Annotated in this window: 165 protein-coding genes; 44 read left to right on the top strand and 121 right to left on the bottom strand. The window is 42.7% G+C overall.

What is annotated here, in order from left to right; translation table 11 throughout:
- The first annotated feature begins 728 nt into the window (after window positions 1-728).
- Window positions 729-1,736 (top strand): PDDEXK nuclease domain-containing protein, encoded by a 1,008-nt coding sequence (locus DI53_RS17400; RefSeq protein ID WP_037502859.1) that lies wholly within the window; start codon window positions 729-731, stop codon window positions 1,734-1,736.
- Between the two features lie 236 nt (window positions 1,737-1,972).
- Here DI53_RS17400 and DI53_RS17405 read toward each other — a convergent pair whose 3' ends face one another.
- The 12 genes from DI53_RS17405 to DI53_RS17460 form a co-directional block, all read right to left on the bottom strand.
- Window positions 1,973-2,509 (bottom strand): hypothetical protein, encoded by a 537-nt coding sequence (locus tag DI53_RS17405; protein ID WP_131555347.1) that lies wholly within the window; start codon window positions 2,507-2,509, stop codon window positions 1,973-1,975.
- Between the two features lie 10 nt (window positions 2,510-2,519).
- Window positions 2,520-3,002, bottom strand: a complete 483-nt coding sequence (locus DI53_RS17410; protein WP_131555349.1) for an FEKKY domain-containing protein — start codon at window positions 3,000-3,002, stop codon at window positions 2,520-2,522.
- Window positions 2,969-4,165: a hypothetical protein gene (locus tag DI53_RS17415; RefSeq protein WP_037502864.1), complete on the bottom strand. Its 1,197-nt coding sequence runs from the start codon at window positions 4,163-4,165 to the stop codon at window positions 2,969-2,971. The genes DI53_RS17410 and DI53_RS17415 overlap by 34 nt, the downstream gene beginning before the upstream one ends.
- 12 nt (window positions 4,166-4,177) lie before the next feature.
- Window positions 4,178-5,260: a DUF1266 domain-containing protein gene (locus DI53_RS17420; protein WP_037502866.1), complete on the bottom strand. Its 1,083-nt coding sequence runs from the start codon at window positions 5,258-5,260 to the stop codon at window positions 4,178-4,180.
- A gap of 146 nt (window positions 5,261-5,406) precedes the next feature.
- A complete protein-coding gene (locus DI53_RS17425) occupies window positions 5,407-6,123 on the bottom strand; it encodes a hypothetical protein (RefSeq protein ID WP_052072532.1) in 717 nt (238 codons plus the stop codon).
- Window positions 6,124-6,146: 23 nt separating this feature from the next.
- Entirely contained in the window at window positions 6,147-7,307 is a 1,161-nt protein-coding gene (locus DI53_RS17430; RefSeq protein WP_052072533.1) for an ankyrin repeat domain-containing protein, read from the bottom strand.
- A gap of 10 nt (window positions 7,308-7,317) precedes the next feature.
- A complete protein-coding gene (locus DI53_RS17435; protein ID WP_037502868.1) occupies window positions 7,318-8,508 on the bottom strand; it encodes an ankyrin repeat domain-containing protein in 1,191 nt (396 codons plus the stop codon).
- 47 nt (window positions 8,509-8,555) lie between these two features.
- Entirely contained in the window at window positions 8,556-9,218 is a 663-nt protein-coding gene (locus DI53_RS17440; RefSeq protein WP_241462465.1) for a suppressor of fused domain protein, read from the bottom strand.
- Between the two features lie 169 nt (window positions 9,219-9,387).
- Window positions 9,388-11,385 (bottom strand): DUF1963 domain-containing protein, encoded by a 1,998-nt coding sequence (locus DI53_RS19765; RefSeq protein WP_081939494.1) that lies wholly within the window; start codon window positions 11,383-11,385, stop codon window positions 9,388-9,390.
- A 17-nt stretch (window positions 11,386-11,402) separates the two neighbouring features.
- Complete coding sequence (locus DI53_RS17450; RefSeq protein WP_037502872.1) at window positions 11,403-11,846, bottom strand: hypothetical protein; 444 nt, start codon at window positions 11,844-11,846, stop codon at window positions 11,403-11,405.
- A 16-nt stretch (window positions 11,847-11,862) separates the two neighbouring features.
- Window positions 11,863-12,276 carry a hypothetical protein gene (locus tag DI53_RS17455; protein WP_037502874.1) on the bottom strand — a complete coding sequence of 138 codons (414 nt, stop codon included), beginning with the start codon at window positions 12,274-12,276 and terminating at the stop codon, window positions 11,863-11,865.
- 577 nt (window positions 12,277-12,853) lie between these two features.
- Window positions 12,854-14,707 (bottom strand): helix-turn-helix transcriptional regulator, encoded by a 1,854-nt coding sequence (locus DI53_RS17460; RefSeq protein ID WP_052072535.1) that lies wholly within the window; start codon window positions 14,705-14,707, stop codon window positions 12,854-12,856.
- A 434-nt stretch (window positions 14,708-15,141) separates the two neighbouring features.
- On the opposite strand from DI53_RS17460, the gene DI53_RS17465 reads away from it, so the two are divergent.
- Both DI53_RS17465 and DI53_RS17470 read left to right on the top strand, forming a co-directional pair.
- Window positions 15,142-15,762 carry a hypothetical protein gene (locus tag DI53_RS17465; RefSeq protein WP_131555352.1) on the top strand — a complete coding sequence of 207 codons (621 nt, stop codon included), beginning with the start codon at window positions 15,142-15,144 and terminating at the stop codon, window positions 15,760-15,762.
- A gap of 113 nt (window positions 15,763-15,875) precedes the next feature.
- Window positions 15,876-16,307, top strand: coding sequence for a hypothetical protein (locus DI53_RS17470; protein ID WP_131555354.1), 432 nt, complete (start codon window positions 15,876-15,878; stop codon window positions 16,305-16,307).
- Between the two features lie 246 nt (window positions 16,308-16,553).
- Here the strand turns inward: DI53_RS17470 and DI53_RS17475 are convergent, their stop codons facing one another.
- Window positions 16,554-17,210, bottom strand: a complete 657-nt coding sequence (locus DI53_RS17475) for a response regulator (protein ID WP_037502880.1) — start codon at window positions 17,208-17,210, stop codon at window positions 16,554-16,556.
- A gap of 21 nt (window positions 17,211-17,231) precedes the next feature.
- Entirely contained in the window at window positions 17,232-18,308 is a 1,077-nt protein-coding gene (locus DI53_RS17480; RefSeq protein ID WP_157836795.1) for a sensor histidine kinase, read from the bottom strand.
- 511 nt (window positions 18,309-18,819) lie between these two features.
- Here DI53_RS17480 and DI53_RS17490 point away from each other — a divergent pair.
- Window positions 18,820-19,317: an RNA polymerase sigma factor gene (locus DI53_RS17490; RefSeq protein WP_037502886.1), complete on the top strand. Its 498-nt coding sequence runs from the start codon at window positions 18,820-18,822 to the stop codon at window positions 19,315-19,317.
- Window positions 19,318-19,417: 100 nt separating this feature from the next.
- On the opposite strand, the gene DI53_RS17495 is transcribed toward DI53_RS17490, so the two are convergent.
- Together DI53_RS17495 and DI53_RS17500 are read right to left on the bottom strand one after the other, a co-directional pair.
- Entirely contained in the window at window positions 19,418-20,308 is an 891-nt protein-coding gene (locus DI53_RS17495; RefSeq protein ID WP_037502894.1) for an SDR family oxidoreductase, read from the bottom strand.
- 167 nt (window positions 20,309-20,475) lie between these two features.
- On the bottom strand, window positions 20,476-20,679 hold the full coding sequence (locus DI53_RS17500) for a hypothetical protein (protein WP_037502896.1): 204 nt from the start codon (window positions 20,677-20,679) through the stop codon (window positions 20,476-20,478).
- Window positions 20,680-21,092: 413 nt separating this feature from the next.
- Between DI53_RS17500 and DI53_RS17505 the strand changes: the two genes are divergently transcribed.
- The 4 genes from DI53_RS17505 (at window position 21,093) to DI53_RS17520 (ending at window position 28,796) form a co-directional block, all read left to right on the top strand.
- Window positions 21,093-23,285 carry an ATP-binding protein gene (locus DI53_RS17505; protein WP_037502899.1) on the top strand — a complete coding sequence of 731 codons (2,193 nt, stop codon included), beginning with the start codon at window positions 21,093-21,095 and terminating at the stop codon, window positions 23,283-23,285.
- Window positions 23,286-23,465: 180 nt separating this feature from the next.
- The gene (locus DI53_RS17510; RefSeq protein ID WP_037502902.1) at window positions 23,466-24,587 is read left to right on the top strand and encodes a baeRF3 domain-containing protein; all 1,122 of its coding nucleotides are present in this window, start codon (window positions 23,466-23,468) and stop codon (window positions 24,585-24,587) included.
- A gap of 154 nt (window positions 24,588-24,741) precedes the next feature.
- Window positions 24,742-26,985 (top strand): bifunctional alpha,alpha-trehalose-phosphate synthase (UDP-forming)/trehalose-phosphatase, encoded by a 2,244-nt coding sequence (locus tag DI53_RS17515; protein ID WP_071790521.1) that lies wholly within the window; start codon window positions 24,742-24,744, stop codon window positions 26,983-26,985.
- Window positions 26,982-28,796, top strand: coding sequence for a glycoside hydrolase family 15 protein (locus DI53_RS17520; RefSeq protein WP_037502905.1), 1,815 nt, complete (start codon window positions 26,982-26,984; stop codon window positions 28,794-28,796). Before DI53_RS17515 ends, DI53_RS17520 begins: the two co-directional genes overlap by 4 nt.
- A 68-nt stretch (window positions 28,797-28,864) precedes the next feature.
- On the opposite strand, the gene DI53_RS17525 is transcribed toward DI53_RS17520, so the two are convergent.
- Complete coding sequence (locus DI53_RS17525) at window positions 28,865-29,050, bottom strand: hypothetical protein (RefSeq protein ID WP_037502908.1); 186 nt, start codon at window positions 29,048-29,050, stop codon at window positions 28,865-28,867.
- A gap of 314 nt (window positions 29,051-29,364) precedes the next feature.
- On the opposite strand from DI53_RS17525, the gene DI53_RS17530 reads away from it, so the two are divergent.
- Together DI53_RS17530 and DI53_RS17535 are read left to right on the top strand one after the other, a co-directional pair.
- Complete coding sequence (locus DI53_RS17530; protein ID WP_037502911.1) at window positions 29,365-29,613, top strand: DUF7218 family protein; 249 nt, start codon at window positions 29,365-29,367, stop codon at window positions 29,611-29,613.
- Between the two features lie 3 nt (window positions 29,614-29,616).
- Complete coding sequence (locus DI53_RS17535; protein ID WP_052072536.1) at window positions 29,617-30,666, top strand: DNA topoisomerase IB; 1,050 nt, start codon at window positions 29,617-29,619, stop codon at window positions 30,664-30,666.
- 201 nt (window positions 30,667-30,867) lie between these two features.
- Here DI53_RS17535 and DI53_RS19770 read toward each other — a convergent pair whose 3' ends face one another.
- Window positions 30,868-31,428 (bottom strand): DUF4142 domain-containing protein, encoded by a 561-nt coding sequence (locus tag DI53_RS19770; protein ID WP_081939495.1) that lies wholly within the window; start codon window positions 31,426-31,428, stop codon window positions 30,868-30,870.
- A gap of 435 nt (window positions 31,429-31,863) precedes the next feature.
- Here DI53_RS19770 and DI53_RS17545 point away from each other — a divergent pair, with 435 nt between their 5' ends.
- Both DI53_RS17545 and DI53_RS17550 read left to right on the top strand, forming a co-directional pair.
- Window positions 31,864-32,193: a hypothetical protein gene (locus DI53_RS17545; RefSeq protein ID WP_037502913.1), complete on the top strand. Its 330-nt coding sequence runs from the start codon at window positions 31,864-31,866 to the stop codon at window positions 32,191-32,193.
- Window positions 32,194-32,275: 82 nt separating this feature from the next.
- A complete protein-coding gene (locus tag DI53_RS17550; RefSeq protein WP_052072538.1) occupies window positions 32,276-32,836 on the top strand; it encodes a DJ-1/PfpI family protein in 561 nt (186 codons plus the stop codon).
- A 150-nt stretch (window positions 32,837-32,986) separates the two neighbouring features.
- Here the strand turns inward: DI53_RS17550 and DI53_RS17555 are convergent, their stop codons facing one another.
- The 5 genes from DI53_RS17555 to DI53_RS17575 all read right to left on the bottom strand — a co-directional run bounded on the left by DI53_RS17555 (window position 32,987) and on the right by DI53_RS17575 (window position 35,133).
- On the bottom strand, window positions 32,987-33,499 hold the full coding sequence (locus tag DI53_RS17555) for a pyridoxamine 5'-phosphate oxidase family protein (protein ID WP_037502915.1): 513 nt from the start codon (window positions 33,497-33,499) through the stop codon (window positions 32,987-32,989).
- 68 nt (window positions 33,500-33,567) lie between these two features.
- A complete protein-coding gene (locus DI53_RS17560) occupies window positions 33,568-34,029 on the bottom strand; it encodes a hypothetical protein (RefSeq protein ID WP_037502917.1) in 462 nt (153 codons plus the stop codon).
- A gap of 152 nt (window positions 34,030-34,181) precedes the next feature.
- A complete protein-coding gene (locus DI53_RS17565) occupies window positions 34,182-34,421 on the bottom strand; it encodes a hypothetical protein (protein ID WP_037502919.1) in 240 nt (79 codons plus the stop codon).
- Window positions 34,422-34,430: 9 nt separating this feature from the next.
- Entirely contained in the window at window positions 34,431-34,889 is a 459-nt protein-coding gene (locus tag DI53_RS17570) for a hypothetical protein (RefSeq protein WP_037502921.1), read from the bottom strand.
- A gap of 22 nt (window positions 34,890-34,911) precedes the next feature.
- Window positions 34,912-35,133 (bottom strand): hypothetical protein, encoded by a 222-nt coding sequence (locus DI53_RS17575; protein ID WP_037502923.1) that lies wholly within the window; start codon window positions 35,131-35,133, stop codon window positions 34,912-34,914.
- A gap of 246 nt (window positions 35,134-35,379) precedes the next feature.
- Here DI53_RS17575 and DI53_RS17580 point away from each other — a divergent pair, with 246 nt between their 5' ends.
- On the top strand, window positions 35,380-36,483 hold the full coding sequence (locus DI53_RS17580) for a sensor histidine kinase (protein ID WP_037502925.1): 1,104 nt from the start codon (window positions 35,380-35,382) through the stop codon (window positions 36,481-36,483).
- Between the two features lie 330 nt (window positions 36,484-36,813).
- Window positions 36,814-37,401 (top strand): TetR/AcrR family transcriptional regulator, encoded by a 588-nt coding sequence (locus DI53_RS17585; RefSeq protein WP_037502928.1) that lies wholly within the window; start codon window positions 36,814-36,816, stop codon window positions 37,399-37,401.
- A gap of 201 nt (window positions 37,402-37,602) precedes the next feature.
- Here DI53_RS17585 and DI53_RS17590 read toward each other — a convergent pair whose 3' ends face one another.
- From DI53_RS17590 to DI53_RS17635, 11 genes are all read right to left on the bottom strand, one after another.
- Window positions 37,603-38,949 carry a sigma-54-dependent transcriptional regulator gene (locus DI53_RS17590; RefSeq protein WP_037502932.1) on the bottom strand — a complete coding sequence of 449 codons (1,347 nt, stop codon included), beginning with the start codon at window positions 38,947-38,949 and terminating at the stop codon, window positions 37,603-37,605.
- On the bottom strand, window positions 38,946-40,676 hold the full coding sequence (locus DI53_RS17595) for a HAMP domain-containing sensor histidine kinase (protein WP_037502935.1): 1,731 nt from the start codon (window positions 40,674-40,676) through the stop codon (window positions 38,946-38,948). The genes DI53_RS17590 and DI53_RS17595 overlap by 4 nt, the downstream gene beginning before the upstream one ends.
- Window positions 40,677-40,697: 21 nt before the next feature.
- On the bottom strand, window positions 40,698-41,819 hold the full coding sequence (locus DI53_RS17600) for a sensor protein KdpD (RefSeq protein WP_193790656.1): 1,122 nt from the start codon (window positions 41,817-41,819) through the stop codon (window positions 40,698-40,700).
- Between the two features lie 74 nt (window positions 41,820-41,893).
- On the bottom strand, window positions 41,894-42,979 hold the full coding sequence (locus DI53_RS17605) for a porin (protein WP_037502941.1): 1,086 nt from the start codon (window positions 42,977-42,979) through the stop codon (window positions 41,894-41,896).
- A 33-nt stretch (window positions 42,980-43,012) separates the two neighbouring features.
- Window positions 43,013-43,591 (bottom strand): potassium-transporting ATPase subunit KdpC, encoded by a 579-nt coding sequence (gene kdpC, locus DI53_RS17610; RefSeq protein ID WP_037502942.1) that lies wholly within the window; start codon window positions 43,589-43,591, stop codon window positions 43,013-43,015.
- Between the two features lie 42 nt (window positions 43,592-43,633).
- Complete coding sequence (kdpB, locus tag DI53_RS17615; protein ID WP_037502943.1) at window positions 43,634-45,643, bottom strand: potassium-transporting ATPase subunit KdpB; 2,010 nt, start codon at window positions 45,641-45,643, stop codon at window positions 43,634-43,636.
- Window positions 45,644-45,661: 18 nt separating this feature from the next.
- Complete coding sequence (kdpA, locus tag DI53_RS17620) at window positions 45,662-47,353, bottom strand: potassium-transporting ATPase subunit KdpA (RefSeq protein ID WP_037502944.1); 1,692 nt, start codon at window positions 47,351-47,353, stop codon at window positions 45,662-45,664.
- A gap of 193 nt (window positions 47,354-47,546) precedes the next feature.
- Window positions 47,547-47,624 carry a potassium-transporting ATPase subunit F gene (locus DI53_RS20780; RefSeq protein ID WP_071790524.1) on the bottom strand — a complete coding sequence of 26 codons (78 nt, stop codon included), beginning with the start codon at window positions 47,622-47,624 and terminating at the stop codon, window positions 47,547-47,549.
- A 2-nt stretch (window positions 47,625-47,626) separates the two neighbouring features.
- A complete protein-coding gene (locus DI53_RS17625; RefSeq protein ID WP_052072539.1) occupies window positions 47,627-48,001 on the bottom strand; it encodes a DUF7674 family protein in 375 nt (124 codons plus the stop codon).
- A gap of 709 nt (window positions 48,002-48,710) precedes the next feature.
- Window positions 48,711-48,935 carry a hypothetical protein gene (locus tag DI53_RS17630; protein ID WP_037502947.1) on the bottom strand — a complete coding sequence of 75 codons (225 nt, stop codon included), beginning with the start codon at window positions 48,933-48,935 and terminating at the stop codon, window positions 48,711-48,713.
- Between the two features lie 101 nt (window positions 48,936-49,036).
- Window positions 49,037-49,279: a hypothetical protein gene (locus DI53_RS17635; RefSeq protein WP_037502950.1), complete on the bottom strand. Its 243-nt coding sequence runs from the start codon at window positions 49,277-49,279 to the stop codon at window positions 49,037-49,039.
- A gap of 1,029 nt (window positions 49,280-50,308) precedes the next feature.
- Between DI53_RS17635 and DI53_RS17640 the strand changes: the two genes are divergently transcribed.
- From DI53_RS17640 to DI53_RS17655, 4 genes are all read left to right on the top strand, one after another.
- Complete coding sequence (locus tag DI53_RS17640; protein ID WP_241462466.1) at window positions 50,309-50,818, top strand: CinA family protein; 510 nt, start codon at window positions 50,309-50,311, stop codon at window positions 50,816-50,818.
- A gap of 89 nt (window positions 50,819-50,907) precedes the next feature.
- Window positions 50,908-51,507 (top strand): hypothetical protein, encoded by a 600-nt coding sequence (locus DI53_RS17645; protein ID WP_131555356.1) that lies wholly within the window; start codon window positions 50,908-50,910, stop codon window positions 51,505-51,507.
- Between the two features lie 124 nt (window positions 51,508-51,631).
- Window positions 51,632-52,051, top strand: a complete 420-nt coding sequence (locus tag DI53_RS17650) for a hypothetical protein (protein ID WP_131555358.1) — start codon at window positions 51,632-51,634, stop codon at window positions 52,049-52,051.
- A 35-nt stretch (window positions 52,052-52,086) separates the two neighbouring features.
- Window positions 52,087-52,809: a DUF3891 family protein gene (locus tag DI53_RS17655; protein WP_037502958.1), complete on the top strand. Its 723-nt coding sequence runs from the start codon at window positions 52,087-52,089 to the stop codon at window positions 52,807-52,809.
- A gap of 26 nt (window positions 52,810-52,835) precedes the next feature.
- Here DI53_RS17655 and DI53_RS17660 read toward each other — a convergent pair whose 3' ends face one another.
- From DI53_RS17660 to DI53_RS17680, 6 genes are all read right to left on the bottom strand, one after another.
- Window positions 52,836-53,492 carry a DUF6766 family protein gene (locus DI53_RS17660; RefSeq protein ID WP_037502959.1) on the bottom strand — a complete coding sequence of 219 codons (657 nt, stop codon included), beginning with the start codon at window positions 53,490-53,492 and terminating at the stop codon, window positions 52,836-52,838.
- An 87-nt stretch (window positions 53,493-53,579) separates the two neighbouring features.
- Window positions 53,580-54,062: a hypothetical protein gene (locus tag DI53_RS17665; RefSeq protein WP_037502960.1), complete on the bottom strand. Its 483-nt coding sequence runs from the start codon at window positions 54,060-54,062 to the stop codon at window positions 53,580-53,582.
- Window positions 54,063-54,067: 5 nt separating this feature from the next.
- Window positions 54,068-55,219: a zinc-dependent alcohol dehydrogenase gene (locus DI53_RS17670; protein WP_037502964.1), complete on the bottom strand. Its 1,152-nt coding sequence runs from the start codon at window positions 55,217-55,219 to the stop codon at window positions 54,068-54,070.
- Between the two features lie 49 nt (window positions 55,220-55,268).
- Entirely contained in the window at window positions 55,269-56,798 is a 1,530-nt protein-coding gene (locus DI53_RS17675) for an FAD-dependent oxidoreductase (protein ID WP_037503207.1), read from the bottom strand.
- Window positions 56,799-56,931: 133 nt separating this feature from the next.
- On the bottom strand, window positions 56,932-57,108 hold the full coding sequence (locus DI53_RS20395; RefSeq protein WP_157836796.1) for a hypothetical protein: 177 nt from the start codon (window positions 57,106-57,108) through the stop codon (window positions 56,932-56,934).
- Window positions 57,109-57,237: 129 nt separating this feature from the next.
- The gene (locus DI53_RS17680) at window positions 57,238-57,768 is read right to left on the bottom strand and encodes a YciE/YciF ferroxidase family protein (protein ID WP_081939496.1); all 531 of its coding nucleotides are present in this window, start codon (window positions 57,766-57,768) and stop codon (window positions 57,238-57,240) included.
- Window positions 57,769-58,037: 269 nt separating this feature from the next.
- Between DI53_RS17680 and DI53_RS17685 the strand changes: the two genes are divergently transcribed.
- Window positions 58,038-60,239, top strand: a complete 2,202-nt coding sequence (locus DI53_RS17685) for a hypothetical protein (RefSeq protein ID WP_131555360.1) — start codon at window positions 58,038-58,040, stop codon at window positions 60,237-60,239.
- A 15-nt stretch (window positions 60,240-60,254) separates the two neighbouring features.
- A complete protein-coding gene (locus DI53_RS17690; RefSeq protein WP_037502965.1) occupies window positions 60,255-60,992 on the top strand; it encodes an SDR family oxidoreductase in 738 nt (245 codons plus the stop codon).
- A 74-nt stretch (window positions 60,993-61,066) separates the two neighbouring features.
- Here the strand turns inward: DI53_RS17690 and DI53_RS17695 are convergent, their stop codons facing one another.
- The 3 genes from DI53_RS17695 to DI53_RS17705 all read right to left on the bottom strand — a co-directional run bounded on the left by DI53_RS17695 (window position 61,067) and on the right by DI53_RS17705 (window position 64,430).
- Complete coding sequence (locus DI53_RS17695; protein WP_037502967.1) at window positions 61,067-62,026, bottom strand: manganese catalase family protein; 960 nt, start codon at window positions 62,024-62,026, stop codon at window positions 61,067-61,069.
- Between the two features lie 77 nt (window positions 62,027-62,103).
- Complete coding sequence (locus DI53_RS17700; RefSeq protein ID WP_037502968.1) at window positions 62,104-62,694, bottom strand: DUF4142 domain-containing protein; 591 nt, start codon at window positions 62,692-62,694, stop codon at window positions 62,104-62,106.
- Window positions 62,695-63,092: 398 nt separating this feature from the next.
- Complete coding sequence (locus DI53_RS17705; RefSeq protein WP_037502972.1) at window positions 63,093-64,430, bottom strand: S41 family peptidase; 1,338 nt, start codon at window positions 64,428-64,430, stop codon at window positions 63,093-63,095.
- A gap of 363 nt (window positions 64,431-64,793) precedes the next feature.
- On the opposite strand from DI53_RS17705, the gene DI53_RS17710 reads away from it, so the two are divergent.
- A complete protein-coding gene (locus DI53_RS17710) occupies window positions 64,794-65,603 on the top strand; it encodes an alpha/beta hydrolase (RefSeq protein ID WP_037503216.1) in 810 nt (269 codons plus the stop codon).
- A 77-nt stretch (window positions 65,604-65,680) separates the two neighbouring features.
- Here DI53_RS17710 and DI53_RS17715 read toward each other — a convergent pair whose 3' ends face one another.
- The 4 genes from DI53_RS17715 to DI53_RS17730 all read right to left on the bottom strand — a co-directional run bounded on the left by DI53_RS17715 (window position 65,681) and on the right by DI53_RS17730 (window position 73,541).
- Window positions 65,681-66,358 carry an SOS response-associated peptidase gene (locus DI53_RS17715; RefSeq protein ID WP_037502977.1) on the bottom strand — a complete coding sequence of 226 codons (678 nt, stop codon included), beginning with the start codon at window positions 66,356-66,358 and terminating at the stop codon, window positions 65,681-65,683.
- 6 nt (window positions 66,359-66,364) lie between these two features.
- Window positions 66,365-67,606: a Y-family DNA polymerase gene (locus DI53_RS17720; protein WP_037502981.1), complete on the bottom strand. Its 1,242-nt coding sequence runs from the start codon at window positions 67,604-67,606 to the stop codon at window positions 66,365-66,367.
- 438 nt (window positions 67,607-68,044) lie between these two features.
- Complete coding sequence (locus DI53_RS17725; RefSeq protein ID WP_206538055.1) at window positions 68,045-68,458, bottom strand: hypothetical protein; 414 nt, start codon at window positions 68,456-68,458, stop codon at window positions 68,045-68,047.
- A gap of 70 nt (window positions 68,459-68,528) precedes the next feature.
- Window positions 68,529-73,541 carry a DUF4132 domain-containing protein gene (locus DI53_RS17730; RefSeq protein ID WP_037502983.1) on the bottom strand — a complete coding sequence of 1,671 codons (5,013 nt, stop codon included), beginning with the start codon at window positions 73,539-73,541 and terminating at the stop codon, window positions 68,529-68,531.
- A gap of 354 nt (window positions 73,542-73,895) precedes the next feature.
- Here DI53_RS17730 and DI53_RS17735 point away from each other — a divergent pair, with 354 nt between their 5' ends.
- Entirely contained in the window at window positions 73,896-75,203 is a 1,308-nt protein-coding gene (locus DI53_RS17735; protein ID WP_037502985.1) for a tetratricopeptide repeat protein, read from the top strand.
- 170 nt (window positions 75,204-75,373) lie between these two features.
- On the top strand, window positions 75,374-75,631 hold the full coding sequence (locus tag DI53_RS17740) for a hypothetical protein (protein ID WP_037502989.1): 258 nt from the start codon (window positions 75,374-75,376) through the stop codon (window positions 75,629-75,631).
- Window positions 75,632-75,855: 224 nt separating this feature from the next.
- Here the strand turns inward: DI53_RS17740 and DI53_RS17745 are convergent, their stop codons facing one another.
- Both DI53_RS17745 and DI53_RS17750 read right to left on the bottom strand, forming a co-directional pair.
- Complete coding sequence (locus DI53_RS17745) at window positions 75,856-77,058, bottom strand: GTP-binding protein (protein ID WP_037502991.1); 1,203 nt, start codon at window positions 77,056-77,058, stop codon at window positions 75,856-75,858.
- Between the two features lie 236 nt (window positions 77,059-77,294).
- Window positions 77,295-79,634: a TonB-dependent receptor gene (locus DI53_RS17750; protein ID WP_241462467.1), complete on the bottom strand. Its 2,340-nt coding sequence runs from the start codon at window positions 79,632-79,634 to the stop codon at window positions 77,295-77,297.
- A 154-nt stretch (window positions 79,635-79,788) separates the two neighbouring features.
- On the opposite strand from DI53_RS17750, the gene DI53_RS17755 reads away from it, so the two are divergent.
- Window positions 79,789-80,880, top strand: coding sequence for a hypothetical protein (locus DI53_RS17755; protein WP_131555362.1), 1,092 nt, complete (start codon window positions 79,789-79,791; stop codon window positions 80,878-80,880).
- A 66-nt stretch (window positions 80,881-80,946) separates the two neighbouring features.
- Here the strand turns inward: DI53_RS17755 and DI53_RS19920 are convergent, their stop codons facing one another.
- From DI53_RS19920 to DI53_RS17785, 5 genes are all read right to left on the bottom strand, one after another.
- A complete protein-coding gene (locus tag DI53_RS19920) occupies window positions 80,947-83,448 on the bottom strand; it encodes an ATP-binding protein (protein WP_169742001.1) in 2,502 nt (833 codons plus the stop codon).
- A 237-nt stretch (window positions 83,449-83,685) separates the two neighbouring features.
- Window positions 83,686-84,816, bottom strand: coding sequence for an aldo/keto reductase (locus tag DI53_RS17770; protein ID WP_117624913.1), 1,131 nt, complete (start codon window positions 84,814-84,816; stop codon window positions 83,686-83,688).
- A gap of 573 nt (window positions 84,817-85,389) precedes the next feature.
- On the bottom strand, window positions 85,390-86,175 hold the full coding sequence (locus tag DI53_RS17775) for a hypothetical protein (protein ID WP_052072544.1): 786 nt from the start codon (window positions 86,173-86,175) through the stop codon (window positions 85,390-85,392).
- A 255-nt stretch (window positions 86,176-86,430) separates the two neighbouring features.
- Window positions 86,431-88,644 carry an ATP-binding protein gene (locus DI53_RS17780; RefSeq protein WP_037503238.1) on the bottom strand — a complete coding sequence of 738 codons (2,214 nt, stop codon included), beginning with the start codon at window positions 88,642-88,644 and terminating at the stop codon, window positions 86,431-86,433.
- Between the two features lie 272 nt (window positions 88,645-88,916).
- Window positions 88,917-89,345: a S24 family peptidase gene (locus tag DI53_RS17785; protein ID WP_052072546.1), complete on the bottom strand. Its 429-nt coding sequence runs from the start codon at window positions 89,343-89,345 to the stop codon at window positions 88,917-88,919.
- A 379-nt stretch (window positions 89,346-89,724) separates the two neighbouring features.
- On the opposite strand from DI53_RS17785, the gene DI53_RS17790 reads away from it, so the two are divergent.
- The 4 genes from DI53_RS17790 to DI53_RS17805 all read left to right on the top strand — a co-directional run bounded on the left by DI53_RS17790 (window position 89,725) and on the right by DI53_RS17805 (window position 93,546).
- On the top strand, window positions 89,725-89,985 hold the full coding sequence (locus DI53_RS17790; RefSeq protein ID WP_131555364.1) for a hypothetical protein: 261 nt from the start codon (window positions 89,725-89,727) through the stop codon (window positions 89,983-89,985).
- Between the two features lie 1,280 nt (window positions 89,986-91,265).
- On the top strand, window positions 91,266-91,439 hold the full coding sequence (locus DI53_RS20400) for a hypothetical protein (protein WP_157836797.1): 174 nt from the start codon (window positions 91,266-91,268) through the stop codon (window positions 91,437-91,439).
- A gap of 2 nt (window positions 91,440-91,441) precedes the next feature.
- Window positions 91,442-93,016 carry a hypothetical protein gene (locus DI53_RS17800; RefSeq protein ID WP_052072547.1) on the top strand — a complete coding sequence of 525 codons (1,575 nt, stop codon included), beginning with the start codon at window positions 91,442-91,444 and terminating at the stop codon, window positions 93,014-93,016.
- Window positions 93,017-93,288: 272 nt separating this feature from the next.
- Window positions 93,289-93,546, top strand: a complete 258-nt coding sequence (locus DI53_RS17805) for a DUF3072 domain-containing protein (RefSeq protein WP_037503247.1) — start codon at window positions 93,289-93,291, stop codon at window positions 93,544-93,546.
- 106 nt (window positions 93,547-93,652) lie between these two features.
- On the opposite strand, the gene DI53_RS17810 is transcribed toward DI53_RS17805, so the two are convergent.
- Window positions 93,653-95,668 carry a BCCT family transporter gene (locus tag DI53_RS17810; RefSeq protein ID WP_037503001.1) on the bottom strand — a complete coding sequence of 672 codons (2,016 nt, stop codon included), beginning with the start codon at window positions 95,666-95,668 and terminating at the stop codon, window positions 93,653-93,655.
- A 937-nt stretch (window positions 95,669-96,605) separates the two neighbouring features.
- On the opposite strand from DI53_RS17810, the gene nhaA reads away from it, so the two are divergent.
- The gene (gene nhaA / locus DI53_RS17815; RefSeq protein WP_037503003.1) at window positions 96,606-97,784 is read left to right on the top strand and encodes a Na+/H+ antiporter NhaA; all 1,179 of its coding nucleotides are present in this window, start codon (window positions 96,606-96,608) and stop codon (window positions 97,782-97,784) included.
- A 134-nt stretch (window positions 97,785-97,918) separates the two neighbouring features.
- Here nhaA and DI53_RS17820 read toward each other — a convergent pair whose 3' ends face one another.
- Window positions 97,919-98,797 (bottom strand): helix-turn-helix domain-containing protein, encoded by an 879-nt coding sequence (locus tag DI53_RS17820; RefSeq protein WP_037503006.1) that lies wholly within the window; start codon window positions 98,795-98,797, stop codon window positions 97,919-97,921.
- Window positions 98,798-99,003: 206 nt separating this feature from the next.
- Here DI53_RS17820 and DI53_RS17825 point away from each other — a divergent pair, with 206 nt between their 5' ends.
- The 7 genes from DI53_RS17825 (at window position 99,004) to DI53_RS17855 (ending at window position 112,388) form a co-directional block, all read left to right on the top strand.
- The gene (locus tag DI53_RS17825) at window positions 99,004-100,590 is read left to right on the top strand and encodes a sensor histidine kinase (RefSeq protein WP_081939499.1); all 1,587 of its coding nucleotides are present in this window, start codon (window positions 99,004-99,006) and stop codon (window positions 100,588-100,590) included.
- Between the two features lie 312 nt (window positions 100,591-100,902).
- Window positions 100,903-103,830 (top strand): CheR family methyltransferase, encoded by a 2,928-nt coding sequence (locus DI53_RS17830; protein WP_081939500.1) that lies wholly within the window; start codon window positions 100,903-100,905, stop codon window positions 103,828-103,830.
- A 7-nt stretch (window positions 103,831-103,837) separates the two neighbouring features.
- Window positions 103,838-105,454 carry a PAS domain-containing sensor histidine kinase gene (locus DI53_RS17835; protein WP_037503011.1) on the top strand — a complete coding sequence of 539 codons (1,617 nt, stop codon included), beginning with the start codon at window positions 103,838-103,840 and terminating at the stop codon, window positions 105,452-105,454.
- Window positions 105,444-106,433: a chemotaxis protein CheB gene (locus DI53_RS17840; RefSeq protein WP_037503014.1), complete on the top strand. Its 990-nt coding sequence runs from the start codon at window positions 105,444-105,446 to the stop codon at window positions 106,431-106,433. The genes DI53_RS17835 and DI53_RS17840 overlap by 11 nt, the downstream gene beginning before the upstream one ends.
- Before the next feature lie 184 nt (window positions 106,434-106,617).
- On the top strand, window positions 106,618-107,724 hold the full coding sequence (locus tag DI53_RS17845) for an efflux RND transporter periplasmic adaptor subunit (protein WP_052072549.1): 1,107 nt from the start codon (window positions 106,618-106,620) through the stop codon (window positions 107,722-107,724).
- A 16-nt stretch (window positions 107,725-107,740) separates the two neighbouring features.
- Window positions 107,741-110,920 carry an efflux RND transporter permease subunit gene (locus tag DI53_RS17850; RefSeq protein WP_052072550.1) on the top strand — a complete coding sequence of 1,060 codons (3,180 nt, stop codon included), beginning with the start codon at window positions 107,741-107,743 and terminating at the stop codon, window positions 110,918-110,920.
- Window positions 110,868-112,388 (top strand): TolC family protein, encoded by a 1,521-nt coding sequence (locus DI53_RS17855; RefSeq protein WP_241462468.1) that lies wholly within the window; start codon window positions 110,868-110,870, stop codon window positions 112,386-112,388. Before DI53_RS17850 ends, DI53_RS17855 begins: the two co-directional genes overlap by 53 nt.
- A gap of 148 nt (window positions 112,389-112,536) precedes the next feature.
- Here DI53_RS17855 and DI53_RS17860 read toward each other — a convergent pair whose 3' ends face one another.
- From DI53_RS17860 to DI53_RS17940, 15 genes are all read right to left on the bottom strand, one after another.
- Window positions 112,537-114,345 (bottom strand): RagB/SusD family nutrient uptake outer membrane protein, encoded by a 1,809-nt coding sequence (locus tag DI53_RS17860; RefSeq protein ID WP_037503020.1) that lies wholly within the window; start codon window positions 114,343-114,345, stop codon window positions 112,537-112,539.
- A gap of 21 nt (window positions 114,346-114,366) precedes the next feature.
- Window positions 114,367-117,465 (bottom strand): SusC/RagA family TonB-linked outer membrane protein, encoded by a 3,099-nt coding sequence (locus DI53_RS17865; RefSeq protein ID WP_241462469.1) that lies wholly within the window; start codon window positions 117,463-117,465, stop codon window positions 114,367-114,369.
- A 27-nt stretch (window positions 117,466-117,492) separates the two neighbouring features.
- On the bottom strand, window positions 117,493-118,065 hold the full coding sequence (locus DI53_RS17870; protein ID WP_037503021.1) for an ATP/GTP-binding protein: 573 nt from the start codon (window positions 118,063-118,065) through the stop codon (window positions 117,493-117,495).
- Window positions 118,066-118,624: 559 nt separating this feature from the next.
- The gene (locus tag DI53_RS17875) at window positions 118,625-119,809 is read right to left on the bottom strand and encodes a glycoside hydrolase family 76 protein (RefSeq protein ID WP_037503024.1); all 1,185 of its coding nucleotides are present in this window, start codon (window positions 119,807-119,809) and stop codon (window positions 118,625-118,627) included.
- Window positions 119,810-119,811: 2 nt separating this feature from the next.
- A complete protein-coding gene (locus DI53_RS17880; RefSeq protein ID WP_052072552.1) occupies window positions 119,812-120,942 on the bottom strand; it encodes a glycoside hydrolase family 76 protein in 1,131 nt (376 codons plus the stop codon).
- Between the two features lie 11 nt (window positions 120,943-120,953).
- The gene (locus DI53_RS17885) at window positions 120,954-122,099 is read right to left on the bottom strand and encodes a SusE domain-containing protein (RefSeq protein WP_037503026.1); all 1,146 of its coding nucleotides are present in this window, start codon (window positions 122,097-122,099) and stop codon (window positions 120,954-120,956) included.
- A gap of 18 nt (window positions 122,100-122,117) precedes the next feature.
- Window positions 122,118-123,752 (bottom strand): RagB/SusD family nutrient uptake outer membrane protein, encoded by a 1,635-nt coding sequence (locus tag DI53_RS17890; protein WP_241462470.1) that lies wholly within the window; start codon window positions 123,750-123,752, stop codon window positions 122,118-122,120.
- Between the two features lie 10 nt (window positions 123,753-123,762).
- Window positions 123,763-126,873 carry a SusC/RagA family TonB-linked outer membrane protein gene (locus tag DI53_RS17895; protein ID WP_037503032.1) on the bottom strand — a complete coding sequence of 1,037 codons (3,111 nt, stop codon included), beginning with the start codon at window positions 126,871-126,873 and terminating at the stop codon, window positions 123,763-123,765.
- A gap of 472 nt (window positions 126,874-127,345) precedes the next feature.
- A complete protein-coding gene (locus tag DI53_RS17900) occupies window positions 127,346-128,194 on the bottom strand; it encodes an ROK family protein (protein ID WP_037503035.1) in 849 nt (282 codons plus the stop codon).
- A gap of 142 nt (window positions 128,195-128,336) precedes the next feature.
- Window positions 128,337-129,326 carry a substrate-binding domain-containing protein gene (locus DI53_RS17905; protein WP_037503037.1) on the bottom strand — a complete coding sequence of 330 codons (990 nt, stop codon included), beginning with the start codon at window positions 129,324-129,326 and terminating at the stop codon, window positions 128,337-128,339.
- Window positions 129,327-129,616: 290 nt separating this feature from the next.
- Window positions 129,617-129,802 (bottom strand): hypothetical protein, encoded by a 186-nt coding sequence (locus DI53_RS17910; protein ID WP_037503040.1) that lies wholly within the window; start codon window positions 129,800-129,802, stop codon window positions 129,617-129,619.
- A 586-nt stretch (window positions 129,803-130,388) separates the two neighbouring features.
- The gene (locus tag DI53_RS17920; RefSeq protein WP_052072553.1) at window positions 130,389-130,616 is read right to left on the bottom strand and encodes a hypothetical protein; all 228 of its coding nucleotides are present in this window, start codon (window positions 130,614-130,616) and stop codon (window positions 130,389-130,391) included.
- Window positions 130,585-130,899 carry a type II toxin-antitoxin system TacA family antitoxin gene (locus DI53_RS17925; RefSeq protein WP_037503046.1) on the bottom strand — a complete coding sequence of 105 codons (315 nt, stop codon included), beginning with the start codon at window positions 130,897-130,899 and terminating at the stop codon, window positions 130,585-130,587. The genes DI53_RS17920 and DI53_RS17925 overlap by 32 nt, the downstream gene beginning before the upstream one ends.
- A gap of 260 nt (window positions 130,900-131,159) precedes the next feature.
- On the bottom strand, window positions 131,160-131,372 hold the full coding sequence (locus DI53_RS17930; RefSeq protein WP_241462471.1) for a helix-turn-helix domain-containing protein: 213 nt from the start codon (window positions 131,370-131,372) through the stop codon (window positions 131,160-131,162).
- Between the two features lie 689 nt (window positions 131,373-132,061).
- Complete coding sequence (locus DI53_RS17940; RefSeq protein WP_037503049.1) at window positions 132,062-132,292, bottom strand: hypothetical protein; 231 nt, start codon at window positions 132,290-132,292, stop codon at window positions 132,062-132,064.
- Between DI53_RS17940 and DI53_RS17945 the strand changes: the two genes are divergently transcribed.
- The gene (locus DI53_RS17945) at window positions 132,291-133,037 is read left to right on the top strand and encodes a sensor histidine kinase (protein WP_052072554.1); all 747 of its coding nucleotides are present in this window, start codon (window positions 132,291-132,293) and stop codon (window positions 133,035-133,037) included. The two genes, DI53_RS17940 and DI53_RS17945, sit on opposite strands and share 2 nt — an antisense overlap.
- Before the next feature lie 13 nt (window positions 133,038-133,050).
- Here the strand turns inward: DI53_RS17945 and DI53_RS17950 are convergent, their stop codons facing one another.
- From DI53_RS17950 to DI53_RS19775, 5 genes are all read right to left on the bottom strand, one after another.
- Window positions 133,051-133,410: a response regulator gene (locus DI53_RS17950; protein WP_052072555.1), complete on the bottom strand. Its 360-nt coding sequence runs from the start codon at window positions 133,408-133,410 to the stop codon at window positions 133,051-133,053.
- Between the two features lie 278 nt (window positions 133,411-133,688).
- Entirely contained in the window at window positions 133,689-134,063 is a 375-nt protein-coding gene (locus tag DI53_RS17955) for a response regulator (protein ID WP_037503052.1), read from the bottom strand.
- A 706-nt stretch (window positions 134,064-134,769) separates the two neighbouring features.
- Window positions 134,770-135,639, bottom strand: a complete 870-nt coding sequence (locus tag DI53_RS17960; RefSeq protein WP_037503056.1) for a hypothetical protein — start codon at window positions 135,637-135,639, stop codon at window positions 134,770-134,772.
- A gap of 106 nt (window positions 135,640-135,745) precedes the next feature.
- Window positions 135,746-136,522, bottom strand: coding sequence for a DUF4099 domain-containing protein (locus tag DI53_RS17965; protein ID WP_037503061.1), 777 nt, complete (start codon window positions 136,520-136,522; stop codon window positions 135,746-135,748).
- Window positions 136,523-136,533: 11 nt separating this feature from the next.
- On the bottom strand, window positions 136,534-137,109 hold the full coding sequence (locus DI53_RS19775) for a M23 family metallopeptidase (protein WP_052072556.1): 576 nt from the start codon (window positions 137,107-137,109) through the stop codon (window positions 136,534-136,536).
- 145 nt (window positions 137,110-137,254) lie between these two features.
- Here DI53_RS19775 and DI53_RS17975 point away from each other — a divergent pair, with 145 nt between their 5' ends.
- Window positions 137,255-137,479 (top strand): hypothetical protein, encoded by a 225-nt coding sequence (locus DI53_RS17975; RefSeq protein ID WP_037503064.1) that lies wholly within the window; start codon window positions 137,255-137,257, stop codon window positions 137,477-137,479.
- Between the two features lie 57 nt (window positions 137,480-137,536).
- Here DI53_RS17975 and DI53_RS17980 read toward each other — a convergent pair whose 3' ends face one another.
- The 34 genes from DI53_RS17980 to DI53_RS18130 all read right to left on the bottom strand — a co-directional run bounded on the left by DI53_RS17980 (window position 137,537) and on the right by DI53_RS18130 (window position 167,804).
- Complete coding sequence (locus DI53_RS17980) at window positions 137,537-138,346, bottom strand: DUF4099 domain-containing protein (RefSeq protein WP_037503067.1); 810 nt, start codon at window positions 138,344-138,346, stop codon at window positions 137,537-137,539.
- Between the two features lie 262 nt (window positions 138,347-138,608).
- Window positions 138,609-140,600 carry a type IV secretory system conjugative DNA transfer family protein gene (locus tag DI53_RS17985; protein ID WP_037503070.1) on the bottom strand — a complete coding sequence of 664 codons (1,992 nt, stop codon included), beginning with the start codon at window positions 140,598-140,600 and terminating at the stop codon, window positions 138,609-138,611.
- Window positions 140,601-140,645: 45 nt separating this feature from the next.
- The gene (gene traN / locus DI53_RS17990) at window positions 140,646-141,485 is read right to left on the bottom strand and encodes a conjugative transposon protein TraN (RefSeq protein ID WP_037503073.1); all 840 of its coding nucleotides are present in this window, start codon (window positions 141,483-141,485) and stop codon (window positions 140,646-140,648) included.
- Between the two features lie 20 nt (window positions 141,486-141,505).
- A complete protein-coding gene (locus DI53_RS17995) occupies window positions 141,506-142,681 on the bottom strand; it encodes a conjugative transposon protein TraM (RefSeq protein ID WP_037503075.1) in 1,176 nt (391 codons plus the stop codon).
- A complete protein-coding gene (locus tag DI53_RS18000) occupies window positions 142,678-143,085 on the bottom strand; it encodes a hypothetical protein (protein WP_131555366.1) in 408 nt (135 codons plus the stop codon). Before DI53_RS18000 ends, DI53_RS17995 begins: the two co-directional genes overlap by 4 nt.
- Entirely contained in the window at window positions 143,063-143,683 is a 621-nt protein-coding gene (traK, locus tag DI53_RS18005) for a conjugative transposon protein TraK (protein WP_037503080.1), read from the bottom strand. Before traK ends, DI53_RS18000 begins: the two co-directional genes overlap by 23 nt.
- A gap of 5 nt (window positions 143,684-143,688) precedes the next feature.
- Window positions 143,689-144,822, bottom strand: coding sequence for a TraJ family protein (locus tag DI53_RS18010; protein WP_037503082.1), 1,134 nt, complete (start codon window positions 144,820-144,822; stop codon window positions 143,689-143,691).
- A gap of 4 nt (window positions 144,823-144,826) precedes the next feature.
- The gene (locus tag DI53_RS20205) at window positions 144,827-145,330 is read right to left on the bottom strand and encodes a hypothetical protein (RefSeq protein ID WP_131555368.1); all 504 of its coding nucleotides are present in this window, start codon (window positions 145,328-145,330) and stop codon (window positions 144,827-144,829) included.
- A gap of 293 nt (window positions 145,331-145,623) precedes the next feature.
- Entirely contained in the window at window positions 145,624-146,304 is a 681-nt protein-coding gene (locus tag DI53_RS18020) for a hypothetical protein (RefSeq protein ID WP_241462472.1), read from the bottom strand.
- 8 nt (window positions 146,305-146,312) lie between these two features.
- Window positions 146,313-146,969, bottom strand: a complete 657-nt coding sequence (locus tag DI53_RS18025) for a hypothetical protein (protein ID WP_037503084.1) — start codon at window positions 146,967-146,969, stop codon at window positions 146,313-146,315.
- Window positions 146,966-147,646 (bottom strand): hypothetical protein, encoded by a 681-nt coding sequence (locus DI53_RS18030; RefSeq protein ID WP_241462473.1) that lies wholly within the window; start codon window positions 147,644-147,646, stop codon window positions 146,966-146,968. The genes DI53_RS18025 and DI53_RS18030 overlap by 4 nt, the downstream gene beginning before the upstream one ends.
- Window position 147,647: 1 nt before the next feature.
- Entirely contained in the window at window positions 147,648-148,310 is a 663-nt protein-coding gene (locus DI53_RS18035; protein WP_241462474.1) for a TraG/VirB4 family ATPase, read from the bottom strand.
- Complete coding sequence (gene ltrA / locus DI53_RS18040) at window positions 148,307-149,968, bottom strand: group II intron reverse transcriptase/maturase (RefSeq protein ID WP_037503086.1); 1,662 nt, start codon at window positions 149,966-149,968, stop codon at window positions 148,307-148,309. The genes DI53_RS18035 and ltrA overlap by 4 nt, the downstream gene beginning before the upstream one ends.
- Window positions 149,969-150,095: 127 nt before the next feature.
- The gene (locus DI53_RS20405; protein WP_157836798.1) at window positions 150,096-150,254 is read right to left on the bottom strand and encodes a hypothetical protein; all 159 of its coding nucleotides are present in this window, start codon (window positions 150,252-150,254) and stop codon (window positions 150,096-150,098) included.
- Window positions 150,255-150,553: 299 nt separating this feature from the next.
- Window positions 150,554-152,515, bottom strand: coding sequence for a TraG family conjugative transposon ATPase (locus DI53_RS18045; RefSeq protein ID WP_052072558.1), 1,962 nt, complete (start codon window positions 152,513-152,515; stop codon window positions 150,554-150,556).
- Window positions 152,487-152,789, bottom strand: a complete 303-nt coding sequence (locus DI53_RS18050; RefSeq protein WP_037503090.1) for a hypothetical protein — start codon at window positions 152,787-152,789, stop codon at window positions 152,487-152,489. The genes DI53_RS18045 and DI53_RS18050 overlap by 29 nt, the downstream gene beginning before the upstream one ends.
- Window position 152,790: 1 nt before the next feature.
- Complete coding sequence (locus DI53_RS18055) at window positions 152,791-153,105, bottom strand: DUF4134 domain-containing protein (RefSeq protein WP_037503095.1); 315 nt, start codon at window positions 153,103-153,105, stop codon at window positions 152,791-152,793.
- A 29-nt stretch (window positions 153,106-153,134) separates the two neighbouring features.
- The gene (locus tag DI53_RS18060; RefSeq protein ID WP_037503098.1) at window positions 153,135-153,446 is read right to left on the bottom strand and encodes a DUF4134 family protein; all 312 of its coding nucleotides are present in this window, start codon (window positions 153,444-153,446) and stop codon (window positions 153,135-153,137) included.
- Between the two features lies 1 nt (window position 153,447).
- Entirely contained in the window at window positions 153,448-153,690 is a 243-nt protein-coding gene (locus DI53_RS18065; RefSeq protein ID WP_131555370.1) for a hypothetical protein, read from the bottom strand.
- A gap of 95 nt (window positions 153,691-153,785) precedes the next feature.
- On the bottom strand, window positions 153,786-154,163 hold the full coding sequence (locus DI53_RS18070) for a hypothetical protein (protein WP_037503103.1): 378 nt from the start codon (window positions 154,161-154,163) through the stop codon (window positions 153,786-153,788).
- Window positions 154,156-154,794: a ParA family protein gene (locus DI53_RS18075; protein WP_037503104.1), complete on the bottom strand. Its 639-nt coding sequence runs from the start codon at window positions 154,792-154,794 to the stop codon at window positions 154,156-154,158. Before DI53_RS18075 ends, DI53_RS18070 begins: the two co-directional genes overlap by 8 nt.
- An 18-nt stretch (window positions 154,795-154,812) precedes the next feature.
- Window positions 154,813-155,976 carry a relaxase/mobilization nuclease domain-containing protein gene (locus tag DI53_RS18080; RefSeq protein ID WP_037503109.1) on the bottom strand — a complete coding sequence of 388 codons (1,164 nt, stop codon included), beginning with the start codon at window positions 155,974-155,976 and terminating at the stop codon, window positions 154,813-154,815.
- A gap of 8 nt (window positions 155,977-155,984) precedes the next feature.
- On the bottom strand, window positions 155,985-156,395 hold the full coding sequence (gene mobC / locus DI53_RS18085; protein ID WP_037503112.1) for a plasmid mobilization relaxosome protein MobC: 411 nt from the start codon (window positions 156,393-156,395) through the stop codon (window positions 155,985-155,987).
- An 865-nt stretch (window positions 156,396-157,260) separates the two neighbouring features.
- Window positions 157,261-158,241: a toprim domain-containing protein gene (locus DI53_RS18090; protein ID WP_037503115.1), complete on the bottom strand. Its 981-nt coding sequence runs from the start codon at window positions 158,239-158,241 to the stop codon at window positions 157,261-157,263.
- An 873-nt stretch (window positions 158,242-159,114) separates the two neighbouring features.
- Entirely contained in the window at window positions 159,115-159,321 is a 207-nt protein-coding gene (locus tag DI53_RS20215) for a hypothetical protein (protein WP_131555374.1), read from the bottom strand.
- A gap of 517 nt (window positions 159,322-159,838) precedes the next feature.
- Window positions 159,839-162,058: a glycosyltransferase gene (locus tag DI53_RS18095; protein WP_037503118.1), complete on the bottom strand. Its 2,220-nt coding sequence runs from the start codon at window positions 162,056-162,058 to the stop codon at window positions 159,839-159,841.
- A 378-nt stretch (window positions 162,059-162,436) separates the two neighbouring features.
- A complete protein-coding gene (locus DI53_RS18100) occupies window positions 162,437-163,243 on the bottom strand; it encodes a PRTRC system ThiF family protein (protein ID WP_037503121.1) in 807 nt (268 codons plus the stop codon).
- Window positions 163,240-163,953: a PRTRC system protein B gene (locus DI53_RS18105; RefSeq protein ID WP_037503124.1), complete on the bottom strand. Its 714-nt coding sequence runs from the start codon at window positions 163,951-163,953 to the stop codon at window positions 163,240-163,242. Before DI53_RS18105 ends, DI53_RS18100 begins: the two co-directional genes overlap by 4 nt.
- A 4-nt stretch (window positions 163,954-163,957) precedes the next feature.
- Window positions 163,958-164,866, bottom strand: a complete 909-nt coding sequence (locus tag DI53_RS18110) for a hypothetical protein (RefSeq protein WP_131555376.1) — start codon at window positions 164,864-164,866, stop codon at window positions 163,958-163,960.
- A gap of 65 nt (window positions 164,867-164,931) precedes the next feature.
- Entirely contained in the window at window positions 164,932-165,093 is a 162-nt protein-coding gene (locus tag DI53_RS20410) for a hypothetical protein (RefSeq protein WP_169742002.1), read from the bottom strand.
- 36 nt (window positions 165,094-165,129) lie between these two features.
- Window positions 165,130-165,348, bottom strand: a complete 219-nt coding sequence (locus tag DI53_RS18115; protein ID WP_037503130.1) for a PRTRC system protein C — start codon at window positions 165,346-165,348, stop codon at window positions 165,130-165,132.
- 26 nt (window positions 165,349-165,374) lie between these two features.
- Window positions 165,375-165,998 carry a PRTRC system protein E gene (locus tag DI53_RS18120; RefSeq protein WP_037503133.1) on the bottom strand — a complete coding sequence of 208 codons (624 nt, stop codon included), beginning with the start codon at window positions 165,996-165,998 and terminating at the stop codon, window positions 165,375-165,377.
- A gap of 105 nt (window positions 165,999-166,103) precedes the next feature.
- Window positions 166,104-166,472, bottom strand: a complete 369-nt coding sequence (locus DI53_RS18125) for a single-stranded DNA-binding protein (protein ID WP_037503135.1) — start codon at window positions 166,470-166,472, stop codon at window positions 166,104-166,106.
- Window positions 166,473-166,949: 477 nt separating this feature from the next.
- A complete protein-coding gene (locus DI53_RS18130; protein ID WP_037503138.1) occupies window positions 166,950-167,804 on the bottom strand; it encodes a universal stress protein in 855 nt (284 codons plus the stop codon).
- A gap of 363 nt (window positions 167,805-168,167) precedes the next feature.
- On the opposite strand from DI53_RS18130, the gene DI53_RS18135 reads away from it, so the two are divergent.
- Window positions 168,168-168,386 (top strand): hypothetical protein, encoded by a 219-nt coding sequence (locus DI53_RS18135; RefSeq protein ID WP_037503141.1) that lies wholly within the window; start codon window positions 168,168-168,170, stop codon window positions 168,384-168,386.
- On the opposite strand, the gene DI53_RS19780 is transcribed toward DI53_RS18135, so the two are convergent.
- Entirely contained in the window at window positions 168,387-170,378 is a 1,992-nt protein-coding gene (locus DI53_RS19780; RefSeq protein WP_052072559.1) for a PAS domain-containing sensor histidine kinase, read from the bottom strand.
- A gap of 141 nt (window positions 170,379-170,519) precedes the next feature.
- Here DI53_RS19780 and DI53_RS18145 point away from each other — a divergent pair, with 141 nt between their 5' ends.
- On the top strand, window positions 170,520-171,440 hold the full coding sequence (locus tag DI53_RS18145; RefSeq protein WP_037503144.1) for a phytochrome family protein: 921 nt from the start codon (window positions 170,520-170,522) through the stop codon (window positions 171,438-171,440).
- A gap of 14 nt (window positions 171,441-171,454) precedes the next feature.
- Window positions 171,455-172,648: an ATP-binding protein gene (locus tag DI53_RS18150; RefSeq protein WP_037503147.1), complete on the top strand. Its 1,194-nt coding sequence runs from the start codon at window positions 171,455-171,457 to the stop codon at window positions 172,646-172,648.
- 105 nt (window positions 172,649-172,753) lie between these two features.
- Here DI53_RS18150 and DI53_RS18155 read toward each other — a convergent pair whose 3' ends face one another.
- From DI53_RS18155 to DI53_RS18165, 3 genes are all read right to left on the bottom strand, one after another.
- Entirely contained in the window at window positions 172,754-173,248 is a 495-nt protein-coding gene (locus DI53_RS18155) for a nucleoside deaminase (protein ID WP_052072560.1), read from the bottom strand.
- Between the two features lie 138 nt (window positions 173,249-173,386).
- Window positions 173,387-174,277, bottom strand: coding sequence for an SDR family oxidoreductase (locus DI53_RS18160; protein ID WP_052072561.1), 891 nt, complete (start codon window positions 174,275-174,277; stop codon window positions 173,387-173,389).
- A gap of 248 nt (window positions 174,278-174,525) precedes the next feature.
- Complete coding sequence (locus tag DI53_RS18165; RefSeq protein ID WP_037503153.1) at window positions 174,526-175,047, bottom strand: LytR/AlgR family response regulator transcription factor; 522 nt, start codon at window positions 175,045-175,047, stop codon at window positions 174,526-174,528.
- 193 nt (window positions 175,048-175,240) lie between these two features.
- Here DI53_RS18165 and DI53_RS20415 point away from each other — a divergent pair, with 193 nt between their 5' ends.
- Window positions 175,241-175,405 carry a hypothetical protein gene (locus tag DI53_RS20415; protein WP_157836800.1) on the top strand — a complete coding sequence of 55 codons (165 nt, stop codon included), beginning with the start codon at window positions 175,241-175,243 and terminating at the stop codon, window positions 175,403-175,405.
- 64 nt (window positions 175,406-175,469) lie between these two features.
- Here DI53_RS20415 and DI53_RS18170 read toward each other — a convergent pair whose 3' ends face one another.
- From DI53_RS18170 to DI53_RS20420, 7 genes are all read right to left on the bottom strand, one after another.
- The gene (locus DI53_RS18170; protein ID WP_037503156.1) at window positions 175,470-176,171 is read right to left on the bottom strand and encodes an SDR family oxidoreductase; all 702 of its coding nucleotides are present in this window, start codon (window positions 176,169-176,171) and stop codon (window positions 175,470-175,472) included.
- A gap of 175 nt (window positions 176,172-176,346) precedes the next feature.
- Window positions 176,347-176,841, bottom strand: coding sequence for a JAB domain-containing protein (locus DI53_RS18175; protein WP_071790527.1), 495 nt, complete (start codon window positions 176,839-176,841; stop codon window positions 176,347-176,349).
- A 354-nt stretch (window positions 176,842-177,195) separates the two neighbouring features.
- Window positions 177,196-178,065, bottom strand: coding sequence for an RteC domain-containing protein (locus DI53_RS18180; RefSeq protein ID WP_037503159.1), 870 nt, complete (start codon window positions 178,063-178,065; stop codon window positions 177,196-177,198).
- Between the two features lie 182 nt (window positions 178,066-178,247).
- A complete protein-coding gene (locus DI53_RS18185; protein WP_037503162.1) occupies window positions 178,248-178,973 on the bottom strand; it encodes a LytR/AlgR family response regulator transcription factor in 726 nt (241 codons plus the stop codon).
- A gap of 25 nt (window positions 178,974-178,998) precedes the next feature.
- Window positions 178,999-179,574 carry a LytS family sensor histidine kinase gene (locus DI53_RS20220; protein ID WP_131555378.1) on the bottom strand — a complete coding sequence of 192 codons (576 nt, stop codon included), beginning with the start codon at window positions 179,572-179,574 and terminating at the stop codon, window positions 178,999-179,001.
- A 600-nt stretch (window positions 179,575-180,174) separates the two neighbouring features.
- Window positions 180,175-181,017, bottom strand: coding sequence for a lysophospholipid acyltransferase family protein (locus DI53_RS18195; RefSeq protein ID WP_037503168.1), 843 nt, complete (start codon window positions 181,015-181,017; stop codon window positions 180,175-180,177).
- A 53-nt stretch (window positions 181,018-181,070) separates the two neighbouring features.
- Window positions 181,071-181,211 (bottom strand): hypothetical protein, encoded by a 141-nt coding sequence (locus DI53_RS20420; protein ID WP_157836801.1) that lies wholly within the window; start codon window positions 181,209-181,211, stop codon window positions 181,071-181,073.
- Window positions 181,212-181,443: 232 nt separating this feature from the next.
- On the opposite strand from DI53_RS20420, the gene DI53_RS20110 reads away from it, so the two are divergent.
- Both DI53_RS20110 and DI53_RS18205 read left to right on the top strand, forming a co-directional pair.
- Window positions 181,444-182,505, top strand: a complete 1,062-nt coding sequence (locus DI53_RS20110; RefSeq protein WP_037503171.1) for a helix-turn-helix domain-containing protein — start codon at window positions 181,444-181,446, stop codon at window positions 182,503-182,505.
- Between the two features lie 382 nt (window positions 182,506-182,887).
- Window positions 182,888-183,205: a hypothetical protein gene (locus tag DI53_RS18205; protein ID WP_037503174.1), complete on the top strand. Its 318-nt coding sequence runs from the start codon at window positions 182,888-182,890 to the stop codon at window positions 183,203-183,205.
- The last annotated feature ends 63 nt before the right edge of the window (window positions 183,206-183,268 follow it).

Genomic DNA, 183,268 nt, shown 5'->3' on the forward strand with positions numbered 1-183,268 from the left:
CGAACAGAAGGGTTGGCCTGGGTTCGAACATGGCGCAGCTCGTTGCAGCTACGCCTGCGGGCATTGTGGGATGCAACATATCCAAGCGGGATCACCTCTTGGGACAAGTTCAAAAATAGTAAACATGTCCCTTTTTTATTTCCTTATAATCTACTGGTATTCTGATAGATATACGTTGACTTCAAAATCATCTTCGGGCTACGATGTTGTATCTCATAAAATCCACCGAAATTTGGGGAACATCGAACCTGTTTTAATTGCTCTTCTGTAATACTATTGTTTATCAATTATTTAATGAATTTTGTCACAAGTAGGTATACTATTTTGAGATGTAGAATACAATGCAAAAGTGATGATACAATCAATTTGTCTATCGTTTGTTTTGTTTAAGAATAAGAAATAAGTCGATAGAATTATCTGTGCATTAAAAATGAAAAGCTTTCAATGCATTAATCACTCCGCTTTTAGAGTTGTCTTTCGAGTAAGACATAGATAATATCGTAGATATAATATAACAGACCACAGAGATGGAAATTTTGGATTAGTGTTTAATGGTGAATTGGCACTAATTCCCTCCTTTTGTATCAAATGCTCTAAATCGGGGCATTCTAGATGCGCTCCATTTGCTTTCGACAATTTGCAAAACGGCCGCTTTGATCTGCCTGGAATTGGCTTTAAAGGTGGATTTCGTGTCAAAATGTTTAAGTTTGTTAGTTTAAGATACGGCTATGGAATTTTCAAACTCAAAATACGAACAACTGCTCGACAATATCGGAGTTACCATTGAGCAGGCGAGACAGAATGCCATTAAGTTTGTAAATACTGAATTGGTGAAAGCTAATTGGGAAATTGGCAGGCACATTGTAAAATATGAACAGCACGGGAAGGAACGGGCAGAGTACGGAAGCGACTTATTATCAAATCTTTCAAAAGACCTTAAACAACGGTATGGCAAAGGATTTGGCAGGCGGAACATCTTAGATATGCGACGTTTTTACCTCATGTACCAAAAATGGCAGGCAGTGCCTGCCAAATTGAGCTGGACACATTTTGTTACCTTATTGGGGGTATCGGACGATACAGCGAGGAAGTTTTATGAAAAACAGGCTGTACTGGAAAATTGGGGATACAGGGAACTTGAAAGACAAATAAATTCATCCCTGTTTGAGCGCCTCGCTTTGAGCAAAGACAAAAAGGGCATATTGCAACTTGCAGAAAAAGGGCATATCGTTACCGACCCCACCGAAGCAATAAAAGACCCGTATGTTCTGGACTTTCTTAAAATACCACAGAGCTACCGTATGACGGAAAAGGCACTCGAACAAAAGATTATTGATAATCTACAGTTGTTCCTGCTCGAATTAGGAAAGGGCTTTGCTTTTATTGGCAGGCAATATAAAATATCTATCCGCAACCGTCATTTTTACATTGACCTTGTTTTTTACCATCGTATTCTGAAATGTTTTGTTCTCATTGACTTGAAAATAAAACAGGTTGAACACAATGACATAGGGCAGATGAACCTCTATCTAAACTATTTTCGCACAGAAGAAAATGTCGAAGATGACAATGAACCTATTGGCATTATCCTCTCAGCTGAAAAGGACGAGGTGTTGGTGGAATATGCAACAGGAGGCATTTCCAATAAAATATTTGTTTCCCAGTACCAGCTTTATCTGCCAGACAAGAAAGAATTACAAAACAAGGTAAAAGAGATATTGCTAAAAAATCTGTAAAACTTGATTATGGCTCTACCACGGCACTGTTACTGTTGTTCAATTGCCCTAAATCTTTAGGCAACGGGTTCGAGTTCCGTATATTCCATTTAGCGCCATACCATATTGTAAAATTACGGACGGTTGTTGCGGGAGCAACTTGATGCGGACTTTGTGCTATAACTTAGGTCTGCAGCGACAAAAAGCATAGCGCCAATAGGTATTTCATTTGCATAGTTTACATCTCTTTTGTCCGGTTATAAGTCAGGGCATCTATAGATCCTGTCAATATCTGACGACCTCGTGATTTTCTTTAATTCATACCTGAGGTCATCGCTATCGATCATGAAATTTACCGGGTAAGTTGTTTCACCGTCTTTTATTTGTTTAATCAGATAGTCCTTATCGAAATATTGCCTACTCTCCTCTTGCATGTCTCTATTGGCTTGGTTATCAAAATATTGTATGCTCTCGTACGAAAATATCAACTCACCGTTTGCGTAATAGTATTCATAGCTCCATGACAAGGCTGCCTTATCGCCATCACCTTCACCCATGTCGACTATCTTTTGTATTTCATGATCCTTATAAAAAATCGTGATGCTGGCTTTATTCACCCCACACTTATTCTCATACCAAAAACGCTTCGTTTCGAGCTGCAGTGTTGCCGCATTTATTTTCTTTACTGCTTTCGCGATTTCATCGAGTTTGCTTTGAGTAGGCTGCGCATATAATGCCGAGCCAAACATCGATAGAAAAATTATTAACAGCATTGTTATTTTAAAAATTTTCATTGTACTTAGGTTATTGCACCACGATTGCGTCTATACTATCAAGTTTACCTTTAAGCATTGACCAACAACCCTTGCCATATTTTCGTTCCAATTCTTCCATCATCAATTTGTTATGCTGTTTGATGCCAACTTCAATTTCAGTACTTATTTCGCACCCGCCTGCAACCAGTTCGAAGCCATAGCTTTTGGCCAGCTGTTGCTTTTTATAAAAATTTGGGGACAGCTCACCAAGCTGAATGATGCTAATCTTATTTGCTTGTAAGAGCTCTTTTGCGGTAAAATAGTTTTGCGGTGCAAAGATTCCAAGAGAAAAACGAAAAACCAAGTAGGTACCTGATGCAAGTATGAGCAGGCAAATTACAACCCCTATACATCTAAGGTTCTTTATGTTTAGTTTTCGCATAAATAACAGTTCGATTTGTTTCAAACGCCGGAAAAGCAAGCCTGATAAACCAGTCTTTATTTTCCTTCTTCCTTTGCTTTTTGTTTCCAATACCGGAGTTCTCTGGCAACGTCCATATCCAACTTAACACCCGGCATTTCTTCGCTCCAGCGCTCATTTGTTTCTTGTAATCCATTAACTATCCATTGCGACAAAGATGTCTTTACTTCCTCCATAAAAAACGGCTGCCCGTAGTGAAATACAGCATGCGTATCTTCGTGCACTAAAAAAGTATACCTGGAATCACCCAAATCTCCCCAATAACCTTGTACATAATAATATGGGAAACCGGGTTTGGGCCGTGCAGTAATTTCAAAATGCAGCCGTTCTTTCTTATATTCAACACTTAAAATATCTATTATATTTGTATACCCGATAGCTTTGATGTTGTTAAGACTATCTAAAATACTTTGCTCTTTGGCGGTGTAGCTGAAAGGATACGGCAGATAGCCATTTTCATTCTCCAATAGGATATGGTAATCCTTATCCCCTTTAGCAATGTTGTAATGCTTTATAATTTCGCCCTTAACATTGATATATGCTATATTCGAAGTATCGTTGAGGGGACGGTGATCCATATAGCCGGGAAGCTGTACTTGCTCCCACCGACCGCGGTATACTTTGGCATAACCGTAATTGAAAGGCTCTGCATATTCCCAATTTGCAGTTGTTATTTTGTTACCAACACCATCAATGTATCCAAGTTTGCCTTTCTCTACATATAATCCATAACCTTCGGCGAAGGGCTGTGGAGTGATGATATAATAGCCTGTGTATTGTCGGGCAGCATAGCCGGCTATGTAGTATAAAAACTTTCCCTTTCTACTGTAAACTTCTCCGGCAGGTATACGTGGACCTTCCATAGCAGCCTTCGATCCTATCGATAGGCCAAAAAATTGGATTACCGGTCCTGTTATTGGCTTTTCAAAATCGTAGCGGGCTTCAGGTATCAAGCTGTCATTATTAGTATAGAAAACCCGTCGTTTATAGTTGTTGTTGGTGCGACCAAAGTATAAAAAGTTAATGTCAGCATTATTCAAACTTGGATGTTCCGCAGGAATTATAATATCGCCGAGACCGTTTTTCACACCGACATAGGTAGTATCGGCATTCGGAAAATAATACAACGCTGTAGGATCTCTACGCTCGCCACAGCTCAAAAAGAAAATTAAGCTGATAATAAGAGAATGGATGTATGTTGTCCTATACTTCATTGGGTCAATCGGTTATTGATCGTTGCCGGGTTGAAAGCCTTTTATAACATTGTGCTGTATTCTGCGTGTTTCAAAGGCTACAAATGTGGCGCAGGCGTTTTGCATTACTTCAGGCAAAATGCTGGCGTCGTTAATTCGCCAACTTATGTTTTTAATAGGCCAATTGCAATCTTCGCTATACGCTTTGTGGCCCTTCAGTTTTTGGTTACTGAGGCTAAAATCGTTACTCCAGTAAGCGTGTCCCAGTCTAAAATTGTCGTAATAATCGTCCATGTTTTTGAAAAGCGCATGGATATATTCCGATGACTGGAGGATATTTTTCCAAGCCGTTTGTTCTGTAATAAGTCCTGCCATAAAAGAAGTGCGAGAAAGTTCTATAATGCGGTTTAAATCAAAACCCCAAAACAGCTGCGGCGGGATACCATCTTTTTCCTCCCAGCAATTTAACACATAGTTTTGCGGCAACTGACTAAGCTCGGAGATCCGCGCCACCATTCTTTTGCGAGCACCCACTTCCATCAATGTTTTGTCGGCAGCAAATAGCTGGCTATGCATGCCGTTAAAAAGCCGGTCAATGGTGTCATTATAGGAAACTTCAGAGAGTACGCCCCAACTTTGGTCGTTGCCCGTGAGCCGCTCTTCTTTTGTTGTGACCAAAAAGGTTTTGTAATTGCTGGGCTTTGCCCCACGTGCTTCGCAAGGCCAGTATTCAAGTGTTTCGATCCACTCGCCAAACTGATATCCATCAGGAGCATCGAGCTGTAAGGCTTCTCGTTTCTGTTGTGGTAACCATGTGGCTCCATACGTCTGGTAATATTTTTTTTGCTCGGCGACTCTCCGTCCTGTTATCTTTTGAATACAAAATTTGCCTATAAGCGCCCCAAAAGCTAATGCCAACGCAATGCCTAAATAATACATCCAACTTTCTAGCTTATCTATTTCTTTTAGGCGACTTAGTACAGGATAGGCTATAAGTGTAGGGACACAGGAAAGCACCAAAATTGCCCATCCTAAGGAGGCAGCATTGCCGTCTTGTGGATTATATTTTGGGCGTGCATCCTTTTCGCCGGGGTGGTTTTGGACAAATTCTTTCATGATTATATTTGAAAAGTTAAACAAAGGGAACTAACCTGTCTTAGTTTAAGTGATAAGCTCAGCAAGCTTAGCTTAAATCCCCCCTTTACTAAAGTCAAGTACAGCAGTTACAAGTGTATAAATGCTGTTGGAGGTGAACCAATTCCTTATTCGATTTTATAAAACCGTTCAAACCAATTATCAAACGGCTCTTTGTATTTCTCTTGTGCAGAAGTAATGATCTTCGCTGTGTGTTGACTTTGTTTTAATCCGAAATTTTCTTGTAGCCACCTTAGAAACTTATCAAGGTCTCTGCTTTCCTGCTGCCCCTCAGTTTTGTGAAAATAGGCTTGTTCAAGATCAACACAAATTTCCGAATCGAATGTTAGCAGCTCAAAAAGCTGCCTTAAATTCTCGGCAACAATATGTGCGCCTCCTTCATCTCCGAATACCACAATCGGCATTTCTTCAATTGATTTGGCAGTTCCATCATTCCAAATTGCATAAAACGAGCCGGTGCCATTCGCCTGCGCAAAAGGGAAAAGGTTAGCTAAAAAGGCAGGATCATCGCTCCAGCTTTTAAGCCCCAATTTATCATCAATGGTTACTGCAAAACCTCGAGAATAAAATTCAGGAGCCGAATTGTTGTTCTGGAAATTGATTAAGGATTCTAATTCTGTCGGAACTGCTGCCACACCCCAATTTTGTTTAAATTTTTTGATGTCCATATTCTTTTGTTTTGTTTCCGTATTTAATACGCCAACAGAATTGGTAGACTTTTTCTGTGTTTCTTTTGGACGTTTGCCTTCATCCCTTTGTGTTTGTTCCGAACAGCCCGATAGGATTACCGCCGTAATAGCAAAAAATAATAAAGATTTTTTCATATGTCTGTCGGGTTTAAAGTAAATTAGCCCAACAGCATTTCTACAATCTCGTTGAACCCTTTCGTCGTGGTATAATCTATTGCTTTTTGCTCTTTTGTATTGACCAAGGTACGGTCAGCGTTATTATCCAGCAGAAATTTAACTACATCTTTTTTACCGTTGGAAGTTGCATAGTGTAAGGCCGTGTTACCTGATTCGTCCTGTATATTGATTTCCGCCCCTCGCGCTATCAATAACGTTAACATACTGAGATGACCGTTTTTAGAAGCTACATGCAATAGGCTTTCGCCGGCATAACTGTAACTGTGGTTTAAACTGTATGCACTGTCTATAGATAAGTTGGTCGTGCTCTCTACCCAGTCCAAATAGCTATTCATACTATCGTTATCACCAGTAACAGGTTGGCAATAATTTACATCCACCCCGTTTTCTAAAAAAAGGCTGACTATTTCTTTTTGATTATGTGCACAAGCATACCAGATTGGAGAAAGGCCATTTTTCGACGTGATTAGTACGTCGGCTCCCTGCTGCACCAAGATGTTTATCAGCATCCTGTTTGTATCGTAACAGGCAATAAGCAATGGCGAATTACCCTCGTGGTTACTGTGGTTAACATCCGCACCATTTTCTATAAGGCACTTTATAACCGGCAGGCTCTTTGAATAAACCGCCACAATTAGCGGGCTGTTACCCATATTATCGGTCGTATTGATATCGGCGCCATTATTTACCAGTAACTGCACTACATCTTTATTACGCCAGGCAGAAGCGACCAACAATGGGGTTTCTGATGCATTGTTAGGCAGATCTATCTCAGCCCCTTGCTCTAACAGCTTTTCTAAAACCTCTTTTTGTCCGGTTCGTGCCAACAGGTGCAACAAACTATTGCCCTGTAAATCGTTTACTGTAGTTTTTGCACCATTCTCCAACAAATAAAGAGCGGTTTGTTTTTGTTTTTTTAAGCAGGCAAAATAAAATGGTGTCTCTCCGTTGTGGTCTTCGTAATCTATATCTGCGCCGGACTGTAACAGCAGTTTCGCCAAATCAAGGTATCCGTTGTGTGCAATATAATGAAGGGCGGTTCTTCCTTTTTCGTCCGTATAAGTAACATCGACTTCATTTTTTTCCAGCAAAATCTCGGCTATCTTTCTTTTACCACTCTCGCAGGCAATTATAAAAGGCATTGACATATGTTTACGCTTTATGTTTTAATAATAGTTCTACAGTTTTGGCTTTCAGGTTATCTCCCGCCGCCAAATCCATCGGCGCTTTTTCCGCATCGTTCAGTACATTTACATCGGCGCCGTTCTCTATCAGCAATTTCACTTTTTTATAAAGTTGTTTCGCACTTTCCTCATCAAAGTTCACGTCAAAGGCACAAACGGTATGCAAAAGTGTATTACCTTGATTGTCGGCCCTATTTATATCTACTACACCTGTTTCAAGGATGGCTTCCAGGACATCAGCTTTGTACTCGCAGGCCCAATCAAGCGTCGATTTCTCGTTGCCGTAATGCGGCGAAGTTTGATACACATCTGCGCCATCGGCAATTAAAGTTTTTAATAGTTCTAGATCGTACTGTTCGCCGTTTCTGCGCATTTTTATTGCACCAAGCAGTAAAGTTTCCCCATCTTTCTCTGTGATGTTAAAATCTGCAGGGGCATATTGTTTAATACTGTTATACATTTCAGGCTTACATACCTGGTGCACGACAGCTATGTAAAATGGTGTTTTGCCGTCGTTATCTTGTTGATTGGGATCTGCGCCATTTTGCAATAGCAATTCGGTGTATTGCTTTTTGTTTTTGTCGATGGCAAAATGCAAGGCGGTTTGTCCTACAATATTCTCTGTATTGACATCCAGCCCTTGCTCTATCAAAAATTCCAAGTACTGCAAGCCAAGGCTTTCTTTGATATTGTACTCTTGGATAATTTTGTGCAAAAAGTTGTACTCGTAGTTGTTTTTATAATTCACATCGCAACCAGCGTCAACCAATACGTTGATGATTTCGATGGAAGCTAAGCTGTTAAAAGCCAAGCCCAATAAGGTATTATCCTCAACGGCATCGTTTAGGTTTTCCAGTTTTGCAATGAATGTTTTCAGGAATGCTAAGTCATCGCTGTCGTTGCTTAGGGTGGCAAACAACTTCGAAAACAGTGACCCTTCCAATTTTTCGTATTCGTAAATATCTGCTTCGACAAAGCCCTGTTCAGCTAATACGAGAATCAGGTCAAACGCTCTGCTATTTATCAGTACGTTGTAAATTTGACTCTTCTCAAAATCTCCTAGACCTTTGGGTATTTTTTCGCCAGTAATGAGACGTTGCCGGGCATTTTCCAGTTTGTTTTGTCTTATTAGATTTGCTAATGTTTCCGTTGCTTCCATATTTAGTATTTCGAATGAGGGCATTTAATTGCAATCAGACTCGTATTTTACTTCCTGTCTAGGTCGGTTATTAACAGTGGATTGTCCTTTTGTAGATCAGTTATAAATTCTTTAATAGCATTTGTGTTTGGAGATTGCATCAACCGATTCACTTCGGCGTCGGTAATGCCCACGAGCTGCAAAAAGCTGACCTCTCCATGTGCTGTTTCTATTTTGCCCAGTTCAGGGTCTAAAGCGATAACAAAACCGGTAATTTCGGTCTTTGTATTTAATCGTATAGGACCGTTAGCCGGAATGAAGTGATTTTCTTCAAACCATTTTCCACTAGTGAATACATACCTTGCCAAATTATTCATCACCTGAATCGCCCAGATTGGATCTTCTTCTTGGTCATCGCTAAATGGCGTCAGCCTGAAGGTAAATTCGAAGCCCCATTTACTGAATTCCCCACCGGCTTTGGATTCATCGTAATACAATTCGCTCATTCCGTAGCTAATGATATGTCTGTGGAAGTTTTGATGGCTATTGTCGTAAACGCTAGCTCCATCAATAGGATCGGTTCCTCCGGCTACGTAATGTAGTCCGCACAGCGGCGGATAGTGGCGCGGCTCAGTATCACCATAAACTTTATACAGTTGGTTGTCGATGGCTTGCCAGCCGGGTGAATCATCGACCTTAAATTGTTGTCTGTAGTGTTCAGAATTCATCATTTTTACGTATGTTTTTATTCGCTATTACTATTTGTGTATTTATTGTACTGTCTACAAAAACGTAGTAATACAGATTGTCATTTTTTACATAAATTCGATCAAGGCGGAAATTGATGTCGTCCCGCTGAGGATTAAAAACACCTACCTATCAGTAACTTTTGAATTTCGATCAGCTGCTTTCTAAAGTGACAAAAACGTTGCTAAAATCATTTTTCATCAGGTCGCTTTTGTGAATTACAAAGAAGAGATCGCCAGCATCACCCCATTGAAAATCTCCAGAGGAACTTACTTTAAGCAAAATAATCCAATCTTCAGGATTTCCCTTTAGCTTTAGCGACGCCTGCAACTCGGGTGATTCATGTTGCGTAAAACCATAAGCATTTATGGCATGTTGATACCCCCTATCGCCAGCGCCTGTGTCTGTTATATCTTCAAACAGTCCATCTTCAAAACCTTTTTCATCTTTCATGACAGCGGCCTCACCTTTAAAAAGATATTGATTTATATCACTGGCATAAAACGAAGGGAATGATAGCTCTTTAAAAGCCTCGGCCTTACTGGCCGAGTAGCCCGCTTCATACATTTCATAGTAATCTTCTGTATACAAATTAAAGCGTTTGCCAGTCTCTAGAGACGCAATATTCTCTACATAAATTACCTTACAAGGATTATAAAGTGACCGAGTGTATATATGGTGAATGGTCTCGAGAAAAAAAAATAAAATCCCCTTTCGTGGTAAGTAATCTTGTAAGTTTGCAATGTCCTCACAATTGATCTGCGCAATAAATTCGTACGAATATTCGCGTTCGCCACCATCAATTTTTTCCATAAATGTAGGATAATTGACGTCGGCCGGAAGGTCCGGCATGCCACCAAAACGATGATTGCCTATGCTAGCATAGTCCTCATCTCCGGTTAATTTAAATGCTACGCTTCTTTTAGCTAATGAGCGTAAAGCATCTTGATAGATCGTTACATGGTTTGCATGAAAAATGCTGGACATTTGCGCGCTAAGAATTATATCGTCCATAGCATTAAAGATGGCATCGTCCCAAACGAGCAGTCCCCGACCATCGGCGCCGTTATAATCGAAATCCATCAATCTTTTCTTATCCTCAATAGATAAGGAAACGTTTTTAATGTTGTTGATTTCGCTTGGCAAGCTCTTCAACGGATTGTTTTGCAAATCAATGGAATTTAGGTTTTCCTGTTGCAATAAGCTAGCAGGAATCGTCTGTAGTTGATTACCGGACAGGTCCAAAGACTTTAATGCAGGCAGCTTTACACTTTGGGGCAATGTTTTAAGTTGTTGATTCGAAAGCATCAAACTTGTTAGACGGCTCAATTGAAACAAACTAGCTGGAACAGTTCTTAGTCGGCCATTGTTGAAATAAAACGCTTTTAAGTTGCTGAGCTGCCCTATACTTTCTGGCAATACTTCGATTTGTGTACCGTTTATAGCAATTTGTTCTAATAAATGTAGTTCACCAATCTTATCGGGCAGCGACTTTAGACCAAGTTTGTCCAACGGCCACTGGCAGGAGATAACCAGCTCTTGAAGGTTATTGAAGCTAAGCAGCCTTTCGGGAACTTCTTCAAAGTCTGGATTTTTTAGGTTTAAAAACCTTACTAACTCTGCTGGAGCTGTCAACGTTTCTTCATATGACGTAAATTTGTAATTACTCCAATTTAATGTATCAACTTCGAATTTCTTATAGATTTTAACGGTAAACACAGGCTTGCTTTCGTAGGGCGGCTTTAGATAACCCTCGTAGCCCAGCCAACCTCCTTCGAAGGTCACCGTACCAAAAAAGTCGAGACGATATTCGAAGCCCTCTTTTCGTACATAGCTATAGGTTAGCTCGCACTTGTCTTCATTGATAACAAAACCACCATTAGGCATGCCAGCACTGTACACGCCAATTCCCGGGAAGTCAATATGCACCGTCGCCACATTCCCTTCGACATCATCATCAAGCAATTTTGATTTTATCGCTCTTTTCACTTCTTGGGTTTTTGCTACAATACGTGTTTGCAGTTCATTACTCAGTGCAGAGATCTCCCATTTTGACTGATCTTCCACAATGTCAAATAAAAAGTCTCCAATCTGAAAGATTTCAATGCCATCGGCGGGTATTTTAAAAGCCTTCGTATCCGTCATTACCATAGTTGTCTTTATTGTAATTACTTTTTCTCGTAAAAAATCTCCCTCACCCTCTTCATTGCAATTCCATTTTCTTGGTAATCATATTCTTCCGTGTGTGAATGTAGGCTATCTGCATAAAGCCTAATTTTTAAAATATAATCTTCAGACTCTTGTTTCATGCGTATCTCATCTTCAACGATTACAAAGGTGTACGTATTTCTTAACGCGCCATTTCGGTAAAAACGTATTTCCGATCCATCATAAACTACGCTTCGCTCATTAACAGGGTAAGTATCTCCACTTTCGGAAACCAACGCATTGTTTTGCGCATCGTAACTTTTTTCTGTAAATCTGCTCGCCAGCCATGTGCCTTGCAGTTCTGCAATGCTAACCTGTTCCTCGACAATGTTTTTATCTTTTTTGCAACCTATTATGGAAAAACCGATAATGACAAAAACCATTATAACTTTTACATTTTTCATCTCTTTTAATTAAATGCTATCTATTTAAAATTAGGTTGAAGGTAGTCGTGGAATTACCATTTTTATATACTGACTCAAATACAAAATTTGTTTCGGTAAGCTCTTTAATGGTATACATCACTTCGTCTATCTCTATCACGGAAGCACTTGTTATCACATAAGGTTCTTCATCATCCCCCTCGAGGTTATTGAACGCAATCCCATTTGTTCTAAACTCATAGACCATACCGGGTCTGCCGGTAAGTTTTTCTGTTTTGGCGGGCTCAGGCGGATTTGTGGTGACTATCGAGCCAGATTCAAAATTCCATTTGCCCAAAATTTTAGATTTTGTAATCTCGATAGGATTATCTGCGTGTGTACTGTCTTTTTTGCAACTTACTGCGACAGCGCCCATGATTACAAGCAGGATAAACAATATTCTATGTTCCATTCTTTTGTTATTAATGTTGTTATAAATTTGATTTAGAAACGGTATTCTCGATAGTTATATTTTTTCCATCGATAACATCAAACTCACATCGTTTATACTTAGCATTAAGTGAGCACAGTCTTTTATATCGCGCTAGTTCAGCTTGTTCACTGTACCCTATGCCTCGCGATTAAGGACTCCACTTCTAATAGATAGAACTAGCATCTTCCTTCCATAACCAGTCCGTTCTTATGAAACCACTATGTACAAAGATGCTGGATGAGGCGACTTTTTTCCAAAAAATGGGCATCTACAAATGATCTACAGCTCGATAAAAACGAATATAAACCATCTACAATTTCAATCTAATGAAGCAGTGGTGCAATCTATGCAATTAAGTATAAGCAGACTGATGAGCATGGTAGATGGATTTGGCGCATAGACATGCGGTTTCGATAGCATAGGAGAAGATGACCAGTGTCCCGACGCTGGAGGTTTAGCTGATATGACTTTTTAGACGAGTACATATGGTCGCCAAGCCAATTTTTCGTTCTCGATTGTTAAATCTCCGCTTAGCCAGCTCATTAGCGCCCTGTTTTTAGCAAAGATTTTGTATGACAAGGTCGAGGCTATCTTCCTTTTCAAGATTAAGCTTTTGTTTTATCCTATAGCGTGCCATCAGGATGCTTTTGGGATCTACCCCAAGCCGACTTGCAATTTCTTTATTGGAAAGCCCCATGAGGATAAAGGAGCAATGCTTCAAATCCAAGCGCGATAATTTGTTATTAGCTAGATGTTGAAGCCTATTAAAGAATTCCGGATGTATGTTGGTAAGGTTTGCCTTCACTTGTTCAAACCCCTCGTCACTACGCAGGTCGTCTTTCAATATACGCTCGATTTGATTTTTGAGCATTCCGGTTTCTGGTTCGGAGGCTAATTTATTACGCATGGTCTGTAAGAGTTCGTTTTTTTGCTCTACTTGCAAGTTGCCAGCCAAAAGTTCTTTCTGAAGACGTTCCTGTCTCTCCTGTAGCAGTTCCTGTTCCGCTTTCAGCCGCGCAGATTCCTCTGCCTGTAGCTTTTCCTGTTGTATGGATGATTTCAAACGGAAACGATAGGAACGAAAGAGGAAGATTAATGCAAGAAGGCTAACTAGCACTAAACCAATGGCGAATAAATTAATTTTTTTATTAAAAGCTGCGCGCTCCTGCAATGTTTCCAGTTCTTTATCTTTCTTTTCCACCTCGTATTGTACCGCCAACCGCTGTGTTATGGCCAATCTATCTGCATCAAATGCCTTATCTTCGTAGTGCATAAACCGCTTGTAATAGCCTAAAGCCTTTGAAGGGTTGCCGCTTTTCTCGGCTACCGAAGCCAAACCCCTCATCATCAACGCCTTTACTTGCAGGCTACTGCTCGCGTCACGCTCAACTTCAGCTAAGCCCGATAGAAACAAAACCTCCGCCTTCTCATAGTTACCTTCAGCAATAGCATACTCACTCAATATGCCATAGCTATTGGCGATAATCTCTTCATGGCCAAGTTTTCTTCCCACTGACAGCGCGAGATTAATATATTTGTCACTACTATCCTTATAGCTTTTTGGAAAAAACTCCCAGTATATATTGGCTAAGTTCAAAGCTGCAGCTCCCATATTAACTTCGTTCACGATTCTACCGGACTGGCGCTGAGCCAACGACAGCAATTTCCTGTTGTAAAATATAGAGGAATCAAGAAGACTTTTTTGCGAACGCTCTAATCTGAAATCCTTTAAAAATGATGACCCGATCGCCAGAAATGCATTGCAAATGATGTCTGGATCTTTCGCTTTGTAAGCTGATTCTAAGCTTAATTTTGTGTATTGTTTTAATTTCTTATTGTCTTTTAAATCTCCATACACACTGGCTAAATAATGGTAAACTAAACTCTCATAGCCGTAGGCATGCTGGCCCTCCAAGAGTTGAAGCGCCTTAAATAGGCTAGCTGTGGATCTGTCCGTTTTGTTTACAATATATTCCAGCCATCCCTTTCTTAACCACACATAGCCATTAACAATCGGACTTTTAGACGTTGAAATGTAGATCAGCGCACTATCTATATTTCTTTGTGCAAGTAATAGGCTGTCTCGCTGTACATTTAGGTAGGCTAAAGTTGCTAGCGAAAAGGCTGCATACTGTCCATCTGTAGATTTAATGCCCAGTCGTAATGCGTCAGCTGCATACGTTAATGCAGCAGGCAGATTAGTCGCGTATGTAGCACGACTTAGGTGAGAAAGTGCCATCGACTTGCTTCCGGCATCCAAATTAGGTTGACTAAGGTAATTTCGTAAGGAATCAGCAATCACAGATTGTGCTTTGAGGCATTCTGTAGTGGAGAAGAATAGCAACAGCAGAATGAAGAGCTTTCTAAAAATTCCCAAGTTGCATGGTTTTGGCGTTAATAAGTTTATCATTCGTTCAGCATAAAATTACACTCTATTTTTTTAAACAAAATGCCTGTAAAATTTGTGGTATGCGCACCCTAAAAAAATTGTATATCATTTGTTATTTGCATTCATTTACGTGTATATACTTTGTAGTAGTAGTCGATTTGGAAAATCCATCGGGTTGCTTGCATATTTGTATAGCATGAAAGTCAAATGCTATATTATACATACAAACAACTTAAAAATGATTTCCTATAAAAACATGACGAATCGACTCAATATTTGTTGCTTTTTTTATTTAGCAGCATCTAACCGGCCAAATATTTCAGGTACTGATAACATAAAGTTACTACGGACGTGTTGACAAATGCAGTGCCATTTGTTTAAACGGATTGCCTGAATAAAATTTATTATGTCGTAAGACATTCAATTAAACTGCATACATCAACTATAAAAATCATATGAAGCACATTAAAATCTTTCTCTGTATATTATTCTCTACAACTGCCGGCGCTGTTTTTAGTCAAGCGCTGGAAAGTCCCTTTATTGAAGTGAGAGGAATGGCGAAAATTGAACGAGCCATAAAATCGTATACCATCAATGTTGTTATTAGTGAAGATCTTGGGTATTCCGAAGAAAAACGAAGTTTTGATGATGTGAAGAACACTTTTTTTGATCAGGCCAAGGCGGCGGGTTTAGATATAACTAAATTCAAAGAAGATAAGCTTACTTATGCCTTGACGCAATATGGTGTTGGTAGTCTATATAGCTTTGAGACAGCAAATACTGAGGATGTAATATTGCTCAACAAGTTGGTTGTGGACAAGACAGGCACGGTATCTATTTTCTCGCGCAGCGTGACCTATCTTCCCATTAAAGATTTCGGTAAAATTATAGCTGCGGCATTTTCGGATGGGAAAGAACGCGCAGAGTTGATTGCCGCGACAATGGGAAAGCAGTTAGGTACGTTACTTACCACAGTAGATTACTCTACATTAAACGTCGTTGAAGAGGATACGCTTTACTACCAGACCAAAGAGAATAATTACTATTATCTTTCTTTGAAATACGAAGTTAAGTGATTGATCTCTTTTATTTTAAAAAAGCCAGAGCTTTGGAGGAAATCTTCACCTGTACCAAAAAAGGCTTGACCGTTTACGCGATTAACAATTTTCCACTATAAAACATTATGATTATGAGCATTATTAAATTTATATCTAAGGCATTACTGTTTATGGTTATACTAAGCATCTCAATAAGCAGCTGTAAGGAAGACGATCCGGCTCTAGTCGAGGAAGATGAGGAGGTGGCTATAGTATTAAACAAGATCCGTGGGCGCTGGAATCTAACGAAGTTTATTGAAGAAACGCAGGAAGGCGAGCAGCCCGTTGAGGTGATTGAAAACGAACCTGATGGTATTTACTTTGAGTTTCTTGAAAATGGAATTGTAAAAACAAATGCTGAGGGCGAGCAAGAACTTATATATTCAGTAAATCCTAGAGACACTATTTTTTTGAATGGATTTCCGCAAGAAATAACGGAACTTACAGATGCTACGTTTACATTCAGCAATACCGCCAATGAGCGAGGCACAAGTTATAAACAGACCTATGTCTTAACGCGTTGAAAGCAAGCATAGGTTTTGAAATTTTATATTCTCGGACACTGCGAAGATTAGATACTTATTGACTTTGAATAAGAAATTTTTTTTATCCCTATTTGGGTACAGCTACTGCAATAAAGCACCAGTAGCTCCTCAAATTCCGTTGGACAGAAATAGTTACAAAATTAATTTACGCTTTAGTCGAATCGAAATTAGTAAACAAAAAAAGCGCCCTGTAAACAGAACGCTAAATCTTTAAAATTAGGCCAGTTACTTAATAAGGCCGCTTTTTACCGCTAATTTTATTAAAGCTGCTGAATTTCGCACTCCCGTCTTGTCAATTAGATTTTGACGATGGCCTTCAACGGTTCGTTTACTGAGGAAAAGTTGATCCGCAATTTCAATGTTTGTATATCCTTCACTTATTAACTGTAGAACTTCCAATTCTCTATCAGAAATGTCCATTTCAGACATCAGATCTTCAACGTTTGTGACGGAGGATGGCACATCACTGAGCTTATCCACGAGCATCATTGCCAGCTCTTCACATAAATAACGACCACCGATATGGATGTGTTGTATGGCGAATAGCAGTTCGTCGTAACCCACGTTTTTCACCAGATATCCGCGCGCTCCTTTTTCGAATGCTTGAAAAACATGTTGGCTACTATTCATCATGGATAACATAATGACTTTAATCTCTGGATAGTCGCTCTTAAGTTTCTCAACCAACTGCAATCCATCCATCCCACTCATGCTAATGTCAGACAAGACAATATCAGGCTTCACACCGGATTCCAACAGAGATAACACCTCTTCGCCATTATTGGCTTCGCCTATAACGGCTAAATTATCCTGAGAATCTATCAGAAGTTTTATTCCGTTTCGGACGACTAAATGGTCTTCCGCAAGAATAATGTTTATCATAAATTTATATCGCTTAAAGTGTTATTTGTATAATTTTATCTGCATTTTGCTTCCTTTACTTGAGCTTACCATATCCATGGTTCCTGCGTAAAGGGCTATTCTATTCCGTATATTTCGAAGTCCTGTGCCCAACTGCAATGCTGACTCCATATCCCGACTAAACCCTTGTCCATTATCTTCTACGGTTATCCCAATAAAGTCATCAGTTACACCCACTTTCAAGCTAATCCGCCTTGCATCTGTGTGCTTTAAACAATTATTAAAAAGCTCTTGAATAACTCGGTAAGCGCAAAACTGTATTTCTTTGCCCTCACTATTGATTTCTTTATCTAGCTTTAAAAGAAAGCGCACGTCCGACCGCGTCATTCTAAAAACCATATCATCGATTGCCTTTTGGAATCCCATATCCCGAAGCACAGTAGGGACAAGATCGTTTGATATATTTTGAACTTTAAAAATGGTATCATTCAGCATCTTCTTAATGGGCATAATCTGCTGCTCGTGTCCATGCTCCATCATATAGCGTTGCAGATTAATTCGAATGGCATATAATTCTTGTGCAATGCTTTCATGAAGACTTTTCCCTATAAATTCACGTTCTGCCTCCTGGGTTTCTATAATCGCTCTATAAAAAGCTTCATTTTCTTCTTTGGACGCGCTTAGTGGATTGAAATCATTCTTCAGAAACAGCATGATGTAAAGTCCGCCGGAATCCAGCTGGCTAGCTAGCCTCTTCATGTAAATGGTAACAAACCGAAAACGGTTCTTCTTACACTTTACTTTAACCATACGAACTGGTTCAGCGAAGCTTTGCGTGCAACTTTCTAATAAATCACGAATACGATTGTGTTCCTCATCCAGTAAAAAGTCGTAGATGCTTTTATTTCGAAAAAGTAGCGGATCTATACACAATAGCTCGCATACTTTATCGTTAAAGTGAACGGCAAGGGCATCTTCATTCACAAATAGGTAACCGAATGGCCCGCCATGAAAAGCATCAAAGAAGATCGCTAGATCCTTTTGTTGTTCCCCGGTCGGTCCATCAGGAAACGAAGATGAAAAAGACATATCTGAAGTGTTCGTATAAACTGTGCTCATGTTATCAATCACCATTTAGGTGGTATTACATTCATCCATTTTTTCTAAGTTGGACGAAATGTTATTCCTCCAATTGCAAAAATCAAACCTATAAGTTGAAAAAAAATACCCAAAAGCAGTTATTACTGCACGTAAAAATACGCATTAATTGTGCCATAATATGACGTTATTATAATTTCATTAAACAAATGTGATAAAAAGATCAATCCTATGATGTCCATAGCGGGCATCCAAGCAGGGACTCTATTCCATTCCTGCCAAAAAAAGAATAAACACCTGAATTTTTTTTTGCCGAAATCGCGAGCTCGATGATCAATTTGCGTGTAATAATCTTTAAAAGCATTGTTTAAACTATATAGAGAGACCATTAAAGTATTAATCGACCGTCGCGCGTATTTGACGCAAGCTGAACTATGCGTCCTTAAAATAAGTAGGTAGCAGAAACTTTCTGCATCAAATTTGCACATAGCCTATCCGTAATATTTATTGTTTAACGGATAAAAACAAAAGTATGAGTGCGCAATTACTTAACACCACCATCGAACAGAATCAGCCATTGCTAAAACGGATAGCAACAAAGTTTACGCAAGATCCGTATGAGATCGAAGAGTTAGTACAAGAAACTTTTATCAGATCGCTATCGTCACTGGATCGATTTGTAAACCATCCTAAGTTAGTTGCTTGGCTATTTGTTATTATGCGTAATATATACATCAATAATTACCGCAAAATTTCTAGATATCGTACCATTGAAAGTGAACTTACACATACCTCCCATTTTGAGCAGCTTTCCAGCAACAGTAGCGAGTCGAAGTTCGTGATGACGGACATTCAGAATGCTATTAATAATTTACCGAAGGATTACTACATCGCATTCACGATGTTTATGGAAGGGTTTAAATACCAAGAAATTGCAGATCATTTAGCAATTGCCGAAGGTACCGTCAAAACGAGGATACATATGGCAAGGAAAATATTGAAGAAAAATTTAAAGGTATATAGAAAGTAGTTTGTTGCTCTAGTACAGCGGGCCTATAAAAAAGGTCTTTGATGCAGTTTAAAAGATTATATTAACAAGCAGATATACGTAAAAATATCTGCTTGTTTTTTTATATGGTCGCTCGTCCACCCGTGGCAGGAATGGTTGCACCAGAAATGTAAGATGCCGCGTCTGAAGCTAGAAATACATAGATCGGCGCCATTTCAGCTGGCTGGCCTACACGTCCCATTGGCGTATTTTCGCCAAACTTTTCATGATCGGGAATCGTACTTGGTATAAGTGGTGTCCATATTGGGCCTGGCGCCACTGCGTTGACACGGATACCTGACCCGTCTTCCAAAAAATGCTGCGCTAAGCTAGACGTGAAATTTTGAATAGCGCCTTTAGTCGCCGCATACGGAATCAATGTTGGATTCGGATTATACGCGTTCACCGACGTGGTATTAATAATAGAACTACCCGGTGCCATATGCTTTTTTGCATATTTAACAAAATAGAACATGGCGCTCATATTGGTTTCGAACGTTTTGTTCCATTCCTCCGCGCTGACATCCGTGATGTCCTCAAAGGTCATTTGATAAGCAGCATTGTTAACTAATATATCAATCTTATTAAACGTTGCTACGGTCTCTTCCACAATAGACTTACATAGCGCTTCGCTTCTGATGTCGCCTCGAACGAGTAGCGCCTTTCTCCCAGCCTTCTCGATCCACATTTTTGTGTCCTCGGCATCGACATCTTCCACTTCATCTTTATACGAGATTACAATATCTGCGCCTTCTCGAGCCATCGCAATAGCGACTGCTTTACCAATTCCCGAATCACCCCCTGTAATAATTACCACTTTATCTTTTAAGAGACCGCTACCCTTATAAATTTCTTCACCATGATCTGGTTCAGGGCGCATTTCAGTGCTCACGCCCGGCGGATCTTGCTCTTGTTTGGGAAAGGGCGGTTTTGGATAAATATCTTTTGGATTGCCTTGTTTTTCTGTCTTCATCGCTTAAAATTTATAAGGTTTAAATCACTGCACAAACCCAACATGATATAGCACTCGAAAGCTCTTTTTTATTAGGCTCTGGTTTCGCGCAGCGTCTCGCTGGAAATAAAAAGGTGATGAACTATCGGCCACCACCTTTTGTATAGAGAGAATAAAAAAGCTGTTTACTAATTCATTGGTGGCGTAGGCATAGGCTGCCCTATCGTATCCGTACTGTCGCGTCTGATGGTATCCATTGGTGGCACACCTTCTACACCTTCGCTCATCACGGTGTCACTGGTATCGACATCATTATTGTTTGATGGACTTCCACAAGCTATCAAGGAACCAAACAGGCTTCCCATAGCCGCATATAACATTACCTTTTTCATAGTTAAATTATTTCGTTTATAAATTTCAATTTGTATGTTTCTAACTTGTAATTTTCACTATCGGATGAACATCCGTACTATCGATTGGTTCATAAAGACGGTGAAATAAGTATAAAACGCAGCTATAAGGGGGTATTTATATCATCCGTTGAGCTCGTCTATTAGAGATGATTTAGGTGTCAACACAAAAATAGATATGGTCTGCAATGTAAATGCGTAATTGCTGTCCGAAGGCGACGTATTGGATTGCGATCAGTGATATAGTGCTGTTGTATGCTGCTTCAATCGGACAAGTATGCACAATCCGGTAGGCTCATTTTTAGTGCCCAAGATGGAATGTATGTAATTATTTTGGATCAAAATAATATAAACCAATTTAAAACGCTACTTTTAACAAAAATATTGGTGTGTATATGAGTGTAAACAACATGCGTTGTGAAGATGAACAGATCCAGTTTTGTGGTAAGGTGCAAGCAATTGGTTTTTTAATAATTGCCGATATCGACATGCAAATAATTGGTGTCAGCGAGAACTGTGAAGCGTGGTTGAATACAGGGCATAGCGAAATATTAGGTACCAATCTTAAAAACCTTGCTAAGCAGTTTTTTCCAGCAATCGAAGCGGAGGTACTAAGTGCTTTGAAGGGCTTGCCGGAAGCCAACCTTAAAAACAGAGTTGTACAGGAAGTTGTTTTACAAGATACTCCGTTTTACCTGACAATGTATGTGCATGATAATCGTCGGTATCTTGAGTTTGAGCAAAAATATCCTACACATCTACCCTCCTTCATCAGTCTATATGCCTACTCTCAACAGATCGAAAAAGCCACAGATATATGGGATGCTTTGTGCCAATGCATAGCTGAAGTTATTGGTTTTGATCGTGTAATGACCTACCGTTTCAATGCTGATAAGAGCGGACAAGTTATTGCCGAGAAAGTTAGAAATGATCTCGACAGTTATCTTGGTTTACATTACCCTGAATTTGACATTCCACAACAAGCTCGCGCGCTTTATGTGAAGCATTTAGCTCGTCTTACATCTGATATATCCAGCCCCACCTATCCTATTCATACGTTGAATAATGAACAGATAGATTTGTCATTCAGCACGATCCGAGCGCTCTCGCCTATACACCTTCAGTATTTGGAAAATGCCGGCGCAAAGGCCAGCATAAGTTTTTCTATCATTGTGCATGGCGAACTTTGGGGCCTGGTAACTTGCCAGCATGAAACCGCAAAATTTGTTGATCTTTCTCAAAGGCACCTCGCTGTATTTTTGACGCAATACGCGGTTAACAGATACCTGAGTTTACAAAAAGAAATTGACCTCGATTTTAATAAGCAGGTCAAAGAGTTTGAATTAGCCTTTAAAGAAAAGCTAATCATCAAAAATGAAATACTTCCGGTTCTTTCCTCATTTGCGAAACAGCTTAGTGATTTTGTGCATGCAGATGGCTTGGCCATTCGCCATAAAGAGGCGACATTAGTCTTCGGTGACGCGCCAGACACCGCTACCGTTGGAAAGATTCATGCGTTTATTAACAAGCATAATCGGAAAACTATTTACAGTAATGAAAGTTTTGTCATAGATCATGGTGAAGAACTTGGTCTAGCTGATTCAAAATTTGCGGGCTTAGTTAAAGTGGATGTAGATTCGTCTAAAGAGTTTAGCCTAATCTGGTTTAGGCGAGAGCAGCTTACCGAACGGATCTGGGCTGGGAAACCGACTAAGGTGATGACGTATGACCAGACGCTACAGGCCTTTGTCCCGTCACCGCGTAATTCGTTCGATGCCTGGAAACAGCTTGTGAAAGGTATTGCGCCAGCTTGGTCAGACATTGAAATTTACTTCATGAAGAGAATCCGGCAGCTCATTCGCGAGAGCTTGTTGCGAAAGTCTGAGGAGATTTATAGCTTAAATCAGGAATTGATTTTACTGAATAATGCGTTAGATACTTATTCTTACACCGTCAGCCATGACCTCAAAAATCCGCTCTCTGTCATCAAGCTATCTGTCCAAATGTTGCAAATGAAGCGGGACATCACGCCGGAGCTGCTTGGCAAACTGACAGTAAACATCAAAGACGCTAGCGAATTGATGGAAAGCATGCTGAATAAGATTTATGAGTTTTCAAAGGTCAAGGAGTTCAGATACCAGCCAAATATTATTCATACCGATCAAATCATACCCCAAATTGTCGACCATTGTAAAACAAGGTATGCCACGCAAAACTGTGAGGTAGAATTGGGGGATTTGCTGCCTGTTCTTGGAGAAAAAACCTTGATCTATCAGCTCTTTCTAAACATTGTCAGCAATGCGATTAAATATTCTAGTAAGAGAGCTAATGCACTGATCAGTATCACCAGTGTTCAAAATGGACAAAAAGTTCGGTATAGCATTCGGGATAATGGCATCGGTATAGCTGAGGAAGAACTTACCACGATTTACGATATCTTCAAAAGGATGTCGAATTCTGATGGTTTTGAAGGTTCGGGTGTTGGGTTAGCTATTGTAAAACGTATTGTTGATCGTCTCGGTGTAGACATTATTGTGCAAAGTGAAATCGGAAACGGAACCTGTTTCCATCTCGATTTTCCCAACTAGCAGTTGGGAGTAAGTCTTCCGCCTTCAGCTTGTATAGCCTATGTTGTACAAGGTTTCCTGCTATAGTAATAAATACCCTTTTGTTACGCCATCCTCCCATTGAAGGGCAAAATCAAAAACGAATATTCATTCAAGTTGTTATTCATATTCAATTATCGATGTTTCATTAAACACTATACTATGAAAACACTAGATGCCGAATTGCTAAATGAGTTAACCTCTCATTCCGCGGAGACCTCCTTAAGTATCTACTTGCCGCTTCACAAGAGCGTTTCTGAAAGTAGCATGGATTTTTTAGCTTTTAAAAACTTGATTAAGGATATCCGTAGCGGCGCAGATGCCAAGCATCGCAAAGCGCTTGAGGATTTATTGATACCTGTTGAAAATTTTCTAGAAAGCAAAGACTTCGTTCGTGGATCTGCTGGCGCTCTGGCTATTTTCTCTGCACCGAAAATTTTTGAAATCGTGATGCTTACAGAGGCTACGGAAGCCGCTTTCTACGTTGACGAATGCTTTTACCTCCTACCACTTCTTGAATTAGCGGCGGACAATAAGCCTTTTCAGGTGTTAGCACTAGGTAAAAATCATGTTCATCTTTTTGAAGGCGATCGCTACCGCTTTGAAGAGATTAATTTGGACGATCGTATTCCATCCAATATGAAAGAGGCTTTAGGGTATGACCTTACGGATAATCACCTGCACGCCGCTGCCGGTGGATCTGCCGCCATACACGGTTACATGGAAATAACGGATGAAAAAGAAACTGATAACACGCGTTTCTTCCGCATCATTGATCAAGAAATAAACGAAAAATACAGTAAGCAGAATAAGGTGCCATTGATTTTAGCCGCCTTACCGGAAAATGAAAGTCTGTTTCAATCAATCAGTAAGAATGAATGTCTTGAGAAGCAGTTTATTTCATTGAACGCTGATCGTATTGACAAGCAGCTTTTACATAGCCGCGCTTTAGAGATATTGGATGCAAAAAAAGCAGATGCTCTGGACAAGCAGTTAGAAAGATTCTCAGGGGCAAAAAGCGAAGACTTGGCTACAGACGAGATCGCTGATATCGCACGGCATGCGATGGATAGCCGAATAGAACGATTGTTTATAACGAAAGGTCAAAAGTTGCGCGGAACAGTTTCCATTGAAGATCGCAAAATAGAGACTGATGAGGAAAGCAATAGCGATATTATCAACAAAATTGCGCTTCTTACCTACAAAAATGGCGGGCATATCCATACCCTCCATACGAATAATAAAAAACTTCCTGCCGGAATAGGATCGATTAATCGGTTTTAACTGAAAATCTAGTCACATACGGTGTATAACTGGCCGTCAACAAGCTAATCTTATAAAACTTTAAACATTTTTAAGATTAGCTTGTTCAATTTATACCTATTGACAATAAGTAAGTTTTATCCTGACCCACTTACTTCAAGATTTTTTCATAAATATGCGCAACAAAAAAACAGTAATAGTTTCGAATCGGTTACCGGTAAGAGTAGAAAGACGTAATGATGAACTTCACTTCATTCCGAGTGAAGGTGGACTAGCGACAGGGCTAGGATCGATCTACCAACAAGAAGGAAATATTTGGGTTGGCTGGCCTGGCTTTGTGCCAGAGAATGAATATGAAGAGGCCATTACCCGTGAAAAACTTGCGGAGTTAAATTTGGTTCCCGTCTTCTTAACGGAAGATGAATTGCAGGGTTATTACGAAGGTTTCTCAAATGAAGTTCTTTGGCCCATCTTTCACTATCGTTTATCATATGCTGTATACACCACTGAAAATTGGCATACTTACCAGGAGGTGAACCGTAAGTTTGCAGCTGTCGTCAATCAACAAAGTCCGAGCGAAAAGGATGAGGTATGGATTCACGATTATCAGCTTATGCTACTTCCGCAGCTTGTCCGTGAGCAACATCCTGACATTGCCATTGGCTACTTCCAGCATATCCCCTTCCCGCCCGACGAAGTATTTAGAAGCATTCCTTGGCGCGATGAATTGATAAAAGGTGTGCTCGGCGCAGATTTGGTTGCGTTTCATACATACAATGATAGTCAGCATTTTTTAAACGCATGTACACACCTACTAGGACTACCGATACAAAATAATAGCCTTCATGTAGATGGGCGAAGTGTTTATGCGGAAGTGTATCCGATGGGAATAGACTTCGAAAAATTCAGCGCCCTTGCAGCAAGCGAAGCTATTCGCGATCGCGCAAAAGAGATCAGAAATTATTACAAAGACCGAAAATTTATCCTGAGCATTGACCGATTGGATTATAGCAAGGGAATAATAGAAAGATTACAAGCCTTTGAGAGCCTGTTAAAAGAATATCCCGAACTTCGTGAAAAGGTTGTGTTGTACATGTTGGTGGTGCCATCTCGGGATACCGTGCCGCAATATCGGCTACTGCGCGACGAAATTGATCGTGCTGTTGGGCACATTAATTCGATATATGGCGTCAATGAATGGCAACCTATCGCTTACTACTATAATTCGTTTCCAGTTGAAGAGCTGTCTGCACTTTATGTCGCGGCAGACGTATGCTTAGTTACTCCTATACGTGATGGAATGAATCTAGTTTGCAAAGAATATGTTGCGAGTAAAGAGCATACGGATGGGGTTTTGATATTGAGTGAACTTGCAGGAGCATCGAAAGAGTTGCTGGAAGCGATTCAAGTAAACCCAAATTCAATCGATCAGATACGAGAAGCACTCAAAACCGCTATTGAAATGCCAATGCAGGAGCAACGCGAGCGGATGCAAGACAGTATTGAGATCGTAAAAAAATTCAATGTGAGACATTGGGTTAAGATCTTTTTCAACCGTCTGCACGAGATTAAAACCATTCAAAAGCAAGAAATGGCACGAAGAGTAAGATCTGAAGTGAAAGAAAACATCTCGGAGCGATATCGTTCAGCTCAGCGCAGGTTATTTTTTCTAGACTACGATGGTACGCTTATTGGTTTTCATAAAGATGCGGATGCTGCTTCACCAACGGAATCGCTATACAGAACGTTGGAGATGCTCCAAAGCAATCCAGCAAACCAAATTGTAATTATTAGCGGGCGCCCGCACGAAACATTAGATCGTTGGTTTGGTAAGAAAGAATATTTTCTAGTTGCGGAACACGGTGCCTGGAGCAACTACCCACATCGGGAATGGCACGGAAAAAGCCACATCTCTACCCGTTGGAAGATCCCTGTCAAACATATTATGAACAAGTTTGCCAACCGAACAGCTGGGGCTATAGTCGAAGAAAAAACATATTCTTTGGCATGGCATTATAGAAAAACACAAACCGGTTTAGGACATTTAAGATCACAGGAATTAGTCGACAGCCTTCGTTATCTAATCCCGCATCATGGCTTGCAATTGCTCTTAGGAGATAAAGTTATCGAAGTTAAAAGCAGCGAACTAAATAAGGGAAAGGCGGCAAAAGAGGTTGTTGCCCACTATAAGCCTGATTTTATATTTGCTATTGGCGACGATGCTACAGACGAAGATATGTTTTTAGAGCTTCCTGAAGAAGCAATTACAGTGAAGGTAGGTAATAAAAAATCGGCAGCGCAATATTATGTAGAAAGTCAGGAAGAGGCCGTTAGCCTTATTGACTATTTTGCCACGTCAAATCTTGATCTAGAAAATGAAACCTCAACAAATGCTCAGAATCCAAAAATTATAACATGAATAGAGAGAAAAAACATGTCTACAACACGGGCATAATAGGTAATTGCGCGTATATCGCCCATGTCGATAAATCTACAAACATTAGTTGGCTGTGCTGGCCATCTTTTCAGGACACGTTCGTTTTCGGTGGCCTGCTTGATAAAGGTCTTGGCGGTGAGTTTTCGGTGTTGCCAAGCACGCCATCCGTAAGCACTTCACAGCACTACGTCGAGAATACCAATATTCTTGCTACGGTAGTGGAGTCAGAGGGCGGTACCTACAAAGTGACAGATTTTGCGCCACGTTTTGAGCAATATGAACGCTACTACAAGCCGCTCATGCTCATCCGTAAAATAGAGCCCGTATCCGGCCATCCAAAAATCCGCGTGAAGTGTGACCCGGTATTCAACTACGGACAACAATCTTTCGAAAAGTCAAGAGGGAGCAATCATATTCAGTTTGAACGCGGAGATGTCAAAATGCGTTTAGCTACTAATATGCCTATCAGTCATTTTTTTGACGACGATCTGCCTTATGTATTGAGCAAACCTATCTATCTGATACTTACCTACGGTAGCCCATTTGAGGCGCCTATAGAACGTACAGCGGAAGACTTCCTGAAGCGCACGAAACAATACTGGCGAAAGTGGGTGAAAAATGCCTCCATCCCTTCGTTCTATCAAAAAGAGGTTATTCGTTCGTCACTGGTTCTGAAGCTGCATCAATACGAGGACACCGGTGCCATTATCGCAGCAAGCACGACAAGCTTACCGGAATTTCCCGGCTCGGGGCGAAACTGGGATTATAGGTACTGTTGGCTTCGCGATAGTTACTACGTTCTGCAAGCTCTTAGCCATATCGGGCATTTTGAAGAGATGGAACGTTATGCTTCGTATATAGCCAATATCACGCAAACCGATAGAGGCCGGTTACAGCCGTTATACGGCATTATGGGCCAGCATCAACTGGATGAATATACGCTGGATTACCTAGAAGGATACATGGGCAACAGACCCATAAGAGTAGGTAATCAGGCTTCAGAACACATCCAAAATGACGTATACGGCCAGGCACTAATTGCGCTGCTTCCGCTCTTTACGGACCACCGCTTTCGTCATCAAAATCTAGCTTTTACGAAAGATTGGACAAACTTTATTTTAGACAAAATAGAGGCAACTATCGATGAAAAGGATGCTGGGATTTGGGAATTCCGGAACTTCGAAAATCGACATTGCTATTCTAATTTGTTCCAATGGGCGGGTGCTACGGCGGCTTTGAAAATTGCAAAGCAATACAATTTGGCAGATATGGCAGCAAAAGCAATAAGTCTGCGCGAGAAGGCAGCCGCGCATATCGAAAGCTGCTATGACGCGCAGAAAGAAGTGTACACGAATGCTGTGGAAAGCGGTAATCTTGATGCATCTACGCTGCAGCTGATCATGATGAACTATCTGGACCCGTCGAGCCATCGTGCAAAGATGCATTTAGAACAATTGGAAAAGGAGCTCAAGGGCGAGCATGGCTTGTTTTATCGTTACTTACATACGGATGATTTTGGCAAGCCGAAAGCTACATTCTTGGTTTGTGCTTTTTGGTATGTCGAGGCTTTGGCCTGCGTTGGTCGTTTGGATGAAGCGCAAGAGGTATTTAAGCAGTTGCTCTCTTTTGGAAACCATTTGATGCTTTTTAGTGAAGATGTTAACGAGTCAGACGGTAGCCAGTGGGGTAACTTTCCGCAAGCCTATAGTCATGTTGGGTTGGTCAATGCAGCCTACAGGATCTCAATGAAACTGGATAGCCCAGCATTCTTTGACAGCCTTTACGAACAATAAATATCAATTGCATATAAAAACAAAAAGCGGACACAATACGGTCCGCTTTTTTCGTGTTATCAATTATTTTACTTCCCGTAAAAAAATAAGAAGTATACCAAAGCTAAGACAGCTACAGCTGCGACTATCGTCCACGCAATGGTTTTACCAGCAGGTTTATCGTTAACCTCCTCTTGTGCTGGACGCGGAACTTCCTTACGTGGCGTGTCATCCCTTGGCTCTTCCGGATCGTAAATGTTTGTCTTTTCTTCCATATTGATTATAATTTAGTGAATGTATACTTTCCCCTTTATCCAATATCTACTTGTATCATGGGATCGGCATTACGTTTATAGTATAAAAACACCGCGTCGCAACCGATGTTCTAATGTATCGAAGAAAACGTATAAATACGCACCGTTAACTGCGTAGTAGTACAGTGGCCCGGCTTTTAGTACATCCAACATGTTTTTCGACCAAAAATTGCGTGCTGCAAAAGCCGTATTCGACGAGCAAACGATCAGCCCACGATGTATGTTATTAGGATAGTTTAAAATGCAAATTTCTATTTGCTTAAATCGAATGAATCATGGCAAAGAGCAAAAATCCACATATCAAAAATGAAGCGCAATATTCCGCTTTGCGAGAGCAGGGCGCTAGTAAGGAGAAGGCGGCACGCATAGCTAATAGTAAGAACGCAAGCAAAATGGGCGGGCACGCTTCGAAGCTGGACGAGAGAACAGTGAAAGAACTGTTGGAGGAAGCGAAAAATTTAGGTATAGCAAACCGTCACAAAATGAAAAAACAAGATCTTATAAACGCTATCAGAAATCATTAAAAGATGTCAGAAATTGGAGAAGGAAATGAGCAGGTAGTGCTACAGCAGATTGGATTGCGCTATGTATCTTGCAATGATAAAGGATATTGCAGGGTAGCGGAAGGTAAGCATTTTCGTTACCTCGATCATAAGGGTAACGAAATTAGCAACGAGACGGTGCTAAAACGCATTCAGACACTCGTTTTGCCTCCGGCATGGACGGATGTTTGGATTTGTGCCAATGCAAATGGCCATCTGCAAGCTACTGGAGTAGATGTGCGTGGCCGAAAGCAATATAGATACCATGCAAAATGGACATCAATACGTAGCGAGAAGAAATTTACCGACCTCCATGTATTTGGAGCGAAGCTACCCCTATTAAAGAAAGCCGTGCTCAAAGATCTTCGTAAGCGAAGCCTTTCGCGGGAAAAAGTATGTGCGGTCGCGGTTTCCGTTATGCAGAAAACATCCTTCCGAGCGGGAAATAGCATTTATCAAAAAACAAACGGGTCTTATGGTTTGACAACTTTAAAAAATAAGCATGTAAAGCAGATTTCTACTAATAAATTGTTTTTTAAATTCGTAGGAAAAAAAGGCGTTGTTCAGCAGACATACCTACAGGAAAAGACATTGATCAAAATGCTTCTTAAAGTGAAAGATTTACCGGGGCAACGTATATTTCAATATGTAGACGATGAAGGCGAAATACGTGCACTGGAATCCGGCGACATAAATGGATATTTAAAAGAGGTAATGGGTATCAATGCCAGCTGCAAAAGTTTTCGCACGTGGAATGCATGCCTAATGGCTTTAAAGTTCCTTATCGCGCAGCCTGTTCCCGTAACGGTTGCAGAACGAAAGAAAAATGTTTTGGCAGTTATTGATCAGGTAGCTGCGGTGTTGGGTAATACGCGGGCTGTCACGAGATCGCATTACATACACCCAAGTATACTTGAGGCTTATGAAAATGCAGAATTAAATTCTTGGATAGGGCGTATGAAAAAGAAAGAAACAGATTTAGATACGCGCAATCTTGAAAAAAAACTATTGCAAATTTTAAAGGCTAAAATATAGTCGAGCGCGACAGGCTACGCTGTTGACAGCGATTGGATACTCCCCCCACCTTTTCGTCAACTGTGACAAGAGCTAAGCATCATATAAAAAAGTTCCGCTATAACTTTATAACGGAACTAAATGTAGTTTTCAATCTTTAAGACTTAAGAACTATTCGTTGGTTTTGTAGTATCCTCGCAAGCGAAGTATTCGCTTCGTAATTTACAAAACACTGAGTGCTTCTGATACAGCCTGGCTTGCATCAACGTTTAATGCCCTCGCGCTTTCCAGATGATTTTTTAACGGTTGAATTTTCTCGCTGGCCCAAGTTTTAAGTTCGGGATCGTTAATACCGTTTTCACCTGCTCCTATTTCAAAAAGCGCAATCGCGTCCTCGTGACTTTTGATTACAACATCTTTAAAGGCTTTATTCAGATCTCCACCTGATAATTCGCCCATAGATTTTAGTATCGAGGCATGGCTTTCATCCATTTTTGTAGGAAGAACAAGTTTTTTGGCCACTGCAGCTTGCTCTATCTCTTCCAAGATTCTTTTATGATCGGTTAGGAGCGTCTGTGCAAACTGTTTAACTTCGTCGTTTTTGGATCGCTCTATAGCCTGACTTGCTACAGCTACTTTAAAACGATTTAAGTTTACTGCTTTATCAATAAACTGCTGATCGATCGTCTCGGTTGTTACCGTATCTTGTTGAGCATATAGGGTAGAATTTGTCATGCACAATGTACCTAGTATACTGAAACATAGAATAAAATATTTTTTCATATTACATTCGTTTAAGGGTTTAATTATTTATCGTGTTATGATTAACGTTTCAAATTAATCGTTTCTTGTTTTCTCATTTCAATAAAGACTACCTAAAGCTTCAGTTCACCACTTATCGAATTGACGAACATTGCGTTAACAAGCATCAACTTATGTCATGTGTCTCAACAATAGAATGCTTATTAGAAGATGTTTGTTGGCGGAAATTACAATTAGGGTATTTAAACAAGCGGCATAAGTATCTATTCGTTTTGTGTATTCAACCTTAAGCTGCCGCATATACCGGGGTTAGCGATGCTAATTATTCATCTTGATCGGCCGTTCTTTAGCAAAATTGGTTTGAGGTGTGAACGACCGGGTATTTAGGGTAAGCATTACCGTATTTAACAACGCAACTATTGTAAGGTGAACGACGTTATACCCATAAAAAACGCGATGACAAATTACCATTTTAGCACAGACATAAAAACGAATCCACTTTCATTATTAGGAGTAGAAACATTTGCACTCGATTTATTGTCCACAGTTTCCAATCTCTCTGGTGATTACGACGGCACATCCGCTCCTCCAAATCGTGAGCGGGAAGCGCCTGATATGGATCCAGAAATCCCCGACAAACCTGAGATCGATGAAATTGAAGAAAACGAGCCAATGGAACAGCCGGATATCGACCCTTTGGAGCGCCCAGAGCCGGATATTGACGAAATTGAGCACGATGAGGCGGAACCTGAGATAAATAACCGGAGAGTTGGCAATAGTAACTAACGACCCTTCTTAACGTGCTTGCATTTTTGAAAAACTATTTCAGCGTTCAACTGTCTATAAGCAAAAGGACTAAAAGATAATTATGTTTACTATTGCAATCCTAATTTCCGATGGTTTCGACGAATGGGCAGTAAAGGGATCGAAACCTTTCTTTAAAGCTCATAATTTTAAAACGCATCTTATTTCTCCGAAAGATGGAGAGTTTGTTCGCTCTTGGACCTATAAGGACTGGGGCTCCTCATACGCGATCGATAGGCATATTAAAAAGGCGGATCCGAAATTATATGATGCTCTTTTAATGCCGGGTGGTGCTTTGAGCGTAGATAATCTACGGACAAATGCTGAGGTATTAGCATTTGTAGATCATTTTATAAAGGAGCAGAAGCCTATTGGTACGTTGTGCCATGGAATCTGGCCTTTGGTAGAACTTGGATTCGTTGCCGATCGAAAACTTACATCGGTCAAGACGATAAAAACAGATATCGACAACGCGGGTGGTATTTGGATTAATGAATCATCTGTTCGTGATGGCTTGCTGGTTACCAGTCGGACGAGCGAAGATTTGGAGGAATTTCTATCGTTATTCAACAGTACGCTCGAAAGCACACTTGCTAATGCATCAGCAAGTGAAGTTAACCGTTAGGAGCTATGCCTTGCATGGCTATTAGTTTTGGTTAGATTCAATTTTTTATTATTAAATAGTCCGCGATAGCGCGGTAGTAGTTTAAGATTTAAAGTCTCTCATGGCGGCTATAACCGCGCGTGAGAGACTTTATCGAAACATAATTTATTGCTAAATATCTATTTCACCGTGTACGCCGTCGTGATCAGGTTTCCCAGTGATCAAGGACTTTAACCCTTTGAAGGCAGCTACCGGCGCGCTATGTTTATTATCCCAATAGTGCCCTTCTAAAACTTCTACTCGAATTAGTAGGATTTTTGGATCCTCTGGACTATCGAACCAAATCTCTAACGATGGATTCCAAAGCTCATTAATCTTTTCTTGGACATGAAGCTCATCGGCGATTCCGTAAAGATTTAAAAATCCTGCGCGTTGTCCACTTTGCATCATTAAATGTACAAAGGGGTTTTCCTCAATCTCTTCTTCTTTCTTTGTCTCGTTCGATGTCATGAACCATAAAAATCCATGATCATCCACCTGTAATATAGCCATTGGTCGTACAGACAACGGAATACCAGTCCTGATATCCGTACAAAAGAAACATGTTTTGGCTTCATCCGCAATTTCTCTAATCTTGGCCAAAGCATCTTTGCCCGTCAAGTTTTCTTCTCTATTTTGCTCCATATTCGTTCAACGTTGTTATTTCTTGTTTAGCTTATGTGCTAACTAATTTATTCATTATTTGAGTTATGCTATTCACTTTCACCATTTGACGGGGACTCCTTCAAAAGTTCAGCTGCGGCCGCTGCCGCCAGTCCGCCTAGGGTATACCATGCTACGGTAAGTACCTGTGTCAATTTGGAATGATTTACGGGCTGGTCATCTAAACCAATTTTCTTTGGCAGTGCTATCGCCCCAATCCCTGCTGTAAGACCTAACCCTAAACCGCGAAGCCAGATATTCTTGGATTTGCCTTTTCCAACCGCGCTGTAATAAAATGCATTGCCAACGAAGTCGTACGCTAAGGTACTTGCATACAGTTTATTTCCAGTAGGCGGCTTGACACCCATAGCCTCACTAATTTTGACAACTCCCTCCTCTCCCAGCTCGTTGACACGAGGTGCATCTTTGATATTCTTACGAGCGAGCTCATGTATTACGTTGAGGAGAAGTGCCCCAGCAGCGCCAGCAACGATGTTTGTAGATATTTTCATTTCTTTAATTTTTATCCAACAAATGCCGAATTACTATCGGCTGACAGTTTTCTTATCAACGAACAGAAAGCACTTTCGTTGAACTGCACTTCTAAAAAACGTAATTATAGCAGTATTTACCGTAGAAATGACTCCCACGTAGCGTAGCTCCGCTAGACAAAATGGCCGAAACTTTTTTGAACTAGGGTAGCTAGCTCTTCCGCTGGTAAAGTCGGCTGTGCGTCCCCTTCTGTACTCCAGACCCGAGTTGTCATATCATATTTTAGTAAGTATCCGGTTTCTCTTCCCGTTTCAAGGACGTGGAAGTGATGTGTGGTAGGGTCGTAAGTCACATCGAATACGACCTGTTGCCCGTCGATAGTCTGTTCAAATTTTCTATTAAAGTTCATCATAAGTAAATATTATTGTAATTCGCTCAAATCAAGCCATAGCGATTTCCTATTGGTAATCCAGGATGGATATACATAATTTAAAATAAGCTGTTCATCATCGGCATCTCCAACTAAGAAAGAAATATCCAGATCGGGAATAATTTTAGCTGTAAAGATGGCATCATCTTCCTCCCAATGGATATCCGATCGTAGAATGTTTACTTCTAAACCGCGGAGCAGTTTGAAAGCATCATCACCAGGTAAATGTTGCAGCCGTTCTGCTGTCAGATTGAAAGCCGATATCTCGGCTTCCATTCTATGGGGGAAAGCAACTTTTAAATAGCGTTGATATAATTCGCTATCGCCGGTGCGCAAGGCCTCGTTTTTAATGATGATGCGCTCAGGGTGAAATGACCAATCAAACTCTTGCGGGTTCTCCCGAAACTGGTAGTGGAAGTCGTACCTATCCATGCGTAAGTCAATATCCATGCTTATACTATATTAGGTGTATTTAATAATGTTTATTCCAACAAAAAGCTTTTTTTAAACGGGACATCTCCACGTCTATTAAAGCTGGCCAGGCACTCAAATCAGCGCGAAGAACTTTTTCTCCCGCCAGAAAGCCCTGCATTTGCGCTGCGTGTAAGGCTGCCTTCCTAATCTCCTCTAAAACACGTTCAGGACAAGTATTCAAATCTGTATCCGTCGCCGCCAAAATTACTTTCGTTTTCATATGTATATCATTTGCCCTTCTCTCCTCTTATTAAACCAAAAAGATCAACGGATAGTTTCGGCATCTCGATCTTTTTTATTTTTTTATAAAACGTTTTTAGATACGTAGTTGTTAAATACGTGATTCATAAATAAGGTAAAGATTAGTTTTAAATCCTGGGACTCCCTAGCCCGGGATTTATTATTAAATAGCATCAAACATTTATTTGTTAAATGTGTTTTGTATCTTAGTCTGATCAACTACCTCATGAATTCCAACATAAAACAAATACTGGGTATTATCGCTAATTCCCCACAAGGTATTGCTATTTACAGTGACGCCAACTTGAACATACGCTTCGTAAATCAAGCGATGTTAGCCGTTTGGGGAAAGACAGATGATATCATAGGAAAAAACTTTGGTGATGTGTTTCCGTCTTTTACCGAACAAGGATTTACAGACCTTTTGTTAAACGTGTGGCATTCCGGTGTAACCTATCGCGCGAGCGAATACCCAGCTGAATTAACGATCGGCGGCGTCAAAGAAATTAGGTATTTCGATTTCGAATATCAGGCGATTCTTGATAGCGAGGGAAAAACGGCCACAATCCTTCACACTTCAACCGACGTAACGGCCCGCAAAAAAGCCCTTCAGCTAGTGGAAGAGAAAGATTCACTAATTAAATTTAACAAAGAAGTGGAGTCGCTCACCAACACCTTATCCCATGACTTGAAAAATCCCCTAGGCGTTCTAAAAATGGGCGTCCAATACATGCGATCAAAAACAAATATGCCTGTAGCTGAAATACACAAATGGTGCGATACTATCTTAGCATCTGTAGGTAGTATGGAAAGTATATTAAGCCATACACTACGCCTAAACCAAGTCAGGCACTACGAGACCGAGCATAGTTTGGTATCTATGAATGAAATTATTGCAAGTATTCAAGACGAAGTGAAAGATGTTTTAAATAGTCCGCTTACGCAGTTTCAAATCGGTGAGCTGCTACCGCTCTATGGCGACCGGAGTTTGATACAGCAGCTTTTTTACAGTATCATTGGAAATGCGGTGCGTTATTCATCAAAAAGATCAATACCAACGGTTCAAATATCTAGTGAAAGAAAGGGTGATTATATTTATTACCGTATAAAAGATAATGGTATCGGCATACCAGAAAATGAGCTTGATACACTATTTAATTTGTTTTATAGAGCGTCTAACGCTAAGTCTTTTCCAGGTACGGGCGTTGGACTGAGCCTGGCAAGTAAGATATTGGCGAGATTAGACGGTCGAATAACTATAAAAAGTGAATTAAATAAATATACTACTGTCCTATTGGTTTTTCCTACGCTTAATAATAAGAAGGACTAGCTCCGAAAATAACATCTGCCAATTATGTTGTTGAACTATGGCTAAAGCAATTCGATGGCCGCAAATAGATCTACGTACCAGTGGTTTCAGTTTTTTTAAACGAACCGTATACCTTATTGTTCTTATAAAGATGGTTGATTAATAATCATCATGGTGAGTGTAGTAAGTTTAGTAATTCCGAGCGTTCGCGCTCGGAATTATTATTTTAAAGTGTTAGGGAGAATAATCTTGTTTAGTGATTAGGTATAGAAAATGGTAACTCTGTAAATTTTGCGCTACAATTGATAAGCAATAACTTTTTTGATACATATTTTTTTCTATTTTTATCTCATGGAAAGAAAGCAGTCCGCAAGAGCACTAAGAACCAAGCAAAAATTACTGGATGCAGTAGGTCATATTTTGGAAACAGAGGGTTTTACAGAACTTAAAGTTACTAAGATCGAATCGACATCTGGCGTTGATAAAAAGCTTATCTATTTCCATTTTGGAGATTTTGATAACTTGATTAAAGAGTACCTTCGGTCGAAGGACTTTTGGCTAAACCATAGCGCTGCACCGGAAAAGTTTGATAAGGAGGAAGTAAAAGGCATACTGCACGACCAGTTTAATCAGATATATGAGAGCGATTTACTAAAACAGATGATTATATGGGAACTCGCAGGAAATAACGAAGTCCTTAAAGGAATTGTTATGGAACGTGAAGCGCTGGGCAATCAATTGATTGACGCTGTAAATTCTGCTAATAGCTTTAAAGAGGACGCTACACCATTGTTTGCATTGCTCGTAGCTGGCATCTATTATCTCAACACCCATGCTCGCGCTGTAGGAACTACGTTTTGCGGTTTGAACATTAAAGAAGAGGAAGATCGAAAAAGAGTAGTAGATTGTATTAGTAGACTCGTAGATAAGTTAGAATAAAAGGTAGTTAGAGGGTATGTAGCCTTCTATCTATCACTTTACAGCCTATTTTTTAGCAATACTCCTATAAGCCAATCTTTCACATCGATCTGCTATTTCTGCTCGCTTGTCTATGTTTTGTCGCCCCGTTCTTAAAATACATCTGGCACGGTGGTTCATTTAGGATTTGCTCTTTGATGTATGCTATTGCGTATGTTTTTCCTACTTCAAGCCATATTCTTCGATTTTTCTATAAAGCGTTGATAAACCAATCTCTAACAAGCGGGCAGCCTCTGCTTTGTTACCGCCAGTTAGGGCGCACACTTTTCGGATATGGGCATGTTCGACAGCGGCAAGAGAGAATTGGTTTGTAGCTATCCTATTTTGCTCCGCCAATTGGGCAATCTCATGCGGTAAGTCGTCTACCTGAAGAATATTTCCGCTAGCTGTAATCACACTTCGTTCCACTACATTTTTAAGTTCTCTTACATTGCCTTTCCAGTTGAAAAGTTGTAATTGTTCGGTGTATTCTTTGCTCAGCGTGATGTCTTTTCTTCCAATCTTTAACGAAAAACTTTCAGCGAACACGTTAGCAAGCTCAGGAATATCTTGGGGTCGGTCGCGCAGAGCAGGCAATTTTAATTGAAACGTAGAAAGTCTGTAATAAAGATCCTCACGGAAGTTTCCTTGCTCTATCTCTGTTTCCAAAACTCGATTGGTGGCTGCTATTACGCGGATATCGACTTGACTAACTTTAGTATCCCCTATTTTCAAATACTCTCCTGACTCCAATAACCGCAACAATTTTGCCTGTAGCGCCGTCGGCATCTCGCCTATCTCGTCCAAAAATAACGTTCCTTTATCCGCCTCTTCAATCAGTCCTTTCTTATCTGATAGTGCGCCCGTAAACGCCCCTGCTTTGTACCCAAAGAGTTCACTTTCTAACAAATCCCTACTGAACGCGGCACAATTAATTGCCACAAAATTCTTGTTCTTTCTTCGACTGGCGAAATGAATTGCGTTGGCGAAAACCTCTTTTCCGGTTCCAGTCTCTCCCAACAGCAAAACCGAAGTTTCCAAAGGCGCAACCTTTTGCGATAGTGAAATAGCTTTGTTTAAAACAGGCGAATCACCAAGAATATTTTCGAAAGCATATTTTTTAAACGTTTTGGCTTCCAACTGCGCTACACGCTTTGCTAACGTGACCTTCTCAGCCGCGCGGTGCAACACCGGTATGATTTTATGGTTATCATCGCCCTTTGTCAGATAGTCAAACGCACCCAGTTTAATGGCGGAGACACCATCAGGAATATTACCAAAGGCCGTGAACAACACAACTTCAGCATATGGTTGTATCTCTTTTATCTGTGCGATAAAGTCTATTCCGCTGCCATCGGGAAGCTTCACATCGCATAAAATAACATCAATCTCTTGCTGCTTTAATAGGGTGCGTGCAGATTTTAGGTTAGCGGCTTCGAGTACCAAAAATCCGTCTCCTTCGACACCTATTATCCTACTCATCAATTGACGTAGCTTTTGCTCGTCATCGATTATTAAAACTTTACTCATTTTGCTTCCTTTAAATAAAAGAAAAAACTGCTTCCGGAACCGAGTTCGCTATCTACAGCAATCTCGCCTCCTTGACCCTCTATAAACTCCTTGCTGATACTTAATCCCAGCCCCGTGCCCCCGCTGCGAGCACCAGGAACGCGAAAATATCGTTCAAATATACGTTCCTTGTACTTGGAATCAATACCTTGACCATAATCCTTTACTTCAAAACGAATCCGTGTGCCCTGTTTCTCAACATGTATCTCAATAGCAGCGTTTTCATGCGAATAGCGTATGGCGTTTGAAATTAAATTGGTCAATACCCAAGCTGTTTTTTCATTGTCGGCAAGCACTTTATTAACATCCGCATCAACTGAAACATGAAGCGATAATTGCTTTTGATCCGCGGCTACTTGATTAGCTTTTATAGCATATTCGAGCATCGGCTTCACTTCATTGTCGTGTATATTCAACTTAATAGCGCCACTCTCGACCTGCGCGATGTTTAACAATTCAGCGGTGATATTTCGCAATCTATCTGAATCCTCCTTGATACCATGTATCAAATATTTTTGTTCATCATTTAGCTTACCAACACGATCGTTCTGCAATAACTGTATTCCCATCTGAATCGCTGCTATCGGCGTTTTAAATTCATGAGAAACCGTTCCAATGAAATTCGTCTTGGCGAGATCCATCTCTTTAAAGGGCGTTATATTTTTAAGCATGATCACCTGACCGATATATTTAAGCTCGTTCTCGCCAGTGGGTACAACATTGATATCCACAACTTCCTTTTCGAAATAACTTTGCCGACCATCAGCAAATATCTTAAGGGTTGAAGAGAACTCTTCCCCGGCAGATGGTGAAGAAATATCCTTAAATAAGTCACGCAGGAGGTCATTATGGAGAGTAAGTTCGCTCACAGGCTTGCCAAGCAATGCTGACTGGGAAAGTCCAAGAATTTTTGTAGCTTGTTCATTCGCAAAAATAACGGTTCTGTTTTCATCTGCACCAATCACTGGATCGCTCATGTTTTCCACAAGTGCTTCAATTCGTCTCTTGTTTTGCAAAATGTCGTCTAGTTGGCTTTCAGCATATTCTTCCAGTTTCTCAGCCATCGTATTAAACGAGCTGGCCAGTTCTGCAAATTCACTACTTCCTAAAATGTGTACTCGCTCGCGATAGTTTTGCCGGGCAATCTGTCGGATACTTTCCGTAAGTTTTCTGACCGGATCAGCAATGTTTGACGGTAAATTCAATAATAGCGTAAAAGCGATTACAAAACATACCGTTCCAACAATCGCTATACTGATGATGGCATCCTTTGCCGTTTGCCCAGCAATGCCGCTCTTCCTTGCGATTGCCTCTATATTCATTTGCATGAGATCGGTTATATCCTTTCTGATGGATGATCTTAAGATCTGATCAGCCGACCCTTGCTTCATTTCTTCAAACCGGGCGGCTATGTCAGCTGTTTTCTCTTTCTCGCCAGCCTCCGTAATATTCCGCTGTTGCTGAATCAGGTTGTCTTGAAAACGTAACACAGCCCGGTCGTCCTCTGCATATGCTTCCAATGAAACCAACATATTCCGAGCGTATAATAAACTGTTGTAGTTTGTAGTAAGAATACGATCCGTATCCTTTTTCAACTGGTGAATGTACCAGCCGCTTAATGCGGCTAATGAGAAAACCATCAGGAATAATGTCCCTATGCCTAAGGTAAGTTTCGTTTTTATTTTCATAGTTTCTATAGTGCGTCTATCTTAAGACAGAATGACCAGATCGATATTTCCTTGCGTTAACTTATTCAGCAACACCCTAAACGTATCACCCGCCAAAATGATTTTACCCAGGGAAAGGTGGGGCTTACCGATGCATACTGTGTTGATCTTACGAAGCTCACATTGTGCAATAATCTCTCGCGCGACGTTCTTACCTTGTATCTTGATAATCTCGGCACCAAGCTCGGTAGCCAATTTAAAATTATTGATTAAATGGCGTTGCTTATCTAAGGCAATACGATCCACGCCCTCGTTCGGGATTTGCACGTAAAGCACAAACCAACTGCTGTTGTAATACCCAGCTAGACGTGCTGTTTTTCGGATTACAGTTTTCGCTGTTTTCTCATTTGCGCTTATGCAAGCCATAAACCGTTCTTTTTTCTTGCCACGCTGCTGTACGACCTCCAGTTCTACCTTACGTTGTACTTGCGAAGCTACCTCTTTCAAGGCTAATTCGCGCAACTGCAAAATATGGTCATTTTTAAAGAAATTAGTTAGTGCGGCGGCAATCTTCGTTTCATCGTAGATCTTTCCTGCTTTTAATCGGCTAATCAATTCTTCCGCCGTGAGATCGATGTTCACTACCTCATCTGCTTGATCCACTACACGATCTGGAACCCGCTCGCGAACATCAATGCCGGTTATCGATTGAATATCATCGTGAAGACTTTCCAGATGTTGGATGTTCACCGCGCTGATGACGTTTATTCCGGCAGCCAGTATCTCCAGTACATCTTGCCAACGCTTCTCATTCTTGCTTCCGTGGATATTGCTGTGGGCGAGCTCGTCAACAAGCACGACCTCTGGTCGAATCTGTAAAACCGCATCGACATCCAATTCCTCAAGCTCCTTCCCGCAATAGAAGAGCTTTCGCCGGGAGATTTCCGGCAGTCCGGACAATAGCGCTTGCGTCTCCTGCCGTCCGTGTGTTTCGATATATGCAATTTTAACATCGATGCCGTTTTTCATCAGCATATGTGCTTCCTGCAGCATACGGTACGTTTTCCCTACACCTGCACTCATGCCGATATATAGCTTAAACTTACCGCGTTTAGAACGGGTAACCAATTCCATAAAATATTCAGCACTCTTCCGTCCTTCCATTATCCTATAGTCAAAATTAATACAAAATTCCCAAGGGAGATATGATGCCGTTTCTAGATTAGCTGAATTTCGCGCTAAAAAGCGATTGCGATCGCCGTTGCTATTGTTGGACTGCTTGTAGTCACGTTTCCGGACCTGTCTATGAACGTTGCTTCACGTGCATGCAGGTTTCTGTATTCAGTACGCCAGATCAGCTGGTCAAAAATTGCGTAATCCAAATTGAGCGAATAGCCGACCATCTCAAATCCACTCGGCGTATCACCTACTGAAATAATCACCCCTTTTTTATCCTGATAATACTCGGCCCTCGCGATAAGACTAAGTCGAGGTGACGAAACATACTTTGCAAGCAGGACTGGTGTATACCATGTGTTATAATCACTGCTTCCTTTCTCTGTTTGTTCGAGCCCAATATCAAAACCGGCCGTAATACCGAAGGTATTGCTGATTTGATACGTGGCGTAGAGGTTGTGAAAATAACGCATCCGTCGCACAGTATCTGCCTTATCACTCCCGATAAAAGAACTACTGTTTAGCGTCAACTTCTTGTCGGGTTTGTATACGATCTGATGACCAAAAGACGGCGTTGTATTGCCGTCTATGCGCTGGATGCGCTGCCACCCGTTGAGCAGCAAGCCACTGAAGAACCATTTCCCGGTAGGCGATGTATAGGAAATTTTTGCACCAGTCTCATAATAAGGCGAATTATCGGCGGATAAACTGCGGGTTAGCGTCCAATTGTCTTTTCCTATTGCGCTCTCAAATCCCAAATGTGAAGGAAAAACACCTGCATCTATCCAAAGGTTATGCTTTTCACTAATTCTAATACCAACATTTGCCTCGAATATATTCTTCAACACACCCGGTTCGGCGGCATAATTGGCGTTCATATAGCTCCCTGTTGCCAGTGCCAAATTTGCTCGTACATTTTCGGTATTGTATGCCGCCTTAATAAAGGCAAGATTGATACTTACCTCATTATTTCTATTGTGGCTGTACACGAAACTTGGCCGACTATTGTTCAAAGGGTTATTAAAATCATAGCTATAATAAGCTTCGGCATATCCGCTGATTGTTAGTGGGCTTGATACCTGCTCTTGCGCCATCAACAAGTGTCCGTTGGCTAGTAAAACACCCAGGACCAATAGCATTTTGTTCATAGTAAATTCGTTTTTGATAAATAAGGTTGGGCGTTACCTAACAGATTGTGAACCGGATAAGTTGTCGAGCGCAATGTTCAATTTCAGCACATTGATTTTCTCCGGTCCAAGCATCTCCCACAAAGGACGCTCCGTATGAGTGTCAATAAGCGCTAGTAGCTTATCCTTTGGCAGTTGACGAATGCGGGCTATCCGGTCAACCTGCACTTTGGCGGCCTGTACGGAAAAATGAGGGTCAAGGCCACTCCCACTTGCGGTTATGAGATCCACCGGAATCTCTGAGATGCTAATGCCAGGGTTCTGTGCTAGTAAGGTATTCATACGTTCCCGAACCTCAGCAAGGTAGTCTTCATTTGATGGGCCTTTGTTACTTCCTGCAGAACCCGCTGCGTTGTAGCCGACGGCGGATGGACGTGACCAAAAGTAACGGTCTTGCGTAAAGGACTGACCAATATTGCTATAATAAGTATTTGCTTTATGTTTGAGGGTTTGCCCCTCGCCCCCGCCAGACGAGAGCTTTGCAATACTCCAAACCAATGTAGGATAAGCTACAGCGAGCAGCAGTAAAAGGAAAAACGTGATCTTTAAAGCGGGAATTACATGAGATTTCATAGCTGTGGATTTTTAAGATGTTATTTGTAAACGTGGAAGGATTTATATAAAAATGGATACGAACATATCAATCAATTTGATCCCGACGAAAGGGATGAGTACGCCACCAAGGCCGAAGATCAGCAGGTTGCGGCGCAATAGCGCGCTGGCACCTATAGGCTTATAGGCAACCCCTTTTAACGCCAAAGGGATGAGCATAGGTATAATAATCGCATTAAAAACTACCGCAGAGAGAATAGCGCTTTCTGGGCTTTTCAGGTGCATGATATTTAAACCTTGTAATGCCGGTATAGCCGTAATAAATAGCGCGGGGATAATTGCGAAATACTTGGCCACATCGTTGGCAATACTAAATGTTGTCAGTGTGCCGCGTGTCATAAGTAGCTGTTTCCCGATCTCCACCACCTCGATGAGTTTTGTGGGATCATTGTCCAGATCCACCATGTTGCCGGCTTCTTTGGCCGCTTGTGTTCCGCTGTTCATAGCCACGCCGACATCGGCTTGTGCCAAAGCTGGCGCGTCGTTGGTTCCGTCGCCCATCATAGCCACAAGTCTGCCCTCAGCCTGTTCGCGTTTGATGTAGTTCATTTTGTCTTCCGGCCTTGCTTCGGCAATAAAGTCGTCAACACCTGATTTTTCAGCGATATATTTCGCAGTGAGCGGATTATCACCTGTTACCATAACTGTTTTGATACCCATTTTGCGCAGACGTTCAAAACGCTCTTGAATTCCGGTTTTGATGACATCCTGCAATTCGATCACGCCAAGGGCTACCTCGTTTTGGCTAACCACTAATGGGGTACCGCCATGCTGCGCGATGCTTTTTACCCGCTCTTCAATCTCCTGTGGAAAGTTATTTCCTGCTGCCAGCACCAAGCTACGAATCGCGTCAGTCGCACCCTTCCTGATACGCGTATCTTCAAAATCAATACCCGAGCTACGTGTTTCCGCCGTAAATTTCACGTAGGACGGATGTGTCACGCCATAGCTTACTGGATTGACTGCAGCCAGTTCGATAATAGATTTACCTTCCGGTGTCTCATCAGCCATAGAACTTAACACAGCCGCCCTCGTTAACGCTTCTAGTCCTACATCGTGCGCCGAGTGAAACTGTGTCGCTTTACGGTTACCGATGGTAATGGTACCAGTCTTATCTAGCAATAAGACGTCAATGTCGCCAGCCGTTTCTACAGCTTTGCCGCTCTTCGTAATTACGTTGGCCCGCAAAGCCCTGTCCATTCCCGCGATGCCGATGGCCGACAAAAGTCCGCCGATAGTTGTGGGGATTAGACAAACAAATAGCGAAATGAAAGATGCAATCGTGATGCTGACGTTGGCATAATCTGCAAACGGCTTAAGCGTAACCGTTACAATAATAAACACCAGTGTGAAGCCGGCCAGCAAAATCGTGAGCGCTATCTCATTGGGCGTTTTTTGACGACTAGCTCCTTCTACCAGTGCAATCATCTTATCCAAAAAGCTTTCACCCGACTGTGTTGTAACACGCACTGTAATTTTATCAGAGAGCACTTTTGTTCCACCAGTGACAGAGCTCTTATCGCCGCCTGCTTCGCGAATCACTGGAGCGGATTCGCCGGTAATAGCGCTTTCATCGATGGTAGCAAGCCCCTCCATAATCTCCCCGTCAGAAGGAATAACATCCCCCATCTCACAAATAAACACATCACCTTTTTTTAAGGCTGCTGATGAGATGGTTTGACCGTTGTATAGCTTCGCTGGTGTCTCCTCACGCGTCTTGCGCAAGCTATCTGCTTGTGCTTTTCCTCTTGCTTCGGCAATTGCCTCGGCAAAGTTTCCGAAGAGTAGGGTTAAAAAAAGCATAATAAACACCGTGAAATTGTATCCGAAGCTGCCTTGCGATTGCTCCCCACTTAAAACCCATAGACACACTACCGCCATAATCAGCGTTCCCACCTCAACAGTGAACATCACCGGATTGCGGAACATTGCTTTAGGATTTAATTTCACAAAAGATTGTTTCAGCGCCTGCTGAACTATCTCCTTTTGAAATATAGACTGATTCTTACTCATTTTATATTGGATAATAGGTTATTGGGTTATGGTAAAGTATTCGGCAATAGGTCCTAACGCCAGCGCTGGGAAAAAGGAAAGAGCGGCAGTGATCACAATTACGGTAAAGATCATCATCCCGAACGTCCCAGTGTCGGTTTTCAGTGTGCCATCACTTTCTGGAATGTATTTCTTTTGCGCCATCAGACCGGCGATAGCTATAGGACCAATTATTGGCAGGAAGCGGGAAAGGATAAGGATAATGCCTGTTGAAATATTCCACCATAGGGTGTTATCACCCAACCCTTCAAATCCACTACCGTTGTTTGCGGACGATGAGGTATACTCGTACAAGATCTCACTAAATCCGTGGAAGCCGGGGTTGTTTAGCGTAGCCGCTCCCTGTGCAGGAAATGCAGTAGCTAACCCCGTTCCAACGAGGATAAAAAAGGGATGTATTAGGGCAATGATCATGGCTATCTTCATCTCACGTGCTTCCACCTTTTTGCCTAAAAATTCGGGCGTACGCCCTACCATAAGCCCGCTGATAAAAACGGCAAGGATGATATAGATGAAAAAATTTAATAACCCTACACCACAACCGCCATAAAATGCATTCACCATCATAGCCAGCAATTGGTTCATTCCGGATAACGGCATGCTGCTGTCGTGCATAGCATTTACTGAACCGGTAGAAATAGCGGTCGTTACGATGCTCCAAAAGCCGGATGCCACCGCACCAATACGTATCTCCTTCCCCTCCATTGCGCCTAGCTTGTTATTCACACCCATTTCTGCAATCGCTGGATTACCTTGTACCTCCATCAGCACATTTGGAACGGCCAATATGAGGAAGCCTGCTGTCATGACACCGAAGATGATCCAGGATAGCTTTCGCCGGCGGATGAAATGACCAAACGCAAAAATTATAGCCAATGGAATGATTAATTGACCTACCATTTCCATTAGGTTAGTAAGGTAAGTAGGGTTTTCAAACGGATGGGCAGAATTGGCACCGAAGAAACCGCCGCCATTCGTTCCAACATGTTTAATAGCTACAAATGCCGCCGCCGGACCGCGAGAAACCTGAATGGTATCACCCTCTAGGGTAAGCATCGTCCCTTTACCTGCGAGAGTCATTGGCGTACCCTCAAACACAAGTACAACAGCGAGAATCAATGAGAGTGGCAACAAAATACGTGTGGACGACTTGACGAAGTACACGTAGAAGTTGCCCAAACCACTAGTAATCCTGTCTCGAAAGGCACGAAATAGGACAACCACAGCGGCCATACCTGTTGCTGCACTGACAAATTGCAGGAACATCAACCACAGTTGACCAATGTAACTCAGCCCAGACTCGCCAGAATAGTGCTGCAAGTCGCAGTTGACGAGAAATGATATGGAGGTGTTAAACGCGAGATCAGCGGACATACTCGGGTTGTTATCGGGATTTAAAGGCAATGATCCCTGAGTCATTAAAATCAACATCGATAACAAGAACCACAGCATATTAATGGTTAACATGGCCTGCATATGTTGTTTCCAATTCATCTCCCTGCGGGGATCGATATTGCTCAATTTAAAGAATATCCGTTCTAACGGATTAAAAATTGGATCAAACCGTGTGCGTTCGCCGTTGTAAACTTTAGCCACGTAGCGGCCAAAGGGCATAGCGAGCAGCACCGACACGATGAACATGACGACTATTCCAAAAATTTCTGTATTCATTATATATGCTTATTTTACTTGTATGAAGTTTAAGATCTACCTGTTTAATAGGATGTTCATGAAGATAATATTTAATAGATGACGAGAAGGCTGCCCTAATCACGAGTAGCACATGCTCATACGGTGCAGAAAGATTCCGATTGCCGAAAAATAGCGCCATAGCAAACCGCACCGTTTCTATAGGAATAAAGCTTTAGAATTTCTCCGGTTTTAAAAGCACGTAGCAGATGTATCCAAACACTGCTAGCGCCGCGATAAATAGCAATGCCATGTTTAATAGTGTAGCGTTGATTCGTTAATCTGTTTTAAATAAATCTCGGTAAAGGTTTTAGGCATGCGCTTCGCAATTGCTTGCCAACCAGTTGAGCTAGATCGTCGCTCCAGACTACCCAGCGCACGTACAAACAGGTTCTCTATCATGTATCGAACATAACCATTCCCCCTATTGTATATCTTTCCGACGTAACAGATATAGCGGGGCAATTTGGCTTCCTGTCCGATGGATTGGAGCGACTTGAGGTAGTTTACTAAAGCCTGCACTACTCCTGCAAAATTTCGGTGCTGCGCTAGACTGATGATCTCACCGCTGATTTCCTTAAAGTGCCCCGCCATGCGATGGCTGGCCTTCAAATAATTAAGTTTGTTCATTGCTTTATAATGATTCCTTCGTTCAATTCCTGAAGTATGGATTTTTAATATGATGTGATTTCTCTATTGAATGAGATAGACCACCGTTAAATTTTTGCAAAAAATTCGATGGACTTCATCAGCAGCCAAAAGCATACAAGGGCTACCACCACGACTATTACTAATAACATATCGACGCCTTAATTAAATGTGTGATGAACTGATTTTGTAATCGAAGTGCTACTGCATTAACAGGCCATAAGCTTGCCTGCGGCTGTATTATGCCCATTTGTGAAAACGACCGCTGTTCTGGACAGCGGGCTAACGTGTTGTGTCTCATATCCAATATTTTTGTTTTTATAACCTTTGGTACGGGCATACCAAAAAATAGTCCTAAATAAAAAAATAACTTATAATATATTATCAATCAATTAGATATATCAACACTAAGAAATACGAAGCCTGTAAAACCTTATCAAAATGACATGGTTTTTTCTCATTTTGGGAAAGCGAGAAGAAATTAATGAAGATTTAAGTTTTCGGTCGTTGATCACAAATGATAGGTTGGCCGTATTGGGAAAGATAATGGATAGGATATATAAAAGTGTATCTGGAAAATTTGTAAGAACTAAGCCCTAGCGGTTTAGCCTACCATCTTATGGTTTATATTTGCGTAAAAAAAGCAGCCATATTTATCATATGCCTGCTTATAAAAATGATCGAAGCCAAACTACTTTTTGTCATTCTTTTCTTGCTTTTCTTTCGGTCGATCCGTGGGATCGTTGGGCATTTCGTTCATCTGTTCCGCTTGCGGATCTACACCGGCTTCCGCATCCGCATCCTTTGTTTTTTCAGTCTTTTCGACTACAGATCCCAGCTCTTTGTAAGTATCCCCTTCTTGCTTTTTCTCCTTCTCACGGATGCCATTTAATTCATTTTCTACTTTCGTTCCCATAATTATGTATTTCTAGTTTATTCCTGTGTTACCAAACCGAAGAAAGGGTCTAAAAATCGAATTTCTTTAGATTTCCTTTTGGACAGCTTTTTAGCAAATAACTAATCGTGGCCCTCTGTTTTCACTATTTTATTATAGATCCCAAAAAGAAGGAAGGGCGCTACCCACTGGCCAACAAATAAGGCCGTATGCTTATGTCCAATGCATTTTAATACTGCAGACCCTGCCATAGCAGCGACCGCCGCGCACAAAAAGACAGTCGACGGAATCTGTCCTGTCTTGCTCTCGATATCTTTTGTTAGTTTGCCTTCTTTAGCGTTGTTGTTGTTTTCTAGATTCTCCATTGTTCTCGTTTTTTGGTATTATTTATAATTTGTTAAAACTGTACAAAATATGCTTCGCTTATTGTTTAAGCTATTTAATAATGGTGCAAAGAACCATTTAGTTTACACGTGAACCACTAAGGGTATTTATCTTCGCATTTTACGTATCAATCACATTATGGAGAAATATAAAAACATACCGTCAAATCTTTGAGCTAGTTAATGCACTTGGTCAGCAAATTCTATCGCCATGCGCTACATGTTAAGCTAGTTAATGCACTTGGTCAGCAAATTCTATCGCCATGCGCTACATGTTAATATATTTTGCGATTTAGCTGTAAATTAGCGGATGCAATCAAAACTTTCCAGCCTCATCGCATGGGGTGTCTGCACAAATTAAACATCATTTACATCCTTATTTAGATGTAAATATCCTTTCCGTCATGGTCGCCAGATTGCACCCCGCAAAGGTGACATCAATTCAGCACAAAAAGATTACCGTTTTCGTGGGGTTACTTCTTTTTTCTTTTGACTGCGAATGATAAGTACAATGCAGATTATAATAAATAGAATTCCGAATAGTATAGGTAGTATCATAACATTATATTTTTTACCATCTAACGAGTTCAGCACGTAATGGTTCACGATGAAACTATCATGAGTAGCATTATCTCGTACTGTAATTATTCGAATGTTCTTTCATAACTAATATCTGTCTGTCATAAAACTGTTTCGTTGCAGCTACGTTCGGGTATTAGAAAAATGATGATATGACTCGACGCCAAAAAAAGGCTCTGATATGGTTTTTATTGATCCCCATGGGCGTCTACATCTTGGGGCGATTAATCATATTGCTGGTCGTTCTGCTAGATAGATAAATGGCCTGTAAAACGATATAATAATATGCTAGCATGAGAACTATTTTGAAAAAAAACCGTTCGATTGCTAAAAATAGCCTGTGTAAAAATAAGCCGAATCCACCAAAGCTTCGGTCATTACGAGGTATCATTCGGCTTCAATCGGAGGAATTGCACGGCTCAAGGATTAACTATGGACAATAGACAGATGAATATTTACTACAAAAGTGCAGTTGCTCAATGCAGTAGTTTACTGGCCGAGCATCATCTTAGCATCGCATTTGCAGAAAGCGCCACAGCCGGCAGGCTTGCCTATGAATTTTCATTGACACCGCAGTCAGGCGACATTCTGAAAGGTGGAATTGTTTGTTATAATGCCTGCGTTAAAGAAGATATGCTGGGCGTTCCAAAAGCGACGATAGATACCTACACTCCAGAATCAGCAGAGGTGACAACTAGCATGTGTTGGTCACTAAAACGGAAAATGTCCGCGGAAATATGCGTGGCGATTACCGGGCTCACGACTCCCGGGGGAAGTGAAAGTCCTGGGAAGCCTGTAGGTACGATGTTCTTCAGCATAGTGCATAACGCATCTCTTCACGAACACCGGGTGGTTCACCAAGGCAGCCCTGAGGAGATCATTGAAAAGACAATTGTGGACATCTGCCAAACCATAATTGATATACTACGTGTATCACGCTAAGCATTTGCTTGCGCTTACTATCTTTTGTAAGGCTTGCAGCTAGAGGTATGAAACTTTTATAACGAAACATTCAACGAAGAATCATGGATATGGAAAGAAGCAATATACCATCGCAAGTAACCGGGAAAAGGTTGGATATTTTAGACAAGAAAACATACGACACGGCCGAAGAAGCTTTAGGTGCATTCAATAAAGCACGTGAACGTCTTTATGCTATAAATAAATGGGATCAGTATGCAGGAACAGCTTCCGCAACATTTGCGCTTGTAGACTCGTTGGGTCAGCAACTGTCTCGTGTGCCGCAGGTGGGGGACTATGTAAAAATTGACATCCCCGGACCGGGGAGCATTGTGGGCAAAGGCTATGACTGGGTGAAGGTAACACAGTTAGAAGACCGTTTAGAGGACTGCTACATACAAATTTCCCTGCAACCGAGTATGCCTCCAGAAATCTTGCGTGACCGAGATGAAATCGCCCATTTCTTCAAGCCCATCGCCAGCACAAACATAGAAATTGAGTTAAAAGACCTTACTTTACATGCAAATTATTATGGGCGAAATGAAGAGACGAATATGGAAAGCGAGTTGCTCATAGAAAACGCTCGTAATGCGTTTATTGGCTTGGGTGCCAAGATCGGATTATCGTATCCACAGTGGAAACGGTTGATCGACGGTCTGCTAGGGGATTAAATAATTACCTGGATATCCGAATTTATCGGCTTCCGAGCGGTATTAGTCACTCCATGGAGCTGATAAATACGGATATTTCGTCGTTGAAGAACTTCTTACGTATTACGAACGTTGTATGATTGATATGAAAAGAATAACGGTACGCATTCAAGGTTTTTATTATATGGCCATCGGGATTTGGCCTCTTATTCACGCGTCCAGCTATCGAGACGTGTATGGCTATACGAATGAGGACGCCATGTTGACGCTTGTTGGTTTACTCACCATATGCGCTGCAATAAGTCTGCTAATTAAGCGATATTCTTTCTTAGGATTGTGTTTAGCACTGAGCTTTCTTTATATTGACATTCGATATCTTGTTAACGACCACTTCTCCTTTCATTTTATTATTGATGTTTTGGCACAAAGCGGTTTTATAGCCCTTATTGGCTACGAAGCGTATTTGCGGTACAAACAAAGCCGAGGCAATAGATTTAAAGTGGGAATCCCAGAGCGCCAGACGCCCCTAGAGGATACAATGCCGGGTGATGCCGTAAACTTTTAGCCCATCATCAGAAACAGTATTTACGCGAAAGCACTATGATTGTAACATATCTCCAAAATGGATTTGAAGCTGTCTTACAACGACACCATGCACGGCTAGCGGCAAGCCTTATGGCAAATCTTATCTGGGTTAAGGAGGATCCTAATAAGATTGATCTTATCTTGGCTGCCGCGAATCATGATAATGACTATACAGAATTCAGACGAGAGGGTCTTCTTAACGACCTTGGTGGACCAAAGGATTTTAAAATGGAAACCTTTGATAAGGCTGATTGCGAACGATTGCTGGATGAAGCCAATGCGAGCAGTACATTTATAGCTATATTGATTGCTTTTCATATGCAGTTTGTGCAACGTGGTCTTTCTTCGGCGGCAACGCGCTTCTGTAATGCACTTGAAACTTCTAAACAACGTTGGTGCAAAGATGTCGGGTTGTCAATGGCTACTATGGAAAAATATTATACCATGCTCCAATGGTGTGATGCGCTTTCGTTGTTGATCTGTCAACGAATGGTACCTCCTGAAGGCAGATCTTTAGCGATTAGTGACGGCCCCGACGGCGTAACGTATTTCATATCCGCTGTGCATGAAGATACCTACACGATAGAGCCGTGGCCATTTGCGGTGGACAACTTTGCCCTTGCGATAGAGCGTAGACTACTTGATAAATTAGCGTTTAAGAGCGATAGAGAATTGCAAGAAGCATTGAAGATAAGCCCGGTGACGGTGCAACACGTCGCTTTTGAAGTACGGTCATAGCGTCGAAATCACTGTAATGACCTTCTTTATTTTCCGGTTTGCCAATGCGAAGCGTCTACTGGTTTGGACTCGGGCGACCCTTTTTGCCTAAGAAAAATTGTCAATATCACGATTGAAGCCACGGAGAGAAACTCGCTTTGCCAATTTTGAAAGGTTTCGAACCAAAAATCTGGCTCTAATAAAAAGTGACCTAGGCTGGCTGGGTTTTCTCCAGCTGCTCGACGTAAGTCATTAACGTTTTGCCAACTGCCATAGAGATGCATACTCCAACTTACCAGGAACAAAAGCAAAAATGCGATAGTTAGCGAATTGCTGTACAGCAGCAATCTCCAACCGCCCCGATTAACAGGCATCGGTGCATGCACATGTGGACGCGGTGGGCGGTCAACTTCCGTTTTACCCGCAAGCGGTTTGGACTCAGCGGATCCAATTTGTCGGAGGCCTATGGTTAATACCACATACAAAAACATCTGTAAGAACTCACTTTGAAAGTTTTCGAAAGTAGCCGCTATAAAATGTCCGCTACGCGCATAACTCCAGGCATTAAGGCTCTTCGCTCCCTCCTTCTCTAGCTCTTCATTATTTACCAGCCAGCCGAAATAAAACTGAGCTGCCCATGCCAGAACGAATAAGGATATGATTACGATTGAAAGCGAGTTTCGCTTATAGAATGTCTGCTTCATTAGCTTAAAAAGTAATATCAATGTTTGAAAATGGGAATTTAGCTTTGGGAAGTTTTTATCCTCCTCCCAAAGCGTAAATCGTGCCTGCTATTTTCGGCGAAACAAAATCAATACCCCAATACTGACTGCTGCCACAGTAGCTAAATTTTTGATTAGCTTTTGCCTATCATATTTCCAATGCGCATCAAATCCACGTTCTTTCCATATATTTGGAAATACTCCTGACTTGATGTCTGCAACAATGCCTTCCACCTCGTTGACACGGTCGGCAAGCAAGAGAGGTAACCAATGGCGATACTTAGACTCGCTATAGTGGAATGCGTATCGTCTCAGTTGCCCACTCAGTCCAGCTGGTGGTAACGTATCACCGAACACTGCAGGAAGCTTTGGCCGCTCATTCGATCGTTGCACCTCTTTCGAAGTGATCTGTTGCGCCGGCCTGTCCCAGCTAGCGGATTTATCATCTTCTTCAATATCTTTCATTGGGTATACTGGGTTGTTTTCCCAGTCAACATCTATACCCCATCCGGGAATATGCTTAAATTGTTCTTTTAGATTTTCGTTTTCCATGGCTATTAATTAACAGTGCTTGGAATAAGCACGGGTTTAATACATTCATCAAGTTTTGCGGAGAACATTTGGTATGCTTCTGCAACGTCTTCCAAAGCAAAGCGATGCGTAATAATATCTTTCGGACTTAAGACGCCATTCTTCACGTGTTCCATCAACTTTGGCAACAGTCGTTTGACGGATGTTTGATTGGCGCGAATAGTGATGCCTTTATTTACAACATTGCCAATGGGTACTAAATTGTCCGTCGGACCGTACACTCCTACAACAGATACTATCCCCCCTTTTTTTACAGCATTTACTGCCCAGTGCAACGCGGTGGCTGCTCCAGCTTGAAGCAATAGTTTTTTACCCGTTATGGTCTGCATGGCGTTACCGCACGCATCTGAACCTACAGCATCAATACAAACATCTGCACCAAGCCAATCGGTAATGCGCTTGATGAAAAGTACTGGGTCATCCATGCTTCGGAAGTTATAGGCTTCGCATGCGGCATATTGGCGGACAAATTCTAAACGATACTCCAAGTGGTCAATGACAATTACGCGTGTAGCTCCAAATAGCCAGGCGCAACGCGCCGCCATAATACCAACCGGGCCGGCACCAAAAACCACTACGGTATCACCGACTTTGATCCCACCCATCTCCGCAGCCTGATATCCAGTTGGCAATACATCGGTAAGTAGCAAGGCGTCTTCATCATCCATATCCGCAGGAATTACAGTAGGTCCTACATCTGCATAGGGTACCCGAACAAACTCGGCTTGTCCCCCATCAAAGCCTCCGGCAATGTGCGAATAGCCAAATATTCCGCCCACAGCGGTTGCCATGGCATTTGACTCGTGGCAGTTGGCGAATAGCCCCTGTTTACAAAAGTGGCATCTTCCACAGGCGATGTTGAAGGGTACCAACACCTTATCACCAACTTTTAATTTGGTAATTCCCGGCCCCACCTCACGGACTATGCCGATAAATTCATGACCAAAAGTGCTTCCGATGCGTGTATCAGGAACCATACCATGATATAAATGCAGGTCAGACCCACATATGCATGCTCGGGTCACCTGTACAATTGCGTCCTCGGGGTGTAGTATTTGGGGCATAGGTTTTTCTTCAACTCTTACCCGAAAAGGCCCTCTATAATTCATTGCTTTCATCTATCAATTATTTAGTTTATAAATATTTGTTATTTTTCTAGGTGCGTTGTTAGAGTTTGTCAATGTCATGGCTAGCAAGAGGAGCGACAGCGGGTCCCGTAAGCAACTCGCCATTTATCCCGTAGCGGGCTCCATGGCAGGGGCAGTCCCAACTTTCTTCTGTATTGTTCCATTTAACAATACACCCAGCATGCCGACAAACGGGATCAACGGCGCTAATTGCCCCCTCTTGATCTTTGTATATACCAATTCGTTTACCCTCATATTTTAGCACTGCAGCTTCGCCCTTAGCCAGTTCCGAAAGTCCTTCGATTTTATCCACAGCTAAACGATCTTTCACGAAATGTTTGACAACGTCAACATTTTCCATAACAAGATCTTTCACCGAGGAAAGCGGTCCGAAACGCGTTGGCGAATAAAGCTTTTCGAATTCGCATGTCTCTTTTAGAATGAGATCGGCGAGCATGTGCCCGGAAAGAGACCCGAAGATCATACCGTTGCCGCCGAACCCTGTAGCGATAAGCTCGCGACCATCAGATTTACCAGGATAATAGCCAATAAAAGGCAAGGCATCTTGACTTTCGTAATATTGGGACGACCACTGATATACCTTTCTTTTCGTATTAAATCTGGCAGTTACAAAGGCCTGTAGTTCTAAAAAATTAACATTTTCATTTTCGCCATGGGCAGTTTTATGATCTTGCCCTCCAACCAACAAAAAGCGATTTTCGCCCTGCACTACAGTTCGGAAGTAGTGAAAAGGATCCTCCATGTCGTATAAAACTTTATCTGGATAGGCCGCATGATCCGCCAATTCCCAAAGCTGAAGATAACTACGATAGGGCGCGATACGGAAATTCATAAGTTGGATACCTGGGGTCGTATGCGTGGCATAGATAACCTTATCGGCTCGAAACACTCGTCCATCCGCAGTTGTTACCGAAAGCCTACCATCTATACGCTTGACGTGTTGCACCAAGGCGCCCGTCACGATCATTCCGCCTAATGCTTCAAAAGCACCGGCCAAACCTAATATATATTTAGTAGGATTGAAATGGCCCTGTTCAGCAAACTCTATAGCATATAGAGGTTTCACTGGTATAGCTAGGTTGTCTATTTCGCTGCATGAGATGCCTAGCTGCAAGATTGCATCTTTTATTTTTTGAAGTTCCTCTTTTTCTTCTCCGGTTGTGGCATACATCTGTCCGTTACAGTCAATTAAATCACAATCAATAGCATATTTTTCGACGTTATCTCTAATCAAGTCCATGGCTCTCCGAGTTGATTGCAGAACCTCTCGGGTTTTATCTAAACCATGCTGTTTTATAATATCAGAATAAGGTGTATCTAATACCGTATTTAAATGAGCAGATGTACCCCCGGTGGTACCAAAGGCTATTGAGTTAGCTTCCAGCACAGAGCATATCTGCCCCTCTTCCTGTAATGCTAATGCTGCTGTCATACCGGTTATTCCAGCGCCTATTACAAGCACGTCCACGTCCTCCCGGTTGGAGATTTTGCCTATGGTGCGATCTGGAACATCCTGCCAAATGCTTCTGTTGTTACCGTCTCTTTCCATTTTATGTTTATTTAATAGTTTAATACCTCTTCGGGTGTTGAACATGGTAAGTTGTCAAACGTTCCCGAAATACTTTGTCCAAGCGTATCTACGGATATGGCGAGCGTCATTCCCCTTTAAACCTCTGCAGCGATTATGAAAAGATTTTCGCAACTTCCAAGTGAGTAAATAGTACGTGCAACCCCGCTATAAAATGTAGCGCCACTCTTCCGTGGAAGAAACCTAGATCTGACAGTTGCATCGGACCGATAATGATCGCCCCCAAAATGATCATGACTGTCATTTCTGCAACGGAAAGTTGCCCAGTCATTCTTTTCCCCAAACACGCAATAGGATCCGCAAACAGAGGTACATCACGCTATTGGGGATGTATGTCAGCCGCACAGGTTTCTTATAAAAAAAGCCGACCTTTTGGCCGGCTTGTGGTATGTACCTTGGCTTATTCGGCAGGTACGTTGGCTTCAGAAAGCGCGATCGTTGTCAACAATTCATCGGTTTCCTTTTCTTCCGCTAACGTTTGTCCTAACACTTCTTTCACCTCATCATGTCCCATCAGTTCTGCGAAGGTGACGACGCAACCATAACTTGCGATTTCGTAATGTTCTACTTTTTGTGCCGCTACGATTAATGCAGCATCAAGCACTTCCGGGCTATCTTGAAATTCCTCAATAATTTCCTCAGCTTCGGCTAACAAACCTTCCATCGCTTTACATTTTTTACCTCTTGCAGCCAAGCCTAAGCTAGAAAACACAGTTTTCAAACGTTCGATATGGCCTTCGGTCTGCTCGTAATGCGTGTCAAATGCAGCTTTTAATTTTTCACTTTTTGCCGCTTTGCTCAACTTTTTAAGCCCCTGTAAAAGCTGTCTTTCTGCGCCCAGAATGTCTTTTAATTCATCTACCAAAAGTTCATGTAAATGCGCATTAGGCATGTTTCCTTGCTGTTGTTTTTCTTGTGATTTATTTGCCATGATAGTTTTAATTTTGATATGTACTGAACGACAATTTTGTCAATACGTTTACAAGTTAACTTCGCAATTTTCACAATTTATACTCATTGCTCTATGTTTTTTATACGGAGTGTATCTCTCCTCTTTACTGTATGCGAGGCTTAGCGAATTAGTCTAACCCCGCACAGTCATGTGCTCAGAACTATTTAATATTGTTTTCGTTCAGTGTAAACATGTTGCTTAGGACTTCATGGCCTAAGATAGTAGATCAATTAACTATTGAACAAAGTATGGAAGACAGCAAGCCTTTAAAACAGCAGCATCAATCTTTGATCGAAAGATTAAAAGAGAAAGATTACACCATCCAACAGGATTATACCATAGGAAGGCAGCGATTGCAGTTAATATCTTTTGCGGAGCAAACGGCTATGTTAGTCGAGCTATCGAAAGCATACCAAGTGCTTATACGATTGGTAGATCATCATGGCCGGGATCTAAAAATAGAGCTCGTTGACAAAGCGCACGGGTTCAGACTAAACGTGAGCACAAGTTTGGGCCTGCACGTGATACACGTACATTGGGCTTTAGAACCAAATTTCCAAATACACTACCGGGTGCAATTTACTCCCTCAGCAACCACCTATTTCGAGGGTAGCCAAGCAGAGCTGTTGGTACTGTATAACGATTATTCCGTTCCGCAAGCTCCGACTATATTTAGCAAACAAAAAGGTGGTCGATCGGGAATTTGCTCGTGCTCTTTTAAAAGACCTTCAAAAGGCACATTGTTTTATTTTCAAAATCTAAGCGCGGTGCAGGCCTATGCCGAAGCTTGTGAAGTGACATTGATGGACAGCGTTTCAGTAGCATGGCCGGCCTTGGGTTTTGCCCTACCCCAATCTTTGGATCAGCCTTTACAAGCAAACACTTCCTATGATATATGTGACGCGTATTTAATATTCGAAAACGAAAGCTACAGGTCATCTCATGATGTCGCAATGCAGTTTCTACGGCACCAATATCAGATCTATCAAAAGTTGGATAAGCCCATGGTAGTATTAGAAAACGTGCTTGAAATGATACAAAAGGGCGCGACCGATCTATGTAAAAATCACGGTTGTTGGCAACAGGTAGAAGCAGACGCATACTTAAATGCTTATGTAAACGATTATGAAAACCCTGCGGAAAGCATGGTTCAACTCGCTGTTTTGTGGCCTCTCCAAGCATTTCATAAAAAATATCCTAAGCAGGAAACGGAAGAGATAATAAATAACATTGTCAAAGGTATACCGCGTTTTTATGACGAAAAACTTCGTTCTTTGGTACGTTGGATTCCACAAAAAGAGTATCTTTTGGACCATAGCGAAGAGCATAAAAAACCGCGAATAATGGATGCGTGGTATCTTCACCACCCCCTATTGAATTTGGCTTTCGTTCTCAGCGGCGGATACGGCACACCGGAATTGGAAACTCTTTTTTTTGAGTCTGTAAATTTCTGCACCAAGGTAGCGCAAGCATTCGATTACCAGTGGCCGGTTTTTTATGATTTGGATACGCTTGACATAAAGAAAGCAGAATCTGCGCCCGGCAAAGGAGGCGAGCGAGATGTTCCCGGTCTTTATGCTTTTTTACAGCTTCGCGCGTATGAACTCTCTAAAAAGAAAAAACACCTTAATGAAGCGAAGCGCGCCGCAAACGCTTTACTTGATCTGGGTAATAATATACTTTATCAGGCTAACAACACAGCCTACGCTGCTGAAGCGATGTTGGAGATATGGCACATCACGAAGGAAGAGAAATACCTACACCTAAGCGAAATGTGCATAGCACATTTATTGCGTAATACTGCCCTATGGGCAATGACCTATGGGAATGCAAAAGAATACCCGAGCTTCTTCACTATGTACCCTTTATCAGATGCTCCATATGCAGCTCTTTTTGAGGAAGAAGAATGCCTGGCTTCGTTCAATCGATACGTTAAGCTTGTACACCAGTATCGTGCGCCTGTGGCAAATGAAATAAAGGTGTTGCTGCCGGAATATACAAAGTACATGCTGGGCCGCATGCCCTATTATTTTCCACCGATGCTGCCGCCAGATGTAATAGCTCCCACACCTAAAACTGGATATATTAATAAGGAGTTGTGGATTCCTGTAGAAGATTTAGGTGATGGCTGGGAACCAATCGGTTCCGTAGGGCAAGAAGTATATGGTTGCGGAGGAATGTTTTACGTCGCGCTTCACCATTTGCATCAGCTTGCCAACGACAAAAACTTTTGCTACATCGGATACCCGGTGCTGGAAAGCAAGCGCACGGAGAAGTCTTTCACTTTTTTACTCGCGGGATCGTCCGCAAACCGTTGCCCGATACGAATTATTGGTGCAGAGAATAACAATTTCAGGATCTATTGGAATGATAAATCGGAAACGTTAGATAGTGATAAGAATACTACGGAAGTATATGGCGGGCAGGAAGTAACTATTAAATGGAATTAATAAGTACAGAAACATATGGATAGCAAACAAAATAAGAAGGTATTAATTACCGGGGGAACAGCCGGGATCGGACGAGCAATAGCGCTCCTACTCGCAGAAGCCGGCTATCATGTCACGTTGATCGGCCGAGATTATGAGAAATTACAAGATCTTCTAACCGATTATAATAAATTGGAGAGGCGTGGCACCCTAAATGGGCTGATCGCGGATCTTACTGATGAAAGAGCCATCGAAAAAATACTGCAGGAATATTTAGACGATTATGGGTGTCCGGACATATTCATTAACAATGCTGGCCTGCCTTATAACGGGGTTATGGATGAGCAAGGCGACTCACTAGCTTATCTCGTAAAAACTAATTTATGGGCATATATGCATCTTGCCGGAAAAATTGGCTCCCGAATGATCCAAAACGGTGTGCAAGGCGACATTATCAATGTAGGATCGATGAGCGCTGACGTACGTGAAAAAAACAGCTCGGCGTACGTCGGCACGAAAGCTGGAATTCAAGGCTTCAGCGAGGCATTCCGCAAAGAAATAAATCCACATGGAGTCCGCGTTTCGCTTATCGAGCCAGGAGCGGTAGGTACTGACATGCAACCCACCTCCCCTGCTGAAGAGCGCGACATGCAGAAAAATGAGGAAATGCTCCTTGCGGAAGATATTGCTGATGCTGTATTGTACATTCTCGAACGTCCACGACGCAACAATATTGCTGTGCTGCAAATTAAGCCAACTAAACAGTACATTTAAGACCGACTTGCTGGTCCAAAAAAAAGCCCCCGGAGAGCATAAATCTTACGGGGGCAACCTTCTATTCATGTTATCTACTTTTTCTTAGCTCGCGGGTTTGGTCCTGCTTTCTTTTCCATATTCTTCAAAGTCTTTTCCTTAAATTCGGTGAAAGCATCAGCCAATGTCTGTAAATCGGGATCCAAACCGGGGGCAAACTCTTCTGGCCGTTCTGGCGCCACGGGGTTAGGATATGATTCCCTCGGTTCTTTCAGCGTGACCAATTCAGTACCGTCATTTGCAGGAGCACTTCCTTGAAAAATTTTGTCCATTTGCGAACCATCTAATCGGAATGTATACTGCTCCCTGTTTATACCGGCATCAATCAGTTTCTTAACTTCCGGATATTGCGTAGCATCAAATTTTGGGATGGGTAACGCTTTTGCCCAGTCAACACCGAGTGTCTCTAATGCTTTTGCAAATGCCATCTCATGTGCTTCGTCTCGAGCAATTAAAAATGCTACGGTGGCACGTAAGGTCTTATTTGAAGACATTTGATAGATACGACATTTTTGCAACCTACCCGTTGATTCCAGAACCAAATTATCCATCAAATCTAAAACGAGGTTACCATGATTGTGCACATACGAGCCGCTCCAGGGATTTCCTGCTGCATCAACCGGCATTGCACCTTGTGCGCCATGAATAAAGTGATGCGGATTAGGCGCATGTCTCGCAATGTCTAGCGTAGGATCTCCCCCCGCTCCCGGTACATCGAATTTCCCACCATGATATTCGGGTGCGCCATCCAATAATCGAGATATCGTTTTCGTTATAAGTTCAACATGGCTTATTTCTTCTATCCCGACTCCCTGTATTAAGTCCAAATATGGAATCCCATCGCCACGGAAATTAAAGCTTTGGAAGAGATATTGCATCATGGTGCGCATTTCGCCAAACTGGCCGCCTAAACCTTCTTGCAACACGTTTGCTGCGGATGGATCTGGTTGATCGTCTACGATCGGATTTATTAAATTCTGTACGTGATAAAACATAATTAAAAATTTAGTGTGAAACTTCGTCTAGAAATCCTTTTGCGTCACTTAACAATGCTGAGAATTCCTTTAAACACTTATTTAATTTCGGTCTTTATAGTATTAATAAGCTCCAAATGATGCAATACGACCGGCGTCGTTTTTTCAGCAAATCCCTTCAGCTCTTCATTTTCCAGGCTGCTTTTACCCTGCTCCATTAAATCCCTTGTTTTTTCATGTCCTTCAATCATCGCAGTAACATATGCCCGATCAAATTCAGTTCCTGATTTGGAAGCCAAATCGTTCTGCTTTTGTTGGTGCTCGGCATCCAACGCCGTAGGCAATAGGATGTTATTCGCTTTGGCGATTTGCTGAAGTTCCGCATTCGCTTTGCCATGATCGGAAACCATCATCGATGCAAACTCCTTTATCCGGGCGTGCTGTCCCTTCTCTAACGCCAGTTTGCCAAACGCAACTTCAGCCATACCACTAATGGCGGCTTTAGATGCAAATGTTGTATCGGCAATACTGTCTACCCCCTGCCCTGATATACTATCAGCGCCGGTCGATGTTGGACCTGCAACATATGCGCTATCGTCGCTACGCCCCTCGCTATTGGACGTATTGTTACACGCGTAAATAAAATAACTTGTAGCCGCAATGGCTAACATTGGAACCATTCTTTTCATAATCTTTCAATTTTTCTGTCTAACGGGGATGCTTTCGTTTTAGTTCTAGGTTGCTTGCTTATAATGCATTACAAGTATAAACCGTTAGTATACAGGAAAATTACGTGGATAGCTGATTATATACGAATGTCCCCGGCGTATAGCTTACTGCTTAACGCAGGATGTACTTCCAATCCATCCGACTTTTCGGAATCATTGGAATACCCTTCGGAAAGAAAGTGCCATCAAAGTCGAAGAAAAAAATGCTGCCGCTGGCACGGTGCCTGATCTCCAGAAGTGCTCGTGCATTATCCGATGTGCTGAAGTATCGGTAGTCGAAATCACCTTTACCTCAAGCCAATTCGTTGCCCTTTTTGGTATTGACTAAGATCAATCTATCCGCATTTCGGCGTCAGGCGTTACTCCCACTCCTTCAACACGTCCGATACATAATCTATCCAATGGTTTTCGCCGATCGTTTTGTCTAGGAAAATATCGGGATGGATGCCCATATCGTCCACGGCCATATCCGGGATCCGAAATGAACGGGAAATGCAATACTCAAATATAAAATCTCCTGTCGGAGAAGTTGCTTCAATCATGTTAGATACATCAAGCGCACCGCCGGTTTTCCTACCGAAAAGCTTCACCTTTCTACTTTGCTTAGCGGCTAAAATAAATTGTTCGGTGGTACTAAAGTTGTTTTCATGGACAATGATGCCAATGTTTTTAGGAAAAGGTAAGACGTCGCCTTTTTTTGAAACAGAGACGTCCCTTCCGAAGATGTTAATATACTTTCCTAAGTTTTCATTCAATTTGTTCTGGATCATTCGGTAAGCAGTCTTTTCTTCCTCATCCAGTTCAGGGTTCGCAATCAGACTTTCCCACACCAAGTTATTCTGCTTCGTAGACCGCACTTCTGCATAAACCGTTCTTGAAGACCCGGTAAATAGATAAGGCATGAGTTTAAAAAAATTATTATCCTGTCCACCTGAGCAATCCCGCAGATCAATGATTAGATTCGGCGTTTCCTTGATGCTTTTGTCCATCTGTGTAATCAGACTATCAATCGCTGTTTTGTTGAAGGTGAATGAGGGTATGCGGAGGTATACAGTCTTGTCATCACGTTTATAGCCATAGGTTTCTTCACTCGTCTTCAGTCTATAAAATTCACTATCGCTGTTTTGTAGGGCCGTTTTTGGAAAAACGCGTCTGTAGGTAAGCTGATCAACAAGCAGAATAACATTATCCAATAAGTCAACAGACTTGATCGGCATGGATTTAAAAGTGGAGAGATAACGCGTTCCGCTGTCTAAGTATTTGTTCACTTCAAAAACGAGCTGACTTTTTCTCCAATCCTGCTGATCATAAAGTATACTAGCAACATATCGATCGCTAGATCGCTTCACGGCAATGGTGTGCTGCGGACTTTCCCATATTCCTTCTATATCGCTATTTACTTTCTCCCTCAAATAATTTTTGAATAATGCGGTATCCAACTCTTCAGATAAAAACTGCTTTTGCCAGATCTTCGCTGCTATTTGTTTTTGCTGTACTTTGTCCGTTTTGGTAAACCGGAAATGGTCATTGCGGAAAAATTTCACCCAATCTTCCAAGGCCTCCTTGCAGATGTCATAATCATCAATCACAGCGACGCGCTCCTCTATACTTTTATTATGTGCGGCATAAGCCATAAGACCTTTCTTCGCTAGGATATGCTCGAAACCGGCATCGTTATCCTCAAAGGTTTGTTTCACCCATAAGTAATTAGCTTTGCAATCGCAATTTTGGCCGTATGTGATTAGAGAGTTACACAATAATAGAAATAAAAATAATCTAGCGAGCATATGATGGTTACGTTAGTATCACTACGCCAAATATAAGTAACAACATCCTAAATATGAGATAAGAAATGAAGTAAATTGACATATTGTAAACTTGCTTAGCTATTCGATACTGTTCCGTGGATGGGGCTTTAAATCGAGCTAAGCAACGTGCCGAGCTAAATACAATAAAAGATAATTTACTAATCAGGCGATAAGAACATTAGAAACGCGATGAAGATTTTATGGAATTGAACTAAAACAATGGACGCGGGTTTTATACTAAACATTTACATTATGAGCAGAAAGATTATTTTTATACATGGTATGTTTCAAAATCCGGTAAGTTGGACACCATGGGTAACTTATTTTAGTGCGCAAGGCTTTGATTGCCATGCACCGGCTTGGCCAGATCACGACGGGGAGCCAAGAGTGCTGAGAGCATCCCCTCCCGAGACGTTGGGCGATCTCACGTTGGAAGAAGTAATAGAAAAATTGGAAGCGGATGTTATTTTGGCAGGTGGAGACGACCCGGATGTGAGTAAAAGACCTATCGTTGTGGGGCATTCGGTCGGCGGATTGATCGCACAGATTTTTGTGTCGCGCGGGCTTGCCAGTTTGGCGGTCGCGATATGTCCCGTTGCGCCAAATAAAATGATGACGCTTGACTGGCCGTTCTTTAAAAACGTAGCGGCAATTGCAAATCCTTTCAAAGGTGATAAACCATTTGAGCATACCGCAGAAACTTTTCACGAAAGCTTCTGTAACACATTGACCAAAGAAGATGCCGCACTTGCTTTCAAACTTACGGCCACGCCAGATAGCCGCAATGTACTTCGTGGATGTTTGGGCTCAGCTGGTGAAATAGATATCACGTTGAAACATGCGCCATTGCTATTTATTAGCGCCAAGGAAGATAAAATTATTCCATACGAATTGGTCGAAAAAAATGCATCTGCATATACAGACGTATCCAGCATGGTGACATACAAAGAATTTCCTGACCGTTCGCACTATATATGTGTCGAACCCGGCTCAGAAGAAGTAGTTGACCACGTTCATCAATGGATTAAAGACCAGCAATCTGCTGTGCCCCTGTTTGTTTAGCCAAACGCAATAACATAAGTGGAGGGCGTAGTTGTCCTCCTCTTATCGATGTTACCATCCCTATAGTTTGACACGAATCAAAACATCTCCAACTGCGGACCTGCTTTATCAGAATTATTAAGATCCTTATTTCGAGCATTGTTTACCTTTTTGTCAACCTGCCATCCTTCAAGCACATTGTCTTCCACTGGTCGCAGCAGGCTAAACCGCATGTGTAAAGGTAGCGACCGATCTAGCCATTTAAGCGCATCTGCCTGTGAAAGAACGCATGGCATTCGATCATGCACTTTGCCCATCAGATTATTTGCAGGTTGCATAATCATGGTACAGGTAGGGATAACCAAGCCTGATGCCGTGTCTTTCCATGTGTCCCACAAGCCTGCAAGGTATAGAATACCTTTATCCTTCCTACGAAAATAGTAAGGTTGGCTAGGCTTCTGTCTTTTATCAAACTCGTAAAATCCTTCAATGACAAAAACGCAATGCCGCTTGCCCAACAAATTTTTGTACGTAGAGAGGCTTTGCACCGTTTCAATACGTGCATAGGTTGTGGCGTAGGCCGGAGGCTCGCTCGCGAAACTAGGGATAAGTCCCCATTTTACGTAGTGGATCTTCCCAGGCCGAGCATCCAGAATGACGGGCATCTCTGTGCCTGGCGGTCGGTTCGTATCTTTTTCAACATTTTTACCACCCAACTCAACACCTGCTTTTTTAGCAAGTTCTTTCGCTTCACTAATCAATGTTCTACCACACATATCAAATTATTTTACCCCAACAATATCTTTCCATCGCGTTGTATATCCCCCACTCAAATGTTCATGCTTCAATCGCCATTTCTTTTCGAAGCCTTCGCTTGCGAGTCGCACCGCACCTCTCCCGTAGGCCGTATTTAGTTGGTCGATTATAGCCGACAGGCCTGTATGCTTTGTTTTATGTTCTTGAAATAGGTTGTATTGCACTTCTGCTTCAGGAATTAAGACTGTCGCTATTACGCCGGCCTTTCGGTATTTTATACCCGTACGGAAAAGCATCCTTGCCACCTTGGTAGCAACAGATACAATCTCTAGCGTGCTGTTGCTAGCAACAGGCATACGATGCACATGTCTTGGGTAATGTTGCGGATGATCTTCGCGGTGTACATTCGTAAACATGAATACCTCCAGAAACTGACAACATAGGCCTTCAACACGCAGTTTCTCAGCCAAACGGCTGGCATAAGCGGTAACCGCTTCGCATAGTACGTCCGGGCTTTCGATATAGCAACTAAAGGATCGCGTGACGGAAAGGCCCTTCGCCTTAGCAGGCGGGTCGCCTATACTTAACATAGGGCGCCCCCAAAGTTCATTATACAGTCGCTGCCCCTGCACCGTCATATTATTTTTAAACCACATTTCAGGCATATCCCTCAACTGGCCTACTGTCTCGATGCCAAGTTTCTCAATCTTTTTATAATATTGACGACCAACACCCCATAAGTCTTCCACTGGAAATGTAGCAAGAGCTTCAGCTATTGATTTATCAGAGTCCATTACAAACACGCCCTTATTTTTCTTCGCGAGCTTATTAGCCACTTTTGCTAAGGTCTTGGTAGGACCGATACCAATAGATACGGGTATGCCTGTGTTGCGAATTATTGCTGCCCTCGCCTGCACGGTATGTTCATAAATATGCTTGATGCCCGCCGCCCATGCAAAACATTCATCGATGCTATAAGGAACAACCATAGGAAACCAACGGCCTAAACTTTGCATCACGCGTTCGGAAAGATCACCGTAGAGGACATAATTACTGGAAAACACCTGAATATCGTGCTTCGTAATCAAATCTCGCACGAGGAAGGCTGGGTCACCCATCCGGATACCTAGCTGTTTGGCTTCTTCACTTCGCGCTATCACGCATCCATCGTTGTTGGATAGCACCACAACTGGCACAAGTCTCAACGACGGTTTAAATAGTCGCTCCGCTGATGCATAGAAATTATTACAATCACACAGTGCAAACATATATGTATCTTCCCTCCTCTAGTCCTTCTGACATGCTGCCCTCACTTACAGTAGTATCACCCATTCTTTGCATCACTATCTTCCGATTTTATTTAAAAATCTACACATCCTATTGCGCAGGAGGTCGCAGCTATTCGTCACCCAATTAATAAATGACCGCTTAGCGCACACCTCATGATCTTTTAATCATAGAACAAAGTTATACTAATAATTTTAGTAATTTAATTTTTAAAAAGAAATTGCGTATTTATCCATGGACGTATGACAATCCCTTGATATACAAGATCCCAATAAAATTTTACGAGAGTACTTTAATAGGGATAGAAAACTTAGATCGAAATTTCGGAGATCAATCTTTCGCCGTATTTGCTACATACAGACAAAGGTCGAATATCCTGTATAAGTCTTTTAATTTAATGTTGTATCGTAGCATAATCGCTAGCGCAATCGACCAGCCAAAAATGTCAAACGTACAAAAGCTACTTCGGCGTTTTCACGCAACTGAATAGGCATGTCCAACGCCTTCACCTCTATTTCGTCAATAAATACAGCGAATAAACCGTCACGATGCGCTAAGAAAGCCGTATCCAACGCCGTCGCAACAGCAGCCAGCTGCATATTTTCAATATCTCCGAAGCCAATCTTGCCGTCTTTCGCTTGGTCTTGAATTTCTTGTGGCGTTAGGAACGTCAATAACTGCACTTCTTCCCGACGTCCATTATAACGCGCGACTTCTGCCTCAACACATGCTTTGATAAGCTCAGCCAACGTGCGCGGTACGACTTGTAATGTATATGGGACGGAAATTACACGCTTCTTTCCCAATCGCTTTAATTGTAAAACCAATTGCATTTGTTTCGTTTCTTAAAGATGTAAATTTCGGCAAGGTGCCAAATGTCATTTGCCACCTTGCCATAATATACTAGCGGTTGATCTGATCCAAAACCGTTGGATCTTTAATCTTGTTGTCTTGAGCCAAATAGCGCATTTTACTTATAATCTCGGCCGATTTTGGATCATCGTCTACAAACGGAAGGAAAACTCGGCCGCGATGCTGGCTATGTACTGGAATAAGGGCCAACTGTCGTCCCGCTATGGCGACCATGCCGCTACCTAAATGAATGCTGTACTCCGCCAAAGTTCCACGCACCAAGACATGCCGTTCCTTCACTTCTACATTTTCCAGCCCAAAAAGCGTTGCACTTTCTTTTGCCAGCGCGGCCCGCATCTGCATACTGCTATGACTAGCCTCAGGATCGACTTCGCCGACATGGGCTACACTTACGACAAGATCCATGTCGCGCATCACTTCAGAGAACACAACCGGATCGATATCCGTAATGGGCAGGAGTTCTCGATCGCGCAGTCCGTAGAAGCAAATTAATTCCAAGGTTGGTGCTTCTACATCCGAGGGGCTGTACCAGTCAGCCATGGCAAACATAGTGACCAAATAACCTTCTTTATGAAAAACCTTTTGCAAGCCTTCTTCATAACTTACGGTCCATCCCCTTCCGCGCAAAAGCGCAATGGTTTTCTTTGGTTGTATCTGCTGTCCCTGATAGCGCGTCGAGCGTGTGCGTTGTTCCAACTCATCTGCCGTCGGCACATAGAGCTCCCGAAATACTTGTTTAAAAGGCTGCTGTATGGTATGCTTGAAAAGATAACGTTGGTAAAGATCCCACTGAGCGGTGTCATAGAGATGGAAGGGGTGCGCAATAAGTAGTTGATCAGAATCTTTGATCGGCGCGAGCTTTCCCTCGCTGTCCACCAATCCTGCGTCAGACCAAAAGCCGGTTTGTTGAGTATCTGGTTTGTAAAGAACCAATTTGCTAAGCATCGCTCGGACGATAGGGTGCTCCATGATCTGTCTTAATTCAGAAGGACTATACCTATCCCGCCTGAGCATCGAATTTTCAAGCGCTTGTTTCGTTCTGGAAAATTGCTTCGATAAGTAAGCTTTCCCATCCTTCAGCGACTCGATTGCCTTATTTTTCTTAAGTTTGTCAGGTATGCTCTTCAATGCTTTTCCGTTTCGGTTCACCAAGAGCTCGGCCTTGCCCTCCTCGTCTACTGTTAATCGTATATCTACATCATCGATCGTTACCAGCGCCTCTTTTAGGATCTGCTGAGTCGCCTTTGCCTCCATCGCCCAGACAAAACGTACACTATCTTCAAAGCCGGCGTTTCGCGCCAAATTATCCATCCCGATCTCCACAGCATTCTTTTCACTTTCCTGACGCTGCGCTCCAAATTGCTTGCTTTCGTTTAGGAAATTCTGCAAAACATTATACCGCTTAAGTAGATCGCCCGCTGCATTGTTCTTCGAGATCGGAATGAGGCCTAACGCCATAACATAGTCCTTATCGCGCTTCTCCGTAATTCGCTTTAACGTTTCTGTAATTTTAGTTTCGCCGAGTAGTACCGATGAATAGATCTTCACTCGCCGGTACCCCATTCCATCGGAGAGGTATTTCGCCGATTCGTGCACGAGTTTCCAGTTGGCTTTCCCCAAGTTAGCGTACACTCGCTGGAACCATTCGATATCAATTGCTCCCTTTTGAAAGTCATTCTTCGGTACCGTTGAATATCGAGAAAGAACCGTTTCCTTTTCCGCATCCATATAATCCGTGGTATGCGCTAAAAACCACCAGACAGCTTCCGACAGACTGGGAATCTGTAAGTAATCACCCACCCAATCCGCCCATTGCGTCGCGTAACACGAAACCTCCACCAGCCTTTTTTTATCCACATTACTAGCCTTGAGTGCCGCCGTAAAAGCTGCGTACGCCTCCTCTGCTGATGGACGACCCCGTTTCAATATGCGGCTGAACGTATACTTCTTGCTCAGGTTGATTCCATAACTGTAGCCACGATCAAAGTTTTCCTTGCCCATGCGTTGTAGCACTTCAAAAAAGTAATCGATTCCTTCCACCTTTTGCATCTTTTCAATAAACGGCGAAGCCTCTGTCGGGATGTCTCCCCTTTGCAATTCGACCGTTAGCAGATTCTTTTTCAGCGTTTCATTGATCTTAGGAATCGTGTATGATTTTAGCTGTTGAACATTGTAATTTTGTCCGCCATCTAGTATAAAGAACAAATCTTTACTAATCAACGAAAGAAACAATAGATCGTCCTTATTGATCTTGCCGCGTTGAAAGAGTTCCAGTAGAAGTTCAATCGCCGGAAAATCCAGGTTTACGGGCTTTTCAGGATTCAACGCCGCCGACAAATAAGGGATGATTTGCTGTATTGTTGATACTGCCTTGCCTTCTGCCAGTTGCTGTCCAATTACAAATAAATGCATTTGATAGAGCCTTAGTAACTGTTCCGTTGAATAGAAAGCAAAGTCGCTGACAGATATGGTGTACAGCATATTGGTGACAAAGTCTGTCCAATAGACTTCATAATGGCAATAATGTTGATTATCAGCGAAATTATGCGTCTTTAATTCTTCGGGGAAGTGGTGCAGACTATCCTCTAATATATCCAATTTATAAGCCGCCCACACTACCCTATCGCTGTGAACTTCCATTAGCTGTTGAAGTATATGAACGATTTTTTCCGAATCGCTGCTGTAATAGTATTCGCCTTGTCCAAAATTGATCCCGGCAAATGTCGGAATATATAGCTCTTTGAATGATTTAAGTTCTTTATACTGCTGGTAATCGTTATAATGGTTGTAAATGTAGCGCATCACTGCTTGTATCTCAAAGTCATTCAACGCTGCTTGATTATACCAACCCTTCCATACATCCGCCAGAGGCAGATTCTCCAAGTGCTGTTCAGCGGTAGCTTCCTGCCCTAGTCGTTTCATTCCCTGTAATGAAATTTCCAAAAGCGTGGTCTCCAAAGATCCTTGATAGCCTTCATAGCCATACTCGTGCTTCCTATGTTGATCAAAGAGTGCATAAAGGCCGTTAATTGCTTGAATGGTTTTCTTAACATTTATCAGATCTTCAAAAAGAAATTCCCTCTTTTTACTGAAAGAAATCAACCTTTTCTTTGGTCGGGTAAACTGGCTTTGTGGCAGTCGCATCTCCGTCAAATTACCGTAATCGATTGCTCCAAATCCATTGCTAAAACCGTAGTCCGGTTTGGCAGACTCCTTGTTTAATTGATCTAAGAATACGGATTCATTTTTACCTATTTTGCGGTTACTGTAAGCAGTTACCTGCTTTTGGACGTAGTCCGACCATTCCTTCTTTTCCGCAAGTAACACCAGGATTTCAAGTCCTGCTAAACGTTGGTCGATATTTGTAGATAGTAAAAGTCGTGATAATGAAGCCTCAAGTACTTGATCGCGTTGCTTAAGCAAAAGCTGGATTGCTAGCTTCCGTTGGTCTTTACCCTTTCTAGCCAATAGGCTTTCCAGGGCAGTAATATCCTCCGCATAAAGATCCATCGCGTTCATCAAGGACATCCCGGTAGCTGATACTGCCGTGTTGCGATCAGATATTGCTTGTCTAACGACTTGGCGCTGCCAAGACTCTGCCGGTAGATCCAGATTTTTTCTATCCGGTGAACTGTCATAGCGATGGGACCAGCTATATGCGTAATGATCGGGAAACAGCTTACGCATCAAGCTCTCTCGTGAATTTGAAGGAATTCCTGCCAAATCCTGCGCCATCAATACGAAGTGATGGGGCTGTGCGTCGCGAATTATTGCGTCAAAAAAATATTCAGGCTTAATGGTATAATTTTTCCAGGAAAAACCTCTTCCGACAAATTCTTTTCCTGCAGTGGGCAATTTGGAGGCCGACTCGACAAGTTTATTAAAGAGGTTGTCAGAAAGCTCATGGGAAGGAAAGTTAACCAGCATCCAATAATCCAGTTCGATGTCTTCCCCTACATGCTGTTCAGCGTATTGGATTAGATCTGAATGCGTGCGTTCGGTTTCTTGAACGAAGAATAAGCTGACTAATTTGGAAATCAACAAGCTTTTATCGTCAAACACCACGTTGAGAGCCAATAGATTAGCGGCATCCACATCCGCAATTGCCTTAACCCATAAAGCTACATAAAGCTCTAAATTATCTTGGCTATTTATGGCGAGCTCAATAGCATTAGGGTTCTCGAAATAATTTAGTGCCAGCTCTAATGTTCGCTGGATCGTATTCGCTTTCGGCGCATCCCAACCAAACCCAAACCAGGTATCAACTGCACGCACTACTGATGAAAAACGCGTCAGATTGTGGTCCAATATCACTTTCAGAAAGCGCTTCAGCGCTTTCACCGAAGTGAAGTCTAACGTTTCTAATATGGTTTGTCGCAAGCCTTCCTGCTGCTGTGCCGCCAGCAAGAGTTTTTCAACAAGAAGATGGTACGCATCATATTCTGTCAGCAGAAGCCCCCTTATAAGCTCGCGGGATACACCTCCTATGTGGTGTTCGCCAAGAAATATTTCCTCCAGAATTGGGTAATACTTAGCTTGGTCTTCAGTGAATACCGAAGCATAAAACAGACCAATATCTGGCACATGTTGATATACATCATACTGAAGTTGATCCAAGATGGTCATGCTATTAAACCCCGAAGCGCCGCCGTAATACATTGATTTCAAGGTGTTCAATCGCGTTTGTGTATAACACAGCTCTGGACGTAGACGAAATGGGCGCCTCGAATAACTCTCCTGATAGGGTAGCGTAGTGAGAATGTCCCATATCTTCGCTACAAAAGAACCGATCCCGGATCCAAATAGCAGCGTTGCCAACCGTAATCCCTCGGCATTTGTCCATGGGTTTATCGTATTATCTGTACCAAACCCTCCTTCATATGCTTTGAGCATTGCGTAGTTCGCGTAGCCGTCCTCCCACTGATTACTTATGATTAACCCCAACACTTGATAAGGCCGGGAGAAATTAGCAAATTGATCCTTGGAGATAGCTATTTTGTCGTGTTGTTGGATGAAAGCTCGCGCTTTATCAGAAGAAATCATAAATATTTTCTTTAAGAATGTATATTCAGCAACGCATAATGATTGTTTAAAATAACAAATTTTTCAGATTCACCGAATATTTTAACAAGAAATAACATGTGTTACTTCCCTGTGCCCCAGGTGTTATAGCAAATTAAAAACTGCTGTGTTGCGGTAGCAAAATTGGCATAAACTAATGGCTAAACGATTTTTACTGCACGCGTAGAGTGAAGCTTGTAAGAAATTCCAAAGATTCACCAAAGCTTGGCAGAACATGATATTCGCAATATTCAGTTATACGGTGAACGATTTAAATCGTTAATTGTAAAATATTTAAACAAAAAAAATAATAGCTTTGATATATAAAACGAGAAGATGATGCGCGAGGTCGTTATAAAATATAGAAGCCACAAAACGTTGAAAGCGTTGACTGCCTTGGGTAAATATTTGGACTTTACCATCGTCGATTTAGAAAAAAAGTCGACGGAAAGAGAAATTTACAAAATTAATGGTATTCCAATTGAGAGCGGAGCCCATGAGATTGAAGTGCAAGAAACGTATATGCGACCTCTATTTCAAAGAAAACTACCGCTGCTAATCTGCCTACTTTTTATGATTTCATCGTCACCGGCGCAAACCCGGCGATCTGCTGAAACCGCACAGGCAGTCGTAAACCTCCAAGCAGGGACAAATCTGTTTAATGCTGGTGATTATGATGCCGCAATTCAAAGCTTCAAAGAGATAGCAGAAAAGTATCCATCTGACTCTGCCTACAACGCTTTAGGTTATGCTTATCTTCTAACGGAAGATTACCCCCGCGCGCTCGAATCGGTAAATAAATCTATAGCGCTAAATGCTGACAATCCAGCCAGCTTTAACATCAGAGGAATGGCTTACCGAAAGCAGGAAAAATTTGATCTCGCCATTGCAGATTTCACTAAAGCGATTTCCCTTGCTCCCGAACAAACCAACTCGTATACCAATCGGCAAGAAGCATACATGAACAAGCAGGAATTTCAATTGGTTGTGGATGACTGTAGCAAGATCATTGCGCTAGATCCATCGAATCAGCGTGCCTATAGGAATCGTGCAGGAGCTTATTTCTTTATGAAAAATTCGGATAAATGTATCGCAGATGCAACTAAAGCCATTGAACTAGACCCTGCCGACGTTCAAGCATATAAACTTAGGGCTGGATCGTACATGATGGTCGGGAATAACTATGATTTGGCACTCAGCGATTATAACACGATTATTTCAATAGATAGCAGCGATGCTGAACACTATGCAAATCGCGGCGCCTTGTACATTTTTAAACAGGATTTCGCATCTGCCATCGCTAATTATTCTAAGGCAATTGCATTAAGTCCCAAAAGTGATCCTACAAACTACGCGGAACGTGGTAAAGCCTACGCCATGCATGGCGATTATGACCTAGCCATGCAGGATTTTGATCGGGTTATTCAAATGGATCCTTCAAATGGCGAGAATTACCGCAATCGCGGCAAAAGCTGGTTTTTGATGGAGAAGTACGAGGCTGCTATACAAGACTATTCAAAAGCTATCGAGTTGAACCCCCAAGATGCTACCGCGCTGGAATACAGAAGTGAGGCGTATAAAAAATTAGGACAAACGGATCTAGCTGAGGCTGATTTGAACCGGGCTAAGCACATAGGAAAATAACGCAAGAAGAACAGGATATACTACCCAGCGAATATAATGGCACCGTCATAACAAGCGGTGAAAATTTGGATAAAATTAATTACTTATCAAAGTAATTTTTGCATACTTCAGTTGTTATATTTAGGCACATAAGTGCATCTAATTCCTTATCTTGATGTCAAAAATAGGATATGAAAATAGTTATAGATGCAAAATCACTAATTATCGGGGCGCTGATAGCAAGCGTAGCCTTTCTTTCCATGGGAAATAAATCGCAACCTACTTACGAGACTGGAAAATTCCAGACGCAAATTCGGGATAACATGGTTATTATTACAAATACTCAAAACGGCGATTTCATAATCGCTACGGATCGTTTCGATGTTAACAAAAATCGGTGGATAGCGGGTGAGTTTAACAAAAATTTCCGAGGCGAGAAAAGTCGATAAATAGCAGCGATTCTTTTCAGGTGTGTTGCCCTATGATAGTCGTTTCGCTACGAAGCTTTTAAATGCTTCGCGAGATGCTAACTTTTGGTAGAAAGTTTTCAAAACATAGTTGAATTCATGCGAGGGAAACGATTTGTGAACGAGGATTAAATATCTTCGTCATTTCATTTTATGGCCCTATCAACAGCTTCGGCTGTTGATAGGGCCCGGCAAAGCAACGCAAGCTAAATATTCTTCGGAAATTCATCTTTCCAATCGGTATAGCGCCATTCGTCGGCTTCATCGTCTGTTAACAAGCAGCGGTTGAGCTCTGTCAAGCATGCATCGCGATCGAGATCTTGCCCTATAAAAACAAGTTCTATTTTACGATCTCCCCATTGCGGATGCCATCGAGATTCAATAAAATCTTGATTTTCTTGGAATGAACTGTAGTGCTGTCGCTCTTGAAGCGGCATGCTGGACCACCATATTCCAGCATTTTCTATCCGTAAACTTCCCCCCGCTTGGCTAAAATTAATTGCCATTTCCGGTCGCGAAGCTAGCCAGAAAAGGCCTTTCGCACGGATCAGATTATGCGGATAGTAGTCATTTAAATACCTGTACCAACGTTGAGGATGAAATGGTTTTTCACTTCGAAAAACGAAAGATGAGATCCCATATTCTTCAGTTTCCGGCGTATGCTCGTTCTCAAGTTCGCTGATCCAGCCTGCTGAAGATGCAGCCTTTTCAAAATCAAACATTTTCGTTCCCACGATCTCCTTTACAGCAACCTGACCAAAAGTGGTCCGTATTATTTTTGCGCCAGGATTTAACTTAGCAATGGCGCCTTCGAGAATCACGATCGTTTCATCAGCCAGCAAATCTGTTTTATTCAAGATAATCACATTTGCAAATTCTACTTGATCTGTAAGAAGGTTGACGATCGTTCGGCTATCATGATGATCATCTGTAAGCGACCGATCCAGTAAGGTATCCATACTACCAAAGTCCTTGAAAAAATTAAAACAATCAACGACCGTAACCATCGTATCAATATAGCTAAAGCGCGACAGATCGATGTTACTCTGCTCATCCACATAGCTGAAGGTCTGCGCCACGGGAATAGGTTCAGATATTCCAGTACTCTCGATAAGCAGGTAATCAAATTTTCTTTCCTTCGCCAATCGTTCTACTTCCAACATCAAATCTTCACGGAGGGTACAGCATATACAACCATTGCTCATCTCAACCAAGCGCTCATCCGTGCGCGATAGGGTGTTTTCTTTCTCCACGAGCTGCGCGTCGATATTTACTTCGCTCATATCGTTGACAATAACGGCTACTTTGAGATTAACCTTGTTATGTAATACATGATTTAATAATGTTGTTTTTCCAGCACCCAAGAAACCGCTTAGCACTGTTACCGGTAATTTTTCTTCCAAATTCATGTGTAGAGCTATGATATTATCAATCTGATTGGTGATGTCGATGCCTCTTGCTTTTTGATTATAAAGGTGAAGTCGCTCGTATCACATTTTCAAATGTAATCAATAAAAAAAATAAAAGCAACATTGTTGCTTTTATTTTTTTTATTGATTTATCCTTGTGATTTCTCTGGCATAAGTTAGCAGGCTAATCCAATGTTTCGGATATTGGAAGTATTTATTATTATTTCCCACACGCGCTATAAATAAAACTTCAGCCCAAGCGTAATATTTCGACCTGGTAGCGGAGCGAGATATTTTAGCATGGAGTTTTGCGGCCGCGCTTCTTGATTGAGAAGATTTTGTCCGCGCAATGAGCAGCTCACGTTTCGGCCTATGATCTTAAAATTGTATCCAATGTCCGCGCGCAGCATGGAGTAAGCGGACATTGGTCGTTCAATGTTGATATTTTTTCCAAGAAACCTTTGTTCTAGATAATGCTCAAATATAGCGTTGACATCAAAACGGTGGTAATGCAGTACAATGGCTCCACCATACCTGCTTGTTGGTAAATTGGGCATAAAATCTCCCTCCGCCCAACGTCGGAGATGATCTTCCGAAGTATTGATATTTTTAACAAGATCTGCGAAACACGACAACTCGATACTTCGCCCCTGCTGCCAATTGAAATGATATAAAGCCTCAAGTTCCCATCCTGTTACACGTGTGTCGGAAGCGCGCCACTCTTTTACTAAAAACCCACCAGAACGAGATATCCCCGTATGTGCTAAATACAGGTAGTTCTCAAAATCTGTATGGTAGTGTGTGGCTTGAATTTGTATTCCTTGCGTTTGTATCCCAGCGGCAACTTCGTAGCTCAGGGCTCGCTCTTTCTTTAGCCGGTCGTCACCGTTTTCCTCCACTAATATGGCGAAGTGCTCATTGCCTGCGTAAAGTTCATTCACTTCTGGCGCTCTTTCGGACTGTCGTAGGCTACCTTTTAAAAAAGCAAAGTTTAACAGGTCATAACGCAGTTCCGCGGAAAATTGATGCAGTGCAAAATCACGAGGTGCAAGTTTTCCGCCCGCAAGGCCTCGGCTCGGTTTATACTGCTTATCCGTCAATTTACGGCGTGCTACACGGTCATGCCTATAACCGACGTCAAGCAATAAATTTTTCCAAGCGACATGTTGTGTGGTAAACAGTCCAATTTCACGGCTTAAATTATTTGGTAGATATCGCCGCAGCCCGTCGCCTTGAAGCTTCATGTGCGCAAGCTCGATACCATGTAGGCCAGACCAGTATTTACTGAACCGGTGTTGCGCTTCCATCCGAAGACCATGCCTATAGCTTTCCATAGTATTTACCCGATATATGCCTACAAGCTCCCGATCATCGGCATACTGGAACATATACTTTATGCTTAGCTCGGTGAAGATCGATGATCTTGGTTGGATGGCACTCTCCAATTGCATGGAATGCGTGAGCGCACGAGTATTTATAGGCTGATAATCAATAATTTGTTCTACCGGCTCATGCGTGTGCTTAGGTTTCGTAGCAAGCGCAAATCCTGGAATACCATAATAACCTTCCATTGCCCGGTATCCTAAACCTATGCGTAAGCTGTCTTTTATATAACTACTACCGAGATTGATAAATCGACTATCGGCATGACTGTTAGGCATTACGCCAAATCGCACTGGATGAAAGTCTGTAATGCCATGCACGACAGTGCTGTATAAAGGTGTTGATGGATCTTGCCCCGCCACGTACTTATCGTTCGCAGGATTGGCAACGAGCTGTCCGCCTATGCTGGAAAACTTATCGAAGGTATACAGCTCAGCCTCGGACAAGCCCCAAGCAGGATCATTGAGGTTATCAAGCACAAACTGGCTGATGTAAGGGTATAGACTCAAATTTCGTATACTTTCCCTATGCACATTCACCTGCGCCATATCCGCTGTGAGGTGATCGATAGATGGGTCGTAAGCGATTGCTGCCTTTGTGTTTCCTGGGATTTTTAGATCAGCATGTCGCTGATTGGTCCCTCCGATATACCAAGACCAACGATTGCCAAGATTCCCGCCCAACTGCAAAACCTGTCTATTGCCGCTATTGGTGCCAGCTTCAAGATAGGCTGAGCCCTGTATGTTTTTGGAGAAGCGCATTTGCGGTATGGTATTATCCTTCAAGTTAACGGCTCCGCCAATGGCTTTTCCTCCATAAAGAACAGCCGCGGAACCCTTGTAAAGTTCAACCTGCTGCACATTATCCATATCGACATTGATGTTGATATTCGGACTGATCCCGCTCAGGTCGTTGAGCGGTTGGCCATTTTGTAAGATCCGTACGCGATTACCACTTAAACTACGGATCATTGGCGCACCAGCCGATGGGCCAAAGTATGAATGTTGAACGCCAGGAATATGACCTAATGTTTCGCCTAATGTTCTAGACTGCATTCGGTCTAATTCCGTTCTGGACAATCTGGTTAAGGAGCCAAAGGTTGATATTTTGCCTATCGCTATTGCCGAATCTATCTGAATTGGCCGTAGGGTATCTAAAAGGTCCATCGCCCCCAGCGAAAGAGATATCAACATGAAACAGATGAAAGATAAAGTTACGAATTGCGCACGCATGTACATTGATTTGTTTTTGATGGCGCAAAAGTATAAAAAAAATCTTATTTGCAACTATGTTGCATTGTTGAATTTTATTTTTACCTTCGTCCCAAATTATTGGAATATGAAAAAGATGAGCAGATTATTTGCGTTTGGCCTAGCGGCCGCAACACTAACTTTTGGAATCACGTCTTGCAAGAAAGATTCTCCCGAGATTGTACGCGAACTAGAGATTGATCTCCCCGAAATGACTTCGCTGCATTATGGGAAAACGGCAGAACTTGCGCTACCTGCCTCGGTAAATAGCAGCGGCGATCTTTCCTTAAGTCTGGCGTTTGATAAAACGCCAAACATAGAAATAGGCAGTAATAAGAAACTTCATGATGTGTTGAAAGATGCTGTTCAACTCGATCTGAAGAAACAACAGATCAATATTGATGCTGCACTGCTTTATCCGAATGCTGCGCAATCGATGATCAGCACAAACAGAATTCCAGAGATCTACACCGCTACCTTAGAGGCGAAAACAGTCAATGGTAAGACGGTGGGTGAGCGCGATTTTCAGATAAAGGTTTCTTCTGGTAAGATCGCTATAGAGCATGTGAATACATCAAACAGTATCCCCTTCTCTTATGCGCTTTATAGCGATAAATCAGTAGAGTTTAAACTCGCAGCGGAAAACACAGCTCTTCTGCATGAGACATGGTATATCGCGCCGTCACCAGATCAAAAGCAAGTCGTTTCCATCGATGGGTCGACGATCCGATTTTCGGCTGATGCGGGCGATCCTGCAAAGAAGGCGGAACACACTTACGATTTAAAGCCAATGCTATTGAAAGACGGTTTCGTTGTGGCCGAAACAGACTTTCGCGTCGTCTTCATTCCGCAAATTAAATTTTTCTATGGGACATACTACCCAGATTTAAACCTTACAATCCAATTGAATCTAATTCATATCGGCCTCTCTAACGGTTATTTATCAGCCGCTCCAACACTTTATCCTGAAAACTATAAATCTACGTTCCATTTAGTTTCCGTAGGTTTAGACGGCACAGCCTATGATAATAGTAGAGGCATTTTTTCTGTCAACCAAAATACGGGCGCAGTAAGTGTAAAGAAAGATGATAGCTTAAAAGCTGGAAGCTACAAGATCATCGTTAAAGCAATAACGACAACCGGACTTGAATATCAGACTGATCTAACGTTAGTGATGTCTGCATTCTAACTACCGAGCTATTTGCCAGCCATTTCCCCTATCAATGTAGCTTTGGTAGGGGATTTTTATGTCGATTTAGTCTATGGCAACATCAAACCAAAAAGTACTGCCCTGCCCCGGAACACTTTCTACGCCAATTCTTCCGGAGTGCCCGTCTATGATCTCTTTACACAAGTACAGACCGATGCCGAAGCCACTTATGTTTTCCGTCTCCCTAGCCAAAACTCGATAAAAGCGTTCGAATATATGCGCTTGATCCCTAGGCGGTATACCCATCCCTTCATCCGTCACCTGCACGTGCGCCCAGCCTTCGCGCCTTGTGCAAGAAATGTAAATAGTGCTACCGTTCGGAGAATATTTAATTGCATTATTGATCAAGTTAATTAAAACCTGTTCCAACTTATCACGATCTGCTTTTACAAACATACTTTCCGCAACGTCGAAGCTAAATTTATGCGTATGGTTGGTAGCCAGGGATTCTTCTTCGGCTATCTGAAATATGTTGCTGATATCAAAGTTTGTTTTGTTTAGAAAGATTTTGCCTTCATCCGCTCTAGCCACGTCCAAAAAGCCGCTGATAAGCGTCGTCATACGATCTACCTGACCTGCAGCTTTGCTGGCTATATCTGCAGTGAACCTATCTTCAGACTGTTTTGAGCGCGAAGCTAAAATTTGCACATATCCTTTTAATGCGGTCAATGGTGAGCGCATTTCGTGGCTTACAATACCTATGAAATCCTGTTTGAGCTGGTCACTGGCCTTCCGCTCGGTGATATCCATGATGGTGCCGGAAAAATGGTTGGCCGCTTTTCCACCTACGGATGTATATCTTTTACCCATCGCCTTAAGCCATCGTATCTGCTGGTCATGAAATCCTACAACAGGATATTCAATATTATAGGGTATACCTGTGTTAATCGTCGCGTTTATAGCCGTAACCACCTCCTCACGATGTGTTTCAGCAACCTGTTGGAGTACTCGATCAAGTGTTGTAATATCACTCGCCCGGAAACCAAACAACTCTTTCGTTCGTTCGGTGATCACCATTTCATCAGATTCCAAATTGATGGACCATGTGCCTAGGTTGGCGGCTGATATGGCCATGTTCATGCGTTCGTTGAGATCCATCAGACTTTCTTCAGCTAACAGCAATTGCTCGTTTGTTGTTAACAGTTCCTCATTCAGCGCCATATACTCTTCATTTACAGAGCCAAGTTCCATATTTGCCTCTTTAAGGCTAATTTCGCTTTGCTCTAATAGCTTGCGTGCCTTGACCGTGTCAGTAATATCAGTAACCGTTGCAATAATCGCTTCAGGCATCCCCTCAGAATTGCGTAAGGGCTTGTACGTAAAATCAATATAGATTTTATTTATCCTGCCGTCAGTCTCGGCAATATCGGCAGTAAGTTCTGGTATGGCCAGTGGCTCACCTGTATTTAGCACCTTGCGTAACATCTCCGGATAAGGTTGACCTACCACCTCCGGAAATACGTCCGTAAGGCGCTTACCTAATACCTGCTCCGAGGTTCGTGTCCAAATCTTTAGCATAGGTTCATTGGCTATCTCTATAACCAAATCTTGCCCCCTGATGATACACATTCCCATAGCAGCATTCATTACCATCTGCTTCATTTGGTGTTCACTTTCCTCTATAGCCAAGCGAGCATTCACCTGATCGGTAACTTCGACCGCCATATCAATAATGCCTGTAACCTGACCGTTTTCTATCAACGGCGCGTAGGTAAAGTTGAAATACCCCCGCTCCAGCTTTCCACTTCTATTAAGCATTACTGCAATCTCTTGGCGATGTATGGTTTCTCCGGTTTGATAAATATGATTTAATAAATCGTAGGCTGGCTGCCCTTTTAATTCTGGAATAGCTTCCAATAAAATTTTCCCTTCTATATCGGATTGCTGATTAAGCAAGGTAAGCATAGCAGGATTGACCGCTTCGATCAACAAATCTTCACCTCGAAAAACGATAATAGCCGTTGGAGATTGCTCGATTATCAGCCGCAAATTCTTTTCACTTGATTCGCTTTTGCCATGAAGATGCAGGTTGTGTTTATTGGACGCTTCCAGATCTTTCAATCTTTTCCGCAGCACCAATTTATTAACCACTTGTTTAGCGAGTGTTTTTAAGGCCGTTTTCTGTCGTTCATCCAATTTTCCAGGCTGCCGATCAATAACGCATAGCGTACCCAAAGCAAAGCCTTCATCGTCTACCAGGGGCATCCCCGCATAAAAGGCAATATGTGGCTCCCCTGTTACTAATGGATTATCTTTAAAACGTGGGTCTAATTGTGCATCCTCAACCTGCATCAAATCGGTAGGGTTTAACAGCGCGTGTGCGCAAAAAGAATGTGACCTTTCCGTTTCGGTTACATCAAGCCCTTTATGCGATTTAAACCACTGACGCGCTTTATCGACAAAGCTAATCAATGCAATCGGGGTCCCACAAATGGCAGCAGCCAACTCGGTAAGCTCCTCATAATCTTCCTCAATCGCAGTATCTAATATTTGGTAGGCATGTAGCGCAGCCAAACGCTGCTGTTCATTTGTTTGATCGTTTACCATAAAAGCGCTTAAATTCATTAGGAACAAAGCCAAACAAACTTAAGCATTATCCGCTTAGGATAATGAGATTATGCATTATATTCAAATAAATAGATCACTTCATACAGGTTTTTGGAGGCATGAGCTTGAAGGCGACGCGACCATCTCGTATGTTTTTGACGCATAAACATACGAGACAGCCTGACAAATATATTTTTATGTTGATATATAGTCTCGTCGCGACTGATAAAAATGCACCTACTTATCCGTTTGCTGTGCGGAAGTGCCGGTGTAGCGGTCTCCCATGATCTTTACTTTTGAGAGTGCCAAATCCAACTCCTTCAGGTCTTCCGTCGCAAAAGTAAACTTTGAAGCATCCAAATTCTCTTTGAGATGCGCCAACTTCGTCGTACCCGGAATTGGGACTATAAAAGGTTTTTTGGCTAATAGCCACGCTAAAGCGACTTGCGCCACTGTTAAACCTCTGTAGTCACCGAACGATTTTAACACGTCAATCAAGGGCCAGTTCGCAATAACAGCTTCTCTTTCGTATCGTGGCAGTGAAGCGCGATTGTCATTGCTTGCAATGTACTTCGTTCTTTCGTTAATGTAGCCTGTGATAAAGCCACGGCTCAACGGACTGTATGGCACAAAACCAATCCCTAATTCTTCACATAACGGTATCACATTGTGCTCAGGTTCTCGTGTCATCAAGGAGAACTCGCTTTGTAAGGCTGTCAAAGGTTGTTCGCGATGTGCCTTCCGAATGACATCCACGCCCGCTTCGCTCATACCAAAATGCTTCACTTTACCCTCAGCAATTAGTTCTTTTACAGTGCCTGCGACATCCTCAATTGGCACATTTTTGTCCACGCGATGTTGATATAAGATATCGATATAATCCGTGCGAAGGTTCTTCAACGATTGCTCTACTACTTTCCGAATCGTCTTCGGCCTACTATCCAATCCACGATTCGGCTGGCCATCGATAAAACCAAATTTCGTTGCAATTTTTACGTCTTTCCTTACTTGTTGAAGAGCCTCGCCTACCAATCGTTCATTAGTAAGCGGACCATAAGCTTCTGCTGTATCAAACAATGTCACCCCCAGATCTACAGCAGCATGTATCATTTCGATCATTTTTTGCTTCTCAGCCACAAAGCTTCTGTGGTAACTCATACCCATACAACCAAGTCCAAAAGCACTTACTTCTAGCGCGGCAACGCCAGATCCTAAAACCCTCTTTTCGAAATTGGGAATAGCTTTTTTGCTGTCGCGGACATCGCTATTTATTTTTGTATCAGCTGCGACCGATGCTATTCCGCCCACTGCACCCATACTTAATATCGCACTTGTCTTAAAAAAATTTCTTCGATTTTGATTATCCATCGTTCGTATTTTAAATTTTCAAATAAAATGTTCAAGTAAACTTGTACACATCACAAAATTCGCCAATGATGGAAATAATGACGTATACAAATTCCTGTTTTTCCTACCAATATCACTTCCCATTAAGTTTTATTCTAGCGAAGCGCATTAGCAACATAAAAGATATTACAAAACCTTCTATCGCCTAAAGCCGTTCTAAAATTGAATAAATAGGCAAGGCTTATCTTAGAACATTGATTCGAAACGCTTTCGATACATAAACAAGCAGCTTGCAATACATCATTACAATTTAAACTAGAAAGCTATGGCAGAAAAAAAAGAAAACGAAAAAGACCCATGCTGGTCAGGATATAAAAAAGAAGGTACTAAGAAGAAAAATGGAAAAACGGTTAATAATTGCGTAAAAGACTCTTCCAAAAAATAATATCCTGTAGCTTTACGGTCGGTTTATCAAGGACAACCGTAAAGCTACAATCATTACTAAAGCCCTCCTAATAAATAAAATCTCACCTACATCACACGTGATATAACGCTGAATGCGATTGACTTCTTGGTCTGTCGACAGCAATACCGTTACGATAGTGCTAAATCGCGCCTAAATTTTGTGGGCCGGAAAAGATTAAAGAGTATAGCAAGAAGTATAAGGGCTGACACTACATAGCACGCGTAGGTTATATTTGATCCGGCTGAGCTTTGATTAGCCGCAACAGCGAGCACTCCCCAAATGCCTACTATCCCATAGGCTTTCATATTTCTCATCAAGACCATCAGCATATTTATAATGCCGGCTATAGCTATCATTACTAACGCCCAGATTTCCGCATGTAGACCGAAACCATCCCACTGAATTTTCACAAGCAACGCCGCTATATTGGCAATTATCGCCAACGAAATCCAACCCGCATAGAGGGAAAAAGGCAAAGCGATAAACATATAATTTTTAGTGTTTACTTTGTGCAGACTTAATTCCAATTTGCTCACGATGATTAATAAAGACAGGAGTAAAATTACCATAAGCATAACGCTTAGCAGCGTGTAGTGATTTAACCAAGCAACCACCCATAGCATGTTGGCTAAACATGACACTAAAAACCACCATCCAATTTTTTTCACAGCGTGCATTGGGTCAATACCTTTGAAAACATGTGTTCCAGTATAAATGATAAAGGAAGCTAATCCCAAGTAGATAATACCCCAAATGGAAAACGCATAACCCGCAGGTGTAAAGAGCGTAAAATATTCATCAGAAACAGTTTTCATCGTATTCCCATTGAATATGCCGGTATTTGATAGGTAATTTACAACCACGGTCAATATCAGGCTAACCGCATGGAGAATGATATATGTTTTGTTCTTCATAGTTTTGATTACTGGTAAATTATAATATGCATTTTTTTGATGTCAATCAGCACGAGCTGCATACGAGAGCCAGCAGCTATTACTTCGCTCGTTCGAAGGCTATTGCTGCATTAAAAAAAGCGTTTGAGAAACGAAAACTATCTCCGCACTACCTATCTGTTTTGTTTTTGATAGATTTTTAATACACACCTCTTCATCAACCGCTTACTGTCGGATCATCCCATCACCAAGCGTGTTAAAAGACAAACAGGCTTCTTAGGCCACAATTTCTTTTGGAAAACGCAGGATGAATGTACTCCCTGATCCTAATGTACTCTCTACGGTGATTTCAGCGCCGTGTCTGGTCATAATTTTACGAACAGTTGCCAAGCCCACACCAGTCCCCTCAAATTCGCCCACGTCTCCAACCCGGCTAAACAGATCGAAAATTTTATCCTGTTGCTGTACGCTTATTCCTACGCCGTTATCCGTAATTCGGTAGATGGTTTCTTGATCCGTAGAAGCACCTTCGATAATCACCGTTGGAACATGTTGCTTATGCGAATACTTCACCGCATTTTCGATAACGTTCAAAAAAACCTGAAATAGCAATATAGGGTCACCTTCCAATTCTGGCGTATTTACCACTTCCAAATTTAAGTTGTCATTAACCCTGCCCATCAGCAAATGGTCTTTTATTTCCGTGATTAATACAGCCATGTCAACACGCTGTTTATTCACAAACTTTTGCCCGACCTTTGAATACTCGAGAACTGTTTGCACCATTTGATTTAGCCTTACTGCACTCAATCTGATCTTTTCAGCCATATCAAAAACCGTTGGCTCTGTCGATTTTCGTTGTATAAGTTCGGCATAAGCTCTAATAGCTGTCAATGGCGTTTTTAAATCGTGTGATACCGTGTAGGTAAACGAGTCCAACTCAGCATACGCATCGCGTAACTTTTCATTTAATAGTCGAAGTTCTTCAATCTTCCGGCCTATAGCAAAATTAAGTTCATCCCTGATCTTAACAAAAACCTCTATTTCCACATCTGTCCAATCTTCCGCCTGCCCGCTACATTCCTGAACCCATTGATCAAATGAATTTCTTGGCGAAATGAATGGCTGCCCCTCTTCATCAATAGAGATCAACTTGGTAGGGTCGCCTGCCCATTTAACCGTTGACGCCTGCTCTGGCCTAAATAGTATTAAACAGTCTTTAATTCCATGGGTTAATCTGCATGAAAGCACACCGGCAAAGCTAACATTATCAAATTCTGTGAAGGTAAAGTCACGCATGGCTTTGTTGCTCCGGATGTAGCTGTGATCGTCTACTACAGCAAATTGGTTTGCGATTTGTTCGATTTGATCAGCCGTCGGTACATTACCTACGCTGTATATACCTCCTTCAAAATAGAGCACAAAGCCTGAAGCACGGAACCCCCTCAGAATCTCCTCCCCGCAATCATCCACTAGCGCTGGAATTCGATCGTTGTGTTGCAAGCTACGCGTCACCTCCATTATAATGCCCTGTAACTTGATACGCTCCTTCTGAACAGCTTCCTGATCGCGCATCCCCACGCAGGAGCTTAACACCTGTCCTATCAATTTAGCCGTCTCCCGCTGTCTAAAATTTATAAACCGCGGCGAATAATTATGACAGGCAATCAAGCCCCAAAGTGCGCCATCCACGATTATCGAAACACTGAAGCTCGATGCGACATTCATGTTTTTAAGGTACCGGATATGCATCGGTGAAACAGCACGAAGGGAGCTACCCGTCAAATTTAAGGGTGCATCGTTATTGGAAAGCAATGCGGCAGGTGAACTGCCTACGTCAGCAATCAAGCGCACAAGATTGACTTTGTAAAGCTCCCGCGCTTGGGCAGGTATATCAGCTGCTGGATAATGCAACCCCAACCAAGACTCCAATTCCATGGCATAATCTTCAGCAACAACTTCGCCATGCCCGTCACGATGAAATTTATAGATCATAACACGATCATAGCCGATTACTTTTCTGATCTGCACGACCGTGTTTTCGAGTATCGTGTCTAAATCCCGGTCAGCTAGCATTTGCGACAAACTCGCGCCAACCAAATTTTGAGGGTCCTCAAATAAATTAGACTCCTCTGGCTCAATATCTAAAATATAAAGCGAATCGCTTTGTGTAATAATTAAATTAAACGGTGTATCACCCATGCGGATTGCATACGGATTGAGAGGCCTCATCTGCTCATCTTGACTGGCCAGCTCTATTAAATCCATCACAAAATTACTGCTAGCCTTTTTTCCAAAAAATTCGCTCAGCAAGCGAACATTATTTCCTAAAATCTCATGAGCAGGAATTCCCGAGGCCACTGCTAAATTCTCACTCACGTATTGAACCACACCTGTTTTGTCAATAGCAATCAACATACCGTGGGGCTGAACCCCGCCCGGAATGTGGATAGGTTCTTTACTACACCATTCTTGAGGATTAATTTCCATGTTCAAATTATTTATTAATCGTATCTTATCGTCCAGCATAACGTTGTCTTAAGCAACCAAATCAAAAAATGGAAGCCTTAACGCGTTTTGTTTCCAAAATTGGGTTGTGTGATTGGAAAGATATATCTATATAAAGCTAAGTATTATTTCCGACAATTGCCAAAATCGAGTTTCTAAGAGCGCGCATACATTCCTGTTACGCAATAACACCGTTTGCACTGCGATTTACGCTATTTAAATTAGGGTCTTGAAGATTTGTCGCATGATCATACTCACAATGTGCAAACACGCTTATACCGCCCGACCTTCAACCTTTGGGGTAGCACACCGTAACACACTGCCGTAACCACTCCCCATAACACCAGCTCCAGTTCGCTGCCCACCGCAAGGCGTTCCCTATCGTTGACTAGCTCCCATCCGTCATCTACCTTTTGCAAAGAACGGCATAGCAACTCGCCATGCAAGGCCGCAATCACAACGGCGCCGGAAATAGCGCTAAGCGAGCGATCGACAATCAGGACGGCATTTTCAGGAATGTGATAGCCTAGCATAGCATCGCTATCCATCTTAAAGTAAAACGTGCAATGCGGATCGACCACCAACAAATCATTGACGTCCAACCTTGCCTCCAAATAATCATCAGCCGGCGATTTAAACCCGGATATGATCTGCTGGGGAATATGTTTTGACCTTCTAATCACACAACAAAGTTATACTAATATTTTTAGCAAACTAATCTCTGTGATAAATCAAGTATTTATCCCTACGCCGGCCTATTCATGGTCATCGGGTGTTGTGCATTTCGTTCTTCAACCTGATTTAATGCATGAAGCTGGCACTTTTTCTATCTTTATAAAAGGAACCCGCCGCCTATAGTTTTCGGTCCTTCACGCTGCTAAGCCCACATGGGAATAGTACTCCTCCATGCATCGAACAAATACGAGCATATTGCGAATAAAAAAATAAAAACTGATATTCGCATTAACCTTTGCCTCCTCAAATGTTGTACCGTCGGGCAAGCTGATGGACAAAAAGAGCAAAGGCTTTAATCAATACACAGCAATTAATTGCAAAAGAACGATGAACGCTAAATTATTAACAGATATGAGCACCGATGAGCTCTCACAGAAATTGAAATCACTCAAGAATAGTAAAATCACAGAAGCCGCTTTAATAGGGTTTACCATAGGCGTCGTCGTTTACAGTGTAACTACGCATGGTTTAAGTTTCCCAAGCCTTTTCCCATTGCTAGTTCTTTACTTGGTTTACAGAAATTCAAAAAATACAGAAGCCTTGCGAAAAGAAGTCGAAGTAGAATTGGAGAAGCGCAGCCGACAATAAAACCAAGAGTTTGCGGCAGAAAAATAGCTTGCCGCTTGGGAGGTATCTACCGTAGCATGCTCATACTCACGCAAGCATTAAAACGGATAAATAACCGAAAAATTCACCAGCTTTAGCATTTATACCGTTATAACATGCGGATTTTAGCAAAAAATAAGTGTAAAACCGTAAAAACAGGTGTATTACTTCATAAAAAATTTAATAAAAATATGTAGGTTTGTTTAATTGAGTTGCCCTTCCCAGGGGCACTATTTCATAAGCAGACTCTCCATGGTAACATGGAGGGTCAATGAAAACCACGCAACTTGTTGTTGTAGATTCGCCGAAGAGGATGTATTGCATTTCAAATATTAAGTTTCAGAAAAAAAAATCAAAAATATTTGCATTATCAAATTAGAAGACTTAACTTCAACTCATAATTACACAATAGCTATGAAATAGGAACTCTAGACCTAAGATTCCGAAACAAGTGCGACTGCTTATGAAAATGTTCTGGGGAATGGACATTCAATTATCCCTTCGTCACCCGACGGAGGGATTTGTTTTTAATAGGTTAAATATAGCCTTGAAGAGAAACAAAAATACCCATGGAACACACTCCATAAGAAGCTAGTTTCACCTTGCCGTATATTCAAATAAGTTGCTAATAATTGAATAATGTTCAATATTTGATGTACAATAATTGCACCAGCTCCCCCATTTGTTCGTCGAAAGCTTCCTTTCGCTTTTTTTAGCTAGGGGTTGTTACGTGCAGCTGCTTTTCAAACCATTATTTGGGCTTCGAAATTACCCATCGTAATTATCCGCTTATCGATCTTCCGTGATCACCGCCAGCGCTTTGAGTATTCCTCTACAGCAAATGGTAGCACCTAAGCATAAAAAGAGCCCGCTTTATAACGACAATCCTTGCGATTGGAAAAAGTCAAATCTGAAAATATTGAAAATGACTTGAAGCGGAAGAAATCGCGCTGTTTTAAACGTCACAGGAGCGGCACGAATATGTGATTGAGCAAGCATATTTTACGTTATCCAATTATTATTGATCTTGAAATATTGTAGAACACATTATAACTAAATATTTGAAATATATTTAATTTCTTTAAAACATTAGTCGATTAATCTTTCTGTAAACAAATATTACACATGTAGATTCTCAACTACAAACGTGAATTCTAATCTGCCATTCTGTTGTTTCTAAGGCACGCATCACTATTTTTGCTGCACTTAAAATAAAGGCTTGTCTATAAGAAATGACAGGAAAAAATAGGAAGAATTATTCTATGAAAAAGGTTACAAAATTAGTTTATGTTTCTCCATCTATTGATATGGCAATCATATCTATAGAAGGATCGATTGCTGCAGGTTCCGCGCAGGTACGCCCAGTAAATCCAAATCAACAGGCATCCGATGAATGGGATGTACAACCGGATGTTGACAGAACTTACACTTGGTAGATATGAAAAAGTATGTTAAAATAGCGGCAGCTACAGCTATGGTGGCTTGCGTTACCTTGTTTTTATTGAGCTGTGAAAAAAATAGCGTTGATCCTGTGTCTGATTCTGGGCCAGCGCAAGTATTTGTGAAATTGACAGATGTAGAACGAGACGTTGAAAACAATCTGGATTCTGCAGTTACTGGAAAGCAATTAAGTGCGGCAAACTCCACAAAAAGTTCATCCAGCAAGGTAAAAAATATACAACAGCAGACATTTTCACTTCCCTTTAGCGATGACATAACCGTTTTCGGCACGCTGCAGGAAGCAACAGACGGTGCCTCATCGGCTAGCACTGATTCTGTGCGATTAAAACAATCAAGTACGAATAAGGCTGCCGTGCAACGGAACCCGTTGACTCCTGGCACCCGTTATATCATTGCGGTTTATGCAGCGTCCGGCCAGTTTGTAGCGCAAAACACGTATATATCGGGCAGAGAAAGTGAGACAACCGCTTTTGTCCTCGACGGAGGATCTACGTACACGTTTATTGGATTATCCTATAATTCACAAAGCACGGTGCCTACGATCTCCTATTCGAATACCGGCGTTGGAACGCTTAGTACGGGATCGGTAACGGCCACCACACAAGATCTCATGGTGTTTAAGAAATCCGTAACCCTGACTGGAGGTAGCAACGTACTCGACGTCGTGTTGAAACATGTTTTTGCCGAAGTTACTACAAACCTGATTATCGATACCACAATAGGTGGAACAATAACTTCGATTAGTTCTGCGGATATGCGCCCCACGAGAACAAGCGCGACGTACGCCTTGGGAACGGAGGCCGTGACCTATGCAGCCCTATCTTCGACCGGCCAGACCGTAACATTTCCCACGATCCCTACAGGAGGTACAAAAAGACTAAGCAGCTCGCCGACGCTTTTGCTTTCTCCTGATGCGACAAATGGTGTGTTGACGTTGCGTAATTTAACAATAAACGGAACATCAAAAGCTGAATTTTTGATCCCCAATTTAAATGTTTCGCCAGGAAAAAAATACAACCTTAACTTGAATTTCCGAGTGCCGTGCACACAAGATGTGAACAGTACTGTTTTCGAGGCTAGGGATGGTAATTTCAAAGATTTTACAGCTCCGGGAGCTGACTATGGGTTTGTGATGGATCTGTATAACTTGGATAACTCATTCAACATGACGATCAACAACACGCGAATTGCATCGAATGAAATACAGTTTCAGGCATCCGTATCTGGATATCCGAGGAATATTCAATTTGCTGATGGGGCACTCTGGGGCTTGAATGGTGTTTCAGAAATTTACAATATGCAGGGTAGCGAGTCTTCACCTGTCATTAGAATCACGATAAGTTCAACGGGGCAAGTATCGTTGGAGGGAAGAAAAACGACTGGCGGCCCACTATTACCTTTGGTTCCAATTTCGGGCGGAAACCTAACCTTCAACAACGTTACTTGGAATAGAACTGGAAGTAACAGTATCAGAGTGACCCAAGTCGTCACCGGCGCCACCATTATTGCCGGCAGGGGGCGTGGAAAAAAAGTGATCAGCTGTACAAATTAAAACAACAGATAAGTTGCAACGTTGTTAAAGCCCGATACCGATATATATATATAAAATCTGGTATCGGGCTTTTCTATCAATAGCGTGAAGATTGTCACGCTTCATCCATCTGCTATATTCCCCCGCTGCACGCAATAAACAGTTCCAACAAATTTTCTCATTCATTGCTTTGCAACACCAACTTTCTCTAGGTGAAATCGTGCATAGAGCAAAAACACGGAAGAGGTAAAACTATTCTACAGCGGAATAGGTTCTTAAAAAAAGCTAAGAATATGGAAAATGCAAAAGATAAAAAACAAGACCTTCCTGCACAAAATGAAAACAACAATTCGAATACACAAAAGGATCCGGACGATTGGACCACGGGAAATGAAGCAATGACGGGTGCGCAAGCTTCCTACTTAAAGACTTTGTCTGATGAGGCTAATGTACCGTTCGAGGAAGGCCTTACAAAGGCTGAAGCATCGAAACGAATTGATGAACTACAACACCTGACCGGAAGAGGTTTGGATAATTCTTCCGAAAAGTAAAAGAAAAGAGTGTTGAAAACGTAGTTTTCGACACTCTTTTCTATCCATTTTATTTCAGTGATCCAAAAAGCTGAAATGCAGTCGAAAGCTCAGCATGATGAAAAACTTACTCCAACGAATCATTGCGGTTGCTGCTCACAAACATCTCATTTTTTTCTTCTGTTATGATTTCTAAGAAGCGTTCGTAATGCTTGAGCACATCGCTTATAAGTTCCTTTTTGGTGAAATATTGCACATCATAGCCGCTTCTAGAATCGCCAAAATAGGACTTTGGAAAATATGCTTTTTTATCTTCGACGTCAGGCAGATTTTCCTCTTCAAGTACATATTCGGAAATAAGCTTTAGCTGACATTTCACCCCGTACTTAAAATTATTAAGAACATCATGCTTAATTTCTATCTCCATTTTTGAGCGTACTCCAAAATCATTGATAGACGCAACAATATCATTCTTCGAGAATTCACTTCGTAGATCGGTGAATGCATCTTTTACGGTCGACTGAATAAACTCTTCTACCGATGATTTCTTTTTAAATGACACAATCTGTTGAAGCCTGTTCTGCCAGTTATCCCCCGACCAAGGAACAGTCGTTACGGAAAAGTCCTTCGCATAGTAGTTTCTATCTATGGTTAGCGCTTTCAGTAAGCTGATACCAAAAATCACCATCAAGATAGAAAATGGTAAGGCTGTGATCAAGGTCATCGTTTGCAATGCTTGAAGGCCACCTGCATTTAAAAGGATAAGCGCTAAAATAGCCAACAGCAAGCCCCAAAAAACCATCTGCCATTTTGGGTTGGACGTCGCGTTTCGGCTGGCTATGCTATTCATAACAAATATTCCCGAGTCTGCAGACGTAACAAAGAAAATGATGATAATGGCGATAACCATGTAGCTGGCTGTAGTAGAAAATGGTAGATACTCAAGAAAACGGAACATGAGCGCGTCGGGATCTGAAACAAGCGCGCCTAAAGCGCCGTTAGCGACGGAAAAGTCAAACCATATAGCACTATTTCCAAAAACAGACATCCAGATGAAATTGAAAACCGTTGGAATAATAAGGACAGCGGCTACAAATTCTCTGATCGTCCTGCCTTTTGATATTTTGGCGATAAACAAACCAACATAGGGCGACCATGAGATCCACCATGCCCAGTATAATATTGTCCAACTGTAAAACCACGGAAGCGTTTGCTGATCATACACATGCGTACCAAATGTCAGATTAAAAAAGTTATTGATGTAGTTACCTATTCCCTCGGTGAAACTCCCGATAAGGTAAACCGTCGGTCCTAGGAAAAGTACAAAAAGAAGTAGGATAATGACCGCAAATATGTTTACTTTACTCAGCAGCTTCACTCCCTTGTCGACACCTGTCGTGGCAGAAAAGACGGAAAGGGAAACTAACAACCCTACGATCAAAATTTGATAGCCAATGTTCGTTTCCGGAACAATATCTAATAATCGCAGCCCGGAATTAATTTGTACAACACCAAATCCCAACGTTGTGGTAATACCGAAGAATGTACTACACAGCGCAAACACGTCTATTGCGTTGCCTATCGGCCCATTGATTTTGTTCTTCAATAGCGGATAAAAGCAGCTCCTGAGCGAAAGAGGCAATCGATAACGATAGGTGAAGTAAGCAAGAGCTAATCCCACCATCCCGTAAATAGCCCAGGCATGTATGCCCCAATGAAAGAACGTGTAAAGCTGTGCATTTTTTGCCCTATTGACATAATGATTTACATCGAACACATCGGATGTGTAGTGCTGCATGGGTTCCGCAACGCTAAAATACATCAAGCCTATTCCCATACCTGCAGCAAATAGCATGGAGATCCATGAAAAGAAGGAGTACTCCGGTTTGCTATCGTTGGAACCCAACTTGATCTTACCAAAACTGCTAAACATGAGGTAGACCAAGAAAAAGACAAAAAGAGTTACTGTCCAAATATAGACCCAATTTAAATTTACGAAGATGAACTCTTTCATTTGATTCAAAATCAGTTCAGATAGATTAGGAAACATGGCTGAAACGAGGCACACCGTCAGAATAAAAATTAGACTGGGTACAATTATTCCTTTTTTGAAAGATGTTGTGAATGTTCTATGTTTTGCCATTTGGTCTTATATAATATTCAGTAATTTGAAATGATGTTTGTGCTAAAAAAGCTGCCTTTTTTCGTGCGGACGTACGCAAACTTACGAATGCTTTCCTATCTATCAAAAATAGTCCCCTGAACTGTTGGCGAATTATATAAAACGATCGCGCCATTTTCCTGCCGGATTACCGATAGCTACTATTTATAGATCGAGAAACTGTAGCAATTACAGCAAGCAAAGGTCATGCACAGCACAATTGTTTTTTTATAGGGCTAGGCGATTTTATGTAAATGAATAAGATGTATAAGAAATCGTACGTCAAGCTATAACAGCAACAAACTTCGGAGAATATTGTTTAAAAGTAAATCGTAGAAAAATTACGTCCTACATACTATTTCTGGATAATGATACTAAAGTCAAAGATATGATAAAGAGCGAACGCACAGCGTCGGCTATTTTCGATAGGCCGGCGAATTTGTCAAGCGATGTGACGGTATAAATATTGTAGACAACTAGTGGTTGCTTACCTAACGAATAGCGACTGATGTGTTTTAATCAGCCGCAGCCTTTCATAAATAAATAGCGCGACTTATAGTCTAAAACTATGTTGACTAAGCAATTTTATAAGTATATTTTATGCGATATTACGACGAGCGGCTCGTATATTTACCTATTTTAGCGCACCCAAACATCAACAATTGATCGAACATATTGTAGAAACTACATTAGGACAGATTCATAAAAAAACTTGTGGTGGGCAGTATTCTGATGGACTGGCATCTTACATGGAAAACAGGGATTGAAATCTAAAACTTTTGCACCAACGGGTATTGGTATTGTATAGCGATTACAATTCGCAGCGGAAGCAGCAAAAAGATCCGATATTTGTAAAGTCCGCGCTGGATAATTATGGCATGGAAGAATGGAACGAATTAAAAAACGATAAAGAATTATAATGGCACAATTAATCAATCTTACTGTTTTTAAGAACTTTTTTAAATCCACTAATGCTGGTGGTATCCTTCTGTTTATATGTGTAATTCTATCACTTATCGTCGCTAATTCCCCACTCGCAGAGTCGCTTCAATCCGCGCTAAATTATCGATTGGGGTATAGCTCAGAAAGCATTCATTTGGAGTACAGCCTAATTCTTTGGATTAACGATGGTCTGATGGCTATCTTCTTTCTCATGGTGGGGCTTGAAATCAAACGCGAGATCGTAGAAGGTGAACTTTCATCACCTCGCAAGGCCTCGCTCCCCATTCTCTGTGCTATCGGAGGTGCCATTGCTCCTGCTCTGATATATTTCGGTCTTAATGGTGGCACAGCAACCGCAAGCGGCTGGGGTATCCCCATGGCGACAGATATTGCATTTGCACTTGCCGTCATAGGTATATTGGGAACCAATGTTCCAGCTAGCTTAAAGATATTTCTCGCGGCTCTGGCAATTGTCGATGACTTAATTGCGATATTAGTCATCGCATTTTTCTACTCATCGGGAATACAAACCACCTATCTGTTATATGCCGGCATTGGAATGCTGGTTCTTATTTTAATGAACAGACTTAACGTGCAAAATCCCTTTCTCTATCTTATTCCCGGTATATTTATTTGGTACTTTGTACACCATTCTGGCATCCACGCTACTATCGCGGGCGTACTCGTTGCCATGACCATCCCAACAAATGATACAGATGTTGAATCTCCGCTGGAACGTTTAGAGCATGCACTCGTCAAACCTGTCAATTTCTTAATCATCCCACTGTTCGCATTTGCCAACACCAATATCACACTTGAACCGCAAATGATACATGGATTAACGGAGCCATTAGGGCTGGGTATTGGTCTCGGGCTGTTATTGGGTAAGCCCATCGGGATTCTCCTCATGACATTTGTTTGCACGAAACTAAAAATTAGCACCTTACCAGAAGGCGCAGGTTTTAAGCATATATTTGGTGTTGGATTGTTGGCAGGTATTGGCTTTACAATGTCCATCTTTATCTCCATTCTATCTTTTGGGGATCCCTTGCATGTCAGTGAGGCCAAACTTTCCATTCTAATCACTTCAGTGCTTGCCGGAATTCTAGGATATTTTACATTATATAGTTTGCGAAAAAAAACAATGCAGGCATAACGGTGATAGAGCAAGCCTATGATATTAGTTATCGCTTACAAGCTGTGATTCTTGAGCGTCTTAATTTACAAAGTCGATCGCTAACTCTTGAAGGGTGATCTCAAGTTTTAGCGATCTCCGTAAGATGCTGTGACTTAAACTAGTGATATCCGATACTCTAACGGTGTCTTTCCTGTTCGCTTTTTGAAAAGCCTATTTAGCATCTGGGGTTCCGTGAATCCTATTTGATACGCGATCTCGGCTACGGAGCCATCCGTGTCGGCAAGCAGCTTCTTTGCTTGGACGATAATCTGCTCCTCTATTCTGTCTTGAGCTGTACGCCCATAAAGGGCTTTGGAGAGGTCGTTTAAATAATATTTGGTGAAGCCAAGTTTACCAGCAAAATTATCCATAGAGGGAAGCTCAGGATTTGTCACCGAGCGGTTCATAGAGACGTCCTCGCATAACATGGAAAACTTCGTATCTACTTCTCTTGTTGCATCCCTTCTTTCCCTAAAAAATGTAGTGTAAGCCCGAAGAGTGACTGTCAATAATATTTCTAGATAGGAGTAGATTATTCGATGGCTAAATTCCGATGTTGCTCTGGAACATTCATTTTCAATCAATCCGAATAGTGCGGATATCGTAGCATGGTCTTCTCTGCTGTAATCAATACTTTCTGACAGCGAATAATTCACAAAACCAAAATCTTTGAACTTTGCTCTTACATTATAACTATTATACTTATGCAAATCAATCAAAACGTAGGAGCCTTTCGTAGTCATTTTGCCAAGGGCATGAAACTTTGCGTCATGCATTTTCAGAAATAAAAGTGTATGCTTATCATTCCCCGACAAACCTTCTATCGTAGCAAATAGTAAAAGGTGCATACTCTCTGTGAGTATTTGGCTAATTTCCGAAATAAACTTACCGACGTTTGAAAATTCACCCATTTGAAACGACGATTTAACGACCATCTCTTCTCCTTCCAGCGTATGCTCTTCGTCACCTAAACTTCTTTTTTTATCCTTCATAATGTGTTCTCATAGAATAAAACAGTACCAATCGCTTTACGTTTTAATATTTGTTCTTTATCAAACGGTTTTAATTGTTAAATTCATCACATAGATCAGGGTGCAGTCGATAAATTAAAATCAAAAAAGTTCGTCATTTGTTTATTATAAAAGCGTCATCCCTTAATTTCATCTACTGATTGGGATCTATGTTATAAAATTTGCCCGTGAACATTTTGATTAAACCATCTTCTATCTTTGCAACATTTACCATATTGATCGGACTTTCGTCCGTATTGGGATGGTTATGTGATCTACCAAATCTCTACACGTTCTTCTCACACGGGGCTTCGATGAAATTCAATACCGCTCTTGTGACAATACTATTGGGCTTTTCAATGGCGTGCGCCATTTACAAGAGATCGCTATTGTCGGGTTTTGTGGCGACGGCGATCCTAATGTTTTGCCTGCTAACCTGTATACAATATATATATGGTTTGAATTTTCATATTGACGAGCTGCTGGTTATAGATCATTTTACAAATTCTCATGTAGAACCTCCCGGCCGGATGTCACTATATACCACGGTCTGCTTTCTTACGGTGACGATGGGTTTGCTACTTGCACTTTTAAAAATTTACTACGTATCGCAGATTTTCAACTTGATAGGATTACTTGCTTCCTACATATCATTTGTAGGTATATTGTTTAATATCAGCGGACTTTTTTCATTCGGTTCATACTCAGCTATAGCTTTACCAACCACAATGGGTCTGATCAGTGCCTCGCTAGCGCTCATGTTGTACACGGCTGACAACGGGTGGTTAACTGAGATGGCATCCAAACATTCAGCCGCCGTAACGGCCCGCTACTCATTGTTGTACTTTTTTCTATCGTTACCCCTATTCGTAGGGTTATTTTTATTTCTGCTCTCAAAGGCCCAGCTACCTGCTGAATTGGCTATCGTGCTACTTATTGTAGGCTTCGCAGCGCTGACATTACCCTTCGCATTCATCTTACTGAAAAAGCTCAACCGATCCGACGATAAGTCTTGGGAATTAATGGAAGAATTGAAAGATCGTAGCCAAGAATTACATGATAATGTTAACAAACTTGCGAGGAAAAATACAGACCTCGACAGCTTAATCCATATTATTAGCCATGATTTAAAGACCCCAATAACCTCTTTGCAAGCATCTTTGGCGATCCTAGAACGAAAACTTGACTCGCAAATGCAGGACCAAGAACGGCAGCTATTTACTATTTCTAAAAGATCGGTCAATCGTTTGACAGAAACAATTAAAAATTTAGGCGAAATTATTAAAACCAAACGCCTAGACAATCACAACATAGAAAAGATTGACTTATGTGCTATGGTGAACGGCATTAAGTCTGAGCTTGAAGGGACTGTAGCGGAAACGAATGGCGAGATCAATGTAAACATCGACTTCTGCGAGGTATACTATGATCGTATTCACCTGCACAGTATTATACAAAACCTCATAACCAATGCGCTTAAATATCGCCATCCCCAAAGGCGCCCAATTGTAAATATAACCTCTTGGGAAGTCGAGAGTGGTGTTAATGTACGCGTGGAGGATAATGGCTTGGGTATTCCTGAAAAACAAAAGCAAAACCTGTTTAACAAATACACAAGATTTCATGAGCATATTGAAGGAACTGGCGTAGGCCTATATTTAGTAAGACAATTGCTCGGTAGTCATGGAGGATCGATAGCGGTAGAAAGCGAAGAAGGAAAAGGAACCGCCTTTACTATATTTTTGCCAGTGAAAAGGTTTGATGGTAAAGTTTAGCTAATCTATATACAATGAGCCATTGAATCAGACAACGGCACGTCGGCATTGCAGTCTACTAAATTTCAGCTGATTTTGAATTTTGAAAACGAGCTTATGTCCGGAACGGCTGATACACATCGAGGGCTCTCTCCTTTGCCCCTTGCGAACTGTCCGGCCACATCACCTTCCCTATCATGCGCGCTTCCACAACATTTCTAAATCCAAGACCTTACTAGGTTGATTTTGGATACAGCTGGATTTTTAAGCTTTTTCTCGAGATTTGTATTTATTAAACTAAATTAGCATTCCGCAACATCCCATGCAGTATACATGATGAAAAACAAAGTACAAGAAGAGAATAGTATAAAGTCCGAAAACGCAATAAACGAAACGATTAGGGCAACGGAACGATTTTCCGTGGTTGGTCTTGGTGCAGGCGTTGGGTCGCTGACCGCCCTGGAACAATTTTTCAGGCATATGCCTACCAATCCTTCTATTGCTTTTGTGATCATTGCCCACAATCTGGATCTTACACTTTCTGCTTATCAAGAACGTGTGCAATCGTTCAGCCCAATGCCGGTGGAACTTGCTACAGATGGTCAGGAATTGGAACCCAATAAAATTTATCTCACCCCTTCAGACAAAGAAGTTGGTATGCATCAAAAAAGATTCTTGTTCTTTGAACCTACGCGTGATAAGGGTGCATGCATGGTCATCGATCAGTTTTTTGAATGCCTTGCAGAAGATCAAGGCGCCATGGGCGTAGGAATTGTATTATCCGGTATAGGTGCTGATGGAGAAACGGGTGTACGTATGATCAAAGAGAAACTTGGTATGACTATGGCACAGCAACCGGAAACAGCTGAATTTCCCAGCATGCCTACTGCGGCTATACGCACGCAGCTGATAGACTACGTCCTTCCTCCTGAACAAATGCCGGCTAAACTTGTACAATATCTTCTACATCCATCTATTCATACACTACAGGGAAATATGGAAGACAATATGGATAATGACATCCATATCCAAAAAATCTTAATGCTGTTGCGGGCGAGCACGGGGCATGATTTCACCCTTTATAAAAAAAATACCATTTCCCGACGTATAGAAAGACGCATTGCCTTTCATCAACTCGCAGGATATGACAGTTACGTACATTTTCTTCGGGAGCATCCTGCAGAGCTCGACACACTATTCAATGAATTGTTGATCAATGTAACCAAATTTTTTAGAGATCGGCATGGATTTGAAATATTGAAAAGACATCTTTATCAGCTACTGGAGAGCAAGGATCCTGATGAGCCTATCCGTATTTGGATTGCTGGCTGTTCGACGGGAGAAGAAGCTTACAGTGTGGCTATCCTCGTAACAGAATACCTCGAGAATGCTGCCATGCAACCGCGCAACAGACCCCAGATATTCGCCACAGATCTCGATGCCCAAGCAATAGACCAAGCCCGGGACGGCTTCTATTTCTCCAATATTGCATCGGAACTTAGTCCGCAACAACTCGATCGCTTTTTCATCGAAAGGAATAATGGCTATGTAGTAAAAAAAGAAATAAGGGAAATGATTGTTTTTGCGCAGCACAATTTAGTAAAGGATGCGCCATTTACGCGTTTAGACCTGCTTTGCTGTCGCAATGTGATGATCTATCTGACCGCAGAACTGCAAAAGAAAATCATTCCGATTTTTCATTACTCGCTCAATGGAAGTGGTCTTTTATACCTAGGGCCGGCCGAATCGATTAATGGCTATCAGGATATTTTTGACATCGTTGATTCGAAATGGAAAATTTTCCGTCGCAAAAACGGTATCGCTGCCGTCGGAAAATTTTTAGACTTTCCATTTCATGTAGGTACTCAGGGAAAACAATTCAAATCAGATTTAAGCATGCCACAGACCGCTAAAAATCCGGTTGCCGAACACTTCAATAAAATGCTGTTGCAACAACATACTCCAGCAGCGTTTTTACTAAATGAGAAGGGCGAAATTCTGTACGTGAATGGTAAGACAAATCGGTATGTAGAATTGCACCCTGGTGAAGCCGTTATGAATATTCACCGCATGATTCGTGAAGAATTGAAGTATGTTTTGAGCAATGCCTTTCATCAGGCACAGCGGCAAAAAACAACCGTAGCGGTACAGGATATCAAAATAAAAGAAGGCAGTAGAACACTCGCTGTCGGCTTTACGGTGACCTACATTGATGAGTCTCCGCTACAAGGGATGATATTAGTTACTTTTCGAGAAAAAGACCTGCCAAAACGTACTGGTAAACCAAAACAGAATGGCACGGTTTCGACAGCTGCAGTGGAAGAATTGGAGAAGGAGCTTACCTATACCAAGCAACAGCTTCACACGACCATCGAACAAATGGAAACATCACTTGAAGAACTTAAATCAACCAACGAAGAGCTGCAAAGCACCAATGAAGAACTTCAAAGTACCAATGAGGAAGCTCTTACTACGAAAGAGGAAATGCAATCGCTCAATGAAGAGCTAATGACGATTAACCATCAGTACCAGACGAAAGCTGAAGAGCTTACGCAACTGAACAACGACATGAAAAACCTGTTGGATAATATTGAAATTGGTACGATCTTTTTGGACAATAAACTCAGCATATTACGGTTTACCCCCCAGATTACGCGATTGTTCAATGTTATTCCCAGCGATGTGGGCCGGTCAATTACCCACATTGTATCCAATTTCGACTACCCAGCAATTGAAAATAAAATCACTGATGTGATTGATACACTTATAGGTAAAGAATTGGAAGTGAAGACGAAAAAAAATGAATGGTATAATTTGCGTATCATGCCTTATCGAACTATGGATAATTTTATCAGTGGCGCCGTCCTAACATTCACCAAAACCACACCCGTTAAGGCTTTACACACGCAGTTATCCGGATTGTTAAGTTATACACTCGCCTCCATCCGTCATGAATCAGATGCCGTCGCAATTTTGGATGCAGACTATAAATTAATTATTAATAATAATGCATTTCTGCAATTATTCAACTTAACTATTTTAGAATTAAATGAACATTCTTTGCTCGACATTGTTCATAACAAATGGCAGATGACCGAATTTGCGGATGGACTTAAGACAGCTGACCTACACATGCAGATGAAAATTCAACATCATATCAATGGAGTCGGTTGGCTCGATCTTACTGCAACCATAGACAAGATACCGAATGATGAAAACAAAATCGAAGCAATCAAATTAACTTTAATAAGACATAACTAGCGCCCACATGGAATTAGACCAGCAACAAAACCGTTTTGAAATCCTTCGCTACAGAGCGGAAAGCGTGTTAGGGCAGTCCTTAACAGCGAAGCCACTGGCTCTAGACGAAAAATTGACTAAACTAATACAAGAGCTGGAGCTTTACCAAATAGAGCTGCACATGCAAAGCGATGAAATTACCGCTTCACAAGTCGCACTCGAAAGCGAACAAGCCAAATTCGCGGGCTTTTATAATGCGGCGCCTGTTGGTTATGTAATCTTAGATCATGATGGAACGATACAGCAAGTAAATACAAAAGGTGTTACGCTGCTTTCGAATACGACGAAAGTGATACATGGCTGTAACTTTGGACTGTGCATTCACCCTGATTCGCGCGAAACATATTTCAAATTTTTGGACGCCTGCAAGCGCATGTCTGAAGGAGCTCATGCCGAGGTTATGCTGAACATGAACAATGGAGAGCTGCGCTTTGTGGTGTTACACGGTAGCTGTTCCAAAAATGCTGTTACCAATCGTGACACGTATTATATCACGGTCGGTGATATTACCACGACAAAACTGGAAGAGCAACGCCAGGCTGAAACTGCCGAACGGCTTGCGTTGTCCCTCGAGGCTTCTGGATCTGGCATTTGGAAAACATCAGCTTGTCGTAAAATTATCTATTTGGATGACTATGCTAAGCAATTGTTAAATATCGATAATTTGCAAAATCATTTCGCTGTAAGCGAGCTGTCTGCATTGTTCATTCCGGAGGATAGCGTGAAATTTCAACAATGTACTGAGCTTCCTGATCAATACATGGAACTGGACATCGAGCTGCAACGCCTACCTGTGCGCCGGAAATCAAAATATATATCGGTGAAAGGTCGCGCTGTCAAAGAGCTGAATGGCAATAGCTATCTAACGGGGATTCTGACAGATATAACCGACCGTAAAAAAAGTCTTGCTATTGAAGAAGAGCGTAGAAAAGTGCAACAGTTGCTATTACAAAAAACGTCCGTAGAAGCACAAGAGCGTGAGCGGGAAAAGATAAGCGCCATACTGCATGACAGTGTTTGTCAGATTTTATATGCGATACGTTATAGTTTAAACGTGCTAAAACAAGAGGGGGCTTTGCCGAAAGAGCTAACTGAAATGTACAATTTGCTGGAGCAGGCCATTGCAGAGTTGCGTACCTTATCTGCCAATATCTCCCCAACCATTTTGAAAGATTTCGGCTTTGTGGCGAGCATGCAAGATACCGTTCGTCGTTTAGAAAATATTGGATTTCACATCTCCTCCGAAATAGACCTCGGAGCCGATCGTTTACCAAAAGACATGCAGCTTTATGTTTTTCGCATTATACAGGAATTGATTAATAACAGTATAAAACATTCGGGTACGAATACCGCCAACGTTATTGTAAAGAAACAGGAAGGTTGTGTAAGCGTTGAAGTGAAAGACGAAGGGAAAGGCTTTGGTGATGACCTTGAAGAAGCGATCAAAAGGGGTTCAGGTATACGCGGGATATCTAATAGAGTGTCATTACTAAATGGAAAATTTGAGATTCTAGCCGAAGTGGGAACGCATTTTAAAATCGTGCTACCTCTAAATCCTCAAGAAACTTTTTTGTATGAGCAGTAAGGAAGTATATAACATTGTCGTAATTGGTGCTTCCGCTGGTGGACTGCCTGTCTTGAGTGACGTTCTGGCATCGCTAAGCACCAAAACCAAAGTCAGTGTTTTTATCGTGATCCATCTGAGCGAAAGCGTCAACCCGACGTATACCCTGCAGCGTTTGCAGGAACGATCTGCTCTACCCATAGTCATCGCCGAAGAAGGTATGCCAATCGAGCATAACAGGGTTTATCTCGCTCCTGCCGACCAACATATGATGCTTGAAAAAGACCGCATATTGGTGAGGCGTGGAGCATTGGAAAATCATTGGCGCCCGTCTATCGACGTGCTGTTTAGAACTGCTGCCGCCGCATACGATTCATGCGTTACAGGAATTATCCTTAGTGGATTGTTGGACGACGGAACATCAGGTATGATGGCCATTAAGAGCGCTGGTGGAAGATGCTTGGTTCAAGAACCCGAAGAAGCGTCGTACGCCGATATGCCACGCAATGTACTGAGCAATATCGCTGTAGACTATCGCGTTTCTGCGCATGAAATTACTTATATACTTGCTGATATCTATTCCCGAGGCGACTGTTTACCACAAGAAGTCCCAAAAGATCTTCAACAAGAAGCGGCTATTACCCTGCGCATGTCCAGCAATATGGAGTCCACCATCACGCTCGGCGACCCGACACTGATGACATGCCCAGACTGCGGCGGCGTATTAACAAAGATAGAAGAACATGGGCACACCAGATACCGCTGTTATACTGGCCACGTTTTTTCGGAACCGCAGCTGGATGACCAATACTTGAAGCGCACAGAAGAGACGCTATGGGTTGCACTGCGGATGATGGAAGAGCGCCGAAACTTTATGGTTAATATGGATAACAGACCCCAATTCAGTCCGGATACGACCGGGCGACGAGCCCAACGAATCAATGAATTAAAAGATCATATCACCCAACTTAAAAGCTTACTAACTTCCTTAAACAACTAGTAACCGTTGCGGACTTTTGCACAGGTGATTCGCTGTGGCGTTCAGTATAGTCCTATCCAACGCGAACGCGAACTAAAAGCGGAAAATAACGGTAACTAAATCGGCCTATGATTGTTCTATCTACAACACCTTACAAAACTGATACGTGAACAAAAAGGACTCATTATGCAAACTGGCCAAGAGCATGTCGCTTTTTCTCCTTTTTACGGCGTGCACAAGCACGGATAAAAAAGCGGAAGAAACCGAAAAACCCGCTGCCCACACGGTACTCACAATACAGCCGCAAGAGACGACACGCTATGTCAGCTACCCCGCTTCTATTCAAGGACAAGATGTTATTGAAATTAGGCCACGTGTGGAAGGTTATCTGGAAGAGCTATATGTCGACGAAGGGGCTACCGTAAAGAAGGGACAACGACTATTTCGAATAGCTAGCCCACAGTTTGAACAGGAGAAGCGTGTGGCCCAGGCAGCCATCCAGACGGCACAGGCTGATGTAGACGCTGCAGACATGATGGTTCGTAAGACTAGACCATTAGTGGAGAAAGAAATCATTAGCGAATATGAACTGGAGGCCGCCGACTACGCTCTAAAAGCAAAAAAGGCGGCGTTGGCACAAGCAAGGGCTAACCTGGTCAATGCTGAAGCCAACTTGGGTTTCACTATAGTCAGCAGTCCTAGTGATGGCATCATCGGTACAATTCCGTACCGCAAGGGAAGCTTGGTCGGCCTCAACGCCAGCTCACCACTCACCTTCCTGTCGTCCAACAAAGCGATGTACGTTTATTTCTCGCTCGACGAAAAACAGCTTCTCGCCTTTAACCGCCAATTCAGCGGAAAAACCGTTCAGGAAAAATTAAAAAATTTACCAGCCGTAGAACTGCTACTTGCCGATGGCAGCGCATACGAACATACCGGTCAGGTAGAGACAGCGAGTGGCCTCTTAACGACACAAACTGGATCTGCAAATTTCCGAGCCACATTTCCCAATCCATCCGCCCTATTGCAAAGCGGTGGAAGCGCAATTTTACGCATCCCAAGAAAGGTCGATCAGGCGATTGTTATCCCACAGTCTTGCACATTTGAAGTGCAGGATAAGCGTATGGTTTATCTCCTGCATAAAGATAATCGCGTACGTAGTAAAGCTATTGTGACAACGGCTACGAATGATGGCAAACATTTCATCGTGGAAGACGGTCTTAGCAAAGGCGATATCATTGTACTCAGTGGCACGGCTAGTCTCAAAGATAGTGTGCTTATTGCGCCAACGCAGATCAACTCAAAACGTTAACGGTCATCGCGGTTTCATGAAAAAAAACAACAAAAAGAAATCCAGTCGGCTCAAACTATTTATCGACCGTCCAGTGCTTAGTACGGTCATATCCATCATCATTGTCCTGTTAGGCATATTGGGCATTCTTACACTGCCTGTAGCACAATATCCTGATATCACACCACCCACCGTACAGGTAACCGCCACGTATATTGGCGCCAATGCCGATGTTGTTCAACGTAGCGTGATCGTACCGCTGGAAGAGCAGATAAATGGTGTGGAGGGAATGACCTACATGACCTCCACGTCGACCAATGAGGGCGTTGGCACTATAGATATTTATTTTGAGATCGGAACCGACCCAGACATGGCTGCCGTGAACGTACAAAACCGAGTTTCTACGGCAAACAGCCTTCTTCCACAGGAGGTCACTCAAGCTGGCGTCATTGTCAAGAAAAGGCAGGGCAGTAACCTTTTTATAAATGCCATTTACAGCGATAAGGAAGAGTACGATCAAAATTTTCTACAGAATTATGCCGAGATAAATATTATCCCCCAGCTGAAACGAATTAAAGGTGTGGGCGATGCTTCAGCTATGGGGCGCCGTCTATATGCCATGCGGATTTGGTTAAAGCCGGAAGTGATGGCGTCCTACGGACTTACGCCCCAAGATGTGTCACTGGCACTTAGCAACCAAAATATCGAGGCCGCACCTGGGAAATTTGGCGAAAACGGCGACCAAAGCTTTCAATATGTTATTAAATATACGGGCAGGCTCACTTCCATCGCCGCGTTTGAAGACATCATCGTACGCTATGCAGGTCAGGGAAACCTGATACGTTTAAAAGACATCGCTCGCATAGAATTGGGCGCAGAAAGTTACGGTGTAACACCCACAGTAAATGGTAAAGCTTCGGTAAATATTGCCGTCAACCAGATCGCCGGGGCCAATGCCAAGGAAGTAATTGAGGGCGCGAAAGCAGTATTTGCTGAAGCAGAAAAGTCTTATCCTGCAGGAATTCACAATGTAACCTTTGTTGATATCAATACATTTCTAGATGCATCTATTTCAAAGGTTATCTACACGCTGATCGAATGTTTCCTTTTAGTATTTTTCGTGATCTTCATTTTTCTTCAGGATTTTAGAAGTACTATAATACATGGTATATCGGTTCCGGTATCGATCACAGGCACCTTTTTCTTTCTACAGCTTTTGGGCTACAGCATAAACCTGCTTACACTATTTGCTATGGTGCTGGCCATCGGCATCGTTGTGGATGATGCCATCGTCGTGGTAGAGGCTGTTCATGCAAAACTTGAAGGCGGTTATAAGTCAGCTCGAAAGGCCGCTATTGACGCTATGTCTGAAATATCATCGGCGATAGTCTCTATTACCTTGGTCATGGCTGCCGTTTTTGTGCCCGTGAGCTTTATGGGCGGCTCGACGGGTGTCTTTTATAAACAATTCGGCATTACCCTTGCGATCGCTATTATAATTTCTGCCGTTAACGCTTTGACCCTTTGCCCCGCCCTGGCTGCCCTGTTCCTTAAACACCCAGCGCACGCCGGCACGGATGTCAAAAAGAAAAAAGGCCTGCTCGTGCGCTTCGGGCAAGCATTTAATGCGGGTTATGATAAGGTGCTGGACAAATATAAAATAGCGATCAGCTTCTTTGGTCGTAAGAAATGGTTAATGGGGCTTTTTACCATTACCTGTGCATTATCGTTGGGATTCGCCTTTCGGGAAACACCGGCTAGTTTTGTGCCACCCGAAGATATGGGAACGGTTTTCGTGATGATGAGCCTCCCTCCCGCTTCGTCCATGGAAAGAACAACGGTTATCGCTAACGAAGTAGACAGTATCATACGATCTATGCACGCCGTAAACAATGGGCTACGAATGGTGGGGCGAAACAATATCGCGGGCGAGGGAAGTTCCTATGCCATGGAAATTGTTAAGCTAAAGCATTGGAAGGATCGTAAAGGCATCAACAACGAAGATTTTATCGCCGAGCTACGCGAAAAAACGGCTCACATTCAGGATGCAAAACTTCAATTTATCTCACAGCCCACGATTACGGGCTTCGGTGCCAGTGGCGGCTTCGAGCTACAAGTGCAAGATCAAGCCGGCCATTCCATTGACGAGCTTTACAAAGTTTCTCAGACATTTATCAGCGCGCTCAATAAGCGTCCAGAGATACAAACTGCATCTACTTCGTTCGATCCTAATTTCCCGCAGTATCAAATGTCGGTGAACGTACCTAAAGCGCAGGAAGCAGGCGTCAGCGTGTCGGCTATATTAGAGGTGATGCAAAGTTACTACGGCGGACTGTATGCAAGCAATTACAATCAATTTGGAAAACAATATCGGGTGATGGTACAGGCCGATACAGCTTACCGAGCTAATATAGATGGGATAAAAAACATATTCGTGCGGACCGATGACGGGCAGCAGATGGCTCCCATCACGGAATTTATCGAACTTAAGCGGGTTTACGGCCCAGAAAGTATCGCACGCTTCAACATGTTTACAGCCGTAACAATCAACGGCTCGCCTGATACAAAACACAGTTCAGGAGAAGCACTGCTCGCTATCCAAGACGTAGCAGCAGAAGTGCTCCCCGAAGGATATGGTTATGAATTCTCCGGGATAAGCCGTGAAGAACAAGCTAGTGGAAAACAGTCTATCCTCATCTTTTCGGTTTGTCTAATCTTTGTATACTTCCTGCTTTGTGCCCAATATGAAAGCTATGTGCTTCCGCTTGCAATTATATGCTCGCTACCTGTGGGACTATTAGGCGTATTAGTCTTTGTAAACCTATGGGGATTGGATAATAATATTTATGTGCAGATCACCTTGATCATGCTGATCGGCCTGCTTTCAAAAAATGCGATATTGATTGTAGAATTCGCCTTGCAAGCGAGGAAGAGCGGGCTTTCGATTTACGAAGCGGCAATTCAGGGTGCTGAAACACGACTACGTCCCATATTGATGACCTCTTTTGCTTTTATCTTTGGCTTGCTTCCATTACTTTTTTCTTCAGGGGCGGGCGCCAAAGGCAATATTTCTATTGGCGTAGGCTCTATTGGGGGTATGCTTACTGGTACTTTATTAGGTGTATTTATGGTTCCGGTACTGTTTATGGTATTTCAAGGACTACATGAAAAAATCAGTAGTAAATTTAAGGAGGACGACCATGCGGCACTATCTTAACCCAGATCTTCATCTCACACAGGGAAGGACGAAATGGCTTTTAGCATCGGCACTTATCTTCATGATCTGCGCATTCGTATGGTCCTGTGGCGTGACCAAAAGCTACCAAAAGCCTGCAATTTCCCGCGACAGCAAATTGTTTAGAGATCAAGATACATCAATTGCCGATAGCAGCACGCTGGCCGCAATTCCTTGGCAACGCCTATTTACAGATCAGAAGTTACTCGAGCTCATTGATATGGGACTACACAACAATTACGATGTAAAAATTGCTGTTGCCCGGATCAGCGCGTCGGCGGCGGCCTTCCGGCAAAGCAAGCTGGCCTTCTATCCTACCTTATCCGTTAACGGCGAGGCCTCGTACAATCGTCGCTCCACGGCGCAGATCAGAGCAAATGGTGTTGACATAAATTCTATACCGGACAATCAAATTTACGATCTTATTGCTACCACAAGTTGGGAGATCGATGTATGGGGAAAGCTTCGCAGCACAAAAAAAGCCCAATATGCTGCATTTTTGGCCAGCCGATCCTACTTACGCACTATTCAAACGCAGCTCGTCGCATCGATCGCGATAAATTACTACCAGCTGCTAGCTTACGATGAGCAGTTAAGAATTTTAGATTCTACCGTAATGAATAGGGAGCGCGATGTCGATATTGTTAAGACATTAAAACAAAGTGCAGTCGTGACCGGAGCAGATATTGCAAACAGTGAGGCAAACGTTAAAGTCGCGAAATTGCAGATACCGGAGGTGATGCAGCAGCGAAGAGAAATAGAAAATGCGATGTCCATCCTCCTTGGCACATCGCCGCATGAAATACCTCGGACGCGGTTTGACAGCCTCACGATCGACAGTAGTTTGCGCATCGGCGTACCCGCACAGTTACTGGCAAATAGGCCTGATGTGCAAGAGGCCGAACAGGCATTTCAGCGTGCCTTCGAGCTGACAAACGTCGCCCGTACACATTTTTATCCTTCCCTTCTGATATCGGGAAATGCAGGATGGGCCACGGCCAATACTTTGCAAGGTTTCTTTAGCGGCACATTCTATGGAAGCCTAATTGGGGGACTCGTGCAACCCATATTTAACCAAGGTATCAATAGGCAGCGTCTGACAACGGCCGATGCCGCACAGGATGAAGCATACTTCACTTTTCAAAATACCCTTTTGGTAGCGGGGCAAGAGGTCAGCGATGCACTTTACGCCTTCGAGATAGCTAGGGAGAAGGAATTGATCCGCACGGAACAGATCAAGGATTTAAACAGAGCAGCGGCATTTACGAAAGAACTCCTCCGCTATACGCCAAACACCAACTACACCGATGTACTGACCGCAGAGCAAAACTTGCTACAAGCTCAATTGGAAGCTGTGTCTGACAAGTTACAACAATTGGTTGCTGTAGTTGAGCTGTACCGTTCTTTAGGTGGCGGATGGCAATCCGAAGAAAATATCACTAGCAAATAAACACCTCGTCCTATTGGGATATTACTGATCTTAGCGAAACCTTTATTTTAAACGGCTGTTGGGTTAACCAAACTATACCACAGGTAGGTGCATAAAAAAAGGGAACTTCCCGAAAGAAATTCCCCAACTAATCCAAAATAAAAATCTATTACCAGCCTGGATTTTGTACCAGGTTCTCATTTTTAAGTACTTCGTTATTCGGAATTGGGAACAGATAGTCCCTTTCCGGGCGGAAGATCCGCGTTTCGATCAACGTTTTCTGATAGAAAGCATCGCCATCTGCCTGAAGATTTAATCCATACACCGGGCCGCTATCCGTGCTAGCTGCAATTTTCCAGCGGCGCGTATCGAAATAGCGCACACTTTCAAACGCTAACTCCACGCGACGTTCCCTACGGATGGCCTGACGCATATCGTCTTGGGAGGTTGGCGCAGGAATAGCGGCGGATCCGTATAGCGGCACTCCCGCCCTACTTCTTATCAGGTTAACATACCGCAAGATATCAGCATTGCCTGGACTGGACTCGTTCAAAGCTTCAGCATAGTCTAAATACATGTTTGCCAGACGAAGCAGCAGAGCCCCTCGTGAGTTACCATTTGCCGCGACATTTTTGCGTACGGTGTAGCCAGTGGGCGTCACATCGGAAGTACTTTGAACACGACCGGAGTTTCCATTATAATTAAAATTGGATATTACCGCGGTACTACTGTTGGCTTGATTCAGCCAATAGCTACCATTATACGTAATACCAACATAGAACCGTGGTTCGCGATTGGCATACATCGCAAATGTCGTTCGGTTTGCCACGTCGAAAGGCGCTCGGAAACTTACAAATCCAGTTGATACGTAACCTGATGCTGGGTTTTCGATAGGCAACCCATTTCGCATAAAGTAGGCATCGACAATCGACTGTGTGGCCCCATGTGCACCACCACCTTGTGCAGCGGAAGGAAAGCCGACGTGCTTTGGCGTACGGTCATATTGCATATTATTACCGCTATTTGCGCGAGCGAATATCCACTCTTTGTTCCAATCTATCGTCATTACGTTTCTACAAGCTAAATAGGCAGCTTGGAAAGGATCGGCGTTAGCTACGGTATACAGGTCGTAATAGGTTGGTACAAATTCATCTAGGAACTCCTTTGTAGCTGTTGCCGCAGTTGTCCACTTACCCGCATCTACGCTAGCGCTGTAAAGTGGCGTACCATCTCTATTCACTACCGAAGCGTAATCCTGATTACCGTTGAACAATGGGCTTGCCTGTAGCAACAGTGCTTGCGCTTTGTAAGCTTTGACTATACCTTTTGTAATTCGCCCAAATTCATCATTCGCCGGCAAGTATGGGAGATTGGCATAAGCGATATCCAGCTCGGAAACAATAAATGCAATGCACTCATCGAATGGTGTACGACTGAGTTTTAAATCCTCAATGGGTGCATTTAGGTCAAGTACCCCTTCTCCGAGAATAGGCACTGCGCCATACATACGCACCAAGAAAAAGTAATACAAGGCCCGCAAAGCGCGAGCTTCAGCTTTGTATGTCGATTTCATCAATTCCGTGACTTCAGCAGCATTAGCGCCGTCGATGTTGGCCATGAAGTAAGATGCGTTTCGGATCCCGCGGTAGTAGTTTGTCCAAAAACCGTTCACCGTTCCATCTGTGTTAGCCCACACACTTCGGTTCATGTTATTAGCGTAATTAAAATCCCAGGTGTATTTGGAATCGTCCGATGCTGCATTCCAAGGGCCTGCATTGCCTGTGCCTACGAAACGCTGCGCGTGCTCATTCGGAAGTGTATTGTAAATGTTGGCCAAGAATCGATCGGTATTAACCTTTGATTGGAAAATCTTATCGATCGTGATGACATCATCTGGTACCTGATCCAAATAGTTTTTGCAACTAGATACTATGGTGATCGTGAAAAGGATGAGGCAGAAATTGATTATTTTTTTCATGTCTTTTATATTAATCCGATGTTAGAAAGAAGCTTGAACGCCTAATGTAAGTGTACGGATGTTTGGATACCGCGACCCATTCGAAGTATTCAATTCTGGATCCCATAATTTAAAACTGCTCCAGGTCAGTAGGTTGTAGCCTTGCAGGTAAACGCGCGCATTGCGCAATAGAAAACGTTCCGCAGTAGATTTTGGCAAGTTGTAGCCTAAATCCACGGTCTTCAAGCGAATGAAATCGATATCTTTAATCCACCAGCTAGAGGCAACAGCGTTATTTCTATTCGCCGTATTACCATAGGCCAGACGCGGATAAAAAGGATTTGCTACCGGGTTTTCTTCGGTCCAGCGATCTTCGGCTATCGCAAAAAGATTACTACGCTCTGCCCCGGTGCTATTGTTAAACGGGATGATACCATCTCCTGAAATAAGCCGCTCTGCGCCAGACACGCCTTGGAAAAAACCACCAATATAAAACTGTTTGTAAGTGAAATTTACGCCAAAGCCAAATATATGGTTCGGCACATCACCATTTCCAATACGGGTAATATCATTGGCATCAATGATACCATCATCGTTCAGATCTTTATAACGGATGTCACCCAAACGCTGCTGTCCTAGCGCGGATTGATTGGCATGCGCATCAATTTCTGCTTGCGATTGAAATAGACCATCTGCTACGTAGCCAAAATTAGAAAGGTAGTTTACCCCCCGACGCTCCATGTAAGGAAATGGTTGGCGTGGCATGTCATTTTCAATGACCTTGTCACGGTTGAAAGTATAAGTTCCGCGCATGTCGACAAATACATTTCCGATCGGGAAAGGATTCAATTCTAAAGTCGCATCAAAACCTTTGTTTTCGATAATGCCTAGGTTACCCCATGGCGCACTGTTTAGACCAACGAAATTAGGCAATGACTCGCGCTGCAAAAACACCCCACTACGGCGTTCTTTAAATAAGTCAACGACTAACGATAGCTTATTATTTAAGGTATTGATTTCAATACCTAAATTTTGCTTGTGTGCCTCTGCCCACCTTACATCCGTTCCGTAATCGGTAATTGCACCACCTGCATAGGTCACATTGTTGGTGCCGTTTCCGAATGTATAGCCTCCCCCTTCGACATTGGTGTTTACCAGCGTGAGGTAGCCAAACCGTCTTCCGCCGTTACCACCATCACCCACTATACCGTTGGAATAGCGCAATTTTAGGAAATTGATAGTTTCTGCTAAGGGCGCAAAGAACTTTTCATTGGATACTACCCAGCCTAAACCAAACGATGGAAAAAATCCATACTTAAATCCTGGAGCAAAGTTTTCCGAGCCGTTGTAGCCAAAGTTTCCTTCAAAAAAGTATTTGTCTTTGTATCCGTACGTCAGACGACCTACGATACCTTGATTACGGTAAGGCAGCGAAGAGGTCACACTATTCGCAAATGCCCTCACCTCTTCACGCTGATTGTACAACAACATTGCAGTGATGCTATGGTCGCTAGCAATCGTCGTGTTGTAGTTTAAGGATGCTTCCGTATAAAACTGGCGATTAGAGTCATTTTCTCGTGAAAAACCCAGATCGTCCGATCCTTGCGAAATAATATTTAGGATTGGATTGCCTTCTGCATCGTATGGAAACAAGCGATTGATAAGGTAAGTACTGCGTGTACGGGTTCTATTGATTCGGTGTGAATTCCAAATATCAAAGGAGTATAAAGCATTAAACGTCAATCCTGGCACCCAAAAACTGAGATCCTGAATTAATCTTGCATTAGACATAATTTGGTTGCGGAAGGTATTTTGCGTTCCGGTTTGTGTAACCTGCCCGTATGGATTTGGCTGTGCGCCTGCAGAACTCACTCCAGGAACAAAGTTACCTGGATACATCACTGGGTACAAAACCGGATTAGTTTGCATAACATTGGCGAAAGCGTCCTGCGGATTTACTCCGGGATAATTAAGATTAGAGATGTATCCTTGGATGCCTAACTCGAACTTGGTCGTCTTTGTCCAGTTCATCCCCACGTTGGAAGTGAAATTGTAGCGCTTGAAACGTGTTGAAGCATTGTAACTTTGCAACGCATCCGTATTGAGTAAGGCGGTCTCATCGTAATAGGCGCCAGACACATAGTAATTAGCGAAATCAGATCCCCCACGTGCACTGAAATTAGCGCGCTTGTTATCGGACATATCGTTAAATAAAGCGTCCATCCAGTTCACATTCGGATATAGGTAGGGGTCCGTCCCCAGTATGGTATTATTGATGTAGTTATTGGAGTATTCCGGTGTCATGCCTGAAGCACGCTGCGCTTCATTACGCAATAACATGTAGGTAACGCCGTCCGTAAGTTCCGGTCTTCGCGTGAAAGCGGTCAACCCTTGGTTGTAGTTAAACATCAAGGTGGGTTTCCCCGTGGTTCCTTTTTTTGTCGTAATCAAGATTACGCCGTTTGCTCCTGCGACGCCATATACGGAAGTGGCAGCCGCATCCTTCAGTATGGAAAATGAGGCAATATCTTCGGGATCAAAGCTGTTAATGTCCCGCCCCTGCACGCCATCAACGACAACCAGTGGGCCAGCGTTATTTCCGGAACGATTAAACGTTGATATTCCGCGTATCCATAGGTCAGCGCCATCTCCGCCCGGTAAACCGGTACGTTGCACACCGACTAAACCAGCGATACGCCCTGCTAGCGTAGCACTAAGATTGGCTACAGGTTGTTTTAGATCATCAATGTTTACGCTGGACTGGGCTCCGACGACCGAGATCTTTTTCTGTGCACCAAAACCTACTACTACAACTTCGTTGATACTTTGATTATCAGCTTCTAACGTGATATTTAGATTCGTGATATTACCAATACGTGTGATATAGCTTTTGTACCCGACAAAATTGAAAATTATGGAGTCTCCACGTAACGCTTTAATTTTAAAATCACCTTGATTGCCGGTAACTTGCGTTTCCCCGGTCGTTCTATTGTGCACAGTCACACCACTAAGGGCCACTTCTAGCTCGTCACGGACAATTCCGGAGACGGTTGATTGCAGGTTTTCTTGCCCACTCGCTTGGCCAGCAAATAGTGTAGCAATAAAACAGGCAATCATGAATAGTAAGTTTCTATTATTCATAATTGTTTATATTGAAAGTAAATGTTGTTAGTCAGTTTTACGGTTAGGATCGTATATTAATCGCCATTCAGCCATTTGAAAGAGTCCGGTACCACCACGGATCGCGGATACATTAAGCCTATAATATCGGTACTGGTTAGCATTTTCGATATCGAAACGAACTTTTTGTAGGCGTGAAGCAAACATATAGTCTGTTTTGCTATCAAGTACCGTCCAGTTTTCCATATCATTAGAACCCACCAACTGCCAGTTTTTCGGGTCTCGATCCTGCGCATCGTTTGCAGACGCCAAGACATACGCAGATACAGCAATGCCACCTGGAAATCCTAGTTGCATAAAGAGATTTTCGCGATAGGGATTAATCAAAAATTTGGAGTTGTAATCATTGTCGACCAGTTTTAGGGATCCCTCGTTGCCAGAGGGTCCACTGGCATTGTCAAAGTTCACAGAGATTGTTCCCGACGAGGTAATGTCCATCTCGGGCTCGTCTTGTTCAGGCAATAGCTCATATTGCCTAACTTCCTCCTTCTCACAACCGGAGGTCGCAATGAGCATGCAGCCTGTCATCAGCGCATAAATAAGCTTGGTTCGCTTTTTCATAATAGGTGGTTTCGATTAAACGATTTAGTTAATAACCAAATATACCTATGGATATCTCAGCGCTTTGTTAATGCTTTGTTAACACTTTGTTAACGAAATGTTTATGGGAATGTTATTTAAAAATGGGCGTGAAGGATTTATGAACTATACACACCAAGAGATTTAAAAGTTGGATGGAAAGAGGGGGAAAATTTGGAAAGCTTGATCTTATCTATCAAGCCCAATATTTTTTAAAAAAGTTAATACATATGCGAAATGCATGTAAAGGCTAAGAAAAAGTCTGGCGTAAATTAGCATCGAGAAGCCCCATATAATGTGAAATTAGATGGGGCTTCTTTCAGAACGCCGATGCTTCACTATCATAATATATATTTATGCGTACCAAGGTTATGATTCGCTTCAACTCGCTAATGCAAATCCACTGAATCTCCGTTTAGCTTCCGGCTTTGACCGATGGTCTCAGAAGGTTTTGGTAGCAAAAAAACCTGTCTTGATTGTTGAAGACAGGCTTTTTTTGTTATTCGTAACGGCGGTCTCAAACCAACGAAGCACCTCCTGCTTACTTCATCTTTATGCCGGCTAAACGTGCATACATCTCCGCGATGGCAAATTGATCCAACAGCCATTTCTTGTCAGCAGCTTTATCTTTGCCCGACCAATCTTTTCCAAAAAGGCCATTTTTGTCCCGCATACTGATCCATGCTTTGTCCAGGTTCTTTTGAAACGCCTGTACATATTGTGCATCCTTATCCTGCTGATATAGTTCCAAATAGCCGCGCAGCATAATCGCGATAAACCAATTGTCACTTTTTTTCAAGACGGGGTATCCCGTTGTGCCGTCGGACGTAAAGAAGTAGCCTAGACCGCCTTTTGCCGACTCCTGGGCATCCTTCAAATATTCTTTATCCTGAGTAAGCTTATACAGCAAGGCGCCAGCCTGGATCATCTGCCCCGTATTGTATGGGTATTTTGCCTTTTGCACTTTCCCTGCCAGACTAATATTGTCCCAATACAACTTGTCGCTCGGATCCTGCAAATTCTTTTTTGTCCAAGTATACAAGCTGATGGCATCGTTAAGATAGGCTTTAGATTTGGTAGCTTCGTAAAGCTTCAGCAGGTAGACCACCGCCGGTGCATTGGAGCAGGTATTTTTGGATTCCTTCTTCTGCTCGCACCAATAAATTCCACCGCCCAGCTTATCATCCATGCCACTTTGCACAAAATTCCATATTTCTTGCGCTTTGTTGAGGTAAGCCTTTTCTTTCGTGTGTAGGTAGAGATCTGCAAAATCGATCCCCAACCAGATGTTATCGTCGTAAAAGCGATCCGAAGGTGGCGCACTGTTTACATAGGAGGCGTACCCTACAGGGCTTCGTTTATCGTAATAGTGCTCCAGACCGGGAAGCACCGATTGGTCGATATGTTGCTTAATGGCGGCGTCATCCTTGGTTTCCAGCAGCGCCACATAAGCCGATAAGCTGCCCGAAAAGGGCCACAAATAAGAATAGGCATTGGCCTTCGGCTGGTTGTTGTCATCTGCTAGATATGTCGCGCTGTACTGCTCATCAAAGGGATAAGTTTCCCGAAAAAGATGCTTACCATCTGCTACGGCATACAATTTCTCGATGTGGGAAAGGCTTTCGCTTGCACGGGCATAGTTTGAGTTTTCGGGTTGTTTTTGCGCTTGCAGGCAGGTGGCCCACAAGATCGCCATCGCGGCTCCTACTACTTTTTTCATCATCATTATTATTTACTGTTTTTTTCAAAATATGCAATACTCTCGAACAACATGGCTGCACTGGTTTGTGCCGTCAGCTGGGCATCACCACTAGGACGTTGCGCCCAGGAGGAGCCGAAAAGCAGGAAGTTTTCGTCCGCTCCTTGCAGCCAAGCCACCCGACCATTATTGCGCAGGAAATTCTCAAACTTCAGGCGGAAGGCCTGCTCTACGCCGTCGCGCTGCAACAGCTGCACAAAATAGCGCATAAATATCCCTTTAAACAAGGCGCCATCGCCATTGCCTTCATCGCGCAACACGTTACTGCTGGCATCAATGCATTTAGAAACCGTGTAGTTGGCCGTCTTTTGTGCATCGTTCATATAAAGTGGATCCTGAGTAACATCATAGAGTTCCACTGCCGTACCCAAGAACGTACCTTGATTATAGGTTAGGGCCACCGTACTGATGACATCCGTCTGCCCATTGATGTTATCAAAAACAGCGCCCGTCGCCCGATCGAAAAGCACATCCTTTTGCCATTCATAAATAAGCTTTGCCCAGTCTAAGTAAGCTTGTTCCTTCGTTAGCTTATATAGGCGCACCGCCAATATACTTGCCGGACCATTGGAGCAGGCATTTTTCGAATACAACATATCCTTACGCCAGGCCAACCCTCCGCCCGCATATTCCGTGTTCCAAGCTTTCAGGATGTCGGCCCATAGCACAAGGGTTGCATCCATGTATTTCTGCTCCTTTGTGATTTCGTAGAGGCGTAGAAAGGTCAAGGCATTCCACTCCATATCATCGTAAAACACGTTGTAATAGTTACCACCATTTTTCACACGCACTCCCTCGAACCAGGTTCCAAAATAAGCACTATATTTTGGGTCGTTGGTTCGCAAAAACGCATCAATCACCGCATCCATCGCATGCGCATTTGGCCAATACTGAAAGCCAAGATCTGAACGGTCGCTTCCGTAGTTAAAGTAACCCTCCGCATTCCAAAATTGGCGGATCAAGGTATCTGTAGTTCTGTTCGCCATCTCCTCCCAAGAGACGGGCAACTCGTCATTAAACTGGTATTCATCGTTAATCTTGCCGCAGCTCGCCAAAGCGAGCAGGGCAAAAAACGCGAATCCTATCGCTCCTAATTTCATCCGTTCAGGGTTTAGTTTACTTTAACAATATGTGTATACTCCTTATCGCCCTGCAGCACCACACTGATCGTGGTCGACTTGCCATCTACAGCGCCATCAAACTTCCATTTGTCGTCCCATTGTGTTACCACATTGAGTAATTTCACATGGTAGTAAGATGGATCACTCGCTGCTGTCGGGCGGCTATCTGTTGAATTTTTCGCGCCTAATTGCTGTACGACGTTGTTTCCATTGCTCACTGTCGTGAGTTGGAATTTATAGCGTTCGTCCCGGCCCCAGCTTTCCTGGCGGAAAGTTACCACACCGGTACCACTCCAGATTCCTTTTCCTTGGTAAGGCAGGGTGAACAAGATTTTATTTTCCGGTGAGAACCATACGCCAATAGAACGAATCTCCGTAACGCTTACCGTAGCCACATTAAAGTCGAGCACCACGCGGTAAACGCCCGTTTGGCTCACCTGCATATTCGTTTCTTCGGCTGCTTCTTTAAGCTTCACCTGATCATCCGTATAGAACTTGCGGGCATTAGCATCCTTGCGATCCAGAAATACATAGCTTTTACCGGCCTCTAAGCGTGTGTAGATTTCAAACTCGCCAGGTGCCGTTTGTTTGAACGGCAAAGCTGTTGCCACAGCTGTTCCGCCCTCCGACCCTTCCCCCGAAACATACAGCTCATCCGGAATATCAGCAAAGCCCTCCAAGCTGTTGATATTGAGCTTACGGACCACAGACGACTGCATGCGCTTTATTCCACGCGAGGCGATGACTGTCCACTGTACTTCGCCGCTCTCGCCCGGATTTACGCCCGAGGAAACCGCAACGGCATTCAATACCTTGTGCGTCACATAGGCATTATTGGCAAATCCGTTATTGTTGGACATCAGCTTATAAAGTGGCTTCGAAAAATCGCCACCTACCTTATCAAACACCACCTCATAGAGCGCGGCTCCGCCATCCTCGCTGAGCGCGGCCTCCCACTCAAAAAACAAGGAAGAGGTACTCGAACTCACGAGTTTCACGGTTTTGTTGTCCAAGGGTTCAAACAGAGCGGTTACTGGCGTGACCTGCACGTCCGTATAGTTCATATCATCCGTTTTGCACGCTTCAAAGCAGGCGAGCAAGGCTGAAAGCCAAATAAAAATTGAAATTCTTTTCATGATTGCTTAGATTATAATTTAGTTAGCATGGCCGGGGTTATTCGGCAATAAGTTTTTGTTTAAGTCGACCTCTACTTGCGGCAGCGACCACAGGTAATCCCTATTTTCATCAAAGCGTCGGGTATCGAGGCGGATGTAGCTGCTGTTACCGTTGGCAAATTTCGCCCCATACACAGGTCCGTCGAGATAGGTTTTACCAGCTTTCCAACGTACAATATCGAAGTAGCGTAAGCCTTCTAATGCCAATTCACTACGGCGTTCGTTACGAATCAATGTCGTCATTGCCGCGCTACTCAGCCCGACAGGAAAATCTAGCGCGGTAGCGGCTTCAAAGCCAGCCCTTACGCGGATCGGGCGAATAGTTTGATTCCACACGGCTGCATCCAGTTGTCCCAGCTGCTGCTTTGCTTCAGCATACATCAATAGCACATCTGCATAACGAAACATGATGATGTTTAAGCCGGATTGGAATACCTCTGTAGCCGTTCTATCGTAGTATTTGCGGACATAATAGCCAGTGGGTGACGTATTGGCTGCGGCGCCGCTGTACACATCCATTCGCTCTTCGTTGTTGCTTCCTGTGCCGGGGCGTATGTAGATTGTGCGCGTGCTGCCGTTGAAATTCACCCATTGCGCACCGTGATGCACCACTGTAGCCGTCAGCCGAGGATCCCGGTTCACGTAGGGGTTGTTCTCATTGTAACTCGGGTTATCGCTTATGCTTGCTCCGCTTAACGTCAGGTAGTTATCAACCAAACTTTGCAGCGGCGCATAGGCATTCAAACGGGCACCGGCCGATAGCGGCGCGGCGTCATAGAGCTTACCCCACATCTTGAGCGAGGGCACATAGGCATAGTCCAAGATCACCTCTTCATTGTACTCGTTGGCGGCTTCGAAAAGACCCGTATAATTCGAGAAGAGCGCATAGTTGCCGTAGGTTCCTTGCGCATTCATCAAGCTATCGCAGTAGTCAGCCGTCTTTTGCCAATTATTCTCATAGAGGTATGCGCGGGCTTGGAAAGCCATGACTGCACCTTTGGTAATCCGGCCACGATCGGTAACTTCCAGTTCATTGCGACTAGGAAGCATACTGCTGATGGCGGAAAGTTCTGTATGGATAAAGGCGATAATGGTCGCTTTTGGTGTGCGGCCAATCTGCTCTGATTCTTCCAGCGTGACATCCTCGGTGAAAAAAGGTACATCGCCGTAGAAATTGACTAAGCGGAAATAAATCAAAGCCCGGATGAAGCGCATTTCGGCTCTTTTACGTTGCTTCCAGGCATCCGTAGCCTCCGGCACGCGATCTACATTGGCTAAAAATACGTGTACGGTCTTCAAGCCGCCATATGCATCATTCCATTCGGAAGCGAAGCGCCCCAAAGTCGGCATCGGCATACCGTTACGGATCGATCGCTGATCGGTATTGGATCGTCCTTCAAAAATATTATCACTCAGCGCTTCATCATTAAACATTTTATCTGCGGAGTACATTTGATTGTAGGCCATATTGACCATTTGTTCGGCATTGTCTACCGACTGCCAAAACGTGGCATCAGTAAATTCGTCGGTCGGCAGCGGATCCATCGTATTGCAGGAATACAAAGTTGTCAGCAAGAGGCCGCTGCTGTATAGAAAGTGAATTATTCGTCTCATTGTCATGCTATTAAAACTGTATATCTAAGCCTAAACCGTAGTATTTCAAAGTGGGATAGTTTCGGGCACTGTTGGCGCTACCGCCCATATTACCGTCAAATTCCGACGACTCAGGATCGATCCAGGAGTTCATGCTTAGGGTTAGTAAATTTTGTGCATTCGCAAAAATGCGTGCGCGCTGTAAATGCAGGCGATTGGACCAGCTTTGCGGCAAGGAGTAGCCTACCTGCAGATTCTTTAGACGCGCGTAGCGACCATCGAATAGGTAAATATCCGATTCCATTTGGTAGTTGTTACTCGTCGAGGCTGATCCGGCCGCCGTGAGCCGAGGCCAGGCGGCATCGGTATTGGTGGGCGTCCAATAGTCCAGCTGATGCTGATAAATGGCAAAGGAATAGTTTTCGTGGAAAGGCTCCACCAGCTCACCGCGCACCATCATATCACGCTTGCCCACCCCCTGCCAAAACATGCTGAAATCAAAATTCTTGAATTTTAAGTCGTAAGTAAACCCGAAGGTAACCCGCGGAAATCCGTGCCCCAGTACAAAGCGGTCTTTGGAGTCTATAACCCCATCGTTGTTGCGGTCGATATAGCGCACATCGCCGGGCTGCAGATCTGACGAGCTGGTTCCCACAGGCAAAGCTGCTGTCTCGATCTCTTGCATATTCTGGAAGTAGCCCTGAACCCTGTACCCGTAGTAGGAGTTGACCGGTAACCCTTCACGTATAATCTTACGAATGCGGTCAGTTTCCGAGAACTGTTCCTTGCCTTCAAAATAGGTTACTTCGTTATATGTATCGCCAACATTGGCTGCGAAGCTATGCTGTGCCTCTCCCGTGCGCATGTTGTAGGCGAGCACTAACTCCCAACCTTGGTTTTTCATTTTACCAATATTTTTCTTGTTTAAGACAGTCCCAAAAACAGAAGGAATACTTGGTGTTAACAAAATTTCTGATGTAAGTTTATGGAAATAATCAAAGCTGGCCGTTAGGCGGTTTTGCAGAAAAGAAGCGTCTACCCCCATATTAAAATTATTCGTTCTCTCCCATTGCAAGTCGTCCGTACCTATTCGAAAACCAGCACCACTTACAGCGGTATTGTTGAAACCATAGCTGTTGTTAAACGGTTCGTATCGGGTCAGAAACTGGTAAGGATCCATGTCCTGATTTCCCAACACGCCATACGAGGCGCGAAGTTTCAAGTCACCTACGCGTTCATTGTAGGCTTGCATAAAGGATTCTTCGGAAATGCGCCATCCCGCAGAAACCGATGGAAAGAAACCCCATCGATAGGCTCGGGCAAAGCGTGACGAACCATCGTACCGGGCCGTAACTTCTAAAAAATAGCGCTGTGCATAGGCATAGTTCAAGCGCCCTATCAACGAAGTAATGTTAATTTCCCTAGTTCCATCTAATGATGAACGACTCGACGGATCAAACTCCGTCCCGGTGGTCGGTGTGCCCAAGATCGGGTCCGTAAAGCGGTATTTGATTTCATTAATGCGACTCGTTTCCGACTCGTTGGTCGCGCCAAAGAGCCCTTTCAGTTCATGGTTGCCAAAGGTTTTGTTGTAGTCCAATAGCAACTGGTAGTTTAGCAAGGTTCTTTTTTCGTTAAAATCTTCCGTATTGCGTGTGGAATTGACGTTGACGGAAGGTCTTTCGGCATCGGCGATCGCATACAGGGGCACCTGAATGCGTCGAATAAAGCGATGGTCTGCATTAATGTCGGCACCGAACACCCCACGTAGCTTCAGGCCGTCCATCAGCCGCACATCCAAGGCGACATTAGCGTTGAAAAAATCATTGTCACTTTTGATGTAGCCCCCATCGCGCAATTCAGCCAAGGGATTTTGATCAGTCAGCGCATTGTTGATCAGGTAACGGCCATTATCAGCTTGCATACGGTAATAGTAGTAGGGCGGGATACGCGAAGAGTTGATAATGGCATTGCTTGCCGTGCTACTTAAACCGTTATTACGCGCATAAGATACGATCGTATTCAGTTTGAAGATGCCATACTCAGTAGACATATTGCTACGTAAGTTGTAGCGCTTGATACCATAATCGTTATTGCCAACAAAATTGCTGCGTTGATCAAGAAAACCACCGGAGAAGAGATAGGTCGAGCTTTCACCGCCACCCGATACCGTGACATTATGGTTCTGCTGCAAAGCGGTCTTCATTATTTGGTCGTAGTTCCATTGTTCGACGTCCCGGTTATTATAAAGATCTTGTATTTGATCTGGGGTAAATTCGGGATCCTTACCCACATTGGTCAGGGCCAAATTCTTCAGTGTGGCATTTTGGTAGCCCTGTACTGGGTTGAATAGGATCTGCGGATCTTGGGCGCCAACTAAGGAAGAGAGATTCACGCGTGGCCGTTGGTTCCGCTTTCCGCTTTTCGTGGTGACCAAAACCACACCATTAGCCGAACGCGATCCGTAGATCGCTGCTGTACCCGCATCTTTCAGTACCGATACGTTTTCAATATCCATCGGGTTTAGCTTATTCAGGGCACCCACATCCGTGATCAAGCCATCGATCACCACCAACGGCGCATTACTGTTCAGGGTGGATATACCGCGGATATTGATATTCATGGTATTGCTGTTGGGGTCCATGCTACGCTGCTGTATATTCAGGCTTGGCGACGCTCCCTGCAAAGCCTGCATGGTATTAGCCACCGGCCTGTTTTCTATGGCTTTGGCATTGATTTGGTCCACAGCGCCCACTACGGAGCGACGTGTGGTGGTGCCATACCCAACGACAATCACTTCATCAAGCGACTGGTTATTGCCCGACATAGTAACGGTCATCTCCGTTCCTTCCACCCGGCGCATCACGTCTTGATAGCCTAAATACGTGATACGCACTTGGTCGCCGAGTTTGGCCTGGAGGCTGAACGAGCCGTCGCTATCGGTCACCACCGAAGTAGACGTACCAACAACAAGTACCGTTGCTCCTTGCACGGGGCTGCCGCGCTCATCGACTACCTTCCCGCGCACAGAAACCTGCAGGTCTATTTTGTGCGATAAAAACGTATCGACGCTAGCTTGTATAGGGTGATGCACAAACAGCAAAGCCCCCGCAACAAGAAATAATTTCGACTTTTTGATCATAATAAAGAATGGTTTATATCGTGGCTTGCGCCTGTTAGCAAAACCGGGTTAGCTTGACGCCTAAACCGGTTTAACAAAAGTAAATATAAAATTTACATTTCCTAATAAAGCTGTTATTTTTTTAGTAACAATCGTACCGGAGCAATCCTGATCGTAATGCGCATACCTTTCGAGAGCTAAGGGTCTTCAATATATACAATCGCACACAGGGCATCTGCGTCTGAGCATATAGAATTTCCTCTACACGTTGCTTTCTGCAAATAGCTTTTCAATAGCTCCGTGCAAGAGACCTTTAAGTTTTCCAATCCTCCTCCCTTGTGTTAGGGCAATTGACAGGGTTGGCCTAAGTCAGCGAGCACTAGTTATCTCAGCTTTTGGATAATCTGCCTCTCACTGAAGCAATCAGTTGCCGCAACGCCAAACAAGAAAAAACCGACAAAAGCAGAGATCGGCACGTATTCTTCTGCATGTATCATTGTTTATAAGAACTTGCAAGACCTAGAAATAAATTCCATTCCTGAAACGAGGCCACGTAGCAAGGCAGCTGCAGCTCTTTTTCGATCGTTGGCAAAAACAAGCGGTGTGCCTTGGCTATATTCCCGCCAAACACGATGCCATCTGTTTGCAACGGCAGAATATACTGTCTCAAGAAGTCTAGTAGTGCATCGCTTAGGTAGCCAAAGGCTGCCACACGCTCCGATTCCAAATCTTCGGCGTCAAGCAATGCTTTAACGTGCGGCAAATGACGAACCCCTTGGTGCTGCAGAAAGGCCAGCATGCCACGCGTCGAGATATAATCTTCGGCTATCCCCTCACGAAAGATAGCTGAACCATAGTTCAGATCCTTGACCTCGCCTTCAGCATATAGGGCAGATCCCAAACCTGTCCCCAGCGTTAGCCCCACCATACGTTTTTTCTGCAATTTGTAGTGATAAAGCTCGCCCCACAGAAACGCTTCGGCATCATTCACAAACTGCACGGCATCCCCCGGGATCTTATAGCAGTCGCTCAGGTAAGACCTCACATCCATATGGAGCAATGCTTGATATTTATGCATACCGTCCATCAAACAGATTCCGTGCACATAGTCAAATGGTCCGGGCATTGCAATCAGGAGCGCAGCTATATGTTGATGTTGCTCATCCCACACTTGTCGAATCACGACATCCCACTGTGTCAATATGTGGTCTCGGCTTTCGCCACTGTCTACGTCGCCCCGCGCATCTCTCAGGGCATAGTACTGCCCGCCTTCGGCACGTAGAGTGGCCGCCGCGATATGCGAACCGCCAATATCCAAACATACAACAACCGACTCTTTCATAGGCTGGCTTGGCGGCCTTCGTGGCACACAACGTGGTGTAAAAAACTTGTAGAAAAAATGACTTATAATGGTTGTTAGCAAAAAGCAAAACCGGTTTTGCTTTTTGTAAAGCTAGAAGATTTCGGGAGAATCTCCAAATATTCTATAAAGAACTTTCGCGGATTTGCAATTTGGACTTGATAATTTTTTCGTTGAAGGGCTTATCCCGGTCGTTAAGCTGTTCGATCAGCATCTGCACGACGGCTTTGGCAATCTTTTCCAGCGGTTGCCGAACGCAAGATATTTGCGGACGCATCAGCTCCAGCACTTCTAAATCATCAAACGTGATCACGCCAAGGGTTTGTTCGCGATCAAGCTTACGCATAGCTTTCAGCCCTGCTATGCAAACGTAATTCGTGCTAAAAAATACGCCATCAATTTGGGGATTTTTTTTCAGCCATTTGGTAATGGCATCAACCGGATCACCGCTTCGAGCAAGGAAGGAAACATAAAGCAATTGCTCCTCGCGACCATCTTCGCTCAGCACCTCGCGGTAGGCGCGCAGGCGATCCTGCATCTGTGGTTGTTGCGAGTCGATTGTTACCATACCTATCCTTTCATAGCCCTGCTGGAGCAAATGCTCTACAGCCTGCCGACTCGCTTCGTAGTTGTCAGTGCCCACATAGTTGGTCTGCACGTTTGGAATTTTACGGTCGAAAAGCACGAGCGGCACCTTGCTCTTAAGCATATGTTCCACCTCTGTCCGCATTGCGTCCGTAGGTGCCAGTATAATACCTTCTACCTGCTTCTCCAGCATCGTTTGCACAATCTCCGCCGCCAGCGTGTTGTCGCCCATCGTACTGCTATAAAGCACCTGATACTCGTGCTTGCGCAGGTATTCCTCGATATGCAGCGCAATTGGTCCAAAAAAGGAATCGCCAATATTTTCCACAATCAGGCCAATGGTGCGCGACTTGCCTGTCGCCAAGCTCTTTGCCAAGGCGTTAGGCTTGTATCCTATCTCTTCTATGTAGTCGCGAATGCGTTGCGCAGATGCTTTACTGATCCGGCCCTCCTCAGCCTTACCATTGATGACTAACGAAACCGTCGATTTCGATACGTTGAGGTGTTTCGCTATTTCACTAATGGACATGCTACCGTTTTTTCTTGCCAGCAAATTACAATTTTTTTTAATTTTTTTTCAAAATCATGCCGCTGCTTTTCATACATGCAGATTTGGTCCGTGGTTTCTCCCACAAGATTTAAAATCTTAAATCCGCAGTCTACGTACCGTTTCAGCTTGTTTTGGGATTAACCAACGCGCTATATATCTGCAAGATTAACGAAAAAAATGGCAAGTCTTGCTTTTTATACATCCCTGCTTGCATGGCTTTGATGAAGCTGTTGATAATTCGCATACGCAAGATGCCCATCAAAACGGACTTATGCCATATCCTTCGTGTTTTTCACCAGCCCTATCCCTGAAAAGAAAAAAATTAGGGCAATTACACCTACCACTGCCAAGGTCATGTAGTCAGTGCTTTTATTGATTAGTCCATAGCCAGCGTATAATAGTCCACCTATACCTAATATGGTTAGAATGGTTCCGAAAGTGCGTTTTACGTTCATCGTTCTGTGTTTTCATTCACAAAACAATATCTATGCCTTATTCCAACAAAAGCGGCCGAGGGAACGGAGAATTATTCCATCAGACACTTTTGAACGTATGTCCCATCCTATTGAAAAATACATTGGCGACATCATTTTCTGTCAATGTACCTGCTAATAGATCCTTATACTCATCTAGTACCTTTGATTGGGCTCGGTGTGGGAATTTGTCTTGAAATATAAGGAAACAAATTACGAGCCTACCCCCTAAATTCACAGGAGGCGGATTCCACAAGAACATATAAAATGTTAGCTTACTCCTGCCTAGGATAAGGAAAATAGCCTTATAGGATATCCTGACACGCGACAATTAAAGAAAGAATTTACCCGTTTTGAAATAATCACAAGCCACATCTAGAAAGGCGTTCATTGTATTCCTCTAACTTTGCACTCTGGAACGCGAGGTAAAAAAAAGCGGTTGTAGAGACGGACGCGGCTTCAGACGAAAGGTAAATCTAATGGTAGCTTTTTATCAAAAAAGATGATCAAGTTAAAGAAACGATTAGCTGCATCTTTAGACGGTTTCAAATAAAATGCGCTACTTTAATTAACTCTTAAGATGGTCAGGTATATCGTCTTGATCAATACTGCTTGAGGATAGCGTATAGTAGGCTATTACATTTTCATTTTCATCCTCATCTTCAAGTATATAACAGACAGCCAATTTGCGTTTTACATCTTGGCTCACGTATTGTTTAATGTAGTTATCAAGCTCGACAACACCACAGGAAAAACCGTTTCGGTTATGCTTTTTTTCTAAAACCTTTAAGGTCATCAATCGATAAGTTGGTAAATTGAGAGTAATCCTTCAATGCAGTTTTTAACGACTCATTTGGCGCAGGTGGATTAAGCAATGCTTCGACAAAAACTACTCTGTCGTCCATAGATTTCAAAATTTTAGTTTCTTTCTCTATAATACGAATAGCTTCATTTTTTGCCAAAGTCACAATAAACTCCGAAACAGTTTTAAAACCGCCTATTTCAGCCGCGTATTTTATAAGCGCTTTGTGCTCCTTGCTGATGCGTACATCAATTCTATCATTTACTAAAGTTGCCATAAGATTACCTATTAACTTTACAAATGTGCGTCATTTTTCCGTACTTCTGAAATACGTCGATATTTTATCATAAACATGCACACATGATTTTTCTAAATAATGCTTTGCGCTTAATGGTATAGTAATGTTAAAATTGATTCGGATATCTTTTAACGTATGTTCCATCATACTGAAAATTTATTCACCGTCATCGTTTTCCGTCAATGTGCCCGCTAAAAGATTGTTATAATACACCGCTGCTTTCCTCATCGTTTTTATTTCTAAACCGAAATTTCTCTAGTATTGACCGGCGCTAATGTATGACCGAACATCTTAAGTACTTGATTTACTTTTTCTAAATTGAGATTCTCTTTACCCTGTTCTATTTTACGTACCACTGTAAGTGCAACGCCAGCGCGATCTGCGAACTCCTCTTGGGTGAGATTTACCTCTTTTGTCTTTTGTCTTACAAACTCCGATAATCCTAACATCATTATATGCATTTGCAACGAATATGATCAAAAGTTATCCATTATATGCATAAACATATAACATACGAAATTTCATCATATGTATATGCGAACGCATATAACACACCTATCTGTTACTCAATTGAAAAATCATTATGATTAGCAGAGGGCTATCTACGAACTAGAAATTATAAAAATGAGACGCCTACCGTGACTCTGCGTGTTCCTAAAGTGCCCTAAGAAGCGAAAAAGCCGCTTTTCCTTGCAGAAAAGCGGCTTTTTGTTTTGTGCGCCCACCTGGGCTCGAACCAGGGACCAAAAGATTATGAGACTTTTGGACGACTAGGACGAATATGATGGAAAAGCTTCGTTTCTGACTTACCGAGGCAATATATTGATAATTATTGAGATGTGGAAATTTAGCGTTGTAACCTATTTGTAACACTTTTTCTTAATTTGTCGGCCTACTGATTACAAATTAAATGGTTTCTGATCGGTGAAGGATGTTAAAAGTCCGTTTCAGATCTACAAAGTCAACTTATTGATTATCATTGGAAATCTAAAATCCAGTACTGTTAAATTTTTTGTAACAAGAAACGAGGTATTGGACTTTATACGGAGAAAGACAAGATTTTACATATGCAACGTTTCAAATTACTACGCCACAAGAAGAAATATTTCTGAAGAAAGCATAAGAAGCAATTCCAATTTGATTAATCTATATTTTTTAAACTTGGGTTGTGCTTTGAGTAATACTCTCCGACAATATATTCAGGCTTATTCAAATTTTCAAGCAAATAGGACGTTGTATAGATTAATTGGTAATTATCCTGTGGATATTTCAGCGCTTCCTTTACAATTATCTCCTGAAAGTTGTGTGCTCTTTTTGGCTCGATACCTTTATCTTCCATATTATCACAAAGAACAAATCTAGGATAACGCATGTTTTTCATAACTAATGAACCAAAAAAGATAGCAAATCGCGCAGTTGTTTTCAAAATGGACTTCTTAGGTATCGTTTCACACGAGCTTAAATCACCGCTAACTTCTCTATCAGGTTATATACAGATTTTGCAGAGTAGAAGTAGAAAACTCCAAGATGAATCCTTTGCAAATCTTTTAGGGAGTGCGGCGCGACAAAATGCGCGAATGCGAGGGCTTATTGAAGGATTTCTAGATGTAGCCCGAATTGGTGAGGGTAAGTTAAGTTTAAAACTGGTGTCTTTCGATACTGCCGTACTGCTGCGCAACATCCAACAAACTTACCAAGAAACCATTGATAGCCACAGCTTACAATTTAGCGACCTAGCGAGCATTAATTTGGAAGCTGACCAAGATAAAATTGAACAGGTAATCGTCAATTTAGTCAACAATGCCATAAAATATTCTCCGAGCGGGACAACGATCACTATTGAAGCAAGAAATGCGGATGATCATTTCTGTATACGGGTTGCTGACCAAGGTCCCGGTATCTCTGTAGAAAACCAACAAAAACTATTTTCAAGATTCTTCCGTATCGAGAACGAACAAACTGAACTTGTAAGTGGATTTGGGATTGGACTATATATCTGTCGAGAAATTATTAGTCTGCACGGAGGGGAAATCGGAATAGAAAGTGAACTTGGTAACGGCTCAACATTTTTCTTCAAATTACCAATAACAAAAAAAGAACAATCTGTCGTTGCATAGAATTTACATATGATTACAGCACCCTATTCATAAGTGCTTTCACTTCATATATATCAAATGGCTTGGCAAGATAAAAGTCCGCGCCAGCAGAACGAGCAATTTGTTGGCCGTCTATACTAGCGGAAATACAGAGAATGCGTAGATCTTGGAACACTTCCTCACCTCTTAACGCCCGTATTATATCTTCACCTGAACGTTCAGGCATCCAGAGATCAATAATAAGTAGCTTCGGTATACATTTTTTCAAACGTGGAAATAACAAGCTGCTGTTTGTTTCAATAGCAATCGACGCGCCCACATCTTCTGCTATCATCCCCAAAATCTCTGCAATGTTTTTGTCGTCATCACAAATAAACACATCCTTTTCCATCATTGTATTATTTCTCCATTCTTTATCATTCGCGACAATCAAACAAGTAATCCAAGGACCTATATTTAACTCGATACAACTTGTTAAACAATATCTGGTATTACAATTTAGAGTCCATTCCTTTAGAAGAATAAGATTTAATTGAAAATGAGGTACTTTTCCAAATCATGCAAGTACTTAGCTACAGAAAAACTGTAAAAAACGAGCTGTAGGACGTATTCTCTTTATAAAAATGAGGTGAGCGGAGAACACTTATAAGCGTGGCAAATTACAAAACCTTCTTAAGCAAGGAGACGAGGATTTTCTTCAGATACAATAGCCAAGATATCGGCAATATCGAAAGGCTTAGGTATAAATCGATCAGCACCAGCATCCAAGGCAATTTTCTCTCCATTGATACTCGCGGAAATACATACAATGTATAGCTCACTAAACGAACTATCTGCCCGTAGCATCCGAATTATCTTATCACCTGACAGTTCGGGCATCCAAAGATCGATGATTAGAATCTGCGGTTTAGTATCTTGTAATCTAGCATATAAAAAGGTACTGTTGTTCTCTATCTGCACTGGTCTACCAGCGCTTTCTATTATCAGTCCAAGCATATTCGATATGCCTGTATCGTCGTCACAAATGAATACGGTATTTTTCCCCATCAAAAATTTTCTTGCCCCTGTAATCACAATAATAGTATTAAAGACTCGAATTCACCGTTACAACATACAAAAACCGTACTTAATCCAGCGCTTAACGTATTAGTAACATCAAATAGCTTGTGAACATCCTAAGAACAGATCTCTGTGATGAGCGATAGAAAAAAGATTTATGATACGCCTTAAATAACAAGTAAACATTGGAGATTCCAAACGATAGCCGTAATCTTGATGCCAATTCTATAATGTTGCGGGCGATATGTTTAATAACAACCGTTTAGTCTTACTATGTAGCCAATATGGAACTTTTGGCTTTTATACCAAATTTCTGTCATTAATTACTCATTTAATTTCACTCAATAATTGGAGTTTAAAAACTATTAAGTCTTCTTTTGTAGAGAGTTGATACATAATAAAATATTTATTCAGTAGATAAAATTTGAAACATGCTCATTTGAATAGATCAAATGGCGTAATGAAGGTGAAGCATCAAAGTATTTCCGAAATACAAAAGTCAATTGCTACTCCTTCGACTAATACTGTCACTCGGCATTTATAATCTGGAGTTCCGATTTCCTTTACTGGAAGCCTTTTACCATCTAAGTGATAGTGCGGAGAATCGGAAGGAAGATTAAGCGTTGCATAGCCGGATACCCTGATCCGGTCTATGCGTTGCAATATTTTATACATGCAAGTATTGCCTAACTTCCTATCTAGATCTTTTCGCCGATGGTGCTTGCTCGACATCCTCTCTATTGGCCTCGATCTTCGATTCCGATGTTTCTCTGCCTGCCGACAAATCGGCTGCTCGAGGGACTTTCACACTTTGCGTTTTATCTTTCGAAGCAAAGATGGCCTCATCTCTTACTTCCCTTCGATCTTTATCCAAAATATCGACCGTCTTCATTTGCGGGTTCGCAGCAAGTGTAACGGGTATCGTACGCCGGCCAATCTGCAAGTCTGCCTGCACAATATTTCCGTTGCGTAGTGCTTTGGAAACTTCCTGAAGCTTTTCAGCATCTTTTAACCCTTTAATCGGGTATTTTTTCAGTGAAGCTTCCAAATCATATCCATACTCTGGACGAAAAGTACGCATCGGATGGTTACCGTAGGCATCTTTCACTTCTAGATTAAGCTTAAACCAAACAGGCGTTCTTTCCTGATTTGGAGCATTTTCGCGGTTCGGTTCATTTTTAGTTCGCAGAAAAACATCATTCTCTATGGCCTGACCCGATAGTAATTTAAAAGCTTGTAAGGCCGTTACACGATAATCCCGTTCGAGATTAAAAGTTTGCGAGCGAACAACGGGATTATCCTTCTGATGTAAAGTGACCTTGTAGTCATTTAGGAAATACATATCGCTGTCCTTTGATCTATTAAAATTGATGTCAAAACTGAGCTTTTCCGTCCTAGCCGCTTTGGGATCAACGCTATCTAGCGGTCTGTGGGTGGTTTGGATGCCCAGACTAAAATTTGGTATTTCACGTCGAATCGCTGTTTCCAGCACTTCGTTTAGCTTGTTATCAAAACCAAGGTTGTCCAATGTTTTTTTGAGGTACTCTAAATTGTTCTCGTTCATGAGCTAATGGATTAAATGATAAAATGAAATAGATTGGGAATTGATGTCACTCCAACCGGTGACTGATTGGAATAAAATTTTGTAAGAGATTAAATTTAAGTAGTGGCTAGCGAGAGCGAAACCGCTCTTGCTGCTCATTAACCTGTAGATCAGCAGCGGCCAAATGAGGAAAATCTTTCTTGAGCATCATTTGCAAGGCGTTTTGGTAAGAGCTGCTATTATAGTCTAGCTGTCTATGGAAGCCATCCTGAAGATTTTTGAGCTCATTAAGCATAACTTGTCTGACCTCGGTATCCTCCTGAAAACTCAGGATCACTTTTTCCGTATTGGATAAAATGCCTTTGGGTTCTGAAACGCGGTATTGCACGGTGGTATCATCATAGATGGTTACTTGCTTTCCAAGTCGGTAAGCTTCACGTTGATCCACATCCAGCTCTTCGCCATTAATCATCACAGGCGCTATTACACGAGCAGCATCATAGGCCAAGAATTCACGCGTTTCGGCGTCGTACTCCACCACCATATGCTTAACTCTATCATCGTCTATGTTTAGCTCTGCCACATGACTCGGTTTTTCACCATCCATTAGCGCTCCCATAGTCTGTTGATCGAGCAGATAATGCGGCTGGGGACTTCGGTAAACTGGATGGACTAGTAGTTCGACTTCACCTGAGTCTGTTCGACTAAGGGATAGCTTCGCCTCCAACCGAGCGATCCGCATGCTATTAAACTGCACGTCGCTGATTGCAATTAATGCAGAACGTCGTCCGGCAAACATAGCCTCCAAATTATCGTTATCGATAGCTACCTTTTCATTTTTGAATAGATTTAGTGATTCTAGCGCTTCACAGGGAAGCTCTGACTCTTTAAATAAGTAGTGCATAGATTTAAGGATTAATAGTTTAGAAATTGCTTCTGCAGTGCTAGCAGGAACTTAATTGGATCAATATATTGGGTGCTGATCCGCACACTGAAATGTAGGTGGACTCCCGTTACTCTACCCGTTCGTCCCATGATGCCGATATCCTGTCCAGCGCGCACCTTGTTACCGACGTCCACAAGGCAAGCAGAAAGATGCCCATAAATACTGTAGACTCCTCCATGATCGATACAGATAAACCTACCTAGAATTTCTTGCTCTCCGGCCTGAACCACCATGCCGTCATAGATTGCCATTACAACGGGGTTATCAGCGATTAGGTCAACGCCATTATGAAAACTCTTGTTTCCAGTTACCGGATGTCTGCGCATGCCAAAATGCGAGGTTATCTTCGGTGTGCGCAGCGGACTACAAACAAAGATCGAAGCTGAAGTATCGACCGAAAGCGTGTTACGATCAAAAAGAACCACCTGCTGTACGTTATCATTTTCAGGTGTTGTGAGGCTGTCCTGTTCCTGCGCGTAAGCTTTTGCAACTGGCGCAATACAAGATGCTACCAGTAGAAGAGCGTAAAGAAAAAGTTTAACCATAATAAAGGAGATCAAGTATTTTTTATGCACTTAAAACCAAATCGCATCCAGTAGCGTAGATAGGCTTAATCAAAGAATAAATAGTACCTTTGTAGCGACCAATATTAATATATCTTTTATTAATGAATTTTAACCTAATAGCATTATGGACAGAATAGGTGGAAACAATCCGCTAAGGCAAATGGTCCTTCGCGGGAAGGCACGGGAAGATTTCTTCGCATGGCATAAAGCGAACTTCCAAACGGATCCCGTTAATGTGGATCTATGGCTAATTGGCTTGCAACTAGAACTATTTAGCCAGTTTTTTGGAAAAACAATCCGGCATGCCAATGATTTTTATGAAGCACTGGATGCTTACAACAAACAGTAAGTCTATGGCTGATTGACTCGCAACAGGAACTATTTAGCCTAAAGACAGCATCCCAAACTAGCGAGAGCGACTGTTCCCCTGATCCCGCTGCTTCTCCTTGTCTAGATCATATCCAGGATCGGCAGCATAATTCTGGAGAATTACCGGTTTGTTTCGCTCTCGCTGTTGCATATCCTGAAGCGCTCTTTGATAGCCTTCGGTATAAGGATCTTTTTGTCGGGACTTACTACCGAATAGATTCCGGAGACTACGGAGCAATAAATAAGAAATACCACCATCAAGGACGAGCGAATACATCAGTGCTTCCCGATTCGAGGTGACGCCACTGCGGCTACTTGCTCTGCGCTGTAGGCGTGTGCCATCCGAAAGTTCAACAACAGATCCATTTCTGTATTGCTCTTTCTGCAAATCAGACAGCTTCTCGCCATTGATCATCGCCGGCACTCTAATTTTATCCGGGTCGGCAGCGATAAATTCTCTTGTTTCCGGATCGTACTCAATGACGTACGATTTACGCTTACCGTCATTTTCCTGATAGGTTTTCTGTACATGTGTCAGTTTACCTTGTTCAAGCAGCTGCGCTTCGGCATCCAGTAAAAGCGGATGTTTCTTTATATCACGGTATATGGGGTGGAGCTGTAGCGTGATATGTCCATCTGGCATTCTTTCCAGCGACAGTTTAGCGTCCATCTTTTTGATATGAATACCATCAGCATTTATATCTTGCAAGGTAATGAGATCCGTACGATGTCCTGCCAATAATGCATCCATATCGGCCTCAGACAATCTTGGTTTGCCATTATTGAGCAATCCCAGTTTACGTAATTCTCCTACAGGAATATCCTGTTCATTAAATAGATTATCCATAATAAATGACTGTTTTATTTATTACTCCTGTTTATCAGCGCCTGTATAATTTCAAGGGTTCGCTGTCTCAGCTTCTTCACCTGCAAGCTTTGTAAAAACATACAACGGTGGACCAGTTAAGGCCTTTTGACCCGTCAACCATGGAATGTAGATTGATCTGTCTACACTGAGCCTATATTGAAAACACCAATATCAAAAGGAAAAAAAATCAAAACTGTACCTCCAAACAGAAATACGTTATTAAGCTATCCATTTTCGCGAACTATGCATTGTTCGCTGGACGATATCCCATCACAATCTCTGCGACTTCGGAGTTGATATGGGCAAAATTAGCCAGTAGGATTTCCTCCTTTTTGCCAGCAAAATCATAAAACACCGGTAGTTCACGATATTGCGCTTCCTCCTGCTTGATCGCGTTCACATCTAAATTGATCCGGCAGTTAATCGCTGATGGCTCATATTTGCCTGTGTAATCCTCTACAGCGTCCGAGGCCAGCATACCGACAATCTCCCCTGCTTTGAGGGCGGCAATCTTTCCCGCGGGGATGAGCGGTTCCAGTCGTTCGGAAATCGATACCGACGTTCTTGTCCGATCTATGGATAGGCTTTCGCTAACCTGTTTCACCTTACCAAAGATGCGTTCCAGCCAGTCTAGCGTCTCTTTATTACGCACCGATCCAGAAAGTACATTGCCCACTACTGCAGTAATCGATGTTGCCGTCTCCTTGCCGTACTGCTGCTTAAACTGCGGTAACTCTTGCAGCCCCAGCAGCACAGCGACCAGATTACTACGCGCTTGAGCGATCAAGTTTTCTATCTTGTGCGCATATAGCGTCGGCGCTTCATCGATAATTAATCCCACGGGTTTATTTCCTCGGGAGTTTACCAAGCGCGTGATACGGTTTAAAATGACCGAGTAACAGGCCGAGTTGATGCTCTGCGTGTTAGGATCATTGGCCAATACCAAGATAGACGGGTTGCGCGGGTCACTGATCTTTAACTCAAAATCATCGTCTGAAAACACCCAAAAGGTTTCTTTAGTAGCTAGGCGGCTGATAAACACCTTAAGTGTTCCCACCTGCCCTTCGAGCTGGTCAAAGGCCCTTGCCTTGAAGGCCGTCATAAAGGGAGAAAGCAAGGATTCTAGTTCCTGATTTGAAAAAAGCACCGTGAAGATCTCCTCATAAGACCGGTTGAGAAAGGCCAGCACATGCGGAAAGCTGGAATAGCGCCCTCCTTCGTGTTTGGCAAAGAAATAGATACAGGAAGCTAGAAAGTTGATCGCCGATTGGGTAAAAAACTGGTCACTCCCCCCCGACTTATCCCCTTTCTTCATCGCTTCCACCAGTGCCTCGGCTGTTTCGGATGCATCAGCCAAAGATTGCAGGTACTCGCTGCGCCAAGGGTTAAGTCGCCTACTCTTCTCGGGCTCGGTGAGATTGACCACATGGAAGTCATAGTCCTCGCACTTACCCTCCTGCTTAGCCAGCAGGTAGTGATAGTAGGCCACCTTTCCCAGATCGGGAAACTTAAAGTCATAGATCAGCATAGTAAATTCCAGCGCCACAAACTGGCGGATCACCGGCATCACCACCCCAAAACTCTTCCCGCTACCCGGGGTGCCGATCAGTAGCGTCCCGCGAAACACATTCTCCAGCACCACATAACCCTTGCGCACTTTCCCTTTATAGTAGAACAGCATCGGAATGTTGACCACAAAGCGTCCGACCTTGGGTTTGGTGCGCTGCATAAAGGATTCCCCTTCGATGTTCCAGCGATCCTTTCCCAGCCTTGTGCTGATCACTTTGGACATATTGTCTAGTGCTAAATGTAGCAGGATTGTTCCCACAATGGTAAGCAGTACATATGCACCTTTAAACCAAGAAATCGCAGCGACAGTTGTATCTCCAAGCTGATTAAAAACCAAAATAGAGAGTAGAAGAAAAAGCAGCCCCAAACAAAAAGGTAAAGCAATGGCCTTTCCAATCTCCAAATCCTTCTTTTTACGACTTAACGTTCCAATCGATACCAGTGCAATAATCATAAGCGTAAAGAGCTTGGAGTAGAATGGATGCTGGTAAATCTTGAATGCCAGGAGCTTTGCCAAGATCATTGCGGTGGCGTGACGAGCGCTTCCAGCAAGCTCTAAAATATAGTCAGCACCAACAAAACACAAGATATCGAGCAGTACAAGCAAATAAATACCAAACTGCAAAAAGCGGTGCATGGACTGCTGCTCTTTAGATTCTTCCATATAAATTAGTTCTAAGGTCAAACAATAGCCTATCAGCAGCTTTGCCTAAAATGTATCGGCGTCAAGGATATCCTTGTACTTGACTTTCAGATCAAGCGTTCGCCCAGAAAGCTGCTTTTCTGACAGCTGAATATGCAATACCTTATTCGCCGGAAAGGTCATTTTTTTCAGCACATAGATATTCCGAAAGCTTCGCTTTAACGCCCCGTGCCCATAGAGCTGCCAGATAGGTTCCACCTCCATAGCCTGCACATTGGTGGCCTTGGTGATCTTGCGGTCTTCGATCTTCATCCGCATTTGGTCAATATCATAGCTTAAATTTGTGCTGTTAGTGGCCGTAATATCTAGTAGTACGAGATCACCGACCGTGTAGACGGCATTTAACTGCATCGCCACGCCATGTGCTTTAATCTTCCGCAGCGGCCGATGCTTACGACTGGAAAGCATCGCAAGGACATGCTTACGAAGTTCACTTGTTGGAATAGAAGCCTTGCCGACCAGCGGCTTGATCTCCTCAGGCGAAATGCTGTAACTGGCCGGAATAAAAGAACTGCCTGCCCTGTCGCTGAAGGAAAGTTCATACTGCGCCATAAAGCTCTCACCAACCACGGTAAGCACGCCGAGACTTCCTTCAGAGTCGGAAGATTCCTCCGCTAAGGAATCAGGCTTCCACTTTAAGCGGAGCACATTTTCTTGTGGGAGATCGCCCATCACCTGGCTCGAGGAAATGTCCACATAACTGATCGGTTCGGGTGAAAGGATGTGAAGCGACACCTCTTTTTCCAGCAAGATCTGCGGCAACTGACTTCTGAAAGTTTCTGGCTGCTGGGCAAAAAGGGAAAGCGTGGCAAAGCATGCCAGCATAGATAGCAAAAATGATTTCATAGAAAAATATGTGAATAAATTTAGAACTGCGTTTTTAATTGCTGGGGATCAATCAGGTAAACGATTGTGCTGTATTTGATCTTGGCCTTGTTCTGGCGGATCATCTTACTGACCGCTGTGCTGGTAGACTGGAACACTTTCTGCACCATGCTCATAGCCAGTTGGCTGTTAGTTTCCATCTGCTGCATGGTGATGCCCTGCGAGGCATTACCGCCAAGCTCCTTGGTAAATTCCCGAAACTCGGAAGCCGGCACGAAAAGCCCGCGCATGCCATCATGGTCGTAAACCTCTAGATTGATGGGCAGAATTTGCTCGCCGATCATGGCTGAGGTAATCGTGAGGTTAACGCGCTGTCCTGTAAATCCGGAGATCTGTGCATAGAGGTAACTACCTTTTTTTATCGGCACGCTGCCCGCCACGATGTCTTCCAGCAGCCGTATACGCAGGCGCGAACCAACATAACCGGTGATGTTTTGATCGATTATGGCCGAGATAAGGGTTTCCGATTTCGCGGGGATGACCGTATTAAAGCCATCGGTATGTCCCTTAGCCTTACTGACCGTTAACGCAGGTTGGGACTTGTTTAAAGCCAATTGCTCTTGCTCCAAATCTCTCCGCTGCTGCTCGGCCTGGTAATCAGGATCGTTTGCTTTCCCCATACTATCAACCAGCGCCATTTGCCTGCGAAAAAGGTCCATGGGGTCATCGCCAACCTTGTTCGCCTCGGCAGGAGCTGAGATCGGTGGAGCGGACAGCCTTGCCAAAGCTTCCTCCATCGTGCGATCTTCCACATCAAAGGAGGCTCTTTGCGTGGTTGCACTTGGAAATCCTTTTTCCTGCGCTGGGCTATACCTATTTTTCATGGCGCGATCAATTGAGTCGAGCATTTGCCGCTCGCGCATATTGTAAAGCGTCCCCGGTACCTCCTCCTCCGTTTCTTCTTCTTCGATCAACCCAACAGCGGTATAACCATCTGCCTGACGATACTGGTTCCGGTAAGCATCGAGCTTTCCCGAAAGTGCTTTCTGGCGCACCTGATCCGATACATCGGCAACGCCTGTCTGCAGGGAGTCCTCGCCCACTTGAGGCAGCTCCTGCTTATCGAAAGTAGACTTGTAGATATAAAAGAAGATAAACAAAAAGGGAAGCAGGATTAGCGGCACGACGTACCGCGGTTTATTAACATCTATTTTCATGGTAAATTATTTTTAGATTGCATAGATCGCTGAAGGGATTCAAACTCTTCAAGCGCAGCAATAAGTGCAATACTGTCCGAGGAGCTCAGGCTATCCTTTTCGATCAGCGCCCCTATTTCAGATTGTAATGCTAGCACCCGGTTAAGAGCTCCATAGGTTTCTGCAATGGAGGGCAGTTTGGCACCAAGCGTGTCAAGCACAACGAGCGAAGAACGCGGCTCAAAGGCAGCAACATTCTTATTTACCTTTCTCACGCTAAACACCCAAACAGCGGAAATCACCATGCAGAGTAGCATTCCTGCAAAAAGATAAGCTGGATAGCGAGTGAGCACGAGCGAAAACTTCCTCTGCAATTCATACCACAACCTATCTTCTAGGGGATTAGAGTGTATTCTTTTGGACATTTTGTAGATCTTTATTTTCCAGTGTTTTCCATTTGGTGATCAGTATCGCATGGGGATTGTTCTCCGATCGAATCTCTAGATCACTCAGGTAACCTTCGGTGACTAGGGAACGTGTGATGGTCGAACTACGCCTATCAATCTTTTGGGTGCCGTAGAAACGGAAATAACGGCTCGGTAGATCCAGCACGATACTGTCTGTACGAATGGTCAACACGGCACTGGAGGAAAGAATAGAGTTAAAAAAGCCTTTCTCCTTAAGATTGTTATACTGCAATGCACCACTCTCATCAATTAGGTACATTGCCTGCTTCATCTGATATTCAATAAACTTATCGTCCGGCGTTAAGGAGAAGAACAAACTATGGAAGCGTCCAATGTGCGAGCGGTATTCTGCTGCACGGTTCATCTGCACATCGGTTTGTGAGGCGCGCATCGGGACATTCCCCGAATCCATGATGTAAATGCTCTGCCGTGCCGAGGCTACCTGCATGTAGGCAAAAAAAGAAACGATCATACTGATCAGCAGGGATGCGACGAGGCTTCCCCCTGCAATAAAAGTGGCAAGGCGTACCTTACCCTCGATGTTTTTAATAATCATAGCAGCTATTTAGATTTACCAAGAAGTCTTCCCGCAAGCCCGCTCATCATTGGCGCATGGCGTCCCATGGTAGAAGCCGCGGAAGATGCCCCCGAAGTCGAGACAATCCATGTCGAGATACTTGGGACGGTAAGCATGGTCAGGGCACCAATAACAAAGGTGACGATCACGATACCAAAGGACAGCAAACCATTTCCAAGGAACCAAGCTATCTTTTCCAGATCCGCGCCATCCGTTCCGACCAATACCTGATAGCGGCTGATCTCGGCTTCCATCGCATAATGCTGGAAAAGCGAAGCGATATACATCACCAGATAGGCTACGCCGGAATATAGGTTCACCGAGACGAAGCGAGCAATCCAGGTTGAAAAGGAATCGCGGAATGCTGGAAGGATACTTGCTGCCACGGCGAAAGGACCAAGAATAATTAAGATTGTTGAGAAGATGATCTGAATAATAAATATCACGTAAACGCAAATCCGTAGCAGCCAAATGGCCAACGTCTCGACGAGCGAAGTCATCATTAACTGAAAGCCCGCCTGCAGGCGATTCCGCATCTCTACAATTGGGTTCCATACCGAAGCAAAGCCCTCCTTGACGCTAGACTGCACCGATTCCCAGGCATTTTCGTACCAAGTATCTGCCTCGGTCTTTGCCGTCTCGGCCTCTGCCTGTACAGTCATAATCTGATTGGAAAGGTCTGCCATGAGTTTAGCACGTTGCAAACGAAGGTTGTTGATCTCCGTCTGGCTACCATCGAACATCGCCTCGGTCTTGACTGCGACAATATCCGTCGGATAGGCCACAACGCGCATAAAAGTCGGCCACCAGAGGATCACCATGATGAGTCCAAAGGGGCGCAGCAGCGGCATAACCTCCAACTGCTTGTCTCCGGCCATCATTTCATAGGCCCGGATAGAAAAGAAGATCAGCATGAAGATTGCGCTGAGCGCTTGTGCATCGCTAGTAAAGGCGTCATAATGCGTCCAGATCGTGTTCTTCATCTGCTTTAAAAAGTGCATCATTCCTTCCTCGTAGATCCCATTCCCTTGCAGGAAATTAAACGAATCCTTGAAGGAATCCGGCACCGTTTGCACTTGCAGTAACGGCATAATGCCCATAATGGATAGTAAGCTCATTGGGTTATAATTTAGCGCGTGAAAGAATATCGTCGGCAATTTGCAGATCCGATTTACCTCGGGCCGCCATGGCCACCGTACTGTTTTCCTGCAGCGCGTTTACCTTACCTTTGATGGACAGATACAGCGATGCACGCTGCCGCTTCGTCTCCCAGATAGCCAGTAGTTTTCGATATTCTCCCAGCATACGGTGATAGGCGATTATCCGCGATCCCCGATCGAGGTTGGTTGTTCGCACTGCTTCTAGCCGTTCGCGGAGCATCTGGCTTTCTTTCCGATACCAATCGGCTGATCCGCCCTGCTCGACGTAATCCTTCACGGACGGTTCAAGTCCTGCAAAAAGATCGGCCTCGTTAAATTCCAGTAAATCTTGAAACTCCTTTTTATAGTAGAGCTGCCAAAGGGGATCGGTCTGGGAGGCGATTCCCGCATAATTAGCGGTCTCGCTTAAGGCCGTATTTCGCAAGGTATCCGCATGGAGCTTGTAGGCCTCCTCCGTGCTTTTCATGGCAGCTACCATTAGCAATCTTCGGGATTGCGGCCCACCAGCACTAAGCGGCCTAAGATCCGTCTTGGGATAATTGGGATGCAGTCCCCAGGTGAGCCAATACTGATAGTTCAGGCTCAGAAATCCCCTTGTGGGGGTAAACTTTTTGCGGTGCCACTGCTTAAATACCATCCGTTCCTGCTGGTTGACCACATGCTTATCCGTCTGGTACTTCACGTTTTGACCATGCAGATCAAAGGAGAAAGCACAGAGTAATATATAAAGCATTACTTTAAATAACTTAAACATAAAACTTATTTTAAAAGGTTATACTGAAAAATGATTTGATCCACCAGTTGCCTATCTCGATTGATAAAAGATTGAAAAGGATTCAGCGCAGGAAGTATACCGCGAAGCTTCGCCCAATACATTGCTCGGTGCACACTGAAGCAAAGTGAGCGCATAACGCGCAGCTCCAAAAGTATCTTTGCCAGTAGCGCATCCCGCTTCTCGAAATCCATTAGTACATTACTGCCCTCCTTAAGCACAAAGTCCGAAACCTCGGAAACCAGCCGAATGCCTCGATCTTTCATCTGCATGGTTACATCCTCAGCGAAAAGTATTAGATGCGGAGAGCCCTTGACCGCTTCCAATATACTATTACACTCCTCAATGATCTCTGAGGAAATCGATCCGACTTGCTTGAGCATAAGACCGCTCTTCAAGGCCTGGTCAACCTCAGTCAGCGCGCCATGAATCATCCACTGCACCATCACTACCGAGGAAAGGTTGATATTGATGTCGTCCAGCCGATTATTGATCGTCTTGAGGTACTCATGATGCGTAAGTTCAGCAGCCGAGCGTACCGCTGCGTTCTCACCAACGATTGCTAGATGCTTGGCATCGTAGACGATCGTAACGTAACTCTGCGCAAAGGTCACATGTAAACCAAATAAATATATCGCACATATTATTAAATATTTAGCCAAACCCATATGCACTACTATTTAAGTTGATCAATCTTGGAAAGTATATTGTCGACCAGCTGCCGGTCTCGATTGACAAAGGCCGAAAATGGATTGTTTACTGAACTAGCATGCCGCAATTGCTGCTGGTACATGGAATTTGCAAGTCCCCTTGAACTTCCCGCAATCAGTCGCAGTTCGGTGAGCACATGGCCAAAGAGCATCTTGCGGTCACTTGCCTTCATCTGGTTAACGTCACCGATAGAAATCAGCAATGCGTACAGATAGCTACTGAGCTGTGTGGCTTTACCTAAAAGGTCAAGCTCTACCTGATAAGCCATGGCAATCAGGATAGGGTCGTCTTTTGCCAGCGTAAATATTCGTGCCTGCTGATTTTGGATATCAGCGATGATCGGCCATGTCTGCATGCCGATCTGCGCGGCATCGATCACTAGACCAAGCGTATGAAAACGTTGCTGCAAACGCCTGTATTTCTGCTTGAAGGTTGCCGTCTTTCCGCGGTTTACCTCCTCATTTGCCGTGGTTACCGTCTGCCGGCTAAAAGCCTCATTCTGCCTTTCATTCTCCGATTTACTTTCGGCAACCAGCTGGTGAATCAGTTCCACATTCAGTTGAGAATAGGAACTTTTAATACCTATAAGCAAATAGATTATAATAATTAAAATCCATCTCATTGCCGGAGGTATTTGGCGTTGCGAACAATATCGTCCGCAATGCGGGTATCCATATTAATAAAGCCTGCGTAAGGGTTCAGCGATTGCAGGATGCCGCGCTGTTTTGCCCAGTACATGGCTCGGTACATTCCGTATGCCACTCCGCGCAAGATGGTCATCTCCGAGACGATTCTGTTGAGCAGCTTCGCCCGTTCGCCTGAGTCCATGAGATTATTTGCACCGCCTTTGGTCACAAAGCTTGTTACCTCTGAGGCGAGCGCAATGGAGCGGTTCTTAAATTCCATCGCGCCCTGCTCGGCAAATAACAGCAGCGTAGGATTGCTACCGGCAAGCGTGATCGCTTTATTGGTGTCCCGCAATATATCAGTTCCGATCTGGGTAATATCCTTTATGGCTAGTAGGTTTCGCATGATCGCAGAAACCTCGCTCAGCCCTTTGTAAATCTTATCCTGCATATCATTCACGATAACCAGTTGCCCCGTTACGGCAAGCTGCCCACGCTGGATAAGCGTCAACCGCTCGTTGGTGTTGTCTAGCTGCTGGTCAATAATGCCTGAATGCACGGCCGTTGCCGCCGCTACTGCCGGATCAATATAGATCTGCGCGCGCAAGAGCGGCGCCCAAAATAGAGCGAATAAAAAGATAAATAACTGTTTCATATAGCTATTGATTAACATGTTAGTGGATTATATCCGTGCTGGAAAGCGGAGTTCCGAGCGCATTGACTTTCTTCACAAAATCGCCTAGTGATAAGGAGCTAGCATTCATATCCTGCACAAATACTTCAAGTGCTTGCTGGTAGTTTTTATACACCTCGACATAAGTCAATACGGCGTTCTTCTCCGGTTTCTCTGTTGTATAAGTAAGGTACTGCTCGAGCGAAACCTCTACGCCATAAACTTCGCCTGTGGATCCTCTGCGGATATAGACCTCCTTGAATCGTCCACGTCCCTCCTTGTTGTCCAGCTGATTTATCGTAAAGATCTTTCGGCGCTCAGTCTCGGTAATAGAAAGCAGTTTGGCAATGGCATCGTAGTTTTCGCGGAACTTAGACTGATCCAGTAGGCAAATCGTATCCGAGTTGGCAAGGATACTGTCCTTGACCACCGGATTGCCCAAGATGTCGCCCAGCTCTTGGGTCACCACAATCACCTCGCCCCAGAATTTCCGAACCGTTTTGTAGAGATACAAAATGTAGCCCGCCATCAGCGGACTGGCAATAGCCTTGTCGGGTAGGTCAGCGGGATTGCTCCCGCCTTCCCCCCTAAGAACCGTACGTGAGAGTTTCCCCTCATACGGCTCAAGCAACTTAAAATTCCTGTATAGGAAGCAGCTCATCATAACTTCAATTTTAATTGGTGATAACTCCTGCGGCATTCGTCATGGACGAGGAAATTTCTCATCTGACCATTTTCCATGAGGGCTAAAGTCCCCCATTGGAGATTACGTCCAATCAGTTTACCGCAGAAGGGACACACACGGTTTTGCCTTTTCCATAACTGTAGCAGGGATTTCTTACCACCAAGTGTTTCGAGCATTTTATATGCCTCCCTTTGGTCAAAGTAAGGTTTCCATTCAAGGTCATAGGGATTAGCATCCTGCTTAATCTGAACATGACGGAGGATTTTAGTGTCATACATCCTTTTAAAAGAGAAAACTTCGTTCTTACCCTTATAATCGGGTGTATCCACTGCAAACGTCCAGTTTCTGTTTTTGACTTTGCGGAAATACTTAGATGAAATCCAGTATCTCCCCTTTTTAGGATGCCTTCTTATGGCCCACGCCCACAGTTTTTGGAATATCAGGTAATCTGCTTTCCTGAAAGTTTCGGATGCTACACAGCTTTTGTAGTAGTTTGCCCATCCCATTATAATCGGGTTCAATTGTCTAATGAGTACGTCCTGCCGACTTGTTTTATTGGCATTGATAATGTCTGCCACCTTATCGGAGAAACGTTTCAGACTGTCCTTGGACGGTTTGATCAGTAGCGTGCCGTTTTCATATTTACGGATATTGAAGCCCAGAAAATCGAATCCTTCGGTTATATGCGTTATCTTGGTCTTTTCCATTGAAAGCTCTAAACCTCTTTCAGAAAGAAATTCCTTGATAAGTGGCAATACCTCGTTTTCGAGCTGTTCTTTGCTCGTTCCCGTTATGATGAAATCATCGGCATAGCGTACAAGGTGTATCTTTGGATTTATGATTTCCAAGTTCACCTGTCTTTTCCTGAACTTCTGTGCAAGTAGATCCTGCAAACGATCCAAGGTCAAATTGGCAAGGGTCGGGGAAATAATACCTCCCTGTGGGGTTCCTTCGTCCGTAGGGAACAGCTTCTTTTCAAAAATGAAACCACTCTTTAACCACTTTTGGAGCATTAACTTGTCCGTTGGGACATGGTTCAGCAACCAGTCGTGGCTTATGTGGTCGAAGCATCCCTTGATGTCGGCTTCTAAAACCCACTGTGGAGAGACCTTCTTTGAGAGCAAGCCGAAGCAGAGAGCCATGGCATCTGCTGTACTACGTTCCTTTCGGAAACCGTAAGAATGGCTGTCAGCCATAGTTTCTGATACAGGTTCCAGTGCCATCAGGTATAGTGCCTGCATAGCTCTGTCCTTCATAGTCGGTATCCCCAATGGACGTAATTTCCCGTTCTTCTTGACAATGTTTACTCGTTTTAACGGTTGAGGTTGGTATCCCCGTCTTTTCAGGTCACTAACTGCCTGATACTTGGCATTTGGCGTAGACCATAGTACTCGGTCTACACCTGCCGTGTTTTTACCTTTGTTTGAAGTTACACGCTTCACCGCCATAGCTTTGGCGTGAAACGAATGCGTCAGCATCCATTGCAGGGCTTTCACCTTGTTATGTCTGCCTTCTTTCTGAGCTTTTACAATACGTGCTTGCAGCTTTCGGACACGTGCTTCGCATCTGTCCCAGTCAATGCTGTCCCAGTTGTTTGCCATGTCGGCAGGTGCACACGCTTTTTTAATTACGTTCATTTGCTTTCCTCCTTTGAAAGTTCTAAAAGTGTACTGTAATAAGTTACCGAGTAGAAGTCTGCCCGCTTTCGCGTGGAGTGACGTTTAAACTCCTATCCATCCCATTACAGGATGGCATTCGCTTTCTCTACATTCCTTTACCCGCACCGCCATCGGCTTGCCTTGCGGTTTGCTTTCCTGTCAGCCATGACAGGGACGGTACGGGCTTACCGAGTTCCGCATAAGTGACGTATGGGTGGGTTAGGCTCCGTCTATCCACCGGCAGTGCTCTGTTCGTGTACCCCATGCATGGACGGGGGTAGCCGACTGCGTCCCATTTTGGGTTAAAGCCTATCAGTATCTTTTGGCTTATTCGAAGTTACGGCGGTTCAAACGACGGTTCACTTATGTTAGCCATACCACCCAACCTTGCACCCAGACCCCGTGATACTGGGGATCGTTGCTCCACCTCACGGCTTCAGCTCCTCCTTTTCAGGAAGGGTTCGTTGTCCCGACAGCTTCACACAACACCGTTACCAGTGATGCATGTGTCGGTAGGTTACCGCTGACGAAACAGCGGGTCTGGTCGTCATGCCAGACAATCACTTATGCGACATCTCGTCGCACCCATGCCTCTTCGATGATAAGGGCTTTGCGCTGGTCACGGCGGTGTCGCATCTTTTGCAGGAAAACATCCATAATAATCAGCGTTACGATTGGAAATAAAACCTTATTTTCCTTCACGTTATCTATTTCAAAAACAATAAAAGGTTCAAAAAAAAGCGAAGCATCCGCCTGCTCATTAAGCACCGTACCAAACTCACCTCCTGTATGGAATTTACGCAGCACATAGCGGTACTCGTCTAGATCAAAGGTGATCGCTTCCTGCGCCGTAATCTCGCTGATCCGATCTACCGAGTAGCTATAAAAGGAATCAAAGTTTAACACCTTCGGTCGCGAAGCGTCAGCATCTTCATCCGACCAGAAATAAGCATAATAGTAGGAAGAAAGCACATTAGAAAGCACGGTATCCTCGATCTGGCTTAGCTGCCCCTCAGGCCCTTTCCAAAGCAAAGCAATCAGCGTCTTCAGGAAATCCTTCTTTTCCAAATTATACTCCTTTTGGGAGATGGCAAAGGGATTCATCGAGATAGGCTTCTCCTCGGTGTAAGTAATGTACTTCCCACCGTAGTAGCTGCAAAGTCCCGAATAACTATCTCCGGTATCTACGATCACTACGTCCATGTTATATAGGCAATACTGCTCCAACAGCGCGTTCATGTAGAAGGATTTACCGCTCCCACTAGGTCCAAGCGTAAAACGCGATCGGTTATTGGTTCGGCCCGTTCGCATGGGCAGGTCAGAAGGATCGATACCAACTGGAATACCTTGCCGATCGGTAAAGCGAATAAGAAAATCTGACTGCTCATCCTTTTGCAAGTATTCCTTAAAAAAGAAACAGATCGCTGCATCGGATGTAGTCAGGAACCAGTCATAGGCTTTCAACTCCACACCGTTACCCGGCAGGCAGGTACGAAAAAGTTCCATTTGGTTGTAGGCATTTCGCGAGGGAATGATTCCCTGCTGAAAAAGTGCCGCCTCTATGTAGTTTCCCGCTTTAGCAATCTTATCCGTATCGGCGCAGATCAGCATATTAAAATGCGCATGCACCAACAGCTGATTCTCTCGCGATACATCCACCAGCAGCTGATCGATATCTTCCACGCAAATCAGGTTGGCCGGGTCGGGCACGCCCGAATGACGCTTACGTTTGAGTTGAAGCTTGTTCAAAGTGAGTTGCTGAGCAGGAATTTCCACCAGCTGGTTATAAATCAGGCAGTGATAATCCGGCACCTCGTGAAGAAAGGAAAAGTTATCCTCCGGAAAATTACGCAGGTTGCCATCCTCCTGCCGAGTGCCATGCGTTGCAGCATCCTCGGGCAGATCGATGGTGTCGGTATCTACTAGGCTAATGCTGCGCAGCGCGCGATCGCCGACGAGCAGATTTCTATCGCCCGCACGGATATTATCCAGTACAATCTTATCCGAACTAAAATCCATCGCTAGCATTTGGCTCACGTAGCGATTAATTTGCTGTTCATCCAGCGGTTTGGGATTAAGCCCTACCCCTTCCAGTAGATCAATCACCTTATCCACCTGCTGGGTAAAATCGAGCAAAGCCTTCGGACTGTATACATAAAAACGACCCTTTTTGATCTGTTTGGTGATAATGAGATAGGTCGATAGATCGGTATAGGCTCGACCCTGAAAATGTTTATTGTATTTCTGCTGAAGAAATTCAGCGGCCTGTGGCGCGTCATATTTCCTGCGCGAGAACACGTCCTGCTTTTGGATGATATGTCCTTCGCCCAAAATCTTGATTAGGTTGAGTAACAGCTGGTGATAAGCTGTGTAGGGCTCCGGATCGGCGCCATGCTGCATGGCGAGGTTACGCATCTGCAGCAGCACCGAAAACTCCCCTTTCTCTCCGTAGAGTAGCGTATGGCTCCCCTGCTTTTCCATCCCGATGTAGGGCAACTTAAAGGTTTCGCGATGTTGTTTTGCCATAGTGTTTCAGCTTAGCTTGGTGAACAAATAGCGCTGTGCTGCGCATTTTAACATGCAGGCCGCCTTTCTGGCGCTGAAAGGTAAAGGTCAGTCCACCTGCGATAATAGCAAGCGTCACCACGGCGCCGAGGTACATACTACTGAGCGCGCCCAGTAGGCCTCCGCCTACCAGTCCGATCACCAGTGATCCGATCCCCCAACCGATGAACTTGCCTTTAAACCCGCGGTAAACAAGGGGCCGCTCGAGCCCCTTGTAAATTGCATACCTGCGCATACTAAACGCCGAAAAAGGCCTTAATGACCACGGATACGAGTACCAGGAAAAGGCAGGAACCGCCCCAGCCCATAAGCTCCTTGTTGATGTCCTGATCACCCGAGTTCCACTTGATGTACACACGAACCCCGCCGATGATCCCCACCACTGCGCCAATGGCAAGGGTTAGGGTCGAAACCGGATCGATGTAACTGGTCAGCGAGGAAGTTGCCGCGTTGATCCCTGTTGTTCCACCGCCTGTTTGAGCAAGCAGCGACTCGGATACAACCATTACCGCCATAGCGGTAGCAAACAGTTTTCTGGTCTTTACTGTCATGGATAAAAAATTAAAGGATGAATGGATTATTAAATGCCGTAAAGGGCCTTTAGAAAAGCGCTGACCAAGGTCAGAAAGAGGCAGGAAAACACCCAGCCCATCACCTGCGCATCGATGTGGTGGTGACGGCCGCTCTGCCAGTTTGCATAGATGCGCAGTCCGCCAAGTATGCCGGCAATGGCGCCCAATACCAGCACGAAGTCCGAAAGTGCATAGTACCAGCGTCCAACTTCTGCGCTGACGCCATAAAATTCAGAAAGTCCTGGCTGTGCGAGTAGCAGCGCAGGTATAAAGAAAAAGGTGCTTATTAGGATTATTTTAAAGCAATTGGTTTTCCGCATCCTAGTACGGAATGGCACGGGTATGCTCAATCAGGTTATCCTTGGCTAGGCGCATTAGCTCACCGAGACTTACTCCGCCCGTTGATTCTGCAACCGAACTGATCGCCGTCGATGGTGCGGATGCGGACTGCATTTCGGAGTTTGATCCAGTCGACTCCTCTTCCCGATCTGGTAATTCCAGCTTGATCAGCTCCGGCACCACATCATCTTCAAAGTAGAGTTTCTCCTCTGTGGGTGCAGTCACAGATACTTTGCCGACCAGCCAGCGGTCATAGAGCAGATTGATAACATAATAGATGAGGTACGCCAGTACCAAGCTAAGGGTAAAAGTAGTCCAGCTCATAGTTCTGTATTTTTGATGGTTTCTTGAATATGTTCAGCGAGCCAAGGATGCTGCTCGAGGTAGCGGTGCAGGCTGTAAACGATAAAGCGGTTCATATCGATGTTCTTGGCAAGTTTGATGCGCTTAAGCAGGTTGACGGTGCGCGCATCCAGTCGGATCATGCTTTTCTCGGAATATTCAGGTTTAAAGTCTTCGATAGCCTGAAAAAATGCTGCGGCTTGTTTCTCATGCGGATCGGCTTTGGCTTTCTTGGTACCTCTCGGCCTACTTGCCTCTGCTTCTTCAATAACCTTTTTTGTAATCCCCTTGTCGGGTAGCTCTTTCGTCTTCAGCTCATCACGAATCTGATCAGCAAGCGAGCGAATGTTACGCATCGTTGCCCTCTCTTTCGATATAGGTCTCATAGATCTCACCCAGCACAGGAAGCACGACAGGCAAAAGGATGGCTGGAATGCAAGTGGTATCCACCCGCTGAAAGTCGATCCTGTCCGGAAATCCTTTCCCGACGTAGCCAAAGCCAGCCAGCGCCTTATCCACCTCTAGCCTAGTTTGGTATTTAACGCCGCTTTTAAGCCTATTGGGAATAAAATGCAAGGAAGCCGAGGTATTGATCTTGGAGACGACCATAGCAAATAGCAAAGTCGAATCGACCGAAAACTGGTCATAGCCAAAGGGACAAAGGATAAGATCACCAGCCCGGATTACCGGAATCAGATCGTCGTCATCCATTTTGCCAGGCAGATCGATCAGCACGATCTCATCTGGATTCTTGCTCAGCACGGTCATTAAATCCGGAAAATCAGCAAGGTCGGCAGCCAGCACTTCATAGGAAAACATGTTTTCTGTAAGCTGCGCCTTTTCATATTTGGAGGAGATCGACTGCTGGTAATCCATGTCGAGGACCGTAACGGGCCGATTTTTGTTAACGGCAAGGTAATTGGCCAGTAGCAGTGTTACGGTACTTTTCCCTGCTCCGCCTTTCTGGTTTCCTAATAAGATGACCATAATGATCCATTTAAAATGTTAGCGTTTTTTTGTTGATTTTTTGTTCTGGCGGTTTCGTTTTTTACCATGTACGGCCTCATCATCCACATCATCCGTGAGGTTCAGCCCTAATATTGGTGATATTAGAGGTTCCTCTACGGTCACGCAGACTGCTGAACGGTCATGCTTGTCCATCGCAGAATCTTGGTGCTTGCCCTTTGCCCGTGGCTCGCCTTCACTATAGGTTAAAGCAGCCGGACACTCGCTTTTATCCTCCCTTATTCTAGGCGAGGTCTTCTCCGCGGTGCTCATTAGTCGTGCTAGCGGATAGACCTGACTTCCCTTGAATACATTATTTTTGCTATAGTCAATGATGGTATAACCGTAGGGTAGCTTTCCACTAGCCGAGTGGAAAACAAAGTGTAGACCGAATCGTAATGCTAGCTTACGCGTCAGCTCAGAAGTAAAGATTCCCTTTTCCTCCTCGAGCTTCTGATCAAACTGATAGCGATATTTATCGATCAGCGCATAGATTTGCTTCTCTCGGGCGGAATCTTCGCTGTACTGCCTTATCTGCTTATCAATATCTTCCCAGCGCACTTCACCAAGCAATTTTCCAAACTTGAAAAGTTTGAGGAGCTGATCCTCTTGGGTTAGCGTGTACCCGCGGTTCTCCAGTAATGTTCGAAACTGCGCTCTTGTAATGAAATTATATCGTAGCGCATCAGTAAGATCTTTCTGCATTTTATGAAGCGCATTCTCGCCAAGAATCTCGTTGAGCACTTCATAGGCTCGGATCTTTTCGAAACTGTTATCGATCTTTTTACCCTCTTTACCTACCCTTGTTGATACGATATGCACATGATGATTAGCGGTATCGCTGTGCAGGATCACTAGGTATGGCTGCTCGCCGTACCCCATCCCCTGCATCCAGTCATGTGCCACAGCGCTGAGTTCGCCGGTCGCGTGCTGTTTGCCTTTTGCAGAGATCACCACATGTAACTGCGGATACTTGATGCGGGAACTCATCGAAGAAACGGCCTCGAGATAATTGATATAGTCCTGTGGCCGCAGCTCCGTTAAACCTTGAAGCGCATCGAAGTTACGCGTACTGAGTAGCTCCCCCTGATCGGAATCCACCTTATTGGTGTTATAGCGCACCCCACCAAAGCTGGTTGATTTACGAAGAAATTTAACGATCATATGCGCGGCTATTTTTTGATGGCGCGTAAAAGATGTCGCCAAGTTATGTCCAATTGCTTCTGAATTGCAGCGTGCTCCTCTAGCATTTTTTTAAGTTCCTCGGCTACATGGGGATGCAACTTACCTTGCTTGGCTAGCACATTGGCATGTCTTGCCAGTTGATTCAAGTTGTTCCCGATCCGGCCAAGTTCAGCTCCTTGACGCGAGAGTTCTCCTAAAACTTCCTTCACATTGACCATTGTTACCTCGCCGCTAGCGAAGATCTTCTTTCGGATGAGCTGCATGCGGTTCATGCCGCTTTGCGTTTTCATCAGGTTAAGCTCTTCCAGCTCGCTCTCGGTGAGCTTAATAGTGACCACACGCAGACGCTTAGGATAGTCCTTAGCAGGCCTGCCCCTTATGTTAATTGGATCAGTCATCGGTATATTGATTAAGGTTTAAGAGGAAAAACAAGTTGCGCCGTTTTTCGATCCTTTCGGTTTAGGCTGACCACAGGTCGGGCGAACCGGAAAGGCAAGGAATTTTTGGGTGCACCCAAAATACAACTTGCTGCTAACAAAACAAGAGTGGGTTTATGCCTTTGGTTGTTTTGTGTTTTGACACACTTGCAGGCTTTTCTTTCACTTTTATGTGTTGAATGTAATGCCTTAGTATTTTTGGAACTAGCGATTTTTTATTAAGTGAACTCAAAAACATTGAACCCAATGTCTTGTATTACGCTCTAATTGTATTTAAAATCATCGATTTTCGCCTCGGAAGGCTCATCACTCAAATAGGCAATTAACTAATCTGGCTCTCCACCTAGCAACCCATCTGCCAAGTTGCTCAATACATTAGTAGCTAAACATCTTAATAGCCTATCTGCTAATTGACAAATCTATAGAATTGCTTATTTACTAATTAATGGCTGAGCTGAGTAGCACCATAACTAAGTATGGTATCGTTTGGTCAGCTGTCTAGTGATATAGTTGGCTAGTTATCAAGCCAATTTGTTAAGCGCTACAACAGCCTATCACTTGGTATGCTAATCAGCTAATAACTTGTGTAACAAAATCCGTCATTATAGTACTACCCCATCAGCTTAATAGCTAATCTGCCAACTGACCTTTTGCTTATCAAATTAGCCGGCTAATTAAGCATGCCGCCAATTGGATCATCAGCCAAGCATATTACCAGAACTTTTGTTCCATAGTCAATTTGGAAAATAACAAGTAGGCTATTTGGTAAAGTATTTGGCAAATTAGCCATTAAGCAGCTTGGCAGTATGCCAAATAACAACGGAAATTATCTTTTGAAGGAAGACATCATCTTTTCATAGATATGTGATTCTTCGTAGATGACGGCCTGAGATGGTCTACTGATCAGCAAATCATTGTAATCTTTATATTTCCGGTAGAGACTTGAGCGATCTTGGGCGTGCGGTACTACATTTTTTAATTGCAGGAAGGCCTTCTCACCTGCTCTGTCTCGATCGAAGTACGCCTGAACAGAAGGAAACGATGCAATCTTGGATAAAGCAGAGTCCAGTAGATTAACCGAGTTGAGTACAATGACGGTATCAGTAGCCTTAGGGTTATCGGCAAGCCAGCTCAAATAATCCATGTACCCTTCAAATAACGTAACTCTTGACTCCGATCCAGCTATCGTTGTGATGCCTTTACGACCTAAACATGCCTTGAACTTGAAATGCTTTCCTTTGTTGCTGAGCTCCCAGCTGCCGAGATCGTTTTGCCACCCCGCGCAGAAAAAAGACTTTCCAGCCTTTGGCCCCGTGACAATTTCATAATAGACTTCTTTAATACGACCTTTAGCCTGCTCATATATACCACGGCCTTTCAGATAGGCTTTGATTTTTTGGTTGTCGCCAATTTCCTTTATACCCGTCACTTTGTAATTGGTGAGCTTTTCGGACTGCGAGGTGGTCTTCCGAGGTCGACTGGCCGGCTGAATATTCGCTGGGAGGTCCAAAAGCATTGTTTCGCTTATCCTTTTAAGTACCTGCCCGAAATCTGAAGGAAACCAGTAAGCAAGCGCAAAATCGATCACATTGCCGCCTTGCTTTTGGGAAACGCCGGCGCCACCGTGATCAAACCAAACGTTTAGATTCTCATTGACGCAGAGTGAGGGCGTCCGTTCCTCTCGAAGCATACTCTTGTAAAATAACTCTTTGCCACTACGGTAGGATGGCCGGTGTCCTAGTTTTGCGAGCAGATCCACGAGGGACACGTCCCGCTTTATCTGGTCGGCCGATGTAATATTTGCCATAAAAATAAATTTTAGAATGAGTTAATTGGATCGGGCCGATTTGGGAACGGCCTCTATAAATAGAAAAAGGGAGTCGACCTAACGTCGCTCCCCTATGTAAACTCAATAAAATCTTATTTAAATGGTTATTCGACAATCCGTATCACTACGATCAAAGGATCATTGACAAACAACTATTTGGGAATACTCACGTTGGCGCACAAGCGCCCGCCAAAACTGGCTGCCTAAGGTTCAAGGTTTGTAGACAAATTGAGTATACATACCTCTGCACTTAATTTCAAGAGAAATGCTTCTTCCCACGATGTCAAAGAACGAGTCCTTTATCGTGGTCAAAATTCAACACTGTCAAAAACCATTTTTCCCAATATTCAGATGTTGGGAATAAAAAATTGGATTAAATAAATAGTTTAGCCACTTCAAATCGCAGCTCATTACTAGATAAAAACGAATATTTTGATAAAAGCGAATGCAATGCAACGTAAAAATGTTAATAACAACCTATCCAACTTGGCATCGTTACTAAATCTATGCTCAAACTACAAAAAATAGATTCTATAACACCTATTTATAAAATAGCAACACATACTATACACAACAAATATGTTTAACGGAAAAAAGTGATTCGGCAGGAGCTTGTCAACATATCTTTATTAGGAATACTTTAATTTATAAGGTTGTAATCGCCGTTTTCATCAACAGGATTTTCAGTAGAGCTTTTGTAACGTACTCCGCAAAAACTTATCGGTTTCTCTTCACCAAAAGTCCATCTTGTGACATACAACCTTTTTTACGGAACCGTCGGGCAATAGAAAGTCTTCGGCGTCATGCAAAAACACTTTTCAACTTCCACAGCCCACCCAAAGATCCATACCATTACTTTTTCTTTTTGACGGATACATTTGCCACGCTATCTTTAGTTGGCGTATCCTTTTCTTTTTGATAAGAAGATTGCTTCTTATCTTTTGTACTCTTTTCCTTTTTTGGGTCTTTACTCATGATAAAATATATTGGGATGAAAATATTAATGGAATGTCCATTTACTGATACACAAAGCATCGGTTGAAATGTTAATGTCGACATCGATCTTTGTTTAATCCATCTAAATCTTAGGATTTTGATAAGATATTAAGTTGTCAAAAACACCTATAAATGAAATGCTATTGAAAAATCTTCTTCAAAAGAAGAAGCGCTGATGATATAAGTAATTGAGTGAGGAATTCGCCACGATCCTAAAGATACAAAAAATCTTACGCTTCTGAGCGTATTATTTGCCTCTTGGATCAAAGTTTGAATGCTAGCAAAAGCCGGAAAATGAATACTTAAGTAGCGAAGCTCGTTCCCGTCCACTTCTCAACTTTCTACCGTTAAACAGCAGGAATTTTAGACTTAGCGCCATCTTGACCGGCGAGGACACGCTAAATACGCCCAAGACATCAACATTTAACAAAATCAGCCAACATCAGCGTAAGAACATCTTTTTAAAAAGTAAATATCTTTTGCCTTTTATTCCATAACGTACAATCATCCTTTCGGTAACCTGACGACGCCCTCCTTGCCTTACGTCCATGATAAGAAAATTAAAATCGAAACACGCGCGTTAAGAAATTTTGACGGCATAGTTCCCTATTTTCAACCTTGCCAAAAGGTAACTTAATGTAGACTCCGCTCCCTGATTTATGTTTACGTTAAGCTCTTCGAGCCCATCGAAGCACCCACCGGTTACGGGATTATAGACGATTTGTTTCAAATGGTTTCTTCCCAAGAACCATTCAAAGGCAGCTACCGCCATCTCGCGGTACCTCAATTCTCCGCTATCCTTATAAAACAGGTCAAGTGCTAGGATCGTATATGCAACATCAACAGGCTGCTCTCCACCTTTTAATTCGACGTTAACGCCGCCACGTTGTGCCCATCCCTTGTTCGAAATAACATGTATCTCTCCATCAAGAAAGATTTTGTCAATCAAAAAATGAAATGATCGATAAGCAACCTCTTTGTATGCAGGTATGGAAGTCCGCCCAAATGCTAAAAGAAGAGCTTCTGGGATTAAACTGTTAGCATAAGTAAGGTAGGATTCATACCAGCGCCAGTCCTCTGAACTTTCATGGGTAAACATCGCAACCAAGCGATCTGCGAGCGCAATGATTACCGGATTGTATTCCTCTGATCCTAAATAACTAAGGCCTTTAATCGTAAATGCCATTGATCTCGTAGACTGATAATTGAGAAAGTTGGGTGCTGCCCTTCTTAAGAGGTCATTCGCAACATTCACTAGATTTGCAGGTAGTATCTGCGATCTTGAAAGCAATTCTCCGAGGGCCCATACGGCCCTACCGTTTGCATCCTCCAAATTTTCGTTAAAATTCTGTTTTGTAAACTTTTTGTCGGTGTCTACATAATTTAAAAAAGTACCATCTTCTTGGATACAATGACCAATAAAATGAAGATATGTTGAAACGAGTTTGAGGCAATCAAGATCACGATACTGATCGTAATAGTAAAGAATGGCCACCAGGGCGCGAGCATTATCGTCAAGCGCATATCCACTCTGCAGATCTGGCGTATTGATTTCTGCAAACTGTATAAATCCGAAAGGGGTGGTCATTCGTTTTACATGTTCCAGATTGATAGTGGGAACCGAATACCGTAATGTAGTGAATGAATCATTTACATCATTAAAGATTTGAACATGTGCTAAAGCAGAATTTTGCCAAGATGTTGCCACCGTCTTTTGTATATTGACGTTTCGAATTTTCTCGCGTTCCTTTTGCTCGAAGCGCAATAATTCGCTGACAGCCTCTGCTAACTGTCCTGCGTCCCCGAAATCAATCATTCTACCCATATCAGCTTTTAGCAACTCTTGGGCGTGCGGAATTGGAGTTGACACAATGGGACATCCGGATGCTAGCGCATAGGCGAAAGTTCCGCTTACCGCTTGCGTGGGATCTTTGGAAGTGAAGAGATAGACGTCGGTCAACTGAAGATAGCTTAAAAGATCGACAGTAGAGAGGAACTCGTTTACGAAACGAACATTATGTGATAGCGCATTCCTCCTTACAAATTCCTCCAGTTTATCCCTGTATTGCTCTCCTTCTTGCTCTAAAAGCACAGGATGGGTCATTCCTAATACAAGAAAGAGAACCTCAGGAAAGGCCTGAACAATCACCGGTAATGCTTCCAAAGTAGTTTCTATACTTTTCCCAGGCCCCAATAGGCCGAATGTACTAAGCACTTCTCTGTTTTCCACATCATAAAGCACACGCAGCTCATTTTTATCAATTGCCGGAGATAAATGTGTACCGTGAGGTACTACAATGATTTGACGTGGGTCCAAATGATAGTCTTTTACAAGAATATCCGCAGAATTTTGGGTCATGACGATTATTTTTTTACAAGAATGGGCTATGTCGCGTACTTTTTTTACCATCTGAGACGTCGGTGTCGGCAACACCGTATGAAAAGTTAGAACAATGTCCTTATTTAGCTGGTTCAGAAAATAGACAAAGTTATCTTCCGCTTTATGGAAAAGTCCAAACTCATGTTGAATACACACCATATCGATATCCAACGATTGGTTGATCGCGTCACTTATCCGTTGAAACGACTTCGCTTCGGAAACATCCAGGATCGCGAATGTATCAAATTCATACTGATGAACATCTTGGGAAATCTCCAAGGGAATGTAATAGGAATCGAAAGATGATTCAAATTGCGTTTCTATAGAATTTATTAGATCTGTTGCATAGGTTGCAATTCCGCAGGCGCGTGGGGGAAAGGTAGATATAAAAGCTATACCTTGCTTATTTTCGAATGTCATGAGGCTGTGTTTCTGTAGTTGTACAATCCCTGCGAGATGTGTTATTGTAGACTTACAACATGCAGTACGTAGGAAGGTTACTAAAGGTACACATAAAGTATTTAATAATGCTTATTTAAAAAATATAATTAATCTGGTAGTTATACATTGAGCTTGGAGAAACATTAATCACGTTCTACCAGACTTAACATGACTCAGTAATTAAACTCAACTTGGTATAATAGGTCACTAACTCACCTTAAAAAATAGGCTTTTTTTGTTGTTTAGCACGGCGGTACAACATAAGCGTTTGCCGTTGCAAATGCAAGGGTGCCTTATTTAGAACGCTGCGTCACATCCCCTTAGAGGTGGATGTGACGCAGCGCGCCCTCAGCGCTTTCATCCAACCATTATCGGTTGAGACCTAAATTCCCCTAGATTCAAAAAGAATCCTCTGTGCACCGCCATTCCTTGCCGAAATAAGCTCCAAAGTAAGGAAGTGCCCATTTGTGCGAGCGCAGAATTGATATACAGGTCCTGCTTTTGCAAAGCATCGGCAACTGAACAACTGGGTGTATCGTCTATGCTTTCAGACTTTGGGAGTAAATCAGCAAATTCATCCGTAACAAAAGGCAAATTTGCCACGGCATCGAATAGCTCCGATTTCGGTTGCGCAATTTTCCCGACGGTTGAAAGCAAAAGCTGTCCTGTACCTTGCGCATTGCCAAAGTCAAGCCAATATTTGGGGCGATTGCTATAATTACCGGTTTGTCCACTCTTAACTAGAATTTCAGCAATAACGAATCGCGCCTGCACGGTATCGACGCAAGAAATGGTCAAGGTTGCCGAAGCTTTTGTCGAGCCATCATTGAAGCTCTCCAAACCATACTTTGTTGTTGCCGCTTTCCATCGTGTTCCTGCCCAACGGTTCGCGCGATTGATTAAGGCTACGGATTTAAGTAATCCTAGTTCTGCGGAAGAAAAGCGCTGTCGGCCCAAGTTCGCTTCCTTGATTGTATCATCGTCCCAAAGACGCACCTGCAAACCTGCGTGACCTAAAGCGAGCAAGCTATGATTCATTTCCACAAGAGCGGTAAGCACCTTTGAACCCGTCCCTCCTGCCCCGATTAGATTAATCGTAACAGGATTGGTCGGATTTAAGAGTTCGTTATCTACAAAATGAACTTTTTGTTTAGTAATATTCATGGTAGTAAGGTTTTAATGGACAGATTCGCCTTCTTTAGCACTTTCATCGGAAAGGGCTTTTCTGTATCAATTAAGCTTTCCCAAAGCAAGACACAGTTACATTTTATTGGCTCGTGACCATTCATTAGATGGCTAAAGTAACTTTCAAAAAAATAGCTCTCCCATATTTGCACAAAACGTTCCAAAGAACGCTCATTTTGCAGATCAATATCCACCGTTCCCATACACACCTTACCATCTTGATAGATGTTAAAGAAGGGCGCATGGTAAAGCGTCGTTCTTTCTGTTGGTAGTTTACCCGAAGCTAAGGCAAAGACCTGCAAATTTTGCACATCTGCTTTCCAAAGCAAAGCCGGAATATGTGCTTTCCCGCTTTTTATGCCAAGAGCCGGAGCAAAGAACAACTCGCGGTTCTGCGGTTTGCTGTACCACAACACCTGTTTTTTTAAAGCATCAAAGTGTAGCACATGGCTTGGAAGCATGCCCTTAGCCGATAAGTAATTTAGCGTGCCCTCTGCTTGGTTGCTTAGCGATTTAGCTAGCTTCTCTGCTTCACGAATCGAAAGCGGATGCGCATTTATAGGACGCCCAAATGCATCCATATCAAAATACTCCACGTAAGTATCTTTGTTTGTTTTTGCATTCTGGTAGATCATTAATCCTGCTTTGGCTTGGTACAGCTCTCCAATTTGATGGGTTATATCTTTCATGGTATTAGTACTGATAATTGTTTAGTAAAATGGACAGATCTTCTAGTAGCATAAATAGCTTGGTTTCAAAATCAAAGCTGTTCCCTTCGATTTCCCTACCATCAATCTGCAAGTAAATCATCGGTTCATCTATGCCGTTGAATTCCTGCAAATCCGTATTCACTGTTTCGATAACAAGATTAGAAAGCTCACCATTAGCCGATCCGTAAAACGAAATGTAATTAACGAGGCTAATTTGACGTGATACATCATCTTCTTCCTCATCATATGAACCCTCCTGAAACTTATCATAAATACGTCCATCAGGATAGTCGGAAAAGAGCGTAAAAGCTAGTTCTGCAAGTTTCAGACAATTTCGATCAAATTCATCTCCTGCACGGAAATGCTGAATACGCTTCTCAAAAAAATGCAGGTTAGCAGGGCTTTGGATTTTAAGTTCAATAGCGTCTCCAATGTATTCCATGCGACAATACTCTTTTACAAACTCAATATCCTCTTCATCATCCTGCATTTTCCAATCATGTAGCATATCATAGGTGTAGTTTAAATAATTACCCTCCTGCATGTGGTATGGAATTCGCACTACCTGAAACAAGTAAGCAAATACGGAGAGTAACAAATGTGCAGAAGCTTTTCGGCTCTTATCATAAAGCATAAAGAAGAGCGGTTCTACGGCAATGTAATACAGCGTCATCCTTGTATCAAAGCGCTGCTGTCTAGCAAAGAACACCGCGCCATCCTCCTCGACAAGTCTAATATCCTGCCAGTCTGCACCTGTTGCTTTTATTACAATTTTCAAATAATGCAGAGCGCTAGCCATATTGTAAGGAAATCCCAGTTGCGCTGTTTCCGGCAAGCTTACATTTAACTGGTTGCAGAGCATAGAAAGGGAACTATAAAAGTCCCTCTCCATTTTCTTGCTGTCTACACATACATCGCTAAGATCAGTCTTTGCCAATTTAGGTGCAAAAGCCGTCCTCAAAAAAGCATGGGAAGCATCTCCACAGGTACTGATTGCTGAATGTCTTTTAAAACTTCGTTTGCATCGCGCGGTCTTTCCATGTACTCCACGAAGTAGCCGAGCGCGGCGTGTAATCCTTCCTGCACGCGATCTTGTGGCAGCTCGATCAAATGTTCCATATTTTCGTGCATGATTCATAACTATTTATCTAAAAATTAACCCTTCGTTCCGATCACGGTCTCCAAGCGGTACTGTACCGCGTCATCCTTAATCACTGGCGCGGAGATCTTTGCCGTGGTCAGGATAGGATAATTCGCACTGTAAAAATTAAGCACCGCTTGGGGAGACCACTGCGGGTTTGGGTCTATTAAGGTTATCTCTTGCCCTTTACCCACCATGATAAACAGGCGAGGTAATTGTGTTGCTAGTAGCATAGCTATTAAGTTTAAAGTTTAGTATTCTATTCTTCCTCGTCCGAAAATCCATCATCAACAAGCGCATCAGCATCATCATTCGGATCACTCTCTTCCTCCACCTGCTCGGAAACATTATGCACTTGCGAAGCAGTCGCACCAAAAAGGTCAGGTGCGAAGCGAGTCGATAGTTCCGATTTCCGCTTACGAATCAATTCCGCTTGCTCCGGAAATTCCGCAGGATCGGGAAGCTTTGTCCATGCATCACGAAACTTACCCTCCTTTTCAAGCGCATCCACCTTGTCCATTACTTCTTTATACTTCTTCTCCTTGGCTTCTCTACGCTTGCGCTTCATTTCCTCCTGTTGCTTTTCCATTGCCGAATTCTTCTTCGCAATCTCCATTTGCACAAGGAAAGCCTCCATATCCACCAATAAGCCTGAAACCTGCTCCACAGGCTTTGCGATCTGTGCAAAGAAACCTTCGTCCAGTTCTTCCGCTGTCCCCATCAAGGTTAGTGGCGGTATCAAATCCTTGGCGCTATCACCACAAGACTCATTGCGGAGCAGAATCGATACCACCAAACCATTGTCCGCGCTCTTTCCGATCGTCAACTGCAGGTTACCTGCAAAATCCAAAAGTACTATATTGTTAAAAAATCCACTTTCCATTTTTTGATTAAACTACGTTGTAATCTATTGAATTATTAAAAACCGACCCATTCAATAAGATATTAAAGTGGTCGCCCAAACGAATACCACTTTAAAACCATTATGCTAAAATGGCAGGTCATCCTCCACCACTTCGGCAACTACTTCGTGATTTTCCTCCGCGCGACAGCCGCCGGCAAGCGGTTTAATACTTGATACGTGAAAATTCAGCGTTGCACGTGGATTCCCATCCCGATCTATCCAACCCGACGCGCTCACGCGACCGATCAATTCTACAAGCAAGCCCTTGACAAGCATCTTGGCCACCTGGGGCGTTAACCAATACGCACAATCAAAAAATTCTGTCTGCTCGACACGTTCCCCCTGCTTGTTCTTATAGCTATCGTTGATCGCTACAGAGAAATTGACCACTTCCTTTCCACCTGCTGTGGATTGCACTTCTGCATTTTTAGTTACTCTTCCAATGATGTTCATAACCTAAAAAGTTTAAAAATTAAAAAATCTGTTCAGCTCCCTTCTCCGTCTCTCGTTTGTTTTTTTCTAGCTATTTTCCAAAGAAAAAACGGAAAAAAAGAAAGCCAAATAAGGTTATGGACTAGGGGAAAGACCAAAAGGAAACGGAATAATGGAAGGGTGCGCTCTAGGGAAGTAGTACGTTATGCCGTAGTCTTTTGGTGGAAGATGAGCGGATAGCGGCCATTTCACCTTTGCAGCCTTTTTGACCGTTTCGATTGGCAAATAGTCATATTATGCTTAAACAAAGCAACATGTTTCAAGCATAGTGGATTATCAAAAATATGCTAGTAAATCCCTCTATAAAAATTGGCAGGCTTTAACCTAGACCGTTATATTTAACTATTAAATAGTACTGTTTTAATGAAGATTATTTGGGGTTATTAGGGAAATGGTAAAAGCTTTAGACTATTTATCATTTATAGAAAATAATCGACACTATAAAAAGCTCTCGGATTTAAAATATGTTGGGATCAAGAGGTTATTACTTATGTACTTTGGCAGATTCCGCGATATAAATCTTGTAAAAAAGCTCTTTCGATTGTAACAAACGAGTAATAGGTCTACTCCCTCCTTTTCGATCATCCAATCGATCGCCCGCGGTATAGGCATATAATAGTCCAATCGGTACACGGCATTCTTTTCAATATATTTAATGCTATTCAATTGAAGCTTGTCGTCAAATGCTGTTGTGAGACTAGTGATCGTCTCTGGAGCAGCAGTTATATCTTTTTCCGTCACATGCATTAACAGCAGATCGAGCGAGCGGGGCACGCGATCGGTTAACGATTGCAACAAGGTTCGTTCGTTATTTTTAAAATTAGTGAGCAATCCCACCTTTTCAAGCTTAGACTGTTCTAACTGCTCCGGTACAGCTATGATTCCAAGTGGACAACACTTGATCATGTTTAACGTGTTGCTTCCCAAAGTACGTTTTTTTAGTCCACTTGCACCAGCTGTTCCCATCACGACAAATGTGTAGCTATTTTCCTGCAGCAAATTCAATACGGTGTCAGCCACGTCACCCTGCATGCAGGCAGTGGTCACATTACAATGCGGATGGAGAGCAGTTAAGTTTGTTAGCAAGATATCCACTTTCGATTCCCGTTCTTCTCGCTGTACTTCTGCCATATCTTCCCCAAAATGATCTTGAAAGGTCAAATTGGCTGAAAGTGTATAGGTGTGCAGAATATGTAGCTTCCACTGAAACTGCTCAGCGAGAAATGCCGAGTAGCGGATGCCCGACCAGGCATTGTCTGAAAAATCGGTAAGCACGAGTAAGGTATTGTTCATGGCTGTCTATCTACGCTTAACAACACAACAATTCAGCATGAAATAAGTTTGTCAAAGTCCGTGTATTGTCGAAATATGTTTTGTAAAAAATATTGTTACGAAATACGATTCTTTCTTAGTGCTAAATACAGTCGTTGACTGATGGCGATTGTAAGTTAAATAAAGAAGCCTTCCTGTGAAAATATGATAGCTCAGTTATAACAGGATTTATTTATCAATATAAGCCCATGTACAACTTTATGTTTACAGCCAATTAATTTTTCAGAATCACTGATTTATAAAGAAATATCAAATATAGGAAAACTACTACTTGGCTTTACATAAACTTTGAGTTTGTCTGTCCGGTCTTTAAAAAAATAAAATATGGAAAACCTTTTGCCAGTAATGGAGGAATTAATTTCATACTGCATGCTAGTAATCATTGACGTTTCACCGCAGAAATTCTACGTCATCCCGTCTTACTGTTCGCAGGAAGATAGAAGTTATAATATAAAATGTTGGACAAATGTACAGTCGGCAATTAAAAAACCGGGCTTAACCGATGAGACATTTAAAAATAAAACCCAATCATTTAGCCCTTAACTAGTTAAATAAAGTCGATTGCAGCGGCAATACAAACTTAAACGTTGTTCCGTTTACTCCACTATGCTCAACGGATATGGTGCCCTGATGCAGTTCGACTATCTCTCGGCAGAGATGTAGACCAATTCCGAAACCAGCAATCGACCCCATTTTTGTACTGTTGACCCTGTAATACCGTTCAAATATTTTGTTATGGTCTTCCAATGCAATACCCATTCCTTCATCACTCACACGAACGGCTATAAACCGCCCATCGTCTAGTGAATAGGTTAGATCAATACGTGATCCTGGAGAAGAATATTTTACTGCGTTACCGATCAAATTGTGCATTACCTGCTCAATTTTTTCGCGATCCGCGTAAATCTGGATATCGTCCGATATTTCGAAGACTACGCGGTGGCTTTGGATCGTGTAAAGGACATCGTCCTGAAGTTCGGAAAAAAGTGCTTTAAAATTAAAGTAGGATCTATTGAGGACCATCTTACCAGCGTCCAACCTTGATATATTTAAAAAGCCATTGATCATACCGGTCATACTCTGCACCTGCCGAAGTGATTTATCTAATGCAGTTTGCACATTCATTTTCTTAGAGAGACCAACCCCTCGTTGCATCAATTGCAGATATGCCCTTAAAGAAGTGAGCGGAGTCTTAAGCTCATGACTGACCATTCCAATAAAGTCATCCTTTCGCTGCTCATCCCTCTTTTGCTCGGTGATATCTCGCAGTGTTCCATTCAAGCTTATAGCGTTGCCATTGTTATCATAAAACACCTTTCCCCTAGCTTGCACGAGTCTAGGAGCAGTATCATTTGACGTTTGAATCCGATATTCCACGGCGTAGTCTCCGTTTGACTCACTTGAAAGCGAAGTGCTAACCGCATCAGCAACTCGCTTTCGATCTTCTTCCACAATCATCGCAAGTGCATTTGACAGCTGGATCTGCTCTGAATGCTCTAGACCGAACCAAGTATAAAGCAGATGGTTTCCCGCGAAAAGGTCCGTAGTAATCTCGTAGTAGAATGTCGCAAGTTGCCCAGCGTCAAGGGCAAGAGTCAGCATATGCTGATCTTTTTCATTTTTTCTACGAGCCATGACCTGTTCGGTAATTTCTTCAAGTATCACCAATACACCTGTTACCGCCCCATCTCCGGAAAAGATAGGCTGATAAATTGAATTTACAATAGCCTGCCTTGACCCACCACTGTGATAAAGATTTACAGCAAACTCCTTGTTTGTCCGACGTTCTCCGGTTGCGTACACCTGATCCAGCCAGTCATAAACAGGCTGTCCGGCTAATTCCGGTCTGGCGAGCCGATGCGGCCGTCCTACCACCTCATTTGCGGTTCGCCCCCAAATATGTAGGATAGCTGGGTTTGCTATTTCAATAATATGCTCTGGCCCCTTAAGCATGGTCATTCCCACTGGTGCCTGCTCAATAATAGTTCTAACTTCTTCCTTGCTGTCTGAAAGTAGCCTCATCGAGGATAGCAAATCTTCATTGGTTGCAGAAAGCTCTTCCAGCGCCGCGGACATTTCCATCGTTAACGCCTCCTCACGATCGGCTCTTTCGAGCATCTTTTCCAAATACTCTTTTTCGTAAGTTACCTCTCGTGCCGTATTGAGAATACAGCAGGTTTTACCGGATTCGTCAATTATCGCCTTGTATTCAAAATCATAATAACCAAGCCTCCTGACGCCATCCTGCATTAACTCAACAGGTGCAGCACGAACAGCGTAAGTTTCTCCAGAAGTCCATACATTTTGAAGGATGGAAAGAAAAGGTTGATCGGTTAGTTCGGGGATAGCCTCTAAAAGTGGGCGGCCGACTACAAGAGCTTCCTTCCCCCAGAGCTTGAGCATGCCTTGATTGGCAAAACGAATGATCATGTTCTCCTCGGAATATATGGCAACCGGCTCTGGTGAATATTTTAGAGCAAGTAACAGAAGACTGTCGTCGAAATAGGTATCGGTAGTTTCAGGTACGTTATTCATGGATAATCAAAGATAGAAAAATTCGTACAGATCGTTATTAGTACGATAGCAAAAGGTAGAAAAAACTATTAAGCTAGCTTCTCGCCAAACATTTTAGAAGTTGCTTTGTTAAAGCTACGTTGAAGCAAACTAACTACACTTGTGAAAGACATATCTATACAGTCGTTCGGTCATCTTTTGGTCGCCGATAAAAATGGGAGTATTGTGGCAGCTAGTGAAAAGATAAGCTCGTGTAATGCAAATAGTGCGTCCGCTCTCATTGGCAGCAACCTCCAATCAAGTATTGTTTCGATTTTTGGTAAGCAGGATAAAATTTTTGAAGCGATTCATGAAGTGTCTTCCGGAAAAACAGCCAGGCAGGTTATACTAATAGCCATAGACGAGAATCCATACTATGTAGATCTATACCTTCATGGTCGCTTGCTTTATATAGAATGGGAAAGGCAGACTAGCGAGCATTTACTTACTTCACACATGCATGCAGAAGGATTGCTCAACGATCTTCCTATGGTAGATATCTTACATTCCCTCTGCCAATCAACCAAAAGCCTGTTAGGTTACGACCGCGTCAGCGTATTGCAGCTTACAGAAATGGGGCATACACGTATTGTAGCGGAAGCAACTAATGCCGAACTTAACGACATGATGGATATTAGGTATTCATCTACCTTTATCGATCAAGAAGATTTAGGTTGTTTTTTGACCCGTGATTATCGCTACTTCCCCGATCTACTACAAAAACAACAAAAAGTTTACGGCGAGCAGATCAAAATCGATCTATCGGCTAGCACGTTAGAGCCTATCGCGGAAAAGTTTCACTATTATCTTCAGCAAATCGGAGTATCCTCCGCCATCTTTTTTAAACTGTCTGTAGAGGGAAAGCTATGGGGCCTAGTGGCAGCGAGCAATAGCTCTATGCGCGAAATCGATGTGCAAAAAAGAAAGCTTTGCCAGCTGATTGTACAAAATGTGGCCAACCGTCTGGAATTACAACTTCGCGATGCCCAGTTTAAGTCTATGGAAATCCTAAAGGGAGCCGAGATTTTTACAAAACGGCCTTAACTGACAGCTCAACATTGAACAAAGCGCTTCTGGATAACCTACCGGCCATCCAACAAATCCCTCGTGCTGATGGTGTCGCCCTATATTTCCATGGTCAGCTTTTTAGCCAAGGTCTATGTCCGAATGATGATGTAACGGAGAAAATAGTGCAATACGTGGCCGCAAAGACAAATAAATCTATTTTTAAGGATAGTAATTTTAGACTAAGACATAAGGACAGCTTTGATCAAGTTCTAAATTTTGCTGGTCTAGCAGTACTACAAATTGCCAAGAACAACGAACACTATCTCTTATGGTTCCGCAAAGAAACGGCCTCAAAGGAAATAAAAATCGAGGAAAACAAAAACCTCTCTCAACAGGAGGAACCCATAACAAAAAAATATAGGATCATTAACGAGACGCTATTTGATACCGCAATAGCTTGGGACGGAAATGATTTAGCTTTTATCAAAGCGCTCGACAAAACGATCAATGAGGCCGTTCTCTCACGAAACAAGGAACAGAATCAATCACTGGAAGAGCTAACAATATTGAACAATGAACTGGAGATGCTAACCTCCACATTATCTCACGATCTAAAAAATCCATTGGCGATCGTAAAAATGGGCGTGCAATATCTACGGGCGAAGGAGCAGTTATCTCGGCAGGCGCAATTAAAATGGCTTGATACCATCTCCACGGGTGTTATGGATCTAGAAAGTCTGATAGATAATACCGTAAAGATCGGAAAAGAGCGAAATCGTGTATATGTAAAAGATAGTGTAGCTATGTCAGCACTCATCAAAAAACTCGCAAACGACGCTAAGTTACTTTATGGTAATATGCAATGCAAATTCAATTTCGGAGAACTTCACAGTATTTGTGGGGACAAAGGCAAACTCCATCAGGTGTTTATGAATCTGATCGGAAATGCTGTAAAATATAGCTGCAACAATCCATCGCCCACGGTCAGCATTTGTAGCTACATCCAAAAGGACTATGTTACCTATAGTATAAAGGATAATGGCATTGGCATACCTAAAAAAGATGTGTCGCAGATCTTTAAAATTTATAGGCGCGCATCCAACGCCCAAGAATTTAGTGGTTCTGGTATCGGTCTAAGTTTGGTAAAAAGACTGGTAGAAACTTTAAACGGAACCATTCAGGTCAGTAGTATAGAAGGGGAAAGCACCGAATTCACTTTGCAATTCCCTGTCGATTGTGCATAGATCAAACTTCATCGGCGACTATTTCGGAGTTAGGCAGCAAACTAATTTGCCACCGAACAATTGACCACCTTTCTAACTACTACCAACGATTTATAATAAATGTTTTCAATCAGTACCAGTGGTGTTATTATCAACTTTAGATCTCGCTAGGTCAACCCACTGCTTAAATGCGCGTATAGCTTGCTTTTCAGCAAGGCGTTCAAATGTTATATCCTGTTCGTTGCTTTCGCTTTGCAATTGGTCAAATACATATTCGTCTGCAAAACCAGCCCACTGTGCATCGCTTCTCGTATTTCCATAAAAGACCTGTTTAATATTCGACCAGTATATGGCACTAAGGCACATGGAGCAAGGTTCACCACTGGTGTATAGCACACAACCAGCTAAATCCGTGCTTTCCAATATTTTTGCGGCTTTGCGTATCGCATTCATTTCCGCATGTGCAGTCGGATCGCAATCTCGATTCACGGTATTGGCTTCGGCACTGAGCACTTTTCCGTCCTTTACGATCACGCAACCAAAAGGACCACCATCTAATGATTTCAAGTTACCTTCTGCTAGCAAAATTGCTTTCCGCATATACCTTAAATCCTCTTCCACAGTTTGTGATGCTTAATAAAAAAACGCGTTGTATGCCTCTCAAAAATGATTAATGTCGATTCGCAAATTCAAAAAAAAATGGAGGGGGCCTAAGATTTTCAAACCCTCCCAAAAATTCTCTTTCCTAAGAGTTGCACGCTAAATTGTTGCTCTTCCGCCAGTCGCCGGGATAGTCGCACCAGCTACATAGGAAGCGGCATCCGATGCAAGAAACACATATATCGGAGCCATCTCTGCCGGTTGACCGGGACGCCCCATCGGCGTATTCTCGCCAAACTTCTCATGCTCAGGGATAGTGCTTGGTATGAGCGGGGTCCAAACAGGTCCTGGAGCCACTGCATTTACCCGGATACCGGAGCCGTCTTCTAGAAAAAGCTGAGCCAAGCTAGACGTAAAATTTTGAATTGCCCCCTTAGTTGCAGCGTACGGTACCAGCGTAGGATTGGGATTGTAGGCATTCACAGAGGTCGTGTTGATGATTGATGATCCAGGGGGCATATGTGGTTTGGCATACTTGACGAAGTAGAACATTGCACTCATGTTCGTCTCGAAAGTTTTGTTCCATTCCTCAGCAGTAATCTCTGTGATATCTTTGAAGGTCATTTGATATGCGGCATTGTTTACCAAAATATCGATCTTTCCAAATGCGGTAACCGTCTCCTCAACGATCTTTTTACAAAGGTCTTCACTACGGATATCTCCTCTAAAAAGAAGCACTTTGCGTCCTGTCTTCTCTATCCATCTTTTGGTGTCTTCGGCATCTTCATCCTCGACTTCATCGACATATGAAATGACTATATCCGCCCCTTCCCTAGCCATCGCGATAGCTGTCGCTTTGCCGATACCCGAATCTCCACCCGTTATTATAGCGACTTTGTCTAATAAAATATCGCTTCCAATATAACTCTCCTCACCATGATCAGGAGCTGGTATCATTTTGCTATTAACGCCAGGAGTAGGTTGATCTTGTTTTGGAAAAGGTGGAATTGGATAAATATCGCGAGGATTTCCTTTTTTAGTTGTCTTCATAGTACAGTTATTATGTAACACATTCTATTATAGAACGAGGCAGCAATAATTTGGTTTCTGCGTCAACCATTAAGTTTAAATCGGATATCATTTTCCGCAACATTTTGGTTCCATAACCAATCAATTAATATTGCATCAATTACTACACTATAGATTTGTATCGCAATACATAAGCAAAAGTCCTACGTGAATAGTGGAAAATCACTGATAAATTATTAAAATCATAACCAAAATACTCCAGGACATTTTTAGGATTTCCGAAAGCGCTCCCTGTTGTCGATAAATGCTTCAAGCTTATCTTTGTACTTTCGTCCTACAGGAACAAATGCACTGTAATTAGAAGTTCTAAGTTTTATCCCCTCTTTTGCTGTATAGCTTCGTATTCGATCAAGTGGAACGATAAACCCTTTGTGTATGCGCATGAAATGAGAAGCTGGAAGTTTTAATTCCAGATCTCCTATACCGTAGGTAACCTCAATTTTTCCTTCTGTAATCAATATTTTTGTGACATTATCTTCAACAAGAATAAGTTCAATTTCAAGCAGTCGAACCTGATGGAAATTAATCTTACCAGGAAGTTTCACCATGACTATATCGTCAAGATCTAATGGCCTAGTCCGAGCTTGACTATTAGCTGCACTAGCACCTGCAATTCTAGACCAAACACGATCTATTGCGCGATCGAATTTCTCTTTAGAAGTAGGCTTTTCCAAGTAGTAGGCAACGTCGAGTTCCGATAACTGTGGGCCGTAGTTATTGTGTGCCGACACACAGACTACCTCAATTTTACCTTGTAGCCGCTTTATTACTCTACGCCATGCATAAGATCCATGTGAAGATCAACAAAAAGGAGTTCGATATCAGTCTCAGCAATAATTTCAAGAGCCTCCATAGGGTTTTCAAGACCGGCTGCCAATTGCAAATCGCCTCGAGAGTCGATGAGTCTAGCTAAAGAATTGATTTATGCTTGCTCATCGTCGAGGACTAAGCATTTTAGAATTTTCTTATGCCGGCCAACAGGATGAGCAGGGAAACGATGTCAGTGAGGGAGAATATGCACTCATCTACCTATTTAAAATTGAAGAAGGAAAATCTTTACGGTTTGATAAAATGCTTTTTACTGGTTAACACTACCGTTAGACAATCAAGCGTTTCAAACGCAGCAAACAGCATATTTTCGTACTCGAGTCCATTAGCTCGTCTTAGATGGTCTGACTTCGATTTTGCTCGGAAGTACGTTAGGGTTCATCTGTAAAAGATGTACTACCATTTCACCCAAGTCAGCCGGTTGAATTTTCCAACCATCGGCTTCAGGCACATGATTTGCGAAGTGGGAAGTTACCGAGCCGGGCATTATTGTCGTACATTTAATATCATAACTACGAAGATCGAGCATAGCAGCCTGCGTAAACCCCACCACGCCAAATTTTGACGCATTATAACCAGCACCTTTCGCAAAGAAGTTTGTACCGGCAAGTGAAGCAATTGAAATATAGTAACCTTTATGTTGCTTTAGTTGATCGACCGTAGCTTTTAGCGTATGAAATACACCTGTTAAATTTGTACCGATCATAGCATTCCAATCTTCAAGTGACATTTCATCGACGGGCGAAAACTTACCAACTCCAGCATTTGCAACAACTACATCCAACTTTCCGAAGGTTGCGACAATTTGTTCGACAGCTTTGACCTCATCTTCAAATTTCGAAACATCTGACTGTATAATCAAGACATTTTCATCTCCTAAGGATTGCCTTGCTTTTTGTAGATCCTCATAGTTGCGTGCAGATATCGCTACTTTCAGACCATTATCTAACAACACCTTCGCGATACCGAAGCCAATCCCTTTTGATCCGCCAGTGATGTAGACCACTTTATTTTCTAAGCTTTGCATATGATTTTAATTTTCTCTGTATATGTTTTATTCGTTCAAAACATTAACAACGATAAGGGAAAAGAAGTTTTAAGGTAATCGGCATACTCCAATCATAATAATCTAAAAAGTCACTGCCCAATGTCCAAAACATGCCATGCAATGATAAATTGGCTACTTATCATTTGAGAGGAGCCTATAGCAGGCCCTCATCCCTAAACGAATAGTAGGACTTCTCCGTTAATATCAAATGGTCATTTAAAGTAATATTGAGCAGCTCCGCAGCATTTTCTAGGCGTATTGTCAATTGTTTATCAGCAGCACTTGGCGACAGGGTTCCTGAAGGATGATTGTGGGCAACGACGATTGAAGATGCCTTGGCTAATAACGCTGTAGCAAAAAGCAACCTAAAATCTACCATAACAGAATCTAAGCCACCCTCTGACACCCGATAAAAACCAAGAAGCTCAAGTTTGGTCGAAAAACACAGTAGGTAGAAACTTTCCTTGATAGCAATTTGATCTTCGTCCCAAATGCTTCGAAGTAATTCATGCACTTTATTTGAGCTATTAACCTGATAACGAACAGGCTCCCAAAGTTGAACAGATCTCTTATAGCTAAGTTGAAGTTCTCTTGCATAAATCGCGGAGTGATCGTTTTTGAATTTAGGAAGATTTAAAAAGGTTTGCATAATGTACCGATTAAAGGTGAAAGAATTAATTAACACCGGATCGATACGAGGCAATAGGATGACTAAGCAAAAAAATTGATAAAAAATGAACGCAGTGTGGAGGCTCAGGCAAAGCCTGATACCCATTTTTTGTATATTTTATTTCACGGGTGAAGCGGTAGAGCGTGTCAGGCTGACGAAGTAACTTTGTGTTAAATTATTAGTTTCTATTTTTCCATATCTTAAAGCATAACAAAAAAACCGTTTACCAAAGTACCAGCTTTTCTTACCTAACAGAGACAGACATCATAAAAAATAGCTTCTGCTGAACATCAAAAAGAATGTGGTTCAGCAGAAGCACGTTAACTAAGGCGATTATTTTCGTATTGGGATTCGAGGTCCGTATTGTGATTGTATGTAGGAATCAAGTGCGTTTTGCATTTCATCAATGAATTTGGTGTGGCTGACTACTTTCCGACGACTAATGTCTATGAACATACGGTAAGACTGACCAAGGTCGACGTTCAAACTTTCTTCAAGCCAAGCTATAATTTCCCCAACTTCAGCCCGTCCACCGTTTATTCTTTTAGAGTGATACAATCCATACGCTAATTCAACTAACTCGATCTTGTTCCCCGACCACCAGCGCTTTTGCTCACGCAATTCAACTTCGAGGCGATCAATATTCCTGCTTTTCAAGAGGTCCTTTGTTCGGCGGGCAAGGCAGTCGCGCAGCATTTCAAATGCCTTGAATTTTGCAAAGAGATAATCCATACTTGTCGCAAAACCTGTTAATTTACTCGATATTTCGTGTTCAGGAGGAAGGTCTTTCAAATTCCGTCGAAGAAAGAAGTCATTGTCTCGAGAGACCTCCCCTGCTAGGTAGTATTGATAATAAAATGCATAGCGTTTAAAAAATCGGTCAATTATCTTAAGCTCATTTACATAATATTTATGTATCATTTGATCAGTTCCAACAGGTATCAGTGACATGATATGATAGAGTTCGACCACATAAATATGCCAAGCTTGAAACCGCGGTTTAACCACTTTAAAGAAATAAATCTCTTCGCGATCATCAGTGAACGAATAACTACGAATCATATCTAACAATATATCCATTGTTTTAACGGTCGTTCGTAATGATCCTGGAAAATCTATTATGGAGTTAACAAGAGGATCGTTGATCGTATATAAATCATTAAGTAGTGTTTGGTAGAGTTTTTCGAAATCCAAATTTTTCATAAAGCACTTTTTTTAAGGTAAGTCCGATAAATAGATAGGCAGGCCAATCGAAAAAGCAGTACGATTAGCTGATAAGTTAAGAGAAATTTAGTGGAGAAGCAAAGCCTGAACATCTGTAAATAATAGGCATTCCTTCGCTATTCAAACCTTTTATTTCATTGAAATAGCTGTGTGTTGTAAGGTTAGGAATTATCAGATACCCAACGCATTATTTCTTTTGCGTAATCGATACCCATATCTAAACCTTCCACTTTGCCATTAATATTTACAAAAGCCTTGCTATTGCCAATCCTATCAATAGCGTGTAGGGCGATGAATACTTCATTGCTTATTCGTGCAAAGTGTGTTGTAGGTAATTTCTTAAGTAGTTTTCCAATTCGTTGATTTAGCGTGTGCGAATTGCCATCCTTAAAATTGATAATTGTCTTGTCTCCGAATGACTGCGCATAGACGAAATCATTATACCAAAATTTTTCATATGAACCCTTGAGACCTGACCCAAAAAATTGAAATTTTCGTTTAATTTCAGTTTCCCCTAAGTATGAGAGTTTGTCAACAGTTGCGACGGTTTTACTGAGTACGTCATAAAACCTAACAAAGCCAAACGGTTTAAGCAAATAGTGCGATGCATAGATGTCATAAGCTTGGTGTGCACATTCGCGAAAAGATGTGCAAAAGATAACCTTAACATGCTTAGGAAGTTGAGGAACGACGTCTAATCCTGATAAAGGTTGCATCTGCATATCCAAAAAAACGATATCCACCTCAATCTTTTCAATCTCTAAAATTGCTTGCCTAGCATCCATGCTGCTACCAGCGAAACGGTACGGCGTTTTTGCAATAAGTACTTTTAAATGTTCAATAGCAATAGGGTCATCATCAATAATAAATAGATTTAAAGTTCTCATGTTTTTATAGTTTGTTGTTTAAGATTCAGGAATAATGTATTGTAATACTGGTCACATAACGGCCTTCCCGCACACAGGTAGTATAGATAACATTTTCTTCGAAAATCAGTTCCAACCTCGCTTTTAGATTATTATTGCCAATCCCCATCGAATGACTGGAAACCGTTTTGCCAATATAATTCTCGCTCGAAATCAGGAGGGTGTTTTCGAAAGCTCTAATTTTAATTGAGATGGAATCAGCTTTTGTAAAATCGCTATGCTTTAAAATGTTCTCAAAAAGTGAAACCAATACCATAGGAGGTACGAAAAATTCACTTATATCACCATGTATAGTGAGCCAGTCTGCTTTGGAAGTGAAATAGGCTTCACTATACATCGCAGCTAAGCTTTCCATTTGCTCGAGCTCAACTGCGAGGGGCACCAGTTTTCTATCGACACCTGTCGCGGTATATTCATGCATACCTGCTAATTGTTCAACATACCGTTCAAAGTCAGCGCCTATTCCTGTGAATTTCGCCAATAGCTTATGCAGAAGGTCAAATTGCGTATGTGAGGTTAGTTGTGTACTTAACCTCGAAAATTTTAAATCACGATTTTGCATTCTCAATATTGCAAGCAACCGATTACTTTTTAAAACCGAGCAAATCAAGAACACTAACCCTGCGAACATTGTTATTCGAAAAGTTCCCAAGTACGTTGACAAAGCAAATTCAGACCAACGAAATGGAACAGAGTGATCTTGGACTTCTAAGCCGATTCTTGCTAAGAAAATATTGATGTAGCAGTAGGTTAGTGGTATGATGAGCAAAATCAGCAAAAAAAATCCGCATCCTGAGAGAAGCGGCTTTCGGTGATCAAAAAATAAGTTTAGGCAATAATAAAAGCTGTAGAAAGTAACGGCGTAAAGCGGAAAGAGCACAATACTTAACAACCCTGTGCCAAATTTACTCTCATTTAGATGAAAGCTAAAATAAAGATATATTATCCAACTGGTCACATGCAATACGGGAAGTATCTTTGACCGAAAACGCAAATAATTATTTCTCATTCTCGTCAGTTAGTAAGAAATTGATCGAGCACAATACTGCGATCAAGGAAAACGTCTAGGTTGCTTTAACTAAGAAGCATTAGGGTTGAAATATATAAAATCGAAATGTAAACACCTAGCGATTTAACATTAATTCAATATAACATGGATTTATTAGGAATAAAATTCATCCAAATAGAACCAATTTTCCCAGAGGTAAGGATGAATCTGTAAATCAGCGCTTAAAATATTGAATAATTTCCCAGTAATTGACCCTAAATCACTAATGTCTCCAGCAGTATCAAAAGCAAATATAGGAGTTAACAACTTAAATCCTAATGAGGCTGCCGTTCGGTTAGCGATAATTGGATAAATTGGAACGTTTAGCATCTTTGCAATACGTTCAACTCCAATCTGAACCTTAACGGGCGTTTTAAAGAACGGAAGATTTTCAAGGACATCACTCCTACTTCCCACATTGCCATCAACATAGATCATAATGTGGTATCCTTCTGAAATAGCGTTACGAATTTTAAAAATTAATCGTCGATCATTTGCACTAGCTACCAAAAAACCATCTGGATCAGGATTACAGCTTTTAACTTCGCGGTAAAAAAGATCTTCCTGATCATCTTTGACACGATCTGATACGATTAACATAAATCTCCTACGCGAAAGCGCTAACCATTTCCCCAAAATGCGATAGGACGCAAAATGAAATGTCGCCACAATGCCTGGCACTCTTAAGTAACTATCGGGAATAATTGATTTTGACATCTTCTTTTGTAAAAGTTGACAGGTGGTTTCCTCTACGGCTAGCATCTGATTGAGGCAAGCCTGTTCAAATTGCCAAAAAAGCCAGTCCTTTCCTGCTTTGGGAAACTGCTTGGCAATATTTTTCTCGAAGCGGTACCAATCAGCCAACAGCGTTGCATCAGGTTTAGTGAATTCGCTTTTTAGATCCCTAAGAATCTTGCCGAAGTTGGGATGTTTATAGTAAAAGTCTATGGTATGCATAAAGTTCAGATTTAAATATGATGGTGCCCGAAGGCACACATCAAAAATTTGGGTTACAGGATTTCAATTGGACATTTTCGCTCCTTTGGTGGATCGGTCGGCTCTGGCATAAAAACTGAACTTAAAAATGCTTCAGGCATTTGCGTTTTGCGGAGCAACATTCCTGCAGCTTCCTGTTTACTTTGCTTTGTCATTGTTTGTTGTTTAAAGGATCGTTCACACTCTTCGACTAGGTTCGATAGCCCTCGAGCGAACAGGACAAACTTGTGAAGCTTAGAAACCAATTACAAAAAATCTCCGTCAAATGGGATATGCCACACGTTAAATGATAAAAGACTCCTAAAACCCTAAGTCTACTATCAAATGCATACAAACGTTTATAAAAAGCCACTTAACGGAAAAAATTTGCAACTAAATGTTGGTTTCATGAAATTGGGCGACGATTTCCCTACCCAAAATCCAATGCCAACTATGAAGAAAAGTGCCTACATAGATGTTGATAAAATATTTGGCTCCGTTTCCGCAGACAAGAGGCAAAAAAATTCTGGTAGAACAATTATGCTCAACGAAGCAGCTACTACTTATCGTAAAGTGGGTGAACAATCAATTTTTGAGCAGGAGTACAAAGGAAGATATGGTTATCTGCACCATGTCGAGCTCGTTCTCAGTCAACCGCTCGTTTTAGACATCAATGTTAAAATTAGCGATCTTTTCGCTGTCTATCTCCTACAAGGAAAAAGTCGTATAAAATTAAAAGGCAAGAGCAATCAGACGTATTTTAAATTGTACCCAAGGAACGCAGTTTATGCCTACCTTCCCATCGGAAATTATAAGCTGCACATCAATCCCGGGACAACACAAATTTTCGGATTTTACTTTGATGTAGGTTGTCTGGATGGATTACCAGAGAAAGACACCTATTTTCTAGAAGAACTTCGTATCGCTCACAAGACGAAATCTCCACTGCCTGCTATCTCAGAAAGTTTCCAAGCAGGATCTATTACTACAGCCTTCATCCAACAGCTCGGCCGGGATTTAACAAAGGGAAAATGGGATAGTCAAGTTTATGTTTTGAGCCAATTACAGTTTCTAATTCGTCTGTCCAAGGAAAAGATTGACAAGAAGAAAAGCATTCATCGACAGCATGCTATTTCTGCAGAAACGATTATGAAAATGATAGAAAACGGTGTGGACGCTAAGGGAATGGAATTTAGTATAGAATCCCTTGGCCGAGATCTACCGCTGAGTACGCAGCAACTCAACATACTTTTCAAATCAAAAAAAGGTTTAACACTGACTGCATACAAAAAGCACTATCTTATTAAGAAGTCCTATCCTCTACTTATTCAGAAAACTTCCGTCCTTAAAATTTGCGAGCTTCTATCCTTTCGCGATGATCGAACATTTTACAGACTCTTTAAGTGGGTAACCGGCATGAGCACTAGGGAGTATCTCCAAAAAATACAAAGCGAGGGAAATTTTGACTAACTCGCGCCCAACGCGCTAGTTTCCACATAAAAATTCGTTCCATTTCTAAAGTGGCACACAACTTTCATCAGAAATGGAGAAAACATATAAAATGGAGCTGCACTCCATAAAAAGTGTCAGTTATATCGCTGCATTTCCTATCTAATTTTGCCTTAAGAAGACAACTAAACAATACAATCGCTTATGAAAACAAATCCACACAATCGAAAACATGCACTATTCCCGGGTAGGCCGGTAGAAATATTTTTTGGAAAGCATAGCTCGATGCTAAAGATCGAGCCGAGCAGAAATATCGGCTGATGCTCGATAAAGATGATAGCTGACAAACAATTTAGTAAAGTTTTTTAGTTCTTTTTTTGCTACTACAAAAAAGACCAGATTTATGAAGTTATTAAATAAAATAAAAAAGCTAGTTGCTGCAGGCGCAGCATTAGCGATCATTGGATTCTCCGCATTTGCTATGTCTAACAATGACAAAGAAGCAATCCAAGAGCAATATTGGTTCGAAATGAATGCAGCTGGCACCACTCCGGTTCCAGGTCCAGTTGATCCTGCAGACTTACCTTGTGAGCAGCAATTGACAACTCCGAATTGCGCGCGCCTTTACAATGCGTCACAGACGACAGGAACAGGGTCCTCTCGTGCTGTGATCACTTCACAGATTAATAACCATGTCTCTTTTAGAACAAGGGAAAATTAGTGAATAGTTGAGGCTGTCTAAAAAGGTCTTTAAAAAAAAGAACCCCGTCATAAAAAATGGCGG

Origin of the sequence: Sphingobacterium deserti, from assembly GCF_000757725.1 — a bacterium.
Taxonomy (GTDB): Bacteria; Bacteroidota; Bacteroidia; order Sphingobacteriales; family Sphingobacteriaceae; genus Sphingobacterium; species Sphingobacterium deserti.

What these genes read in the sequence shown, in the direction of transcription:
- DI53_RS18175 (WP_071790527.1), bottom strand. Translation starts at nt 176,841, where the DNA reads ATGCAAACCTTTTTAAATCTTCCTAAATTCAAAAACGATCACTCCGCG.
- DI53_RS17630 (WP_037502947.1), bottom strand. Translation starts at nt 48,935, where the DNA reads ATGGGAACGAAAGTAGAAAATGAATTAAATGGCATCCGTGAGAAGGAG.
- kdpA (WP_037502944.1), bottom strand. Translation starts at nt 47,353, where the DNA reads ATGAATACAGAAATTTTTGGAATAGTCGTCATGTTCATCGTGTCGGTG.
- DI53_RS18100 (WP_037503121.1), bottom strand. Translation starts at nt 163,243, where the DNA reads ATGAATATTACTAAACAAAAAGTTCATTTTGTAGATAACGAACTCTTA.
- DI53_RS17755 (WP_131555362.1), top strand. Translation starts at nt 79,789, where the DNA reads ATGAGCAGATTATTTGCGTTTGGCCTAGCGGCCGCAACACTAACTTTT.
- DI53_RS17700 (WP_037502968.1), bottom strand. Translation starts at nt 62,694, where the DNA reads ATGAAAAGAATGGTTCCAATGTTAGCCATTGCGGCTACAAGTTATTTT.
- DI53_RS17405 (WP_131555347.1), bottom strand. Translation starts at nt 2,509, where the DNA reads ATGAAAATTTTTAAAATAACAATGCTGTTAATAATTTTTCTATCGATG.
- DI53_RS17530 (WP_037502911.1), top strand. Translation starts at nt 29,365, where the DNA reads ATGGCAAAGAGCAAAAATCCACATATCAAAAATGAAGCGCAATATTCC.
- DI53_RS17905 (WP_037503037.1), bottom strand. Translation starts at nt 129,326, where the DNA reads ATGTCCATTAGTGAAATAGCGAAACACCTCAACGTATCGAAATCGACG.
- kdpB (WP_037502943.1), bottom strand. Translation starts at nt 45,643, where the DNA reads ATGAGTAAGAATCAGTCTATATTTCAAAAGGAGATAGTTCAGCAGGCG.
- DI53_RS18180 (WP_037503159.1), bottom strand. Translation starts at nt 178,065, where the DNA reads ATGAAAAATTTGGATTTCGAAAAACTCTACCAAACACTACTTAATGAT.
- nhaA (WP_037503003.1), top strand. Translation starts at nt 96,606, where the DNA reads ATGGCACAATTAATCAATCTTACTGTTTTTAAGAACTTTTTTAAATCC.
- DI53_RS17805 (WP_037503247.1), top strand. Translation starts at nt 93,289, where the DNA reads ATGGAAAATGCAAAAGATAAAAAACAAGACCTTCCTGCACAAAATGAA.
- DI53_RS17490 (WP_037502886.1), top strand. Translation starts at nt 18,820, where the DNA reads ATGAGTGCGCAATTACTTAACACCACCATCGAACAGAATCAGCCATTG.
- DI53_RS20110 (WP_037503171.1), top strand. Translation starts at nt 181,444, where the DNA reads ATGAAATTGGGCGACGATTTCCCTACCCAAAATCCAATGCCAACTATG.
- DI53_RS17635 (WP_037502950.1), bottom strand. Translation starts at nt 49,279, where the DNA reads ATGGAGAATCTAGAAAACAACAACAACGCTAAAGAAGGCAAACTAACA.
- DI53_RS17475 (WP_037502880.1), bottom strand. Translation starts at nt 17,210, where the DNA reads ATGATAAACATTATTCTTGCGGAAGACCATTTAGTCGTCCGAAACGGA.
- DI53_RS17430 (WP_052072533.1), bottom strand. Translation starts at nt 7,307, where the DNA reads ATGCCTTTTATAATTGCCTGCGAGAGTGGTAAAAGAAAGATAGCCGAG.
- DI53_RS17665 (WP_037502960.1), bottom strand. Translation starts at nt 54,062, where the DNA reads ATGGAAAACGAAAATCTAAAAGAACAATTTAAGCATATTCCCGGATGG.
- DI53_RS17575 (WP_037502923.1), bottom strand. Translation starts at nt 35,133, where the DNA reads ATGAAAACGAAAGTAATTTTGGCGGCGACGGATACAGATTTGAATACT.
- DI53_RS17840 (WP_037503014.1), top strand. Translation starts at nt 105,444, where the DNA reads ATGAGCAGTAAGGAAGTATATAACATTGTCGTAATTGGTGCTTCCGCT.
- DI53_RS17565 (WP_037502919.1), bottom strand. Translation starts at nt 34,421, where the DNA reads ATGATGAACTTTAATAGAAAATTTGAACAGACTATCGACGGGCAACAG.
- DI53_RS18125 (WP_037503135.1), bottom strand. Translation starts at nt 166,472, where the DNA reads ATGAACATCATTGGAAGAGTAACTAAAAATGCAGAAGTGCAATCCACA.
- DI53_RS17455 (WP_037502874.1), bottom strand. Translation starts at nt 12,276, where the DNA reads ATGGAACATAGAATATTGTTTATCCTGCTTGTAATCATGGGCGCTGTC.
- DI53_RS17775 (WP_052072544.1), bottom strand. Translation starts at nt 86,175, where the DNA reads ATGAAGAACAAAACATATATCATTCTCCATGCGGTTAGCCTGATATTG.
- DI53_RS17890 (WP_241462470.1), bottom strand. Translation starts at nt 123,752, where the DNA reads ATGAGACGAATAATTCACTTTCTATACAGCAGCGGCCTCTTGCTGACA.
- DI53_RS17750 (WP_241462467.1), bottom strand. Translation starts at nt 79,634, where the DNA reads ATGTTGATATCTCTTTCGCTGGGGGCGATGGACCTTTTAGATACCCTA.
- DI53_RS17820 (WP_037503006.1), bottom strand. Translation starts at nt 98,797, where the DNA reads ATGAAGGATAAAAAAAGAAGTTTAGGTGACGAAGAGCATACGCTGGAA.
- DI53_RS19775 (WP_052072556.1), bottom strand. Translation starts at nt 137,109, where the DNA reads ATGGTTAAACTTTTTCTTTACGCTCTTCTACTGGTAGCATCTTGTATT.
- DI53_RS17605 (WP_037502941.1), bottom strand. Translation starts at nt 42,979, where the DNA reads ATGAACAAAATGCTATTGGTCCTGGGTGTTTTACTAGCCAACGGACAC.
- DI53_RS18035 (WP_241462474.1), bottom strand. Translation starts at nt 148,310, where the DNA reads ATGATGAGCTGCTTCCTATACAGGAATTTTAAGTTGCTTGAGCCGTAT.
- traN (WP_037503073.1), bottom strand. Translation starts at nt 141,485, where the DNA reads ATGAAATCATTTTTGCTATCTATGCTGGCATGCTTTGCCACGCTTTCC.
- DI53_RS19920 (WP_169742001.1), bottom strand. Translation starts at nt 83,448, where the DNA reads ATGGTAAACGATCAAACAAATGAACAGCAGCGTTTGGCTGCGCTACAT.
- DI53_RS18045 (WP_052072558.1), bottom strand. Translation starts at nt 152,515, where the DNA reads ATGGCAAAACAACATCGCGAAACCTTTAAGTTGCCCTACATCGGGATG.
- DI53_RS18095 (WP_037503118.1), bottom strand. Translation starts at nt 162,058, where the DNA reads ATGACATTCGAAAATAAGCAAGGTATAGCTTTTATATCTACCTTTCCC.
- DI53_RS17655 (WP_037502958.1), top strand. Translation starts at nt 52,087, where the DNA reads ATGATTGTAACATATCTCCAAAATGGATTTGAAGCTGTCTTACAACGA.
- DI53_RS20220 (WP_131555378.1), bottom strand. Translation starts at nt 179,574, where the DNA reads ATGCAAAATCGTGATTTAAAATTTTCGAGGTTAAGTACACAACTAACC.
- DI53_RS17570 (WP_037502921.1), bottom strand. Translation starts at nt 34,889, where the DNA reads ATGGATATTGACTTACGCATGGATAGGTACGACTTCCACTACCAGTTT.
- mobC (WP_037503112.1), bottom strand. Translation starts at nt 156,395, where the DNA reads ATGACTGATCCAATTAACATAAGGGGCAGGCCTGCTAAGGACTATCCT.
- DI53_RS17830 (WP_081939500.1), top strand. Translation starts at nt 100,903, where the DNA reads ATGATGAAAAACAAAGTACAAGAAGAGAATAGTATAAAGTCCGAAAAC.
- DI53_RS18105 (WP_037503124.1), bottom strand. Translation starts at nt 163,953, where the DNA reads ATGAAAGATATAACCCATCAAATTGGAGAGCTGTACCAAGCCAAAGCA.
- DI53_RS18000 (WP_131555366.1), bottom strand. Translation starts at nt 143,085, where the DNA reads ATGTCCAAAAGAATACACTCTAATCCCCTAGAAGATAGGTTGTGGTAT.
- DI53_RS18205 (WP_037503174.1), top strand. Translation starts at nt 182,888, where the DNA reads ATGAAGTTATTAAATAAAATAAAAAAGCTAGTTGCTGCAGGCGCAGCA.
- DI53_RS17465 (WP_131555352.1), top strand. Translation starts at nt 15,142, where the DNA reads ATGAAGCACATTAAAATCTTTCTCTGTATATTATTCTCTACAACTGCC.
- DI53_RS17510 (WP_037502902.1), top strand. Translation starts at nt 23,466, where the DNA reads ATGAAAACACTAGATGCCGAATTGCTAAATGAGTTAACCTCTCATTCC.
- DI53_RS17735 (WP_037502985.1), top strand. Translation starts at nt 73,896, where the DNA reads ATGATGCGCGAGGTCGTTATAAAATATAGAAGCCACAAAACGTTGAAA.
- DI53_RS17670 (WP_037502964.1), bottom strand. Translation starts at nt 55,219, where the DNA reads ATGAAAGCAATGAATTATAGAGGGCCTTTTCGGGTAAGAGTTGAAGAA.
- DI53_RS17955 (WP_037503052.1), bottom strand. Translation starts at nt 134,063, where the DNA reads ATGGGGAAAAATACCGTATTCATTTGTGACGACGATACAGGCATATCG.
- DI53_RS17770 (WP_117624913.1), bottom strand. Translation starts at nt 84,816, where the DNA reads ATGGATAATCAAAATCGAAGAAATTTTTTTAAGACAAGTGCGATATTA.
- DI53_RS17860 (WP_037503020.1), bottom strand. Translation starts at nt 114,345, where the DNA reads ATGAAAAAAATAATCAATTTCTGCCTCATCCTTTTCACGATCACCATA.
- DI53_RS17415 (WP_037502864.1), bottom strand. Translation starts at nt 4,165, where the DNA reads ATGAAGTATAGGACAACATACATCCATTCTCTTATTATCAGCTTAATT.
- DI53_RS18185 (WP_037503162.1), bottom strand. Translation starts at nt 178,973, where the DNA reads ATGAGAACTTTAAATCTATTTATTATTGATGATGACCCTATTGCTATT.
- DI53_RS17625 (WP_052072539.1), bottom strand. Translation starts at nt 48,001, where the DNA reads ATGAACAAACTTAATTATTTGAAGGCCAGCCATCGCATGGCGGGGCAC.
- DI53_RS17555 (WP_037502915.1), bottom strand. Translation starts at nt 33,499, where the DNA reads ATGGAGCAAAATAGAGAAGAAAACTTGACGGGCAAAGATGCTTTGGCC.
- DI53_RS19765 (WP_081939494.1), bottom strand. Translation starts at nt 11,385, where the DNA reads ATGGTAATGACGGATACGAAGGCTTTTAAAATACCCGCCGATGGCATT.
- DI53_RS18030 (WP_241462473.1), bottom strand. Translation starts at nt 147,646, where the DNA reads ATGTTAATCAATAGCTATATGAAACAGTTATTTATCTTTTTATTCGCT.
- DI53_RS17740 (WP_037502989.1), top strand. Translation starts at nt 75,374, where the DNA reads ATGAAAATAGTTATAGATGCAAAATCACTAATTATCGGGGCGCTGATA.
- DI53_RS18050 (WP_037503090.1), bottom strand. Translation starts at nt 152,789, where the DNA reads ATGCGCAGGTATGCAATTTACAAGGGGCTCGAGCGGCCCCTTGTTTAC.
- DI53_RS17400 (WP_037502859.1), top strand. Translation starts at nt 729, where the DNA reads ATGGAATTTTCAAACTCAAAATACGAACAACTGCTCGACAATATCGGA.
- DI53_RS17590 (WP_037502932.1), bottom strand. Translation starts at nt 38,949, where the DNA reads ATGAGTAAAGTTTTAATAATCGATGACGAGCAAAAGCTACGTCAATTG.
- DI53_RS20215 (WP_131555374.1), bottom strand. Translation starts at nt 159,321, where the DNA reads ATGTCGACATTAACATTTCAACCGATGCTTTGTGTATCAGTAAATGGA.
- DI53_RS17505 (WP_037502899.1), top strand. Translation starts at nt 21,093, where the DNA reads ATGAGTGTAAACAACATGCGTTGTGAAGATGAACAGATCCAGTTTTGT.
- DI53_RS17450 (WP_037502872.1), bottom strand. Translation starts at nt 11,846, where the DNA reads ATGAAAAATGTAAAAGTTATAATGGTTTTTGTCATTATCGGTTTTTCC.
- DI53_RS20780 (WP_071790524.1), bottom strand. Translation starts at nt 47,624, where the DNA reads ATGGCATTGCTATTTATCGCGGCGCTAGCAGTGTTTGGATACATCTGC.
- DI53_RS18070 (WP_037503103.1), bottom strand. Translation starts at nt 154,163, where the DNA reads ATGCGTAACATTCGCTCGCTTGCTGATCAGATTCGTGATGAGCTGAAG.
- DI53_RS17710 (WP_037503216.1), top strand. Translation starts at nt 64,794, where the DNA reads ATGAGCAGAAAGATTATTTTTATACATGGTATGTTTCAAAATCCGGTA.
- DI53_RS17495 (WP_037502894.1), bottom strand. Translation starts at nt 20,308, where the DNA reads ATGAAGACAGAAAAACAAGGCAATCCAAAAGATATTTATCCAAAACCG.
- DI53_RS17790 (WP_131555364.1), top strand. Translation starts at nt 89,725, where the DNA reads ATGAACGCTAAATTATTAACAGATATGAGCACCGATGAGCTCTCACAG.
- DI53_RS19780 (WP_052072559.1), bottom strand. Translation starts at nt 170,378, where the DNA reads ATGAATAACGTACCTGAAACTACCGATACCTATTTCGACGACAGTCTT.
- DI53_RS18010 (WP_037503082.1), bottom strand. Translation starts at nt 144,822, where the DNA reads ATGAGCTTACTATCCATTATGGGCATTATGCCGTTACTGCAAGTGCAA.
- kdpC (WP_037502942.1), bottom strand. Translation starts at nt 43,591, where the DNA reads ATGAAATCTCATGTAATTCCCGCTTTAAAGATCACGTTTTTCCTTTTA.
- DI53_RS17715 (WP_037502977.1), bottom strand. Translation starts at nt 66,358, where the DNA reads ATGTGTGGTAGAACATTGATTAGTGAAGCGAAAGAACTTGCTAAAAAA.
- DI53_RS17580 (WP_037502925.1), top strand. Translation starts at nt 35,380, where the DNA reads ATGAATTCCAACATAAAACAAATACTGGGTATTATCGCTAATTCCCCA.
- DI53_RS17690 (WP_037502965.1), top strand. Translation starts at nt 60,255, where the DNA reads ATGGATAGCAAACAAAATAAGAAGGTATTAATTACCGGGGGAACAGCC.
- DI53_RS20395 (WP_157836796.1), bottom strand. Translation starts at nt 57,108, where the DNA reads ATGACTGGGCAACTTTCCGTTGCAGAAATGACAGTCATGATCATTTTG.
- DI53_RS17865 (WP_241462469.1), bottom strand. Translation starts at nt 117,465, where the DNA reads ATGAATAATAGAAACTTACTATTCATGATTGCCTGTTTTATTGCTACA.
- DI53_RS17985 (WP_037503070.1), bottom strand. Translation starts at nt 140,600, where the DNA reads ATGGAAGAATCTAAAGAGCAGCAGTCCATGCACCGCTTTTTGCAGTTT.
- DI53_RS18020 (WP_241462472.1), bottom strand. Translation starts at nt 146,304, where the DNA reads ATGGGTTTGGCTAAATATTTAATAATATGTGCGATATATTTATTTGGT.
- DI53_RS17525 (WP_037502908.1), bottom strand. Translation starts at nt 29,050, where the DNA reads ATGGAAGAAAAGACAAACATTTACGATCCGGAAGAGCCAAGGGATGAC.
- DI53_RS17885 (WP_037503026.1), bottom strand. Translation starts at nt 122,099, where the DNA reads ATGAAAAGAATTTCAATTTTTATTTGGCTTTCAGCCTTGCTCGCCTGC.
- DI53_RS17660 (WP_037502959.1), bottom strand. Translation starts at nt 53,492, where the DNA reads ATGAAGCAGACATTCTATAAGCGAAACTCGCTTTCAATCGTAATCATA.
- DI53_RS17470 (WP_131555354.1), top strand. Translation starts at nt 15,876, where the DNA reads ATGAGCATTATTAAATTTATATCTAAGGCATTACTGTTTATGGTTATA.
- DI53_RS17560 (WP_037502917.1), bottom strand. Translation starts at nt 34,029, where the DNA reads ATGAAAATATCTACAAACATCGTTGCTGGCGCTGCTGGGGCACTTCTC.
- DI53_RS18130 (WP_037503138.1), bottom strand. Translation starts at nt 167,804, where the DNA reads ATGAACAATACCTTACTCGTGCTTACCGATTTTTCAGACAATGCCTGG.
- DI53_RS18060 (WP_037503098.1), bottom strand. Translation starts at nt 153,446, where the DNA reads ATGCGGAAAACCAATTGCTTTAAAATAATCCTAATAAGCACCTTTTTC.
- DI53_RS18075 (WP_037503104.1), bottom strand. Translation starts at nt 154,794, where the DNA reads ATGGTCATCTTATTAGGAAACCAGAAAGGCGGAGCAGGGAAAAGTACC.
- DI53_RS17420 (WP_037502866.1), bottom strand. Translation starts at nt 5,260, where the DNA reads ATGAAAGAATTTGTCCAAAACCACCCCGGCGAAAAGGATGCACGCCCA.
- DI53_RS17855 (WP_241462468.1), top strand. Translation starts at nt 110,868, where the DNA reads ATGAAAAAATCAGTAGTAAATTTAAGGAGGACGACCATGCGGCACTAT.
- DI53_RS18170 (WP_037503156.1), bottom strand. Translation starts at nt 176,171, where the DNA reads ATGCAAAGCTTAGAAAATAAAGTGGTCTACATCACTGGCGGATCAAAA.
- DI53_RS17440 (WP_241462465.1), bottom strand. Translation starts at nt 9,218, where the DNA reads ATGATGAATTCTGAACACTACAGACAACAATTTAAGGTCGATGATTCA.
- DI53_RS17685 (WP_131555360.1), top strand. Translation starts at nt 58,038, where the DNA reads ATGGAAGACAGCAAGCCTTTAAAACAGCAGCATCAATCTTTGATCGAA.
- DI53_RS17880 (WP_052072552.1), bottom strand. Translation starts at nt 120,942, where the DNA reads ATGAAATTAGGAGCGATAGGATTCGCGTTTTTTGCCCTGCTCGCTTTG.
- DI53_RS17835 (WP_037503011.1), top strand. Translation starts at nt 103,838, where the DNA reads ATGGAATTAGACCAGCAACAAAACCGTTTTGAAATCCTTCGCTACAGA.
- DI53_RS17845 (WP_052072549.1), top strand. Translation starts at nt 106,618, where the DNA reads ATGTCGCTTTTTCTCCTTTTTACGGCGTGCACAAGCACGGATAAAAAA.
- DI53_RS17480 (WP_157836795.1), bottom strand. Translation starts at nt 18,308, where the DNA reads ATGAGCACAGTTTATACGAACACTTCAGATATGTCTTTTTCATCTTCG.
- DI53_RS18080 (WP_037503109.1), bottom strand. Translation starts at nt 155,976, where the DNA reads ATGATCGTTAAATTTCTTCGTAAATCAACCAGCTTTGGTGGGGTGCGC.
- DI53_RS20400 (WP_157836797.1), top strand. Translation starts at nt 91,266, where the DNA reads ATGAAAAAGGTTACAAAATTAGTTTATGTTTCTCCATCTATTGATATG.
- DI53_RS17925 (WP_037503046.1), bottom strand. Translation starts at nt 130,899, where the DNA reads ATGGCAACTTTAGTAAATGATAGAATTGATGTACGCATCAGCAAGGAG.
- DI53_RS17850 (WP_052072550.1), top strand. Translation starts at nt 107,741, where the DNA reads ATGAAAAAAAACAACAAAAAGAAATCCAGTCGGCTCAAACTATTTATC.
- DI53_RS17810 (WP_037503001.1), bottom strand. Translation starts at nt 95,668, where the DNA reads ATGGCAAAACATAGAACATTCACAACATCTTTCAAAAAAGGAATAATT.
- DI53_RS20410 (WP_169742002.1), bottom strand. Translation starts at nt 165,093, where the DNA reads ATGGAACATTTGATCGAGCTGCCACAAGATCGCGTGCAGGAAGGATTA.
- DI53_RS18160 (WP_052072561.1), bottom strand. Translation starts at nt 174,277, where the DNA reads ATGAAGACAACTAAAAAAGGAAATCCTCGCGATATTTATCCAATTCCA.
- DI53_RS17680 (WP_081939496.1), bottom strand. Translation starts at nt 57,768, where the DNA reads ATGGCAAATAAATCACAAGAAAAACAACAGCAAGGAAACATGCCTAAT.
- DI53_RS17895 (WP_037503032.1), bottom strand. Translation starts at nt 126,873, where the DNA reads ATGATCAAAAAGTCGAAATTATTTCTTGTTGCGGGGGCTTTGCTGTTT.
- DI53_RS17900 (WP_037503035.1), bottom strand. Translation starts at nt 128,194, where the DNA reads ATGAAAGAGTCGGTTGTTGTATGTTTGGATATTGGCGGTTCGCATATC.
- DI53_RS17975 (WP_037503064.1), top strand. Translation starts at nt 137,255, where the DNA reads ATGGACAGAATAGGTGGAAACAATCCGCTAAGGCAAATGGTCCTTCGC.
- DI53_RS18120 (WP_037503133.1), bottom strand. Translation starts at nt 165,998, where the DNA reads ATGGAAAGTGGATTTTTTAACAATATAGTACTTTTGGATTTTGCAGGT.
- DI53_RS17945 (WP_052072554.1), top strand. Translation starts at nt 132,291, where the DNA reads ATGTTTTTCATAACTAATGAACCAAAAAAGATAGCAAATCGCGCAGTT.
- DI53_RS18135 (WP_037503141.1), top strand. Translation starts at nt 168,168, where the DNA reads ATGGAAAACCTTTTGCCAGTAATGGAGGAATTAATTTCATACTGCATG.
- DI53_RS17460 (WP_052072535.1), bottom strand. Translation starts at nt 14,707, where the DNA reads ATGATAAACTTATTAACGCCAAAACCATGCAACTTGGGAATTTTTAGA.
- DI53_RS17645 (WP_131555356.1), top strand. Translation starts at nt 50,908, where the DNA reads ATGGAAAGAAGCAATATACCATCGCAAGTAACCGGGAAAAGGTTGGAT.
- DI53_RS17995 (WP_037503075.1), bottom strand. Translation starts at nt 142,681, where the DNA reads ATGAAAATAGATGTTAATAAACCGCGGTACGTCGTGCCGCTAATCCTG.
- DI53_RS17725 (WP_206538055.1), bottom strand. Translation starts at nt 68,458, where the DNA reads ATGCAATTGGTTTTACAATTAAAGCGATTGGGAAAGAAGCGTGTAATT.
- traK (WP_037503080.1), bottom strand. Translation starts at nt 143,683, where the DNA reads ATGATTATTAAAAACATCGAGGGTAAGGTACGCCTTGCCACTTTTATT.
- DI53_RS17550 (WP_052072538.1), top strand. Translation starts at nt 32,276, where the DNA reads ATGTTTACTATTGCAATCCTAATTTCCGATGGTTTCGACGAATGGGCA.
- DI53_RS17800 (WP_052072547.1), top strand. Translation starts at nt 91,442, where the DNA reads ATGAAAAAGTATGTTAAAATAGCGGCAGCTACAGCTATGGTGGCTTGC.
- DI53_RS17585 (WP_037502928.1), top strand. Translation starts at nt 36,814, where the DNA reads ATGGAAAGAAAGCAGTCCGCAAGAGCACTAAGAACCAAGCAAAAATTA.
- DI53_RS17535 (WP_052072536.1), top strand. Translation starts at nt 29,617, where the DNA reads ATGTCAGAAATTGGAGAAGGAAATGAGCAGGTAGTGCTACAGCAGATT.
- DI53_RS17425 (WP_052072532.1), bottom strand. Translation starts at nt 6,123, where the DNA reads ATGAAAAAATCTTTATTATTTTTTGCTATTACGGCGGTAATCCTATCG.
- DI53_RS20420 (WP_157836801.1), bottom strand. Translation starts at nt 181,211, where the DNA reads ATGACAAAGCAAAGTAAACAGGAAGCTGCAGGAATGTTGCTCCGCAAA.
- DI53_RS17595 (WP_037502935.1), bottom strand. Translation starts at nt 40,676, where the DNA reads ATGAAAATAAAAACGAAACTTACCTTAGGCATAGGGACATTATTCCTG.
- DI53_RS17745 (WP_037502991.1), bottom strand. Translation starts at nt 77,058, where the DNA reads ATGAATTTGGAAGAAAAATTACCGGTAACAGTGCTAAGCGGTTTCTTG.
- DI53_RS18090 (WP_037503115.1), bottom strand. Translation starts at nt 158,241, where the DNA reads ATGGCAAATATTACATCGGCCGACCAGATAAAGCGGGACGTGTCCCTC.
- DI53_RS19770 (WP_081939495.1), bottom strand. Translation starts at nt 31,428, where the DNA reads ATGAAAAAATATTTTATTCTATGTTTCAGTATACTAGGTACATTGTGC.
- DI53_RS17435 (WP_037502868.1), bottom strand. Translation starts at nt 8,508, where the DNA reads ATGGAAGCAACGGAAACATTAGCAAATCTAATAAGACAAAACAAACTG.
- DI53_RS17930 (WP_241462471.1), bottom strand. Translation starts at nt 131,372, where the DNA reads ATGATGTTAGGATTATCGGAGTTTGTAAGACAAAAGACAAAAGAGGTA.
- DI53_RS17940 (WP_037503049.1), bottom strand. Translation starts at nt 132,292, where the DNA reads ATGCGTTATCCTAGATTTGTTCTTTGTGATAATATGGAAGATAAAGGT.
- DI53_RS17875 (WP_037503024.1), bottom strand. Translation starts at nt 119,809, where the DNA reads ATGATGATGAAAAAAGTAGTAGGAGCCGCGATGGCGATCTTGTGGGCC.
- DI53_RS18195 (WP_037503168.1), bottom strand. Translation starts at nt 181,017, where the DNA reads ATGCATACCATAGACTTTTACTATAAACATCCCAACTTCGGCAAGATT.
- DI53_RS17675 (WP_037503207.1), bottom strand. Translation starts at nt 56,798, where the DNA reads ATGGAAAGAGACGGTAACAACAGAAGCATTTGGCAGGATGTTCCAGAT.
- DI53_RS18025 (WP_037503084.1), bottom strand. Translation starts at nt 146,969, where the DNA reads ATGAGATGGATTTTAATTATTATAATCTATTTGCTTATAGGTATTAAA.
- DI53_RS17910 (WP_037503040.1), bottom strand. Translation starts at nt 129,802, where the DNA reads ATGAACGTAAAACGCACTTTCGGAACCATTCTAACCATATTAGGTATA.
- DI53_RS17520 (WP_037502905.1), top strand. Translation starts at nt 26,982, where the DNA reads ATGAATAGAGAGAAAAAACATGTCTACAACACGGGCATAATAGGTAAT.
- DI53_RS17545 (WP_037502913.1), top strand. Translation starts at nt 31,864, where the DNA reads ATGACAAATTACCATTTTAGCACAGACATAAAAACGAATCCACTTTCA.
- DI53_RS17650 (WP_131555358.1), top strand. Translation starts at nt 51,632, where the DNA reads ATGAAAAGAATAACGGTACGCATTCAAGGTTTTTATTATATGGCCATC.
- DI53_RS20415 (WP_157836800.1), top strand. Translation starts at nt 175,241, where the DNA reads ATGCTTGCTCATCGTCGAGGACTAAGCATTTTAGAATTTTCTTATGCC.
- DI53_RS20405 (WP_157836798.1), bottom strand. Translation starts at nt 150,254, where the DNA reads ATGGGGTACACGAACAGAGCACTGCCGGTGGATAGACGGAGCCTAACC.
- DI53_RS17980 (WP_037503067.1), bottom strand. Translation starts at nt 138,346, where the DNA reads ATGGATAATCTATTTAATGAACAGGATATTCCTGTAGGAGAATTACGT.
- DI53_RS17640 (WP_241462466.1), top strand. Translation starts at nt 50,309, where the DNA reads ATGGACAATAGACAGATGAATATTTACTACAAAAGTGCAGTTGCTCAA.
- DI53_RS18110 (WP_131555376.1), bottom strand. Translation starts at nt 164,866, where the DNA reads ATGGAGAGGGACTTTTATAGTTCCCTTTCTATGCTCTGCAACCAGTTA.
- ltrA (WP_037503086.1), bottom strand. Translation starts at nt 149,968, where the DNA reads ATGAACGTAATTAAAAAAGCGTGTGCACCTGCCGACATGGCAAACAAC.
- DI53_RS17730 (WP_037502983.1), bottom strand. Translation starts at nt 73,541, where the DNA reads ATGATTTCTTCTGATAAAGCGCGAGCTTTCATCCAACAACACGACAAA.
- DI53_RS17500 (WP_037502896.1), bottom strand. Translation starts at nt 20,679, where the DNA reads ATGAAAAAGGTAATGTTATATGCGGCTATGGGAAGCCTGTTTGGTTCC.
- DI53_RS17720 (WP_037502981.1), bottom strand. Translation starts at nt 67,606, where the DNA reads ATGTTTGCACTGTGTGATTGTAATAATTTCTATGCATCAGCGGAGCGA.
- DI53_RS17920 (WP_052072553.1), bottom strand. Translation starts at nt 130,616, where the DNA reads ATGACCTTAAAGGTTTTAGAAAAAAAGCATAACCGAAACGGTTTTTCC.
- DI53_RS17960 (WP_037503056.1), bottom strand. Translation starts at nt 135,639, where the DNA reads ATGAACGAGAACAATTTAGAGTACCTCAAAAAAACATTGGACAACCTT.
- DI53_RS17695 (WP_037502967.1), bottom strand. Translation starts at nt 62,026, where the DNA reads ATGTTTTATCACGTACAGAATTTAATAAATCCGATCGTAGACGATCAA.
- DI53_RS18055 (WP_037503095.1), bottom strand. Translation starts at nt 153,105, where the DNA reads ATGACAGTAAAGACCAGAAAACTGTTTGCTACCGCTATGGCGGTAATG.
- DI53_RS17965 (WP_037503061.1), bottom strand. Translation starts at nt 136,522, where the DNA reads ATGCACTACTTATTTAAAGAGTCAGAGCTTCCCTGTGAAGCGCTAGAA.
- DI53_RS20205 (WP_131555368.1), bottom strand. Translation starts at nt 145,330, where the DNA reads ATGAAAAGCACGGAGGAGGCCTACAAGCTCCATGCGGATACCTTGCGA.
- DI53_RS17870 (WP_037503021.1), bottom strand. Translation starts at nt 118,065, where the DNA reads ATGAAAAAGCGAACCAAGCTTATTTATGCGCTGATGACAGGCTGCATG.
- DI53_RS17600 (WP_193790656.1), bottom strand. Translation starts at nt 41,819, where the DNA reads ATGGAAGGACGGAAGAGTGCTGAATATTTTATGGAATTGGTTACCCGT.
- DI53_RS18115 (WP_037503130.1), bottom strand. Translation starts at nt 165,348, where the DNA reads ATGCTACTAGCAACACAATTACCTCGCCTGTTTATCATGGTGGGTAAA.
- DI53_RS17515 (WP_071790521.1), top strand. Translation starts at nt 24,742, where the DNA reads ATGCGCAACAAAAAAACAGTAATAGTTTCGAATCGGTTACCGGTAAGA.
- DI53_RS17950 (WP_052072555.1), bottom strand. Translation starts at nt 133,410, where the DNA reads ATGATGGAAAAGGATGTGTTTATTTGTGATGACGACAAAAACATTGCA.
- DI53_RS17780 (WP_037503238.1), bottom strand. Translation starts at nt 88,644, where the DNA reads ATGGAAATTAATCCTCAAGAATGGTGTAGTAAAGAACCTATCCACATT.